Origin of the sequence: Pseudomonas flavocrustae, assembly GCF_029872515.1 — a bacterium.
Lineage (GTDB): Bacteria > Pseudomonadota > Gammaproteobacteria > Pseudomonadales > Pseudomonadaceae > Chryseomonas > Chryseomonas aestiva.
In genome coordinates, this window is sequence record NZ_JAPDIQ010000009.1 from 56,634 (window position 1) to 229,343 (window position 172,710).

At 66.3% G+C, this 172,710-nt stretch carries 154 protein-coding genes and 1 tRNA gene (1 of these 155 cut by a window edge); 87 read left to right on the forward strand and 68 right to left on the reverse strand.

Annotation, left to right across the window (positions count from 1 at the left end):
* The 3 genes from OMP44_RS19020 to dld form a co-directional block, all read left to right on the forward strand.
* A protein-coding gene (locus OMP44_RS19020) for an iron-containing alcohol dehydrogenase (RefSeq protein ID WP_133859930.1) crosses the window boundary here: on the forward strand, window positions 1–254 show its 3' end. The gene continues 883 nt to the left of window position 1, outside the view; the window shows 254 of its 1,137 coding nt (coding positions 884–1,137); its start codon lies beyond the left edge, outside the window; it ends in the stop codon at window positions 252–254.
* Between the two features lie 160 nt (window positions 255–414).
* Entirely contained in the window at window positions 415–1,758 is a 1,344-nt protein-coding gene (locus tag OMP44_RS19025) for an MFS transporter (RefSeq protein WP_280310433.1), read from the forward strand.
* Window positions 1,759–1,838: 80 nt separating this feature from the next.
* Window positions 1,839–3,608 carry a D-lactate dehydrogenase gene (gene dld, locus OMP44_RS19030; protein WP_280310435.1) on the forward strand — a complete coding sequence of 590 codons (1,770 nt, stop codon included), beginning with the start codon at window positions 1,839–1,841 and terminating at the stop codon, window positions 3,606–3,608.
* 18 nt (window positions 3,609–3,626) lie between these two features.
* Here dld and OMP44_RS19035 read toward each other — a convergent pair whose 3' ends face one another.
* The 3 genes from OMP44_RS19035 to OMP44_RS19045 all read right to left on the reverse strand — a co-directional run bounded on the left by OMP44_RS19035 (window position 3,627) and on the right by OMP44_RS19045 (window position 8,726).
* A complete protein-coding gene (locus tag OMP44_RS19035) occupies window positions 3,627–4,565 on the reverse strand; it encodes a LysR family transcriptional regulator (protein WP_273862689.1) in 939 nt (312 codons plus the stop codon).
* Window positions 4,566–5,021: 456 nt separating this feature from the next.
* Window positions 5,022–7,301 carry a beta-glucosidase BglX gene (gene bglX / locus OMP44_RS19040; protein ID WP_187978629.1) on the reverse strand — a complete coding sequence of 760 codons (2,280 nt, stop codon included), beginning with the start codon at window positions 7,299–7,301 and terminating at the stop codon, window positions 5,022–5,024.
* A gap of 147 nt (window positions 7,302–7,448) precedes the next feature.
* Window positions 7,449–8,726 carry a glucarate dehydratase family protein gene (locus tag OMP44_RS19045; protein ID WP_280310438.1) on the reverse strand — a complete coding sequence of 426 codons (1,278 nt, stop codon included), beginning with the start codon at window positions 8,724–8,726 and terminating at the stop codon, window positions 7,449–7,451.
* Between the two features lie 182 nt (window positions 8,727–8,908).
* Here OMP44_RS19045 and OMP44_RS19050 point away from each other — a divergent pair, with 182 nt between their 5' ends.
* Both OMP44_RS19050 and OMP44_RS19055 read left to right on the forward strand, forming a co-directional pair.
* On the forward strand, window positions 8,909–10,570 hold the full coding sequence (locus OMP44_RS19050; protein WP_280310440.1) for a VRR-NUC domain-containing protein: 1,662 nt from the start codon (window positions 8,909–8,911) through the stop codon (window positions 10,568–10,570).
* Window positions 10,567–12,840, forward strand: a complete 2,274-nt coding sequence (locus OMP44_RS19055) for an ATP-dependent DNA helicase (protein WP_280310442.1) — start codon at window positions 10,567–10,569, stop codon at window positions 12,838–12,840. The genes OMP44_RS19050 and OMP44_RS19055 overlap by 4 nt, the downstream gene beginning before the upstream one ends.
* Before the next feature lie 317 nt (window positions 12,841–13,157).
* Here OMP44_RS19055 and OMP44_RS19060 read toward each other — a convergent pair whose 3' ends face one another.
* Entirely contained in the window at window positions 13,158–13,541 is a 384-nt protein-coding gene (locus tag OMP44_RS19060; RefSeq protein WP_133859922.1) for a glyoxalase superfamily protein, read from the reverse strand.
* 229 nt (window positions 13,542–13,770) lie between these two features.
* Between OMP44_RS19060 and OMP44_RS19065 the strand changes: the two genes are divergently transcribed.
* The gene (locus tag OMP44_RS19065) at window positions 13,771–15,405 is read left to right on the forward strand and encodes a glucan biosynthesis protein D (protein WP_280310446.1); all 1,635 of its coding nucleotides are present in this window, start codon (window positions 13,771–13,773) and stop codon (window positions 15,403–15,405) included.
* Window positions 15,406–15,496: 91 nt separating this feature from the next.
* Here the strand turns inward: OMP44_RS19065 and OMP44_RS19070 are convergent, their stop codons facing one another.
* From OMP44_RS19070 to OMP44_RS19090, 5 genes are all read right to left on the reverse strand, one after another.
* On the reverse strand, window positions 15,497–16,231 hold the full coding sequence (locus tag OMP44_RS19070) for a GGDEF domain-containing protein (protein WP_280310448.1): 735 nt from the start codon (window positions 16,229–16,231) through the stop codon (window positions 15,497–15,499).
* A complete protein-coding gene (locus OMP44_RS19075) occupies window positions 16,228–16,617 on the reverse strand; it encodes a DUF1987 domain-containing protein (RefSeq protein ID WP_208694355.1) in 390 nt (129 codons plus the stop codon). The genes OMP44_RS19070 and OMP44_RS19075 overlap by 4 nt, the downstream gene beginning before the upstream one ends.
* 19 nt (window positions 16,618–16,636) lie before the next feature.
* The gene (locus OMP44_RS19080) at window positions 16,637–17,200 is read right to left on the reverse strand and encodes a SiaB family protein kinase (protein WP_187978635.1); all 564 of its coding nucleotides are present in this window, start codon (window positions 17,198–17,200) and stop codon (window positions 16,637–16,639) included.
* Between the two features lie 5 nt (window positions 17,201–17,205).
* On the reverse strand, window positions 17,206–18,432 hold the full coding sequence (locus OMP44_RS19085; RefSeq protein ID WP_280310456.1) for a SpoIIE family protein phosphatase: 1,227 nt from the start codon (window positions 18,430–18,432) through the stop codon (window positions 17,206–17,208).
* Between the two features lie 114 nt (window positions 18,433–18,546).
* Window positions 18,547–20,691, reverse strand: coding sequence for a polysaccharide biosynthesis tyrosine autokinase (locus OMP44_RS19090; protein ID WP_280310458.1), 2,145 nt, complete (start codon window positions 20,689–20,691; stop codon window positions 18,547–18,549).
* Between the two features lie 576 nt (window positions 20,692–21,267).
* Here OMP44_RS19090 and OMP44_RS19095 point away from each other — a divergent pair.
* Together OMP44_RS19095 and OMP44_RS19100 are read left to right on the forward strand one after the other, a co-directional pair.
* The gene (locus OMP44_RS19095; RefSeq protein WP_187978638.1) at window positions 21,268–22,845 is read left to right on the forward strand and encodes a hypothetical protein; all 1,578 of its coding nucleotides are present in this window, start codon (window positions 21,268–21,270) and stop codon (window positions 22,843–22,845) included.
* 37 nt (window positions 22,846–22,882) lie between these two features.
* Window positions 22,883–24,154 (forward strand): hypothetical protein, encoded by a 1,272-nt coding sequence (locus OMP44_RS19100; RefSeq protein ID WP_280310461.1) that lies wholly within the window; start codon window positions 22,883–22,885, stop codon window positions 24,152–24,154.
* Here the strand turns inward: OMP44_RS19100 and OMP44_RS19105 are convergent.
* On the reverse strand, window positions 24,151–25,362 hold the full coding sequence (locus OMP44_RS19105) for a YeeE/YedE family protein (RefSeq protein ID WP_423815023.1): 1,212 nt from the start codon (window positions 25,360–25,362) through the stop codon (window positions 24,151–24,153). The genes OMP44_RS19100 and OMP44_RS19105 overlap by 4 nt on opposite strands.
* A 221-nt stretch (window positions 25,363–25,583) precedes the next feature.
* Here OMP44_RS19105 and OMP44_RS19110 point away from each other — a divergent pair, with 221 nt between their 5' ends.
* Together OMP44_RS19110 and OMP44_RS19115 are read left to right on the forward strand one after the other, a co-directional pair.
* The gene (locus OMP44_RS19110) at window positions 25,584–26,687 is read left to right on the forward strand and encodes a DUF1615 domain-containing protein (RefSeq protein WP_280310655.1); all 1,104 of its coding nucleotides are present in this window, start codon (window positions 25,584–25,586) and stop codon (window positions 26,685–26,687) included.
* 139 nt (window positions 26,688–26,826) lie between these two features.
* The gene (locus OMP44_RS19115) at window positions 26,827–27,186 is read left to right on the forward strand and encodes a hypothetical protein (RefSeq protein ID WP_280310462.1); all 360 of its coding nucleotides are present in this window, start codon (window positions 26,827–26,829) and stop codon (window positions 27,184–27,186) included.
* A gap of 3 nt (window positions 27,187–27,189) precedes the next feature.
* Here the strand turns inward: OMP44_RS19115 and OMP44_RS19120 are convergent, their stop codons facing one another.
* The 4 genes from OMP44_RS19120 to OMP44_RS19135 form a co-directional block, all read right to left on the reverse strand.
* Window positions 27,190–28,269: an SMP-30/gluconolactonase/LRE family protein gene (locus OMP44_RS19120; RefSeq protein WP_280310464.1), complete on the reverse strand. Its 1,080-nt coding sequence runs from the start codon at window positions 28,267–28,269 to the stop codon at window positions 27,190–27,192.
* A gap of 117 nt (window positions 28,270–28,386) precedes the next feature.
* On the reverse strand, window positions 28,387–29,634 hold the full coding sequence (locus tag OMP44_RS19125; protein WP_133859910.1) for a GGDEF domain-containing response regulator: 1,248 nt from the start codon (window positions 29,632–29,634) through the stop codon (window positions 28,387–28,389).
* A gap of 121 nt (window positions 29,635–29,755) precedes the next feature.
* Window positions 29,756–31,009 (reverse strand): sensor domain-containing phosphodiesterase, encoded by a 1,254-nt coding sequence (locus tag OMP44_RS19130; RefSeq protein ID WP_187978642.1) that lies wholly within the window; start codon window positions 31,007–31,009, stop codon window positions 29,756–29,758.
* An 83-nt stretch (window positions 31,010–31,092) separates the two neighbouring features.
* Entirely contained in the window at window positions 31,093–32,850 is a 1,758-nt protein-coding gene (locus OMP44_RS19135; RefSeq protein ID WP_252977075.1) for a putative bifunctional diguanylate cyclase/phosphodiesterase, read from the reverse strand.
* Between the two features lie 233 nt (window positions 32,851–33,083).
* Here OMP44_RS19135 and OMP44_RS19140 point away from each other — a divergent pair, with 233 nt between their 5' ends.
* Window positions 33,084–33,821 carry a haloacid dehalogenase type II gene (locus OMP44_RS19140; protein ID WP_280310469.1) on the forward strand — a complete coding sequence of 246 codons (738 nt, stop codon included), beginning with the start codon at window positions 33,084–33,086 and terminating at the stop codon, window positions 33,819–33,821.
* Window positions 33,822–33,834: 13 nt separating this feature from the next.
* A complete protein-coding gene (locus OMP44_RS19145; protein WP_187978644.1) occupies window positions 33,835–35,139 on the forward strand; it encodes a leucine-rich repeat-containing protein kinase family protein in 1,305 nt (434 codons plus the stop codon).
* On the opposite strand, the gene OMP44_RS19150 is transcribed toward OMP44_RS19145, so the two are convergent.
* From OMP44_RS19150 to OMP44_RS19160, 3 genes are all read right to left on the reverse strand, one after another.
* Complete coding sequence (locus OMP44_RS19150; protein WP_187978645.1) at window positions 35,136–35,840, reverse strand: aspartate/glutamate racemase family protein; 705 nt, start codon at window positions 35,838–35,840, stop codon at window positions 35,136–35,138. The genes OMP44_RS19145 and OMP44_RS19150 overlap by 4 nt on opposite strands.
* Window positions 35,841–36,114: 274 nt before the next feature.
* On the reverse strand, window positions 36,115–36,387 hold the full coding sequence (locus tag OMP44_RS19155; protein WP_133859905.1) for a BrnA antitoxin family protein: 273 nt from the start codon (window positions 36,385–36,387) through the stop codon (window positions 36,115–36,117).
* Window positions 36,365–36,640 carry a BrnT family toxin gene (locus tag OMP44_RS19160; protein ID WP_133859904.1) on the reverse strand — a complete coding sequence of 92 codons (276 nt, stop codon included), beginning with the start codon at window positions 36,638–36,640 and terminating at the stop codon, window positions 36,365–36,367. Before OMP44_RS19160 ends, OMP44_RS19155 begins: the two co-directional genes overlap by 23 nt.
* A 249-nt stretch (window positions 36,641–36,889) precedes the next feature.
* Here OMP44_RS19160 and OMP44_RS19165 point away from each other — a divergent pair, with 249 nt between their 5' ends.
* Window positions 36,890–37,081, forward strand: a complete 192-nt coding sequence (locus OMP44_RS19165; RefSeq protein ID WP_133859903.1) for a hypothetical protein — start codon at window positions 36,890–36,892, stop codon at window positions 37,079–37,081.
* Window positions 37,082–37,173: 92 nt separating this feature from the next.
* Here OMP44_RS19165 and OMP44_RS19170 read toward each other — a convergent pair whose 3' ends face one another.
* Window positions 37,174–37,980, reverse strand: a complete 807-nt coding sequence (locus OMP44_RS19170; RefSeq protein ID WP_187978646.1) for an SDR family NAD(P)-dependent oxidoreductase — start codon at window positions 37,978–37,980, stop codon at window positions 37,174–37,176.
* A 122-nt stretch (window positions 37,981–38,102) separates the two neighbouring features.
* On the opposite strand from OMP44_RS19170, the gene OMP44_RS19175 reads away from it, so the two are divergent.
* Window positions 38,103–38,318 (forward strand): DUF3820 family protein, encoded by a 216-nt coding sequence (locus tag OMP44_RS19175; protein WP_158892131.1) that lies wholly within the window; start codon window positions 38,103–38,105, stop codon window positions 38,316–38,318.
* Here the strand turns inward: OMP44_RS19175 and OMP44_RS19180 are convergent.
* On the reverse strand, window positions 38,315–38,767 hold the full coding sequence (locus tag OMP44_RS19180) for a GNAT family N-acetyltransferase (RefSeq protein WP_187978647.1): 453 nt from the start codon (window positions 38,765–38,767) through the stop codon (window positions 38,315–38,317). The genes OMP44_RS19175 and OMP44_RS19180 overlap by 4 nt on opposite strands.
* Window positions 38,768–38,769: 2 nt before the next feature.
* Window positions 38,770–38,994, reverse strand: coding sequence for a hypothetical protein (locus tag OMP44_RS19185; protein WP_133859899.1), 225 nt, complete (start codon window positions 38,992–38,994; stop codon window positions 38,770–38,772).
* Between the two features lie 123 nt (window positions 38,995–39,117).
* Between OMP44_RS19185 and OMP44_RS19190 the strand changes: the two genes are divergently transcribed.
* Entirely contained in the window at window positions 39,118–39,531 is a 414-nt protein-coding gene (locus OMP44_RS19190) for a VOC family protein (RefSeq protein WP_187978648.1), read from the forward strand.
* 31 nt (window positions 39,532–39,562) lie between these two features.
* Here OMP44_RS19190 and OMP44_RS19195 read toward each other — a convergent pair whose 3' ends face one another.
* Window positions 39,563–39,913, reverse strand: coding sequence for a 4a-hydroxytetrahydrobiopterin dehydratase (locus tag OMP44_RS19195; protein WP_280310478.1), 351 nt, complete (start codon window positions 39,911–39,913; stop codon window positions 39,563–39,565).
* A 162-nt stretch (window positions 39,914–40,075) separates the two neighbouring features.
* On the opposite strand from OMP44_RS19195, the gene acs reads away from it, so the two are divergent.
* Window positions 40,076–42,034 carry an acetate--CoA ligase gene (acs, locus tag OMP44_RS19200; protein WP_133859896.1) on the forward strand — a complete coding sequence of 653 codons (1,959 nt, stop codon included), beginning with the start codon at window positions 40,076–40,078 and terminating at the stop codon, window positions 42,032–42,034.
* Between the two features lie 284 nt (window positions 42,035–42,318).
* A complete protein-coding gene (locus OMP44_RS19205) occupies window positions 42,319–43,281 on the forward strand; it encodes a GlxA family transcriptional regulator (protein ID WP_133859895.1) in 963 nt (320 codons plus the stop codon).
* Window positions 43,282–43,300: 19 nt separating this feature from the next.
* Here OMP44_RS19205 and OMP44_RS19210 read toward each other — a convergent pair whose 3' ends face one another.
* The 3 genes from OMP44_RS19210 to OMP44_RS19220 all read right to left on the reverse strand — a co-directional run bounded on the left by OMP44_RS19210 (window position 43,301) and on the right by OMP44_RS19220 (window position 47,381).
* Window positions 43,301–45,865 (reverse strand): bifunctional diguanylate cyclase/phosphodiesterase, encoded by a 2,565-nt coding sequence (locus tag OMP44_RS19210; RefSeq protein ID WP_280310482.1) that lies wholly within the window; start codon window positions 45,863–45,865, stop codon window positions 43,301–43,303.
* Between the two features lie 176 nt (window positions 45,866–46,041).
* A complete protein-coding gene (locus OMP44_RS19215) occupies window positions 46,042–46,722 on the reverse strand; it encodes a hypothetical protein (RefSeq protein WP_133859893.1) in 681 nt (226 codons plus the stop codon).
* A gap of 59 nt (window positions 46,723–46,781) precedes the next feature.
* A complete protein-coding gene (locus tag OMP44_RS19220; protein WP_280310485.1) occupies window positions 46,782–47,381 on the reverse strand; it encodes a short chain dehydrogenase in 600 nt (199 codons plus the stop codon).
* 97 nt (window positions 47,382–47,478) lie between these two features.
* On the opposite strand from OMP44_RS19220, the gene OMP44_RS19225 reads away from it, so the two are divergent.
* Window positions 47,479–48,390, forward strand: coding sequence for a LysR family transcriptional regulator (locus tag OMP44_RS19225; protein ID WP_187978652.1), 912 nt, complete (start codon window positions 47,479–47,481; stop codon window positions 48,388–48,390).
* 586 nt (window positions 48,391–48,976) lie between these two features.
* On the opposite strand, the gene OMP44_RS19230 is transcribed toward OMP44_RS19225, so the two are convergent.
* From OMP44_RS19230 to OMP44_RS19250, 5 genes are all read right to left on the reverse strand, one after another.
* Window positions 48,977–49,678: an ABC transporter ATP-binding protein gene (locus OMP44_RS19230; RefSeq protein WP_007159574.1), complete on the reverse strand. Its 702-nt coding sequence runs from the start codon at window positions 49,676–49,678 to the stop codon at window positions 48,977–48,979.
* A gap of 11 nt (window positions 49,679–49,689) precedes the next feature.
* Window positions 49,690–50,457: a high-affinity branched-chain amino acid ABC transporter ATP-binding protein LivG gene (livG, locus tag OMP44_RS19235; RefSeq protein WP_133859890.1), complete on the reverse strand. Its 768-nt coding sequence runs from the start codon at window positions 50,455–50,457 to the stop codon at window positions 49,690–49,692.
* Window positions 50,454–51,710 (reverse strand): high-affinity branched-chain amino acid ABC transporter permease LivM, encoded by a 1,257-nt coding sequence (locus tag OMP44_RS19240; RefSeq protein ID WP_187978653.1) that lies wholly within the window; start codon window positions 51,708–51,710, stop codon window positions 50,454–50,456. The genes livG and OMP44_RS19240 overlap by 4 nt, the downstream gene beginning before the upstream one ends.
* Window positions 51,707–52,630 (reverse strand): high-affinity branched-chain amino acid ABC transporter permease LivH, encoded by a 924-nt coding sequence (gene livH / locus OMP44_RS19245; RefSeq protein ID WP_007159571.1) that lies wholly within the window; start codon window positions 52,628–52,630, stop codon window positions 51,707–51,709. Before livH ends, OMP44_RS19240 begins: the two co-directional genes overlap by 4 nt.
* Before the next feature lie 114 nt (window positions 52,631–52,744).
* A complete protein-coding gene (locus tag OMP44_RS19250; RefSeq protein WP_187978654.1) occupies window positions 52,745–53,866 on the reverse strand; it encodes a branched-chain amino acid ABC transporter substrate-binding protein in 1,122 nt (373 codons plus the stop codon).
* Between the two features lie 214 nt (window positions 53,867–54,080).
* Between OMP44_RS19250 and OMP44_RS19255 the strand changes: the two genes are divergently transcribed.
* Window positions 54,081–54,389 (forward strand): DUF2288 domain-containing protein, encoded by a 309-nt coding sequence (locus tag OMP44_RS19255; protein WP_187978655.1) that lies wholly within the window; start codon window positions 54,081–54,083, stop codon window positions 54,387–54,389.
* 44 nt (window positions 54,390–54,433) lie between these two features.
* Here OMP44_RS19255 and OMP44_RS19260 read toward each other — a convergent pair whose 3' ends face one another.
* Window positions 54,434–55,420, reverse strand: coding sequence for an aldo/keto reductase (locus OMP44_RS19260; RefSeq protein WP_280310507.1), 987 nt, complete (start codon window positions 55,418–55,420; stop codon window positions 54,434–54,436).
* A gap of 110 nt (window positions 55,421–55,530) precedes the next feature.
* On the opposite strand from OMP44_RS19260, the gene OMP44_RS19265 reads away from it, so the two are divergent.
* From OMP44_RS19265 to OMP44_RS19275, 3 genes are all read left to right on the forward strand, one after another.
* A complete protein-coding gene (locus OMP44_RS19265; RefSeq protein WP_158892160.1) occupies window positions 55,531–56,418 on the forward strand; it encodes a LysR family transcriptional regulator in 888 nt (295 codons plus the stop codon).
* Window positions 56,419–56,507: 89 nt separating this feature from the next.
* Complete coding sequence (selB, locus tag OMP44_RS19270; protein WP_187978658.1) at window positions 56,508–58,421, forward strand: selenocysteine-specific translation elongation factor; 1,914 nt, start codon at window positions 56,508–56,510, stop codon at window positions 58,419–58,421.
* 9 nt (window positions 58,422–58,430) lie between these two features.
* Window positions 58,431–58,526, forward strand: a tRNA-Sec gene (locus OMP44_RS19275).
* A gap of 10 nt (window positions 58,527–58,536) precedes the next feature.
* Here the strand turns inward: OMP44_RS19275 and OMP44_RS19280 are convergent.
* Window positions 58,537–59,547 (reverse strand): hypothetical protein, encoded by a 1,011-nt coding sequence (locus OMP44_RS19280; RefSeq protein ID WP_280310511.1) that lies wholly within the window; start codon window positions 59,545–59,547, stop codon window positions 58,537–58,539.
* A 144-nt stretch (window positions 59,548–59,691) separates the two neighbouring features.
* Between OMP44_RS19280 and OMP44_RS19285 the strand changes: the two genes are divergently transcribed.
* Window positions 59,692–60,300: a TetR/AcrR family transcriptional regulator gene (locus OMP44_RS19285; RefSeq protein WP_280310513.1), complete on the forward strand. Its 609-nt coding sequence runs from the start codon at window positions 59,692–59,694 to the stop codon at window positions 60,298–60,300.
* 9 nt (window positions 60,301–60,309) lie between these two features.
* On the opposite strand, the gene OMP44_RS19290 is transcribed toward OMP44_RS19285, so the two are convergent.
* On the reverse strand, window positions 60,310–64,341 hold the full coding sequence (locus tag OMP44_RS19290; RefSeq protein ID WP_280310515.1) for a bifunctional nitrate reductase/sulfite reductase flavoprotein subunit alpha: 4,032 nt from the start codon (window positions 64,339–64,341) through the stop codon (window positions 60,310–60,312).
* A 581-nt stretch (window positions 64,342–64,922) separates the two neighbouring features.
* Here OMP44_RS19290 and nirB point away from each other — a divergent pair.
* From nirB to OMP44_RS19305, 3 genes are all read left to right on the forward strand, one after another.
* Window positions 64,923–67,472: a nitrite reductase large subunit NirB gene (gene nirB / locus OMP44_RS19295; protein WP_280310517.1), complete on the forward strand. Its 2,550-nt coding sequence runs from the start codon at window positions 64,923–64,925 to the stop codon at window positions 67,470–67,472.
* Window positions 67,473–67,474: 2 nt separating this feature from the next.
* Window positions 67,475–67,831 (forward strand): nitrite reductase small subunit NirD, encoded by a 357-nt coding sequence (gene nirD, locus OMP44_RS19300; protein ID WP_187978662.1) that lies wholly within the window; start codon window positions 67,475–67,477, stop codon window positions 67,829–67,831.
* A gap of 383 nt (window positions 67,832–68,214) precedes the next feature.
* On the forward strand, window positions 68,215–68,424 hold the full coding sequence (locus tag OMP44_RS19305; protein WP_133859878.1) for a hypothetical protein: 210 nt from the start codon (window positions 68,215–68,217) through the stop codon (window positions 68,422–68,424).
* Window positions 68,425–68,428: 4 nt separating this feature from the next.
* On the opposite strand, the gene OMP44_RS19310 is transcribed toward OMP44_RS19305, so the two are convergent.
* The 5 genes from OMP44_RS19310 to OMP44_RS19330 all read right to left on the reverse strand — a co-directional run bounded on the left by OMP44_RS19310 (window position 68,429) and on the right by OMP44_RS19330 (window position 73,487).
* Window positions 68,429–70,963, reverse strand: a complete 2,535-nt coding sequence (locus OMP44_RS19310; RefSeq protein WP_280310520.1) for a bifunctional diguanylate cyclase/phosphodiesterase — start codon at window positions 70,961–70,963, stop codon at window positions 68,429–68,431.
* Between the two features lie 160 nt (window positions 70,964–71,123).
* Entirely contained in the window at window positions 71,124–71,708 is a 585-nt protein-coding gene (locus tag OMP44_RS19315; protein WP_208694393.1) for a DUF4136 domain-containing protein, read from the reverse strand.
* Between the two features lie 62 nt (window positions 71,709–71,770).
* Entirely contained in the window at window positions 71,771–72,382 is a 612-nt protein-coding gene (locus OMP44_RS19320) for a DUF4136 domain-containing protein (RefSeq protein ID WP_280310525.1), read from the reverse strand.
* 47 nt (window positions 72,383–72,429) lie between these two features.
* Window positions 72,430–73,185: a methyltransferase domain-containing protein gene (locus OMP44_RS19325; RefSeq protein ID WP_280310527.1), complete on the reverse strand. Its 756-nt coding sequence runs from the start codon at window positions 73,183–73,185 to the stop codon at window positions 72,430–72,432.
* The gene (locus tag OMP44_RS19330; RefSeq protein WP_280310529.1) at window positions 73,182–73,487 is read right to left on the reverse strand and encodes a nucleotide pyrophosphohydrolase; all 306 of its coding nucleotides are present in this window, start codon (window positions 73,485–73,487) and stop codon (window positions 73,182–73,184) included. Before OMP44_RS19330 ends, OMP44_RS19325 begins: the two co-directional genes overlap by 4 nt.
* Window positions 73,488–73,521: 34 nt before the next feature.
* On the opposite strand from OMP44_RS19330, the gene OMP44_RS19335 reads away from it, so the two are divergent.
* Window positions 73,522–74,736, forward strand: coding sequence for a hypothetical protein (locus OMP44_RS19335; RefSeq protein ID WP_280310531.1), 1,215 nt, complete (start codon window positions 73,522–73,524; stop codon window positions 74,734–74,736).
* A 132-nt stretch (window positions 74,737–74,868) separates the two neighbouring features.
* On the opposite strand, the gene OMP44_RS19340 is transcribed toward OMP44_RS19335, so the two are convergent.
* The 11 genes from OMP44_RS19340 to OMP44_RS19390 all read right to left on the reverse strand — a co-directional run bounded on the left by OMP44_RS19340 (window position 74,869) and on the right by OMP44_RS19390 (window position 87,994).
* A complete protein-coding gene (locus tag OMP44_RS19340; RefSeq protein ID WP_280310533.1) occupies window positions 74,869–75,339 on the reverse strand; it encodes a helix-turn-helix domain-containing protein in 471 nt (156 codons plus the stop codon).
* Window positions 75,340–75,705: 366 nt separating this feature from the next.
* Complete coding sequence (locus OMP44_RS19345; protein ID WP_280310535.1) at window positions 75,706–76,125, reverse strand: GNAT family acetyltransferase; 420 nt, start codon at window positions 76,123–76,125, stop codon at window positions 75,706–75,708.
* A 106-nt stretch (window positions 76,126–76,231) separates the two neighbouring features.
* Window positions 76,232–77,257: a peptide ABC transporter ATP-binding protein gene (locus tag OMP44_RS19350; RefSeq protein ID WP_208694400.1), complete on the reverse strand. Its 1,026-nt coding sequence runs from the start codon at window positions 77,255–77,257 to the stop codon at window positions 76,232–76,234.
* A complete protein-coding gene (locus OMP44_RS19355) occupies window positions 77,244–78,275 on the reverse strand; it encodes an ABC transporter ATP-binding protein (protein WP_280310537.1) in 1,032 nt (343 codons plus the stop codon). Before OMP44_RS19355 ends, OMP44_RS19350 begins: the two co-directional genes overlap by 14 nt.
* Window positions 78,272–79,183, reverse strand: coding sequence for an ABC transporter permease subunit (locus tag OMP44_RS19360; RefSeq protein ID WP_027602553.1), 912 nt, complete (start codon window positions 79,181–79,183; stop codon window positions 78,272–78,274). Before OMP44_RS19360 ends, OMP44_RS19355 begins: the two co-directional genes overlap by 4 nt.
* Window positions 79,184–79,205: 22 nt before the next feature.
* Window positions 79,206–80,216, reverse strand: a complete 1,011-nt coding sequence (locus OMP44_RS19365; RefSeq protein ID WP_208694402.1) for an ABC transporter permease subunit — start codon at window positions 80,214–80,216, stop codon at window positions 79,206–79,208.
* 360 nt (window positions 80,217–80,576) lie between these two features.
* Window positions 80,577–81,995, reverse strand: a complete 1,419-nt coding sequence (locus OMP44_RS19370; RefSeq protein WP_280310540.1) for an OprD family outer membrane porin — start codon at window positions 81,993–81,995, stop codon at window positions 80,577–80,579.
* Between the two features lie 145 nt (window positions 81,996–82,140).
* Window positions 82,141–83,733: an ABC transporter substrate-binding protein gene (locus OMP44_RS19375; protein WP_280310542.1), complete on the reverse strand. Its 1,593-nt coding sequence runs from the start codon at window positions 83,731–83,733 to the stop codon at window positions 82,141–82,143.
* Window positions 83,734–83,775: 42 nt separating this feature from the next.
* On the reverse strand, window positions 83,776–85,374 hold the full coding sequence (locus OMP44_RS19380) for an ABC transporter substrate-binding protein (RefSeq protein ID WP_280310543.1): 1,599 nt from the start codon (window positions 85,372–85,374) through the stop codon (window positions 83,776–83,778).
* A 70-nt stretch (window positions 85,375–85,444) separates the two neighbouring features.
* Window positions 85,445–87,043: an ABC transporter substrate-binding protein gene (locus OMP44_RS19385; protein WP_059314002.1), complete on the reverse strand. Its 1,599-nt coding sequence runs from the start codon at window positions 87,041–87,043 to the stop codon at window positions 85,445–85,447.
* Window positions 87,044–87,289: 246 nt separating this feature from the next.
* Window positions 87,290–87,994 (reverse strand): SIMPL domain-containing protein, encoded by a 705-nt coding sequence (locus OMP44_RS19390; RefSeq protein WP_431312664.1) that lies wholly within the window; start codon window positions 87,992–87,994, stop codon window positions 87,290–87,292.
* Window positions 87,995–88,174: 180 nt separating this feature from the next.
* On the opposite strand from OMP44_RS19390, the gene OMP44_RS19395 reads away from it, so the two are divergent.
* From OMP44_RS19395 to OMP44_RS19420, 6 genes are all read left to right on the forward strand, one after another.
* Window positions 88,175–89,434, forward strand: a complete 1,260-nt coding sequence (locus tag OMP44_RS19395; protein WP_183631112.1) for an ATP-binding protein — start codon at window positions 88,175–88,177, stop codon at window positions 89,432–89,434.
* Window positions 89,435–89,450: 16 nt separating this feature from the next.
* Complete coding sequence (locus tag OMP44_RS19400; RefSeq protein ID WP_007159542.1) at window positions 89,451–90,011, forward strand: response regulator transcription factor; 561 nt, start codon at window positions 89,451–89,453, stop codon at window positions 90,009–90,011.
* 284 nt (window positions 90,012–90,295) lie between these two features.
* Window positions 90,296–92,029, forward strand: coding sequence for an ABC transporter ATP-binding protein/permease (locus OMP44_RS19405; protein WP_280310553.1), 1,734 nt, complete (start codon window positions 90,296–90,298; stop codon window positions 92,027–92,029).
* 83 nt (window positions 92,030–92,112) lie between these two features.
* A complete protein-coding gene (locus tag OMP44_RS19410) occupies window positions 92,113–92,865 on the forward strand; it encodes a FadR/GntR family transcriptional regulator (protein ID WP_178083873.1) in 753 nt (250 codons plus the stop codon).
* A 133-nt stretch (window positions 92,866–92,998) separates the two neighbouring features.
* Entirely contained in the window at window positions 92,999–93,910 is a 912-nt protein-coding gene (kdgD, locus tag OMP44_RS19415; protein WP_133859859.1) for a 5-dehydro-4-deoxyglucarate dehydratase, read from the forward strand.
* Window positions 93,911–94,167: 257 nt separating this feature from the next.
* Window positions 94,168–95,187: an alginate lyase family protein gene (locus OMP44_RS19420; RefSeq protein WP_280310556.1), complete on the forward strand. Its 1,020-nt coding sequence runs from the start codon at window positions 94,168–94,170 to the stop codon at window positions 95,185–95,187.
* 8 nt (window positions 95,188–95,195) lie between these two features.
* On the opposite strand, the gene OMP44_RS19425 is transcribed toward OMP44_RS19420, so the two are convergent.
* The 4 genes from OMP44_RS19425 to gatC form a co-directional block, all read right to left on the reverse strand.
* Entirely contained in the window at window positions 95,196–95,594 is a 399-nt protein-coding gene (locus OMP44_RS19425) for a septal ring lytic transglycosylase RlpA family protein (protein WP_133859857.1), read from the reverse strand.
* Window positions 95,595–95,683: 89 nt separating this feature from the next.
* Window positions 95,684–97,132, reverse strand: coding sequence for an Asp-tRNA(Asn)/Glu-tRNA(Gln) amidotransferase subunit GatB (gatB, locus tag OMP44_RS19430; RefSeq protein WP_280310558.1), 1,449 nt, complete (start codon window positions 97,130–97,132; stop codon window positions 95,684–95,686).
* A 14-nt stretch (window positions 97,133–97,146) separates the two neighbouring features.
* The gene (gatA, locus tag OMP44_RS19435; RefSeq protein ID WP_280310560.1) at window positions 97,147–98,598 is read right to left on the reverse strand and encodes an Asp-tRNA(Asn)/Glu-tRNA(Gln) amidotransferase subunit GatA; all 1,452 of its coding nucleotides are present in this window, start codon (window positions 98,596–98,598) and stop codon (window positions 97,147–97,149) included.
* Between the two features lie 8 nt (window positions 98,599–98,606).
* A complete protein-coding gene (gene gatC / locus OMP44_RS19440) occupies window positions 98,607–98,894 on the reverse strand; it encodes an Asp-tRNA(Asn)/Glu-tRNA(Gln) amidotransferase subunit GatC (protein ID WP_280310563.1) in 288 nt (95 codons plus the stop codon).
* A 232-nt stretch (window positions 98,895–99,126) separates the two neighbouring features.
* Between gatC and mreB the strand changes: the two genes are divergently transcribed.
* From mreB to tldD, 8 genes are all read left to right on the forward strand, one after another.
* Entirely contained in the window at window positions 99,127–100,164 is a 1,038-nt protein-coding gene (gene mreB, locus OMP44_RS19445; RefSeq protein ID WP_133859853.1) for a rod shape-determining protein MreB, read from the forward strand.
* An 87-nt stretch (window positions 100,165–100,251) separates the two neighbouring features.
* Window positions 100,252–101,466: a rod shape-determining protein MreC gene (gene mreC, locus OMP44_RS19450; RefSeq protein WP_280310657.1), complete on the forward strand. Its 1,215-nt coding sequence runs from the start codon at window positions 100,252–100,254 to the stop codon at window positions 101,464–101,466.
* Window positions 101,466–101,954, forward strand: coding sequence for a rod shape-determining protein MreD (mreD, locus tag OMP44_RS19455; RefSeq protein WP_133859851.1), 489 nt, complete (start codon window positions 101,466–101,468; stop codon window positions 101,952–101,954). The genes mreC and mreD overlap by 1 nt, the downstream gene beginning before the upstream one ends.
* Window positions 101,955–102,017: 63 nt before the next feature.
* Window positions 102,018–102,605 carry a Maf family protein gene (locus OMP44_RS19460; protein WP_187978679.1) on the forward strand — a complete coding sequence of 196 codons (588 nt, stop codon included), beginning with the start codon at window positions 102,018–102,020 and terminating at the stop codon, window positions 102,603–102,605.
* Between the two features lie 76 nt (window positions 102,606–102,681).
* The gene (gene rng / locus OMP44_RS19465) at window positions 102,682–104,136 is read left to right on the forward strand and encodes a ribonuclease G (RefSeq protein ID WP_280310568.1); all 1,455 of its coding nucleotides are present in this window, start codon (window positions 102,682–102,684) and stop codon (window positions 104,134–104,136) included.
* A gap of 12 nt (window positions 104,137–104,148) precedes the next feature.
* Window positions 104,149–107,979, forward strand: a complete 3,831-nt coding sequence (locus OMP44_RS19470) for a YhdP family protein (RefSeq protein ID WP_280310570.1) — start codon at window positions 104,149–104,151, stop codon at window positions 107,977–107,979.
* Window positions 107,980–108,037: 58 nt separating this feature from the next.
* Complete coding sequence (locus tag OMP44_RS19475) at window positions 108,038–108,877, forward strand: carbon-nitrogen hydrolase family protein (RefSeq protein ID WP_280310572.1); 840 nt, start codon at window positions 108,038–108,040, stop codon at window positions 108,875–108,877.
* A gap of 111 nt (window positions 108,878–108,988) precedes the next feature.
* Entirely contained in the window at window positions 108,989–110,434 is a 1,446-nt protein-coding gene (gene tldD / locus OMP44_RS19480; RefSeq protein ID WP_280310574.1) for a metalloprotease TldD, read from the forward strand.
* A 35-nt stretch (window positions 110,435–110,469) separates the two neighbouring features.
* Here tldD and yjgA read toward each other — a convergent pair whose 3' ends face one another.
* Complete coding sequence (gene yjgA / locus OMP44_RS19485; protein WP_133859845.1) at window positions 110,470–110,994, reverse strand: ribosome biogenesis factor YjgA; 525 nt, start codon at window positions 110,992–110,994, stop codon at window positions 110,470–110,472.
* A 92-nt stretch (window positions 110,995–111,086) separates the two neighbouring features.
* On the opposite strand from yjgA, the gene pmbA reads away from it, so the two are divergent.
* Both pmbA and OMP44_RS19495 read left to right on the forward strand, forming a co-directional pair.
* Window positions 111,087–112,436, forward strand: coding sequence for a metalloprotease PmbA (gene pmbA, locus OMP44_RS19490; protein WP_280310577.1), 1,350 nt, complete (start codon window positions 111,087–111,089; stop codon window positions 112,434–112,436).
* A gap of 224 nt (window positions 112,437–112,660) precedes the next feature.
* Window positions 112,661–113,275, forward strand: coding sequence for a superoxide dismutase (locus OMP44_RS19495; RefSeq protein WP_133859843.1), 615 nt, complete (start codon window positions 112,661–112,663; stop codon window positions 113,273–113,275).
* Between the two features lie 67 nt (window positions 113,276–113,342).
* Here the strand turns inward: OMP44_RS19495 and OMP44_RS19500 are convergent, their stop codons facing one another.
* From OMP44_RS19500 to OMP44_RS19540, 9 genes are all read right to left on the reverse strand, one after another.
* Window positions 113,343–113,615, reverse strand: a complete 273-nt coding sequence (locus tag OMP44_RS19500; RefSeq protein WP_133859842.1) for an HPr family phosphocarrier protein — start codon at window positions 113,613–113,615, stop codon at window positions 113,343–113,345.
* Window positions 113,616–113,646: 31 nt separating this feature from the next.
* Window positions 113,647–114,501 carry an RNase adapter RapZ gene (rapZ, locus tag OMP44_RS19505; protein WP_133859841.1) on the reverse strand — a complete coding sequence of 285 codons (855 nt, stop codon included), beginning with the start codon at window positions 114,499–114,501 and terminating at the stop codon, window positions 113,647–113,649.
* A gap of 1 nt (window position 114,502) precedes the next feature.
* Window positions 114,503–114,967 carry a PTS IIA-like nitrogen regulatory protein PtsN gene (gene ptsN, locus OMP44_RS19510; protein ID WP_133859840.1) on the reverse strand — a complete coding sequence of 155 codons (465 nt, stop codon included), beginning with the start codon at window positions 114,965–114,967 and terminating at the stop codon, window positions 114,503–114,505.
* A gap of 18 nt (window positions 114,968–114,985) precedes the next feature.
* Complete coding sequence (hpf, locus tag OMP44_RS19515) at window positions 114,986–115,294, reverse strand: ribosome hibernation-promoting factor, HPF/YfiA family (protein ID WP_007159519.1); 309 nt, start codon at window positions 115,292–115,294, stop codon at window positions 114,986–114,988.
* A gap of 91 nt (window positions 115,295–115,385) precedes the next feature.
* Window positions 115,386–116,885 carry an RNA polymerase factor sigma-54 gene (locus tag OMP44_RS19520; RefSeq protein WP_133859839.1) on the reverse strand — a complete coding sequence of 500 codons (1,500 nt, stop codon included), beginning with the start codon at window positions 116,883–116,885 and terminating at the stop codon, window positions 115,386–115,388.
* A 102-nt stretch (window positions 116,886–116,987) separates the two neighbouring features.
* On the reverse strand, window positions 116,988–117,716 hold the full coding sequence (lptB, locus tag OMP44_RS19525; RefSeq protein WP_017640054.1) for an LPS export ABC transporter ATP-binding protein: 729 nt from the start codon (window positions 117,714–117,716) through the stop codon (window positions 116,988–116,990).
* Window positions 117,713–118,255, reverse strand: coding sequence for a lipopolysaccharide transport periplasmic protein LptA (gene lptA, locus OMP44_RS19530; protein WP_007159516.1), 543 nt, complete (start codon window positions 118,253–118,255; stop codon window positions 117,713–117,715). Before lptA ends, lptB begins: the two co-directional genes overlap by 4 nt.
* Window positions 118,242–118,814 carry an LPS export ABC transporter periplasmic protein LptC gene (gene lptC, locus OMP44_RS19535; protein WP_007159515.1) on the reverse strand — a complete coding sequence of 191 codons (573 nt, stop codon included), beginning with the start codon at window positions 118,812–118,814 and terminating at the stop codon, window positions 118,242–118,244. The genes lptA and lptC overlap by 14 nt, the downstream gene beginning before the upstream one ends.
* A gap of 82 nt (window positions 118,815–118,896) precedes the next feature.
* Window positions 118,897–119,871: a KpsF/GutQ family sugar-phosphate isomerase gene (locus tag OMP44_RS19540; protein ID WP_133859838.1), complete on the reverse strand. Its 975-nt coding sequence runs from the start codon at window positions 119,869–119,871 to the stop codon at window positions 118,897–118,899.
* 204 nt (window positions 119,872–120,075) lie between these two features.
* Here OMP44_RS19540 and OMP44_RS19545 point away from each other — a divergent pair, with 204 nt between their 5' ends.
* The 10 genes from OMP44_RS19545 (at window position 120,076) to hisC (ending at window position 128,035) form a co-directional block, all read left to right on the forward strand.
* Entirely contained in the window at window positions 120,076–120,885 is an 810-nt protein-coding gene (locus OMP44_RS19545; RefSeq protein ID WP_187978685.1) for an ATP-binding cassette domain-containing protein, read from the forward strand.
* Entirely contained in the window at window positions 120,885–121,679 is a 795-nt protein-coding gene (gene mlaE / locus OMP44_RS19550) for a lipid asymmetry maintenance ABC transporter permease subunit MlaE (protein WP_059314028.1), read from the forward strand. The genes OMP44_RS19545 and mlaE overlap by 1 nt, the downstream gene beginning before the upstream one ends.
* Window positions 121,679–122,155: an outer membrane lipid asymmetry maintenance protein MlaD gene (gene mlaD, locus OMP44_RS19555; RefSeq protein WP_280310588.1), complete on the forward strand. Its 477-nt coding sequence runs from the start codon at window positions 121,679–121,681 to the stop codon at window positions 122,153–122,155. The genes mlaE and mlaD overlap by 1 nt, the downstream gene beginning before the upstream one ends.
* A 14-nt stretch (window positions 122,156–122,169) precedes the next feature.
* On the forward strand, window positions 122,170–122,820 hold the full coding sequence (locus tag OMP44_RS19560; protein WP_187978686.1) for an MlaC/ttg2D family ABC transporter substrate-binding protein: 651 nt from the start codon (window positions 122,170–122,172) through the stop codon (window positions 122,818–122,820).
* A complete protein-coding gene (locus OMP44_RS19565) occupies window positions 122,817–123,131 on the forward strand; it encodes an STAS domain-containing protein (RefSeq protein ID WP_187978687.1) in 315 nt (104 codons plus the stop codon). Before OMP44_RS19560 ends, OMP44_RS19565 begins: the two co-directional genes overlap by 4 nt.
* Window positions 123,132–123,204: 73 nt before the next feature.
* Window positions 123,205–123,444 carry a BolA family protein gene (locus OMP44_RS19570; RefSeq protein ID WP_007159508.1) on the forward strand — a complete coding sequence of 80 codons (240 nt, stop codon included), beginning with the start codon at window positions 123,205–123,207 and terminating at the stop codon, window positions 123,442–123,444.
* Window positions 123,445–123,466: 22 nt separating this feature from the next.
* Window positions 123,467–124,732 carry a UDP-N-acetylglucosamine 1-carboxyvinyltransferase gene (gene murA, locus OMP44_RS19575; RefSeq protein ID WP_280310596.1) on the forward strand — a complete coding sequence of 422 codons (1,266 nt, stop codon included), beginning with the start codon at window positions 123,467–123,469 and terminating at the stop codon, window positions 124,730–124,732.
* 9 nt (window positions 124,733–124,741) lie between these two features.
* Window positions 124,742–125,374 carry an ATP phosphoribosyltransferase gene (gene hisG, locus OMP44_RS19580; RefSeq protein WP_007159506.1) on the forward strand — a complete coding sequence of 211 codons (633 nt, stop codon included), beginning with the start codon at window positions 124,742–124,744 and terminating at the stop codon, window positions 125,372–125,374.
* A 289-nt stretch (window positions 125,375–125,663) separates the two neighbouring features.
* Window positions 125,664–126,971, forward strand: a complete 1,308-nt coding sequence (gene hisD, locus OMP44_RS19585) for a histidinol dehydrogenase (RefSeq protein WP_280310598.1) — start codon at window positions 125,664–125,666, stop codon at window positions 126,969–126,971.
* A gap of 8 nt (window positions 126,972–126,979) precedes the next feature.
* The gene (hisC, locus tag OMP44_RS19590) at window positions 126,980–128,035 is read left to right on the forward strand and encodes a histidinol-phosphate transaminase (protein WP_280310600.1); all 1,056 of its coding nucleotides are present in this window, start codon (window positions 126,980–126,982) and stop codon (window positions 128,033–128,035) included.
* Window positions 128,036–128,180: 145 nt separating this feature from the next.
* Here hisC and OMP44_RS19595 read toward each other — a convergent pair whose 3' ends face one another.
* Window positions 128,181–129,302 (reverse strand): S1C family serine protease, encoded by a 1,122-nt coding sequence (locus OMP44_RS19595; protein WP_133859829.1) that lies wholly within the window; start codon window positions 129,300–129,302, stop codon window positions 128,181–128,183.
* 117 nt (window positions 129,303–129,419) lie between these two features.
* Here OMP44_RS19595 and OMP44_RS19600 point away from each other — a divergent pair, with 117 nt between their 5' ends.
* The 3 genes from OMP44_RS19600 to cysN all read left to right on the forward strand — a co-directional run bounded on the left by OMP44_RS19600 (window position 129,420) and on the right by cysN (window position 133,158).
* Window positions 129,420–130,175 (forward strand): Nif3-like dinuclear metal center hexameric protein, encoded by a 756-nt coding sequence (locus OMP44_RS19600; RefSeq protein ID WP_187978692.1) that lies wholly within the window; start codon window positions 129,420–129,422, stop codon window positions 130,173–130,175.
* Between the two features lie 165 nt (window positions 130,176–130,340).
* Complete coding sequence (gene cysD, locus OMP44_RS19605; protein ID WP_007159501.1) at window positions 130,341–131,258, forward strand: sulfate adenylyltransferase subunit CysD; 918 nt, start codon at window positions 130,341–130,343, stop codon at window positions 131,256–131,258.
* A 1-nt stretch (window position 131,259) separates the two neighbouring features.
* On the forward strand, window positions 131,260–133,158 hold the full coding sequence (gene cysN, locus OMP44_RS19610; protein ID WP_280310605.1) for a sulfate adenylyltransferase subunit CysN: 1,899 nt from the start codon (window positions 131,260–131,262) through the stop codon (window positions 133,156–133,158).
* 51 nt (window positions 133,159–133,209) lie between these two features.
* On the opposite strand, the gene OMP44_RS19615 is transcribed toward cysN, so the two are convergent.
* Window positions 133,210–133,521 (reverse strand): hypothetical protein, encoded by a 312-nt coding sequence (locus OMP44_RS19615; protein WP_273808730.1) that lies wholly within the window; start codon window positions 133,519–133,521, stop codon window positions 133,210–133,212.
* 211 nt (window positions 133,522–133,732) lie between these two features.
* On the opposite strand from OMP44_RS19615, the gene OMP44_RS19620 reads away from it, so the two are divergent.
* Window positions 133,733–135,367 (forward strand): Na+/H+ antiporter, encoded by a 1,635-nt coding sequence (locus OMP44_RS19620; protein WP_280310608.1) that lies wholly within the window; start codon window positions 133,733–133,735, stop codon window positions 135,365–135,367.
* Here OMP44_RS19620 and dapC read toward each other — a convergent pair.
* The 3 genes from dapC to map are packed head-to-tail and all read right to left on the reverse strand — an operon-like array spanning window position 135,364 to window position 140,092.
* Window positions 135,364–136,557, reverse strand: coding sequence for a succinyldiaminopimelate transaminase (gene dapC / locus OMP44_RS19625; RefSeq protein WP_280310610.1), 1,194 nt, complete (start codon window positions 136,555–136,557; stop codon window positions 135,364–135,366). The two genes, OMP44_RS19620 and dapC, sit on opposite strands and share 4 nt — an antisense overlap.
* Before the next feature lie 39 nt (window positions 136,558–136,596).
* Window positions 136,597–139,299: a [protein-PII] uridylyltransferase gene (locus OMP44_RS19630; protein WP_133859823.1), complete on the reverse strand. Its 2,703-nt coding sequence runs from the start codon at window positions 139,297–139,299 to the stop codon at window positions 136,597–136,599.
* Between the two features lie 10 nt (window positions 139,300–139,309).
* Window positions 139,310–140,092, reverse strand: coding sequence for a type I methionyl aminopeptidase (gene map / locus OMP44_RS19635; protein ID WP_280310612.1), 783 nt, complete (start codon window positions 140,090–140,092; stop codon window positions 139,310–139,312).
* Between the two features lie 286 nt (window positions 140,093–140,378).
* Here map and rpsB point away from each other — a divergent pair, with 286 nt between their 5' ends.
* The 23 genes from rpsB (at window position 140,379) to ispD (ending at window position 166,069) form a co-directional block, all read left to right on the forward strand.
* Window positions 140,379–141,116: a 30S ribosomal protein S2 gene (rpsB, locus tag OMP44_RS19640; protein WP_133859821.1), complete on the forward strand. Its 738-nt coding sequence runs from the start codon at window positions 140,379–140,381 to the stop codon at window positions 141,114–141,116.
* A gap of 131 nt (window positions 141,117–141,247) precedes the next feature.
* Entirely contained in the window at window positions 141,248–142,117 is an 870-nt protein-coding gene (gene tsf / locus OMP44_RS19645; RefSeq protein ID WP_187978696.1) for a translation elongation factor Ts, read from the forward strand.
* A gap of 192 nt (window positions 142,118–142,309) precedes the next feature.
* Window positions 142,310–143,053: a UMP kinase gene (pyrH, locus tag OMP44_RS19650; protein ID WP_017639054.1), complete on the forward strand. Its 744-nt coding sequence runs from the start codon at window positions 142,310–142,312 to the stop codon at window positions 143,051–143,053.
* The gene (gene frr, locus OMP44_RS19655) at window positions 143,050–143,607 is read left to right on the forward strand and encodes a ribosome recycling factor (RefSeq protein WP_133859819.1); all 558 of its coding nucleotides are present in this window, start codon (window positions 143,050–143,052) and stop codon (window positions 143,605–143,607) included. The genes pyrH and frr overlap by 4 nt, the downstream gene beginning before the upstream one ends.
* Before the next feature lie 18 nt (window positions 143,608–143,625).
* On the forward strand, window positions 143,626–144,375 hold the full coding sequence (gene uppS / locus OMP44_RS19660; RefSeq protein WP_166655864.1) for a polyprenyl diphosphate synthase: 750 nt from the start codon (window positions 143,626–143,628) through the stop codon (window positions 144,373–144,375).
* Window positions 144,375–145,190, forward strand: a complete 816-nt coding sequence (locus OMP44_RS19665; RefSeq protein WP_273862645.1) for a phosphatidate cytidylyltransferase — start codon at window positions 144,375–144,377, stop codon at window positions 145,188–145,190. The genes uppS and OMP44_RS19665 overlap by 1 nt, the downstream gene beginning before the upstream one ends.
* Window positions 145,187–146,368 carry a 1-deoxy-D-xylulose-5-phosphate reductoisomerase gene (gene ispC / locus OMP44_RS19670; RefSeq protein WP_280310618.1) on the forward strand — a complete coding sequence of 394 codons (1,182 nt, stop codon included), beginning with the start codon at window positions 145,187–145,189 and terminating at the stop codon, window positions 146,366–146,368. The genes OMP44_RS19665 and ispC overlap by 4 nt, the downstream gene beginning before the upstream one ends.
* Before the next feature lie 66 nt (window positions 146,369–146,434).
* Window positions 146,435–147,787: a sigma E protease regulator RseP gene (rseP, locus tag OMP44_RS19675; protein WP_273862643.1), complete on the forward strand. Its 1,353-nt coding sequence runs from the start codon at window positions 146,435–146,437 to the stop codon at window positions 147,785–147,787.
* Between the two features lie 73 nt (window positions 147,788–147,860).
* On the forward strand, window positions 147,861–150,263 hold the full coding sequence (gene bamA / locus OMP44_RS19680; protein ID WP_273862642.1) for an outer membrane protein assembly factor BamA: 2,403 nt from the start codon (window positions 147,861–147,863) through the stop codon (window positions 150,261–150,263).
* Between the two features lie 38 nt (window positions 150,264–150,301).
* A complete protein-coding gene (locus tag OMP44_RS19685) occupies window positions 150,302–150,805 on the forward strand; it encodes an OmpH/Skp family outer membrane protein (RefSeq protein WP_017639048.1) in 504 nt (167 codons plus the stop codon).
* A complete protein-coding gene (lpxD, locus tag OMP44_RS19690) occupies window positions 150,805–151,878 on the forward strand; it encodes a UDP-3-O-(3-hydroxymyristoyl)glucosamine N-acyltransferase (RefSeq protein WP_423815027.1) in 1,074 nt (357 codons plus the stop codon). The genes OMP44_RS19685 and lpxD overlap by 1 nt, the downstream gene beginning before the upstream one ends.
* 45 nt (window positions 151,879–151,923) lie before the next feature.
* Complete coding sequence (gene fabZ, locus OMP44_RS19695; RefSeq protein WP_007159483.1) at window positions 151,924–152,364, forward strand: 3-hydroxyacyl-ACP dehydratase FabZ; 441 nt, start codon at window positions 151,924–151,926, stop codon at window positions 152,362–152,364.
* On the forward strand, window positions 152,361–153,137 hold the full coding sequence (lpxA, locus tag OMP44_RS19700) for an acyl-ACP--UDP-N-acetylglucosamine O-acyltransferase (RefSeq protein ID WP_187978702.1): 777 nt from the start codon (window positions 152,361–152,363) through the stop codon (window positions 153,135–153,137). Before fabZ ends, lpxA begins: the two co-directional genes overlap by 4 nt.
* Before the next feature lie 16 nt (window positions 153,138–153,153).
* Window positions 153,154–154,281, forward strand: coding sequence for a lipid-A-disaccharide synthase (lpxB, locus tag OMP44_RS19705; protein WP_280310659.1), 1,128 nt, complete (start codon window positions 153,154–153,156; stop codon window positions 154,279–154,281).
* The gene (rnhB, locus tag OMP44_RS19710; protein ID WP_273862641.1) at window positions 154,281–154,916 is read left to right on the forward strand and encodes a ribonuclease HII; all 636 of its coding nucleotides are present in this window, start codon (window positions 154,281–154,283) and stop codon (window positions 154,914–154,916) included. The genes lpxB and rnhB overlap by 1 nt, the downstream gene beginning before the upstream one ends.
* Window positions 154,917–154,992: 76 nt before the next feature.
* Window positions 154,993–158,514: a DNA polymerase III subunit alpha gene (gene dnaE / locus OMP44_RS19715; RefSeq protein WP_187978704.1), complete on the forward strand. Its 3,522-nt coding sequence runs from the start codon at window positions 154,993–154,995 to the stop codon at window positions 158,512–158,514.
* A 140-nt stretch (window positions 158,515–158,654) separates the two neighbouring features.
* Window positions 158,655–159,605 carry an acetyl-CoA carboxylase carboxyltransferase subunit alpha gene (locus tag OMP44_RS19720; protein ID WP_187978705.1) on the forward strand — a complete coding sequence of 317 codons (951 nt, stop codon included), beginning with the start codon at window positions 158,655–158,657 and terminating at the stop codon, window positions 159,603–159,605.
* A gap of 10 nt (window positions 159,606–159,615) precedes the next feature.
* The gene (tilS, locus tag OMP44_RS19725; protein WP_280310623.1) at window positions 159,616–160,932 is read left to right on the forward strand and encodes a tRNA lysidine(34) synthetase TilS; all 1,317 of its coding nucleotides are present in this window, start codon (window positions 159,616–159,618) and stop codon (window positions 160,930–160,932) included.
* Between the two features lie 142 nt (window positions 160,933–161,074).
* Entirely contained in the window at window positions 161,075–162,703 is a 1,629-nt protein-coding gene (gene pyrG / locus OMP44_RS19730) for a CTP synthase (RefSeq protein ID WP_158892280.1), read from the forward strand.
* 2 nt (window positions 162,704–162,705) lie between these two features.
* On the forward strand, window positions 162,706–163,554 hold the full coding sequence (gene kdsA, locus OMP44_RS19735; RefSeq protein WP_280310627.1) for a 3-deoxy-8-phosphooctulonate synthase: 849 nt from the start codon (window positions 162,706–162,708) through the stop codon (window positions 163,552–163,554).
* 79 nt (window positions 163,555–163,633) lie between these two features.
* Window positions 163,634–164,923, forward strand: a complete 1,290-nt coding sequence (gene eno, locus OMP44_RS19740) for a phosphopyruvate hydratase (RefSeq protein WP_133859806.1) — start codon at window positions 163,634–163,636, stop codon at window positions 164,921–164,923.
* 166 nt (window positions 164,924–165,089) lie between these two features.
* A complete protein-coding gene (locus tag OMP44_RS19745) occupies window positions 165,090–165,368 on the forward strand; it encodes a septum formation initiator family protein (RefSeq protein ID WP_007159473.1) in 279 nt (92 codons plus the stop codon).
* Window positions 165,368–166,069 (forward strand): 2-C-methyl-D-erythritol 4-phosphate cytidylyltransferase, encoded by a 702-nt coding sequence (gene ispD / locus OMP44_RS19750; protein WP_133859805.1) that lies wholly within the window; start codon window positions 165,368–165,370, stop codon window positions 166,067–166,069. Before OMP44_RS19745 ends, ispD begins: the two co-directional genes overlap by 1 nt.
* A gap of 48 nt (window positions 166,070–166,117) precedes the next feature.
* Here ispD and OMP44_RS19755 read toward each other — a convergent pair whose 3' ends face one another.
* A complete protein-coding gene (locus tag OMP44_RS19755) occupies window positions 166,118–167,020 on the reverse strand; it encodes a LysR substrate-binding domain-containing protein (RefSeq protein ID WP_133859804.1) in 903 nt (300 codons plus the stop codon).
* Between the two features lie 101 nt (window positions 167,021–167,121).
* Between OMP44_RS19755 and OMP44_RS19760 the strand changes: the two genes are divergently transcribed.
* The 7 genes from OMP44_RS19760 to OMP44_RS19790 all read left to right on the forward strand — a co-directional run.
* Window positions 167,122–168,234, forward strand: coding sequence for an S-(hydroxymethyl)glutathione dehydrogenase/class III alcohol dehydrogenase (locus OMP44_RS19760; protein WP_280310632.1), 1,113 nt, complete (start codon window positions 167,122–167,124; stop codon window positions 168,232–168,234).
* Between the two features lie 39 nt (window positions 168,235–168,273).
* Complete coding sequence (gene fghA, locus OMP44_RS19765; protein ID WP_166655863.1) at window positions 168,274–169,128, forward strand: S-formylglutathione hydrolase; 855 nt, start codon at window positions 168,274–168,276, stop codon at window positions 169,126–169,128.
* A 66-nt stretch (window positions 169,129–169,194) separates the two neighbouring features.
* Window positions 169,195–169,668, forward strand: coding sequence for a 2-C-methyl-D-erythritol 2,4-cyclodiphosphate synthase (gene ispF / locus OMP44_RS19770; RefSeq protein WP_280310635.1), 474 nt, complete (start codon window positions 169,195–169,197; stop codon window positions 169,666–169,668).
* Window positions 169,665–170,723, forward strand: a complete 1,059-nt coding sequence (truD, locus tag OMP44_RS19775) for a tRNA pseudouridine(13) synthase TruD (protein ID WP_187978709.1) — start codon at window positions 169,665–169,667, stop codon at window positions 170,721–170,723. The genes ispF and truD overlap by 4 nt, the downstream gene beginning before the upstream one ends.
* Entirely contained in the window at window positions 170,711–171,466 is a 756-nt protein-coding gene (gene surE / locus OMP44_RS19780) for a 5'/3'-nucleotidase SurE (RefSeq protein ID WP_280310638.1), read from the forward strand. Before truD ends, surE begins: the two co-directional genes overlap by 13 nt.
* A gap of 38 nt (window positions 171,467–171,504) precedes the next feature.
* Entirely contained in the window at window positions 171,505–172,143 is a 639-nt protein-coding gene (locus tag OMP44_RS19785) for a protein-L-isoaspartate(D-aspartate) O-methyltransferase (protein WP_007159462.1), read from the forward strand.
* A gap of 170 nt (window positions 172,144–172,313) precedes the next feature.
* On the forward strand, window positions 172,314–172,710 hold a 397-nt coding region (locus OMP44_RS19790), incomplete at its 3' end, for a LysM peptidoglycan-binding domain-containing protein (protein WP_280310640.1).

Genomic DNA, 172,710 nt, shown 5'->3' on the forward strand with positions numbered 1-172,710 from the left:
AATCGGTGATCCGCGACGAGAAACTCGAACGCCTGGCGCAGGCCATGCAACTGCCGGCGCAGCTGTCGGTGGAGCAGGCGCTGGCGCACAAGGCCGAAGCCCTGCGGCTGCCGACGGGTCTGGCGCAGATGGGCGTCGACCCGGGACTCATCCCGCGCATCGTCAGCGGCGCCCTGGCCGATCACAGCCACAAGACCAATCCCCGGGAAGCCTCGGCGGAGGACTATGCCCAACTGATCAGGGCCTCGCTCTGAGGCCCTGTCGTCCGTAGCGGAAAGCCCTTCCGCTGCAGCGTCATCCGCCGTCCTGCCTTGCGCCCCGACTCGTTCCGGGCGGGCAATGGGCTGCGGACGACCGACGACTGCCCTGCAACACCCTCGCGACAATCACAACAATTAAAGGACGCGAAACATCATGGCCCATCCCAGTACCAGCGCATCCCCGGTGCCGTTCGATCCGCTCTATCGCAAGGTCGCCTGGCGCGTGTTGCCCCTGCTGCTGCTCGGCTACATCATCGCCTATCTCGATCGGGTCAATGTCGGCTTCGCCAAGCTCGCCATGCTCAGCGACCTCGGCCTGTCCGACGCGGCCTATGGCCTGGGCGCCGGCATCTTCTTCATCGGCTACTTCATCTTCGAAGTCCCCAGCAACCTGATGCTGCATCGCGTCGGCGCCAAGCTGTGGATCGCGCGCATCATGATCACCTGGGGCCTGGTCTCGTCGCTGATGGCCTTCACCGGGCCCATCGCCCAGTGGCTGGGCATCAGCCATGAGCTGACCTTCTACGGCCTGAGGTTCCTGCTCGGCGTCTGCGAGGCGGGCTTCTTCCCCGGGGTCATCCTCTACCTGACCTACTGGTTTCCCTCGGCGCTGCACAGCCGCATGATGGCCATCGTCATCCTCGGCAACCCGGTGTCCTTCATCTTCGGTGGTCCGCTCAGCGGCGCCATCATGTACTACATGGGCGGCAGCAGCCTGCTGGCCGGCTGGCAGTGGATGTTCGTCATCGAGGCCGTACCGGCCGTGGTGGTTGGGGTGGTGGTGCTCTGCCTGCTGGACAACGGCATCCAGGATGCCAAGTGGCTGAACGTGCAGGAAAAGGCCGAGCTCACCCGGCGCCTCGCCGTAGAGGCCGCGGAAAAGCCCCGCATCGCCCTGAAGCGCCTGTATGCCCTGCCCATCATCTGGCTGCTGACCGGCATCTACGTCCTGCTGATGCTCGGCAACTACGGCATCAATTTCTGGGTGCCGACCATCATCAGGAACGCCGGGGTGGCCTCGGTCCTGGATATTGGCCTCATCACCGCCATCCCCTATGTGTTCGGCGCGCTGACCATGGTCTGGATCACCCGTCAGGCCCAGCGCACGGGTAACCAGCGCGCCTATGGCGCCCTGATGTCGGTGCTGGCCGGTATCGGCCTGATCCTCTGCGCGGCCTTTCCCCAGCACCTCCTGCTGATGATCCTGGGGGTCGCCTTCGCCGTGGGTGGCAGCCTGAGCGCCATCGCGCTGTTCTGGGGGCTGCCCGGCGCCTTCCTGCAGGGCGCCGCGGCCGCGGCCGGCATCGCCATCATCAACTCCTTCGGCAACCTGGGCGGCTTCGCCGGCCCCTATCTGCTGGGCCTGCTGACCACCCTGTTCGGCTCGGCGCAAGGGGGGCTGATGCTGCTCGGGGGTTGCCTGCTGGTATGCGCGGCGCTGATGCTGTGGGTGACCCGACGCCCCGGTCAGTCGACCACCGGGCTGCTGGCCGAGTAGCCACGCCGGGATAGCCGCGCGTTTTCGAGCGGAAGCGACCGCCGTTCGCTTCCGCTTTCCTTGTCAGTGAAGAGGACGTCATGGATCTGGTCAGCGAGTTGCAAACCATCGTCGGGCGGCGCCATGTCCTGCAGGGCGACGCCGCGACCCGGCGCTTCCGCCTGGGAATCCGCTATGGCGGCGGAGCGGTGCTCGCCGTGGTCCAGCCCGGCACCCTGCTGGAGATGTGGCGGGTGCTGCAGCGTTGCCACGGCGCCGGGACCATCATCATCTGTCAGGCGGCCAACACCGGTCTGACCGGCGGCTCCACCCCGGTGGCCGAGGGCTACGACCGGCCGGTGGTGCTGATCAACACCCTGCGCCTGACCCGCCTGGCCCTGCTGCGCCAGGGCGAGCAGGTGCTGTCCCAGCCAGGCGTGACCCTGAGCCAGTTGGAGACGACGCTGAAACCCCTGGGGCGCGAGCCCCATTCGGTGATCGGCTCGACCTGCATCGGCGCCTCCGTCACCGGTGGCGTCTGCAACAATTCCGGCGGCTCGCTGATCCGTCGCGGACCGGCCTTTACCCAGCTGTCGCTGTTCGCCCGCATCGACGAGGCCGGGCAACTGCAACTGGTCAACCATCTGGGCCTGGCGCTGGGCGACACCCCCGAGGAGATCCTTACCCGGCTCGACGAGGGCCGCTTCGACGACAGCGCCGTGCAGGACCCGGTCGGGGCCATGGCCTCCGATCGCGAATACGCCCGCCATGTCCGCGACGTGGCCTCGGCCACCCCGGCCCGCTACAACGCCGATCCGCGGCGGCTGTACGAGGCCTCGGGCTCGGCGGGCAAGCTCGCCGTGTTCGCCCTGCGCCTGGATACCTTTGCCGCCGATCGCAGCACCCGGGTGTTCTACATCGGCTCCAATCGAGCGGCTGACCTGGAAGCCATCCGCCGGCACATCCTGGTCAATTTCGCCTCTCTGCCGATTGCCGGCGAGTACATGCACCGCACGGCCTATGAGCTCAGTCGCACCTACGGCAAGGATCTGTTCCTGTTCATCCAGCGTTGCGGTGCGCAGCGGGTACCCCAGGCCTTTGCCTGGAAGACCCGCTTCGATGCCCTGAGCGAACGCCTGGGCCTGGGCGCCCAGCTCGGCGACCGACTCCTGCAACGCCTCGCCGCGCCGCTGCCCGAGCATCTGCCAGCGCGGCTCAACGCGTTCGCCGAGCGCTTCGAGCATCACCTGCTGCTCAAGATGGGCGAAGAGGGCATCGACGAGGCGCGCGCCTATCTGCAGGCCTGGCTGCCCAGCGCGGACGCGGACTTCATCGAGTGCGACGCGGAGGAGGGCAACGCCGCCTTCCTCAATCGCTTCGCGGTCGGCAATGCCATCAACCGCTACCGCGCGGTGCACCGGGACAGCGTGGAAGACATCCTCGCCCTGGATATCGCCCTGCCGCGCAACACCCAGGACTGGTTCGAGACCCTGCCGCCGGAGCTGGCGGAGCAGATCGAGGTGACCATGTATTGCGGGCACTTCTTCTGCCACGTGCTGCACCAGGAGTACCTGGTGAAGAAGGGGCACGACTGCGCGGCGCTCAAGCGGCGCCTGCTGGACCTGCTGGATGCCCGCGGCGCCCGCTATCCGGCCGAGCACAATGTCGGCCACCTCTACGCCGCGGCGCCGGAACTGGAGCGGCACTATCGCCAGCTCGATCCGACCAACGCCTTCAATCCCGGCATCGGGCAGCTGACGCGGCGCCATCGCTGGCAGGAGGACTGCTGCGCGGAGCACTCCAGCGACGCCATCGCCGCGGCGGCGAAGGCGGCCCGAGCGGCGCCTGCGGAGACGAGTCGCACGTCCTGAACGGGAGTGCCGGGCGGCTCAGTTTTCCTGCTGGATCGCGTAGAGCGATTCCACCAGCAGCGCGAACGCCGGATTCTGCTGAGCGCTGCGCCGCGAGACCAGCTCATAGGGTTCGCTAGGGGACCTGAGCTGCAGCGGCAGGCGACTGACCAGGCCATGCTGGCAGACATAGTCCGCCACCTCGACCGAGACCAGCGCCACCAGCCGCGGATCGCGGCTCAACAGTGACAGGGTGGTCAGCGCCGAGGTGGTCTCGATCAGGTGCAGGGGAAAGGGTAGCTGCGCCTCGAAGAACTCGTGTTCCAGGGTGCGCCTCATGGGCATGTTGGCCCGATAGACCACCCAGCGACTGTCGGAAAGATCCTGCAGCTCGACCCGTTCGCGCCGGGCGGCCGGATGGGAGGCGTGGGCGATGACCGCGAGGGACTCGTCCTTGATGACCAGGGTATCGTAGCTTTCCGGCCGCTCGCTCACCGACAGGCGACAGATGGCCGCGTCCAGCCGTCCCTGGTCGATCAGACCGAGCAGGGTCGTGCTGGTGTCCTCCACCACCTCGATGGACAGCCGCGGCTGCAATTCCAGCAGCCGCGAGATGGCGTGGGTGAGCAGGGGCACGGCGCCCATGATGGTGCCGATGGCCAGCTTGCCGCCCGAGCCGCTGGCGATGGCGTGCAGCTCATGGCGCAGGTTGTCCAGGTCGGCCTGGATCAGGCGGGCGAAGCGAATGGCGCAGGTACCCGCCGGGGTCGGCAGCAGGCCGCGGTTCGTGCGCAGGAACAATTCCACTCCCAGGGTGGACTCCAGCTCCTTGAGCGCCTTGCTGGCGCCTGGCTGTGTGAGCCCCAGGCCTTCCGCGGCGTTGAGCAGTGAGCCCTTTTCCGCCAGGGCGATGAGCAGGCGCAGCTGCTTGGCGTGCAGGCGCGACATGATGGTGTTGAGGCTGGCGAGATTCTTCATTGACTGAACGTTATACCGCAGTGGCTGCGATCACATCCTCAAAAATAAACAGCGGGTACGAGGTCTGGCTCGATTCGTTGGGCTTCGGCGATAGAACCGCCTCAACCCAACCTACGGGGCTGTGTAGGTTGGGTTGAGCGCCAGCGAAGCCCAACGGACCGGCGTCAAGGCGCGCATCCGGTCCCTCACCCCAACCCTCTCCCGGAGGGAGAGGGGGCGGCAAAGGCGCGAAGGGAGGCAGCGGCACTGAGAGGCACGCTTTTACCCTCCCGAAGGGAGAGGTTAGCGTTCAAGGCGCGCAGGGAGGCAGGACGGTATCAGGGGGCACGCTTCTACCCCTCTCCCTTTGGGAGAGGGTTGGGGTGAGGGCGTAAGGGAGGCGGGGCGGTATCAGCAGGATGCCGGCTTCTACCCCCTCTCCCTCTGGGAGAGGGTTGGGGTGAGGGATGATCCCCATTAGAGCAGTGTAAAACTCCCCTCGCGCACCCGCTCCGAATCCAGGCCGACCATCACCTTGAATTCGCCCGGTTCCGAGACCAGCTTGAGGTCGTTGTTGTAGAAGCGCAGGTCCGCCTCGGTGATGGGGAAGTCCAGCTCGCGGCTTTCGCCCGGTTGCAGCATCACCTTCTGGAAGCCCTTGAGCTCCTTGACCGGTCGCGCCAGGGAGGCGGTCACGTCGTGCAGGTAGAGCTGCACGACGGTGGCGCCGGCGCGGGTGCCGGTGTTCTTGACCGTGACCTTGGCAGTCAGGGTGTCGCCCTTCTTCAGGGTGGCGCTGGACAGCTGCGGCGCCGAGACGTCGAAGGTGGTGTAGCTCAGGCCGTAACCGAAGGGGTAGAGCGGGCCGTTGACGATGTCGAAGTAGCGCGAGGTGTACTTGTTCGGCTTGGCCGCATCGAAGGGGCGACCGCTGCTCAGGTGGTTGTAGTACAGCGGCACCTGGCCCACTTCGCGGGGAAAGGTCATGGTCAGCTTGCCGGAGGGGTTGTGGTCGCCAAACAGCACATCGGCCACGGCGTTGCCGCCCTCGGTGCCGGGGAACCAGGCTTCCAGCAGCGCACTGGCCTGCTCCTGTTCCCATTCCAGCGCCAGCGGGCGGCCGTTCATCAGCACCAGCACCAGCGGCTTGCCGGTGGCCTTGAGCGCCTTGATCAGCTCGCGCTGAGTGTCGGGCACGCTGATGCGGGCGCGGCTGGAGGCCTCGTGGGCCATGCCCTGGGATTCGCCGACCACGGCCACCACCACCTCGGCCTGGCGCGCGGTGGCCACGGCTTCGGCGATCAGCTCGCTGGCACTGCGCGGATCCACCGCGACCGCCGGTTCGTAGGAGTTGAGGTAGGCCAGCACATCGCGGTCGTCCAGCAGGTTGGCGCCCTTGGCATAGAGCACCTTGCCCTGACCGGCCACGGCGTTTTCCAGGCCGCGGCGGATGGAGACGGCCTGGGCGGCCACGCCGGCGGCGGACCAGTTGCCCATGACGTCGCGTGGACTGTCGGCCAGCGGACCGACCACCGCCAGGGTGGCGCCCTTGCGCAGCGGCAGCACGGCCTTTTCGTTCTTCAGCAGTACCAGGCTCTCGCGGGCCACCTGGCGCGCCTCGGCGCGGTGCAGGCGCGATTCGGCGTTGGTGTCGACCGGATCCTGACCCTGCAGGCGGCGATAGGGATCGTCGAACAGACCCAGGCGGTACTTGGTCAGGAGCATGTCGCGCACGGCCTGGTCGATCTCGGCCTGGGTCACCTTGCCGGCGGCCAGCAGGGCGGGCAGCTGCTTGCCATAGACGTCGTCGTGCATGTTCAGCTCGACGCCGGCCTTGAGCGCCTGCTCGGCGGCGTCGCGGGTATCCCTGGCCACGCCGTGCAGCACCAGTTCGTTGATGGCGCCGTGATCGCTGATCAACAGACCCTGGTAGTTCCAGTCCTTGCGCAAGAGGTCCTGCAGCAGCCAGCGATTGGCCGTGGCCGGCACGCCATTGATGCTGTTTAGGGCCACCATCACCGCCCCGGCACCGGCTTCGGCGGCGGCGCGATAGGGTGGCAGGTAGTCCTGCATGAGCCGCTGCGGACTCATGTCGACGTTGCTGTAGTCACGTCCGGCTTCCACGGCGCCATAGCCGCCGAAGTGCTTGATGCTGGCCATCAGGCTGTCGGGGGCGCGCAGGTCGTCACCCTGGTAGGCGTGCACCAGGGTGGCGCCGATGCGCGAGGTCAGCCAGGTGTCTTCGCCGAAGGTTTCCGAGGCACGGCCCCAGCGGGGTTCGCGGGTCACGTCGACGGTGGGGGAAAAGGTCAGGTCGAGGCCATCGGCTGCCGCTTCCAGGGCGGAGATGCGCCCGCTGGTGGCGATGGCGTCGAGATTCCAGGTACTGGCCAGGCCCAGGTTGATGGGGAAGATGGTGCGCATGCCGTGGATGACGTCATAGGCATAGAACAGCGGAATCTTCAGCCGGCTGTGCACGACCTGGTCCTGCATCTGGCGGATGTCGGGGCGGGTCACGGTGTTGAACATGGCGCCCACCTTGCCGGCGCGGATGTCCGCCATGATGGCTTCCTTGGGATAGTCCGGCCCGACGCTCACCAGGTTGAGCTGGCCAATCTTTTCCTCCAGGGTCATCTTCGCCAGCAGGGCGTCGACATAGGCGCGCGCCGGATCCTGGTTCTGCGCCGGGGCGAGGGTGGCGCTGACCGCCAGTCCCAGGCCGAGCATGAGTGCGGTGAGGCGTGGTGCGTTCAACATCGTCCCCAATTCCCTGTGCGTACTTTCTCGTTGTTCTTGAGCACCCTTGTGCCGAGGGGATTGTACAGCCGCGACGCCGGGAAGCGGAGCCGTTGACGGCCGGCGGCAAGGCCGGTCGTCAGGGGCGTGGGAGCGGGGGGCGAAGAGCTAGAAACGCGGCTTGCGGGTTTCCCAGTCCGGCTGGTACTTGCGCATCTGGCGCACGTCGTCGCGGCTGCGGATGTCGATGGCGAGGAATTGCTCGTGCAGCTTGGCGAGTTGGTCCTGATCCAGCTCCACGCCCAGGCCGGGGGCGTCGCTGATCGCCACGCAGCCGTTGCGGATCGGCAGCTTGCCGCCCTGGATGACCTCTTCGTCCTCTTCCTGCCAGGGATAGTGGGTGTCGCAGGCATAGGCCAGGTTGGGTACCGCGGCGGCCACGTGGGTCATGGCCATGAGGCTGATGCCCAGGTGCGAGTTGGAGTGCATGGAGACGCCCAGGCCGAAGGTGTCGCACATCCGCGCGAGGATCTGGGTGTCCCTGAGGCCGCCCCAGTAGTGGTGGTCGGCGAGCACGATCTGCACGCTGTTCTGGGCCACGCTGCGGCGGAATTCGTCGAAGTCGGTGACCACCATGTTGGTGGCCAGGGGGATGCCGGTGCGCCGGTGCAGTTCGGCCATGCCGTCGAGGCCCGGGGTCGGATCCTCGTAGTACTGCAGGTCGTCCTTCAGCACCTCGGCGATGCGCAGGGACGTTTCCAGCGACCAGTTGCCGTTGGGGTCGATACGCAGCGGTGCCTCGGGAAAGGCCTGGCGCAGCGCCTTGATGCAGGCCGCTTCGTGATCCGGGCCAAGCAGGGTGCCGGCCTTGAGCTTGATGCTCTGGAAGCCGTTCTCCTCGATCATCCGCGCCGCCTGGGCCACCACCTGCTCGGGGCTGATGGCTTCTCCCCAGCGATCGGGCTTGTAGGGCGCATCGATGTGCTCGGCGTACTTGAGGAACAGGTAGGCGCTGAAGGGCACCTCGCGGCGCACCGCACCGCCCAGCAGCTCGACCAGGGGAATGCCCAGGGAGCGTGCCTGCAGATCGAGGAAGGCCACTTCGAAGGCGGAATAGGCGTTGGCCACCTGCTTGCTCGGATGGGAGCCGGGCGCCAGCTCGGCACCGGCCACCACGCCACCGGCGAGGCTGGCGACGGTCGTCACCACCCGCGCACGCAGACCGTTGAGGTCCCAGGCGGAGAGGCCGACCAGGCTGCTTTCCATGGCCTTGAGTACCGCCAGCACCGGGGCGTCGCCATAGCTCTCGCCGAGACCGAAGTGGCCGTTGTCGCTCTCCACCTCAATGATGGATCTCAGCGCATAGGGCTCGTGGATGCCGCTGGCGTTGAGCAGCGGGGCATCGCGAAAGGCGATGGGGGTGACGGTGATCCGTTTGATCTTCACGCTCAGACTCCTGGACTTGTCATTGTGGTGGTCTTTGTCAGTCATCGTATGACTAGTGGTCGGGATCTTCAACCGAAAGAAGTGCCAAGGTCCTGATGGCATGACCGCATATCGCATCGGGGTTGCCCGCTCCGGGCGGGGCTGGATAAATAGCCAGCCGCCACCTCATTCGTCCGTTTCGCATGAAAGCTCCGCTCGAAGATCCCTTCTACTATCTGCACAACTTCCAGCGGGTACTGGACTGGGTCGCCCTGCGCTATCCCGACCTGCTCGACGACCGCGAGCAGGCCTTCATCGCCGCCTTCGCCGACCTGCCGCAGCCTTCGCGGGCCCTGCTGGTGCGCCTGGTGATGCGCAAGGGCGAGGTGTTCCGCGCCAGCAAGCTGGTCTATGGCGAGATCGGCTGCCCCCGCGCCGCGGCGACCCCCCTGGTGGGTCTCGGCTGGCTGCTGGCCGATCCGGAATTGCACCTGATCGAACTCTTCGCCCTGCTGCGCAAGGAAGAACTGCTCGGCTGTTTCGGCGCCCGCCTGCCCAAGGCCGGCCGCAAGGAAGACTGGCTGGCGCGCCTGGAAGCCGAACAGGCCACGCCCCTGGCCTTCAGCGGCTGGGCCGGCACCGTGCCCGAGCTGGTGGAGGAGGGCGTCTGGCGGCTGACGCTGATGGATCTCTGCGATCGCCTGCGTCTGCTGTTCTTTGGCAACCTGCACCAGGACTGGACCGACTTCGTGCTGGCCGACCTGGGAATCTTCCAGTACGAGACGGTGGCCTTCAGCGCCGAATCCCGCGCCTTCGGTCAGCGCCAGGAGGTGGATGCCTATCTGCACATCCAGCGCTGCCGGCAGGCGCTGCGCGACGGGCTGCCGGCCGCCGAGCTGCTGCCGCTGCTGCCCGCCGAGCGCTTCGCCAACACCTGGCTGGAGTTGCGCCGCGGCAAGCTGCTCCACGAACTGGCGCAGCACCACGAACGCCTCGGCGAACTGGCCCAGGCGCAGGTGCTCTACGCCGCCTCGGCGCATCCCGAGTCGCGCATCCGCGCCCTGCGCATGCTCGAACGGCTGGAGGACTGGTCCGCCGCCCAGGCGCTGGCGGAAGCCATTGTCGCCGCGCCGGCCCATGACGCCGAACGCCAGCAGGTGGCGCGCATCCTGCCGCGGCTGGTGCGCAAGCAGGGTGGGCCGCCCAACAGGCGCCGCCCGGCCAGTCCGGTGGAGCGCCTCGATTTCGAACTGGTCAACGACGGCCTGCGCCGGGTCGAGTGGCTGGTGCGCGAGCACCTGGGCCGCGACGAGGCGCCGGTGCACTATGTGGAAAACACCCTGCTCACCAGCCTGTTCGGGCTGCTGTGCTGGGACGCCATCTTCCTAGCCATCCCCGGCGCCTTCTTTCACCCCTATCAGCGCGAGCCGGCCGACCTGCGCCTGCCGGGCTTTCGCGAGCGACGGGCCGAGGCCTTCGCCACCTGCCTGGCGCGGCTGGACGACGGCTCCTATCCAGCGGTGATCCGCGAACGCTTCGCCAGCAAGCGCGGCCTGGCCTCGCCCTTCGTCGCCTGGGGCATCTTGAGCAGCGACTTGCTCGACCAGGCCCTGGCCTGCCTGCCGGCGCGTCATTTGCGGCTGTGCTTCGAGCGGCTACTGGAAGATCCGGAAAACAATCGTACCGGCTTGCCCGACCTGATCCAGTTCTGGCCGGCGGACGGCCGCTACCGGATGATCGAGGTCAAGGGCCCCGGCGACCGTCTGCAGGACAACCAGCGCCGCTGGCTGGACTTCTTCGCCGCCCATGACATCCCGGTCAGCGTCTGCCACGTGCAGTGGCAGGTGGCCGCGACCTCCGCATGAGCTATCGCATCGCCGTTCGCGCCCTCTGCGAGTTCACCGCCAAGGCCGGCGACCTGGATCTCAGGTTCACCCCGTCGCCCACCGCCCTGGAAGGCATCGAGGGCCACCAGCGGGTGGCAGCGCGGCGCGGTCCCGGCTATGAGTGCGAGGTCAGCCTGCAGGGCGATTTCGAGGATCTGCAGGTGCGTGGTCGCGCCGACGGCTTCGATGCCGCCGCCAATCGCCTGGAAGAGATCAAGACCCACAGGGGCAGCCTGGAACGCCAGCCGGGCAACCATCGCCACCTGCACTGGGCCCAGGCCAAGGTCTATGGGCATCTGCTCTGCCAGAGCCGCGCGCTGGCGGAGCTGACCCTGGCGCTGGTCTATTTCGATATCGGCACGGGCGCCGAGACCGTCTTCACCGAGCAGTGGACGGCCGCGGACCTGGCCGCGCATTTCGAGCTGCAGTGTTCGCGCTTTCTCGCCTGGGCGCGCCAGGAACTGGCCCATCGCGCCGCGCGCGACACCGCGCTGGCGACCCTGGCCTTTCCCCATCCCGACTTTCGCCACGGCCAGCGGCCCCTGGCGGAGGCCGTCTACAAGGCCGCCAGCGTCGGCTGCTGCCTGCTGGCCCAGGCGCCCACCGGCATCGGCAAGACGGTGGGCACCCTGTTCCCGCTGCTCAAGGCCATGCCGCGGCAGAACCTGGACCGGCTGTTCTTCCTGGCCGCCAAGACCCCTGGCCGCGCCCTGGCGCTGCATGGCCTCGAATCCCTCGCCGCGCCGGTGCGGGTGCTGGAACTGGTGGCGCGGGACAAGGCCTGCGAGCACCCGGAGCTGGCCTGCCATGGCGAGTCCTGTCCGCTGGCTCGTGGCTTCTATGACCGGCTGCCGGCCGCGCGCACCGCGGCCCTGGCCGCGCCCACGCAACTGACCCGGGCACGGGTGCGGGAGACGGCCCTGGCCCATGAGGTCTGCCCCTACTACCTGGCCCAGGAACTGGCGCGCTGGAGCGACGTGGTGGTGGGCGACTACAACTACTACTTCGACGGCAGCGCCATGCTTCATGCCCTGGCCCAGACCCAGGAGTGGCGGGTCGGGGTGCTGGTGGACGAAGCCCACAACCTGCTCGACCGCGCCCGTGGCATGTACAGCGCCAGTCTCGACCAGCGTCGCCTGGCGGCGGGCAAGGCGGTGGCGCCGCCGGCCATCGCCAAGGGCCTGCAGACGCTCAATCGCGAATGGAATCGCCTGCACAAGGAACAGCAGGTCGACTACCAGGTGCAGGCGGAATTGCCCGCTGCCTTCCTGACCGCCCTGCAACGGGTGGTGGGTCTGCTCACCGAGCATTTCGGCGAATCCGGGCAGCCACCGGCGCCGGAGCTGCAGACGCTGTTCTTCGACCTGCTGCAGTTCATGCGCCTGGGCGAGACCTTTGGCGATCACTCGCTGTTCGACGTCACCCTGCTCAAGGGCCGCGGCAAGGCGCAGTCGCAACTCAATCTGCGCAACCTGGTGCCGGCGCCCTTCGTCGGTCCGCGGCTGGCGGCGGCGCACAGCTGCACCCTGTTCTCGGCCACCCTGATTCCCCAGCATTTTCACCGCGACCTGCTCGGGGTCCCGGCCGGCAGTGCCTGGGTCGATGTCGCCTCGCCCTTCGCCGCCGAGCAGCTGGAGGTGCGCCTGGTGCGGCTCTCCACCCGCTACGCCGACCGCGCCGCCTCCCGCGCACCCATCGCCGCCCTGATCGCCAGTCGCTATCGCCAGCGACCAGGCAACTACCTGGCCTTCTTCAGCAGCTTCGACTACCTCGACCAGGTGGCCGAGGCCCTCGCCGAACTGGCGCCCGACGTGCCCCAGTGGCGCCAGTCCCGCGGCATGGACGAGGCCGCCCGCCAGGCCTTTCTCGAGCGTTTCCAGGCCGACGGCCGCGGCATCGGCTTCGCCGTGCTCGGTGGCAGCTTTGGCGAGGGTATCGACCTGCCCGGCGACCGCCTGATCGGCGCCTTCGTCGCCACCCTGGGCCTGCCCCAGCTCAATCCGGTCAACGAACAGCTGCGCCAGCGCCTGCAGCGGCGCTTCGGCGACGGCTATCGCTACGCCTACCTCTATCCGGGCCTGCAAAAGGTCATCCAGGCCGCCGGCCGGGTGATCCGCACCGTGCAGGACCGCGGCTGCCTCTACCTCATTGATGACCGATTCACCCAGCCCGAGGTCAGGGCGCTGCTGCCGACCTGGTGGCAGGTGGAGGAGGGCGCGGTGCCCACGGGCGAACCTGCGCCCGCTTGAAGGCTACCGTGGTCATGGCCGCCCGCCGATGCAACTGATCCTATGGCACTCCGGTGTTTTGTTGATCGCGGCCATGGGCCGCTCCTACGATTACATCGAGCCTGTAGGAGCAACTGCCTTAGCCGTTATAGGGGTGCACCAGTTGTAGAGCCGTAGCGTGGAAAACGGCGCAGCCTTTTCCACTGGGGACTTCGTGGCGAGGGCGCCCCCACCCCAACCCTCTCCCGAGGGGAAAGGGAGCCATCCACGCAGGCGGTCATCTCCATCATCGAGCCTGTAGGAGCGGCCCATGGCCGCGATCACCGTACAGCCGTCGCTTAGGCCTCCGGCGTCTCCTCGCAAAACCTCAATCTGTTGCCAAAGGGATCGGCGATCTCCATCACCAGGCCCCAGGGCAAGGCCTCGATGCCCGGGCGGGCGAAGCCATAGTTCCTGGCCAGCAACTCGGCCTGGAAGGCGCGGATGCCGGTCATTCGGACGAAGACCGTCGAGCCCGGGCAGGCGTCGCCGTGGTGACCGGACAGGTGCAGGCGCAGGCCGGCGCGCTCGACTTCGGCGTAGAGCGGCAATCCCGGCTCGAAGCGATGCTCCCAGACCAGGCGGAAACCCAGGAAGTGGCAGTAGAATTCACGCGCCTTTTCGTCATCGAAGATGCGCAGGATGGGGCTGGGTTGCCCGAAGGTGATGGCGGCATTGGCCATGAGCGGTCTCCAGGGGCGCGAGAGGAATGTCGATGATGCCCATTCCACCGCGTCCGGCAATCCGAAGTGTGATCCGGAAAGCTTTGGTAACCGCTCTGGCAGGCCAGAGCGTGCGCTAGGCGGCAGTTCACCGGTGCGATGGCGAACCTATCCGGGTATCGTGCATTCTTTTCCTTTCTGGCGGTTCGGCTGGACCGAATCTTTCATCCTTTGTGACCAAGGTTGATCCATGCAGCGTAGACACCTGCTCAAAGCGTCCCTGGCCCTGGCGGCCTACACCGGCATTCCCTCCACCGGGCTGTTCGCCCTCCAGGCCTTTGCCAATCCGGCCAATGGCGATGGGCAGGCCTTCGATTTCGACTGGCTCAAGCAGCACGCCAAGGAGCTGGCCGGCCAGGCCTACCAGCCCACCGCCCAGAAACTGCCCGACACCCTGGCGAACATGACGCCCCAGCAGTTCAATGCCATCGGCTACGATGCCCAGCATTCGCTCTGGCACGACCTCAAGGGCCAGCTGGACATACAGTTCTTCCACGTCGGCATGGGCTTCAAGACGCCGGTACGGATGTATTCGGTGGACCCCAAGACCAATGAGGCCAAGGAAGTCCACTTCCGCCCCGAGTTGTTCAACTACAACGACAGCGGCGTCGACAAGAGCCAGCTCAAGGGCGACCTGGGCTTTGCCGGCTTCAAGCTGTTCAAGGCGCCGCACCTGGCCCAGTACGACATCGTCTCCTTTCTCGGCGCCAGCTACTTCCGCGCCGTGGACAAGACCCGCCAGTACGGCCTCTCGGCCCGCGGCCTGGCCATCGACACCTATGCCGATCGGCCCGAGGAATTCCCCGACTTCACCAAGTTCTGGTTCGTCACCCCGAACAAGAACAGCACCCGTTTCGTGGTCTATGCGCTGCTGGATTCGCCCAGCGCCACCGGGGCCTATCGCTTCGACATCGACTGCCTGAACGACCGGGTGGTGATGGACGTGGACGCCAACGTCAACGCCCGCCGCGACATCAAGCAACTGGGCATCGCGCCTATGACCAGCATGTTCGGCTGCGGCACTCACGAGCGCCAGACCTGCAATACCTACCATCCGCAGATCCACGACTCCGACCGCCTGGCCATGTGGAAGGGCAACGGCGAGTGGATCTGCCGCCCGTTGAACAATCCGCCCAAGCTGCAGTTCAACGCCTTCAAGGACGACAGTCCCAAAGGCTTCGGCCTGGTGCAGACCGATCACGAATTCGAGAGCTACCAGGACGTCATGGTCCGCTACGATCGCCGGCCGAGTCTGTGGGTCGAGCCCACCTCCGCCTGGGGCGAGGGTGCCATCCAGCTGCTGGAGATCCCCACCACCGGCGAGACCCTGGACAACATCGTGGCCTTCTGGGCGCCGGCCGAGACCATCACCGCCGGCAAGTCGCTGCACTATGGCTACAAGCTGCACTGGAGTGCGCTGCCGCCGGTAAGCACGCCGCTGGCGCGGGTCAATGCCACCCGTTCCGGGATCGGCGGCTTCCCCGAGGGCTGGGCGCCCGGTGAGCACTGGCCCAAGGTCTGGGCACGGCGCTTCGCCATCGATTTCAACGGCGGCGGTCTGTCGTTCCTGCCCGAGGGTACCGGCATCGAGCCGGTGGTGACCGTCACCGACGGCAAGGTGCAGGATTTCCACGTGCTCAAGATCGACGAGATCGGCGGCTACCGGGTGATCTTCGACTGGTACCCCACCAGCGACAACGCCGATCCGGTGCAGATGCGCGCCTTCATCCGCACCCAGGACCGCGCCCTGAGCGAAACCTGGCTGTACCAGTACTTCCCGCCGGCCGCCGACCAGCGCCGTTATCCGGACTGGAAGCAGTCCTAAGCGACGGCTGGGAAAAAGCCGCTGTGCCTCTCCGGCACAGCGGCTTTTTTATGCCCGGAGCAAGGGCGCAGAGCCTGACAGGTCGCGGTGATCAGTCGGCCAGCACCACCTGGTTGCGCCCTGCACGCTTGGCCCGGTAGAGGGCCGCATCGGCCAGGCCGTAGGCGAGCTCGAAGTCGGTGCCCGGCTGGTTGATGCTGAGGCCGAAGCTGGCCGTCACCGGCGCCGTGCCGGTCGCCTCCCGGGCGATGCGCAGGCGCAGGCATTCGGTCATGGCCAGGGCCTCGTCCCGTACCAGGGTCGGCAGCAGCACGGTGAATTCCTCGCCGCCCACCCGACCGACGATGGCCGGCGCCTGGACCAGCTCCTGCAGGCAGCGGGCGATGGCCTGGATCACTCGATCGCCGGCGGGATGGCCGAAGTCGTCGTTGATGCGTTTGAAGTGATCGATGTCCAGCACGATCATGGCACCGCCCCGCTGTCGCAGCGCCTGGCCGGCCTGGTCGATCACCGCGCCGCGATTGAGCATCCCGGTGAGGGCGTCGTGGGTGGCGCGGTATTCCAGCTGCTGGCTGAGGGTCTGCAACTGCTGGTTGAGGGCGTTCATCTCGCGTTCGGCGCGATCGCTGCGGGCGATCAGCCGGCGGGTCTCGCGCATCAGGCGTTCGAAATGCAGTGTCAGGTCGCCCAGGGCGGCGCGGTAGCGTTCGGCATCGGCGTCGTCGGCCACATAGAGGGCGCGCGCCGCCTGCAACACCCCGGCTTCCTGTTCGAACAGGTCGGGACCCGCTTCGACCGGGCTGCAGCGCCTGACGCTGGCGGTCATGCCGGCAGCTCGGGATGCTCGACGAACGTCAGCGCCTGGAAGTCCAGTCGCAGCTCTTCGCCGAATTCCTGGATGGTCTCGTCCTCGGCATCGTAGTACCAGTGCAGCTCCACCTGGTTGCCGGCCTGGGCCGCCTGGTCCAGAGCATCGAACAGGGTGAACAGCATCTTGGTGCTGGAGCTGTTGAAGTAGGCCAGGGCTACGTGCACCCGGATGCTGGCGTCCTGGCGCTGGTCGAGATAGGCCCGCAGCGACTCGATCACCGGCAGGTAGAAGGCCGCGGCGTTTTCCGGAAAGGATTCGCCCTTGAGCCAGAGCTCGTCCTCGGCGAAACGGAAGTCCACTTCCGGAGAGGTGGCGGTGGGCGCGATGAACACGGTGTCCATACGAGGTCGGAGTCCCATGTCAGATGATGGCTTTCAGGCAGAACAGGGTGGTGCCCGGCGTCTGCGTGGAGGGATGGAAGGCGAATTCCAGGGGTGCGCTGGCATCGCGCGCCATGGTCAGGAAGCCGAGGCCGGCGCCCTTGCTGTCGGCCGGGGTCTCGGCGCGCAGGGATTCGCGATAGGCCTGCTTGATCTGCTCCAGGGACATGCTGCACAGCGGCTCGAGCCGTGCGCGCAGGGCGTCGACCTTGTCGCTGACGATGGGGTTGGCACAGAGCATCTGGTAGTTGCCGTCCTGGCGGGTGATACAGACCGAACCCTGACCCAGCTTGGCGTCCGCCAGGGCGTCCGGGGGCAGGGCATCGGCGGAATAGTGCAGGACGTTCTGTGACAATTCGATGAACGAGGAGAACAGCTTGCGCCGGGTGGCGCTGCTGATCCCTTCGAATTCCAGTTGCAGCTTCACCACCTCGGCCATGGCGGCGACGATGCCATGGGAGAAATAGCCGCGGTGATAGAAGATCACGTGCTGCTGCTGGGCAATTTCGAGAAAGGCGCCGTTCGTGGGAAAGGAAGCGGTCATGTCGGTCAGGCCACGCGGATGCAGAGAAAGGTGAGGTCATCGCGACGCAGTTCGTCGCCCTGCCAGCGGGCGAGGTCCGCGCTGAGCTGTGCACAGAAGGCCGCGGTGGGCGCCGTGCGCGACTCGCTCAGCCGGGCCAGGGCGCGGCGTTTGCCGAAGGAGGTGCGCCGCGGACCGCCGATCTGGTCGATCAGGCCGTCGGTGGTGGCGAACAGCAGGCTGCCCGGTTGCAGCGGCAGGGTGGTGGCCGGCCAGCACTGGTCGAGCGGGCTGTCGGCGTAGCCGATGCCCAGACGCAGTGGCGCCAGGGTCAGGACCTCCGCGGCGTCGGGTGCCAGGAGGTGGAGGGGCATGCGGGCGCCGGCGTAGGTCAGGCTGTGGCTGTGTCTATCCACCCAGAAACAGGCCAGGTCCAGGCCGTCGTTGGATTCGGAGATGCCGCCGGACTGTCCCAGCATCGCCTTGACGCTGCCGTTGATCGCCGCCAGCAGCGCCGAGGGATCGCGCGGTCCCAGCTGTTGCAGGGCCTGGGTCAGGGACGCCGAGGCGATCAGGGTCATGAAGGCGCCGGGCACGCCGTGGCCGGTGCAGTCGGCGATGGCGCCGAACCAGCCGTCCTCGTGCTGGGCGAAGTGATAGAAGTCGCCGCCGACCACGTCGCGCGGCTGCCAGACCAGGGTGGCGTCCTGCTCCATCACCGCCAGGGCCTCGCGCGAGCTGCGCAGCATGGCGCGCTGAATGACGCTGGCATACTCGATGCTGTGCATGATCTGGCGATTCTTCTCGGCCTGCAGGTCCGCGACCATGCGCATCAGCTGCACACCCAGGCCGAGTCCGGCGAAGCGACCCTCGCGGGTGACGATGAAGCCGTCGGCCAGGGCCTTTTCGCCCACCTCGACGGTGCGCCGGGTCAGCTCCTCGATGGACAGGGCGGCGTCCACCACCAGCGGCTCCTTGTCCATGAAGGCGATGCAGCTCTTGCGATCGTAGACTTCGCGGTGATACGGCTTGCTCATCTGCGAGAGAAAGATGTCGCGGTTGATCAGCCCGATCGGACGGTCGTGCTCGATCACCGCGAGACTGGTGATCTCGCGGCGTGCGTTGAACAGGTCCATGACCATGGCGTTGGTGTGCTCGGCCTCGACCGCGGGCCACCGGGTGCAGAGGTCGAGGGCGCAGCCCTGGCTGGGACGGGAGGAGGTACGCGAGGAAGACAGGGGAGCGGACGACATCGATACGAATCCGTTCTCGGAAGGTCGATGCAGCCTAGGGGCTCCGTATTGAGATTTGATGACAGAAGCTGGCCAGGCGCCAGCACGGAGTGGCGCCCGGTCAGGGGGATGGCGTCAGCCGGTCAGGATGCCCAGGGCGGCGCGGGTGAACGGCGCGGGCGGCACGGCGTTGAGCACCGCACCCTGCAGCTGCAGACCGCTGTGGGCGAAGTGGCGCTGGGTCGCCTCGATTTCCTTGGCGGTGTTGCAACCGTAGCGCGACACCAGCAGGCAGGTGCCGGCCTGGGCGGCCAGCTGCACGGCATCGGTCACCGCCAGCACCGGCGGGGTGTCGAGGATGACCAACTCGTAGTCCTGCTGCAGACCGCGCAGCAGTTCGGTACAGCGCGCACTCATCAGCAATTCGGCCGGATTCGGCGGGCGGATGCCCCCCACCAGACAGTCCAGGCCGGGTATCGCCGAGGGCTGGATCGCCTGCTCGGGCGTCGCCAGTCCCGCCAGCACCTCGGCGAGGCCCGGGCGGCGGGCCAGCTGCAGGCGCCGGTGCAGGCGCCCGCGCCGCAGGTCGGCATCCACCAGCAGCACCCGCATTCCGCCTTCGGCCAATACCCGCGCCAGTTGCACGGCCACCGACGACTTGCCGGCGGCGGGGCTGGCACTGGTGATCAGCAGCAGATCGTTGCGCGCCTCGGTGCGGGCGAAGGCCAGGCTGGTCCGCAGAATCCGCAGGGCTTCCTGGTAGCCGCTGTCGAGCGAGGTCTGCAGCGGCCCGCCGACCTGGCGACTCGGTGCCAGCGGCAGTTGCGCCAGCACCGGCAGGCCGAGGTCTTCCAGGCCCTCGGCGTCTTCGATACCGCGCTCGAGACTGGCGCGCAGATAGACCCAGGCGGCGCCGGCCAGGCAGCCGAAGAGCAGGGCGCTGAGGATCAGCAGGGGCTTCTTGGGATAGACCGGGGCGATCTGGGTGTAGGCGCTGTCGATGATGCGCACATCGCTCACCGTGCCGGCGCGCACCACCGACAATTCCTGGATGCGCTTGCTGATCAGCGCATAGACCTTGTCCGCCGCCTCCACGTCGCGCTGCAGGCGCAGCACCTCCTGCTGGGTCTGCGGCAACTTGGCCAGGCGCTGCTGCAGGGCCTGACGCTCGCCGTTGAGCACCTGGCGGCGCGCCAGCAGGCCCTGGTAGAGCGGATGGGTGGGAGTGAAGCGCAGGGCCAGGCCCAGGCGCTCCATTTCCAGCGCCGATAGCTGGGCGTCGAGCTCCACCGCCTGGCTCAGCAGGCTGCGTCCCTCCGCGCCGATGGCGATGGAACCCCGTTGCCGCTGGTAGCGGTCCAGGGCCTGGCGACCTGCAGTCAGGCGCTGGTTCACCTGCGGCAGTTCCTGGCGCAGGAAGGCCAGCTGCTGGGTGGATTCATCGGCGTTGCGGGTCACGTCCTGGCGCACATAGGCCTCGGTGATGCCGCGCAGGATGCGTTGCGCCCTGAGCGGATCGGTGTCCTGCAGCTGGATCGAGAGGATGCCCGAGCGCTTGCCGCGCTCGCTGACCATGAGCCGTTCCTGCAGCGCCTGGATGGTCACGCCACGACGCTGCTTGACCAGGATGAATTCGGTGCCCGGATAGGCGTGCAGCTGGGCGATGTCCAGGCGCAGCTCGCCGGCGCTGGCCGGCTCGCCCAGCCGACCCTCCAGCAGCCGCTTGCCCTGGGCATCGCTCAGCAGGAAGCGATCCGGGGCCTCGGCGGTGAGGGTGAGTGGCTGGCCATAGAGGGCATCGGGCACGCTCAGGCTGGCGATGGTCAGCTGCTCGCCGCCCCAGCCGAACTGCTTGAGGCCGAACAGCGGCGGGGCGACGGCCCCACCGGCTCGCTCGTGACGCCGGGCCAGCCAGTCGCCCAGCAGCGGCAGGCGCCGCGGGGTGACGCTCAGGTCCAGGCCCTCGGCGTCCACGACCTCGCCGACCACCCGCCGCGAGGTGAGCAGCTGCATTTCGGTGACGGCTTCCGGCGGTGGCATGGGCCGGCCATTGTCGGATTCGTCCAGACGCACGATGCCGCGCTGGTATTCGATCTGCACCGTCGCCACCGCCTGATAGCGCGGCGCGGCCAGCTGGGTATAGGCCACGCCCAGCAGGGTGCAGAGGGCAATGCAGACGAGCAGGCTGCGGCGATGGCGCCAGAGGGAGGCGCAGTAGCGGGCGAAGCCGATGTCCGCCGCCTGGGTGGCAGCGGGTAGCGAGTGATGCGACTGGTCCATGCAGGAGCGGGCCTTGGGCAGGTACGGAGGAGGACAGCCGTCGCGGCCGCGCGCTGTCGAGGAGACACCGCGCGGCGAACCGGGGGCGAAATCGTCACGCCAGGCAGGGCACAGCTTGGAACACCAGGCGCTGGATCAGGGATCCGCACCTTGTCGGCTGGAGTGCTGCGTCGACTCTAAGCGAAAGCAAAAGCCAAAAATGTGACACTCCATGCAGAACGTGACAGATGCCCGCTTGGCAGTCTCAAGGTGCTAAGGCAGTCTTCTTCGCGACCTGTCGTGTCTCCGGACGACAAGCCCTGGCTTGCGCCGGGTTTTCCGGAGCCGCTGGTGCCCTGCCGAGGCTGGCGGGCGCACCCGGGTATCAGATGCAAACGCCGCTGCCTTCCGGCAACGGCGTGTTCCTGACGGCTTCTTGAATGTAGTCAGCGGTTGAAGCCCGGTTACCCGCCCATGCGCCGCTTGGCCTGCGTGGGCGGTCTTGCACCGGCTGTACCAGGCCTGCGGAAGATGGCGCCTGGTTCTTCACTGCCCTGGACGGCGTTCTCGACTGCATGGCTGTCAGGAGACAGGACAATGAGCGTGGTATCTGACGTTACCCATCCCGGGGTCCGGGTGGGACGGTGGCCGTTCTGGCTGGGCGGTCTGGCGGTCGGCCTGCTGTTATTGCTGGCCCTGCTGTGGCGCCTGCCGGATTTCCGCGACGGCACCGGGGCGCAGAATCTCGAAGCCAGCTATCACGTCCTGCTCAGCCTCAATGCCCTGGACGAGTCCGGCGTGGCCCGGCACTGGTGGTTGCCCACGGTGACCCTGGGTGGCAGTCACGACAAGCAGGTGTCCTGGGGCGCGACCATTCCCACCCACAGCGGCGACTATGTCTACACCAGCTTCAGCAGCTACGGCTTCCTCGCGCCCTATTTCGGTCTCAAGGCCGCGGGTCTGACGCCTTCGCTGCACAGCCTCGCGCTGTTCAACGCCGCCCTTGGCGCCCTGACCGCGCTATTGCTGTTTCGCCTGCTCTACCTGGTGCTGCGCAGCCATGGCGCCAGCCGCGGCCTGGCCGCCACGAGCGCGGTGCTGGGCTGCCTGATCGCGATCTTCAGCCGCGAGGCGCTGCTCTCCCAGGGCCTGCTCTACTGGGTGCAGAGTTTCTACCAGGTGCTGCTGCTGGCCAGTCTGCTGACCTTCTTCCACTACCTGCGGGCGCCAGCTGGCCAGCGCAACCGCCTGGGCTGGCTGCTGGCCGGCCTGGTCTGCTTCGGCGCCCTGACCGAATGGACCGGCTACGTCTTTGGCGGTGGACTGGTCGCGCTGTTCTGGCTGCAGCACCGGCACCTGCCGGAAGGCCGGCGGATGGCCTGGCGCCTGGCCTTCGCCACGGCGCTGGCTGGCCTGCTGGTGCTGTTGCACTACAGCCTGGCGGCGGGTCTGTTGCCGACGCTCAAGGCCTTTGCCCGACGCTTTCTCGCCCGCAGCCCGAACAATGCCCACCTGACCGACTTCTTCACCGGCTACGGGCTGTCCTTCGGCCTGTTCCTGGCCGCGGTGGCCATCGCCCTGGGGGTGCTGCTCTGGAAGCGCAAGTCGCTGAACTGGCCGCGCAGCACCGCGCTGCTGCTGGTCGCCGCCAGCGTGCCGCTGCTGGAGAATCTGCTGCTGCTGCAGCACGCCACCCAATTTTCCTTCGATCGCCTCAAGTTCATCTTTCCCGCCGCGCTGCTGCTCGGCCTGGCCTTCCTGGCGCTGAAGACCCCAGGGCGTGCGGTGCTCGCCGTGGTGCTGGTGGCCGCGGCCCTGCAGAACGGCCAGACCTATCGCCAGGACCTCGCCGGCTATGCCGGCTGGGGCGCCATCGACCGGCAGAACCAGGCGCTGGTGAGCCTGGTGAAAGGCCAGGTCGCGCTGGATTGCACCCTCATCGCCACCGACATGACGGTGCGCGGCTACGCCAACCTGCTGTTCCACCGCAGCATCCACGAATTGCAGCGCCAGCCGCTGGACTACCACGGCGAGCCGGGCGCCTGCGGCGGGCTCTATCTGGAAGGCCGGGAATTCCGCGTCGACCTGCCGGAATACACCCGCGCCCGCCTGAGTCTGGCGGACGGCCGCCAGCTGACCTACGCCAAGGTCGAGGGTGACTGGCGCCTGCAATGAACGCCTTATCCATGAACACGCTGCGAGGAAACCGGGCATGCCGGGTACGCTGATCAATCGACTGAGTTTTCTGGCCCTGGGTGGCCTGATGGTCCTGCAGTTCGGCGTCTTCGAACAGAGCCCGACCAACCCGGTGGGCATCCGCTACGTGGGCGAGCTGTACCTGGCGATCTGCCTGGGTTTCTTCGCGCTCTTCACCCTGAGCACCTGGCATCGGCCGCAGCGCGACTACCGGCTGCTGATGGGCTTCTGCCTGTTTTCCACGGCGATGTTCGTCGGCCTGCCGGCGGTGTTCGCCCAGCTGTTCTGGGGCCAGCCGCTGGTCTACGGCCTCATCGAGGAGCGGCGCGTGCTCTACTGCTTCAGCGCCTTCCTGGTCCTGTACCTGGCCAAGCGACTGAATGCCGTGCAGTTCGAGAATCTGATCATCCTGGTCGGACTGCTCTCGGCACTGCTGTGCTGGCTGTCCTACTTCAAGATGCTGCCGGACCTGCGCGACGAGGTGAAGGACCTCAGCCGCCCCGGACGGGCCTCCACGGGGGCGGGCGCCATCTTCTTCGGCTACTTCATCTGCATCTACTTCGCCGGTCGCGGGCGTTCCTTCATCGACGGGCAGTTGCGGCCCAAGTTGAGGCACGGCCTGCTGGCGCTGTTCTTCCTGGCGACCATCGTGGTGGTGTTGCAGACCCGCCAGCTGATCGTGGTCTGCCTGGTGTTCACCATCCTCGCCCTGCGCGCGCGCCTGGTCGGACCGGCGCTGTTCGGCGCCATCATCATCGCGCCGCTGATCCTCTATCCACACCTGCTGGAAACCCTCGGCTTCAACCTGGATTTCTATGCGCGCTCGGTGCAGGAAGGCCCCACCGACAACGTCCGGGAAACCACCATTTCCCAGATCATCAACCACCTGCAGCTGTACAACGGCTTGCCCAGCGGCAGCCTCAGCCTGATGTGGAACGATGGCTTCAAGCCGATCTTCGGCGACTACTTCTTCCTCTCCGATGTCGGCATCTTCGGCACCGTGTTCCGCTTCGGCTTCCTGTCGATCCTGGTGATTCCCATCGGCCTGGCGGTCCACTACCTGGTGGCGCGCAAGCTGAGCCGCGACCTGGGTTTCACCCTGGCGGTGTTTCTCGCCTTCATGACCATCTGGCCGCTGCAGGGATTGTTCGAATACCAGGGCACCGCGGCCCTGCTCTTTGTCATGCAGGCGCTGAAGACCTACCACGGCGCGCCCCAGTACGGGGTGGTGAGCCTGCCGGAGCGACCGGGGGCGCTGCCGCCCGGTCGCCAGGTCTTGCCGGTCTAGCAGCCGGTCAGGCGTTCGACGCGGCGTTCGCCGGGAAAGAAGAAGGGACGCAGGCGCACGCCCAGGCTGTTGCCGAAGAAGGCGGCCACCAGCCACAGCCAGCCATGCAGGCTGCCCGAGGCGATGCCGCTGAAGTAGGCGCCGATGTTGCAGCCATAGGCCAGCCGCGCGCCGTAGCCCAGCAGCAGGCCGCCGAGCACCGCCGCCACCAGTGACCGCGCGGGGATGCGCAGGCTGGGGGCGAAGCGCCCGGCGAGGCCCGCGGCAACTAGGGCGCCCAGCATGATGCCAAGGTTCATCACGCTGGTGACGTCGAACCAGAAGGGCTCGGCCAGCGCCCGCGCATTGGCCGGTTGCTGCCAGAAGGCCCAGGCGGAGACGTCCAGCCCGAGCAGACCGGCACCCTTGGCGCCCCAGAGGGCGAAGGCCGAGGTGACGCCCCAGGGGCGACCGGCCAGGGCCAGGGTGACGAAGTTCAGTATCGCCAGGGCGATGGCGCCCCAGACCAGCGGCCAGTTGCCGCGCAGCAGGCGTGCCGCGCCCTGGTGTTCGCCGGGGACCGTGGCTTCCAGTCTGCCGTGGCGACGGCGCTCCAGCACCACCGAGATCCAGGCGATCAGGGCGAAGGCCGCCAGGCTGACCAGGATGCCGGGCAGCACGCCCAGGCTGGTCACCAGGGAGGTGGGCGGCAGGCTGGGCAGGGCGAACCACCAGCCCAGGTGCTGGGTGGCGATCAGCGAACCGATGACGAAGAACAGCAGGGTCACCAGCATCCGCGCATTGCCGCCGCCGGCGGTGAACAGGGTGCCGGAGGCGCAGCCACCGCCCAGTTGCATGCCGATGCCGAACAGGAAGGCGCCGATCACCACCGAGGTGGACAGCGGCGAGACATTGCCGCGCACCGCCTCGCCGAACAGACTGCCGGCGCCGAGGGCGGGAAAGAACAGCAGCACCGCCAGGGCCAGCATCACCATCTGAGCGCGCAGCCCGGCACCGCGACGGTCGAGGATGAACACCCGCCAGGCCGAAGTGAAGCCGAAGGCGGCGTGGTAGAGGGTCAGGCCCAGGGCGCCGCCGAGCAGTAGCAGCAGGGCCTGACGACCGCCCACGGCCTGGTTGAGAAAGACCATGCCCACGGCCAGCAGGCAGGTCGCCCACAGGGCCGCCCATGGCAGGCGAGGAGAGGAGAGCGTAGAGGTCTGCTGCATCATGGTTCCGGTAGCTTCGAACTAAAGTCCGACTATTTTAGTGGGACTTGTTCGGGAATCCCAGCGGACATCCGCTGCTGGTTGAATGAAAAGGTTACATCGATATAACCAGAAGTTATTGGCCGGGCAGTACAGCCATTTGCTCGGCGTTGTGGTCAAAACGGCCAAAGGAATCTTCCGGAGTTACCGTGTCCGCTGCTGTCGCCCTGTCCGCTTCCGCTTTGCCCACCCTGTCGCGGCTGCGCGGCTGGACTGCCCTCGTCGCTGCACTGGTCCTGGCCGGTTGCAGCCTGACGCCGACCTCCCAGGGGCCCACGCGCTCGCCGGCGGAGGTGCGCGCCGAGTTGCTGCGGTTGTTGCCCGCCAGCGTGGCGGATCGGCAGGGCTGGGCCAGCGATATCCAGACCGCCTTCAGCGCCCAGGGTCTCGAGCCGTCGACGGCCAACCTCTGCGCGGTGCTGGCGGTGGCGGAGCAGGAATCCACCTACCAGGTCGATCCGCCGGTGTCGGGGCTGGGGCGGATCGCCCGGGAGGAGATCGATAGACGCGCGGCGCGGGCCTATGTCCCCCAACTGCTGGTGCGCACTGCGCTCAACCTCAAGTCGCCCAGCGGCAAGACCTACGCCCAGCGCCTGGACAGTGCCCGTACCGAGCGCGAGCTGAGTCTGATCTTCGAGGACTTCATCGCCATGGTGCCCCTGGGCGGCCAGCTGTTCGGGCGCTTCAATCCGGTACGCACCGGCGGACCCATGCAGGTCAGCATCGACTTCGCCGAGGCCCATGCCCGCGGCTATCCCTATGACCGCGACGGGTCCATCCGCCACGAGGTGTTCAGCCGCCGGGGTGGTCTCTATTTCGGCACCGCGCACCTGCTCGGCTATCCGGCGGACTATTCCACGCCGCTGTATCGCTTCGCCGATTTCAACGCCGGCTGGTACGCCAGTCGCAATGCCGCCTTCCAGAGCGCGGTAAGCCGGGCCACGGGGCTGAAGCTGGCGCTGGATGGCGATCTGGTGGTGCCCGGCTCGCGCACCCAGGGCGAGACCGAGCGCGCGGTCAATCGCCTGGCGCCGGCCCTGGGCATGAGCGACATTGCCATCCGCCATGACCTGGAGGCGGGTGAGTCCGAGGACTTCGCCAAGACCGATCTCTATGCCAAGGTCTATGCCCTGGCCGAGCGCAAGGCCGGTCGCAGCCTGCCGCGCGCCATGCTGCCGGGCATCACCCTGGAAAGCCCCAAGATCACCCGGACCCTGACCACCGCCTGGTTCGCCCAGCGGGTGGAGGAACGGTGGCAGCGCTGCCGGGGCCGTGCCTCGCGCTGAGCGGGCAGGGGGCCGAACGGCGTTTTCCAGGTGACGAGGGTCGGGCCCGGGGATGGCAATTGGCCAGACTATTCGCCTACCATGGGGAGATGAAGCGGCCTCGCGCCGTGCGGTTCTGGTGTAGTCCCTAGAGGTCCAGATGACCGATATCCCCGGCTCCCGGTTGACGCTGATCGTCGACCAGCCCACCCCCACCCCCACGGCCCGGCATCGGCTGCCGCCCCGCGAACAGGCCAAGGCCCTGCGCCTGCTGCGCACCCTGGGCCTCGAAGCCGATACCCCGCCGGAACTGGTGCTGGCCTGGCTGGAGCGCCGCGATGGCGGCTGCTCGCTGCCGGAAGCGGCGCGCCAGATCGGCCTGGGCAACTGGCTGGGGATCACCACCAGCCTGGCCGATCTCACCCAGAATCTGGCGCGCTTCGAAGCGGCCTACGCCCTGGACAGCGTGCTCGACTCCCTGAACGTCCTGGTCGAGCAGTCGCCACCCGAGTCCCGCTAGCCGCTAGAGGCCGGCACCGCGGATGTTGACGTAGAGGCTATAGAGCGAGTGGGAGCCGGCCATGAACAGCCGGTTGCCTTCCGGGCCGCCAAAGCACAGGTTGGGGCAGCGTTCCGGCAGGTGGATGTGGCCCAGCGCCTTGCCGCTGGGATCGAACACCCGCACGCCATCGAGGGCTTCGGGCTTGGCCGCCGGCGCGCCACTGCTGCCCCAGCCGCACCAGAGATTGCCCGCCACGTCGCACTTGATGCCATCCAGGGCGCCGTATTCCAGCGCCTCGATGTGCTTGCGGCGCTCGCCCAGGCTGCCGTCGTCCTTGACCGTATAGGCCCACACCAGGCGATTGGGCTTGGCGCGGCCCTCGACCACATAGAGCAGCTTCTCGTCCGGCGAGAAGGCCAGGCCGTTGGGACCGTTGAGATCGCCGATCACCCGGGTCACCGCCAGACTCTCGCCGTCGATGCGATAGACCCCGTCGGGCTGCTCGGTCTTGACCCGATGGCCCTCGTAGTCGCTGTTGGCCTGGAACGGCGGATCGCTGAACCAGATGGAGCCGTCACCCTTGACCACCACGTCGTTGGGCGAGTTGAAGGGCTTGCCTTCGAAGTTATCGGCCAGCACCGTGAGGCGCCCGTCGTGCTCGGTGCGGGTGACCCGCCGGCCGAGACCGTGGGTGGTCGAGCCTTCACAGGCGATCAGCCGACCCTGACGGTCGCGGGTCAGGCCGTTGGCGAAATTCGACTGGGCGCGATAGGTGTCCAGCCGGCCGCTGACCTCATCCCAGCGCACGATGCGGTTGTTGGGGATGTCGCTCATCAGCAGGTAGTTGCCGTCGCCGATCCATACCGGCCCTTCGGCCCAGCGCAGACCGGTGGCCAGGCGCTCGACGCTGGCGTTGAACAGCCGCAATTCCAGGAAGCGGTCGTCGAGGATCTCGATCAGCGGATCGGGATAGCGTTGGCTCAGGGGTTCGGCGGCGCGGGCAAGGGTGGGTAGCGCGAGGGCCGCGCTGCAGATGAGGCCGCCCTGAAGCAGACGACGACGCGACAGCGGCCGGGCGAGCCCCGGGGAAGAGTCATGCATGGTGCAGGTCCTTGATTGTTATTGTTCAGACGAGGCTATGCGGATCGACCTGCGGCAGCAGGCCAATCGTCTGACATCATATGTCTTGTGACGCAGGGCGCCAACCCGGGATCCGCGCTACTCGGCGTCCAGCACCAGGCAGGTGCGGGCACGGCCCTGGCGCTTGGCCTGATAGAGGCGGCGATCGGCTTCGTGGAGGAAGCCTTCGAGGTCATTGGCGACGCCGCTGAAGACCCCGGCGCTGAACGACAGTGGCGGGGCGCCCGGGGCATAGGTCTGGGCGTGGCAGTAGCGCCGCAGCAGGTCCAGCGCCTGCAGCAACTGCTCCGGGGGCATGCGGCTGACCAGGGCGAATTCCTCGCCGCCGAGGCGGCCGGTCAGGTCCTGGGGCAGGGTGCGGGCCAGCGCCTGGGCGAAGACCACCAGGGCGCTGTCACCGCTGGCATGGCCGTGCTCGTCGTTGATGCGCTTGAAGTGATCCAGGTCGAGCATGGCCACGCTCAGCGAGTGACCTTCGCGTTCGGCCTGGCGAAACCACTCCTGGGCCTGGTCCTGGAAGGCGCGGCGATTGCGCAGTCCGGTGAGGGAATCGTACTGGGCGGCGTGGGTGAGGGCGCGCATGAGGTCCCGCCGCTCCAGGGTCGAGACCACCCGGCAGTTTAGCTCCTCGGGGCAGAAGGGCTTGCGCAGGAAGTCGTCGGCGCCCTGCTTGATGAACTTGGCGCTGAGCGAGCCCTTTTCGTCGGCCGACAGGCCGATGATGCTGAGGTCGTGGCGGCGCAGCTTCTGCCGCAGCAACTGCACCAGTTCGAAGCCGCTGAGACCAGGCATGCTGTGGTCCACCACCAGCAGATCGATGTCCGGCTGCTCCTGCAGCAGGCGCAGCGCCTCGTTGCCGTCGCAGGCGTCCAGCAGCTGGTAGCGGTGTGGCGTCAGCACGTGGCGGATGTAGTTGCGGGTGGCGTCGGAGTCCTCGGCGATGAGGATCTTGACCGCGGTGTTGCTGTCCAGCCGGCGCAGCAGCCGGAAGGCGAATTCGTAGGAGTACTGGCTTTCCTTGAGCACGTAGTCGACCACGCCCTTGGTCAGCAGATCATCGCGCCGGCGTTCGTCGTAGGAGCCGCTGAGAACGATGCAGGGCAGGCGATAGCGCAGCACCAGATCGACGCTTTCGCCATTGGGCGCATCGGGCAGGTTGAGGTCCACCAGGGCGGCAAAGAACAGATTGGCCGAGGTTTCCAGCATCAGCTCGGCTTCGGCCAGGGTGGCACAGAATACGGGCTCGAAATCGCGCTGCTGACGAAAGAGGTGCGCCAGAATCTTGAGGACCATGGGGCTGTCTTCGATGACCAGGATGGAGCGCACCGGTAACTCCTGCAGGACAAGGATCGGCCGAGAGCCGGCCTGGCGTCAGATGAAGCGATCATTCGCCTAGGCGTATCGGCCAAAGGATCGGCGACTTGAATGGTCGCCGATCCTTGGCGTTTCAGCTGTCCGGCAGGCCTTCCAGGGGGCGCTGCCGGGGCAGGCGCAGGGCGTCGTCGCGCGGCAGCGGACGGCTCAGCAGGTTGCCCTGTACCTTGTCCACCTGCAGTGCCTTGAGCGTCGCCAGTTCGGCGAGGGTTTCCACGCCCTCGGCGATCACCTCCTTGCGGGTCTCGCGGGCGAAGGCAATGATCGCCGAAGCCAGCGCCCGGCGTTCGGCGTCGCTGTCGATGTCACGGACCAGACTCATGTCCAGCTTGATCATGTCCGGCCGCAGCCTGAGGATGTGCCTCAGGCTCGAATAGCCGGCGCCGGCATCGTCGATGGCCAGGCGCACGCCCTGGGCCCGTAGCGGTTGCAGCTGGGCATGGAGGGCGGCGTAGTCGTCGACCTCGGCGTGCTCGGTGATTTCCAGCACCAGCCGGCCCGGCGGATTGCCCGCCAGCAGCGCGGGCAGGCGGCCGGCCAGGATGGTCTGCGGTGAACAGTTCATGGTCAGGTAGGTATCGTCCGGCAGGCTCTGCAACCCTTGCAGTGCATAGCGCATGGCGCTTTCTTCGAGTTCGTCGCCCAGGCCCACCGCCGTGGCCTCGGAAAACCACAGATCCGGACTGCGCTGCGGCGGGCAATGGAAGCGCGACAGGGATTCCCAGCCAGCGATACGCAGATCGGCGAGATGATAGATCGGCTGGTAGACGATGCTGGGTTGGTGGGCGGCCACCGCCCCCTGGATGCGCTCGCGCATCTCCACCTGGCCGCGGCGGCTGGAGACGTCCAGGCTGAGGCGATCGGCCACCAGCTCGGCGAAGGTCCGCACCAGTTCCAGGTCTCGGGGACTGAGGGTTGGATCGGGCTGGTACTTGAAGCAGCAGAAGGTGCCATAGAGCTCGCCGTCGTTGAGTCGCACGGGCACGCTCAGGTGCGCGCCGATGGGCACGGCGCGGGTCTCCGGAATCAGCCGGGTGGCGCCGACGGCCCGGGTGTCGGGGATGAGTTCGGGGAGATGGCCGGTGACCACCTGCTGGCAATAGCCCTGGCTGAGCGGCAGGGCATCGCCGGCCTTGATCGGCGCATCGGGCACGGCATCGACATTGCGAAAGACCCGGTCCTGCTGGCGAAATTCGGCCAGGAAGGCCACGTCCATGTTCAGATGGGTACGCAGCGCGTGCAGCACCTTGTCGATGCAGCCCTGGCTGCTCAGGTTGCCGGTATCCAGGCCAACCACGTCCAACAACTCGGTACCTGATTCCCTCATGTCCTCACTCCCGGGAAACTGCGACCTGAACCAGTGTAGAGCCTGGAATGAATTTGTCAGTCAAATGACCTCATCCGTTCGGCTTAACCCTGTTCGGCGTACCAGGCCTCGAAGGCGGGCAGGGCCATGGGGCGGGCCAGCAGATAGCCCTGAACCTCGTCGCAGCCGGCTTCCTGCAGGAAGGCCAATACCTCTGGCGTCTCTATCCCCTCGGCAACGCTGCGATAGCCGAGTTTGCCGATCAGCGCCAGCAGCGCCCTGACCACCTCCTGCTTGCGCGGATCCTGGGGCAGGTCGTGGATCAGCGAGCGGTCGAGCTTGACGCTGGTGACCGGCAATTCGTAGAGATAGGCGAAGTTGCTGTAGCCGCTGCCGAAGTCGTCGATGGCGATCTCCACACCCAGCTCGCGCAGGGCATGCAGCTGGGCGATGGCCTCCGGATTGCGTCTGAGCCATTCGCCTTCGGTGATCTCCACCTCCAGCCGGCGGGGATCGACGCCCTCGCGCCGGCAGGTCTCGCGCAGCAGTTCGACCAGGTCGCCCTCGTCGAAATCCCGTGGCGACAGGTTGAGCGACAGTCGCCCCTGATAGCGATTGTCCCAGTGCGCCAGCTGGCTGACGGCGGTACGGATCACCCAGCGGGTGACGCTGTGGATCAGGGCGGTCTTCTCTATCGCCGGAATGAAGTCGCCGGGCGCGATGGGGCCGAGTTGCGGGTGGGTCCAGCGTAACAGGGCTTCGGCGCTGCGCAGTCGGCGTCCGGGCAGGGCCAGGCGTGGCTGGAAGGCCAGGCTGAAGTCGCCGCGCTCCAGGGACTCGGGAATCTGCCGGACCAGCTGGAAGATGCGCTGGAAGGCCTCGTCCTGCGGACGCTCGTAGACGACCCAGTGACGACTGCTCAGCGTAGCCTGATCGACCGCCACCATGGCCTTGCGCAGCAGGTCACGGACTTCGCCCGAGTCGAGCAGGAAGGGCACCACACCGGCCTTGACCGGTGGATCGATGGGAATGCGGTCGGCCTGGACCGGCATCCGCAACTGGGCGATGAGCGCATCGAGCAGCGGCGGATAATCGCAGTCCTCCGGCAGCAGGAAGGCAAATCTCTTGGTGTCCACGTGATAGACCTTGGCCCGGTCCTTCAGGGCGTCGCACAGGCGCAGGGCCAGGCTGCGCAGGAAGGTCTCGAAGGGCCACATGCCCTGGGCCAGGATCAGCTGCTCCTTCCAGTGGGTCTCCAGCGGATCCACCAGCACCAGCAGGCGCCCCTCGTCGGGCTGGAATTCGGCCAACTGAGCGACATCGGCCTGGAACTGCTGACGATTGGGCAGGCCGCTGACCGGATCGCGACGGCGCAGGTGCTGGCGCAGGGCGATGAGCCTCATCACCTGGGCGGCGAAATCGTCCAGGCGCTTGCGTTCCGCGACCGTCAGTTCGCGCGGCTGGCTGTCGAGGATGCACAGACTGCCGATCGCATAACCGCCCTCGGTGACCAGGGTCGAGCCGGCATAGAAGCGCACATGGGGTGCGCGGACCACCAGGGGGTTATGGCTGAAGCGGGTATCGCAGCAGGCATCGTTGATCTCCATCCGGCCATTCTCGGCCCGGATGGTGTGGGCGCAGAAGGCATCCTCGATGGGCATCTGCGCCAGGTCGAAGCCAACGCGGGCCTTGAACCACTGACGGTCGCGGTCCACCAGACTGATCAGCGCGGTCGGCACATTGAAGCTGCTGGCGACCAGCTCGCAGAGTCGATCAAATTCCTCCGCCGGCGCCGAATCCAGCAGCTCCAGGGCGTGCAGGGCGTTGAGGCGGTCATCTTCGTACTTCAGTGAATCGGCCATCAGGCTATCTCGGGAATGTCGATGAGCCTTGTGCGAGCAACAAGCACATCCTGGAAGAACTGCCGCCACCCGAGCCAGGCGGGTGCAGCAAACGAGAGGCAGGTCTGTGGAGGTATCGGCAAAAAATCGTAAGACTTTAGCCGTTTCGTCTCGCCTGCCAGTCTGGAACCTTAGCGCGGCTGCACGTCGGGTGCGAGCCCTGGTCGAAGAGGTATCCCTGCCGAGTAGCGACCATGACCCTGACCTGCCTGTTCGACATCAACGAAACCGTGCTCGACCTGTCCGCGCTGGATGGCCTGTTCACCGAGCTGTTCGGTGACCCCCGGAGCCGCACGCTGTGGTTCGCCCAGACCCTGCAGAACGCCATGACCGCCGAGCTCTGTGGCCGGCACGCGCCCTTCGAGGCCCAGGGCCAGGCGGCGCTGGAGATGATCGGCGCACGACTCGGACGGACGCTGACGGCCGCTGACAGACAGCGTGTGGCCAAGGCCCTGCAGGCGCTGCCCGCCCACACCGATGTCCGAGCCGGGCTCGATTTCGCCCGGGCGCAGGGGGTGCGTTGCATCGCCTTTTCCAACAACGCGCGCGCCGCCACCCAGGCGCAGCTGGCCTACGCCGACCTGAGCGACGCCTTCGCCGGCATCCTCTCGGCCGAAGACGCCGGTGCCAGCAAACCCGCCACGGCGGCCTATCGCCAGGCCGCCGTCAGCCTGGATCAGCCGGCCGAACAGCTGTGGCTGGTCGCCGTCCATGCCTGGGACATCGCCGGCGCCCAGGCGGCCGGTTTCAAAGGTGCCCTGTTGCAGCGGCAGGCCGAGCAGGTGGCCAACCCCCTTGCGCCGCCCGCGGTGACCGCCGGCACCCTGCAAGAGGCAGTGGCGCGCATTCTGGCGCACGAGGGCCGCAGCCAGCGGCCCGGCGTGCTAACGTCCGCGCCATCACCGGCGGGTGCCGGGTTTTCAAGACAGTGAGAGTCGCTTTCCCATGACGGATACCCTTGCCCGGCTGCGCGCCGGCGAACTGGCCGGGGCCACGCGCCTGACCCTGCGTGCCGACCTGACCGAATTCCCCGAAGAGATCTTCAGCCTGGCCGACAGCCTGGAAATCCTCGACCTGTCGGGCAATCGGCTGACCCGCCTGCCCGCCGACCTGGGCCGGCTGCACCGCTTACGCATTCTCTTCTGCTCGGGCAATCCCTTCACCGAATTGCCCGAGGTGCTCGGCACGCTACCCAGGCTGGAAATGATCGGCTTCAAGGCCTGCCAGCTGGAGCGGGTGAGCGCTGCGGCCCTGCCGCCGCGCCTGCGCTGGCTGATCCTCACCGACAACCGCATCGCCGAGCTACCCGCCGCCCTGGGTGAGCGCCCCGCCTTGCAGAAACTGATGCTGGCCGGCAACCAGTTGCAGAGCCTGCCGCCGTCCATGGCCGACCTGCACCAGCTGGAACTGCTGCGGCTGTCGGCGAATCGCTTCGCGGCGCTGCCCCCGGCCATCCTCGATCTGCCGCGGCTGACCTGGCTGGCCTATGGCGACAATCCCCTGGGGGCCGAGCGCGAGCGCGCGGTGCGCACCCAGGCGGCGCGGCAACAACGCATCGCCTGGAGCGACCTGGTGCTGGGCGAGCGGCTGGGGGAGGGCGCCTCCGGCATCATCCATCAGGCGCGCTGGCAGTCGCCCACGGGGCCGCGCGAGGTCGCCGTCAAGCTGTTCAAGGGCAGCATGACCAGCGATGGAACCCCGGAAAGCGAAAGCGCCGCCAGCCTCAGTGCCGGCACCCATCCCTGGCTGATCGGCGCCCTCGGTGATCTGGCCGAGCATCCCGAGCAGCGCAGTGGCCTGGTGCTGGAGCTGGTGGAGCCGGCCTTCGGCAACCTGGCCGGTCCGCCGAGCTTCACCACCTGCAGCCGTGACGTCTATCCGGAAGACACCCGCTTCACCGCCCGCGCCGTGCGCAGCATGGCGGGCGGCATGGCCAGCGCCCTGGCGCACCTGCACGGGCATGGCCTGGTCCACGGCGACTTCTATGCCCACAACATCCTCTGGGACGGTGGCGCGCGCTGCCTGCTGGGCGACTTCGGCGGCGCCTCGCTGCTGCCCGAGGACCGGACGCAGGCCGCGCGGCTGCAACGCTTCGAAAGTCGCGCCTTCGGTATCCTGCTGGAGGAGTGGCTGACGCGTTGCAGCGAGCCCGTGGATCCGGCGCTGGCGGCCCTGGCCGCGCAGTGCCAGCAGCCCACGCTCGATGCGCGTCCGCTGCTGGCCGAGGTGGCGCAGCGGCTGCACGGCTAGCCCTGGGTCTCGTCCAGCGCCCAGTCCACGGCGGCCAGGGCGTGCAGTCGCGTGGTGTCGAACAGCGGCACCGCGCTGTCGCCCTGGTCCACCAGCAGCATGATCTCGGTGCAGCCGAGCACGATGCCCTCGGCGCCCTGGGCGACCAGCTCGGCGATGATCGCGCGATAGGCTGCCCGCGATTCGGGGCGCACCTCGCCACGTACCAGCTCGTCATAGATGATGCGGTGCACGATCTGGCGCGCGGCCGCGTCAGGCACCACCACTTCCAGGCCGAAGCGCTCGGTCAGCCGCTCGCGATAGAAAGCCTGCTCCATGGTGAAGGCGGTGCCCAGCAGGCCGACGGTCCGCAGGCCCCGGGCGCGGATCGCCGCACCCGTGGGGTCGGCGATGTGCAGCAGCGGCAAGGTCGTGGCCGCCTCGATCTCCGCCGCCAGGCAGTGCATGGTGTTGGTACAGAGCACCAGCGCCTCGGCACCACCGGCGGCCAGTTGCCGCGCATGGTCCTGCAAGCGCTGACCCAGCGCCGTCCAGTCGCCGGCATGCTGCAGCGCGGCGATCTCGGCGAAATCCACCGACAGCAGCAGGCAGGCCGCCGAATGACTGCCGCCCAGCCGGCGCCGGACCTCTTCGTTGAGGATGCGATAGTAGTGCGCCGAGCTTTCCCAGCTCATGCCGCCCAGCAGGCCCAGGGTGCGCATGGTCGTTCTCATAGTGATTGGCGAACGGGCATCTTGGCGTCTGTTTAAGCGGTGCGTGAGGATCAGTAGGCCGGAGATCGAGCAGTACAGTGAGCGGCCTGGTAAGCCGCAAAAAAGTCGAGGGGGATCGGCGGGTGGTTTCCCGATGGAGCTGTGGCGGATGCTGACCCGAGGCCTTGAACGGCAGGTCAGGAAAAGCAGATAGGGAGCGCCCGACTCCTGGTTCGTCCAGGCAGAAGATGAACGCCCAGGGTCATGGCAAGGTGGCGCGCGCTCAGGATGGCGAATGTGTTTTCAGCCAATCCTTGAGCGCGGCATCCATGCGGGTCTGCCAGCCTGAACCCGTCGCGCGGAAGGCGTCGACAACGTGCGGGGAAAGCCGAATGGTGATGCGCTCCTTGGTGACGCTGGCTTGGGGGCGGCCACGACGCAGCTTGGCTTGCAAGGTCACCGGCAATGCACCGATGCGCACCGATTGCTCGACTTTTTCGTCGGTCCACTCCGGGTTTTCCACGTCGATCAATTCAGGATTGAGTGGCTTGCTCATAGCGTTTTACCTCGCGATTGTTTGCCTTGCGGAAGCTGATGACCCGGATGCCAGTGGCGGTTTCGGTGAACACCACGGCGTGCACCCGGCGCGCAATCAGGCCCAGGGCCGAATACCGTACTTCCGGATAGATCCTCCGGTCATCGACCCAGATCAGCGCCGTTTCGAAGTCGAAGTTGGCAACCCCTTCGAAGCTCAGTCCACGAGCGGCGATGTTGGCGATGTTCTTGGCCGGATCGAAGCTTATGTCCATGATTTATTGTATGTACATTAATTGAGGCCGGCAAGACGTCCTTGTACAGCGGATCCCACGGTAGGTGAGGCGGTCTGCCGCTAACGTCGACGAGCCTGGAGGAGGTGGCCTCGATAGCCGTCGAACATGGCTGACATCGTCCGCTCCAGCGCTTGGATACGAGCCCTTATGTCATCAGTGCCCGTGGCACACCCCACGTGCGCAAGCTACGCTTCGAGAGGCCACTCCCGGCCCTTGGAGGTGATCGTCATGCTCAAAGCTCTGTTCGCCGCGGTAGCCCTGACCCTCTTCGCAGCCGCCAGCGTCCAGGCGGCACCCTGCCGGGATGCCCACGGCAAGTTCGTCAAATGCGACACCACCAAGACCAAGGCCGCGCAATGCAAGGATGCCAAGGGCAAGTTCGCCAAGTGCGGTACGCCCGGAGCCACGCCGGTCAACTAGAGGCGGCCAGCCGGACGTCAGGCAGGGTCTTGGTCATGACGCCTCGCCTGACGTCGCCACCTGCGCCTGCCAGCGCCCCGGCGCAAGGGCCGCTAGTCCTTTTCCGCCGACCCCGGCTCCGACCAGGCGCGATGGCGCTCGGCCTTCTGCGCCTCGCTTTCCACCCGATTGAGCACCTCGCCCTCGTGCTGGACTTCGGGGCCGCCGCCATAGACATGGTCGAGGCCCTGCATCAGCGCGGCGTAGCCTTGGGCGGCCACCTGCACCGGATCGTTCTTGGGCCCGGCGCCGACGCTGGTGTCGTCTTCGCCGGCGCGGTGGAAGAAGTTGGTGTCGGTCTGGCCGGGCATGAGTACCGTGAGGGTCACGCCACTGTCCTTGAGTTCGTTGCGCAGGGCGAAGGCGAAGGAGTTGATGAAGGCCTTGGAAGCACCGTAGACGGCCTCGAAGGGAATCGGCGCCGTGGCCGAGATGGACGACGTGAAGAGCACCCGGCCACGGCCGGCGGCGACCATCTCCGGCAACACTAGCTTGGCCAGGTGCACGGTGGACATGACATTGAGCTGGATCAGCGCCATCTCGTCTTCCAGCCGCGTCTGGCCGACGAAGGCGCCGCCCAGGCCGACCCCGGCGTTGAGTACCACGACGTCCAGCGGCCGCCCCTGGCGGCGCAGGAATCTATAGGTCTCTTCCACGCCCACGGCGGTGCGCAGGTCAGCCGCATGACTCCAGACCTTGACTCCCAGGGCGCGCAATTCACGCTCGGCGGCGTCAAGGCCGTCGCCGCGGGAAACCAGCAGCAGATCATGGCCATGGCGGGCCAGCTGCTTGGCCAGTTCGAAGCCGATGCCGCTGGAGGCACCGGTAACGGCGGCCAGTGGCCGGGTAACATTGCTCATGCTGAAATCCTCTGCAGACCTGGTGTAGCTGGGATCGTCGCGGAGAGCTGGTGCTCCCCGCGGCCGACGGTTGACCCCTGACGGCATGGCATAATCGCCAGGCCGTGTAGAGGAGACAAGCGATGCAACCCGCGGATCTGGACGCCCTGGTGACCTGGACCATGCCCTATGGCAAGTACGCCGGCCGCCTGCTGGCCGACCTGCCGGGCCACTACCTCAACTGGTTCGCCCGCAGCGGCTTTCCACCTGGCGAGCTGGGCCGGTTATTGGCGCTGATGCAGGAGATCGACCACAACGGCCTCAAGCCGCTGCTCGATCCGCTGCGCCGCCGGCGCTAGTCCGCCAGGCGACGCATGTCGATATGGGGAATCCCGTCCTCGTCGTACACCGCTGAGCAGGGCGTGAAGCCATAGCGGCCATAGTAGGCCTGCAGATGAGCCTGGGCGGAGAGAAACAGCGAGCGCCCGGGCCAGCGCTCGGCGCAGACGCGCAGGGCTTCCCCCAGCAGCAGGTGCCCCAGCCCGCTGCCGCGGCCCTCGGGGGCGACGATCACCCGGCCGATCACCACGTCCTCGCGTACTGCCCCGAGCAGGCGCAGGTAGGCGTGCAACTGGTCGTCCCGCCAGCCGAACAGGTGCCAGACATCCGCTGCCAGATCCAGGCCATCGGCGTCGGGATAGATGCACTGCTGCTCCACCACGAACACCCGGGCGCGCAGCACCAGGGCGGCATAGAGCTCGGCGGTGGTCAGCGCTGGCGCGGCGCGGCAGCTCCACTGGAGGGTCATGGTCAGTCCTTGCGGCGGCCGGACAGCATGCGGAAGCGGTTGCGGTTGAGCAGCACGTAGCCGGTCAGCTGCAATCCCGCTGCGAACAGCAGGCTGCGCATGGCACCGGGTTCGGTGGGACGCGGACCCTGGTAGAGGCCATAGAGGGAGAAGGCCACGCCCAGCAGGCCAAGGATGAAGAAGACCAGGCCGATCTTGGTCAGGCGGGGGAGGTTGCGCAGATTCATGGGCATATCGTCAGAGGCGAAGGCCGCCACGCTAACCGTCCGCGCCGGGCTTGTCGAGCCGATAGGCAGGCGCGACGGACTGGTCTAACGTGGCTTGATGACCCCTGCAGCGGGAGAGCGTCCATGTTCAGCCATGTACAGCTAGGTGCGCGCGATCTGGAGCGCCTGATCGAATTCTACGACAGCGTCTTGCACGAACTCGGGCTGGTGCGCATGCCGGCGGAAGACGACGGTGGCCCGCCCGGGTGTGGCTGGCAGCGGCCGGGGCGGGAGTGGCCGCAATTCTATGTGCAGCTGCCGTTCAACGGCCTGCCGGCCTCCTGGGGCAATGGCGTCCAGGTGAGCTTTGCCGCGCCTAGTCCCGCGGCCGTGGAGGGGGCCTGGCATCGCGCCCTGCAACTGGGCGGCAGCGACGAGGGTGCGCCGGGCATCCGAGCGGGCTACGGACCGGACTTCTATGCCGCCTATTGCCGGGACCCGGAGGGCAACAAGCTGTGTTTCGTCCACGCCGAGGGATTGGCCGCCGCCTGCGACTAGCGTGTGGTCCGGCGATCCGGCGATCCGATGGTCAGACGTTGGCCGCCAGGGCGACTGCGTCGGTACGGGCGGCCATGATGAAGTCGTTGCGGTGCAGGCCGCCGATGTTGTGCGTCCACCAGCTCACCGTCACCGCGCCCCATTCGGTGAGCAGGGCCGGGTGATGGTCCTCGTCCTGGGCCTCGCGGCCGACGCGGTTGGTGAAGTCCAGGGCCTCGAGGAAGTTGCCGAAGGCATAGCGGTGTTCCAGCCGCGCAATCCCCTCGCGTTCCACCAGCGTCCAGCCGGGGACGGCCTTGAGCAATTCGCTGCTGGCGGCCGCGCTCAGGGCCGGCTCGCTGGAGCGGCAGGGGACGCAATGAGAGTGGGCGAGATCGGCCATGGGGCGCTCCTTGGGAAAGAAAGTCACGAAAGGGCAAGGGTAACAGACCCGCCGGTCAGCTCCCGGCGCCCCGTCCGACCATGGTCGAATGGTCCGAAACCGGTGCGCGCCGTACAACGGAAGGCAACAAGAACAACAGTTTCCCGCCGAGGAGATCGTCCCATGAGTGCCGCCTTCTACCCGGTCCGCGCGGAAGTCGCTTCCCGGACCCTGACCGATGAAGTCACCTATCGCCGGCTGTACCAGCAGTCCATCCTCAACCCCGATGGCTTCTGGCGCGAGCAGGCCCAGCGCCTGGATTGGATCAAGCCCTTCAGCCGGGTCAAGCAGACCTCCTTCGACGATCATCGCGTCGACATCCAGTGGTTCGCCGATGGCACCCTGAACGCCTCCTACAATTGCCTGGATCGCCACCTGGAAACCCGCGGCGACCAGACCGCCATCATCTGGGAAGGCGACGATCCGGCCGACAGCCGCCACATCACCTACCGCGAACTGCATCGCGAGGTCTGCCAGTTGGCCAACGCCCTGCGCGGCCAGGACATCCACCGCGGCGACGTGGTGACCATTTACATGCCGATGATTCCCGAGGCCGTGGTGGCCATGCTGGCCTGCGCCCGCATCGGCGCGGTGCACTCGGTGGTGTTCGGCGGCTTCTCCCCCGAATCCCTGGCCGGCCGCATCAGCGACTGCCAGTCCAAGCTGGTCATCACCGCCGACGAAGGCGTGCGCGGCGGTCGCAAGATCCCGCTCAAGGCCAACGTCGACGAGGCCCTGACCAATCCGGCCACCTATTCGGTGCGCAAGGTGATCGTCTGCAAGCGCACCGGCGCCGACATCGCCTGGCACCGCCACCGCGACGTCTGGTACGAGGACATCACCTCGGTGGCGCCGGAACATTGCGAGCCCAAGGAGATGTCCGCCGAGGCGCCGCTGTTCATCCTCTATACCTCCGGTTCCACCGGCAAGCCCAAGGGCATCCTGCACACCACCGGCGGCTACCTGACCTATGCCGCCCTGACCCACGAGCGGGTCTTCGACTATCGCCCCGGCGAGGTCTACTGGTGCACCGCCGACGTCGGCTGGATCACCGGCCACAGCTACATCGTCTACGGCCCCCTGGCCAACGGCGCCACCACCCTGCTGTTCGAGGGCGTGCCCAACTACCCGGACGTCACCCGCATGGGCCAGGTGGTGGACAAGCACCAGGTCAACGTCCTCTACACCGCCCCCACCGCCATCCGCGCCATGATGGCCCAGGGCGATGCGGCCATGCGCGGCGTCGACGGCAGCAGCCTGCGCCTGCTCGGTTCGGTGGGCGAGCCCATCAACCCCGAGGCCTGGCACTGGTACTACAAGACCGTGGGCCAGGAGCGCTGCCCCATCGTCGACACCTGGTGGCAGACCGAGACCGGCGGCATCCTCATCAGCCCGCTGCCGGGCGCCATCGGCCAGAAGCCCGGTTCGGCGACCCGTCCCTTCTTCGGCATCCAGCCGGCGCTGGTGGACAACGAGGGCAACCTGCTCGACGGCGCCGTGGAAGGCAACCTGGTGATCCTCGATTCCTGGCCGGGCCAGTCGCGCTCCATCTATGGCGACCACGACCGCTTCGTCGACACCTACTTCAAGACCTTCAAGGGCATGTACTTCACCGGTGACGGTGCCCGCCGCGACGAGGACGGCTACTACTGGATCACCGGTCGCGTCGACGACGTGCTCAACGTCTCCGGCCACCGCATGGGCACCGCCGAGATCGAGAGCGCCCTGGTGGCCCATCCCAAGGTGGCCGAGGCCGCGGTGGTGGGCATGCCCCACGACCTCAAGGGCCAGGGCATCTATGTCTACGTCACCCTCAACCAGGGCGAGGAGGGCAACGAAGCCCTGCGCCAGGAGCTCAAGCAGTGGGTGCGCAAGGAAATCGGCCCCATCGCCACCCCCGATGTGATCCAGTGGGCGCCGGGTCTGCCCAAGACCCGCTCCGGCAAGATCATGCGGCGGATCCTGCGCAAGATCGCCGTGGGCGAATACGACTCGCTCGGCGACATCTCCACCCTGGCCGACCCGGGCGTGGTGCAGCATCTGGTCGGGACCCATCAGCAGATGAGCCAGGCCGTCGCCTGATCCGGCTGCCTCAGCGACCGCCCGCTATCGTCCAGGTAGCGGGCGGTTTCTTTTTTGGCGGTCCTGTAAGGACGTGTCGCCAGGGTAGAAGCCGCCGCCGTTGCGCTGGCGCTAGAATCGCGCCAGCCGGCGGGCCGCAGGGCACTCCGGTCCGCTACCCGGGGCAAAGGCCGGGACAGGGGCAGCGCTCCGGCGTACCATGCGTGCCACCCCACAAGGGTTTCATGGCGCGCGGGCCCCGGATCGGTCGCCCCCGCCGCTCTCGACAGGAAGCCAGACGTTAGATGACCATCCGCATCGCCTTTCTGCTGTGGCCCGACGTTCGTCCGCTGACCGTGGGCCTGGTCGAGGAAGCGCTGGAACTCGCCTCGCGCCATTCGAGCGATACGCCCTACGAGGTGCGCTTTCTGCAGGCCGGCAGCGAGTTGCAGCCGCGACTGCCGGGTGGCCACTGGGAAGGGCAGCTGGAACGCCTGGATCGGCTCTTCGTGCTGGCCGACGAACCCTCGCCGCCGCTGCCGCCACCGCTGGTCGCGGCCCTGCGCCAGACCGCCCGGGCCGGTGTGGTGATGGGCGGTTTTTCCGCTGGCGTGCACATCCTCGCCCAGCTCGGGCTGCTCGACGGTCATCGCGCCGCCGTGCATTGGCGCTGGCTGGAGGAATTCAGCGAGCAATTTCCCAAGGTCATCGCCACCCACCACCTCTACGAGTGGGACCGCGATCGCCTGACCGCCTGTGGCGGCCTGGCCATCCTCGATCTGCTGCTGGCCATGATCGGCCGTGACCGCGACGCCGAGCAGGCCGGCACCATCGCCGAGGAGCTGATCGTCGAGCGGCTGCGCGAAGGCAGCGAGCGACAGCGCATTCCGCTGAAGAATCGCCTGGGGTCGAGTCATCCCAAGCTGACCCAGGCGGTGATGCTGATGGAGGCCAACATCGAAGAGCCCCTCACCACCGACGAGATCGCCCAGCACGTCTGCGTCTCCCGCCGGCAGCTGGAGCGGATCTTCAAGCAATACCTGGCCCGTGTACCCAGCCAGTACTACCTGGAGTTGCGGCTGAACCGGGCGCGCAAGATGCTCACCCAGACCAGCAAGTCGATCATCCAGATCGGCCTGTCCTGCGGCTTCTCGTCGGGACCGCATTTCTCCAGCGCCTATCGCAACTTCTTTGGCGTCACCCCCCGCGACGACCGCAACCAGCGGCGTGGCGCGGCGGGCGAGGGCAGCATGGTGGCCGAGCGCTAGGCGCCGAGCCCCTGCCGATTCAGCTCAGCGACTCGGTCGCCAGTTCGTCCAGCCAGGCGCCCAGCTGGTCGGCCGGCAGGGGCGCGCCACAATGGAAGCCCTGGATCTCGTCCGCCGGCAGGTGCTGCAGCTGGCGCAGGTGCTCGGCGTCTTCCACCCCCTTGAGGGTCACCCTTAGCCCCAGCGAGCGGCCGAGATCGATCATGGCCCGCACCAGGGCGCTGTCTTCCGGCGCCTGATGGTGGCGGGCGATGAGGCTGCGATCCAGGCGGATGCCGTCCAGCGGATAGCGGCGCAGATAGGCCAGGGAGCAGAGGCCGGAACCGAAGTCGTCCAGGCACAGGCGTACGCCCAGGCCCTTGAGCGCGCCCAGGGTGTTGGCCACGTCGGCGGCCGGATCCAGCAGGGTGCGCTCGGTGAGTTCCAGCTCCAGGCGCGACGCCGCCAGGCCGCTCTGGTAGAGCGCCTCGGCCACGGTCTGCACCGGATCTTCGTTGGCGTGGAATTGCTGCGGCGACAGATTGACCGACACCGAAAGTCGTTCCGGCCAGCCCTGGGCATCGTGGCAGGCGGTCTCCAGTACCCAGCGTCCCAGGCGCTGGCCGAGGCCGGCGTCCTCGGCCAGGGTCAGGAAGTCCAGCGGCTCCAGCAGCCCCTGGGTCGGATGCTCCCAGCGCACCAGCGCCTCGAAGCCACGCAGGCTGCCATCGGCCAGGCAACGCCGCGGCTGGTAGTAGAGGCTGAGGCGGTCATCGCGCAGGGCCTGGCGCAGGTCCTGCTCCAGCTGCCGGCGCAACAGCACCTGTTCGTTCATGGCCGGCTCGTGGAAGCGCCAGGTGCCGCGGCCAGCGGCCTTGGCCTGGTAGAGGGCGATATCGGCCAGGCGCAGCAGTTCCGCCGGGATGCCGGTATCCCGCGGCGCCAGGGCCACGCCCAGGCTGCTGCCGATGAAGACCCGTTGCTCGCCGAGGCGGAAGGGTTGGCGCAACTGCTCCACCAGCCGTCGACAGAGGTCGGCGATGGCGCCCGGGTCGCGATCGCCGCTGAGCACCACGCAGAATTCATCGCCGCCCAGGCGCGCCACCAGGTCGGTGGCGGTCACGTTCTGCCGCAGGCGCTGCGCCGCTTCCTGCAGGACCTGATCGCCGGCGGCATGGCCGAGGGCGTCGTTGACCGTCTTGAATCTATCCAGGTCCAGGCTGATCAGCGCCAGGGGCCGCGGCTCCGGTCCTTCCAGGTGGGTGGCGAGAAACTGGTGCAGGCGATGGCGGTTGGGCAGGCCGGTCAGGGGGTCGTGCCAGGACAGGTGCTGGACCTGGGCCAGGGCCTCGATCTCGTCGGTGAGATCGGTGACGGTGCCGCGATAGCCACCCTCGGGAATGGCCCGGGCGGCGACCCGACAGGTGCGTTCGCGGCCGTTGCCGTCCAGGTAGTGACAGACCAGCGGCGGTCGCGGCTTGCGGTCGTGCGCCTGGCCGGCGAGCCAGTGCGCCAGGGTGTCGGCATGGGGCGTCAGGAGTTCGTTGAGCGGTCGCCCCAGCCAGCGGTTGGTGGCTTCCCCGGTGACTTCGGCGAAGCGATCCGAGACATAGACCAGGCGCAGGGTGGCGTCGACCTCCCACAGCCAGTCCGAGGTGGCCTCGGCGATGTCGCGGAAGCGCCGCTCACCGATGGCCAGTTCGCTGCGACTGGCCAGCAGGTCATCGTACTGGGCATCCAGCTGGCGCATCGACAGCAGCGCCTGGCGAAACAGCCAGATCAGCCCCAGCAGCAGGATCAGCACCCCACCGCCGAACAGCGGCAGGGTCTGCTGCATCAGCCACAATCCCGGTCGCGGCGGGCGCCAGGTCAGCTGATAGCCGGAGCCGGGCAGTTGCCAGCTGGCACGGCTGCCAGCCGGGTCGGTGGTGATGCTCAGCGGCGGCAGGTTGTTGGCTTCGCTCAGGGCGGCCAGCCGGGCGGGACTCAGCACATTGACGAAGACCAGTACCGAGGCCGGCGCCTCCTGGGGGCGGACGCCGGCATGATCGCCCGGGGTGATGGCGGCGGCGGCCACCAGCGCCGGCATCCCGGCCACGGTCAGCACACCGGACACGCTGCCGGCGCGGGCGTCGGCGCTGCGTGCCGCTGCCAGCAGGCCGGCGATGTCGCCCTGCAGCCAGGACGTAGCGGGATCGGCCAGTTGGCCATTGAGCAGGCGATAGCGGGGGCGGTCCTGGCCGTCGAATACCAGCACCCCTTCGTAGCCATAGACGCGGTACAGCGATTCGCCGAGGTTGCCCTGGTCGTAGGCCCAGTCGGGGTCCAGTTCCTGATGCAGGCGGCGATAGGCCTCGTCCCATTTGCTGTAGTCGATCAGGTTGCGGGCGACCTCTTCGTCGAGGCGGGTAAAGGTGCGACCGATCGCGCGTTCGGTGTGCTGGGCGACGGTGGCATCCTGGCGCACGGCATTGTCGACCAGCAGATAGCAACCCAGGCCGATAAGGCCGAGGAGCAGTACGCAGAGCGCCGGGAACAGCCGCAGGAGGACGGTATGGCCCCGCCGACGCGGTAAGGCGCTGCGGGACGCGGGAGATGTTGGCATGCCTGGACCCTGGCTGGATGAGCGTTCCTGTGGCTTCGCCCGGCGCGACCCGGAGGTGGCCAAGCGAAGCGGATGAAGCCTTGCCGTCGCTAGACTAGCCCCTGGGGGCGCACGACGCTAAACGTAAAGCGGAAGATGCCAAGGGGATCGCGCTAAGCATCGCGCGAACGCCCGACTTAGGTGGGGTTGCCGGCACCACCGTAGAAGGCACAGCCCTGCCAGGTCTGGCCATTGATGCGCAATTCGGCCTGCAGTGACTGCACGGTGCCGGTCCGGCCATCCACGCAGCGCCGGGGATTGATCCACAGCTCGACCTTCTCGCCATTGGCCTCGGTGGACAGGGCGCGCATGCCGCCGGGCAATTCTTCCTGCACGAAGGGCAGGGCGCGGCGCTGTTGGCCGGCGGTACTGACCAGCATGCCCTGGTTGCTGACCTGGACGCTCCAGTCCGGTCCATGGCCACCGGCATTCATGGCGGTACGCTTGAAGTTGGGATCGCTGCAGCCCGGACCGCTGTACTGCACGCGGTAGACGTCGGTGACGGCGAACACGCCCTGGGCGCCATCGCGACCGCCGGACTTGAGCTTGCCGCGCAGATCGGCGAACAGCGAAGCGGCACCGCTGTCGGCGGCCAGTTCATGGGCATCGCGCAGGATGGCGGTGTTGTTGGCGTCGGTGACGTCGAAGAAGCGCTGTTCCTGGCAGGGGCGGAACAGCAGCTGGTCACCGTTCCAGCGCAGATCACCCTGCAGGCGCTCGCCGCCCGGTGCACGCGGGGTGTCGTCGCTCTGGAACAGGCTGCAGCCGCCGAGGAGGCCGAGCAGGGCAAGGGGAAAGATGGCACGCGGCGCAGGCATCGCAGGACTCCGACTGAGGTGGGCACACGTTACTCAGACAGCGCCGCAAGCTCAAGGACTTACCAGGCGCGATAAGTCTTGCCGGTTTCCCGCCCTTCCACGCTGCGTTCGTAGGCCAGGGTAGCCTCGGCCCCCGATACCGCCTTGAAGCCGCGGAAGAAATCGCCGTAGTGCCCCAGCGATTCCTCCAGCACCGTCGGACTCACGGCATTGATCCGCTGACCCCGCGGCAGCTCGATGGCCGCGCCGCGGACGAAGCCCTCCAGGGCGGCATTGACCATGGCCGCCGAGCTGCCCTGAGCGATGGGCTGTTCGCTGAGGATGCCGGTGGTCAGGGTAAAGGAGGCACCCTCGGCCGCCTGGGTCTGGCCCAGCAGCACCAGGTTGACCTGGCCCATCAGCTTGTCCTGCAGGCCCTTCTGATAGGCCTCGGGCGTCATCTCGGTGAAGGGGGCGAAGGTCACCGACCCCACCGCGCTGACCAGGGCGTCGAAGCGCCCGACCTGGGCGAACAGGGCGCGGATGGAATCCGCTTGGGTGATATCGACCTGCAGATCGCCGGATTGGCGGCCAACGCGGATCAGCTCGTGGCGGCTGCCCAGGCGTTCGGCGATGGCGCTGCCCAGGGTACCGCTGGCACCGACGAGGATGATTTTCATGAGGCGACTCCGTGAAGGGAAGGAGTCTCCAGCCTAGAATGGCTCATTGCCTTGATAAATCACCTGAATGGCAATCCAGTGTTTCCCGGAGGAAACGATGCAGGACGATTTCGCCGATCTCGCCGCCTTCGCCATCCTCTGTGAAAGCGGCAGCTTCACCCGCGCCGCCGAGCGCCTGGGCTGCAGCAAGGGGCAACTGTCGAAGCGCATCCGGGCGCTGGAGGTGCGCCTGGAGACCCGCCTGCTGCACCGTACCACCCGACGTCTCGATCCCACCCCTGCCGGACGCGCCCTGCTGCCCGAGGCGCAGGCCCTGGTGCGCCAGCGCGAGCGGGCCCTGCAGAGCGTGGCCCGCCTGCAGGAGGAGGCAGCCGGGCCGGTACGCCTGACCGTTCCGGTGTCCCTGGGCTACACCTTTTTCGAGGTGCTGCTGGCCTGTCGTGCCACCCATCCCGCCATCCAGCTGGACCTGGTGCTGGACAACGGCTATCGCGACCTGGTGGCCGAGGGTTTCGACCTGGCGATTCGCGCCCGGCTGGACCCGGACGAACGTCTGGTCGCGCGACCGCTGTTCGCCATGCAGGAGGTGACCTGCGCGGCACCCGCCTATCTGGCCGGGCGCGAGGTCCCCCAGGCGCCCGAGGAGCTGCTCGGCCACCGCTGCCTGGTCAACAGCCACTATGCCAAGGGAGAGGTCTGGCTCTATCACCGCGAGCACCGACTCGACCGCGTGCAGGTAATCCCCAGCCTGGCCTGCAATCACTACAGCCTGCTCAAGCAGGCCGCCCTGGCCGGGCAGGGTATCGCCCGGCTGCCCTCGTTCATGGTGCACGAGGAGCTGGCCAGTGGCGCCCTGGTCTGGCTGCTCAGGGACTGGCGCACCCCCAGCCAGCCGCTGTTTCTGGTGCATCCCTACCAGGGTGGCCTGCCCAAGCGAACACGGGTGGTGGCGGAAGCCCTGAGCGACTGGTTCGAGCGTAGTCGGCAGCGCCTGGAGGCGTTGGGGTAGCGGAGCCGATGAGCTGAACGCTGGTGCGGATAGCTCCCTCTCCCCGCGGGAGAGGGCTTGGGTGAGGGCACTCTTCGCCAGGAAGCCCCGGTGGAAAAGGCTGCGCCGTTTTCCACGCTACGGTGCTGTTGGGCTTCGACGGTGGAGCCAACTTACGTGGCGCACAGATAGCCCCCTCTCCCTGCGGGAGAGGGCTGGGGTGAGGGCACTCTTCGCCAGGAAGTCCCAGTGGAAAAGGCTGCGCCGTTTTCCACGCTACGGTGCTGTTGGGCTTCGACGATGGAGCCAACCTACGTGGCGCACAGATAGCTCCCTCTCCCCGCGGGAGAGGGCTGGGGTGAGGGCACCCTTCGCCAGGACGCCCCGGTGGAAAAGGCTGCGCCGTTTTCCACGCTACGGTGCTGTTGGGCTTCGACGATGGAGCCGTCTCAACCCAACCTACGTGGCGCACGGATAGCCCCCTCTCCCTGCGGGAGAGGGCTGGGGTGAGGGCACCCTTCGCCAGGAAGCCCCGGTGGAAAAGGCTGCGCCGCTTTCCACGCTACGGTGCTGTTGGTCGAGGCATGTGGGGCGGCGACGGGGTGACTCAACCGCCCAGATAGGCCTTGCGCACGTCCGGGTTGGCCAGCAGCTCGGCGCCGCTGTCCTGCATGACGATGCGGCCGTTCTCCAGCACGTAGCCGCGGTCGGCCAGCTTGAGCGCCTGGTTGGCGTTCTGCTCGACCAGGAACACCGTCACCCCATCCTGGCGCAGCTGTTCGATGATCTCGAAGATCTGCTGGATGATGATGGGCGCCAGGCCCAGCGACGGCTCGTCGAGCAGCAGCAGGCGCGGCTCGCTCATCATCGCCCGGCCGATGGCGAGCATCTGCTGCTCGCCGCCGGACATGGTGCCGGCGCGCTGGGCATAGCGCTCCTTGAGGCGCGGGAAGAGGCCGAGGACCTTCTCCAGCTGGCGGTCGTAGGCGTGCTTGTCGGTGAAGAAGCCGCCCATGGCCAGGTTCTCCTCCACGGTCAGGCGGGCGAATACCCGGCGACCCTCGGGCACCACGGCGATGCCCTTGCGCATGATCTGCGCGGTTTCCTGGCCGACCAGCTCCTCGCCTTCGTAGCGGATGCTGCCGCCGTGGGCCCGCGGGGTACCGCAGAGGGTCATCAGCAGGGTGGACTTGCCGGCCCCGTTGGCGCCGATCAGGGTGACGATCTCGCCCCGGTTCACCTGCACGCTGACGCCATGCAGCGCCTGGATCTTGCCGTAGAAGGTGGAGACGTTGTCGAACTGCAGCATGGTGGTCTCCATCAGGATTCGCCCAGGTAGGCCTTGATCACGTCGGGGTTGTTGCGGATCTGCTCCGGCGTCCCGTCGGCCAGGGGGGTGCCCTGGTTGATCACCACGATGTGGTCGGAAATGCTCATCACCAGGTGCATGTCGTGCTCGATCAGGAGCACGGTCACGCCGTGCTCGGCGCGCAGCAGGGCGATGAGCGCCTTGAGGTCCTCGGTCTCGCGCGGGTTGAGGCCGGCGGCCGGCTCGTCGAGCATGAGGATCTGCGGGCGGGTCATCATGCAGCGGGCGATTTCCAGGCGGCGCTGCTGGCCGTAGGCGAGGTTGCCGGCGTTGCGGTTGGCGAATTCGGTGAGGTTGACCTGCTCCAGCCAGAAGCGCGCATAGTCCATGGCCTCGGCTTCGCTCTTGCGAAAGGCCGGGGTCTTGAACAGCCCGGCCAGGAAGCCGGTGTTGAGGTGGCGGTGCTGGGCCACCAGCAGGTTCTCCACCGCGGTCATTTCCTTGAACAGGCGGACGTTCTGGAAGGTGCGCACCACGCCCTTGCGGGCGATCTTGTGCCCGGGCAGTCCCTGGATGGCTTCGCCATTGAGCAGGATCTCGCCGCCGCTGGGCCGGTAGAAGCCGGTCAGGCAGTTGAACACCGTGGTCTTGCCGGCGCCATTGGGGCCGATCAGCGAGACCACCTGGCCCTGTTCCACGCGGATGTTGACGCCGTTGACGGCCAGCAGGCCGCCGAATCTCATGGATAGGCCGGAGACATCGAGAAGGGCTTGGCTCATTTGTGCAACTCCAGGTGCGGGCGTTGCATCGGGAGCAGGCCTTGCGGACGCCAGATCATCATCACGACCATCAGCAGGCCGAACATCAACATGCGGTATTCGCTGAATTCGCGCATCAGCTCCGGCAGCAGGATCATCACGATGGCCGCGAGGATCACGCCGAGCTGGGAGCCCATGCCGCCCAGCACCACGATGGCCAGGATGATGGCCGATTCGATGAAGGTGAAGGATTCCGGCGACACCAGGCCCTGGCGCGCGGCGAAGAAGCTGCCGGCGAAACCGGCGAAGCAGGCGCCCAGGGTAAAGGCCGAGAGCTTGATCAGCGTGGGATTCAGACCCAGGGCGCGGCAGGCGATCTCGTCTTCGCGCAGGGCTTCCCAGGCGCGGCCGATGGGCATGCGCAGGAGGCGGTTGATCACGAACAGGGTCAGCAGCACCAGCAGCAGGGCGATCAGATAGAGGAAGATCACCTTGTATTCGGAGTTGTAGGGGATGCCGAAATACTCGTGGAAGGGCGTCATGCCCTCCGGGGCCCGGCGTTCGAAGGTCAGGCCGAACAGGGTCGGTTTTTCGATGCCGCTGATGCCGTTGGGGCCGCCGGTCCACTGGGTGAGGTTGCGCAGGAGGATGCGGATGATCTCGCCGAAGCCCAGGGTGACGATGGCCAGGTAGTCGCCGCGCAGGCGCAGCACCGGGAAACCGAGCAGGAAGCCGAACAGCGCCGCCATCAGCCCCGCCAGCGGCAGGCAGACCCAGAAGCCCAGGCCGTAGTAGTGGGAGAGCATGGCGTAGGTGTAGGCGCCGACGGCATAGAAGCCGACGTAGCCCAGGTCGAGCAGACCGGCCAACCCCACCACGATGTTCAGGCCGAGGCCGAGCATCACGTAGATGAGGATCAGGGTGGCGATGTCCACCGCGCCGCGCGAGCCGTAGAAGGGCCACACCAGGGCGATCAGCACCAGGCCGAGGATCACCCAGCGCTGGGTCTTGGGTTCCGTGAGCTTGGTGCCCAGGCCGGTGGCCGGCAGCTGCAGGCCGCCATTGCGGCGCCAGCCGGCGGTGAGCGGGTCACGCACCAGTTGCCAGACGAACATCAGCACCGCGGCCAGGGCCACGATCCAGAGGGTGCGCGGCGGGGCGCCGTGCACTTCCAGGTTGACGCCCACCGTCTCCAGCTTGAGGCCGAGGATGGGATAGGCGACGGCCAGCACCAGCAGGGCGCTGAAGAAGGCGGTTCGCAGACGGGCACTCATACCTTTTCCACCTCCGGGCGACCGAGGATGCCGGTGGGGCGGAACAGCAGCACCAGCACCAGCAGGCTGAAGGCCACCACGTCCTTGTACTGGTCACCGAAGACGTCGGCGCCAAAGGCCTCGGCCACGCCCAGCACCAGGCCGCCGAGCATGGCGCCGGGGATGCTGCCGATGCCGCCGAGCACGGCGGCGGTGAAGGCCTTGATGCCAGCCAGGAAGCCCAGACTCGGATTGATCACGCCGTACTGGATGCCCAGCAGCACCGCGGCCACGGCGGCGAGGGTGGCACCGATGACGAAGGTCAGGGCGATGATGCCGTTGGTGTTGATGCCCAGCAGGTTCGCCATCTTGATGTCCTCGGCGCAGGCGCGGCAGGCGCGGCCCAGGCGGGAGCGGGAGATGAACCAGGTGAGGCCGAACATGGTGAGCAGGGTGACGATGAAGATCAGCACCTGCACATAGGAGATCACCACGCCGTTCATGGCGTCGGTGCCGATGATGAAGTTGCCCGGCAGCAGGTTGGGGATCGACTTGTCCTTGGAATCCTGGGCCAGCAGCACCCAGTTCTGCAGGAAGATCGACATGCCGATCGCCGAGATCAGCGGGATCAGCCGGTTACCGCCACGCAGGGGGCGATAGGCGATGCGTTCGATGCTGTAGCCGTAGGCACTGGCGATGATGATGCTGGCGCCAAAGGCGGCGAGCATGACGATGGGCAGGCTGTGGATACCCAGCATGGCCAGGCCGGCGATGGCGATGAAGGCCACGTAGGAGCCGATCATGTACACCTCGCCATGGGCGAAGTTGATCATGCCGATGATGCCGTAGACCATGGTGTAGCCGATGGCGATCAGCGCATAGGTGCTGCCGACCGTGAGGCCGTTCACCAGCTGTTGCAGGTAGTGGTAGAACTCGGGCATGGGTGTCTCCAGGGGACCTTGCTGCACTTCTGGTGCGGGTCCCAGGCCTCGGATGGAGGCGGATAAACGAAGCCCACCGCCGTTGGCGGTGGGCTCCGGTGTTACAGGCAGGGCTTACTTGGCTTCAGTCTTGGTGCCGTCGGCGTGCCATTCGTAGACCACGAACTCGAAGTTCTTCAGGTCGCCTTTTTCGTCGAACGCCAACTCACCGGTGGGGGTGTTGAAGGTGTTGCTGCGCAGTGCCTTGGCCACGTCCTCGGGCTTCTCGTCGCCCGCCTTCTCGATGCCTTCGGCGATGACCTGCACGGCGGCGTAGGAGGGGAACACGAAGGGACCGCTCGCATCCTGCTTCTTGTCCTTGAACGCCTGCACCAGGGCCTGGTTCTTGGGATCCTGGTCGAAGGAGCGCGGCAGGGTGACCAGCAGGCCTTCGGAGGCCTTGCCGGCGATGGCGGAGATGGAGCTGTTGCCCACGCCTTCCGGACCCATGAACTTGGCGGTCAGGCCCTTCTCGGCCGCCTGACGCAGGATCAGGCCCAGCTCGGGGTGGTAGCCGCCGTAGTAGACGAAGTCGACGTTGGCCTGCTTGAGCTTGGCGATCAGCGAGGAGAAATCCTTGTCGCCGGAGTTGATGCCCTCGAACACGGCGACCTTGACGCCGGCCTTGTCCAGGGTCTGCTTGACCGCGGTGGCGATGCCTTCGCCGTACTGCTGCTTGTCGTGGATGACCGCGACGATCTTCGGCTTGACGTGCTCGACGATGAACTTGCCGGCGGTCGGGCCCTGCATGTTGTCCAGGCCGATGGTGCGGAAGATCAGCTTGTAGCCACGGCTGGTGATGTCGGGGCTGGTGGCCGCCGGGGTCACCATCAGGATGCCTTCGTCCTCATAGATGTCGGAGGCGGGCTGGGTGGAGCTGGAGCAGAGGTGGCCGACAACGAACTTGACGCCATCGTTGACGATCTTGTTGGCAACCGCCACGGCCTGCTTGGGATCGCAGGCGTCGTCGTAGATCACGCCTTCGAGCTGCTTGCCCTTGACGCCGCCGGCCTTGTTGATCTGCTCGATGGCCATCTGGGCACCAATGAACTCCATGTCACCGTACTGGGCGACCGGACCGGTCTTGGGGCCGGCCAGACCGATCTTCAGGGTGTCGGCTGCCAGGGTGTGGCTGGCCATGCCGGCCAGGGCCAGGGCCGCGACCAGGCGGGAGAAACGCAGAGTTGCCTTTTTCATGAGTGCTCCACTCGGAATGCTTTTATTAATGAGGCAGTTGGAAGCGAAAATGTGCCGATTTTGTTCTTTATGACGCGCCGCGCAGTTTAATCACCGTCTGTTCGTCTTGGAAAGCTGGCGACGACAACTTGTCGGATCTGTGGCCCGTGCGTCCGGGCGCTCGGCAAGCGGGGAGGGCAACGGTAGAATCCGCCCTTTTCGCGAGGCCCGCACCATGACCGATCACGCAACGCGCTACGCCACCCTGCTCGGGCAGACCGCCGCCATCGGCTGGGAAGAATTGCAACCGCATTTTGCGCGGGGCGTGCTGCTGGAAGTGGCGCCCGAGCTGGACCTGATCGAAGCGGCCATCGCCGTGACCCAGGACGAGGCCGCCAGGGTGGGTCTGTGGCTGCAGCAGGGCCAGCTGGCCAAGGTCGACGAAGACCGCGCAAGGCGCCGGCTGGAAGCGCCCGAGGTGCCCCTGTGGGCGGTGGTGGTGGCGCCCTGGGTGCTGATGCAGGAGCGTCCGGCCGAGCGCTGAAACGCAAGGGCCCGCGCAAGGCGGGCCGTTGTTGACGGGGTGGCTCAGCGTTCGCTGTCGAGATCGCGCAGCTGGTGTTCGCCGTAGCGATCGCCAGCCACGGCGTCCGGTGGCAGCAGGCGTTCCAGTTCGGCGCGATCCGCAGCGCTCAGCGTCACCTCCAGCGCCCCGAGGGATTCGTCGAGCTGACCGCGGCGGCGGGCACCGACCAGCGGCACGATGTCGTCGCCCTGGGCGGCGACCCAGGCCACCGCCAGTCGGGCCGGGGTGGTGCCCCGGTGTTCGGCGAACTGCTTGAGGCCTGCCACCAGCGCCAGGTTTTTCTCCACGTTGCCCGGCTGGAAGCGCGGACTATGAGCGCGGAAGTCGCCGCTGCCCGAGGGTTGGCGCCAGTGACCGCTGAGCAGGCCACGGGAGAGCACGCCATAGGCGGAGATGCCGATGCCCAGTTCGCGGCAGGTTGGCAGGATCTCCGCCTCGATGCCGCGCGAGACCAGCGAATACTCGATCTGCAGGTCGCAGACCGGATGTACCGCGGCGGCCCGCCGCAGGGTCTGGGCGCCCACCTCGGAAAGGCCGATATGGCGGATGTAGCCGGCCTGCACCAGCTCGGCGAGGGCGCCCATGGTGTCCTCGATGGGCACCTGGCGATCCAGCCGTGCCGGGCGATAGATGTCGATGTGGTCCACACCCAGGCGCTTGAGGCTGTAGGCGACGAAATTCTTGATCGCCGCCGGCCGGGTGTCGTAGCCCAGCCACTCGCCGCCCGGACCGCGCAGGGCGCCGAACTTGACGCTGATCAGCGCCTGGTCGCGTCGACCGCGCAGGGCTTCGCCCAGGAGCAGTTCGTTGTGGCCCATGCCATAGAAGTCACCGGTGTCGAACAGGGTGACGCCGCGTTCGAGGGCCGCCTGGACCGTGGCGATGGCCTCGCCACGGTCGGCGCTGCCATAGAGATCGGACATGCCCATGCAGCCCAGACCAAGGCTCGATACTAGGGGGCCCTGCTGGCCCAAGCGACGCTGTTGCATGAGGGATTCCTCGTCAGGTGAATGAGGCTTCACTCTAGCCAGGATGACGCTGTGCGATAATCCGGTCTCGACACAACGACCTGTTCGCTCAGCCGTACAATGGAGGCGCCTTGAATCTGGATGACCTGGCGGCCTTCGCCGCCGTGGCCGAGGCCCGCAGCTTTCGTGGCGCCGCCTATGTGCGCGGTGTGGCGGCGTCTTCGCTGAGCGATGCGGTGCGGCGGCTGGAGCGGGAACTGGATGTCCGGCTGCTGCACCGCACCACCCGCAGCGTGACGCCCACCGCGGCCGGCCAGCGTCTGCTGGAGCGCCTCACCCCCGCGCTGCGCGAGGTGCGCGGCGCGCTGGACGCCATCAATGCCGAGGGCGAGAGTCCGGTGGGGAGCCTGAGACTCAATGTGCCCACCATCGTCGCCCGCGTGCTGCTGCCGCCGCTGATCGGCCCCTTCCTGGCCCGGCATCCGGGCATTCGCCTGGAGGTGGTGGCCGAGGACCGGCTGATCGACGTGCTCGCCGCGGGTTTCGATGCCGGCGTGCGCTACGACGAGCACCTGGAAGCGGACATGATCAGCGTGCGACTGGGCCCGGTCACCCAGAGATTCGCCGTGGCCGGAACCCCTGCCTACCTGGAACGGCACGGCGTACCGGCACACCCCGCCGACCTGGTCCGGCATTCCTGCATCGGGCATCGCTTCGCCAGCGGCCTGGTGGCGCAGTGGAGCTTCGAGCGCGGCAGCGAGGTCAGCAACGTCACGCCGGGCAGTCGCCTGCTGGCCTCGGCGCTCGACCTGGAGCTGCAAGCCGCCCTCGACGGCGTCGGCCTGATCTATTCCTTCGCCGACTATCTGGCCGAGCCCCTGGCCGACGGTCGCCTGGTGGAAGTGCTGGCGGACTGGTCCACGTCCTTTCCCGGTCCGCGGCTCTACTATGCGGATCGCCGCCAGCTGCCGGCCCCGCTGCGGGCCTTCGTGGCCTTCTTGCGCGAGCGTCACGGCTAGGCGAGCGCGCGGGGCGCCGCTACCCTGAGCGCCAGTCCGCCGCCTGGAGCCGCCATGACGTCCCTGTTCATCCGCCTGGTACCGTGCCCATGATCATCGGCACCGCCGGTCACATCGACCATGGCAAGACCGCCCTGATCCAGGCCCTCACCGGGGTCGCCGGTGACCGCCGCCGCGAGGAGCAGGCGCGCGGCATCACCATCGACCTGGGCTATGTCTATGCCGATCTGGGCGACGGCGGTCTCACCGGTTTCATCGACGTCCCCGGTCACGAGCGCTTCGTGCACAACATGCTGGCGGGCGCCAGCGGCCTGGATCTGGCCCTGCTGGTGGTGGCAGCCGACGACGGCGTCATGCCGCAGACCCGCGAGCACCTGGCGATCCTCGAATTGCTCGGCATTCCCCGGCTGCTGGTGGCCCTGACCAAGGCCGATCGGGTGGATGCCGAGCGACTGGCCCAGGTGCGTCAGGACGTCAGTGCGCTGCTGGCCGCCGGCCCCTTTGCCGGAGCGCCGCTGTATCCGGTGGCCAGCCCCAGCGGCGTGGGCATCCCCGAATTGCGCGCCGCCTTGCTCGCGGCCCTGGGCCAGGTGCGCCAGCGCAACGCCCGCGGCAGCTTTCGCCTGGCAGTGGACCGGGTGTTCAGCGTCGCCGGGGCCGGGGTGGTGGTTACCGGCACCGCCTTTGCCGGCCAGGTGGCCGTCGGCGACGAACTCATCCTCACCCCGCGCGGCCAGCGCCTGCGGGTGCGGGGGCTGCATGCCCAGAACCGCGCGGCGGAAACCGCCCAGGCCGGCCAGCGGGTGTCCCTCAATCTCGCCGGTGAGCGACTGAGCACCGACAGCCTCGCCCGCGGTGACTGGCTGGTGGCCGAGGCGCTGCATGCGCCCACCACCCGTATCGACGTGGAGCTACGACTGCTGCCCGGCGAGGCGCGCAACCTGGCGCACTGGACGCCGGTGCACGTGCACCTGGGCGCCCAGGATCTCACCGGTCGCGTCGCCCTGCTGGAAGGCGACAGCCTCGCCCCGGGCGCCACGACCCTGGCGCAGCTGGTGCTCAATGCGCCGCTGCACGGGGTGCATGGCGATCGCCTGGTGCTGCGCGACCAGTCCGCCCAGCGCACCCTGGGCGGCGCCCGGCTGCTCGATCCCTTCGCCCCGGCGCGCCATCGCCGCACGCCCCAGCGCCTGGCCCAACTCCAGGCCCTGCGTCGGGGCGGTCTGGAGGAGGCGCTACCCGAACTCCTGGCCCAGGCCGACGGCGGTCTCGATCCGCGACTGCTGGCGCGGCAGTTCAACCGCCCCGAAGGCGACTGGCAATTGCCCGCCGACACCCTGAGGGTGGAGACGAGGGTCGGCCCGCGGCTGTTCGCGGCGGCGCTGTGGCAGGCGGCGCTCGAGCGCCTGGGCGCGGCGCTGGCGACCTTTCACCAAGAACAACCCGACGAGCTGGGTCCCGATCGGGATCGCCTCCGCCGCATCGCCGCGCCGGAACTGGAGCGGACGGTCTATTTGGCCCTGCTGGAGACGGCCCTGGCCGAGGGGCGATTGCAGAGCAGCGGTCCCTGGCTGCACCTGCCCGATCACCGGGTTCGCCTCACCGAGGCGGAGGAGGGGCTCAAGACCCGCCTCTGGCCGCTGCTGGAGGCCCAACGCTTCGATCCGCCCTGGACTCGTGATCTGGCCAGGAGTCTGGATCAGCCCGAGGCCGAGGTGCGGCTGCTGCTGCGCAAGCTGGCCCGGCTGGGGGAACTGACCCAGGTGGTCAGGGATCTCTTCTATCCCCAGGCGAGTCTGGAAGCCGCGGCCGGCGAGGCATTGCGCCTGGAGCGCGAAGCGGGGATCATTCGCGCCGCGGCCTTTCGCGATGCCCTCGGCATCGGTCGCAAGCGCAGCATCCAGATCCTCGAATGCCTGGATCGCATCGGTTTCACCCGTCGCTTCGGCGACGAGCGCCGGGTCCGCCCGGACAGCGCCTGGGCCCGCGCGGCCGAGGGCTAGCGCAACAGAGGAAGGCAATCACGCCCGGTGGCGTGGCCGGGCTTCAAACCCGGTTGGGGACGGCAGCCGTTCCCGGGTGGGTTCGACTCCCACTGCCTTCCGCCATTTCCCGCCGTCAGTGCCCATCCGTCTGGTGATGGATCACCGCGCCCTCCCGTTGCAACTCCTGCAGAAACCACTCCGCCGCCCAGAGGTGTTCGGGCATATAGAGACCCGCCGGCAGGGGTTCACCGCCCGCCAGGCCCAGCACCCGCTCCAGCGACAGCACCAGCCCGAGGGCGGTCAGCGAGGCCTGCCCCTGGTTGAATTCCAGCACGGCGCGTGCGCCGGTGGTCTGGCCGTCCCTTTCACCGCTCATCCTGACCGCGATCTCGGCCGCTGTTTCAGCGCCCCGCCGCCGGCTGGAGGACTCGCCCATGGCGATGTCGAAGCGGAGCTCCGGGGCGGCGGTGGCGGCCCGGAGACTGAGCAGATCGATGGAGCCGAAGGCCGTGGCGGCCAGCGTGCGACCGTCCAACGCCGTGACGCTGCCCTGCAGGTCGGCACCGCTCAGCCAGGCGCGGCGTCCATGATGGAAGGCCAGGGCAGCGGGTGCCGTGCTGTGCACCCGCTCCATGTCCTCCCAGGCCAGGGGACCGGCCGGGTCCGCCTCATCCAGCAAGACCTCTATACCGATGGCCGCGACCCGGGTGAAGCGGCGGGCGAGATCGAGTGCCAGCGCCAGGGCGGCGCCCGAGGCCCAGTGGCTGGACAGCACCAGGGCATGGGCGGCGGGGCGGTGCATGAACTGGGCGACCTCCGGCCCCAGTTCGGTGACGCCGGTGTTGGCATTGAGATAGGGGATGCCCAGGTGCTGGGCGAGGCGCAAGCCGTGCAGGGCCTGATCCGGTGCCAGCATGAGCATGGCTGCCGGGGTGAGCGCGGGGTCCAGTCCCAGCCCCGGCTGGTCGAGATCCAGGCGCACCGCCCGGGCCTGGCTGGCGGCCTGGGCGACATCCTCGGCCGTGGCGAGGTTGCGGCCGCCGACCAGCAGCGGCCAGTCAGGCTGGCGCTGGCGGAACCAGTGGACGGCCTGGCGGCCTACCGTGCCCGAACCGCCGGCAAAGAGTATGGGTTGCAGTGGCATGATGCTGTCCTCTTCGTTGCAGTGCTGAGGTTCCGGAGACCGCACAGCCGATTGCCACGGGCTGTTCTCCGCATTAACCTACCATGTGTAGGTTCCAGTTCAGGATTAACCTACCTTTAGTAGTTTTGCAAGAAGACGTGACCAATGGCAGCGCGATCCATCCCTGAAAAACCGGTCTCCGAAGGGACCGGACGGCGTCTCTCCAAGGCAGCCCGGCGTCAGCAATTGCTGGACACGGCGCGGGTCATCGTTCGGGAAGAAGGTGCGGATCGCCTGACCCTGGGCTATCTGGCCGTGCAGGCGGGCGTCTCCAAACCGGTCGTCTACGAGCATTTCGGTACCCGCTCGGGGCTGCTCATCGAGCTCTATCGCTGGCTCGATCTGGCGCAGATGGATGCCTTTCGCCAGGCCATGACCGCCCGGCAGCAGAGCGCCGAAGAAGCCACCGCGGCGCTGGCCGAGGGCTACATCCGCTGCGTGACCGACATGCAGGGTGAAGTCGGCGTAGTGGCGGCGGCGCTGGCGGGGAGCGAGGAAAAGACCGCGGTGTACCAGGAGTTGCTGGAACATGGCACCCAGATGGTGACGGCGGTGCTCACGCCGCACAGCAAAAGATCCACCGCGGAGTTGCAGGTGTCCTGCATCGGTCTGGTCGGCGCCGGCGAGGCCCTGGCCGCGGCCGTGGTGCGCGGGGCGCTGGGCGAGCGCGAGGCCATCGAGGCCTTCACCCGCCTGGTGCGCGCGGTGCTGTAGCCGGCGGCGCTAGTAGACGTCCTTCAGATAGCGCTTCTGTTCGCTCATCCCGCGCAGGTACTCGCTGGCGGCCTCGTCGCTGAGATGGCCATGGGTCGCCACCACCTGGCGCAGGGCCTGGTCGACGTCCTTGGCCATGCGGCTGGCGTCGCCGCAGACATAGACGCGGGCGCCGTCCTGCAGCCAGCGCCAGACGTCGGCACCGCGTTCGCGCAGCCGATCCTGCACATAGATCTTTTCGGCCTGGTCGCGGGAGAAGGCCAGGCTCAGTTCGTTCAGCAGGCCATCGCGCTGGAAGGCTTCCAGTTCGTCGCGGTAGTAGAAGTCGTGGGCGGCGTGCTGCTCGCCAAAGAACAGCCAGTTGCGGCCCTGGTCGCCCCGGGTGCGGCGCTCGTGAAGAAAGCCGCGGAAGGGCGCGATGCCGGTGCCGGGGCCGATCATGATCAGCGGGACGTCGCCCTGGTCCGGCAGGCGGAAATGGCGCGAAGGCTGGATATGCACCTTGGTGGCGGCCTCGCCCAGGCGGTCGGCGAGAAAGCTGGAGGCCACGCCCTTGCGCTTACCGTAGCGCACCGCCGAGACGGTGAGGTGCACTTGGCCGGCATGGGCCAGGGGGCTGGAGGCGATGGAGTAGAGGCGCGGCTGCAGGCGCTTGAGGCTGCCGAGCAACTCGCGGGCGTCGTGGCAGGCGGGAAAGCGGGCCAGTACATCGGCCAGTTGCCGGCCCCAGAGCCAGCGCTTGAGTTCGTCCCGGTCGCCCAGCAGGGCGCGGCACTCGGCACTGCCGCTGCGCTCGGCGATCAGCGCCAGGGTCTCGGGGTTGGGGCGGGCGATCTCGTAGTGTTCGCTCAGCGCCTGGCGCAGCGACAGCTCGCCGACCTTGGCCACCGCGACCGGTTGTTCGCCGTCCAGCCCGGCGAGGGCGAGGACCTCCTCGACCAGCTCCGGGCAGTTGCGCGCCCTCACGCTCAGGGCGTCGCCAGCCTCGTAGGCCAGCGGTTGCTGGGTCTCGAAACCGAATAGCCGCACCTCCTTGTTGGACCCGGCACTGTTGAGTCTCTGGTTGATGACCAGCCGCGCGGACACCGCCGTCGGGCGGCTGGTCGTGGCTGAATTGGCGATAGGCACGTGCTCGGCCTGAGGTGCCAGTTGCGCCTGCAGGGCGGTCAGCCAGGCGTCGGCGCCGTCGAGGCCATCGGCGTCGCAGTCCAGGCGCGGACAGAGGCGCCGGGCGCCGAGGTCGGCCAGGCGGGCGTCGAGGCGCTGGCCATGGCCGCAGAATTGCTCGTAGGTGGAATCGCCCAGGGCCAGCACGGCGTAGTCCAGTTCGGCCAGGGAGGCGTCGAGGCGATTGAGGCCCTGCCAGAAGGCCTGGCCATTGTCCGGCGCTTCGCCATCGCCAAAGGTGCTGCTCACCAGCAGGACGCGGCGGGCACCGGTCAGGCGTTCCACGGCATAGGCAGCCATGTCGTGCAGTTCCACGCTGAGACCTGCCTGGCACAGGCGGGCGACGCAGCGCTCGGCCAGGGCTTCGGCGTTACCGGTCTGGGAGGCCCAGAGCACCACCAGATCGGCCGGCGCGGTGGGGGCCATGGCCAGGCCGGCGGGCTGGCTTTCCGGCAGGCGGCTGAACAACCCGGCGAGCAGGCCGTCGAGCCAGAGGCGGGTGTCGGCGGCCAGCGGCGCCTGGGCCGGCAGGCAGGGCACGCCCTGGGTCGCGCCGTCGCGCAGGCCGTCCATGAAGCCGGCCAGGTAGGTGCGTTCGGCCGCGCTGAGCTGGGGCCGTACCGCAGTCGCGACCCCGGTGAGCTCGGCCAGCCGCGCCAGGGCAGGCAGCCGGGCGCTCTCCGTGACAGGCTCGTCGGCCGGCAGCTGGCGATGGGGAATGGTGGCGACGCGGGTCAGGCGCACCGCGCAGACCTTGAGTTCCGGTTGCAGCGAGAGCGGATCGACGGCGTCGCTGGTGACGGCGTTGATGGCCAGGTCGCTGCCCTGGACGTCGGCCCAGTGAAAGGGCGCGAAGCAGTTGCCGGGCTGGACCCGGTCGCTGACGGTCACCGGCAGCACCGCGCGGCCGCGGCGTGAGGTGATCTCCAAGCGGTCGCCCTGCGCCAGGCCCAAAGCCTCGGCATCCTGGGGATGCACTTCCACGAAGGGCGCCGGATTGAGGCGGTTCAGGGCGGCGATCTTGCCGGTCTTGGTGAGCGTATGCCACTGGTGCTGCAGACGCCCGGTGTTGAGCACGAAGGGGTAGTCGGCATCGGGCAGCTCGGCCGGGTCCAGGTGCGGGCGGGCGAAGAATTGCGCCTTGCCGCTGGGGGTGGCGAAGTTGAGCGCGGTCGGTTCGCCGGTTTCGTCCAGGCGCAGGGTCTGGCTGCGGCCGTCGTTGCGATAGCGGATCGGCTGGCGCGGATCGCTCTCTGCGCTGGGGCAGGGCCATTGCAGCGGCGTCTCGCGCAGCCGGGCATGGCTGGCGCCGCGGATGTCGTAGCCGGTCTGGGGGTTGTGGAATTGCCGGATCTCGTCGAACACCTCGGCGGCCGAGGCGTAGCTGAAGTGTTCGCCATAGCCCAGGGCGCAGGCCACGTCGGCGATGATCCGCCAGTCGGCGCGGGCCGCGCCGGGCGGGGTGACGGCCTGGGGTGCCAGGGTCAGGTTGCGCTCGGAATTGATCATGACCCCGTCGGCCTCGGCCCAGAGCGCGGCGGGCAGGAGGATGTCGGCGTAGCTGTTGGTCTCGGTGTCGAGAAAGGCGTCCTGGGTGATCACCAGTTCGGCGGCCTGCAACCCGCGGATGACCGTCTCGCGATTGGCCACGCTGGCCACCGGGTTGGTGCAGATGATCCAGCAGGCCTTTACGGTGCCGGCGGCCAGGTCCTCGAACAGGGCGACGGTGCCCTGGCCCAGGCGGGTATGCAGGGTGCCTTCGGGGATGCCCCAGGCCCGCTCGACGAAGGTGCGGTCGGCGGCGGACAGCAGGCTGCGCTGGCCGGGCAGGCCGGGCCCCATGTAGCCCATCTCGCGCCCGCCCATGGCATTGGGCTGGCCGGTCAGGGAAAAGGGACCGCTGCCGGGGCGGCAGATCTTGCCGGTGGCCAGGTGCAGGTTGCACAGGGCATTGGTGCTCCAGGTGCCGTGGGTGCTCTGGTTCAGGCCCATGGTCCAGAGGCTGGTCCATTCGCCGGCCTCGCCGATCCAGCGCGCGGCGGTGCGGATGTCCGCCTCGGTCAGCCCGGTCCCCGCGGCCACCCGTGCCGGACTGTAGTCGGCAAGAAACTCGGGCATGGCCGCCCAACCTTCGGTATGGGCGGCGATAAAGGCTTCGTCTACATGGCCCTCGGCGTGCAGCAGATGCAGCAGGCCGTTGAGCAGCAGCAGATCGGTGCCCGGACGCAGTTGCAGGAAGAGATCGGCCTTCTCGGCGGTGGCGGTGCGCCGCGGATCTATCACGATCAGCTTGGCGCCGCGCTTGACCCGATCCAGCAGCCGCAGAAAGAGGATGGGATGACAGTCGGCCATGTTGGCGCCGCTGACCAGGAAGAGGTCGGCGCGATCGAGGTCGTCATAGGAGCCGGGCGGACCGTCGGCGCCGAGGGACAGCTTGTAACCGGTGCCGGCACTGGCCATGCACAGGCGGGAATTGGATTCGAGCTGGTTGGTGCCGATGAAACCCCGCGCCAGCTTGCTCGCCAGGTACTGGGCTTCCAGCGACAGCTGCCCGGACACATAGAAGGCGATGGCGTCGGGTCCGTCGCGGTCGAGGATGGCGCGCAGGCGTTCGGCGGTGGCGGCGATGGCCTGCTCCAGCCCGGTCTGCACCGGTTCGTGGGAACGGTCGTGGCGGACATAGGCCTGCTCCATGCGTCCGCTGTCCACCAGCGCCTGGTGGCTGGTGCTGCCCTTGGTGCAGAGCCGACCGCGATTGGCGGGGTGGTCGCGATCGCCGCTGACCTTGGTGATCCGACCGTCTTCCACCTGCATGACGATCCCGCAGCCGACGCCGCAGTAGGGGCAGACGCTCTTGATGTGGGTAGTGGCCATGGCAAGGATCCTTCGAAAACCAGAAAGCGAAAAGGCGCCGGTCGCGCTCCCCGGAGGGAGGCGAACACGGCGCCTTTGTCGTGAAAGGAAGCGATCGGCGTTGACCGCTCCATGCTGAGGATTTAGCAAGGCTCGCGCCAGCTTGGCCCGGCGCGCGCGGGGGCGCATTCCTACTGCTCTGGCGGGGTGCCGGTGGCGCTGGCCGAGGCCACGGCGGTGGGGGTCGCCATGCGCCGTGACGGGGCAGGCCGGCCCGCTCTTGCACCGTTGTGGTTCTGCTCGGCGGGCGTTCGGACAGCCTCCGGCAAGCCACTCGGCAGGCCGCAGCCCGCGCCAGCGGCGGATCTTCGGGCGATCAGGCGGAACTGGCACAGCCGATGCAAAAGCCCTGACAGACCCGCACATTCGGGTCGCCCGGTCGATCAACGGCGATCGACAGCCACCGCAGGCGACGGGCATGGAGCAGAGCCAAGGGCTCCTCCCTACCAGAACAGGCAAAGGCGCCTGAGACCGCAAGGTTTCAGGCGCCTTTTTATTTGCCGCGAATCAACCTGATTGGCCTCGGCCGGGGGATAGCCTCCATGAACAGCATCGTGACCCGCAAAGAACGCCTGATCGTCGTCGGCAACGGCATGGTCGGCCATCACCTCGTCGAGCAGCTGCTGGCGGCCGGCGCCCTGGACCACTACGAGATCCATGTCTTCGGCGAAGAGCGTCAGCGCGCCTATGACCGGGTCCATCTCTCCGAGTACTTCGCCGGTCGCGACGCCGAATCCCTGGCCATGAGCGAAGTCGGCCTCTATGCCGTGCCCGGCCTGGTGCTGCATCTGGGCTGCGCGGTGACCGCCATCGACCGCGAGCAGCGCGAGGTACTGACGCCCGAGGGTGCCTTTGGCTACGACCGCCTGGTACTGGCCACCGGCTCCTATCCCTTCGTGCCGCCCATCGAGGGCGCCGAAGGCGACTCGCGCCTGGTCTATCGCACCCTGGACGACCTGGACACCATCCGCCTGGCCGCCGCCAGGGCGCGCCGCGGCGTGGTGGTGGGCGGCGGCCTGCTCGGCCTGGAAGCGGCCAATGCGCTGAAATCCCTGGGACTGGAAGCCCATGTGGTGGAATTCGCCCCACGCTTGATGCCGGTACAGTTGGACGACCTGGGTGGCGCCGCGCTCCGGCAGCGCATCGAGGACCTGGGCGTGGGCGTGCATCTGTCCAAGGCCACCCAGAACATCACCGCCGGCAGCGAGTATCGCTACCGCATGAACTTCGCCGGGGAGGATTTCCTCGAGACCGACCTGATCCTGTTTTCCGCCGGCATCCGGCCCCAGGACGCCCTGGCCCGCAGCTGCGGCCTGGAACTCGGCGCCCGCGGCGGGGTGGCGGTGGACAACGGCTGCCTGACCAGCGATCCCTTCATCCATGCCATCGGCGAATGCGCCGCCTGGAACGGCAGCATCTTCGGCTTGGTCGCCCCGGGCTACCAGATGGCGCGCCTGGTGGCCGCTACCCTCTGCCATGGCCAGGCCACGCCCTTCACCGGCGCCGACATGTCCACCAAGCTCAAGCTGCTGGGCGTGGACGTGGGCTCCATCGGCGATGCCCACGGCGCCACCCCCGGCGCGCGCAGCTATCGCTACATCGACGAAGCCAGCGCCAGCTACCGCCGCCTGGTGGTCTCCGCCGACGGCAAGCACGTCCTCGGCGCCGTGCTGGTGGGCGACAACAGCTACTACGACACCCTGCTGCAATACGCCCAGAACGGCATCCCGCTGCCCCAGGATCCGGCCAGCCTGATCATGCCGGTGGGCGAGGGCGCCCCGACCCTGGGCGCCGATGCCCTGCCGGCCACCGCCACCCTCTGCTCCTGCCACAACGTCACCAAGGGCGCGGTCTGCGCCGCCATCGATGCCGGCTGCACCGATCTGGCCGGCATCAAGAGCTGCACCAAGGCCGCCACCGGTTGCGGCGGCTGCGCGGCACTGGTCAAGCAGGTGTTCGAGCACGAGCTGATCGCCCGCGGCGTCGAGGTCGACAAGAGTCTCTGCGAACACTTCGCCCATACCCGCCAGGAGCTCTATCACCTGGTGCGGGTGGCAGGCATCCAGAGTTTCGACGAGCTCCTGGCGCGCCACGGCCGCGGCCAGCATGGTTGCGACATCTGCAAGCCGGCGGTGGCCAACGTCCTGGCCTCCTGTTGGAACGCCCCCATTACCGATCCGCACCTGGTGCCGCTGCAGGACACCAACGACACCTTCATGGCCAACATGCAGAAGAACGGTACCTATTCGGTGGTGCCGCGCATCCCGGGCGGCGAGATCAGCCCGGAAGGCCTGATCGCCATCGGCCAGGTGGCGAAGAAATACGATCTCTACACCAAGATCACCGGCGGCCAGCGCATCGACCTCTTTGGCGCCCAGTTGCACGAGCTGCCGGACATCTGGGGCGAGCTGATCGCCGCCGGCTTCGAGACCGGTCATGCCTACGGCAAGTCCACCCGCACGGTGAAGAGCTGCGTGGGCAGTACCTGGTGCCGCTACGGGGTGCAGGACAGCGTCAAGATGGCGCTGGACATCGAGCACCGCTACAAGGGCCTGCGCGCGCCGCACAAGCTCAAGTTCGCTGTCAGCGGCTGCACCCGCGAATGCGCCGAGGCGCAAAGCAAGGACATCGGCGTGATCGCCACCGAGAACGGCTGGAATCTCTATGTCTGCGGCAATGGCGGCATGCGCCCGCGCCACGCCGAGCTGTTCGCCACCGACCTGGATGACGAAACCCTGATCCGCTACATCGACCGGCTGCTGATGTTCTACATCCGCACCGCCGACCGTCTGCAGCGCACCTCGGTGTGGCGCGAGTCGCTGGAGGGCGGGCTGGACTACCTCAAGCAGGTGATCATCGAGGACAGCCTGGGCCTGGGCGCCGAACTGGAAGCCCAGATGCAGCTGGTGGTAGATCGCTACGAATGCGAATGGGCCAACGCCCTGAACGATCCCGACAAGCTCAAGCGCTTCCGTACCTTCGTCAACCAGCGCGGCAACGACCCGGACATCCACTTCGTCAAGGAGCGCGGCCAGCGCCGGCCGGCGCGTCACCACGAACTTCAGCTCATCGCCGTTACCGAGGAGGCTTGACCATGACTCAGACCAATACCGCCCGCGCCCTGGAGCCCCGCTGGCAACCCCTGTGCAGCCTGGCCGACCTGGTGCCCCAGTCCGGCGTGGTGGCCCTGCACGAGGGTGAGCAGGTAGCGCTGTTCTACCTGCCGGAAACCGCGCAGAAGGTCTTTGCCGTGGGCAATCGCGATCCCAAGTCCGGCGCCAACGTCATCGGCCGCGGCATCGTCGGCCAATTGGGCGCGGATCTGGTGATCGCCTCGCCGCTGTACAAGCAGCACTTCCGGCTGGCGGACGGCGGCTGCCTGGAGTATCCCGAGCAGGCCCTGCCCACCTGGACGGTGCGGTTGAATGGCGAGCGAGTGGAGATCGCCTGAGGCGGCTTGGCCCTCACCCCAACCCGCTCCCGGAGGGAGAGGGAGCGGTCCGGAGTGGGGCGGGCTTCGCGCGTAGCCTGGACAACGGCGCAGCCTTGTCCGGGAATAGCTGACGCAATACCAAGTGACCCTCACCCCAACCCTCTGCCGGAGGGAGAGAGGACGGTCCGGAGCGGGGCGGGGCTTCGCGCGTAGCCTGGACAACGGCGCCGCCTTGTCCGGGTTCCCCGCCGAATACCGCTATCCCCATTGTTGCAGCTGCCGCAGTGCAGCTTTGCGCAATCGGGACCTGCGCCGGGCGGCGAAATGACTTCCGGGGGACGATACTCAAGGAGCGGGGACGCTGTCTGCCGATCCTGGCCATCGTCCCGCGGGAGGTCACCATGCGCCTGACAAGAACAATTCGCTCCGCGCTGTTCATCGCCCTGCTCTCGGCCCTGGCCGCTATCGCCCTGCTGGAGGGCTGGCGCGCGCAACCGGTGGGCGAACTCACCCTGCGCGCCGATCCGGTCTGTACCCATGGGTATGCGCCCTATGGCTGCTATCCGGTTCCGGCCCGAGGGGGCGATCTGGGGTGGCTGGAGCGCCTCTAGGTCGTCAATCCGCCTGCAGTTCGGTTGCCAGCAGCGCTGTCAGCTCGCGACCAGTCAGGGCGGGACCGAACAGGCCCCCCTGGACCTCGTCGCAATGCTGCGCCCGCAGCCAGGCCAACTGGCCGGGCGCCTCCACCCCCATCGCCGTCACCCTGAGGCCCAGGGTTCGTCCCAGGCCGATCAGTGCCTGGGCGATGGCGGCATCGGCCTGCTGATCTTCCAGGCGCGCGACCAGACGACTATCCAGGCTGATGCCATCCAGCACGGGTTGGCGTAGCGAATCGAGGGCGCCTGAGCCTCGGCCGAAGTCGGCCAGACTCAGGCGCACGCCCAGCGCCTTGAGCGGCAGCAACATCGGGGCGCTGTCTGCCTGCAACAGCGCCTCGGGCAGCTGCAGCTCCAGGCGTTCCGCTGCCAGGCCGCTCGTCTGCAAGGCGCGGGCGACCGTCGCGACCAGGGCCTCGCCATCAGCGCACGGGCGCGCGGACAGACCGACGACCAGCCGCAGCGGCGCGGGCCAGGTCGCGGCAGCCTGACAGGCGTTGTCCAGCAGCCAGAATTCCAGGGGAACGCTGAGTCCGGTCTCTTCGGCCAGGGGCAGGAAGACCTCCGGCGACAGCAGGCCGCGCCGCGGGTGGGCCCAGTGCAACCGCACCTCGATGCCGCTCAGCCGGCCCTCGGCGGCGCTCCGCCGGGGCAGGTAACCCAGGCGCAACTGGTCGAGCGCCAGCGCCTGGCGCAGCTCCTGTTCCAGGTCACGCCGCTGGCTGAGCTGGGCGTCCATCGCCGGAGCATGGAAGCACCAGCCGTTGCGGCCCGCGGCCTTGGCCTGGTACAGCGCGATATCCGCCAGGCGCAGCAGGTCCTCGACCTGGCTGGCCTGCTCCGGCGCCTGGGCGATGCCGATGCTGGTGCCTACGCTGACCGACTGCTCCTCCAGCAGGATGGGTCGGCCGATGGCGTTCACCAGCCGCGCACAGATCTGGTCGACGGTCGCCACGTCCAGCTGACCGAGCAGCACCACGATGAATTCGTCGCCGCCCAGGCGCGCCACCAGGCCGCCGGGTCTCAGACTGGCCTGCAGACGCCGGGCGATTTCCTGCAGCACCCGATCGCCGGCGGCGTGGCCGAGGCTGTCGTTGACCGGTTTGAAACGATCCAGATCCAGGCTGAGCAGCGTCAGCGGGGTTTTGGCTTGCGTCAACTTGCGCGCCAGGTAGTGCTGCAATTGCAGGCGATTGGCCAGGCCGGTCAGGCTGTCGTGTTGCGACAGGTGTTCGATTTCCGCCTGGGCATTGACCGCGGCGGTGATGTCACTGGCGGTGCCGCGAAAGCCCGCGCCCTTGGGCAGCGGCCGGGCGGTGATCTCACAGACCCGGGAATGACCCAGACGGTCGCGATAATGACAGCGCAGCACCTGGCGCTCGTCGAGCTGGCGAGCGTTGCCCTGGAGCCAGGCGGCCAGCGGGGTCGTCTCGCTGCTGAACAGCTCCGCCAGCGGCCGTCCGAGCCAGCTGCCGGGTGTGTGCCCGGTGATGCGGGCGAAGCGTTCGGACAGATAGGTGATGCGGCCCGCGGCATCGCTTTCCCACAGCCAGTCGGAGGCGGCCTCGGCGAGTTCGCGAAAGCGCTTTTCGCTGCGGCTCAACTCGGCCTGGCCGGCCACCAGGGCATCGAATTGCTGGTCGAGCTGCCGCGCCGAATTCAGCGCGTGGCGGATCAGCAGGGCCAGCACCAGGCCGAGCAGCAGCACCCCGGCCAGGAAGACCGGCAGGGTGCGACGCAGGAGCTGGGCGCCGGGTTGCGGCGGTTGCCAGTTGAGCAGCAGCGGTGAATCCAGCAAGCGCAGCGTTTCGTGATCGACCAGGGGCACCCGCGACGCCTCGAGTCGCGGCAGACCGTAGGTATCGCTGAGATGGGCCAGGGTGTCCGGATCGAGCACGTTGACGAACAGCATCACCGAGGGCGCGCCGGGGCCCGGGGCCACGCTGTAGCTCGCGCCCGGCGTGATGGTGGCCGCGGCGACCAGTGCCGGGACGCCGCCCACGCCCAGCACCCGCACCAGACTCTCGGTCTCGCCAGGGCGCTGGCGGGTGGCCGCCAGCAGGCCGGCCAGATCGCCTTCGAGCCACTGCGCGGCCGCGCGCTGCGTCGGCCGGCCATTGATCACCGCGTAGACGGTACGATCCTGCGGATCCAGCACGAAGACCCCGTTATAGCCATAGAGCTCGTAGGGGATGTCGCCGACGTTGCGCTCGTCGTTGGCCCAGAAGAGATCGACCGCCAGGTGCAGATGCTTGTAGGCCTCGCCCCACTTGGCGTAGTTGATGATGTTGTGGCCGATCTCGTTTTCGACCTGCACCAGGGTGCGCTCGATATAGGTCCGGGCGCGTTGCTGGACGTCGGCGTCCTGGCTGGTGGCGGTCCTGATCAGCAGGTAGCAGCCGAGGCCGAGTAGGATCGGCAGGGCGCAGATGACCGGAAAGAGGCGCAGCAACAGATTGTGGCTGCGGCGGGTGGCGACGGGTGTGGACGACATGTTGAACCTGGGCGGCGCTGGACGACAGTCAGGATTCCCGCGAGGTGGCCAAGGACGGCGCGAGGGGTGCTGGCCTGCGGCCATTATCCGTCACCCTCACCCAGCTGTCTGCTCGCGGCCTGACCAGGGGCAGCGCTGAGCTGCCCGGACGGTCGACCGTTCAAGGCCGCGGCGGATAGCTGACCAGCAGTTCGTTGATCAGGCGGCTGAAGGCGGCGCTGCGTTGGCTGGGCGTGGCGTTCTGGTCGTCCAGCAGACGCTCTTCGCTGGCGCGCCAGACCAGCTTGCCGTCACGGCCATCGAGCATGTCGAGCTGGACCGTCATCACCGGGTAGGTAACCGTCTGGGTGCGCACATAGCTCGGTCCCCAGGGACCGGGACCCCAGGCGGAGCCCCAGGGACCGCCCCAGCCCGGACCCCAGTAGGGATCGGCATAGCTGTAGCTCTGCTGGCGCTGGTCGAGGATCACATAGAGCTTGATCTTCAGATCCGGGCGCGTGCCTGCCACCGCGGGACGCATTCCGCGCTGGTCGAGGCCGCTGCTGACCGAATCGCGCAGGCGCTGCTCGGTGAGATCGCTGCGTACCCGCGGATCGTTGGGGCGGTACTCGATGGCCGGGTCCGCCCAGCCCCAGCTGCGATAGGCGGCGAAGTCACGGCTGGCGTCATAGTCCAGATTGCGCGGGCCACGTTCGGCGCAGGCCGCCAGCAAGAGGACCGCAAGCAGCAGGAGACAACGTTTCATAAGCGATCCTCCGAGGTGAGCGCGCTAGTCTGCTTGGACTGGCTTAAGGGCCACTTATCTCTTCAGCTCGGCGGATAGTTGGCCAGCAGGCGGCGGGTGGTCTCGCGCAGGGTGCGCGCGCGTTCGCCGCTGGTGCCGCCGCTGGCCTGCTCGGCGGCCGAGTGCCAGAGCACGCGGCCGGTGGCGGGATCGAGCAATTCCACCTCCAGCACGTCGACCAGAAAGGTCCGGGTGCGGGTCCGCGCCTGGCCGACCGTGGCGCCATAGCCGGGGCCGTAGCCATAGGGCCCGTAGCCGCCGTAGCCGTAGCTGGTGTCGTAGTAGTCCGTATATTGCTCGCTACGCTGTTGCTGGGTGAGGCGGGCACGCACCTGCAGATCGGCGCGGGCACCCCCGATGGCCGGTCGCAGGCCACGCTGGTCGAGGCCATCGGCCACCGCCTGCTGCACGGTCTGGCCATCCAGGCCGCCGCTGACCACCGCGGCGCCCGGAGCCCAGCTCCAGGTGCGATAGCGGCTCCAGTCACGCGGTGCCGGCGGATAAGCCGCCGGATCCTGTTGCGGCAGCACCGGGAGCGACGCCTCTGGCAGGCTGCTGGCGACATAGGGATTGGGCGTCTGGCAACCGGCCAGGGCGAGCAGCGCGAGCGACAGGCAGAGTAGGGGGCGACGCATGACCGGTTCCTCGGAGGAATGCTGGCCAGAGCATACCGCGCCCTACGTCATCCTGCCTTAGCTTGGCAGAGCCAATGCAGATAGCGTCCCAGGCCCGCGAAAGCCGGGTGCCGTCGGTGGGCCAGTTCCATGGCCACCAGCTCCTCGCCGTCGGCACGGGTCTGGAATTCCGGCGGCATGTAGTCGTGAAAGACCCGGACGCCACTGCGCGCCCGAACCTGCCAGTCCGCCGCCAGCCAGGCCTCGACCTCACGCGGATCGAGGGGCCGTTGCGGCGTCAGGCCGCGTTGGCCCGCGCCGGCGTAGTCACCCTGCCGGAGTTTACGAAAATGGCCCTTGAGCAGGTTGCGATAGATCAGGGCGTCGCGATTGTAGAAGGCCAGCGACAGCCAGCCGTCCGGGGCCAGGCAGCGCTGCAGGGTCGGCAGGATCGCCGGGGGCGTTTCCAGCCATTCCAGCACCGCGTGGCAGAGCACCAGGTCAAAGGGCTCGGCGAAGGCGGGCAACTCCTGCCAGGGCAGCGCCAGCCAGGCGGCGTCGAGTCCGGCGGCGGCGAAGGCCTCCTGGGCGCCGGCCAGCATGGGCGCCGAAGGCTCGGCCAGGGTCACGGCATGGCCCTGCTGCGCCAGCCAGAGACTCATGTGGCCGAGCCCGGCGCCGATGTCCAGCACCCGCAGCGGGCGTTGCGGCAGCACCTCGGCAAGATCCGCCTGCAGCACCGCCAGGCGGATGGCGCCCTTGGTGCCGCCATAGATGTTGGCGGCGAAACGGGTGGCGCGGTCGTCGAAGAAGGTATCGCTCACGGCAGGAAGCGCCTCTCGTTGTCGGCCAGCTTGGCCAGCACCGCCTGCTCCACGTCCAGCTCCAGCTCGCTGCCCAGTTGCAGCAGATAGAGCAGCACGTCGGCGATTTCCTGGCCGGCGTGCTCGCGCTCGGCGGTGCTCAAGGCGCGGGCCTCGGTATCGCTCTTCCACTGGAAGATCTCCACCAGCTCGGCCATCTCGACGCTGGCGGCCATCGCCAGGTTCTTGGGATTGTGATAGCGGCGCCAGGCGTTGGCATCGCGGATCGCGTGCAGGCGGATGAGCAGGGCAGGGAGGTCCATGGGCGTCCGAGGGTCGACAAAACGCCATTCTCCCATGGCGAGACGGCTGTCGTCCGCCGGCCTGCGCGACAGCCTGGCGCCGCTGTTCTACCCTGAGCTCATCACCGACACCCTGGCTGCTGGAGCCCTGATGAAATCTTGCCTGTCCGGACTGGGCTTGGCCCTGCTGTTGACCACTGGCGTCGCCCATGCCGAAAAGCTGCTCCTGGAAGGCACCCTGGGCCCGGCCCGGGTGGTGGTGGAGGTCGATTCCACCGCCAACGACGAAGCCTATGGCCGCTACTTCTACGACCGCTATCGCCGCGACCTGCGCCTGAGCGGTCCGGCGCAAGCGGGCGACCGGCTCAGGCTGGAGGAGGGTGCGCCCTGGCAGGACGGTCCCAAGGCCAGCTGGTCACTGACGCGCGGCAAGGATGGTTCCTGGACCGGCACCTGGAGCGGTGCCGGCAAGACCCTGCCGCTCGCCCTGGCGCCGCTGCAACCGGGGCAGTCCGCGGCAGCGGATGGCTATCGGCAGAAACTGCGCCAGGACGATCCCTACGAATATCGCCGCCTGCAGGGACTCAGACTGGAACAGGGTGAGCGCCAGACCTTCATGGGCCGTGGCCTGCGCTGGTGGCGCGAGCCGGTCTCGGGCATGCGGCTGTTTACCGTGGAGGGCGCCAGCGAGGCGGCCAATGCCGTGCTGCGCGAACGCCTCTGGGCGGAGGTCGATGCCCACCTGAGCTGCATCGGCGCTGACGGCGAGCACAGCTTGGAGGTGACCCCGCAGCTGCTCAGCGAGCGGGTGCTCAGCGTCAATCTGTTCAGCCAGTACAGCTGCAGCGGCGCGGCTCACCCGGATTTCGGCAGCGCGCCCCTGACCCTGGATCTGCAGACCGGCGAGGAGCTGGCGCTGGAGGATTTCCTCTGGCTGGGCCACGGCCAGCCGATCCGTCCGCAGCCGGAGGATCGCTATTCCCAGGCCTTGGCGGACTATCGGCAACAGACCCTGGCGCCCTGGGTGATCCGGCTGTTCACCCGTCTGTATCCGCAACTGATGCAGGCGCCCGCCGACGGCGATGGCTGCGACTATCGCAGCGCCGACGTCTGGCAATTCGCGCCCTGGTATCTGACGCCCAAGGGCCTTTACCTGGGCCCGACCTTCTTCCGCGCTGCCCGGAGCTGCGACGAACCCGGTGGCACCCTGGTGCCCTACGCCGAGGTCCGCAAGCACCCAGGGCCATTGGTGGACCTCCTGCCCCGCTGACGTAGGTTGGCGCTGAGCGCAGCGAAGCCCAACAGCGCCGCCTGCCTCGAAGGTCTGGCTGCCCAGTAGCAGCGCCATGACCAGCTAGGCGGTTCAGCTGCGCCTAACGCTGGTGCCGATCGGTGGCTTTTCCTACTTCCGCAAGAGCTTTTGCAGCCGGGCGTACTGCCAGAGGGCGATCCTGTCGCGCAGGAAGAAGGTCTGGATGCCACGACCCAGTAACAGAATTCCCCAGATGGCGGCGACCCACAGGGACCAGTGGCTCTCAGGCGAGGTCGCGCGATTGAGCACATAGAGAAAGACACAGATGACCATGCCGCGCAGCACCTGCCAATAGAAGCCGATCTCGGCGGCGACCTGTTCACGGGCATTCGCGATTCGCTCGTCTGCAGCGGATCCCACTGCTTGAGTGGCTTGCCCTGTCAGGTCGGCAACGCTGATTTCCAGAACGGCAGCCAGGGCGCTCAGGGTCTCCAGACTGGCCTGCTCGCCATTTTCGATGCGTTGCACCGTACGGGTGCTGATGCCCGCGAGTTCAGCCAGCTGCTCTTGCGACCACGCTCGGGCCAGGCGGTGTTCCTTGATTTTGTTGAGCAGTTGCATCTCGGTTTCTCCAGCGGTGGTGGACGAGCAAAAGCCTAGCCGCAAGGCCCTCTGTCCGACACGACGACAACCCGACAGCAGCCTGACAGCGAGGTGACAGCGAGGTGACAGGGACCTGACAGCCTCGCTGACAGGGAAGGCGAAAGCCCGTGTCCTCACAGGGTCTTCCCTGTCCATCCACTCTACACCGGCTACACGCGGTGAAAACCGTCCAGGGATTTCCACAGCAGGTTCGGCTCCGCGTGGGTAAGGCTGCGCCGTTACCCACCCTACGATCAGCCGTGAGCCCGTAGCGTGGAAAACCGCAGGGGGTTCTCCATTGGACGTTGAGTATCGGCAGCGGACAGGGCTTCGCCGCCTTCCACCCTAGTCGTCGGCGATCAGCCGCTTGCCCAGGGTGACGACCTCGGCCTCGGCATAGCCCAGGGCCGCATAGAAGCCGAGGATCGCCGCATTGTCCCGGCGCACCATCAGCTGCAGCTTGGGACAGCCGCGTTCGGTCAGCAGTTGTTCGGCGGTCGCCACCAGTCGCCGGGCATGGCCGCGGCGCTGATGCTCCGGGGCCACTGCGAGGTAGTAGAGCCAGCCGCGATGACCGTCGGTGCCGACCATGGCGCTGGCCATGAGGGTGCCGTCCACTTCGCCCACCAGGAACAACTCGGGTTGTTCGGCGAGCTTGCGCTGGATGTCGCGGTAGGGATCGTTCCAGGGGCGAGTCAGTCCGCAGGCCTGCCAGAGATTGACCATGGCCTCGGTGTCGTCGGGCTGGAAGGGGCGGATGTGCATGGGGCGGGATCTCCATCGCGGCCATGGCGGTGCGCCGTAGCGACCGCTCCTACAGGTTACGGTACACCCTGTAGGAGCGGCCCATGGCCGCGATCAGCCTTTCCAGCTAGAGAAAGTTCTCCGCATAGTGGCAGGCCACCTGGCGGGCTTCCACGTTGCGCAATGCCGGGACCTCGGTCTTGCACTTCTCCGTCGCATAGGGGCAACGGCGGTGGAAGACGCAACCGGGTGGCGGATCTAGCGGGTTGGGCAGTTCGCCCTGGATGCGGATGCGCGGCTTGCTCGGGTCCGGGTGCAGACTCGGGGTGGCCGACAGCAGCATCTGGGTGTAGGGATGCAGGGGCCGCTGGAACAGCAGGTCGCGACTGGTCTTTTCGACGATGCAGCCGAGGTACATCACCATCACTTCATCGGCGATGTGGCGCACCACCGAGAGGTTGTGGGAGATGAACACATAGGCGGTCCGGTACTGCTGCTGTAGATCCATGAACAGGTTGAGCACCTGCGCCTGGATGGACACGTCCAGCGCCGAGGTCGGCTCGTCCGCCACCAGCACCTTGGGCTGCAGCATCATGGCGCGGGCCACGGCGATGCGCTGGCGCTGGCCACCGGAGAACATGTGCGGATAGCGCTGGTAGTGCTCGGGCCGCAAGCCCACCTGCTGCATCATCGCCTGTACCTTCTCGCGCCTTTCGGTGCGGGAGAGGCTGGTGTTGATCTGCAGCGGCTCGGCCAACTGGTCGCCGATCTTGCGCCTTGGATTGAGCGAAGCATAGGGATTCTGGAACACCATCTGCACCTCGCGGCGCAGTTCCTTGCGCCGGGCGGTGTCGGCCGTGGCCACGTCCTGGCCGCCGATGACCAGGCTGCCGGCGGTGGGCTGCTCGATCAGGGTCAGGGCGCGGGCCAGGGTCGACTTGCCACAGCCGGACTCACCCACCACGGCCAGGGTGCGCCCGGCCTGGAGGTCGAAGGAGACGCCGTTGAGCGCCTTGACCGTGGCGTTGTCCTTGAACAGGCCGCGGGAGATTTGATAGTGCTGAGTCAGGCCCTTGGCTTCGAGCACGAGGTGCTCGGGCGCCTGCTCCGGGGGAGTGGAGCGGGCGAGGACGGTGGCTTCAGACGGCGCCATGGCGATCCTCCGGCAACTGGCTGGGACGTTGATGTTCGGGCAGCACCGCGGGCGCCTCGCCCGGGGCGACGTTGCGCGGGAAGAAGCAGCGCACCGCACCACGGTCGTAGGGCTCCAGCGCCGGGCGCTCCTGGCAGCGCGGCTGCACATAGGGGCAGCGCGGGCTCAGCAGGCAGCCGGCGGGCCGGTCGTAGCGACCGGGAACGATGCCGGGCAGGGTGTGCAGGCGGTCCGTCTGGCTGTGCTCGGGAATGGCCGCCAGCAGGGCTTCGGTGTAGGGGTGCGCGGGGGCGTCGAACAGGGTCGGCACCACGCCTTTCTCCACCGCCTGGCCGGCATACATCACCACCACGCGCTGGGCGGTCTCGGCCACCACGGCGAGGTCGTGGGTGATGAGGATCAGCCCCATGCCCTCGTCGCGCTGCAGATTGACCAGGAGCTCCATGATCTGCGCCTGGATGGTCACGTCCAGCGCGGTGGTGGGTTCGTCGGCAATCAAGAGGCGCGGCTCGGCGGCGATGGCCATGGCGATGGCGACGCGCTGGCTCATGCCCCCGGACAGCTGGTGCGGATAGGCGCCGAGACGACTGGCCGCGGCCGGGATCTCGACCTTTTCCAGCAATTCCAGGGCGCGCTGGCGAGCCGCGCGACCCTTGAGGCCCAGGTGCTGACGGATCACCTCTTCCAGCTGGAAGCCCACGGTGTAGCTGGGGTTGAGCGCCGTCATCGGGTCCTGGAAGACCATCGACAGCTCCTTGCCGATCAGGTGGCGCCGGCGGCGACCCTTGAGGCTGAGCAGGTCCTGGCCGTCGAAGGCCAGGCGGTCGGCGGTGATGCGGCCGGGGTGATCGACCAGGCCCATCACGGCCATCATGGTCACCGACTTGCCGGAGCCGGATTCACCGACGATGGCGACGATTTCGCCCTGATCCACCGTGAGATCGAGGCCTTCCACCACCGGCGGGGCGTCGGTGCCCCCGAAGCGCACCGAGAGGTTCTGGATTTCGAGGAGGCTCATGACTGCACCTTCAGACGCGGATCGAGGGCATCGCGCAGGCCGTCGCCCATCAGGTTGATGGCCAGCACGGTGAAGAGGATGGCGAGACCCGGCAGGGTCACCACCCACCAGGCGCGCTCGATGTAGTCGCGGGCCGAGGCCAGCATGGTGCCCCACTCGGGGGTGGGCGGCTGCACGCCAAGGCCGAGGAAGCCCAGGGCGGCGGCATCGAGGATCGCCGAGGAAAAGCTCAGAGTGGCCTGGACGATCAGCGGCGCCATGCAGTTGGGCAGCACGCTGACGAACATCAGCCGCAGGGTACCGGCGCCGGCCAGCCGCGAGGCGGTGACGTAGTCGCGGTGCAGTTCGCCCATCACCGCGGCGCGGGTCAGGCGGACATAGGAGGGCAGCGAGACGATGGCGATGGCCACCACGGTGTTGATCAGGCCTGGGCCGAGAATGGCGACGATGGCCACGGCCAGCAGCAGCGAGGGCAGCGCCAGCATGATGTCCATCAGGCGCATGATCACCGGACCGGCGCGGTTGGGCGAGAAGCCGGCGACCAGCCCGAGCAGGATGCCGGGAATCAGCGAGAAGACCACCGAGGCCAGGCCGATCAGCAGCGACAGCCGGGCGCCGTGGATCAGCCGGCTGAGCAGGTCACGCCCCAGCTCGTCGGTGCCCAGGGGGAACTGGCTGTTGCCACCGTCCAGCCACAGCGGCGGGGTGAGCATGAAGTCGCGGAACTGCTCGCTGGGCGCATGGGGTGCGACCCAGGGCGCGAAGAGCGCGCAGAACACCACGATGACCATGAAGATCAGCCCGCCGAGGGCGCCCTTGTTGCGGGCGAAGGCGTGCCAGAACTCCTTGAAGGGGGAGGGATAGAGGGCGCTCGGGTCTTGAGCGGCCGGGGTGTTTACCGTTGTCATAGGCTCTGTCCGTATGGGCGCATCAACGCTGGTGGCGGATGCGCGGATTGACCAGGCCGTAGAGGATGTCCACGACGAAATTGACCAGGATGACCAGGGTGGCGATCAGCAGGATGCCGTTCTGCACCACCGGATAGTCCCGGGCGCCGATGGCCTCGATCAGCCACTTGCCGATGCCGGGCCAGGAAAAGATGGTCTCGGTGAGCACCGCGCCGGAGAGCAGGCTGCCGACCTGCAGGCCGAGCACGGTCAGCACCGGGATCAGGGCGTTGCGCAGGGCGTGGATGAAGACCACCCGCCCCGGCGACAGGCCCTTGGCGCGAGCGGTGCGCACATAGTCCTCGCGCAACACCTCGAGCATGGCCGAGCGGGTCATGCGGGCGATCACCGCCAGGGGAATGGTGCCCACCACGATGGCCGGCAGGATCAGGTGCTTGAGGGCATCGACGAAGGCGCCGGGCTCGTCGGAGAGCAGGGTGTCGATGAGCATGAAGCCGGTGCGTGGCGGAATGTCGTAGAGCAGGTCCAGACGGCCGGAAACCGGGGTCCAGCCGAGCTGCACGGAGAACAGCATGATCAGCAGCAGGCCCCACCAGAAGATCGGCATGGAATAGCCGGTCAGGGCCACGCCCATCACCCCGTGGTCCACCGTGGTGCCGCGCCTGAGGGCGGCGATGATGCCGGCCAGCACACCGAAGACCGTGGCGAACAGCATGGCCGCCACCGAGAGTTCCAGGGTGGCCGGGAACAGGGTCAGGAATTCGTCCCAGACCCCGACGCGACTGCGCAGGGATTCGCCGAGGTTGCCCTGGGCAAGGTTGCCGATGTAGTCGAAATACTGCTGGTACAAGGGCTTGTCGAGGCCCAGGCGGTGCATGGCTTCGGCGTGCATCTGCGGATCGACGCGGCGTTCGCCCATCATGACCTCCACCGGATCGCCGGGGATGAGGCGGATCAGGGCGAAGGTCAGCAGGGTGACGCCAAAGAACGTCGGTATCAGCAGCCCGAAGCGACGGGCGATGAAGGCGAGCATCGGAGGGGGTATCTCCTCTTGAGGCTGATCAAGACGGCGCGAGTACATGCCCGGCCGCGTTTTTAAGTGAGAGCCCGCGCAAAAGCTAATGAGCTTTTGATCTGACTCTCAGACCTTGTGGGTCCGGATTCATCCCTGAAGAGACCATCCTGGTCCGCAACGAACGACACCTGCGGACAGCAGGCTCGTTCGGTCCTACGAATAGGTTCGAAGAGCGCTCTGGAGCAAGGCTCCAAACCCGGCAGACTACCACGTTGCCACGGGCGTCGATATCCTCGACACGGCCCGGGCTTCGCCGGTGTTCGCAGCGCGATCCTGGCCAGATGCCCGACACTGCGTGGAAGCCGCCGAGTCCCGCCATTACAGCAGGTTGAACGGCAGGGTGGAGACCAGGCGCAATTCCTTGACGTTGCCGTCGACCTGGTTCTGGCTGGCGCGGTGATCGGTCAGCAGCAGGCGGAAGCGACTGTCCTTGAGCGCGCCCTGCTGCACCTTGTAGGTGGTGACCAGGCCGATCTCATGGTGCTTCTCGCCATCCTGCTGCAGGACCTCGGCATAGTTGTCGTACTTGCCGGCGCCGGCATCGTAGTGGGTGCCGTCGATGTCCCAGCCCTTGGCGTACCAGACGCCGGTGCTCAGGCCGGGCACGCCGAAGTAGCTCCAGTCGGTCTCGTAGCGGATCTGCAGCGACTTCTCGTTGGGGCCGTTGTAGTCCGAGACCAGGGAGTTGGCCAGGTAGATGGCCGCGGTCTCGTGGGCGTAGTCGAAGTACTCGTTGCCGTCGATCTGCTGGTAGGCCAGGGTCAGGCTGTGGGCCTGGTGGCTGCCGGTGAACGCCAGGCTCCAGGCGGTGTTGTCGATGTCGCCAGCCTTGGCGCTGCCGGCGTCGACGGTGCGATAGGCGTTGGCCACCGCCTTCCAGGCGAAGGTATCAAGAGAACCGCCGGCCTGGGTGACGCTCAGGAAGTACTGATTCCAGACGTCCTCGAAGTTGGCGCCATAGACGCTGACTTCCCAGCCCTGGGGCAGCTTGTAGTTGCCGCCGAGAAAGCTCAGGCGGTCGGCGGTGACCTCGCGGGTACCGTACTCGGTGGTCCACTTCTCGTCGCCGGCACCGGTCCGCGGACTGACGCGGGTGAAGCTGCCACCCTGCAGCGAGAGGTTGTCCCATTCGTCGCTGGTCAGGGCGAAGCCGTCGAAACCGGAGGGGAAGGGCCGGTTGTCGTTGTAGCTGATCACCGGGGTGTCGAGCATGAACCGGCCGATCTTGAGCTCGGTGTTGGAGACGCGGAAGCGCGCATCGGCGATGCCCAGCTTGGACCACTCGGCATGGCCCTCGCCCTCGGCGTTGGCCAGGGTGCGGTTGCCGCCGCCACCGATCTGACCCTTGCCCCGCTCCAGGTTGGTGGCCTGATAGCCGGCCACGTCGATACCGAAGCCCACCGGGCCCTGGGTATAGCCGGAGCTGTACTTGAGCGCCGTGGCCTGGACCCAGGTATTGCGCGAGTGGGTGCGCACCCGGGTGCCGTTCTTGCTGTAGCTGAAGATCGGATCGGAGCTGGTCTCGCGGGCAAAGAAGTTGCGCGTGGTCAGGGTCAGGCTGTCGTCGGCGAAAAAGCCCTTGGCGCCTGCCTGGCCCTTCACCGGCTTCTGCACGTTGGGCAGGGTCTGGACCTCGTTGGCGTAGCTGGGATCTTCCGGCGCCGGGGACTGGGCGTGGGCGGTCAGGGCCAGGGTGAGCAGGGAGAGGGCGAGGCCTCCCCGGTGGACGTTGGTCATCAGGTGTGCTCCAAAGCGGTCGTTTTTTCTGTTATCTGGGCGTTTTCCGGCACGGCCGAACCCGTCGCGCCGAAACACGGCGCGAGGCGGGAAAGGTCGAGGGACGGGCCGCCCGGGCCCGGTCGCTTACGGCATCAGTTGCCGATCAGTCGAGGGTCACCGTGGAGAAGTCGTAGACCCCCAGCGGACTCTGCACATAGCCCTGCACCTTGGGTTGCAGGACATCGGTGAACAGCGGGTGCGCCAGCGGAATCCAGGGCATCTGCTGGTGGAAGATCTGCTGGGCCTGCTCGTAGAGCGCGGTACGCTGGGCCGGGTCGTTGATGCGCTTGGCCTTTTCGATGGCGTCGTTGAAGGCCTTGTCGCACCAGAAGGCGCGGTTCTCGCCACTTTCAGTCGCGGCGCAGCTCAGGTTGGTGGTGAGGAAGTTGTCCGGATCGCCGTTGTCGCCGGTCCAGCTCATCATCATCAGGTCATGCTCGCCAGCCTTGGTACGCTTGACGAACTCGCCCCACTCGAACTGGGTGATCTCGGCCTTGATGCCGATCTTGGCCAGGTCGCCCTGGATCAATTGGGCCACCAGCGCCGGACTGCCGCCCGGGCCACTGCCGGTGCTGATGTAGTACTTGAGGGTGAAGCCATCGGCGTAGCCGGCTTCCTTGAGCAGCGCCTTGGCCTTTTCCAGGTCATGGGGCCAGGGCTTGATGTCCTTGGCGTAGCCCAGCAGCGAAGAGGGATAGGGATTGATCGCCGCCTTGGCGCCGCCTTCGCCGAACACCGTCTTCAGGTAGTTCTGCTGATCGAAGGCCATGGCGATGGCCTGGCGTACGCGCACGTCGCTCAGCGCCTTGTGCTTGGTGTTCATCGCCAAGAAGGAGGTGGTCTGGCTTTCCACCTGGGCCAGCTTGAGGCTCTTGTCCTGCTTGAGCATCGGCACGTCCTGCGGTTTCACCGTCAGGCCGATCTGGCACTCGTTGTTGCGTACCCGCTGGATGCGCACATTGGGGTCCAGGGTCACCGCCAGCACCAGGCCATCCATCTGCGGCTTCTTGCCGAAGTAGTCCGGATTGACCTTGTAGCGGGTGTTGGAGTCCTTGGCATAGCGCTGGAAGACGAAGGGACCGGTGCCGATGGGCTTCTGGTTGATGTCGTCGGTCTTCTTGCTGGCCAGCAGGCTGTCGGCGTATTCCTTGGACAGGATCGAACCGAAGGCCATCGCCAGGTCGGCGAGGAAGGGCGCCTCGGGCTGGTTGAGGGTGAAGCGCACGTGGCTGTCGTCCACCTTGTCGATGGACTTGATCAGGCTGCCCATCTCCATGGCCGCCGCATAGGGATAGCCGCTGGGGGAGAGGTTGTACCAGGGATTGTTCTTGTCGAGCATGCGCTCGAAGCTGAACACCACGTCGTCGGCGTTGAAATCACGCGTCGGCTTGAAGTAGTCGGTGGTGTGGAATTTCACCCCCTGGCGCAGGGCGAAGGTGTACTGCAGGCCATCGGGGGAGACCTCCCAGCTTTCGGCCAGGCCCGGCTCCAGCTCGGCGGTGCCCTGCTTGAATTCCACCAGGCGGTTGTACAGCGGCGTGGCCGAGGCATTGAAGGTATAGCCGGAGGTGTAGCGACCCGGATCGAAGCCTTCCGGATTGGCCTCGGTGCAGACCACCAGGGGCCGGGCCAGGGCGGCATTGGCCGTCAGGCAGAGGAGGGCGGCGAGAGACAGCGAGAATAGCGGTTTGGACACGGAAGGCTCCTCGTGAAGGCCCGCAGGGCGGGCCGGACAGAATCAGCGGTCGAGGCTTACGCCATAGAAACCGGTGACGCCAAAGGGATTGATCTTGAAGCCCTGCACTTCTTTGCGCATGGGCTGGGACACCACCGAGTGGGCCATGGGGCTCACCGGCATCTGCTGGCGAATGAGCTGCTGCGCCTGCTCGTAGAGCCGGGTGCGTTCGGCGCGATCGTTGCTGGTCTTGGCCTTCTGGATGAGGGCGTCGTAGTCCTTGTCGCACCAGCGCGCATAGTTGCTGCCGCCGATGGCGCTGCAGCCGTAGAGCACGCCCAGCCAGTTGTCCGGATCGCCGTTGTCGCCGGTCCAGCCATAGGTCAGCACATCGTGTTCGCCAGCCTTGGCGCGCTTGATGTACTCACCCCATTCGTAGCTGACGATCTTGGCCTTGATGCCGACCTTGGCCCAATCCTGCTGGATCATCTGCGCCGACTGGCGGGCGTTGGGATTGGAGGCGCGCTGCACCGTCATGGCCCAGAGCGCGATCTCGGTGCCGTCCTTGATCCCCGCCTGCTTGAGCAGCGCGCGGGCCTTGGTCGGATCATAGGGCGCGCCCTTGATATTCTTGTCGTAGGACCACTGATTCGGCGGGATCACGTTCTGCGCGACCTGACCGGCGCCCTGGAACACGGTGTAGACGATGGCCTGCTTGTTGATGGCCATGTCCAGGGCACGCCGCACCTCGGGCTTGTCCAGCGGCGGGTGCTGGACGTTGTAGGCGAGAAAGCCGACGTTGAAGCCCGGCTGCTGCAGGACCTTGAGGTTGGCATCCTGCTTCATCTCCACCAGGTCCGCCGGACGCGCATAGCCGCTGACCTGGCACTCGTTGGCCTTGAGCTTCTGCAGGCGGGTGGCGGCGTCGGGGGTGATGGCGAAGATCAGGTTGTCGAGCTTGACGTCCTCGGGCTTCCAGTAGTCCGGATTGCCCTTGAAGCGGATCACCGCATCCTTCTGGTAGCGGCTGAAGACGAAGGGGCCGGTGCCGATGGGCTGCTGGTTGAGCAGCTCCGGCTTGCCCTCCTTGAGCAACTGCGCGGCGTACTCCGCCGACTGGATGGAGGCGAAGCTCATGGCCAGGTCAGCGGCGAAGGCGGCATCGACCTTGTTCAGGGTGAAGACCACGGTGTGGTCGTCGACCTTGGCCACCTTGGCGATGTTCTGGTCCAGCCCCATGTCGGTAAAGTAGGGGAATTCCGTGGGGTAGGCCTTACGGAACGGCTGCTCCTTGTCGAGCATGCGCTGGAAGGTGAAGACCACGTCGTCGGCAGTGAAGTCGCGGGTGGGCTTGAAGTAGTCGGTAGTATGGAATTTCACGCCCTGGCGCAGGTGGAAGGTATAGGTCCTGCCATCCGCGCTCACGTCCCAGCGGGTCGCCAGGCCCGGCTCCAGGGTGGTGCCGCCACGCTGGAACTGCACCAGGCGGTTGAAGACCGTTTCCGCGGAGGCATCGAATTCGGTGCCCGAGGTGTATTGCGCCGGATCGAAACCGGCCGGGCTGGCTTCCGAGCAATAAACGAGATTGCTCGCCGCCTGGGCGAGCGGAGCACAGGCGAGCAGGCTAGCCGCCAGCAACGAGTAGGCGTAGGGAAGGCGCATGGGTCTCACTCCATCAGTCAAATGAACGGCCAGGGCCGGGAGTCTGGCTCCCAGCCCTGGCCAAGAGGCTTCACTTGCTGACGCTGACGCCGTAGAACTCGTTCAACCCGAAGGGGCTGATCTTGTAGTCCTGGACTTCCTTGCGCATCGGCATGTAGACCGTGGAATGCGCGATGGGCGTCATGGGTACCTGCTGCTTGAGCACCTGCTGGGCCTGTTCGTAGAGCTTGGTGCGCTCGCCCTGGTCGGTCACGCGCTTGGCCTTGACCACCAGGTCCTCGAACGGCTGGTAGCACCAGCGGGAGAAGTTGTTGCCACCGATGGCCTTGCAGCCGAAGAGGGTCGCCAGCCAGTTGTCCGGGTCGCCGTTGTCGCCGCTCCAGCCGATCAGCATGATGTCCTGCTCGCCGCTCTTGGAGCGCTTGATGTACTCGCCCCATTCGTAGCTGACGATCTTGGTCTTGACGCCGATCTTGGCCCAGTCCTGCTGCAGCATCTCTGCCATCAGGCGCGCATTGGGATTATAGGGACGCTGCACCGGCATGGCCCAGAGGGTAAGTTCGGTGCCTTCCTTGAAGCCGGCTTCCTTGAGCAGGGCCTTGGCCTTTTCCGGATCGTAGGGCGCGTCCTTGATGGACTTGTCGTAGGACCACTGGGTCGGCGGCATGGCGTTGACCGCCACCTGGCCGGCGCCCTGGTAGACGGCGTTGATGATGGCCTCCTTGTTGACGGCCATGTCCATCGCCTGACGCACCTTGAGCTTCGCCAGATCGCCATGTTCGACGTTGTAGGAGATGTAGCCCAGGTTGAAGCCCGGCTGCGACGGCAGCTTGAGATTCGGGTCCTTCTTCAGGCCGTCCAGGTCCGCCGGACGCGGATAGACGGTGATCTGGCACTCGCCGGCCTTGAGCTTCTGCATCCGTACCGAAGGATCGGTGTTGATGGAGAAGATCAGGTTGTCCACCTTGGGCCCATCGACCTTGTCCCAGTAGTCCGGGTTGGCCTTGTAGCGGATCACCGCATCCTTCTGGTAGCGGCTGAAGACGAAGGGACCGGTGCCGATCGGCTTCTGGTTGATCTCGGCAGCCTTGCCGGCCTTGAGCAGCTTGTCGGCGTATTCGGCCGACTGGATCGACGGGAAGGGCATCGCCAGGTTCTGCAGGAAGGCGGCGTCCACTTCGTTGAGGGTCATGCGCACCGTGTAGTCGTCGACCTTTTCCACCTTGGCGATGTTCTGGTCGAGGCCCATGTCGGTGAAGTAGGGGAATTCGGTGGGGTAGGCCTTACGGAACGGATTGTCCTTGTCCAGCATGCGCTGGAAGGTGAAGAGGACGTCATCGGCATCGAAGTCGCGGGTCGGCTTGAAGTAGTCCGTGGTGTGGAATTTCACGCCCTTGCGCAGGTGGAAGGTGTACACCTTGCCGTCTTCGCTGATGTCCCAGCTCTCCGCCAGACCCGGCTTGACCTGGGTACCGCCGCGCTCGAACTGGGTCAGCTTGTTGAAGATGGTTTCCGCCGACGCATCGAAATCGGTGCCAGTGGTGTATTGCGCCGGATCGAAACCGGCCGGGCTGCCTTCGGAGCAGAACACCAGGTTGGTTGCCTGGGCCAGGGGTGCGCCGGCCAGCAGACCGGAAGCGAAGAGGGCAGCGAGTACGTTCTTGTGCATGGAGACCTCATGTCGGGGACGGCGCAACACGATGTGGCGTTGCGAAACAGAATGCCGATGTCTTGTGGACAGATGAGCCCACATGCACAGCTTATGCCCATGTCCATAGCTCAGGCGAGCTATTGACCCTGAGCGACCCAAACAGGAAACAGATGTCGCAAAGATGTAAGACGAGGTATCACGACGGGAAGGCAGTGCGCACCAAAAGTGCGCACCGATACAGCGTTGTTACTTTTCTGCCCTAGATCAGGGCATCTGTACCTCGATGGTACCGCCCGCAGTCACTTCGACGGTGGTGGTACCGGGGGCAACGTCCGGAGTCACGGCATCGCTGGCAGCTTTCATCGCCGACATGCGCAGCATCGGCAGCGGCTGGGGTACGCCACTGGTGCCCAGGTCCAGGTTGACGATGCGATAGCCCGAGCCACCCAGGGCTTCGGTGGCCAGCTGGGCACGCGCCTTGAAGGCGGCCACGGCGTCCTTGAACAGGGCATCCTCCTGCTGCTTGCGGGTGCCATCGGCAATGGTGAATTGCAGGTTGCCCATCTTCAGGTTGCCCAGCAACTCGCCGGTCAGCTTGGACAGGGCAGCGAAGTCGGCGCTTTCCAGACGCAGTTCGCCGCGCTCGCGCCAGGCATTGATGGCGCGGCCCTGGTCTTCGTAGACCGGGTAAGTGTTGCGATTGCCCAGGGAAACGTCCACGCCGGCGACCTTGCGCGCCTGTTCCAGGGCGGCGTTGAGGGTCTTGGTGGTGTCGCTGGCCAGGGCCGCCGGATCCTGGCCCTGGCTTTCGGTGTAGAGCATGACCTGCATGCGGTCGCGCGGCACCTCACGACTGACCTCGGCCCTCAGGCTGATCTGGTTGTAGCGCGCTTCGTCGGCCTGGGCGCCGGTGGCGAGCAGGGTACTGAACAGGGCGGCGCCCAGCACGAGCGGGCGTAGGGAAGGGATCATGGTGTTCTCCTGGTTGGCAGTACGACAGCGGTGTGACCGCGGACCCGGCGGATGGTGCGTCGCTTTGCCGCGTCGGCGGCTGCGGACGGATACCCATCGCTATAATGCCAAGTCTGCTCTGACCGGCAGGTCCCTCGGGGCTGCCGTCTCGATCGTTTCTTGCGCCTGGAACCTCGCATGTTCTCCTTGCCCGTTCAATGGTTGTCCGCCAATCGCCAGAATCTCGGGCGCCTGGTCCTTATCCGCGTGCTGGTACTGGCCGCCCAGGCCGGCTCGGTGGGTATCGCCCGGCTGTCGGGCATCGTCCAGCTGCCCTGGACGGCCCTGGCCATCACTCTGGGCGTCTCGGCGGTGCTCTGCCTGTTCGCCGCCCTGCGGCTGACCCGCCCCTGGCCGGTCACCGAGCAGGAGTACGCCGCGCACCTGGGTTGCGACCTGGCCATTCACAGCGCCCTGTTGTATTTCGCCGGCGGACCCACCAACCCCTTCGCCTCCTATTACCTGGTGCCCCTGACCATCGCCGCGGCCACGCTGCCCTGGCTCTATACCCTGGTGCTGGCGGCCCTGACCCTGGCGGTCTTCTCGCTGATGCTGCTGTCCTACGAGCCGCTGCACCTGCTGGTGGCCAACGATGGCGCGGTGCTCAGCTACGGCATGTGGCTGAGCTTCGCCCTGTCCGCCGCCGTCATCACCCTGTTCGTCGCGCGCATGGCCACCGCCCTGCGCGAGCAGGAAAGCCTGCAGGCCCAGCGCCGCGAGCAGGCCATGCGCGATCAGCAACTGCTGGCCGTGGCCACCCAGGCCGCCGGCGCCGCCCACGAGTTGAGCACGCCGCTGTCCACCATGAGCGTGCTGCTCAAGGAGCTGCAGCAGGAGTACGCCGGCCAGCCGACCCTGAGCGAAGACCTGGCGCTGTTGCAGGCCCAGGTCGGGCAGTGCAAGCAGACCCTGCAGCAACTGGTACGCGCCGCCGAAGCGGACCGCCGCCAGACGGTGCAGGAGCAGACCGCCGTGGAATGGCTGGAGGCGACCATGGATCGCTGGCACCTGATGCGACCGGAAGCCACCTACAGCTTCGAGGTGGTCAGTCTGGGCACGCCGCCGCGCCTGACGCCGCCGGTCGAACTTACCCAGGCACTGCTGAATCTACTCAACAACGCCGCCGACGCCTGCCCGGAAAACCTGGCCATCCGTCTGCACTGGGACGCCCGCGAATTGTGCCTGTCGATTCGTGATCACGGTGCCGGAGTGCCCCTGGCCATCGCCGAGCAGCTCGGCAAGCCCTTCTTTACTACCAAGGGCAAGGGCTTCGGCCTAGGCCTGTTTCTCAGCCAGGCCAGCGTCACCCGCGCCGGCGGCACGGTGAAGCTCTACAATCACGAAGAAGGCGGCACCCTGACCGAATTGCGCCTGCCGCGGCACTACGCCCTGGCGTGAATGCCTGGAGAATTCTATGACTGACGACCTCAACAGCGGTTTCGACGACCAGCCCCACATCCTGCTGGTCGACGACGATCCCACCTTTACCCGGGTGATGGCCCGCGCCATGGACCGCCGCGGTCTACGCGTGTCCATCGCCGACAGCGCCGAGGAAGGCCTGCAACTGGCCAAGGAAGACCTGCCGGACTACGCCGTGCTCGACCTGAAGATGGAAGGCGACTCGGGGCTGGTGCTGCTGCCCCAGCTGCTGGAGCTGCATCCGGAGATGCGCGTGGTGATCCTCACCGGCTATTCCAGCATCGCCACCGCGGTGGAAGCCATCAAGCGCGGCGCCACCAACTACCTGTGCAAGCCGGCCGATGCCGACGACGTCCTGGCCGGCCTGCTCGCCCAGCACGCCGATCTGGATACCCTGGTGCCGGACAATCCCATGTCGGTGGACCGCCTGCAGTGGGAGCACATCCAGCGGGTGCTGTCCGAGCACGAAGGCAACATCTCGGCGACCGCACGCGCCCTGGGCATGCATCGCCGTACTCTGCAGCGCAAGTTGCAGAAGCGTCCGGTCCGCCGCTGAGAACCTATTCAAAGTCGGCTGCGCATCGGCCAATCAGCGTTGAAAAGACCTTCGGAATGCTCATTTACCACTCGTAAACCCGAGCGCGGGTCCGATCCGCTTCCTCAGGTCTTTTTGCCTTGTTTGGCTTTAGCTCGCGCAACTTTGAACAGGCTCTTTCTGCTCGCCATCGCCCACGACCTTCGTGGGCGACAAACTGTTACATTGTTTCAGTCAGAATTCGTTCAGGCTTTCCGGCATAGGCTGTGCAGGCGTCTCCTTGAGCAGTCCCTGAGAGTCCGAGCATGTCCGAATCCGCCGTACCCGTGCCCTCCGTCTACGGTGCTTCCCGTGGGCATTTCCTGGCCCGCGTCTGGGCCCTGATCACCCCCTACTGGCGCAGCGAAGAGAAAGGCAAGGCCTGGCTCCTGCTGTCCGTGGTCATCGCCCTGTCCCTCGCCGGGGTCGGCCTGTCGGTGGCCCTGAACACCTGGTACCGCTACTTCTACGATGCCCTGCAGAATCGTGATCTGGCCGCTTTCATCCGGCTGATGCTGTACTTCTGCGGACTGGCCGCCACCGCCATCCTGCTGGCCGTGTACCGCCTCTATCTGACCCAGGCGCTGACCATCAACTGGCGGCGCTGGCTGACCGAAAAGCACTTTGGCCTCTGGCTGTCGGATCGCAACTACTACCAGCTGGAACGCGAAGGCGGCGCCGACAACCCCGACCAGCGCCTCACCGAAGACATCCGCGACTTCGCCGACACCACCCTGAGCCTTGGGCTGGGCTTCATCCGTACGGTGGTCAGCCTGGTGTCCTTCAGCGTCATCCTGTTCGGCATCTCCGGCGACATCACCCTGTTCGGCATCACCATCCCGGCCTATATGTTCTGGGCCGCGCTGATCTACGCCACCATCGGCACCTGGCTGACCCATCTGATCGGCCGGCGACTGATCGGCCTCTACAACCAGCAGCAACGCTATGAAGCCGACCTGCGCTTCGGCCTGATCCGCGTCCGCGAAAGGGCCGAGAGCGTGGCGCTGTTCCGCGGCGAAGCCAACGAGCACCGGCGCCTGCTGGATCGCTTCGGCTACGTCTGGGGCAACTACCACCTGGTGATGAACTACACCAAGCGGCTGACCTTCTTCACCGCCGGCTACAGCCAGATCGCCATCATCGCCGGCTTCGTGCTGGCCGCGCCGCGCTATTTCTCCGGCAAGATCCAGCTGGGCGACCTGATGCAGATCAACTCGGCCTTCGGCAATGTCCAGGAGAGTCTCAGCTGGTTCGTCGACGCCTATGTCAGCCTGGCCGGCTGGCGCGCCGTCTCCGACCGTCTGCTGACCTTTCGCGAGACCATGGCCGAATTCAGCCAGGAGGCCGACATCCTGGTGCCCCATGCCAGTGACAGCGACCTGATCCTGGAAGGGCTTTCCCTGGGCGCCGCCGGCCGGTTGCTGCTGCATCCCACCGATCTGCGCATCGCCCGTGGCGAACACCTGCTGATCGAAGGTGCCTCGGGCAGTGGCAAGAGCACCCTGTTGCGGGCCCTCGCCGGACTCTGGCGGCAAGGGCAGGGCGGTATCGCCGTACCGCCGGGGCGCCAGCTGTTCCTGCCGCAGCAACCCTATCTGCCCATTGGCACCCTGCGCGAAGCCCTGGCCTATCCGCAACCCGTGGCGGCCTACAGTGACGAGCGCCTGACCGAAGTCCTGCGGCACTGTCGCCTGGATCACCTGGTGGAGCACCTCGACGAAAGCCGTCATTGGGAACGTACCCTGTCGCCGGGCGAGCAGCAGCGCGTCGCCCTGGCCCGGGCGCTGCTCTATGCACCCGACTGGCTGTTTCTCGACGAAGCCAGCTCGGCGCTGAGCGAAGCGGACGAGCGCGCGCTCTATGAGCGCCTGCTGGCGGAGAACCCCGGCCTGACCCTGGTCAGCGTCGGCCATCGTCCGAGTCTGCGCGCCTACCACCGTCGCCACCTGCTGCTGGAGGGGCAAGAGTTGCGTCCTAGAGCGGTCGGCGAGGCATCCTGATATGGACTAAGCGGTCTAAATCGGGCGTTTGGGAGGAGGGGGGTGCTATGATTCCAGAGTCCCTTCAATCGGTACGAGAATCCATGTCAGCACCCACCGTATCCCGCCCCCGAAAAAGACCCCGTAGCCTGGCAGAAGAGGTCGTCGGGGTGCTGATTCAGCAGATCGGCGACGGCCAATTCCAGCCCGGCGACAAGCTTCCCACCGAGTCGGCCATCATGCAGGCCCAGGGCGTGAGCCGCACCGTGGTGCGCGAGGCCATTTCCCGACTGCAGGCCGGTGGCTATGTGGAGACTCGCCACGGCATCGGCACCTTCGTGCTGGAGCGGCGCCCCGAGTCGCCGCTGCCGATCGATCCGGCCACCATCACCACCCTCAAGGACGTGCTGGCGATGCTCGAGTTGCGCATCAGCCTGGAAGTCGAGGCCGCCGGCCTGGCCGCCCAGCGCCGCTCGGCCGAGCAACTGCAGGCCATGTGGGCGTTGCTGGAAGCCATGCGTACCGGCGTCGAGCAGCCCGATCGTGCGGTGAGCGCCGACCTGGAGCTGCATCTGCTGATCGCCAGCTCGACCGGCAATCGCTATTTCAGCGACATCATGAGCTACCTGGGCACGGTGCTGATTCCCCGGACCCGCCTCAATTCCGCCTATCTCGCCCACGATGACCAGCAGCTCTACCAGCGTCGTCTGGATGCCGAGCACGAAGCCATCCTCCAGGCCATCGAAGACGGCAACCTGGAAGCGGCTCGCGCAGCCATGCGTCTGCACCTGAGCAACAGCCGCGAGCGCCTGAGACGCGCTCACGAAGAAATGGAGCGCCAGGCGGAAGAGGTCTGAAACGGGGCTGGAGCGTCTTGAGGAGCATTTTTCTGGTTGGGGCTTGCCCCTTCCATAAAAGAGGTTGTACGATGACTTACAACAGGTAGCGGACCTGCCGCACCTCAGTCCAACCTATGCCGAGGCACTCAAGATGACTCCACAAGAACTCAAACACGTCCTCTCTTCCGGTCTGCTGTCCTTCCCGCTGACCGACTTCGATGCCAACGGCGACTTCCGCCCCGATACCTATGCCAAGCGCCTGGAGTGGCTAGCTCCCTATGGCGCGACCGCGCTGTTCGCCGCCGGCGGCACCGGTGAATTCTTCTCGCTGGAAGCCAGCGAATACAGCGGCGTCATCAAGACCGCGGTGGACACCTGCCAGGGCAGCGTGCCGATCCTCGCCGGTGTCGGTGGCTCCACCCGCCAGGCCATCGCCTATGCCCAGGAAGCCGAACGGCTGGGCGCCAAGGGCCTGCTGCTGCTGCCGCACTACCTGACCGAAGCCAGCCAGGACGGCGTGGCCGCCCATGTCGAAGCCGTCTGCAAGTCGGTCAAGATCGGCGTGGTGGTCTACAACCGCAACGTCTGCCGCCTGCAGCCCCATCACCTGGAGCAACTGGCCGAGCGCTGCCCGAATCTGATCGGCTACAAGGACGGCCTGGGCGACATCGAACTGATGGTCGCCATTCGCCGTCGCCTGGGCGATCGCTTCAGCTACCTGGGCGGCCTGCCCACCGCCGAAGTCTATGCCGCCGCCTACAAGGCGCTGGGCGTGCCGGTCTATTCCTCGGCCGTGTTCAACTTCGTGCCCAAGACCGCCGTGCAATTCTACGAGGCCATCGCCCGTGACGATCACGAGGCGGTCGGCAAGCTGATCGACGACTTCTTCCTGCCATATCTGGAAATCCGCAACCGTTGCGCCGGCTATGCCGTCAGCATCGTCAAGGCGGGCGCCAAGATCGCCGGCTACGACGCCGGTCCCGTGCGGACTCCGCTGACCGATCTCAAGCGGGACGAATACGAGCAGCTGGCCGCGCTGATGGACAAGCTCGGTCCGCAGTAAGGTCTGCTACCCGGGAGGTGCTCCGGCATCTCTCCTCCCGTTGCACAACCCGCGGCCAGTCGCTTGGTCGCGGGCTTTTTTTTGCCCGCTCGCCGGGGTTGGCAGACCTTCGGCAGCACGCGGCGAAAGGCGATCGGCTTAAGCTATCGCTAAGGACCGGGTGCGAGTCTGAGCAGACCAGCGCGCCTGAGCGTGAAGCCGGGCAGGGTGGCGCTCCAGCCCTTTCCTGAGCAACGCTTCGCTTGGAGGTCCCCGCCATGAGCGCCGCCCTGCTGTATCTCGCCCTGGCTGCAGCCCCCGGACACACGACCTGCCTGGCGGCAAGACCGCCCTCGGCCGCGGCGCTGGCGCAGGCGGTCAGTCATCCTCCCGCGGCCGAGCCCCAGGCGCTGCCGGTCCTCCATACCGCAGGCACCCTGCCGCATACCGGCATCCACGACCAGTCCGCCGCGGCGGTACGGGATTTCGGCTACATGCTCGATCTGGCGCTGGCCTGGCGGGACAGTCGCGATGCCGCGGCCCTGGCGCGCCTGGCCAGCTATCTCGATGCCTGGCTGCCAGGGTATCGGCCCAGCTTCCAGCCCATCGACGAGACCAATCTGAGCAATCTCATCGTCGCCTATCAGCTGACCGCGGCGGATCTGCCCGCCGCGACGGCTCGGCGTTCCCGCGCCTTCATCACGACCCTGGCCGAGGGTTATCTGCAGCAGATGGCGGCGCATCGGGGGGACGCCCACGGAGTCTGGAGCAACAACTGGCAGAGTCACAGGATCAAGCTGGCGACCCTGGCTGCCGGCGCGCTGGACGATCCGGCGCTGTTCGCCCGGGCGCGGGCGGCCTTCGTGGCGCAGCTGTCGGTCAATCTCAAGCCCGATGGCGAGGTGCTGGACTTCGGCGAGCGCGATGCCCTGCACTATGTCGTCTACGACCTCGAGCCCCTGGTGCTGGCGGCGGCGGTGGCCCAGGGGCGCGGCGAGGACTGGTTGCACCTGCCAGGCGCTGAAGGCCAGACCCTGGCCAGGGCGCTCGACTGGCTGCTGCCCTATGCGAAAGGCCAGCGCAGCCATGAGGAATTCCGCAATACGACGGTACGCTTCGATGTGCAGCGTGCCCAGGCCGGGCTGCCCGGCTATGCAGGCACCTGGCAGCCCCGGGGCGCCAGAAACCTGTACTGGTCGGCCAGTCTGCTCGATCCGCGCTATGCGTCCATCGCCCACCAGCTCGCTGCGGCACCGCCGCGGATGCTGTGGGCCTATGCCCCGGCCTGTCAGGGCTAGCGCCCCTATCAGTCCAGGCTGCGGATGCTGACCCGGGAGGTGCCGTCGGCCACCATGTCGAGCCGATCGGCCGCGCTGCGCGACAGGTCGATCAGGCGTCGACGAACCGTCGGGCCGCGATCGTTGATGCGCACCACCACGCTGCGGCCGTTGGCCAGATTGGTGACCTGGACGCGGGTGCCGAAGGGCAGGGTGCGGTGGGCGGCGGTCAGGGCGCCAGGGTCGTATTTTTCACCGCTGGCGGTACGGCGACCGGCGTGCCACTTGGAGTAGAAGGACGCCATGCCGGTGTCCTGATAGTCATGGGCAGCGGTAGGGGACAGCGTGGGCGGGAAGCTTTCCTGACTGGCGCAACCGGCGAACAGCAGGACCAGCGACAGCAGTCCGGCACGGTGGATCCTATGCATCTCGATGCCTCCTGGCAAAACGACCGGCAGCAGCTTAAGGGCTCGCACCGAGGCTGTCAGCCCCGGTCCGTAACCCCGTACGACTGCCGTCAGCCTTCCAGTCTCTGCTTGAGCAGCTGGTTGACCTGGCCGGGGTTGGCCTTGCCCTTGGAGGCCTTCATCGCCTGGCCGACAAAGAAGCCGAACATCTTGCCGCGCTTGGCTTCGTCGCTGGCGCGGTATTGCTCTACCTGGGCGGCATTGGCCGCCAGGACCTCGTCCAGCATCGCCTCGATGGCACCGCTGTCGGTGACCTGCTTGAGACCCTTGGCTTCGATGATGGCATCGGCGCTCGCGCCTTCGCCGGCGGCCAGCGCCTCGAACACCATCTTGGCGATCTTGCCGGAGATGGTGTCGTCCTTGATGCGCAGGATCAGGCCGCCCAGCTGGGCCGCGCTCACCGGTGCCTGGGCGATGTCCAGGTCCTGCTTGTTGAGCAGGCTCGACAATTCGCCCATCACCCAGTTGGCCGCCAGCTTGGCGTCGCCGCTCACCTGCTGGACTTCCTCGAAGTAGTCGGCCAGTTCGCGGCTGGCGGACAGCACGCTGGCGTCATAGACCGACAGCCCGTACTCGCTCTGGAAGCGATCGCGCTTCTCGGTCGGCAGCTCGGGCAACTGACTGCGCACCTCGGCCAGGAAGGCCGGCTCGATCACCACCGGCAAGAGGTCGGGGCAGGGGAAGTAGCGGTAGTCGTTGGCTTCTTCCTTGCTCCGCATGGAGCGGGTCTCGTCCTTGTTGGGATCGTACAGGCGGGTTTCCTGCACCACCTTGCCACCGTCCTCGATGAGTTCTATCTGGCGCTGAACCTCGTGGTTGATGGCCTTCTCGATGAAGCGGAAGGAGTTGACGTTCTTGATCTCGGCGCGGGTGCCGAAGGCCTCCTGGCCCTTGGGGCGTACCGAGACGTTGCAGTCGCAACGCAGCGAACCCTCGGCCATGTTGCCGTCGCAGATGCCCAGGTAGCGCACCAGGGCATGGATGGCCTTGACGTAGGCCACGGCTTCCTTGGCGCTGCGGATGTCCGGCTCGGAGACGATCTCCAGCAGCGGCGTGCCGGCGCGGTTCAGGTCGATGCCGCTCATGCCGTGGAAGTCTTCGTGCAGGCTCTTGCCGGCGTCTTCTTCCAAGTGCGCGCGGGTGATGCCGATGCGCTTGACGGTGCCGTCTTCCAGGGTGATGTCCAGGTGCCCCTTGCCGACGATGGGATGATCCATCTGGCTGGTCTGGTAGCCCTTGGGCAGGTCCGGGTAGAAGTAGTTCTTGCGCGCGAAGACGTTGCGCTCGGCGATCTCGGCATCGATGGCCAGGCCGAACTTGCAGGCCATGCGCACGGCCTCGGCGTTGAGCACCGGCAGGGTGCCGGGCATGCCGAGGTCGACCAGGCTGGCGTGGGCGTTGGGCTCGGCGCCGAAGCTGGTGGCGCTGCCGGAGAAAATCTTCGATTGAGTGCTGAGCTGAGCGTGGATCTCAAGCCCGATCACGGTTTCCCATTGCATGTCTCTATCCTTCCTCAGAAGCCGCTCGGCGCCTGGCGATGCCAGTCGCTGACCTGCTGGTACTGGTGGGCGACGTTGAGCAGACGGCCTTCCTGGAAATAGTTGCCGAGCAGTTGCACGCCCACCGGCAGGCCGTCGACGAAGCCGGCCGGCATCGACAGGCCGGGAATGCCGGCGAGGTTGGCGGCGATGGTGTAGAGGTCTTCGAGATAGGCGGAGACCGGGTCGTTGCTCTTCTCGCCGAGTTTCCAGGCCAGGTTCGGCGTGGTCGGGCCGAGGATGACGTCGACCTCGGCGAAGGCCGCGACGAAGTCGTTCTTGATCAGCCGGCGGATGCGCTGGGCCTTGAGGTAGTAGGCGTCGTAATAACCGGCCGACAGGGCATAGGTACCGACCATGATGCGGCGCTTCACCTCGGCGCCGAAGCCTTCGCCACGGGATCTCTTGTAGAGATCTTCCAGATTGACCGGATTCTCGCAGCGATAGCCGAAGCGCACGCCGTCGAAGCGTGACAGGTTGGAGCTGGCTTCGGCCGGGGCGATGACGTAGTAGGCCGGAATCGCGTGCTGCAGGGTGGGCAGCGAGATGTCCTTGACGGTGGCGCCGAGCTTCTTGAGCGCCTCGACCACGGCCAGCACCTTCTCGCCGATGCGGGCGTCCAGGCCGGCACCGAAGTATTCCCGCGGCAGACCGATGCGCAGGCCGCTCAGCGGCTGCTGCAGGGCCGCCTGGTAGTCGTCCACCGGCTGGTCGACGCTGGTGGAGTCCTTGGGGTCGAAACCGGCCATGGCCTGCAGCAGCAGGGCGCAATCCTCGGCAGTGCGCGCCAGCGGGCCGCCCTGATCGAGGCTGGAGGCGTAGGCGATCATGCCCCAGCGCGAGACGCGGCCGTAGGTGGGCTTGATGCCGGTGAGGTTGGTCAGGGCCGCCGGCTGGCGAATCGAGCCGCCGGTGTCGGTGCCGGTGGCGGCCGGCAGCAGGCGCGCGGCCACGGCCGCGGCGGAGCCACCGGAAGAGCCGCCCGGTACCCGGGTGACGTCCCAGGGATTCTTCACCGGACCGTAGTGGCTGGATTCGTTGGCCGAACCCATGGCGAATTCGTCCATGTTCAGCTTGCCGAGGGAGACGGCGCCAGCCGCGGCCAGTCGCTCCACCACGGTGGCGTCATAGGGCGCCTTGAAGCCGGTGAGGATCTTCGAGCCGCAGCTGGTCAGCACCCCCTGGGTGCAGAACAGATCCTTGTGGGCGAGAGGCGCACCGAGCAGGGCGCCGTTTTCGCCGGCGGCGCGCCGCGCGTCGGCAGCCCGCGCCTGGGCCAGCGCCTGGTCGGTGGTCACGGTGATGAAGCTGTTGAGCCGCGGGTCGAGCTGCTCGATCCGCTGCAGCAGGCTGCGGGTCAGCTCCTCGGCGGAAAAATCCTTGGCGGCCAGGGCGGCAGCGATTTCGGTCAGGGTCAGCTGATGCATGTCGTGTCTCACTCGATCACCTTGGGAACCAGGTACAGGCCGGCTTCCACGGCCGGGGCGATGGCCTGGTAGGCCTCGCGCCGGTCGTCTTCGGTAGCCTGGTCGGGTCGCAGGCGCTGGGTGGCTTCCAGCGGGTGGGCGAGGGGGGTGATACCCGTGGTATCCACGGCCTGCATCTGGTCGACGAGGCCGAGGATGTCGTTGAGGGTGGCGGTGGTAGCGGCGAGATCCGCTTCATCGAGACCCAGGCGGGCCAGGTGAGCGATCTTTTCGACGTCGGTGCGTTCGAGCGCCATCGGCTTCTCCAAGCAGGAAGGCGGCGTGACCCGGTTGGCGGCCGCGTATGCTGGAGACGGGCTGGGCGGGTCGGGCGCCGCGTTGAACAGGGGCTTAACGGCCCGGAAAAGCTCTCAATCTAGCATATCGGCGCCTTGCCCTAAATCCCTGCGATTGTTAGAGTCTGCCGCACTTTTTTACCCGCACGTTTGTCCTGTCGCGTGCCTGCTTGTCACCGCCTAGGGTCACCTCATGTTCAAGAAATTGCGTGGCATGTTCTCCAGCGATCTGTCGATCGACCTGGGAACCGCCAACACCCTGATTTATGTCCGCGAGCGTGGCATCGTGCTCAACGAGCCGTCGGTCGTCGCCATCCGTACCCATGGCAACCAGAAGAGCGTCGTCGCCGTCGGTACCGACGCCAAGCGCATGCTCGGTCGGACGCCGGGCAACATTGCCGCCATCCGCCCGATGAAGGACGGCGTCATCGCCGACTTCAGCGTCTGCGAAAAGATGTTGCAATACTTCATCAACAAGGTGCACGAGAACAGCTTCCTGCAGCCCAGTCCGCGGGTGCTGATCTGCGTGCCCTGCAAGTCGACCCAGGTCGAGCGCCGCGCCATTCGCGAATCCGCGCTGGGCGCCGGTGCCCGTGAGGTATTCCTGATCGAGGAGCCGATGGCCGCGGCCATTGGCGCTGGTCTGCCGGTCGAGGAAGCCCATGGCTCCATGGTCGTCGACATCGGCGGTGGCACCACCGAGATCGCCCTGATCTCGCTGAACGGCGTGGTCTATGCCGAATCCGTCCGCGTCGGCGGCGATCGCTTCGACGAAGCCATCGTCACCTACGTGCGTCGCAACTACGGCAGCCTGATCGGCGAATCCACCGCCGAGCGCATCAAGCAGGAAATCGGTACCGCCTACCCGGGCGGCGAGGTCCGCGAGATCGACGTCCGTGGCCGCAACCTGGCCGAGGGCGTACCGCGCAGCTTCACCCTCAATTCCACCGAGGTGCTCGAAGCCATGCAGGAATCCCTGGCGACCATCGTCCAGGCGGTCAAGAGCTGCCTGGAGCAGTCGCCGCCGGAGCTGGCCTCCGACATCGCCGAGCGTGGCTTGGTGCTGACCGGTGGTGGCGCCCTGCTGCGCGACCTGGACAAGCTGCTGTCGCTGGAAACCGGCCTGCCGGTGATCGTCGCCGAAGACCCGCTGACCTGCGTGGCCCGTGGCGGCGGCAAGGCGCTGGACATGATGGATCGCCACGCCATGGACCTGCTGTCCACCGAATAAGGCAGTTCCAGGCTACAGGCCCCGCTCCGGCCGCCCCTGGCGGCCGGAGCGCCGGGCGCGTTCTGCGAGGAACTCACCATCAAGCCGATTTTCAGCAAAAGCCCGGCGCTGGGCATTCGTCTGCTGATCCTGGCCGCCCTTTCGGTGGGTGTCATGGTCACCGACGCGCGCTTCGACTACCTGAAACCGGTACGCAGCGAACTGGCGCTGGTCCTCTCGCCCCTCTATGAGGTGGCGGGCTTTCCCCTGCGTGCCTGGGAAGGCGTCAGCGACCAGTTTTCCAGCCGCACCGAACTGATGGCGGAAAACGAGCGGCTCAAGGCCGAGCAACTGCTGCTGCAGCGCCGCCTGCAGAAACTCGCCGCCCTCACCGAGCAGAACGTGCGCCTGCGCGAGCTGCTCAATTCCGCCGCTCTGGTGGACGACAAGGTACTGGTCGGCGAACTGATCGGCGTCGACCCCAATCCCTATACCCATCGCATCATCATCGACAAGGGCGCGAAGGACGGCGTCTTCGTCGGCCAGCCGGTGCTCGACGCCAGCGGCCTGATGGGCCAGGTGGTGGAGGTGATGCCCTATTCGGCGCGGGTGCTGCTGCTCACCGACGTGACCCACAGCATTCCGGTGCAGGTCAATCGCAACGGCCTGCGCGCCATCGCCGTCGGCACCGGCAATCCCGAGCGGCTGGAACTGCGCTATGTGGCCGACACCGCCGACATCAAGGAAGGCGACCTGCTGGTGAGTTCCGGCCTGGGCCAGCGCTTCCCGGCGGGCTATCCGGTGGCCACCGTCTCCAAGGTGATCCACGACTCGGGGCAACCCTTCGCCGTGGTGCGCGCCATTCCCACCGCCAAGCTCAATCGCAGTCGTTACATGCTGCTGGTGTTCAGCGATACCCGCACACCCGAGCAGCGCGCCAACGACGCCGCCGAGGCCCAGGAGGCCGCCGATCGCCACGCGGCCCAGCGCCCGGCCGCGCCGGCGAATCCGCCGCCGGCCGGCGCCTCGGCTGCGCAGCCGGCGGCCGCCAATGTCACGCCGGCGCCCGGCACCGGCACCGGTAGTCGCAGCGCGACGCCGGCCAAGCCGCCCGCGGGCCAGGGCAGCAGCTCGGCCCATCCCGCCACGCCGACCAAGCCACCCGCGAACGCGAGCGGCAGCGCGGCGCATCCGGTGACACCGGCCAAGCCGCCGGCGCAGGGCGCGACCGCCACGCCGAGCCATCCGGCCGCTAACGCCGCTCAACCGCAGCGCCGGGTCCAGCAACCGGCGCCGGAACTGCCGGACGAGGGTGATCGTTGATGGCGCTGCGCATCGGCCACAACGGGTGGGTGATCTGGCTCACCCTGTTGGTCGGGTTGCTGCTGTCCGTCGTGCCCATGCCCGAGTTCATGGAGATCGGCCGGCCGCTGTGGCTGGCGATGCTGCTTACCTTCTGGACCCTGACCCTGCCGCACCGCGTCGGCCTGTTCACCGCCTGGACGATGGGCATCGCCGAAGATGTCCTCTACGGCAACCTGCTGGGCCAGACCGCCCTGGTGCTGAGCCTGGTGGTCTTTCTGGTGCGCTCCCTGGCGCAGCGGCTGCGGGCCTTTCCCATCTGGCAGCAGAGCTTCGTGCTGCTGGTGGTCTACGGCATCGCCCAGTTGCTGGCGCTGTGGCTCAACGCCCTGGCTGGCAGCCGGCCACCGACCCTGGTGTTTCTCACCCCCTCGCTGGTCAGTGCGCTGCTCTGGCCGTGGATCTACCTGCTGCTCCGCGGGCTGCGCCTCAGATTCGGCGTCAACTAAGCTGGTTTCACCTGCAACAGGCTGGCATTCTCCCGTCATCCCCCCGCCGTCTGGTTGTTGTCGATGTCCCAGCTCTACCTCGCCTCCGCTTCGCCCCGCCGCGCCGAACTGCTCGAACAGATCGGCGTGGCCTTCCAGAAGGTCGTCGCAACGGTGGACGAAACCCCGCATCCGGGGGAGGCGGCGGACGCCTATGTCGAACGCCTGGCGCGGGCCAAGGCAGCCATGGGCCGACAGGTGCTGGGCGGTGCCTCCGCCGGCTGCGTGCTGGGCGCCGATACCTGTGTGGTGCTCGATGACCAGCTGCTCGGCAAACCCCGGGATCGCGCCGACGCCCTGGCCATGCTCGCCGCCCTCAGCGGACGCCGGCACCGGGTGGTGACCGGCGTCGCCGTCGCCGATGGCGAGCGCTGCCTGAGTCGCGTGGTGTCCGCCGAGGTGGAATTCCGCCCCCTGGCGCCCGGCGAGGCCGAACGCTACTGGGACACCGGCGAGCCGGCCGACAAGGCCGGCAGCTACGCCATCCAGGGCGCCGGCGCGGTCTTCGTGCGCGGCCTGACGGGTAGTTACAGCGCCGTGGTAGGGCTGCCGCTGTGCGAGACCGCGGAACTGCTGAGCGCTTTCGCCATCCCTTGTTGGCGGTCTGTCTGACGGCCGAATATCCCGTGCTGAGGCGCCTGGCGCCACGGTCCCCTTTCTGCCCTTCCACGTTGTCCAAGAGTCCTCCATGAGCGAAGAGATCCTCATCAACATCACTCCCATGGAGTCCCGTGTCGCCGTCGTGGAAAACGGTGTGCTGCAGGAGGTGCACGTCGAGCGCACCCTGAGACGCGGCATCGTCGGCAACATCTATCGCGGGCGGGTGGTGCGGGTGCTGCCGGGCATGCAGGCGGCCTTCATCGACATCGGCCTGGCGCGGGCGGCCTTCATCCATGCCGCCGAGATATCCCAACGCGAGGGTGCGGCGGTGGAAAGCATCAACGCCCTGGTACGCGAGGGCCAGACGCTGGTGGTGCAGGTCACCAAGGACCCCATAGGCACCAAGGGCGCCCGCCTCACCACCCACCTGTCGATTCCCTCACGCTACCTGGTCTACATGCCGCGTACCTCCCACGTCGGCATCTCGCTGAAGATCGAGGACGAAGCCGAGCGCGAGCGGCTCAAGGCGATCATGGCGCGCTGCGTGGAGAGCGAGGGCATCGAGCACGAGGGCGGCTTCATCCTGCGCACCGCCGCCGAGGCGGCGCGCGAAGAAGACATCCTCGCCGACATCCGCTACCTGCGACGGCTCTGGCAGCAGATTTCCGGCAACCTCCAGGGACCGGTGCCGGTGCCCATCTACGAAGACCTGACCCTGGCCCTGCGCGCCCTGCGCGATCTGGTCGGGCCGCGCACGGAAAAGATCCGCGTCGACAGTCGCGAGAATTTCCAGCGCATCGGCCAGTTCGTCGAGGAGCTGATGCCCGAGGTGGCGACGCGGCTGGAGCACTATCCGGGCGAGCGGCCGATCTTCGACCTCTATGGCGTGGAAGACGAGATCCAGAAGGCCCTGGAGCGCAAGGTGCTGCTCAAGTCCGGTGGCTATCTGGTGATCGACCCCACCGAGGCCATGACCACCATCGACGTCAACACCGGCGCCTTCGTCGGCCATCGCAATCTGGAAGAGACCATCTTCAAGACCAACCTGGAGGCGGCCACCGCCATCGCCCGCCAGCTGCGGCTGCGCAATCTCGGCGGCATCATCATCATCGACTTCATCGACATGGAAGACGAAGAGCACCAGCGCCAGGTGATCCGTACCCTGGAAAAGCAGCTCGAACGCGACCATGCCAAGACCAACATCATCGGCATCACCGAACTGGGCCTCTTGCAGATGACCCGCAAGCGCACCCGCGAGAGCCTGTCCCAGGTGCTCTGCGAGCCCTGCGCCAACTGCCAGGGGCGCGGCATCCTGCGCACCGCCGAGACCATCTGCTACGAGATCTTCCGCGAGATCCTGCGCGAGGCGCGGGCCTACCAGGCCAATTCCTACCTGGTGCTGGCCAACCAGAAGGTGGTGGATCGGCTGCTGGACGAGGAATCGGGCAACGTCGCCGATCTCGAGGCCTTCATCGGCCGCACCGTCAAATTCCAGGTCGAGACCATGTATTCCCAGGAGCAGTACGATGTCGTGCTGCTCTAGGTCCGGGTCTTGATGTCCCTGCTCAAACGCGGCGCGCTGGGTCTGGCGCTGCTGGTGCTCGTCCTGTTGACGCTCTACCTCGGCCTGGGGCGGTTGCTCATGCCCTGGGTCGGCGAATACCGCAACGAAGTCGAGTCGCGCGCTGCGGCGGCGCTCGGCGAGCCGGTGCGCCTGGGCCGACTCGAAGGACGCTGGGCCCGCTGGAATCCGGTGCTGATCCTGCGCGATCTGTCCCTGGGACGCGGCGAGGGCATGGTGCAGCTGGATCATCTCCAGGTGGTGCCGGATGTCTTCGGCAGCCTCTGGCATCGCCAACTGCGACTCAAGTCCGTACAGGTCGATGGCGTCCATCTGGTCCTGCAGGAAGACGCCCAGGGGCACTGGCAATTGCGCGGCCTGCCGCCGCGAGCGCCGGATGCCAAGCCCTTCGATCCGGGTCCGCTGCTCGATGGCCTGGCACGTCTGGGGCATGCCAGTCTGCTGGACAGCCAGCTCAGCCTGATTCCCCAGCGGGGTTCGCCGGTGACCCTGAGGTACGCCGAGGCCAGTCTGTCCCGGCAGCTCAGTGGCGCCCTGGAACTGGCGACCCGTTTCCGGCTGCCCGACGGTGGCACGGTAGCGGCGCACTTCACCGCCATGCCGCGTCCCGAAGACTGGCGTGCCAGCACCGTCGAAGGCTATCTCAGCCTGCCCGCCAGCGACTGGTCCCGCTGGGTGCCGGCGGCCCTGACCCGGCAGTGGCAACTGCGGCGTGCCCAGGCGGCAGGCGAGCTCTGGTTCGCCTGGGCCGAAGGTCGACTGGAGCGCTCCCACCTGCGGCTGAAAGCGGATGAATTGACACTCGCCTACGCCGATCATCCGCCGGTGCGCCTGCAGGCCCTGACCCTGGACGCCGACCAGCAGGCCGGCGACGCCAGCCAGTACCGTGGTGCCCTGGCGTTCAAGGCCCAGCTCGACGGCAAGCCGCTGGAGGCCCGCTATGGCCTTGGCTATGACAGCACCGCCCAGCACCTGCAGGTGCGCGGCGACCAGCTGGATCTCAGGCAGGCCGCCAGGCTGGCGCGGGACCTGGCGCCCCTGCCGGCACCGGTTGCCCAGGCGCTCCTGGCCCTGGCGCCCCATGGCCAGCTGCGCAACCTCAATGCCGACTTCTATCCGCAGAAGCCGCTGCGCGAGCGCCTTTCCTATGCAGCCAACCTGGATCGCGTGGGCTTTGCCGCCTATCACGGTGCCCCGGCCGCCGAGGGCGTCACCGGCAGCCTGAGCGGTAGCCTGGGCGGTGGCGAATTGCGTCTGGATACCACCGACTTCATGCTGCACCTGAGCGATCTCTTTCCCGAACCCTGGCGCTATCGCACCGCCAGGGCGCGGCTGACCTGGAGTCTCGACGACCAGCGCTTCACCCTGGGCAGTGCCCTGATGCAGGTCACCGGCCCGGAAGGCGCTGCCAGTGGCGACATGCATATCCAGCTCGGCCTGCATCCCGAGGTGGACAGCTACATGGACCTGCGCGTCGGCCTCAAGGATGGCGACGCCAGCTACACCCGCAAGTACCTGCCGACCAAACTGCCGGCCACGGATTTCAGCCCGGAGCTGGCCCAGTGGCTGAGCACCGCCATCGTCGGCGGTCGCATCGACGAGGGTATCTACCAGTACCAGGGATCGCTGCGCCACGGCTCGCCGGCGCACTCGCGCACCATGAGTCTGTTCTTCCGGGTGCACGACGCCCAGTTGGCCTATCAGCCTGGCTGGCCCGCCCTGCGCGAGGCGCGCGGCGATGTCTTCATCGAAAGCGATGGGGTCAAGGTGCAGGTCCCCGAAGGACGCATCCTCGACACCCGGGTCAGGGACGTCGAGGCGCGCATCCCGCTGCTGCACGATGGCAGCGCGCCGCACCTGCGGCTCAGCGCGCGACTCGACAGCAGTGTGCGCGATGGACTGAAGATCCTCCAGGAAACGCCGCTGCCGACCGCCAAGGTCTTTGCCGGCTGGAAGGGCGAGGGCGCGCTCGCCAACAGCAGCCTGAACCTGGACATCCCCCTGGCCAAGGGGCAGCCACCGGTGGTGGTGGTCGAGCTGACGCCGGACAAGGCGCGCCTGGAACTGGCCGATCCCCCGCTGACCCTCACCGAGCTGCGCGGCACCTTCCGCTACGACACCCGCAGCGGCCTCAGTGCCCCCGACATCCAGGCGCGGGTCTTCGACCAGCCCATTCGCGGTCAGGCGCTGGCCGAGGGCAAACCCGACGATCCGCGCACCCGGCTGGTGGTGGACGGCCGGGTCGACGTCGACCAGCTGGCGCGCTGGCTGGGCAGCGAAGGACGACCCATCCCGGCGCGCGGCCTGCTCGGCTATCGCCTCGGCCTGACCCTGGCCGAGCACGGCGAACTGGCGGTCACCTCGGATCTGCGCGGGGTGGCCATCGATCTGCCGGCGCCCTTCGGCAAGAATGCCGACGAGGCACGTGACGGCTTCTTCAGCCTGGCGCTCAACGACGGCGAGCGGCGGGTGGAGGCGACCTACAAGGGCCTCGCCGATGCCGTGCTGCTGCTCGATCCCAAGGCCATCGCCAAGGGCCGCGGCGAGATCGTGCTGGGCGGCGGCACCGCCAATCTGCCCACCGCCGCCGGCTACGACCTGCGCGGGCAACTGGCGGAATTCGACCTGGCCGCCTGGCAGGACATCTACCAGCGCTATGGCAAGGCGGGGAGCGGCGGCAGTGCAGGGCAGGGCGGTGGCAACACCCTGGACGTCTCCAGCCTCGGGCGGGGCGATCTCAGCTTCGGGCGCTTCCTGGCCTTCGGGCAACAGATCGACAACCTGCGCCTCACCTATGAACCCCAGGGCAGCGCCTGGCAACTCGGCCTGGCCAGCCAGACCATCGCCGGCCAGGTGCGCATCCCGCGCCAGACCGGCCAGCCGATCGACATCAACCTGCAGCACCTGCGCATCCCCCAGACGCCGGCGGACCCCTCGGTGGAAAGCGAGGCGCCGCGCCCCGATCCGCTGGCCGACGTCGATCCGCGCAGCCTGCCGGCGCTGAATCTGGTCATCGATCGCCTGGAGCTGGGCGGCCGTCTGGTGGGTGCCCAGCGCCTGCAGCTCAGGCCTTCGCCCTCAGGCGCCAACTTCAACGCCCTGGATCTCGACCTGCGGGGCCTCAAGGTGCAGGGCGCGCTGCGCTGGGAAGGCGCGCCAGGTGCAACCCACAGCTACTACCAGGGCCGCCTCGCCGGCGGCAATATCGCCGATATCCTGCTGGGCTGGAATTTCGCCTCCAGCGTCACCAGTCGCGATTTCCGCCTGGATGCCCGGGTCGACTGGCCCGGCTCGCCAGCCTATGTCGCCCTGGCCCGCCTCAATGGCAGCCTCGATGCCCGCTTCAATGACGGCCAGTTGCGCCAGGTGGAAGGCACGGCCTCGGCGCTGCGCATCTTCGGTCTGCTCAATTTCGAATCCATCCGCCGCCGCCTGCGGCTGGATTTCTCCGATCTGTTCGGCAAGGGCCTGAGCTACGACAGCATCACCGGGGTGCTCGACGCCCAGCAGGGGGCCTTCCGCACCCGCAAGCCCATCAGCCTCAGCGGGCCGGGTGCCGAGATGAGTCTGCAGGGCCTGCTGGACATGGCCAGCAACCGGGTCGATGCCAACCTCAAGGTAGGGCTGCCGGTCAGCAACTCCCTGCCGCTGGCCGCGCTGATCGCCGGGGCACCGGCCATCGGTGGCGCGCTGTTCATCGTCGATCGACTGATCGGCGATCGCATCACGCGCATGGCCAGCATCAACTACCACATCGAAGGCCCCTGGCAGAATCCGACCATGACCACGGGCAAGCGCGATTGAGCATTGCCCTGCGGCCGCACCGCTGCTTAGGATGGACGCTCCCTTCTGGAGTGCCTGCATGTCCATAGCCATCCTGCAGATGGTCAGCGGCCCCGCGGTGGCGGCCAATCTGCGCGCCGCCGAGCGACTGCTCGAACGCGCTGCCGGAGCGGGCGCGCGCCTGGCGGTGCTGCCGGAAAACTTCGTCGCCATCGGCCATCCGGCCCCCGCCGAGCTGGCGCGGGCCGAGGCGCTGGGGCAGGGCGAGATCCTGCCCTGGCTCTCCAGTCGGGCGCGCGAACTGGGGCTCTGGTTGCTCGCCGGTACCCTGCCGCTGCTGCCCGACGGTGCCACCGAGGGCAAGCCCTGTGCCTGTTCGCTGCTGTTCGACGACCAAGGTCGCCGCGTCGCCCGCTACGACAAGCTGCACCTCTTCGATGCCGACGTCAGCGACAGCCAGGGCAGCTATCGCGAATCCGACCACTATGCCGCCGGTGAGACCCTCACGGTGGTGGACACCCCGGTTGGCCGCCTGGGCTTGAGCGTCTGCTACGACCTGCGCTTTCCCGAACTCTACAGCGCCCTGCGCGCCGCCGGTGCGGAGCTGATCAGCGCTCCCTCGGCCTTTACCGTGCCCACCGGCCAGGCCCACTGGGAGCTGCTGCTGCGCGCCCGGGCGGTGGAGACCCAGAGCTACCTGCTGGGCGCTGCCCAGGGCGGTGTCCACGCCAATGGCCGCACGACTTGGGGCCACGCCATGGCCGTGGATCCCTGGGGCGAGGTGCTTGCCGTCCAGGCCAGCGGCGAGGCCGTGCTGCTCATCGAGCGCGATGCCGAGCGCCAGGCCCAATCGCGCCAGCGAATGCCCGTCACCCAGCACCGCCGCTTCCTGCCGGCGCGCCTGGCCGAACGGCAATGACGGCCATTGGTCTTTTGCATCAGGGATCAGTCACTTCCGCGAGTAGGCTAGAGGTCACCTCGCGGCCCTTTCATCGTTCCGACGCCCCCGGTGGCGTCGTCTGGAGTTTCCATGAGTGATTACCTGAATAGCGTCGGCTCGGCCCTGCTGGGCCCCGGCGGACTCGCGGTGGACGATCTGCAACCCGTGCTGCAGCGTCTGGCCGGACCCGGCATCGACGCCGCCGACCTGTATTTCCAGAGCATCGTCTCCGAGTCCTGGCTGCTGGAAGACGGCATCGTCAAGGAAGGCGGCTTCCACCTCGACCAGGGCGTCGGGGTGCGGGCGCTGTCCGGCGAGAAGACCGGTTTCGCCTACAGCAACGCCATTACCGGCGAGGCCCTGGATCTGGCCGCCCAGGCCGCGCGTTCCATCTCCCGCACCGGTGCCGAAGGCCAGGTCCAGGCGTTTCGCGCGGTAGAGCCGGCGCAGCGGCTCTATGGCCAGGACAATCCCCTCGAAGTGCTGGATCGCGCCACCAAGGTCACCTTCCTGAAGCAGCTGGACGAGGCGACCCGCGCCCTGGATCCGCGCATCCAGCAGGTCACCATCAGCCTGGCCGGGGTCTGGGAGCGCACCCTGGTGGCCGCGGTCGACGGCACCCTCGCTGCCGACGTACGCCCGCTGGTCCGCCTGGGCGTCAGTGTCATCGTCGAGCAGAACGGCCGCCGCGAGCGCGGCAACAGCGGCGGCGGCGGTCGCTGCGACTACCGCTATTTCCAGCGTGACGACCGCGCCCTGGGCTATGCCCGCGAAGCGGTGCGCCAGGCGCTGGTCAATCTCGAAGCCACCGCGGCCCCGGCGGGCACCCTGCCGGTGGTGCTGGGCGCCGGCTGGTCCGGCGTGCTGCTGCACGAGGCGGTCGGCCATGGCCTGGAAGGCGACTTCAACCGCAAGGGCAGCTCCAACTACAGCGGCCAGCTCGGTCGCCAGGTGGCGTCCTCGCTGTGCACCATCGTCGACGACGGTACCCTGCCGGATCGTCGCGGCTCCCTGTCCATCGACGACGAGGGCACGCCCAGCGGCTACAACGTGCTGATCGAGAACGGCATCCTCAAGGGCTACATGCAGGACAAGCTCAACGCCCGGCTGATGGGCGTGGCGCCCACCGGCAACGGTCGCCGCGAATCCTATGCGCACCTGCCCATGCCGCGCATGACCAACACCTACATGCTGGCCGGCCAGAGCGATCCGGCCGAGATCATCGCCTCGGTGGAGAAGGGCATCTATTGCGCCAGCCTGGGCGGCGGTCAGGTGGACATCACCAGCGGCAAGTTCGTCTTCACCACCAACGAGGCCTATCTGATCGAGAACGGCAAGCTCGGTCGCCCGGTGAAGGGCGCCACCCTGATCGGCAACGGCCCCGAGGTCATGAACCGGGTGTCCATGGTCGGCAACGACCTGGCGCTGGATGCGGGGGTAGGGACCTGCGGCAAGGACGGCCAGTCACTGCCGGTGGGCGTGGGTCAGCCGACCCTGAAGATCGATGCCATCACCGTGGGCGGCACCGGCGCCTGATGCAGGCGCCGGCCGTGGCCATCGCGGACAGGGACCTAGCGCAGACCGCGCTGGCTCTCGTCGAGGGTGCGGATGTACTTGAACACCTTGCGCGCCGCCGCCGGCGGCTTGTTGTGCGCCGCCTCGTGCTGGGCATGTCGCACCAGGCCGCGCAGGTGCTGGCGGTCGGTTTCCGGATAGAGCGCCACGAAGGCTTCCAGGGCCTGGTCACCCTCGGCGATCAGCCGGTCGCGCCAGCGCTCCAGGGCATGGAAGCGCTCGTTGTACTGCCGCGTCGAGGTGTCCATCTGGTCGGCCAGCGCCAGGATGGCTTCCAGGTCCTGGTCGCGCATCAGCTTGCCCAGGTACTGGACATGCCTTTTGCGCGCAATGTGCGTCTTGTGCTTGGGCGCCTCGGCCAGGGCCTTGCGCAGCGGATCGGTCAGCGGCAGGCGGTCCAGCTGCTCGGCCGGCAGACCGGCCAGGCGTTCGCCCAGATCCTGCAGCGCATGCAGCTCGCGCTTGACCTGTGTCTTGCTCTTTTCGCCCAGCGGCGCGTCGTCGTCGTAAGAATCAACCATGAACTATGGGGTCCAGCTAAGAATGGGCGCCATCATAACGAGTTGCCGCACGGTTGTCCGGCCTGGCCGGCGCCGTCCGTAAGGAGAACGTCATGAATCGCAACGCCGCCGTGGGTCCCGCTGCGCTCCCCGAATTGCGCGAACAGGTCGAGGCCATCCTGGCCGAGGCCCGGCGCCAGGGCGCCAGTGCCGGTGAAGTGGCCGTATCGGTCGACCAGGGCCTGTCCACCTCGGTCCGCAAGGGCGAGGTGGAAACGGTCGAATTCAATCGCGACCAGGGCTTTGGCATCACCCTCTATGCCGGTCAGCGCAAGGGCTCGGCCAGTACCTCCGCTACCGGTCCCGAGGCGATCCGCGAAACCGTGGCTGCGGCCCTGGCCATCGCCAAGCACACCTCCGAGGATCCCTGTGCGGGCCTGGCCGACGCCGAGCTGATGGCGCGCGGCGAGTTGCCCGATCTCGATCTCTATCATCCCTGGGACATCACCCCCGAGCAGGCCATCGAGCAGGCCCTGGCCTGTGAGGCGGCGGCCTATGCCGCCGACAGTCGCATCGGCAACGCCGACGGCACCACCCTCAATACCCACCAGGGCTGCCGGGTGTACGGCAACAGCCACGGCTTCGTCGGCGGCTATGCCAGCACCCGCCACAGCTTGAGCTGCGTGATGATCGCCGGCAGTGGCGAGGCCATGCAGCGCGACTACTACTACGACGTCAACCGGATCGGCAGCGAGTTGATGAGTGCCGAGGAAATCGGCCGCCGCGCCGCCGAGCGCGCCGTGAGCCGCCTGGGCGCGCGGCCGGTGCCCACCGCCAAGGTCCCGGTGCTGTTTTCCCCGGAAATGGCGGCCGGTCTGTTCGGCACCTTTCTCGCCGCCATCTCCGGCGGCAATCTCTATCGCAAGTCGTCCTTCCTCGAAGGCGCCCTGGGCCAGCAGGTGTTTCCCGACTGGCTGACCCTGGACGAGCGGCCGCACCTGCCGCGCGCCCTGGGCAGTGCCGCCTTCGACGGCGAGGGCCTGGCCACCTACGCCAAGCCCTTCGTCGAGAATGGCCGCCTGGTCTCCTATGTGCTCGGCAGCTATTCCGCGCGCAAGCTGGGCATGCAGAGCACGGCCAATGCCGGCGGCGTGCACAACCTCCATGTCAGCCACGGCACGGCGGGCCAGGCCGAACTGATCCGGCAGATGGGCACCGGCTTCCTGGTCACGGAAATGATGGGGCAGGGCACCAACCTGGTCACCGGCGACTATTCCCGTGGCGCGGGCGGCTTCTGGGTCGAGAATGGCGAGATCCAGTTTCCGGTCCAGGAGGTCACCATCGCCGGGCGGCTGGGCGACATGTTCCGCCAGATCCTGGCGGTGGGCAGCGACGTGGAACGCCGCGGCAGTCTGCGCACCGGCTCGGTGTTGATCGATGGCATGACCCTGGCGGGCAGCTAGTGCAGGTCACCGCAGACGTGGTGGAAAGGAAAATCCTGTCGAACGGGAGACAGCCCACCCCGTTACTCGTTAGTATCCTAGCAATGCACTAGGACATAGCCGTGCGGTTGAATCTGCTGACCGGACGGCCCAGGCTTCAGACGGTGCGCCGTGGCGCACCAGCCGTACACCCCATCGCCCAAAGGCAATGGGTCCTTACCAAAGCCACCATGGAGACAATCCGCATGCCGCATACTCTGCCTCAGCTGCCCTACGCCTACGACGCGCTGGAACCGCACGTCGATGCCCAGACCATGGAAATCCACCATACCAAGCATCACCAGACCTACATCAACAACCTGAACGCGGCGCTGGAAGGCACCGAGTTCGCCAACCTGTCGGCCGAAGACGTGGTTCGCCAGCTGGACAAGCTGCCCCAGGACAAGCGCGGCGCCGTGCAGAACAACGGTGGCGGCCATGCCAACCACAGCCTGTTCTGGACCGTGATGGCCCCCAACGCCGGTGGCAAGCCCGAAGGCGCCCTGGCCGAAGCCATCGAGTCCCAGCTGGGCGGCTTCGATGCCTTCAAGGAAGCCTTCACCAAGGCTGCCCTGACCCGCTTCGGCAGTGGCTGGGCCTGGCTGAGCGTCACCCCCGAGAAGAAGCTGGTGGTCGAGAGCACCGGTAACCAGGACAGCCCGCTGATGACCGGCAACACCCCGATCCTCGGCCTGGACGTCTGGGAGCACGCCTACTACCTGCGCTACCAGAACCGCCGTCCCGAGTACATCGGCGCCTTCTTCAACGTCATCAACTGGCCGGAAGTGACCCGTCGCTACGAAGCGGCGCTGAACGCCTGAGTCGACGCCCAATAAAAAAGCCGCCCTCGGGCGGCTTTTTTATTGGGCGATGCTGGAGGAGGGCCGATCACTCACCTTCGTCGAAGTAGTTGTTGATCAGCTCGACCAGGGCGCGCATGGCCTCGTCGCTCTGTTCACCCTCGGTTTCCAGTTGCAGCACCGTGCCCTTGCCAGCGGCCAGCATCATGACCGCCATGATGCTCTTGCCATCCACGGGCGGCTCGCCACTGCGGCCGACACGAATGCTGGCAGGATAGCGGCCGGCCACGCCGACGAACTTGGCAGCCGCACGGGCGTGCAGGCCCAGCTTGTTGATGATGGTGATCTGTTGGGCAGGCATTGAGTCTGTCCTTGTCGAAACAAAACGGGCGTCAGAGATCGCGGTGACGAATCTGGACGTTCTTGAGCAGGTCTTTGAGTTCGCGACCCAGGCGATCGGCCAGATAGACCGAACGGTGGTGACCACCGGTACAGCCAATGGCCACGGTCACATAGGACCTGTTGTTGGCGGCAAAACGCGGCAGCCACTTCACCAGGTAATCGCGGATGTCATTGTACAGGGTCTCTACCTCGGGCTGTTGCTCGAGATAGTCGCGTACCGGCGCATCCAGTCCGGAAAAGTCGCGCAGGTCCGGTTTCCAGTAGGGATTGGGCAGGAAGCGCACATCGAACACCATGTCCGCGTCCACCGGCAGCCCGCGCTTGAAGCCAAAGGATTCCACCAGGTAGGCGGTACCGGGCTCCGGCGCGTTCAGCAGGCGCAACTTGAGGATGTCACGCAGCTGATAGAGATTCAGGTGGGTGGTGTCGATCTTCAGGTCGGACAGGTCGGCGATGGGCGACAGCAGCACCTGCTCGTCATGGATAGCTTCGGCCAGGGACCTTTCCTGGTTCGACAGCGGATGCCGGCGGCGCGTCTCGGAAAAGCGCTTGAGCAGCGCCTGGTCATCGGCATCCAGGTAGAGGACGTCGCAGCGGATGTTGCGACTGCGCACCTGTTCGAGCAATTCGGGAAAGCGTTGCAACTGACTGGGCAGGTTGCGCGCATCGATGGACAGGGCGACCTTGGGCTGGGGGCGCTCCATGTCGGTCAGCGCATGCTGGGCCAGATCGGGCAGCAGACTGGCCGGCAGGTTGTCGATGCAATAGAAGCCATTGTCCTCAAGCACGTTGAGCGCCGTACTCTTGCCCGACCCGGAACGTCCGCTCACGATGATGAGGTGCATGTCAGTGTCCGCTCTGGGCCTCGACGACGATCTGATAGAGCGCCTGGCTATCCCTGGCCTTGCGCAGCCGCTCGCGGATGTCGGCGCGATCGAGGATGCCGGCGATCTGGCGCAGCAGGGTGAGGTGCTGCTCGGTGGCGGCTTCCGGGACCAGCAGGACGAACACCAGGTCTACCGGAGCGCCGTCCAGGGAATCGAAGTCCACCGGTTGCTGCAGGTGGAAGAGCACGCACAGCGGTTGTTGCAGCCCCGCCAGGCGGCAGTGGGGAATGGCAATGCCATTGCCGAAACCGGTCGAGCCCAGGCGCTCGCGCGCCATCAGGCATTCATGGATGTGCGCCGCGTCATGGCCGGGCAGTTCCTGCGCGGCCAGTTCGGCAATGCGTTCCAGTACAGCGGCTTTGCTGCCACCCGGCGCACCCGTCTGGGTGCGGCCGGGGGTCAGGATGTTTTCGAGTCTGATCATAAAGCGGCGATCGAAACCTCAGCGGACGCCGACGCCCTGCTGGCGTTCGATCGATTTTTCCTTGTGTTTAATCAGTTGGCGGTCGAGCTTGTCGGCCAGGAGATCGATGGCGGCATACATGTCGTCGTGCTCGGCATTGGCAACCACCGCGGCGCCGGCGACGTGCAGGGTGGCTTCGGCTTTCTGCTTGAGCTTGTCCACTTCCAGGATGACCTGGACGTTGGTGATACGGTCGAAGTGCCGTTCGAGGCGGGCGAGTTTCTCGCCGATGTAGTCACGCAGGGCTTCTGTCACTTCAAGCTGATGGCCACTGATGTTGACTTGCATACCGCTTCTCCTTATTGCCGGGCTGCGATCGGCGAAGCTGCTCGCCGACATGACAAGGATCGAACGAAGCACGGTCACACATCAGGACGCGTCAGATGAGACGCTTGCGTTCGCTGGACGGAGCGATACCCAGGGATTCCCGATACTTAGCCACCGTGCGACGAGCGACTTGTATACCTTGCGATTCCAGTAAACCAGCGATCTTGCTGTCACTCAACGGCTTTTTCGCGTTTTCCGCCGCCACCAATTTCTTGATGATCGCGCGGATCGCGGTGGAGGAGCATTCGCCCCCCTCGGCGGTGCTGACGTGGCTGGAGAAGAAATACTTGAGTTCGTAGATGCCACGCGGGGTGTGCATGAACTTCTGGGTGGTCACCCGGGAGATGGTCGACTCATGCATGCCCACCGCCTCGGCGATGTCATGCAGGACCAGCGGCTTCATCGCCTCTTCACCGTATTCGAGAAAACCGCGCTGGTGCTCGACGATCTGGGTCGCCACCTTCATCAGGGTCTCGTTGCGGCTCTGCAGGCTCTTGATGAACCAGCGCGCTTCCTGCAGCTGGTTGCGCATGTAGGTGTTGTCGGCGCTGCTGTCGGCGCGCTTGACGAAGCCGGCGTACTGGGGATTGACCCGCAGACGCGGCACGGCTTCCTGATTGAGCTCCACCAGCCAGCGCTCGTTGTGCTTGCGGACGATGACGTCCGGCACCACGTATTCGGCTTCGCCGGATTCGATCTGCGAGCCGGGGCGCGGATGCAGGGTCTGGATCAGTTCGATGACGGGCTTGAGCTCGTCTTCCTTGATCTTCATGCGCCGCATCAGCTGCGCATAGTCGCGGCTGCCGAGCAGATCGAGATAGTCACTGACCAGGCGCCTGGCCTCGCCGAGCAGGGGGAGATTGGCCGGTAGCTGGGCCAGCTGGATCAGCAGGCATTCGCGCAGATTGCGGGCGGCGACGCCGGCCGGCTCGAATTGCTGGACGCGTCTGAGCACCACCTCGACTTCATCGAGATCGACTTCCAGCTCGGGATCCAGCGAGGCATGGATGTCTTCGAGGCTTTCCTGCAGATAGCCGTCGGTGTCGATGCCGTCAATGATCGCCACGGCGATCAGGCGATCGAGATCCGACATGGGCGCCAGGTTGAGTTGCCAGAGCAGGTGGGTCTGCAGGCTCTCGCCCGCCGAGGTGCGGGTGGTGAAGTCCCACTCGTCGTCGTCATTGCTGGGCAGGCTGCTGGCGCTGGTCTGGTAGATGTCTTCCCAGGCGGTATCGACCGGCAGCTCGCTGTCGCTGGGAATACGCTCGCTCCATTCGGAGTCGTCGGCCATCTCGTTGACGGCGACCGAGGTTTCCTTGAAGGTGGTTTCCAGGTTGCCCGCGCCCGAGCTCTCATCGCCTTCGCTCGAGGCTTCGCTCTGGTCGAAGTCTTCACCTTCCTCCTGGCGTTCCAGCATCGGATTGGATTCCAGGGCTTCCTGGATTTCCTGCTGCAAGTCGAGCGTCGAGAGCTGAAGCAGACGTATGGCTTGTTGCAGCTGCGGCGTCATCGTCAGCTGCTGGCCCATCTTGAGGACTAGCGATGGTTTCATGGCTGCGGAAATACACCTTGTCTACCGACGCGAACAGCGCCACCGAACCTCGCGAACCCTGCGAGCGTTAGCAAATTATATGCCTTGTTTCCCCGGGTTTGCCTAGAGGCGGAATTCGTGGCCCAGATAGACTTCCTTGACCAGATCGTTGGCGAGGACTTCCTCGGCGGTACCCTCGGCGATGAGCTGGCCGTCGTTGACGATGTAGGCCGTTTCGCAGATGGTCAGGGTTTCCCGGACATTGTGGTCGGTGATGAGCACACCGATGCCCTTGGCCTTGAGGTGGCGAATGATCTGCTTGATGTCGCCCACCGAGATGGGGTCCACGCCCGCGAAGGGTTCGTCCAGCAGGATGAACTTGGGTGCGGTGGCCAGGGCGCGAGCGATCTCGACGCGACGTCTTTCGCCACCCGACAGGCTCATGCCGCGATTGTCGCGGATATGGGTGATGTGGAATTCCTGCAGCAGGCTTTCCAGTTCGCGCAGGCGACCGGCCTTGTCCAGATCCTTGCGGGTTTCCAGGATGCCGAGGATGTTGTCGGCCACGGTCAGCTTGCGAAAGATCGAGGCTTCCTGCGGCAGGTAGCCGATCCCGGCGCGGGCCCGGCCATGCATGGGCAGGGCGGTGACATCCTGATCGTCGATCAGCACGCGACCCTGATCGGCCTTGACCAGGCCGACGATCATGTAGAAACAGGTGGTCTTGCCGGCGCCGTTCGGACCGAGCAGGCCGACGATCTGACCGCTGTCGATGCTGACGCTGACGTCGCGAACGACCTGACGACCCTTGTAGCTCTTGGCCAGATGCTGGGCTTTGAGCGTGACCGTCATTGTCCCTGCCCCGACTGCTGCTGATCCTTGGGCTGGATGACCATGTCGATGCGCGGCCGCGGCGTGGTGACCTTGCTGCCGTTGGCGCGCCCGGCGTTGACGATCTGGCGCTGGGTGTCGTAGACGATCTTCTCGCCTTCGAAGGTGTTGCCCTGTTGGACCACCTTGGCCTGATCGATCAGGATGATGCGATTTTCCTGGGCGAAATACTGGATCGTCAGACCATAGGCCTTGACGATGTCCTTGTCTGCCGAGGGCTTCTGCTCGTAGTAGGCCGGTTTGCCCACTGCGGTGGCGACCTTGATGTTGCCCTGATTGTCCTGGGTCAAGGTCACCGTGTTGCCGGTGATCTTCATGCTGCCCTGGGTGATGACCACGTCTCCGCGGTACACGGCCACGCCCTGCTTGTCGTCGAGCTCGGCGCTGTCGGCCTGCACGCGGATCGGCTGGGTGCGATCGGTCGGCAGGGCCCAAGCCGCGGCACTGCCAAAGGTGGCGCCGAGGGTGAACAGGAAGGGGAGGGTTTTAACGAACCTCATGCTGGCCTCTTACGTTGGACAGCAGGAGCATTCTGCCGTCTTCTAGATACGCTTTCATGCCATTGGCCGTGGTCACCCCATTGGCGGCCTCGATTCTAACGGCTTGCTCGGTTTGCGCATATTGTTTGTCAGGAAAGACGGTCATGCGGGTGGTGGTCAACACCACCGGGCGGCCTTTTTCATCGGTACGCTCGACACGCACGTCATCGATCAGCTCCGCCTGACTGCCACCGGGGGCGACCTCGGCGCGGGCACTGCGAATGTGCCAGGGATAGTCGGTGCCGCGAAAGGCCAGCATGTCGGGCCGGGTCACCAGGGTGACGTCGGTCGCCTTGACGTGTTCGCTGCGCTCCGCCTTGAGTTCGTACTGGATCTTGCCGTCCAGGCGATACTGGATCGTCCGGGTATTGAGGGCATAGCCGTCGATGGCGCTGTCTTGCGGGGTCGACGAGGCCGGAGCATCGACGAAGCGCTGCGGCAGGATGTTCCAGTAGCCGATCGCGATGAGCGCGGCGGCGATCAGGACCAACAGCACGGGGCGGCGCAAGCTGCGAAACATGAGGGTACCTGTGGTGGGCCGCACCAGGGGCGGCGGGTTGAACACGAGATTGCGGCGTATTAGTCGGGCAGTATAACCCGGCCTACAGCACCCCGGCGCGTAGCAGGTCACCCATGTTGAGGGCGCCGATCGGCCGGTGCTCGTCATCGATCACCACCAGCGCGTTGATCTTGTGCTCTTCCATGATCTTCAGCGCCTCGGCGGCGAGCATCTGCGCCCTGGCGGTTCGACCGCCACGGGTCATCACGGTTGCGATCGCCGTGGTGCGCACGTCGATGCCGCGATCCAGGGCGCGACGCAGATCGCCGTCGGTGAAGATGCCCGCCAGACGGCCATCGGTGCCGAGCACGCTGGTCATGCCCAGTCCCTTGCGCGACATCTCCAGCAGGGCATCGGAGACCAGGGTGTCTTCGCTGACCTGCGGCAGGTCGACGCCGGCATGCATGACGTTTTCCACCTTGAGCAGCAGGCGCCGACCCAGGGCGCCGCCCGGATGGGAAAAGGCGAAATCCTCGGCGGTGAAGCCACGGGCCTCGAGCAGGGCGATGGCCAGGGCGTCGCCCAGCACCAGGGCGACAGTGGTGGAGGAGGTGGGCGCCAGATTGAGCGGGCAGGCCTCAGTGGCGACGCTGGTATCCAGGTTGACGTCCGCGGCCTTGGCCAGCGGCGAGGCCGGATTGCCGGCAAAGCTGATCAGCGGGACGCCAAGGCGCTTGATCAGCGGCAGCAGGGTCAGGATCTCGCTGGAGGTGCCCGACTGGGAGATGGCGATGATGACGTCATCGCGGGTGATCATGCCCATGTCGCCATGGCTGGCTTCGGCCGGGTGTACGAAGAAGGCCGGACTGCCGGTGCTGGCCAGGGTCGCGGCGATCTTGTTGCCGACATGCCCGGATTTGCCCATGCCCAGGACCACGATGCGCCCACGGCAGGCGAGCAGGTGGCGACAGGCGGCGGCAAAGCTTTCGTCGATGCGTTCGCCCAGGGCGGCCACGGCCGCTCGCTCTACATCTATGGTGCGCTTGGCGGAAGCGATGAAATCTATTGAGTCGGGCATGGGTCAGAAGGCAGGTGACGGGACAATCGGAAATTATATGCGCAAAGCCGCGACACTCAGCAACGCCGCCCGCAGTTCAGGAGTCACATCGGCAACGAATGCTATAGTGCCGCCCTTTTGCCGGGGTCGCCGAACGCGAGAGCCGCGTGCCCTGAAGCGGCGGAGCGGCGTCTCCCTGCACAGAGTTGAACCTTAGGAGTCTCGATGACCGTCGATAGCCCGTACGCCGTGGAGCTAAAGGGCGTTTCCTTCAAGCGCGGCACGCGTCTCATCTACGACCGGGTCGATATCCGCATCCCGCGGGGCAAGGTCACCGGGATCATGGGACCGTCCGGCAGTGGCAAGACCACCCTGTTGCGCCTCATCGCTGCCCAGTTGCGACCGAGCAGTGGCGAGATCTGGGTCAATGGCGCCAACCTGCCGCAGTTGTCCCGGGGTGAGTTGTTCGACATGCGCCGGCAGATGGGCGTGCTGTTCCAGAGCGGCGCGCTGTTCACCGATCTCGATGTGTTCGAGAACGTGGCCTTTCCACTGCGCGTGCACACCAAGCTGCCCGAAGAGATGATCCGCGACATCGTCCTGCTCAAGCTGCAGGCGGTGGGCCTGCGCGGTGCCGTCGAGCTGATGCCGGACGAGCTGTCCGGCGGCATGAAGCGCCGGGTCGCCCTGGCGCGGGCCATCGCCCTGGATCCGCAGATCCTCATGTACGACGAGCCCTTCGTCGGCCAGGACCCCATTGCCATGGGCGTGCTGGTACGGCTCATCCGCCTGCTCAACCAGGCGCTCGGGCTGACCAGCATCGTGGTCTCCCACGACCTGGCCGAGACGGCCAGCATCGCCGACTACCTCTATGTGGTCGGCGATACCAAGGTGCTCGGGCAGGGCACGCCGAAGGAGCTGCGCGAATCGCCCGATCCGCGGGTTCGTCAGTTCATGCAGGGCATCCCCGATGGCCCGGTACCCTTCCACTACGCCGCGCCTGATCTGCGCGATGCCTTGCTGGGGAAACACTGATGCGTAAGGTCTCCGCCGTGGAGCGGATTCGTCGGCTGGGCAAGGCCGGGCTGGACGTCGTGGCGGCCATTGGCCGCTCCGTCATCGTCCTGCTCCTGGCGGTGTTCGGTCGTGGTGGCGTGGGCAGCGGCCTGCAGCTGCTGGGCAAGCAACTCTATTCGGTGGGCGTGATGTCACTGCCCATCATCGTGGTGTCGGGCTTCTTCATTGGCATGGTGATCGCCCTGCAGGGCTACAACATCCTGGTCAAGTATGGCTCCGAGCAGGCCGTGGGGCAGATGGTCGCCCTGACGCTGCTGCGCGAATTGGGCCCGGTGGTGACGGCCTTGCTGTTCGCCGGTCGGGCCGGTTCCGCCCTGACCGCCGAAATCGGCAACATGAAATCCACCGAGCAGCTGTCCAGCCTGGAAATGATCGGCGTGGATCCGCTCAAGTACATCGTCGCGCCGCGTTTCTGGGCCGGCTTCATTTCCATGCCCTTGCTGGCCGCCATGTTCAATGTGGTGGGTATCTGGGGCGCGGCCATGGTCGCCATCGACTGGCTCGGCGTCTACGACGGTTCCTTCTGGGCCACCATGCAGAACAGCGTGATGCTCAGTGACGTGCTCAATGGCGTGATCAAGAGCCTGGTGTTCGCCTTCGTGGTGACCTGGGTCGCCGTCTTCCAGGGGTATGACTGCGAGCCGACCTCCGAAGGCATCGGTCGCGCCACCACCCGTACCGTCGTCTATGCGTCGCTTGCCGTGCTCGGCCTCGACTTCATTCTTACCGCCCTGATGTTTGGAGATCTCTGATGCAAACCCGCACCCAGGAAATCGGTGTCGGACTCTTCCTGCTGGCCGGCGTGCTCGCATTGCTGCTGCTGGCGCTGCGGGTAAGCGGTCTGACGATGAGCGACCATCACGATACCTACAAGGTCTATGCCTACTTCGACAACATCGCCGGTCTCACAGTGAGATCGCGGGTGACCATGTCGGGCGTGACCATCGGCAAGGTCACCGCCATCGATCTCGACCGCAACAGCTACCGTGGTCGGGTCACCATGCAGATCGACAAGCAGGTGGACAACCTGCCGACCGACTCCATCGCCTCGATCCTGACTGCCGGCCTGCTCGGCGAGAAATACATCGGCATCAGCGTGGGCGGGGATGAACAGGTGCTCAAGGAAGGCTCGACCATTCGAGATACACAATCCTCCCTGGTTCTCGAAGACCTGATCGGCAAATTCCTGCTCAATTCGGTCAATAAAGACTCTTCCACCAATAAATGATGAGAGGCTTCTCCATGCTCAAGCTACTTCGTCACGGAGTGATCGCGATCCTGGCCCTGCTGCCCCTGGTGTCCCAGGCGGCACCCTCGGCCCACGATGTGATCCAGCAGACCACCAGCACGCTGCTCAGCGATCTCGAGGCCAATCGCGACAAGTATCGCAGCAGTCCGGAAGCCTTCTACGAGTCGCTCAACAACATCCTCGGCCCGGTGGTGGATGCCGAAGGCATCTCGCGCAGCATCATGACCGTGCGCTATAGCCGCAGCGCCTCGCCCGAGCAGATGACGCGCTTCCAGGAAAACTTCAAGCGCAGCCTGATGCAGTTCTATGGCAACGCGCTGCTGGAGTACAACAACCAGGGTATCCGGGTACTGCCCGAAGGTCCGTCCGATGGTCCCGATCGCACCAGCGTGGGCATGGAGGTCAAGGGCAACAACGGCGCCGTCTACCCGGTGCAGTACAGCATGGTCAAGCAGGGCAATGACTGGAAGGTGCGCAATGTCATCATCAATGGTCTGAATCTCGGCAAGCTGTTCCGCGACCAGTTCGCCCAGGCGATGCAGGAAAACGGCAACGACCTGGACAAGACCATCAACAACTGGGCGGGCACCGTGGCCAAGGCCAAGGATTCTCCCGAGGCCCAGAAGGCCAAGGTCGGTTCGTGAGTCGCGCCGCCATCACCCGCGAGGGCGCCCGGCTGCAGCTGTCGGGTGTACTCGATCACGCCAGTGTGCCGTCCCTGCGCGAGCAAGGTCGTACCCTGATCGCCCAGGGCAGCGGTCCGCTGGTGCTGGACTGCGCTGGCGTTGAACATTCCAACAGCGCCGGCCTGGCGCTGTTGCTGGCCTGGTTGCGCGATGCCCAGGCCGCAGGGTGCTCGCTGACCATCGCTGGCCTGCCCTCCGAGTTGCGGCAGATCGCCGAGGTCTCGGATGCCCTCGAACTGCTGCCCCTGGCGGACGACGCTCACGGGTAACGGTCATCGCAGTCGCCGTACAGCCGGTTTTTTTGTATGATCGCCGGCTGTACTAGATTGCCGAGGTGCCGCCATGCAGGCCCAAGAAGTCAAAAGCCTCCTTGAGGCAAAACTGGCCGATACCCAGGTCGAAGTGGAAGGCGAGGGCTGCAATTTCCAGCTCTACCTGATCAGCGACGAGCTCCAGGCACTCAGCCCGGTCAAGCGTCAGCAGCAGGTCTACTCCCATCTCCAGCCGCAGATCGCCGATGGCAGCATCCATGCTGTCACCATGAAATTCTTCACCCGTGCTGCCTGGGCCGAACGCGCCTGATTCGCAGCGCCGAGAACTCGCTATGGACAAACTGATCATTACCGGCGGCAACTGCCTGAACGGTGAAATTCGCATTTCCGGGGCCAAGAACTCCGCCCTGCCGATCCTCGCCGCGACCCTGCTCGCCGACACCCCGGTGACCATCGCCAACCTGCCGCACCTGCACGACATCACCACCATGATCGAGCTGTTCGGCCGAATGGGCGTCCAGCCGGTGATCGGTGAAAAGCTCAATGTCGAGGTGGATGCGTCCAGCATCAAGACCCTGGTCGCGCCCTATGAACTGGTCAAGACCATGCGCGCCTCGATCCTGGTGCTGGGTCCGATGGTCGCGCGCTTCGGCGAAGCGGAAGTCGCCCTGCCCGGCGGTTGCGCCATCGGCTCGCGTCCGGTCGATCTGCACCTGCGCGGCCTGGAGGCCATGGGTGCCAAGATCACCGTCGAAGGCGGCTACATCAAGGCCAAGGCGCCGGCCGGTGGCCTGCGCGGTGCCCACTACCATTTCGATACCGTCAGCGTGACCGGTACCGAGAACGTGCTGATGGCCGCTACCCTGGCCAAGGGTCGCAGCGTCATCCAGAACGCCGCTCGCGAGCCCGAGGTCGTCGATCTGGCCAACTGCCTGATCGCCATGGGTGCCAACATCCAGGGCGCCGGTACCGACACCATCACCGTGGAAGGCGTCGAGCGCCTCGGCGGCGCCACCTATTCGGTGCTGCCGGACCGCATCGAGACCGGTAGCTACCTGGTTGCCGCCGCTGCCACCCGCGGTCGCGTCAAGCTCAAGGACACCGATCCGACCATCCTCGAGGCCGTGCTGGCCAAGCTGGAAGAGGCCGGTGCCCACATCTCGACCGGCAGCAACTGGATCGAGCTGGACATGAAGGGCAATCGCCCCCGCGCGGTCAACATCCGCACGGCGCCCTACCCGGCGTTCCCCACCGACATGCAGGCCCAGTTCATCTCCATGAACGCCGTCGCCGAAGGCACCGGTACCGTGGTCGAGACCATCTTCGAGAACCGCTTCATGCACGTTCACGAGATGGTGCGCATGGGCGCCAACATCGCTATCGAAGGCAATGCCGCCATCGTCACCGGCGTCCAGCGCCTCAAGGCCGCCCCGGTCATGGCGACCGACCTGCGCGCCTCGGCGAGCCTGGTCATCGCGGCCCTGGTGGCCGAAGGCGATACCCTGATCGATCGCATCTACCACATCGACCGCGGCTACGAATGCATCGAGGAGAAATTCCAGCTGCTCGGTGCCAAGATCCGTCGTACGCCCAAGTAAGGACCTCCGATGCTGACCATCGCCCTGTCCAAGGGCCGTATCCTCGACGACACCCTACCGCTGCTGGCAGCGGCGGGGATCGCGCCGACCGAGAATCCGGACAAGAGCCGCAAGCTCATCATCCCGACCACCCAGGACGATGTGCGCCTGCTCATCGTCCGCGCCACCGACGTGCCCACCTACGTGGAGCATGGCGCCGCGGACCTGGGCGTGGCCGGCAAGGACGTGCTGATGGAATACGGCGGCGATGGCCTCTATGAGCCGCTGGACCTGCGCATCGCCCGCTGCAAGCTGATGACCGCGGGCGCCGTTGGCGCTCCGGCGCCGCGTGGCCGGCTGCGGGTGGCGACCAAGTTCGTCAATGTTGCCAAGCGCTACTATGCCGAGCAGGGCCGCCAGGTCGACATCATCAAGCTGTACGGCTCCATGGAGCTGGCACCGCTGGTGGGGCTGGCCGACAAGATCATCGACGTGGTCGACACCGGCAATACCCTCAAGGCCAACGGTCTCGAACCCCAGGAGCTGATCGCCCACATCAGCTCGCGGTTGATCGTCAACAAGGCCTCGATGAAGATGCAGCACGGTCGTATCCAGGCGCTCATCGAGACCCTGCGACACGCCGTCGAGGCGCGCGGCGCCTGAGAACCTGTTCAAAGCCTGCTGCGCGTCGGCCAAACTATGTTGAAAATGGCTTCGGAATGCTCATTGACCACTCGTAAACTCCGCTTCCTCAGCCATTTTCGCCTTGTTTGTCTCTAGCTCGCGAGACTTTGAACAGGCTCTGGGTCCTGGCCGGCAGGTTAATGCCGGCCCGGACCGCTTCCATCCCTCCAGCTTCGCCTATCCGTGCCATAGCCAAATTGTCGGGCGCCCACACGGAGCCGGCTGTTACTCTCGGGCGCCCCTTTCGCTCTCCTGAAGAGGATCCGCCATGACCGCTCCGCTCGCCATCCGCCGACTCGCCGCTGCCGCTCCGGATTTCGCCGAGCATCTGGATCATCTGCTGAGCTGGGAAGGGGTGTCCGACGCCGACATCAACCAGCGGGTCCTGGCGATCATCGCCGACGTCCGTCATCAGGGCGATCAGGCCCTGCTGGAATACACCCGGCGCTTCGACGGTGTCGAAACGACCTCGATGAGCGATCTCATCCTGCCGCGTGCGCGTCTGGAAGAAGCCCTGACCCGGATCACGCCGGAGCAGCGCACCGCCCTGGAAGCCGCCGCCGAGCGCGTCCGTCGTTATCATGAAAAGCAGCGCCAGGATTCCTGGCAGTACCAGGAGGCCGATGGCACCGTGCTTGGCCAGCAGGTCACCCCGCTGGACCGTGCCGGTCTCTATGTGCCGGGGGGCAAGGCCTCCTATCCGTCCTCGGTGCTGATGAACGCCATTCCCGCCAAGGTCGCCGGTGTGCGCGAGGTGGTCATGGTGGTGCCGACGCCCCGCGGCGAGGTCAATCAACTGGTGCTGGCCGCTGCGGCCCTGGCCGGTGTCGATCGCGTCTTCACCATTGGCGGCGCCCAGGCCGTGGCCGCCCTGGCCTATGGCACCGAAAGCGTACCGCCGGTGGACAAGATCGTCGGTCCCGGCAACATCTATGTCGCCACCGCCAAGCGCCACGTGTTCGGCAAGGTCGGCATCGACATGATCGCTGGCCCGTCGGAGATCCTGGTGGTCTGCGATGGCCAGACCGATCCCGACTGGATCGCCATGGACCTGTTCTCCCAAGCCGAGCACGACGAGGACGCCCAGGCCATCCTGGTCAGTCCGGACGCCGCCTTCCTCGACGCCGTGGCGGCCAGCATTGCCCGCCTGTTGCCGGAGATGGAGCGCGCCGACATCATCCGCGCCTCCCTGGAAGGGCGGGGTGCCCTGATCCAGGTTACCGACATGGCCCAGGCCATCGAGGTGGCCAACCGCATCGCCCCCGAACACCTGGAACTGTCCGTCGCCGAGCCCGAGCAATGGCTACCCAAGATCCGCCACGCCGGCGCCATCTTCATGGGGCGCTACACCGCCGAGGCCCTGGGCGACTACTGCGCCGGTCCCAACCATGTGCTGCCGACCTCGGGCACCGCGCGCTTCTCCTCGCCCCTGGGCGTATACGACTTCCAGAAGCGTTCCTCGATCATCCACTGCTCGGCCGCTGGCGCTTCCGCGCTGGGCCGGGTCGCCTCGGTCCTGGCGCGTGGCGAGTCCCTGACCGCCCACGCCCGCAGCGCCGAATACCGCATTCAGTAGGAGCATGCATGAGCGAACTCTGGAGTCCCTTCGTCAAGAATCTGGTGCCCTATGTACCCGGTGAGCAGCCCAAGCTGACCAACCTGGTCAAGCTCAACACCAACGAGAATCCCTACGGTCCGTCGCCGCGAGCGCTGGACGCCATCCGCGCCGCAGCCACCGACGACCTGCGCCTCTATCCCGACCCCAACGGCCAGGCGCTGAAGGACGCCGTCGCCCGCTACTACGGCATCCAGAGCGACCAGGTGTTTGTCGGCAACGGCTCGGACGAGGTGCTGGCGCACATCTTCCTGGGGCTGTTCGGCCATGGCCGACCCGTGCTGTTCCCGGACATCAGCTACAGCTTCTATCCGGTCTATTGCGGCCTCTACGACATCGCCTTCGAGACCCCGGCGCTGGACGAGGATTTCCAGATCGTCCCCGAGGACTATCTGCGCCCCAATGGCGGCATCATCTTCCCCAACCCCAATGCACCGACCGGCAGCGCCCTGGCGCTGGACGCCATCGAGCGCATCGTCGCCGGCAATCCGACCTCGGTGGTGGTGGTGGACGAAGCCTATGTCGACTTCGGGGCGGAGTCGGCGGTCGCCCTGATCGAGCGCCATGCCAATCTGGTGGTGACCCAGACGCTGTCCAAGTCCCGTTCCCTGGCCGGTCTGCGGGTAGGCCTGGCCATGGGTCAGGCGCCGCTGATGGAGGCCCTGGAGCGGATCAAGAACAGCTTCAACTCCTATCCGCTGGATCGCCTGGCCCTGGCCGGCGCGACCGCTGCCTTCGAGGATCGCGCCTATTTCGACGAGACCTGCCGGCAGGTGGTCGAAAGTCGCGAAGCCCTGGTCGGCCAGTTGCTGGAGCGCGGCTTCGAAGTCCTGCCCTCGGCCGCCAACTTCATCTTCGCCCGTCATGTGCAGAAGGGCGGGGCGGTGCTGGCCGCGGGCTTGCGCGAGCATGGCGTCATCGTGCGCCACTTCAGCCGTCCCGAACGCATCGCCGACTTCCTGCGCATCACCATTGGTACGCCCGTGCAGAATCAGGCATTGATCAAGGCCCTCGATACCCTCTGAGCTTAGGCTCTGTTCGAAAAGTTGCCGAGCGATGGTCAAGCGAGGCGAAAAGCGCCGAGGAAGCGGAGTTTACGAATGGTAAATGAGCATTCCGAAGCGCTTTTCAACGAAGCATCACCGAGCGTAGGCACTTTACGTATAGAGCCTAGCGTGCCTTTTCCATCAGGGGGCGCAGCCCGACGGTAACCTTGACCTGCACGGTCTTGTCCTGGCGCAGCACCTCGATGGGGATGCTGTCGCCGGGTTGCTTGCGGGCGATCTGGTTCATCGCCAGCCGGCCGTCCCTGATCGGTTGGCCGGCCAGCTTGACCAGCACGTCGCCGGCACGCAGACCGCCCTTGTGCGCCGGTCCTTCCGGATCGATATCGGTCACCACGATGCCCTGGTCGACCTTGAGGCCGTAGGTCTTGACCAGCTCTGGCGTGATGACTTCCACTGCCACCCCCAGCCAGCCGCGGATAACCTGGCCATGCTGGATGATCGAGCGCATGACCTCCATGGCCAGCTTGATCGGGATGGCGAAGCCGATGCCCTGGGAGCCGCCGGAAAGGATGGCGGTGTTGATGCCGATCAGATTGCCGTTGGCATCCACCAGCGCTCCGCCCGAATTGCCCAGGTTGATCGCCGCATCGGTCTGGATGAAGTCCTCGTAGGTATTGAGACCCAGCTGGTTGCGGCCGGTGGCGCTGATGATACCCATGGTCACCGTCTGGCCGACGCCGAAGGGATTGCCGATGGCCAGCACCACGTCGCCGATGCGGATGGCGGTCGAATCGCCCACCGAAATGGCCGGCAGGTTGGGCAGGTCGATCTTGAGCACGGCGAGGTCCGTGGCCGGATCGTTGCCGATCAGCTTGGCCAGGGTCTGACGCCCGTCGGCGAGCGCCACCACGATGGATTCGGCATCGAGGGTCACGTGGTTGTTGGTCAGCAGATAACCGTCATGGCTCATCAGCACGGCCGAGCCCAGGCTGAGCTCCTCCACTGGTTTGGTCACACCCTTGCGGTCACTGGCCGTGTCACCGGCCTTGCCCGGCTTGGCCGCCTTGGTCGAACGCAGCGACACCACCGCTGGCGCGGCGCGACTCGCCGCGTCGGCATAGGAGACCGGTCCCTGCTGGCGCGAATGCGCGGGCGCCTGGGCCGCCTCGAACAGCGGCGGCTGGGCGGGCAGGCCGAGCCATTGCGGATAGCGCTGCATGATCAGGGCCGCAACGAGCAGACCGCACAGCACGGGCCAGCCGAGATAACGCAAAGCCTTGTACATCGATCACATCCTTGAATTTGTCCACCCGGGGTGCGCCGGATAAGCTGGTGGGCATTATAAGGAGCGGCGCCACCCGAAGACACGCTGTGGCGCCGCCAGTGAGGAGGTAAGCCGTCCGTGACCCTGTCCCTTGATCAATTGGTGGAGACCGCCGATCGCTACCTGGAATCGGCCCGGATCCAGGATTATTGCCCCAATGGCCTGCAGGTCCAGGGCCGCGAGCAGGTGCGTCTGCTGGTCAGTGGCGTCACCGCCTCCCAGCAGCTGCTGGACGCCGCCGTGGCGGCCGGGGCCGATGCCATCCTGGTGCACCATGGCTATTTCTGGAAAAACGAAGATGCCCGCCTCATCGGCATGAAGCACCGGCGGATCAAGACGCTGCTGAGCCACGACATCAGCCTGCTGGCCTACCACCTGCCGCTGGACGTCCATCCCGAGGTGGGCAACAACGTCCAGCTGGGTCGCCGCCTGGGTCTGCAGGATATCCGGCCGCTGCCGGGTGACGCCAAGGGACTGATCTGGCAGGGCGAGTTGCCGCAGGCGCAATCCGCCGTCGACTTCGCTCGGCGGGTGGCGGACGTGCTGCAACGCGGGCCGCTGGTGGTCGATGGCGGACGGTCGATCCGGCGCCTGGCCTGGTGCACCGGCGGTGCCCAGGGCTACATCGATCAGGCCATTGCCGCGGGAGTGGATGCCTATCTCACCGGTGAGGTGTCCGAGCAGACGGTGCACAGTGCCCGCGAGAACGGGGTGAGTTTCTTTGCCGCCGGCCACCATGCCACCGAGCGCTACGGGGTCCAGGCGCTGGGCGACTTTCTGGCCGCGCAGCTGGGCATCGAGCATCGCTTCATCGACTGCGACAATCCCGCCTGAGCGTCATAAGCATATAACTTCTGGATCTAGATGGCCTGGCGGGCCATAACCGTTGCCTATGGTAAGGTTGAGGTTCGTCCACGGCCCGCTCTGTCCGGTGTGTCCAGTCGACTGGATGCCGCAACGGACATCTCCTAGGCCACCTTTCTGCAATCGTGAGTAGCCATGCTCGACAAACAGACGCACCTCAAACAGCTTGAGGCGGAAAGCATCCACATCATCCGTGAAGTGGCCGCCGAGTTCGACAACCCGGTCATGCTGTATTCCATCGGCAAGGATTCGGCCGTGATGCTGCACCTGGCCCGCAAGGCCTTCTTTCCCGGCAAGCTGCCGTTCCCGGTACTCCACGTGGACACCGGTTGGAAATTCCAGGCCATGTACGAATTTCGCGATCGCATGGTCGCCGACATGGGGCTCGATCTGCTGGTGCACAAGAATCCGGAAGGGGTCGCCCAGGGCATCAATCCCTTCACCCATGGCAGCGCCAAGCACACCGACATCATGAAGACCCAGGGCCTCAAGCAGGCGCTGGACAAGTACGGCTTCGACGCGGCCTTCGGCGGCGCGCGCCGCGACGAGGAGAAGTCTCGCGCCAAGGAGCGCGTCTATTCCTTCCGCGACAGCAAGCACCGCTGGGATCCCAAGAACCAGCGTCCCGAGCTGTGGAACATCTACAACGGCAAGACCAACAAGGGCGAGTCGATCCGCGTCTTTCCGCTGTCCAACTGGACGGAGCTGGACATCTGGCAGTACATCTATCTCGAAGGCATCCCGATCGTGCCGCTGTACTTCGCCGCCGAGCGCGAGGTGATCGAGAAGAACGGCACCCTGCTCATGATCGACGACGACCGCATCCTCGAACACCTCTCGCCCGAGGAGAAGGCACGCATCCACAAGCGCCAGGTGCGCTTCCGTACCCTCGGCTGCTACCCCCTGACCGGCGCGGTGGAGTCCCAGGCGACCACGCTGACGGACATCATCCAGGAGATGCTGCTCACCCGCACCTCCGAACGCCAGGGCCGGGTCATCGACCACGATGGCGCCGGATCCATGGAAGAGAAGAAACGTCAGGGGTATTTCTAAGATGTCGCACCAATCCGATCTGATCGGCCAGGACATCCTGGCCTACCTCGCGCAGCACGAACGCAAGGAGCTGCTGCGCTTCCTCACCTGCGGCAATGTCGACGACGGCAAGAGCACCCTGATCGGGCGCCTGCTGCACGACTCCAAGATGATCTACGAGGATCACCTGGAAGCCATCACCCGCGATTCCAAGAAGGTGGGGACCACCGGCGAAGAGGTCGACCTGGCGCTGCTGGTGGACGGCCTGCAGGCCGAGCGCGAACAGGGCATCACCATCGATGTGGCCTATCGCTATTTCTCCACCGCCAAGCGCAAGTTCATCATCGCCGACACCCCCGGCCATGAGCAGTACACCCGCAACATGGCCACCGGTGCCTCCACCTGCGACCTGGCGATCATCCTGGTCGACGCCCGCTACGGCATCCAGACCCAGACCCGCCGGCACAGCTACATCGCCTCGCTGCTGGGTATCAAGCACATCGTGGTCGCCATCAACAAGATGGACCTGCTGGGCTTCGACGAAGCGGTGTTCGAGCGTATCAAGGACGACTACCTGGCCTTCGCCCAGCGCATCGAGCTGAACGCCAAGGACATCCATTTCGTGCCCATGTCGGCGCTCAAGGGCGACAACGTGGTCAATCGCAGCGAGCAGACTCCCTGGTACAGCGGCAAGCCGCTGATGGAGATCCTCGAAAGCGTCGAGATCGCTGCGGATCGCAACCTCGACGACCTGCGCTTCCCGGTGCAGTACGTCAACCGGCCCAACCTCAACTTCCGCGGGTTCGCCGGGACCCTGGCCTCGGGCGTGGTCACCAAGGGCGATGCCGTGGTGGTCCTGCCGTCGGGCAAGGGCAGCCGGGTCAAGTCCATCGTCACCTACGAAGGTGAGCTGGAGCAGGCGGGTCCTGGCCAGGCGGTGACCCTGACCATGGAAGACGAGATCGACATCTCCCGTGGCGATGTCCTGGTGCATGCCGACAATCGTCCGCAGGTGACCGACAGCTTCGAGGCCATGCTGGTGTGGATGGCCGAGGAGCCCATGCGCCCGGGCAAGAAGTACGACATCAAGCGGGCCACCAGCTATGTGCCGGGTTCGCTGCCGAGCATCGTGCACACGGTGGACGTCAACACCCTGGAGCACGGCGCGGCCAGCGAACTCAAGCTCAACGAGATCGGCCGGGTCAAGGTGGCCCTGGATACCGCCATCGCCCTGGACGGCTATGGCGTCAACCGCACCACCGGTGCCTTCATCGTCATCGACCGCCTGACCAACGGCACCGTGGGCGCCGGCATGATCATCGCCGAACCGGTGGGCGCTACCGGCCACGGCCAGGGCGCGCATCAGTTGCACGTCGCCACCAGCGAGCGGGCGGCCCGTTTCGGTCAGCAGCCCACCACGGTGCTCTTTACCGGTCTCTCCGGTGCCGGCAAGACCACCCTGGCCTATGCGCTGGAGCGTCGGCTGTTCGATGCCGGGCGTGCGGTCTTCGTGCTGGACGGCCAGAATCTGCGCCACGACCTGAACAAGGGGCTGCCGCAGGATCGCGCCGGTCGTCGCGAGAACTGGTTGCGCGCCGCCCAGGTGGCCCGCCAGTTCAACGAGGCTGGCCTGATCGCCCTGGCTGCCTTCGTTGCACCCGATGCCGAGGGCCGGGCCCAGGCCCAGGCGCTGATCGGCGCCGAGCGGCTGCTGACCGTGCATGTCAAGGCATCGCCCAAGGCCTGTGCCGAGCGCGATCCCCAGGGGCTCTATGCGGCCGGTGGTGACAATATCCCGGGCCTGTCCTTCGCCTACGATTCCCCGGAAGACGCCGATCTGGTGCTCGACACCGAGCAGCTGTCGGTGGAGGAGGGCGTCCAGCAGATCCTCGACGTCCTGCGTCGGCGTCAGGTGATCTAGGGCGTTCAATCATGAAAAAACCCGCCTCTCGGCGGGTTTTTTCATGGGCCTTTACCAGCGCGGGGGCGGGCCGTAATAGTAGGCGCCGGGCGGCGGGCCGTAGTACACGGGGCGCGGCTCCACCACGCGATATTCGTAGACCGGTGCCGGTTCGTAATAGACCACGCGCGGTGGAGGCGGCGGTGGCCCTTCGACATAGACTGGCTCGCGGGCGTAGGAATGGGAGACGATGGCTCCGCCAACCACGGCGCCCACTACGGCACCGAGAAAGGCCGGACCGGGGCCACGACCGTGGGCGGACGCCTGACCGGCGATGGCGAGGCAACCGGCAAGCACCACGACTTGAGTGATGCGACGTAGCATGATCATTCTCCTGCAACCCGGGGATATGAAACCGGGTATGTCTATCAGACCGCAAGGGCGGCGAGTCGCCTAGATCGACACGGGTAAAGTTTGGGTAAAACCAAATACGGGGACATCAGTCCCAACAACTCGAGGTCGACGTGTCCCCACTCCCGCGGGATGCATCTCCTGTATCTGGTACCGCGACCGGTGCCCTGACCACGAGACCACCGTGCAGATTCTCTATACCGCTCTGATCCTCCTGCTGATGGTGGGTGCCACCCGTCTCAGCGTCCATCTCATTCCCATTCCGCTGCCCCTGATCCAGGTGGTGGTCGGCGCCTTGCTCGCCTGGCCCACCCTGGGGCTGCATGTCGCCCTGGACCCCGAACTCTTCCTGCTGCTGTTCATCCCGGCATTGCTGTTCTCCGATGGCTGGCGCATGCCCAAGCGGGAGTTCTGGCGCCTTCGCCGACCGATCTTCGTCCTGGCCTTCGGCCTGGTGTTCCTCACGGTGCTGGGTGCCGGCTGGTTCCTGCACTGGATGTTGCACCTGCCCTGGGCGGTGGCCTTCGCCCTGGCGGCGGTACTGTCGCCCACCGATGCCGTAGCGGTCTCCAGCATCGTCCGCGGCCGGCTGCCCAGCGCCCTGCTGCACGTCATCCAGGGCGAGGCCCTGCTCAATGACGCCTCGGGTCTGGTGACCTTCAAGTTCGCCGTGGCGGCGGCCCTGACCGGCGCCTTTTCGCTGAGCCAGGCCAGTCTGGAATTCGTCATCGTCGCGGTGGGCGGCGTACTGGTCGGCGGGGTGCTGAGCTGGCTGGTCGGCCAAGCGCGCGCCTGGATGGTGGTGAAGCGCGGCTGGAGCGACGCCGCGCCCCATGTCGTCTTCATGCTGTTGCTGCCCTTCGCCGCCTATGTGCTGGCGGAGCGACTGGGCGTTTCCGGCATCCTGTCCGCCGTGGCCGCCGGAATGATGCAGAGCCGGGTCGACATGCTGCCCCGCCAGACCGCTACCCGCCTGCTCAATCACAGCGTCTGGGGGCTGGTGGAGTTCGCCTTCAACGGCCTGGTGTTCCTGATCCTGGGTCTGCAGCTGCCCGACATCCTTGCGGCCGCGCTGCCGGCCTCCCAGGCGCTCTGGCCGGCCGCGGGCTGGCTGACGCTCTATGTGCTGGGTGCCTACGGGGTGATCATGGCCATTCGCTTCGGGGTCATCCTTGGTTACTGGCACCTGACCCAGCCTAGCAGCGGGCCCATCACCATCGCGGGCGACCCCCGCCTGATCGCCGCCATCGCCTCGCTCAGCGGGGTCCGCGGCGCCGTGACCCTGGCCGGTGTGCTGTCGCTGCCGCTGCTGCTCTCGGATGGCACGCCCTTTCCCCTGCGTGACATCCTGGTGTTCATCGCCGCGGGCGTGATCCTGCTGTCGCTGGTGGTGGCGAGCATCGGGATTCCGTTGCTGCTGGCGCGCTTGCCGGAGCAGTCCAACGACCTGCTGGAGCGGGAGCGTTGCGAGGTGCGAATCAATGCCGCCCGAGCCGCCATCGCGGCGCTGGAAGACGTGGCATCGAGCGATGCCGACGAGCCGGCGCGGGCCGCGCTGCAGGCGGAGATCAAGGCCGGCATCATCGCCGAATTCCGCGACGAGCTGAATTCCGCCGATGACAGCGAGGATGCCCGTTCCCTGGCGCGGCTGAGGGATACCCTGGATGGCGAGCTGCGCCTGCTCGCCATCCGCGCCCAGCGCCGCGAACTCTATCGGTTGCGTATCGCCGGGGTGATCGATGACCTGGTGGTCAGCGAATTCCTGCGTGAGCTGGACATTCAGGAGACCGCGCTGATGCGCGATCAGGGCAACCGCTAGCCCTGGCAGAAGCGGCGGATGCGCTCCGCCGCCTCCACGCACTCGGCCAGGGGCGCGACCAGCGCCATGCGGATCCGACCGGCGCCCGGATTGATGCCCGCGACGTCCCGCGACAGGTAGGAGCCCGGCACCACGGTCACGTGTTCGCGGGCGAACAGATCGCGGGCGAAGGCTTCGTCATCGCCCGGTGTCCGGGCCCAGAGATAGAAGCCGCCATCCGGAAGCGACACTTCCAGGCTGCCCTGCAGGATATCCAGCACGGCGGCGAATTTCTGCCGATAGAGCTCGCGGTTCTCACGGACATGGGCCTCGTCGCGCCAGGCCACGGCACTGGCCTTCTGCACCTGCACCGGCATGGCGCAGCCGTGGTAGGTGCGATAGAGCAGGAAGCGCTTGAGAATGGCGGCATCGCCCGCGACGAAGCCCGATCTCATGCCCGGCAGATTGGAGCGCTTGGACAGGCTGTGGAAGACCACGCAGCGGGCGAAGTCGCTGCGACCCAGTTCGGCGCAGGCGGTAAGCAGGCCGGGCGGCGGGCTGGCTTCGTCGAAATAGAGTTCGCTGTAGCACTCGTCGGCGGCGATCACGAAGTCGTGACGATCGGCGAGGGCGATGAGCTTTTTCAGCGTCGCCACCGGCAGCAGGGCACCGGTGGGATTGCCGGGTGAGCACAGGAACAGCAGCTGGCAGCGCTGCCAGACCTCGTCCGGCACACTGTCGAAATCGGGATTGAAGCCCTTGTCCGCCAGGCACGGCAGGTAGTGGGGCTCGGCGCCGGCGAGCAGGGCCGCGCCTTCGTAGATCTGATAGAAGGGGTTGGGACTCAGCACCAGACCCGCCTGGCTGCGATCCACCACCGCCTGGGTAAAGGAGAACAGCGCCTCCCGGGTACCGGTCACCGGCAGCACGTGACGCGCCGGATCCAGCCAGCCCGCGGGTACGCCGAAGCGCTGGCCGGCCCAGCTGGCGATGGCCTCGCGCAACTCGGCGATGCCAAGGGTGGTTGGATAGACCGCCAGCTGATCCAGGTTGGCGGTCAAGGCCTCGGCGACGAAGGCCGGTGACGGGTGCTTGGGCTCGCCGATCGACAACGGAATCGGCTTGAGCGCCGCCGGCGGGGTCACGCCAGCGAGGAGGGCGCGCAGCTTCTCGAACGGATAGGGCTGCAGCAGGTCGAGGGTGGGATTCATCGTCGGGTGGTCCTTCGTTCGAGGCGTTAGATCAGGGAGCTAGATGCTGATACGACTGAGCGGCGGCGTCTGGCTGTCCGGCTCGCGCAGCTGTTTGATCAGGGCCTGCTGCAGGGCGCTGCAGAGGCCGGGATCCGCCAGCGGACGACCCTCGGCGTCGGTGACGTAGAAGACGTCTTCCACGCGTTCGCCGAGGGTGGCGATCTTGGCGTTGAGTACGGACAGGTCGAAGTCGAGGAAGATCCGCCCCACCCGCGCCAGCAGTCCGGGTCGATCCGGTGCCGTCAGTTCGATCAGGCTCGCCGAGCGCGTGGTGTCGGTGTAGATGTTCACCTGGGGCGAGAAGGCGAAATGCTTGAGCTGGCGGGTCACGCGGCGGTTGATGATGCTCGGGTATTCCTCGGGATGCTTGAGCGCCTCGATCAGGCCGCCGCGGATCTGGGCAATGCGCGCGGGATTGTTGCCGATCGAGCCGCCATCGGTATCCAGCACGATGTAGGTGTCCAGGGTGAACTGGCTGCTGGAGGTGATGATGCGCGCGTCCTGAATGTTCAGGTTGAGCTGGTCCATCACCGCCACGGTCACCGCGAAGAAATCGTGCTGGTCCGCGGCATAGATGAAGATCTGGGTGCCGCCTTCGGAATCGCGCTGGGTGGTCTCGCGGATCAGTACCAGCGGCTCGGCGGTATCGCCATGGCCGAGGATGGCCTCGGTATGCCAGGCGACGTCCAGCGCGGTATGCCGCAGGAAATAGGTGTCGCCCAGCTGCGACCAGAGCTGCTCGGCGTCATCGGCATCGATGCCGCGCCGCATCAGGGTGTCCAGCGCCGATTGCTGGGTGCTGCGGATCTGCTCTTCGCGATTGACCGGATTTTCCAGGCCGCGCCGCAGGGCGCGCTTGGTCTCGGTATAGAGCTGGCGCAGCAGGGTCGCGCGCCAGGAATTCCACAGCGACGGATTGGTCGCGGTGATGTCGGCCACGGTGAGGACGTACAGATAGTCCAGGTGAGTGTGATCTCCGACCGTCAGGGCGAAATCGTGGATCACCTGGGGGTCGGAGAGATCCTTGCGCTGGGCGGTGGTGGACATCACCAGGTGATTGCGCACCAGCCAGCTGACCAGGCGGGTATCCCATTCCGGCAACTGGTGACGGCGACCGAAGGCTTCGACGTCTGCCGCGCCCAGTTCCGAGTGATCGCCCCCCCGGCCCTTGGCGATGTCGTGGTAGAGCCCGGCGATGTAGATCAGCTCCGGCTTGGGCAGCTTGTGGATCACCCGCGTCGCCAGCGGATACTTCTCCGCCAGGACGTCGTAGCTCATCTTGCGCAGATGCTTGATGAGATTGAGGGTATGGGCGTCGACCGTATAGATGTGGAAGAGGTCATGCTGCATCTGGCCGACGATCTGGCCGAATTCGGGCAGGTAGAGCCCCAGCAGCCCGTAGCGATTCATCCGCCGCAGGTTGCGATGGATGCCGGATTCGCTCTTGAGCAGTTCGATGAAGAGGCTGGTGTTGCGGATGTCCTGGCGAAAGGCATCGTCGATGAGGTGACGGCTGTCGCGCAGCAGACGGATGGTGCCGGCACTGGGTCCCTTGATCGCGGGATTCTGCGCCAGCAGCACGAACAGCTCCATCAGCGCGAAGGGGGTGCGCAGGAATACCTGGGGGTGCACCACCTCCAGATAACCGTTGCGGATCTGGAATCTGTTGTTGAGCGGGGTCACCGCGACCGGTACCTGCTCGTCGCGCAGATTCACTTCCTCGAAGTGCTGCATGACCACATCGCTGAGCTGGGACACGTCCATCACCACCCGGTAGTACTTCTGCATGAAGCGCTCTACCGCCAGCTTGGCGTCGTTGTCCTCGTAGCCGAGCAGGCTGGCGATGCGCCGCTGGTGGTCGAACAGCAGCCGATCCTCGGCGCGCCCGGCCAGCATGTGCAGGGCATAGCGGACCTTCCACAGGTATTCCTGCGCCGAGATCAGCAGGCTGCATTCGCTTTCGGTCAGGAAGCCCTGGCCTACCAGCGCCTGCAGGTTGAGGGTGCCGAACTGCCGCCGGGCGATCCACAGCAGCGTCTGGATGTCGCGCAAGCCGCCGGGCGAACCCTTCACGTTGGGTTCGAGGTTGTATTCGGTGTCGTTATACTTGGCGTGCCGCGCACTCTGCTCGGCGCGCTTGGCCAGATAGAAGGCGCGTCCCGGCCAGAGGTGCTCGACACTCGTGGCCGCCAGCATCGCCTGGCGCAGGTGCTCGGGGCCGGCGAGGGTACGGCTTTCCATCAGGTTGGTGATCACCGTCAGGTCGGCCAGGGCTTCGGTGGTGCATTCGCGCAGGGATCTGACGCTCTGCCCCACGGCCAGGCCCACGTCCCACAGCAGGGTCAGGAAGCCCTCGATGGATTCGCGGAAGCGTTCCTGTTCCTCCTCGGCCAGCAGGATCAGCAGGTCGATGTCCGAGTGCGGATGCAGCTCACCGCGGCCATAGCCGCCCACCGCGAGCAGGGCGATGCCATCCTCCGGCCAACTGAAGCGATTCCAGGCGGCGATCAGCATCTGGTCGATGAACCAGGCGCGATCCTCGACCAGCCGGCGCACGCTGCGGCCCGCCATGAAGCGGGCATCGAGAGTGGCGTTCGCGGCCCGGATGAATTTCTTGAAGGCCGCGAGAGGGCTGGCTTTCAGCGAAAGCTCAGCCTGGAACTGACCGGCGTCGAACAACTCCGAATCGACCTGGGGCATGGGCGCTCACTCACGCAGAAACGCGGGGAAAGGTTTCGTCCTTGCGCAGGGTCAGGATCTCGTAACCCTCTTCGGTGACCAGCACCGTGTGTTCCCACTGCGCGGACAACTTGCGGTCCTTGGTGATGGCGGTCCAGCCATCGCCCAGCAGGCGGGTCTCGTAGCGGCCCTGGTTGATCATCGGCTCGATGGTGAAGATCATCCCGGCCTGCAGTTCGAGGCCCGTGCCGGCACGGCCGTAGTGCACCACCTGCGGCTCCTCGTGGAAGCCCTTGCCGATCCCGTGGCCGCAGTATTCGCGAACCACCGAGAAGCCGTTCTTCTCAGCGTGCTTCTGGATCACTTCGCCGATATCGCCCAGCCGCGCGCCGGGGCGCACCAGGTCGATGCCCTTGTAGAGGCATTCCTGGGTGACCTGGCAGAGCCGGTCGGCCCACTCGGGCACGTCGCCCACCAGGTACATCTTGCTGGTGTCGCCGTGGTAGCCATCTTTGATGACGGTGATGTCCACGTTCATGATGTCGCCGCTCTTGAGCGGCTTGTCATTGGGAATGCCGTGGCAGACCACGTGGTTCAGCGAGGTGCAGATGGATTTCGGATAGCCCTTGTAGTTCAGCGGGGCGGGGATGGCCTGCTGCACGTCGACGATGTAGTCGTGGGCCAGCCGATCCAGTTCTTCGGTGGTGATGCCGGGACGCACGTGTTCGTCCAGCATTTCGAGCACTTCGGCGGCCAACTGGCCGGCGATGCGCATTTTGGCGATGTCTTCAGGGGTCTTGAGGATGACGGTCATCGGAAATCTCTAGGTATCACGCCGGGTGTCAGCTTTCGATCCGCTATTCTATCAGAGCCGGCGCCCGCGCTGTGGCTGCCGGCGGTACCCCGGACCTCCGGCATGCGGCAATCGCCGCTGGTGGTATCCGGCAGGGCGTGATATAAAGTCGCGCGCTTTTTCGGGGCTATGCCCTTCAGCGCTCCTAACCCCACACACGCATCGACACGATGACCTGGGTGCTTCCCGATGGGAAGTTGGTCATTGGGATGCGTGGAGGCCCAACCCGACTACGAGGAACATCTAAATGTCTCAAGTCTCCATGCGTGACATGCTGAAAGCCGGCGTGCATTTCGGCCACCAAACCCGTTACTGGAACCCGAAGATGGGTAAGTACATCTTCGGCGCGCGTAACAAGATCCACATCATCAACCTCGAAAAGACCCTGCCGATGTTCAACGAGGCCCTGACCTTCGTTGAGCGCCTGGCGTCCGGCAAGAACAAGATCCTGTTCGTCGGCACCAAGCGCGCCGCCGGCAAGATCGTTCGCGAAGAAGCCGCGCGTTGCGGTCAGCCCTTCGTTGATCATCGCTGGTTGGGCGGCATGCTGACCAACTACAAGACCATCCGTGCCTCGATCAAGCGTCTGCGTGATCTGGAAGTCCAGTCCCAGGACGGTACTTTCGACAAGCTGACCAAGAAAGAAGCCCTGATGCGTACCCGCGACCTCGAAAAGCTCGAGCGCAGCCTGGGCGGTATCAAGGACATGGGCGGTCTGCCGGATGCCCTGTTCGTGGTCGACGTTGACCACGAGCGCATCGCCATCACCGAAGCCAACAAGCTGGGCATCCCGGTCATCGGCGTCGTCGATACCAACAGCAGCCCGGAAGGTGTTGACTACATCATCCCCGGCAACGATGACGCCTTCCGCGCCGTTACTCTGTACCTGAGCAGCGTTGCCGATGCCGTGATCCGTGGCGGCAGCAATGGCGGTGCCAACGAGCAATTCGTCGAAGAACCCGCTGCCGAAGCCGTCGAGGGCTGAGCATTTCGACCCTAGGGTCGAGCGGTTCGACGTGCGAGAAGGGGGCCTAGCCCCCTTTTTGCCTACTGGCGTTTCATTGGCTCCGCCTGCGTGCGGAGTGACCTCGAAACCGATTCAAGAGGATTTCAAACATGGCAGAAATCACTGCAGCCCTGGTCAAAGAACTGCGCGAGCGCACCGGCCAAGGCATGATGGATTGCAAGAAGGCCCTGACCGCTGCCGGTGGCGACATCGAGAAAGCCATCGACGACATGCGTGCCGCTGGCGCCATCAAGGCTGCCAAGAAAGCCGGTAACGTGGCTGCCGAAGGTTCCATCGCGGTCAAGGTCGCTGACGACCACAAGGCTGCCGTCATCATCGAAGTCAATTCCCAGACCGATTTCCTGGCTCTGCAGGACGACTTCAAGGGCTTCGTCGCCGCCAGCCTGGACAAGGCCTTCGCCGAGAAGATGAGCGATGCCGCTCCGCTGATCGCCGCTCAGGAAAGCGCCCGTGAAGCGCTGGTCGCCAAGTGCGGCGAGAACGTCAACATCCGTCGCCTGACCCGTGTCGAAGGCGATGTCGTTGGCGCCTACCTCCACGGTCACCGCATCGGTGTGGTCGTTACCCTGCAGGGTGGCACCGCCGAACTGGCCAAGGAAATCGCCATGCACGTCGCGGCGAGCAATCCTCAGTTCCTGAATCCCTCCCAGGTTTCCGAAGAAGCTGTCGCCAAGGAAAAGGAAATTTTCCTGGCGCTGAATGCCGACAAGATCGCCGGTAAGCCGGAAAACATCGTGGAGAACATGGTCAAGGGTCGTATCAACAAGTTCCTGGCCGAAGCCAGCCTGGTTGAGCAGCCCTTCATCAAGGATCCGGAAGTCAAGGTCGGTGAGCTGGCCAAGAAGGCCGGCGCCGAAATCGTTTCCTTCGTGCGTTACGAAGTAGGCGAAGGCATCGAGAAAGCTGAAGTCGACTTCGCTGCCGAAGTCGCTGCCCAGCTGGCTGCCAGCAAGCAGTAAGACCGGCATCCGCCGTTGACCAGGAGGCCGCCCGCTTCGAGCGCGCGGCCTCTTTGTCAAATTGGAAGGTAGGTCTGATTTCTGCTCTTCCAAGGAGTTTTTTGCCGATTGGAGTGAACGCAACTGCGGTTGCGCTTTCCTATCGCAGGATCAAAATCCCCCGCACATGTTCATCGCCACAGGAGAGAGTGAATGGCACAGCAGATGAGTGGTCGCCAACCCCGTTACAAGCGTATTCTGCTGAAGCTCAGTGGCGAAGCCCTGATGGGAAGTGAAGACTTCGGGATCGATCCGAAGGTGCTGGATCGCATGTCGCTGGAGATCGGCCAGTTGGTGGGCATCGGTGTCCAGGTCGGTCTGGTGATTGGCGGTGGCAACCTGTTCCGCGGTGCGGCGCTGTCCGCCGTGGGTATGGACCGGGTGACCGGCGACCACATGGGCATGCTGGCTACCGTGATGAACGCCCTGGCCATGCGCGACGCCTTGGAGCGTTCCAACATTCCTGCCACGGTGATGTCCGCCATTTCCATGGTCGGCGTGACCGACCAGTACGACCGCCGCAAGGCCCTGCGTCAGTTGAAGGACGGCGAAGTCGTCATCTTCTCCGCCGGTACCGGCAATCCGTTCTTTACCACCGATTCCGCCGCCTGCCTGCGGGCCATCGAGGTCGAAGCCGATCTGGTGCTCAAGGCCACCAAGGTGGATGGTGTATACACGGCAGATCCCTTCAAGGATCCCAACGCCGAAAAATTCGAGCGTCTGACCTACGACGAGGTGCTCGACCGCAAGCTGGGTGTCATGGATCTCACGGCCATCTGTCTCTGCCGTGATCACAACATGCCCTTGCGGGTTTTCAACATGAACAAGCCCGGCGCCCTGCTCAATATCGTGGTGGGCGGAGGTGAGGGCACCCTGATCGAGGAGGGAGCAGCATGATCAACGAGATCAAGAAGGATGCGCAGACGCGCATGACCAAGACCCTGGAAGCCCTGGGCCACGCCTTTGCCAAGATCCGTACCGGACGCGCTCATCCGAGCATTCTGGATAGCGTCATGGTGTCCTACTACGGCAGCGATACCCCGCTGCGTCAGGTGGCCAACGTCACCGTCGAGGATTCGCGGACCCTGGCCCTGAGCGTGTTCGACAAGAGCATGATCCAGGCGGTCGAGAAGGCCATCATGACCTCCGACCTGGGCCTCAACCCGGCCACCGCCGGTACCACCATTCGCGTGCCGATGCCGGCGCTGACCGAAGAGACCCGCAAGGGCTTCACCAAGCAGGCGCGCTCCGAGGCCGAGCAGGCGCGCGTTTCCGTGCGCAACATCCGCCGCGATGCCCTGGCTCAGCTCAAGGATCTGCTCAAGGAAAAGGAAATCAGTGAAGACGAGGATCGTCGCGCTCAGGATGAAGTCCAGAAGCTGACTGATAAATTCGTCGCCGAGGTGGACAAGGCTCTGGAGGCCAAGGAAGCCGACTTGATGGCTGTTTGACAACGGTTGGGATGTAACATGGGCATGAGCAAGCCAGGCAAGGTGGTGCCGCGTCACGTGGCGATCATCATGGATGGGAACAATCGCTGGGCGCGCCGACGGTTGCTGCCGGGCGTCGCCGGTCACAAGGCCGGAGTGGACGCCGTGCGCGCGGTCATCGAGGTGTGTGGCGATGCGGGCGTCGAGGTGCTGACGCTGTTCGCCTTCTCCAGCGAGAACTGGCGGCGTCCGGCCGACGAGGTCGGCGCTCTGATGGAGCTCTTCCTTTCCGCCCTGCGGCGGGAGGCCAAGAAGCTGCACCAGAACGGCATCCGGCTGCGCATCATCGGCGATCGCTCGCTGTTCCATCCGGAACTGCAGGCAGCCATGGCGGAAGTCGAGGCACTCACTGCCCATCACACCCGGTTCGTGCTGCAGATTGCCGCGAACTACGGGGGGCAGTGGGACATCACCCAGGCCGCCCAGCAGCTGGCGCTGCAGGTTCAGCAGGGCACGCTGCAGCCGGGTGAGATCACTTCCGAGCTGTTGCAAGGCCGTCTGGCGACGGCCGACCTGCCACTGCCCGATCTGTGCATCCGCACCGGCGGCGAGAGGCGGGTAAGCAACTTCCTGCTCTGGCAGATCGCCTATGCCGAGCTGTATTTCTCCGACCTGTTCTGGCCGGACTTCAAGCACGAGGCCATGCGTGCCGCGCTGGCCGACTTCGCCACCCGCCAGCGGCGGTTCGGTCGGACCTGCGAACAGGTGGAAGCGGAGCTACGCGCCTAATGTTGAAGCAGCGAGTTATCACGGCGATGGTGCTCCTGCCCATCGCCCTGGCCGGATTTTTCTGGCTGGAAGGGGCGACCTTCGCCCTGTTCATCGGTGCGGTCGTGGTCCTGGGTGCCTGGGAGTGGGCGCGCCTGGCGGGGCTGGAAACCCAGCCGCTGCGTTGCGCCTATGCCGCCGTGATCGCGCTGGCGCTGCTGCTCTGCTGGTGGTTGCCCGGCGGTGCTCATGGTCTGCTGTTCATCAGTCTGGCCTGGTGGCTCTATGCGACCGTGCTGGTGCTTACCTATCCCGACAGCGCCCGGGCCTGGCAGGCTTCCTGGCGGCGTCTGCTGATCGGTCTGGTGGTGCTGGTTCCGGCCTGGCAGGGGCTGATGCTGCTCAAGGTGGCACCGGGTGGCAATCTGCTGATTCTCGAAGTGATGATGCTGGTGTGGCTGGCCGACATCTTCGCCTATTTCTCCGGGCGGGCCTTCGGCAAGCGCAAGCTGGCGCCGGCCGTGAGTCCGGGCAAAAGCTGGGAAGGCCTCTACGGCGGCCTGGCCGCCGCGCTGGTGGCGACCCTGGTGCTCGGCCTGGTGCGTGGCTGGGGGCTGGGTGATCTCTTGCAGGCGCTCATCGGCGCCGCCTGCGTGGTGCTGATCTCCGTGGTCGGCGATCTCACCGAGAGCATGTTCAAGCGCCAGGCCGGACTCAAGGACAGCAGTCAGCTGCTGCCCGGACACGGTGGCGTGCTGGATCGCATCGACAGCCTCACGGCCGCCGTTCCGTTGTTTGCCCTGCTGCTCTGGTGGGCTGGCTGGGGTGTTCAGTGAGTCTCCAGCAGCTTTGCGTGCTGGGTGCGACCGGCTCCATCGGCGCCAGCACCCTGGATGTCGTGGCCCGGTATCCCGATCGCTATCGAATCTTCGCCCTCAGCGGACATCGTCGGCTGAAGGAGCTGGCTGACCTTTGCTGGCGTTTCCAGCCGATCTATGCGGCCGTGCCTGACCAGGCCTCCGCCGAGCAGTTGGCTGGCCTGCTGCAGGATGTCGAGCAGCGCCCCGAGATCCTGGTGGGGGAGGGTGGCCTGGAGGCTATCGCGGCTCATCCGGAGGTCGATACCGTCATGGCGGCGATCGTCGGCGCGGCGGGTCTGAAGCCGACGTTGGCTGCGGTCAAGGCCGGCAAGCGCGTGCTGCTGGCCAACAAGGAAGCCCTGGTCATGAGCGGCGCGCTCTTCATCGAGGCGGTGCAGGCCAGTGGCGCGACCCTGCTGCCCATCGACAGCGAGCACAATGCGATTTTCCAGTGCCTGGTCGATCCGGCGACTCCGGGGTTGGCCCGTAAGGGTGTGCGTCGAATCTTGCTCACGGCCTCGGGCGGTCCGTTCCGTGAGACACCGGCCGAAGAGCTGATCGGCGTGACACCGGACCAGGCCTGTGCCCATCCCAAGTGGTCGATGGGGCGCAAGATTTCGGTGGATTCGGCCACCCTGATGAACAAGGGGCTGGAGCTCATCGAGGCCTGCTGGCTGTTCGAGGCGACGCCGGAGCAGGTCGAGGTGGTTATCCATCCCCAGAGCGTGATCCATTCGCTGGTGGACTACGTGGATGGGTCAGTGCTGGCCCAGCTGGGCAATCCCGATATGCGCACGCCGATCGCCCATGCCCTGGCCTGGCCCGAGCGGATCGACTCCGGTGTTGCGGCGCTGGATCTGTTCGAGATCGGCCGCCTCGACTTCGAGCGGCCCGACGAAGAGCGCTTTCCCTGTCTGCGCCTGGCGCGAGAGGCGGCTCAGGCGGGCGGTTGCATGCCGGCGACGCTCAACGCGGCCAACGAGATCGCCGTCGAAGCCTTTCTCGAAGGGCGGCTGGGCTTCACCGAGATCCCCCTGCTGATCGAAGCGGTCCTCAAGGGTGTCGAGCCCGGTGCGGCCACTGATCTCGCTGCGGTCTTCGCGGCCGACAACACCGCTCGGCGGCTGGCTGGGGAGTGGCTGTCGAGACGCTGATCCCGCGCCTCGACACCTGGCCTGCGAGTCCGCAGAATCTGCACACTGAGGTAGCGGAGGCAGCCAATGTCCATCCTTTATACGATACTGGGAACCCTGATCGCCCTAGGCGTGCTGGTGACCATCCACGAGTATGGCCATTTCTGGACGGCGCGCCGTTGCGGCGTCAAGGTCCTGCGTTTTTCCGTAGGTTTCGGCAAGCCGCTGTTGCGCTGGCACGACCGTCAAGGCACCGAATTCGTGGTGGCCGCGATCCCGCTGGGCGGTTACGTGAAGATGCTGGACGAGCGCGAAGCGCCGGTGGCGCCCGAAGAGCAGCATGCGGCCTTCAATCGCAAGACGGTCCGTCAGCGTATCGCCATCGTCGCCGCCGGACCGATCGCCAATTTCCTGCTCGCCATCCTGTTCTTCTGGCTGCTGGCCATGCTTGGCTCCCAGCAGCCGCGCCCGGTCGTGGGAGCGATCGCGCCCGATACTCCGGCTGCCACTGCGGGCATTCCCGTCGGTGCAGAGTTGACCGCGGTCGATGATGCGGCGGTAGACAGCTGGTCGGCGGTCAATCTGCGGCTGGTCGATCGCCTGGGTGAAAGCGGTCCGCTGCGCCTGAGCTACCGGGTGCCGGGCACCACCGCCGAACAGAGCAGCGTCATCCAGCTCGATGCCTGGTTGCGTGGTGCGGAAGATCCCGATCCGATCCAGGCCCTGGGCCTGAAACCCTGGCGACCGCAGATTCCGGCGGTCTTCGCCGAGCTCGATCCGGCCGGCCCGGCGAAAGCGGCCGGCCTGCAGGCGGGAGACCGCCTGATCGCCCTGAACGATACTTCCATCGGCGACTGGCAACAGGCCGTGGACTGGGTACGGGCGCATCCCGGTCAGCAGGTCAGGCTGACCTATGAGCGCGAGGGCCAGCAACGGGACCTGACCCTGCGCCTGGGCGCGCGGCGCGTCGATTCCACCGAGAGCGGTTACCTCGGTGCGGGTGTGGCCCCGGTCAAGTGGCCAGCGGAAATGGTTCGCGAAATCAGCTATGGACCCGTGGCTGCCGTAGGCGAAGGTATCGGCCGAACCTGGCAGATGAGCGTGCTGACGCTGGTTTCCCTGAAGAAGATGCTCTTGGGAGAGCTGTCGGTAAAAAACTTGAGCGGGCCGATAACCATTGCTAAAGTGGCGGGCGCTTCAGCTCAGTCAGGCCTGGGGGATTTCCTCAATTTTCTGGCGTACCTGAGCATAAGCCTGGGGGTTCTGAATCTGTTGCCTATCCCTGTGCTCGACGGTGGTCATCTGGTCTTCTACTTCGTCGAGTGGATTCGCGGGCGGCCCTTGTCCGAGCGTGTACAGACATGGGGCATGCAGATCGGTATTAGCCTCGTCGTGGGTGTGATGCTGCTGGCCTTGGTCAATGACCTCGGTCGCCTCTGACACTCTGCTGATTGCCGAATCTGCCGCCCAGTGCGGCAGATTCTTTATTTGCCAGTTGGAATAAAAGGGACTCATGAAACGCCTGCTGCTACCTGCGGTAATAGCCGCGCTGATGATCGGCGAGGTACACGCCGAGTCCTTCACCATCTCCGATATCCGCGTCAACGGACTGCAACGAGTATCGTCCGGCAGCGTCTTCGGTGCCCTGCCGCTCAATGTCGGCGAGTCCGTCGACGACAACAAGTTGGCCGAAGCCTCGCGCTCGCTCTTCCGTACCGGATTCTTCCAGGACATCCAGCTGGGTCGTGACGGTAACGTCCTGGTCGTGAACCTGGTCGAGCGTCCCTCCATTTCCAGCATCACCCTGGAAGGCAACAAGGCGATCTCCAGCGACGACCTGATGAAGGGTCTCAAGCAGGCCGGCCTCGCCGAAGGCGAGATCTTCCAGCGTGCGACGCTGGAAGGCGTGCGCAATGAATTGCTGCGCCAGTACGTCGCCCAGGGCCGTTATTCGGCCAGCATCGACGCCGAAGTGGTGCCTCAGCCCCGTAATCGGGTGCAGCTGAAGATCACCATCAACGAGGGCGAGGTCGCGACCATCTCCCACGTCAACGTGGTGGGCAACACGGTCTTCCCCGAAGATGACCTCACCTCGCTGTTCGAGCTCAAGCCGAGCAACTGGTTGTCGTTCTTCCGTAACGATGACAAGTACTCCCGGGAAAAGTTGTCAGGTGACCTCGAGCGCCTGCGCTCCTATTACCTGGATCGTGGCTACATCAACATGGACATCACCTCGACCCAGGTGTCCATCACGCCCGACAAGAAGCACGTCTACATCACCGTCAACGTCAACGAAGGGCAGAAGTACACCGTTCGTGAAGTCAAGCTGTCCGGCGACCTCAAGGTGCCGGAGGAAGAGCTGCGCAAACTGATGCTGGTCCAGCCTGGCCAGGTCTTCTCGCGCAAGGTCATGACCAGCACCTCGGATCTGATCACCCGCCGATTGGGCAACGAAGGCTATACCTTCGCCAACGTCAATGGTCTGCCCGAGCCCCATGACGACGATCACAGCGTGTCCCTGACCTATGTGGTCGATCCGGGCAAGCGTGCCTACGTCAATCGCATCAACTTCCGCGGCAACACCAAGACCGAGGACGAGGTGCTGCGTCGCGAGATGCGTCAGATGGAAGGCGGTTGGGCTTCCACCTATCTCATCGACCAGTCCAAGACCCGCCTCGAGCGCCTGGGCTACTTCAAGGAAGTCAAGGTCGAGACGCCCCAGGTACCGGGCACCGACGACATGGTCGACGTCAACTACAACGTCGAAGAGCAGCCGTCGGGCTCCATCACCGCCAGCATCGGCTTCGCTCAGAGCGCCGGTCTGATCCTCGGTGGTTCCATCAGCCAGAACAACTTCCTGGGCACCGGCAACCAGGTCAGCATCGGTCTGACCCGTTCCCAGTACCAGAGTCGCTACAACTTCAGCTTCACCGATCCCTACTTCACGCCGGACGGCGTCAGCCTGGGCTACAACATCTTCTATCGCAGCACCGACTACAGCAAACTGTACGACAGTGACGTCTCCTACTACTCGATCAACAGCCTGGGTACCGGTGTCACCCTGGGCTATCCGATCAGCGAGACCTCGCGCCTGACCTATGGTCTGAGCGTGCAGAACGACGAGATCAACCCCGGTACCTACAGTGCCGACGAGATCTACGATTTCGTCGAGCGCGAAGGGGACAACTTCACCAACTTCAAGGCCAGCATCGGCTGGTCGAGCTCGACGCTGAACCGTGGCGTCCTGCCGACCCGTGGCGCCTCTCAGAGCATGACCGGCCAGATCACCATCCCGGGTAGCGACCTGAGCTTCTACAAGCTCGACTATCGCGGCCAGCTGTTCACTCCGCTGACCGACACTACGGCGCTGCGCTTCCACACCGAGCTGGGCTATGGCGACAGCTATGGCAGTACCGACGGCCTGCCGTTCTATGAGAACTACTACGCGGGTGGCTTCAACTCGGTACGGGGCTTCGAGGACAGCAGCCTGGGTCCGCGGACTACACCGCCACGAATCAATCCAGCGACTGGTCAGACCAACTATGGGCCTCAGGGGCAGGGTTATCGTGACCGTGATAAGTCAGAGGCATTCGGTGGCAACGTCCTGATCACAGGCGGCGTGGAATACCTCTTCCCTCTGCCGTTCGTGAAGGATCAGAAATCGCTGCGTACCGTGTTGTTCTGGGACGTGGGTAATGTGTTCTCGACGGGCAACTGCTACAAGGCGGCTGATGGCGTCGGCGGTACATCGAATTGCGGAGATATCAGCCTCTCCAACATGGCCAGCTCCGTCGGCGTCGGTGTGACCTGGGTTACAGCCCTGGGCCCGCTGAGCTTCAGCCTGGGCGTCCCGGTCAAGAAGCCGGCCAACTCCGATCCGCAGGTCTTCCAGTTCTCGCTGGGTCAGACGTTCTGACCCAGGCAACACCTTTGCGCTTTACGCAGGAGTCAACTGTGCACAAGTACACTCGTTACGCTCTGTTCGCTGCCGTTCTCGTTGCCGCCCCGGTCTTCGCCGATACCAAGATCGCTGTCCTGAACTACCAGATGGCCCTGCTGGAATCCGATGCCGCCAAGAAGTACGCGGTGGATTCCGAGAAGAAGTTCGGTCCCCAGCTGAACAAGCTCAAGGGGCTGGAAAGCTCCGCCAAGGACATTCAGGACAAGCTCAACAAGGGCGGTGACAAGCTGGCCCAGGCCGAGCGTACCCGTCTGGAGAACGACTTCCGCCAGAAGGCCCGTGACTTCCAGTTCCAGTCCAAGGAACTCAACGACGCCAAGGCCGCCTCGGATCGCGACATGCTCAAGCTGCTCAAGCCGCGCCTGGACAAGGCCGTCGAAGAGGTGCTGAAGAAGGGTGACTACGATCTGGTGCTCGAACGTGGCGCCGTGGTTGACGTGAAGCCGCAATACGACATCACGCGCCAGGTCATCGAGCGCATGAACGCGGGTCGTTGATGAGTCATAGCACCTTTACGCTAGGCGAACTGGCGCAGTGGCTGGAAAGCCGCCAGTTGACCGTGGAATTACGCGGTTCGTCCGAGCGCCTGGTCACCGGTCTGGCTACCCTGCCCGAGGCCGGTCCCGACCAGTTGAGTTTTCTCGCCAATCCGCAGTACCGCCGTTACCTGGCCGATACCCAGGCCGGAGCCGTGCTGCTGACGGACAAGGACGCCGACGGCTATGCCGGCGATGCCCTGATCCTGGCGAATCCCTATCTGGCCTACGCGCGGCTTTCCCACCTGTTCGATCGCAAACCGCGCAGCGCGGCCGGTATTCATCCGACTGCACTGGTCGCGGCTGATGCCCAGGTCGATCCGACCGCGGCCATTGGTCCCTATGTGGTGATCGAGGCGCAGGCGTGCATCGGCGCAGGTGTCAGTCTCGGTGCTCACTGCGTGGTGGGTGCGCGCAGCGTCATCGGCGCCGATAGCTGGCTGGCGCCGCGGGTCACGCTCTATCACGACGTAACCATCGGTGCGCGCGCCGTCGTGCAGTCCGGGGCCGTGATCGGCGCCGAGGGCTTCGGCTTCGCCAACGAGCGTGGCCAGTGGCAGAAGATCGCCCAGCTGGGTGGCGTGCTGATCGGCGACGACGTCGAGATCGGTGCCAATACCACCATCGACCGCGGCGCCCTGGCGAACACGGTCATCAGCGATGGCGTCAAGCTCGACAACCAGATCATGATCGCGCACAACGTCCAGGTCGGTGAGCACACCGCCATGGCCGCCTGCGTCGGCATCTCTGGCAGTACCAAGATCGGCAAACACTGCACCATCGCCGGCGGCGTGGGCATGGTCGGTCATATCGAGGTGTGCGATCACGTGTTCGTTACCGGTATGACCATGGTGACCCGCTCGATTACCGAGCCTGGCGCCTATTCCTCCGGCACGGCCATGCAGCCGGCCGGTGAATGGAAGAAGAGCGCCGCGCGGATTCGTCACCTCGACGACATGGCCCGCCGTCTGCAACATCTGGAAAAAATCGTTGCTACCGTGACCTCGCGGGATGACGCTGCTTCTGATGCTTGATTCTGCATCGGATGTTCCCCCTTTCTTAACAGGCCTTCCCCGACCATGATGGACATCAACGAGATCCGTGAATATCTCCCGCATCGCTATCCCTTTCTGTTGGTGGATCGCGTGCTGGAGCTGGATATCGAAGCCAAGCGCATTCGCGCCTACAAGAACGTCAGCATCAACGAGCCGTTCTTCACCGGCCATTTTCCCCAGCACCCGATCATGCCGGGCGTGCTGATCGTCGAGGCCATGGCGCAGGCCGCTGGCGTGCTCGGCTTTAAGATGATGAATTCCTCGCCGGCCGATGGCACCCTGTACTACTTCGTCGGATCGGATAAGCTGCGTTTTCGCCAGCCGGTGACGCCGGGTGATCAGCTGATGCTCGACGCTCGCTTCATCAGCACCAAGCGCGGTATCTGGAAGTTCGAATGCCACGCCAGTGTGGACGACAAGCCGGTCTGCTCGGCTGAAATCATCTGTGCGGAACGCAAGCTATGACGTTGATTGACCCCAGGGCTATCGTCGACCCCAAGGCACGGCTCGCTGCCGATGTCCAGGTCGGCCCCTGGTCGATCATCGGGCCCGATGTCGAGCTTGGCGAGGGGACCGTCGTCGGTCCTCACGTCATCCTCAAGGGGCCGACCGTGATCGGGCGTCACAATCGTATCTTCCAGTTCTCGTCCATCGGTGAGGACACCCCTGACCTCAAGTATCAGGGCGAACCGACCCGGCTGCGGATCGGCGATCACAATACCATCCGTGAAGGGGTCACCATCCATCGCGGTACCGTGCAGGATCGGGAAGAGACGACTATTGGCGATCACAATCTGCTGATGGCCTATGTGCACATCGGGCATGACAGCGTGATCGGCAATCACTGCATCCTGGTCAACAACACGGCCCTTGCCGGGCACGTGCATGTCGATGACTGGGCGATCCTGTCCGGCTATACCCTGGTGCATCAGTTCTGCCGCATCGGCGCCCACAGCTTTTCCGGCATGGGCACGGCCATTGGCAAGGATGTACCGGCCTATGTCACGGTGTTCGGCAATCCGGCGGAAGCCCGCAGCATGAACTTCGAAGGCATGCGGCGGCGGGGTTTCTCGGCCGAAGCCATCAAGGAATTGCGCCGCGCCTACAAGGTGGTCTACCGCCAGGGCCTGACCGTCGATGACGCCCTGCGCGAGCTGGAGCCGGTGGCTCAGCAGTTTCCCGAAGTGGCGGTGTTCCGCGATTCCATTCTGAGTGCGACGCGTGGCATCACCCGCTGAGTTCGCCCAGCGCCCGCTGCGCGTGGCGCTGGTGGCCGGGGAGGCGTCGGGTGATCTGCTGGGCGCCGGCCTGATGCAGGCGTTGCGCGAGCAGCACCCGAATATCTCCTTCATGGGGGTGGGCGGTCCGCGGATGGAAGCCGAGGGCCTGGTGTCCGAATTTCCCATGGAACGCCTGGCGGTCATGGGGCTGGTCGAGGTGCTCGGCCGCCTGCGCGAACTCCTGGGGCGGCGCAAGGCGCTGATCGCTCAGTTGCTCGACGCCCGTCCCGATGTCTTCATCGGTATCGACGCCCCGGATTTCGTCCTCGAGATCGAAGCCCAGCTGCATCGCGCGGGCATTCCCGCCGTGCATTACGTCAGCCCCTCGGTCTGGGCCTGGCGGCAGAAGCGCGTATTGAAGATCCGCGATGGCTGCGACCTGATGCTGACCCTGTTCCCCTTCGAGGCGCGCTTCTACGAAGAACAGCAGGTGCCGGTGCGCTTCGTCGGCCATCCGCTGGCCGATACCATTCCCTTGGACAGCGACCGGCTGGCGGCCCGGCAGGCCCTGGGGCTGCCGCAAGACGGTCAGGTCGTCGCCCTGCTGCCCGGCAGTCGCGGTGGCGAAGTAGGGCGCCTCGGTGCGCTGTTTCTCGACGCCGCCGCTCAGTTGCTGGCCGTGCGTCCTGACGTGCGCTTCGTGTTGCCCTGTGCCAATGCCGCGCGGCGGGCGCAGGTGGAGCAGTTGCTGGAAGGGCGGCCGCCTTTGCCGCTGCTGCTAACCGATGGCCGTTCCCATGAGGTGCTGGCCGCCTGCGACGGCGTGCTGATCGCCTCGGGCACAGCCACCCTGGAGACACTATTGTTCAAGCGACCCATGGTGGTCGCCTATCGAGTGGCGCCCCTGACCTATCTGATTCTCAAGCAGCTGGTGAAGAGTCCCTACATTTCGCTGCCGAACCTGCTGGCCGGGCGCAAGCTGGTGCCCGAGCTGATCCAGCACGAGGCGACGCCGGAACGGCTGGTGGCCGAGCTCCTGCCGTTGCTGGAACAGCCACAGCAGCAGACCGATAGCTTCGCGGCCATCCATCACAGCCTGAGGCGCGATGCCTCGGTAGAGGCGGCCGCTGCCGTGCTGGATCTCCTGCGGTCGCGCAGCTGATGCAGCTGGGTCTGGATTTCAACCTGGTCGAGGCACTGGTCGCCGGGGTGGATGAAGTCGGCCGCGGTCCGCTGTGCGGCGCCGTGGTCACGGCCGCGGTGATCCTCGATCCGGGCAAGCCCATTCTCGGGCTGAACGATTCGAAGAAGCTGTCGCTGGCGCGCCGCGAAGCCCTGTTCGACGAGATCCAGGAAAAGGCCCTGGCCTGGTGCGTGGCCCGTGCCGAGGTCGCCGAGATCGACCAGTTGAACATCCTGCACGCTACCATGCTGGCCATGCAGCGCGCGGTGGAAGGCCTGCAGGTGGAGCCGCGGCTGGCCCTGATCGATGGCAATCGCTGTCCCAAGCTGGCGGTGCCCAGTTCGCCGGTGGTGAAAGGCGACAGCCAGGTCCCGGCGATCGCCGCGGCCTCCATCCTGGCCAAGGTGAGTCGCGATCGCGAGATGCAGGTGCTGGATGCCCTCTATCCGGGCTATGGCCTGGCCGGGCACAAGGGCTATCCCACCGCCGAGCACCTGGATGCGCTCAGGCGCCTGGGGCCCACGCCCATCCACCGGCGTTCCTTCGCGCCGGTGCGTGACGCCTGGCACGCCCTCGAGACCCAGGCCTCCACCCAGATCATCGCGACCTACTGACGGCCGTCGCGGCGGTCTGACCCCGGGTCGACAATCCAGTACAATCTCGCGCCTCATGCATCAAGGGGTCTCTGCCATGTCCGCATCCTTCGTCCACCTGCGTCTGCACACGGAATACTCCCTGGTCGACGGGATCGTGCGGGTGAAGGGGCTGGTAAAGGCCGCCGAAGCGGCCGGAATGCCGGCCGTGGCGGTGACCGACCAGGGCAACCTCTGTTCCCTGGTCAAGTTCTACAAGGCCGCCATGGGCGCCGGGATCAAGCCCATCGCCGGCGCCGACATCTGGCTGGCCGGTCGCGATGGCGATGCGCCGCTGAGCCGCATGACCCTGCTGGTCATGAACGCCAAGGGTTATCGCAACCTCACCGAGCTGCTGTCGCGGGGCTTCCAGGAAGGTCAGCAGGATGGCCAGATCGTCATCCAGCGCGACTGGGTGAAGGCTGCCAGCGAAGGCCTGATCGCCCTGTCCGGCTCCAAGGAGGGCGAGGTCGGCCTGGCGCTGCTCGAAGGCGATCTGGCCCTGGCCGATCAGCTGTTCGCGGAATGGCAGCAGGTCTTCCAGGATCGCTTCTATCTGGAAGTACAGCGCACCGAGCGCGTCGGTGACGAAGAGCACCTGCATGCCGCCGTGGCCCTGGCCGATCGCTGCGGTGGCGCCCTGGTGGCGACCAACGACGTGCGCTTTCTCAAGGCCGAGGATTTCGAGGCCCACGAGACCCGTGTCTGCATCGGCGAGGGCCGCCCGCTGGACGATCCTCGTCGCGAGCGCAAGTACAGCGACCAGCAGTACCTGAAGTCGGCGGCCGAGATGGCCGAGCTGTTCAGCGACCTGCCCGAGGCGCTGGAAAATACCGTCGAGATCGCCAAGCGCTGCAACATCGAGATCCAGCTGGGCAAGTATTTCCTGCCCAACTTCCCGATTCCCAACGGGATGACCATCAACGACTACCTGCGCCATGTGTCCTTCGAGGGCCTGGAAGAGCGCCTGGCCGTGCTCTGGCCGCGCGAGACCACGCCGAACTACGAAGAGAAGCGCCAGGAGTATGTCGACCGACTCAACTTCGAGCTCGACATCATCATCCAGATGGGCTTCCCCGGTTACTTCCTCATCGTGATGGACTTCATCAAGTGGGCGAAGAACAACGGCGTGCCGGTCGGCCCCGGCCGGGGCTCGGGTGCCGGCTCCCTGGTGGCCTATGTGCTCAAGATCACCGACCTCGATCCGCTGGCCTACGACCTGCTGTTCGAGCGCTTCCTCAACCCCGAACGGATCTCCATGCCCGACTTCGACGTCGACTTCTGCATGGACGGTCGCGACCGGGTGATCGAGTACGTGGCCGACCTGTATGGCCGCGAGGCGGTGAGCCAGATCATCACCTTCGGCACCATGGCGGCCAAGGCGGTGGTGCGCGACGTGGCGCGGGTGCAGGGCAAGTCCTATGGCCTGGCCGATCGCCTGTCGAAGATGATCCCCTTCGAAGTGGGCATGACCCTGCAGAAGGCCTTCGAACAGGAAGAGGTGCTGCGCGACTTCCTGGCGACCGACGAGGACGCCAAGGAAATCTGGGACATGGCCCTGAAGCTGGAAGGCATCACCCGCGGCACCGGCAAGCACGCCGGGGGCGTGGTGATCGCGCCGACCAAGCTGACCGACTTCTCGCCCATCGCCTGCGACGAGGACGGCAACGGCCTGGTGACCCAGTTCGACAAGGACGACGTCGAGCAGGCCGGCCTGGTCAAGTTCGACTTCCTCGGTCTGCGTACCCTGACCATCATCAAGTGGGCCCTGGAGACCATCAACCGCACGGAAGTGGAGGAGGGGCGCGAGCCGCTCAACATCGACTTCATCCCGCTGGACGACAAGCCGACCTACGCCCTGCTGCAGAAGGCCGAGACCACCGCCGTCTTCCAGCTTGAATCCCGCGGCATGAAGGAGCTGATCAAGAAGCTCAAGCCAGACTGCCTCGAAGACCTCATCGCCCTGGTGGCGCTGTTCCGCCCCGGTCCGCTGCAGTCGGGCATGGTGGACGACTTCATCAACCGCAAGCATGGCCGCGCCGAGTTGGCCTATCCGCATCCGGACTACCAGTACGACGGCCTGCAGCCGGTGCTGGCGCCCACCTACGGCATCATCCTCTACCAGGAACAGGTGATGCAGATCGCCCAGGTCATGGGCGGCTACACCCTGGGCCAGGCGGACATGCTGCGCCGGGCCATGGGCAAGAAGAAGCCCGAGGAGATGGCCAAGCAGCGCGGTGGCTTCATCGAGGGCTGCGCCAATAACGGCATCGATGGCGAGCTGGCGGGCAACATCTTCGACCTGGTGGAGAAATTCGCCGGTTACGGCTTCAACAAGTCGCACTCGGCCGCCTACGGCCTGGTTTCCTACCAGACCGCCTGGTTGAAGACTCACTATCCGGCGCCCTTCATGGCCGCGGTGCTGTCGGCGGACATGCACAACACCGACAAGGTGGTGATCCTCATCGAGGAATGCCGCCATATGAAACTGCGCATCGACACGCCGGACGTGAACATCTCCGAGTTCAAGTTCACCGTGAACGAGGGTGGGCGCATCGTCTACGGCCTGGGCGCCATCAAGGGCGTGGGCGAGGGGCCGGTGGAGGCCATCGTCGAGGCGCGTGCCGAGGGGCCCTTCAAGGACCTCTTCGATTTCTGCGCGCGGGTGGATCTCAAGCGTATCAACAAGCGCACTCTGGAAGCCCTGATCCGTTCCGGTGCCCTGGACCGCCTGGGGCCGCACTATCACGATGAGCTCAAGGCCTATCAGGCGACCATCGACCAGAATCGCGCCGTACTGCTGGCGGCCATGGAAGAGGCCATCGCCTCGGCCGAGCAGACCGCCCGCAGTCACAACAGTGGTCACGTGGATCTCTTTGGTGGCGTCTTTGCCGAACCCGAGGCCGACGTCTATGCCAACCACCGGCGCGCCCGCGAGCTCAATCTCAAGGAGCGTCTGCGCGGGGAAAAGGAAACCCTGGGGCTGTACCTGACCGGCCACCCCATCGAGGAATACGAAGGCGAGGTCCGGCGGCTGGCGCGTCAGCGCATCGTCGACCTCAAGCCCTCGCGCGAAACCCAGACCGTGGCCGGTCTGATCGTCAACCTGCGGGTGATGAAGAACAAGCGCGGCGACAAGATGGGCTTCGTCACCCTGGACGATCGCTCCGGACGCATCGAGGCCTCGCTGTTCGCCGAGGCCTTCAATGCCGCCCAGGCGCTGTTGCAGACCGATGCCCTGGTGATCGTCGAGGGCGAGGTCAGCCAGGACGACTTCTCCGGTGGCCTGCGCCTGCGCGCCAAGCGGGTACTGGGGCTGGAGGAAGCCCGTACCGCCCTGGCGGAAAGCCTCAGGATCGCCGTGCGCAGCGAGGCGCTGGCCGGCGATCGGCTGCGCTGGCTGGGCGAGTTGTGCGGTCGCCATCGCGGCGCCTGTCCGGTCACCATCGACTACCAGGGGCCCACCGCGCGGGCGCTGCTGCAGTTCGGCGAGAACTACCGGATCGACCCGGCCGATGGCCTGATTCAAACCCTGCGTGACCAGTTCGGCAGGGAGAACGTCTTTCTGAACTATCGTTAAGTCCGAGCGCCTCGTGCGCTCCGTCCCAACCCTCGCCAGCGGCGGGTGCCGGTGATGTGGCAGGAGTCTCGACCTGTCCCGTCCGATCCCTTAAGGTAGGCGCCCCGGCCCCTGGCTCTAGATTGTAATAACGGATGCCCATGAACCCGAACTATCTCGATTTCGAACAGCCTATCGCCGATCTCCAGGCCAAGATCGAAGAACTTCGACTGGTCGGTAACGACAATGCGCTGAACATCAGTGACGAGATCGCCCGGTTGCAGGAGAAGAGTCAGGCGCTCACCAAGAGCATCTTCAGCGACCTGTCCAGCTGGCAGGTGGCTCGTCTGGCCCGGCATCCGCTGCGTCCCTATACCCTCGACTACATCAGCTATCTGTTCAGCGATTTCGAAGAGCTGCACGGTGACCGCCACTTCGCCGACGATCCAGCCATCGTCGGTGGCATCGCCCGCCTGGAAGGTCGTCCGGTGATGATCATCGGTCACCAGAAGGGCCGTGAGGTACGCGAGAAGGTCCGCCGCAACTTCGGTATGCCGCGTCCGGAAGGCTATCGCAAGGCCTGCCGCCTGATGGAAATGGCCGAACGCTTCAAGATGCCGATCCTGACCTTTATCGACACCCCCGGGGCCTACCCGGGCATCGACGCCGAAGAGCGCGGTCAGAGCGAGGCGATCGCCTGGAACCTGCGGGTCATGGCGCGCCTCAAGACCCCCATCATCGCCACCGTGATCGGCGAGGGTGGTTCCGGTGGCGCCCTGGCCATCGGCGTCTGCGATCAGCTGAACATGCTGCAGCACTCCACCTACTCGGTGATCTCGCCGGAAGGTTGCGCCTCCATTCTGTGGAAGACCGCCGAAAAGGCCCCCGATGCCGCCGAGGCCATGGGCATCACCGCCGAGCGGCTGAAGAGCCTGAACATCGTCGACCAGGTGATCGACGAGCCCCTGGGCGGTGCCCATCGCGATCCCCAGACCATGGCCAACAGCCTGCGCAGCGCACTGCTGGAGCAGCTGGATGAACTCAAGGACTACGACCTGCCGGCGCTGCTGGATCGTCGTTACAAGCGCCTGATGAGCTACGGCATTTCCTGATACCGCGGCCATGAGTCTGCTGGACCGGCTGCACGCCCGCCTGGAGCGGCAGCCGCCCACCCGTCACTGGCGAGTGGGCTTCTCCGGCGGACTCGACTCCACCGTTCTCCTGCACCTCTGCGCGCGATTGCGCGCGCGCGGCCTGCTGGTCGACCTGCAGGCGGTGCATGTGCACCACGGCCTGCAGGCCGCGGCGGATGCCTGGGTCGCGCATTGCACCCGGGTCTGCCAAGGGCTGGCCATTCCTCTCGCTATCCTGCACGTCCGCACCGATGGCGCCGCCAGTCTTGAGCGAGCCGCCCGCGAAGCGCGCTATGCCGCCTTCGCCCGGGTGCTGCCGGAGGATGGCTGCCTGGTGCTGGGCCAGCATCGTGACGATCAGCTGGAGACCCTGTTGCAGCGGCTGGTACGTGGCGCGGGTGTGAAGGGCCTCGCCGGCATGCCGGAGACCCGATCGCTGGCGGCCGGTCGCCTCTGGCGCCCGTTGCTGGACGAGCCCCGCGCCGCACTGCTGGCCTATGCCGAAGCCGAAGGGCTGGACTGGATCGAAGACCCCAGCAATGCCGATACCGGGCTGGATCGCAATTACCTGAGACACAAGGTGCTGCCACGGTTGCGCCAGCGCTGGCCAGGGGTCGATCAGGTCATGGCGCGCAGCGCCCGTCACCTGGCCGAAGCCGACGAACTGCTCGGCGAACTGGCCAGCCTGGATCTGCAGCAGGCCCGGCTCGTCGCCCAACCCTTCCCCTGGATTCCCTTGCCCAGTCTGGCCCTGGCGCCCTTGCAGCGCTTGAGCGAGGCCCGCCAGCGCAATGCCCTGCGTGCCTGGCTGGCTGCGCTGACGCGCCAGCCCGACAGCGCCCATTGGGCCGGCTGGCAGGCGGTGCGCGAGGCGGGCACGGCCAGCGATCCCGTCTGGCGCCTCGAAGGCGGCAGTGTGCGCCGTGGGGCCGGGCGGATCTGGTGGGTGCCGGACGCCTGGCAGGTCATGCCCTCTCCCCAGCCGGTCGCCGCTCGGGTCGGCACCCTGGAACTGAGGGGCAATGGCCGCCTGATCTTTACCGGGCAGGCCGTCGAAGCCGGCTGGCGAATCGGCTATCGCCAGGGCGGCGAGCGACTGGTCGTAGCCGGTCGCGGCAGTCGCGATCTCAAGCGCCTGCTCAACGAGCGGGAGGTCCCGCCTTTCCTGCGCGGCCGTTTGCCGCTGCTCTGGCGAGGCGACGAACTGCTGGCCGTGGCCAATCTGCCCGGCCTGAGTGCTCTGCCAGGGGGAGGGCGGCTTGAGTGGCAGCCCGCAGACGGCATGGGTGGGTTTGAGCTGGGATGACCTTTAGGCTAGACTACGCTCCCGTCTTATACCGCATTTTCCGCTCGCTCCGAGTGGACGGTGTGCATTGGTCCGGCGCCAGGCCGACCGCTCTCGCTTTCATCGGCGGCTCTCCGCCTCAACGCAGATTCTAGGAATTTTCATGACGCGCTTTATTTTCGTCACGGGCGGTGTTGTTTCTTCTTTGGGGAAAGGCATCGCCTCGGCTTCCCTGGGCGCCATTCTGGAAGCGAGAGGGCTGAAGGTCACCATGCTCAAGCTGGATCCCTACATCAACGTGGATCCCGGCACCATGAGTCCCTTCCAGCACGGCGAGGTGTTCGTCACCCATGACGGCGCCGAGACCGACCTGGACTTGGGTCACTACGAGCGGTTCATCCGCACCACCGTGACCCAGAACAACAACTTCACCACCGGTCGCATCTACATGGACGTGCTGCGCAAGGAGCGTCGTGGCGACTACCTGGGCGCCACCGTGCAGGTGATCCCGCACATCACCGACGAGATCAAGAGACGCATCATCAAGGGCGCCGGCGATGCCGATGTGGCCCTGGTGGAGATCGGCGGTACCGTCGGCGACATCGAGTCGCAGCCTTTCCTCGAAGCCATCCGCCAGTTGCGGGTGGAGATCGGGGCGCGCCGCGCCATGCTGATGCACCTGACCCTGGTGCCCTATATCGCCACCGCCGGCGAGACCAAGACCAAGCCGACCCAGCATTCGGTCAAGGAACTGCGCTCCATCGGCCTGCAGCCCGATGTGCTGATCTGCCGGTCCGACCACACCGTCGACAGCTCCTCGCGTCGCAAGATCGCGCTCTTCACCAACGTCGAAGAGCGCGCGGTCATCTCCCTGGAAGACGTCGACACCATCTACCGCATTCCCTCCGTGCTGCACGCCCAGGGCCTGGACGAGTTCGTCATCGAGCGCTTCGGCCTGGAGTGCAAGCCGGCCGATCTGTCCGAGTGGGATCGCGTGGTGGACGCCAAGCTCAACCCCGCGCAGGAAGTCACCATCGCCATGGTCGGCAAGTACATGGAACTGCTCGACGCCTACAAGTCGCTGATCGAGGCCATGACCCACGCCGGCATCCAGAGCCGCACCAAGGTCAACCTGCGCTATATCGATTCCGAGCACATCGAGCAGCAGGGCACCCATCTGCTCAAGGGCGTGGACGCCATCCTGGTTCCCGGCGGCTTCGGCCTGCGCGGCGTGGAAGGCAAGATCGCCACCGTGCAGTACGCTCGCGAGAACAAGATTCCCTACCTGGGCATCTGCCTGGGCATGCAGGTGGCGGTCATCGAATTCGCCCGTAACGTGCTGGGCTGGAAAGACGCCAACTCCACCGAATTCGACAAGGCCAGCGGGCACCCGGTGGTCGGCCTGATCACCGAGTGGCAGGACGCCACTGGCGCCACCGAGATCCGCACCGAAGGCTCCGACTTGGGTGGCACCATGCGCCTGGGCGCCCAGGAGTGCCAGCTGAGCGAAGGCACCCTGGTGCACGACTGCTACGGCCAGGACGTCATCGTCGAGCGCCATCGTCACCGCTACGAGGTCAACAACAACCTGCTGCCGCAGATCCAGGCCGCCGGCCTGAAGATCTCCGGTCGCTCGGGCGACGGCGCCCTGGTGGAGGTGGTGGAAGCCCCGGACCATCCCTGGTTCGTCGCCTGCCAGTTCCACCCGGAGTTCACCTCCACCCCGCGTGACGGCCATCCGCTGTTCAGCGGCTTCGTCAACGCCGCCCTGCGTTACGCCAAGAAGGATTGAGCATGACCGTGCAGAAGATCGTCCGCGTCGGCAACATCGAGATCGCCAACGACAAGCCCTTCGTGCTGTTCGGCGGCATGAACGTGCTGGAATCCCGTGACCTGGCCATGGAGGTCTGCGAGCAATACGTCAAGGTGACCGAGAAGCTGGGCATCCCCTATGTCTTCAAGGCCAGCTTCGACAAGGCCAACCGCTCCTCGGTGACCAGCTATCGTGGTCCGGGCATGGAAGCCGGCCTGCGCATCTTCGAAGAGCTCAAGGCCACCTTCGGCATGCCGGTGATCACCGACGTCCACGAGCCCTATCAGGCGGCTCCGGTGGCGGCGGTGTGCGACATCATCCAGCTGCCGGCCTTTCTCTCGCGGCAGACCGACCTGGTGGTGGCCATGGCCAAGACCGACGCCGTGATCAACATCAAGAAGGCGCAGTTCCTCGCGCCCCAGGAGATGAAGCACATCCTCGCCAAGTGCGAAGAAGCCGGCAACGACCAGTTGATCCTCTGCGAGCGGGGCTCCTCCTTCGGCTACAACAACCTGGTGGTCGACATGCTCGGCTTCGGCGTCATGAAGAGCTTCGGCTACCCGGTGTTCTTCGACGTGACCCATGCCCTGCAGATGCCGGGCGGTCGCGCCGATTCCGCCGGCGGCCGCCGCGCTCAGGTCACCGACCTGGCCAAGGCGGGCATGAGCCAGGGCCTGGCCGGTCTGTTCCTCGAAGCCCATCCGGATCCCGAACATGCCAAGTGCGACGGCCCCTGTGCCCTGCGCCTGGAGAAGCTGGAGCCCTTCCTGGCCCAGCTCAAGGCGCTGGACGAGCTGGTGAAGTCGTTCACGCCGATCGAAACTGCCTAAGCGGCGGCTGAACCAAAAGGCCCAGGCGCAGCCGAAGGCTGATCCGTCAATGACCGGTAACATGGAGATCGATACAAAAATGGCTAACATCGTCGACATCAAGGGACGTGAAGTCCTGGATTCCCGCGGCAACCCCACCGTTGAAGCGGACGTTATCCTGGACAATGGTATCGTCGGTCGCGCCACCGCGCCGTCCGGCGCGTCCACCGGTTCGCGCGAGGCACTGGAGCTGCGCGACGGCGACAAGAGCCGTTATTTGGGCAAGGGCGTGCTGAAGGCCGTGGGCAACATCAACGGCCCGATCCGTGACCTGCTGCTGGGCAAGGATCCGAGCGACCAGAAGGCCCTGGACCGCGCCATGATCGAGCTGGACGGTACCGAGAACAAGGCCAAGCTGGGCGCCAACGCCATCCTGGCCGTGTCCCTGGCGGCCGCCAAGGCCGCTGCCGAAGACCAGGACCTGCCGCTCTACGCCCACATCGCCAACCTGAACGGTACCCCCGGTCAGTACTCCATGCCGGTGCCGATGATGAACATCATCAATGGCGGCGAACATGCCGACAACAACGTCGACATCCAGGAATTCATGGTCCAGCCGGTCGGCGCCAAGAGCTTTGCCGACGCCCTGCGCGTGGGTGCCGAGATCTTCCATCACCTCAAAGCCGTGCTCAAGGCTCGGGGCCTGAGCACCTCCGTGGGTGACGAAGGCGGCTTCGCGCCGAACCTGGCTTCCAACGCCGACGCCCTGGCCGCCATCGCCGAAGCGGTGAAGAACGCCGGCTACGCGCTGGGTACCGACGTGACCCTGGCCCTGGACTGCGCTTCCAGCGAATTCTACAAGGACGGCCAGTACGACCTGTCCGGCGAGGGCAAGGCCTTCGACGCCAACGGTTTCGCCGACTACCTGGCCGGGCTGACCGAGCAATTCCCGATCATCTCCATCGAAGATGGCATGGACGAGTCCGACTGGGCCGGCTGGAAGGCGCTGACCGACAAGATCGGCAGCAAGGTGCAGCTGGTGGGCGACGACCTGTTCGTCACCAACACCAAGATCCTCAAGGAAGGCATCGAGAAGGGCATCGGTAACTCGATCCTGATCAAGTTCAATCAGATCGGCTCCCTGACCGAGACCCTGGAAGCCATCCAGATGGCCAAGGCCGCCGGCTACACCGCGGTGATCTCCCACCGCAGCGGCGAGACCGAAGACTCCACCATCGCCGATCTGGCCGTGGGCACTGCCGCCGGTCAGATCAAGACCGGGTCGCTGTGCCGCTCCGATCGCGTCTCCAAGTACAACCAGCTGCTGCGCATCGAAGAGCAGCTGGGTGCCAAGGCGCCTTACCGCGGCCGTGCCGAGTTCCGCAGCTAAGGGCTGAGCGACCGGGGAGGTGCTGACTCACGTCAGCGCCTCCCGCCACGTCCGACGGACCACAGGATAGATGCCCAGTTTACAAGCGTAGAGCTGGGCTTCTATCCTGTTTTCGTCTCTGCCGCCGCCTTTGCGGCATCCGCCGTCCGCGAATCCGTTATCTCCCATGCGAAGTCCCTACTGGCTGTTCCCCTTCCTGCTCCTGCTGCTCGGCGGTCTTCAGTATCGCCTGTGGGTCGGTGATGGCAGCTTCGCCCAGGTGCGCGAACTCAAGCAGCAGATCGCCGACCAGAATGGTGAGAACAAGCGCCTGCTGGAGCGCAACGAGATCCTCGAAGCCGAGGTCGTCGAGCTCAAGAAAGGCATGGAGACCGTCGAGGAGCGTGCCCGCCACGAACTCGGCATGGTCAAACAAGGCGAAACCCTCTTCCTGCAATCCAAATAATGTCCCTCCTGCCTTCCTTCTGGGCGGTCATCCCCGCCGCGGGCGTGGGTGCGCGGATGCGTGCCGACCGACCCAAGCAATACCTCGACCTGTGCGGCCGCAGTCTGCTGGAGCGCACCCTCGACTGTTTTCTCGACCACCCGCGCCTGCGCGGCCTGGCGGTGAGCCTGGCGCCGGAAGACCCCTGGTGGCCGACGCTGGCCTGCGCCCGCGATGCCCGCATCCTGCGCGCACCGGGCGGTCGCGAGCGCGCCGACTCGGTACTCGGTGGCCTGCTGCTGCTGAGCGAGCAGGGCGCCACCGACGGCGACTGGGTGCTGGTGCACGATGCCGCGCGACCCAATCTCTGTCGCGAGGATCTGGACCGGCTGCTGGCCGAACTGGCCCAGGACCCGGTGGGTGGCCTCCTGGGCGTGCCGGCACGGGATACCCTCAAGCGCGTTGGCCGCGATGGCCGGGTGAGCGAAACCGTGGATCGCAGCCAGGTCTGGCTGGCCTATACGCCGCAGATGTTTCGCCTCGGTGCCCTGCGTGACGCCCTGAGCGCCGGCCTGGCTGCGGGCGCTGCCATCACCGATGAGGCGTCGGCGATGGAATGGGCCGGTCATGCGCCGCGCCTGGTCGAAGGCCGCGCGGACAACATCAAGGTCACCACCCCCGAAGACCTGCAGCGGCTGCAACAGGTCTTCGCCGAGGCCTAGGACCCAGGCCCGCAGTGGCCCATCGCTGAAAAGACTCGCTCGCTGCGCTCAATCCACTGGGTGGCGAGCCCCTGGGCGCGGGGTGCCCAGGCCCTGCTTGAGGTGTTCCACCAGCAGGCGAATCTTCGGCGAGAGAAAGCGCCGCTGCGGATAAAGCGCCCAGACCGCGCTATTGGGCGGCTGACGATTGTCCAGCAGGGCGCGCAGCTCGCCGCGGGCCAGATGCGGCTGCACGTAGTAATCCGGCAGCTGGCAGAGGCCGAAGCCACGCAGGGCAGCGTCGAGCACCGCCTGGCCGCTGTTGCAGCGCCAGGAGCCCTGGACCCGGTGCAGCACCTCGCGCTCGTTTTCGCGAAAGCTCCAGATATCGCTGGTACCCACCAGGCAACGATGGCGACTCAGCTCGGACAGGGTATGGGGCGCACCGAAGCGCTCCAGATAGCTCGGCGCGGCGCACAGATAGAGCTCCCGTGGCGCCAGGCGCGTCGCTACCAGACGCGAGTCGGCCAGGCGGCCCAGGCGGATGGCCAGATCGTAGCCCTCGTGCAGCAGGTCGACGGTGCGGTTGGTCAGGTCCAGTTCCAGACTCACCTCGGGATGGCGGGCGAGAAAATCGTTGACCAGGGGCACGACGAAGCGTTCGCCATAGGTCACGGCGCAGGTCATGCGGATCAGCCCCTTGGGCTGGCTGGAGAGATCGCTGACCTCGCGCAGGGCTTCGTCGCGTGCCTCCTGCAGGCGTCGGCAGTGCTGGAGAAAGGTGTGACCGGCTTCGGTGAGGGCGACGCTGCGGGTGCTGCGATAGAGCAGACGCGCCTGCAGACGCTCCTCCAGCCTTGCCACCTGACGGCTGACGTGGGACGTGGAGGTGCCCAGGCGATCGGCGGCTTGACCAAAGTGCAGGGTGTTCGCCACCGCGACGAACTCATCGATACCCTCCCAACCCATCATTGTTTCCCTGTGGCAAAAATGAATTCCAGTATGCCCGATTGTTCCAGGATTTCTGGCGTCTAAACTGATCACCTCGTTTTTTCGTCCTACTGGAGTCGAGCATGATCAAGTCCCGCGCCGCCGTAGCCTTCGCGCCCAATGAGCCCCTGAAGATCGTCGAAGTGGACGTCGAGCCGCCCAAGGCCGGTGAGGTGCTGATCCGCATCGTCGCCACCGGCGTCTGCCACACCGACGCCTACACCCTGTCCGGCCAGGACTCCGAGGGGGTCTTTCCCTGCATCCTCGGTCACGAAGGCGGTGGCATCGTCGAGGCGGTGGGCGAGGGCGTGACCTCGGTCGCCGTGGGCGATCACGTCATCCCGCTGTACACCGCCGAATGCGGCCAGTGCAAATTCTGTAAATCCGGCAAGACCAACCTGTGCAGCTCGGTGCGCGCGACCCAGGGCAAGGGCCTGATGCCCGACGGCACCACCCGCTTCTCCTACAACGGCGAGCCGATCTACCACTACATGGGCTGCTCGACCTTCTCCGAGTACACGGTGCTGCCGGAGGTCTCGGTGGCCAAGATCCCTACCGAGGCACCCTTGGAAAAGGTCTGCCTGCTGGGCTGTGGCGTGACCACCGGCATCGGCGCCGTGCTCAACACCGCCAAGGTGGAAGAGGGCGCCACCGTTGCGGTCTTCGGTCTGGGTGGCATCGGTCTGGCCGCCATCATCGGCGCCAAGATGGCCAAGGCCAGCCGCATCATCGCAATCGACATCAATCCCTCGAAGTTCGACATCGCCCGCGAACTGGGCGCCACCGACTTCGTCAATCCCAAGGATCACCAGAAGCCGATCCAGGAGGTCATCGTCGAGCTGACCGACGGCGGCGTCGACTACAGCTTCGAATGCGTCGGCAACGTCAACCTGATGCGTGCGGCCCTGGAATGCTGCCACAAGGGCTGGGGCGAGTCGGTGATCATCGGCGTGGCCGGGGCTGGCCAGGAGATCAGCACCCGGCCGTTCCAGCTGGTGACCGGTCGCGTCTGGCGCGGCAGCGCCTTCGGCGGCGTCAAGGGCCGCAGCGAGCTGCCCGGCTATGTGCGCAAGGCGCAGAGCGGCGAGATCCCGCTGGACACCTTCATCACCCACACCATGGGCCTGGAGCAGATCAACGAGGCCTTCGAGCTGATGCACGAAGGCAAGAGCATCCGCACCGTCGTCCATTACTGATCACCAGGCGGGCGCCCAGGGGCGCCCCCTGTTCGGGAGATGACCATGAGTCTCGAACTGCTCTCCAGCAACAAGAGTTTCGGCGGCTGGCACAAGCGCTATCGCCATCGCGCGCGCAGTCTCGACTGCGACATGACCTTTGCCGTCTACCTGCCGCCGCAGGCGGAAGCCCGTAGCGACCTGCCGGTGCTCTACTGGCTGTCGGGGCTGACCTGCACCGACGAGAACTTCATGCAGAAAGCTGGCGCCCAGCGCCTGGCGGCCGAGCTGGGCCTGGTGCTGGTGGCGCCGGACACCAGTCCGCGCGGCGAAGGCGTACCGGACGACCCCGAAAAGGCCTGGGACTTCGGCCTGGGCGCCGGCTTCTACATCAATGCCACCCAGCAGCCCTGGGCCAAGCATTACCGCATGCACGACTATGTGGTGGAGGAGCTGCCGGCGCTGATCGAGGCCAACTTCCCGGTCTCGGATCGCCGCGGCGTCAGCGGTCATTCCATGGGCGGCCACGGGGCCCTGATCTGCGCCCTGCGGCATCCGGGTCGCTATCGTTCGGTGTCGGCCTTCTCGCCCATCGTCAATCCGCTGGATTGTCCCTGGGGGCACAAGGCGTTCTCCCACTACCTGGGTGACGACCGCAGCAGCTGGGCGGAGTGGGATGCCTGCGCGCTGCTGGCCAAGGCCGAGGAGCGCCTGCCGCTGCTGGTCGACCAGGGTGAGCAGGACAGCTTCCTCGCCGAACAGCTCAAGCCCCAGGCCCTGCAGCGGGCGGCGGAAGCCACGGGTCATCCGCTGGAACTGCGGCTGCAGCCAGGCTATGACCACAGCTATTTCTTCGTCGCCAGCTTCATCGACGACCACCTGCGGCATCACGCGGCGGCCCTGTCGACCTCGTAAGGGCGACGGCGCCTGTCCACAGCCGGTAGAATCGACGCCCTGTCATTTTCCAGGGCGTCTCTGTTCATGCGCATAGGTCACGGTTTCGACGTTCACGCCTTTGGCGAGGGCGACTTCATTACCCTCGGTGGCATTCGTATTCCCCACCACCACGGCCTGGTTGCCCACTCCGATGGCGACGTGCTGCTGCATGCCCTGGCCGATGCCCTGCTGGGTGCGGTCGCCCTGGGCGACATCGGCAAGCATTTCCCCGATACCGATCCGCGCTTCAAGGGCGCCGACAGCCGGGTGCTCCTGCGCCATGTGGTCGAGCTGGTCCGTGAACAGGGCTGGAAGGTCGGTAACGTCGACGGCACCATCGCCGCCCAGGCGCCCAAGATGGCGCCGCACATCGAGGCCATGCGCCAGGCCATCGCCGAGGACCTGCAGGTCGAGCTGGGCCAGGTCAACGTCAAGGCCACCACCACCGAGCGTCTGGGTTTCGTCGGGCGCGAAGAGGGCATCGCCGTGCACGCCGTGGCCCTGCTGTTGCCACTATGACCGAAGACCAGCTGCTCGGGCCGCGCGCCCATGGCGAGCCCTGCGGCCAGGCGATTCTCAAGGCCAGTGCCGAGGACTTTCAGGTGGACGAGGTGCTGGACATCCCGCTGAGCGGTGATGGCGAGCACCTCTGGCTGTGGGTCGAGAAGCGCGGCCTCAACACCGAGGAAGCCGTGCGCCGCCTGGCGCGTGCCGCCGGGGTGCCGCAGCGGGCGATCAGCTACGCCGGCCTCAAGGATCGCCAGGCCCTGACCCGCCAGTGGTTCAGCCTGCACCTGCCCGGCAAGGCCGATCCGGACCTGGCGGCCGCCTGCGACGAGACGCTGGTGATCCTCCAGCAGGGTCGGCACCGGCGCAAGCTGCAGCGGGGCGCCCATGCCGCCAATGGCTTCCGCCTGCGCCTGACCGGGCTCCAGGCCGATGCCGCGCTGCTGGAGGCGCGGCTGCAGGCCATCGCTACCGGCGGCGTACCCAACTATTTCGGCCCGCAGCGCTTCGGCTACCAGGGCGGCAATCTGGCCGACGCCCAGGCGTGTGCTCGCGAGCAGCGTCTGCCCGAACAGCGCAACCGGCGTTCACGGACGCTGTCCGCCGCGCGCAGCTGGCTGTTCAATCAGGTGCTGGCCGAACGGATCGCCGACAACTCCTGGAATCAGGCGCAGGAGGGCGATCTGCTGGCCTTCACCGACAGCCGCAGCCACTTTCCGGCGACCGCCGCCGATCTGGCGGATCCGCGCCTGGCGGCGCTCGATCTGCACCCCACGGGCCCGCTGTGGGGCGCCGGTGAATCCCTGGTGCAGGGTCCGGCCGCGGCCCTGGAACAGGAGGTGGCCAGGGCCGCCGGAGAGCTGCCCGCCTGGCTGGCCGGTGCCGGCCTCTCGCATGAACGGCGCATCCTGCGCCTCCCCATCGGCGGCCTGACGTGGCATTATCCCGCTCCTGACATTCTGCAACTCGAATTCGTCCTGCCGGCCGGCTGTTTTGCCACCGCAGTGGTTCGCGAGCTGGTAACGCTTGGCGAGGCAGGGCAGACGGAACATCCATGCGACTTCTGATCGCCAACGACGATGGGGTGCTGGCCCCCGGTATCGCCGCGCTGCATGCCGCGCTCTCCGCCCGTGCGGACTACGAGTGCCAGGTAGTCGCGCCGCTCTATGACATGAGCGGCGTGAGCAGTGCCCTGACGCTGGACCGCCCCCTGCATCCGCAGCGCCTGCCCAACGGCTTCCTGGGCGTCAACGGCACGCCTACCGATTGCGTTCACCTCGGCCTCAATGGCCTGTTGGAAGCTACGCCGGACATGGTGGTGGCCGGCATCAACCTGGGCGCCAATCTTGGCGACGACGTCCTCTATTCCGGTACCGTGGCCGCGGCCATGGAAGGGCGTTTTCTCAACCGCCCGGCGCTGGCCTTCTCGCTGGTGTCGCGCAGTGCCGACAACATGGCGGTCGCGGCCGAGATCGCCGCCCGTATCGTGGCCTTGCACGAGCGCTTCGATCTGCCGCCGCGCACCGTCCTCAACGTCAACATCCCGGATCTGCCGCTTGCGCAGATCAAGGGGCTGCAGCTGACCCGTCTGGGTCATCGCGCCCAGGCCAAGCCGCCGGTGCGCGAGGTCAATCCGCGTGGCAAGGCGGGCTACTGGATCTCGGTTTCCGGCGATGCGGTGGATGGCGGACCGGGCACCGACTTCCATGCCGTGCTGGAAGGCTATGTCTCGGTGACGCCACTGCAGTTCGATCGCACCTTCCGCGAGGGTTTCGCCGGCCTGCAGGCTCTGACGGAGCTGCTGGCATGACTCAGGGGCAAGAGCATATGCAAAGACACGGCATCGGCATGACCTCCCAGCGCACCCGGGAGCGCCTCATCCAGCGCCTCTACGAAGAGGGGCTGTCCAACGCCCAGGTGCTGGAGGTGATCCGCCGTACGCCGCGTCACCTGTTCGTCGACGAGGCCCTGGCCCATCGCGCCTACGAAGACACGGCGCTGCCCATCGGCCACAACCAGACCATTTCCCAGCCGTTCATGGTGGCGCGCATGACCGAGCTGCTGCTCGCCGGCGGTCCGCTGGACAAGGTCATGGAGATCGGCACCGGCTCCGGCTACCAGACCGCCATCTTGGCGCAGACCGTGGAGCGGGTGTTTTCCGTGGAGCGCATCCAGTCGCTGCAGGACAGAGCCAAGGAGCGTCTGCTCGAACTCAATCTGCGCAACGTGGTGTTTCGCTGGGGCGATGGCTGGGAAGGCTGGCCGGCGCTGGCGCCCTACAACGGCATCATCGTCACCGCCGCGGCGCGGGAAGTGCCCCAGGCGCTGCTCGACCAGCTGGCACCCGGCGGTCGCCTGGTGATCCCGGTAGGCGTCGACGAGGAGCAGAAGCTCCTGCTGATCGTGCGCGAAGCCGAAGGCTTCGTCCGCCACGAACTCAATGCCGTCCGTTTCGTGCCCCTGCTCAATGGACCCCTGGCCCAGTGAGCGACAGGGAACGTTACCCCGGTACCGCGCTCCAAGGCTGCCTGGCGGCTGCGGCCGCTTGAGGCCGGCGGGATGGCCGGACGGTAGATGATCAGACTCTGCGGGAGGAACGGGTGAAGGCCCGAGCGCAAGGATTTCCAGGACGAGGGCGTTCAGGCTGGCTGGCGGGGATGCTCGTGGCCCTGCTGCTGGCGGGCTGTTCGAGCAACGGCTCGCGAGCGCCGGTGGTCGACCGCGGCGATGGCCGCAGCAGCGTACCCCAGGTCACTTCCGGGCAGTATCGCGTCAAGCGCGGTGACACCCTGTTCTCCATCGCCTCCCGCAATGGCTGGGAATGGCGTGCCCTGGCAGCCCAGAACGGCCTCGGGGCACCCTATGTCATCCATGTCGGCCAGGTCATCCGTTTCGGCAGCGGTTCCAGCGCCAGTGGTTCCAGTCGCATCATCCGTCGACCGGCCACGGTAGCTTCTGCTCCGGCACCCGGCACTCCGGTGGCGACACCAGTGCCCATCCCGCCGCCCGTCACCTCCAGTCCCACTGTCGCCACCCCGGTGGTGACCCCCAATC

What these genes read in the sequence shown, in the direction of transcription:
- pyrH (WP_017639054.1), top strand. Translation starts at nt 142,310, where the DNA reads ATGGCACAGCAGATGAGTGGTCGCCAACCCCGTTACAAGCGTATTCTG.
- OMP44_RS19165 (WP_133859903.1), top strand. Translation starts at nt 36,890, where the DNA reads ATGCTCAAAGCTCTGTTCGCCGCGGTAGCCCTGACCCTCTTCGCAGCC.
- uppS (WP_166655864.1), top strand. Translation starts at nt 143,626, where the DNA reads ATGGGCATGAGCAAGCCAGGCAAGGTGGTGCCGCGTCACGTGGCGATC.
- OMP44_RS19070 (WP_280310448.1), bottom strand. Translation starts at nt 16,231, where the DNA reads ATGACCGCCAGCGTCAGGCGCTGCAGCCCGGTCGAAGCGGGTCCCGAC.
- gatB (WP_280310558.1), bottom strand. Translation starts at nt 97,132, where the DNA reads ATGCAATGGGAAACCGTGATCGGGCTTGAGATCCACGCTCAGCTCAGC.
- OMP44_RS19310 (WP_280310520.1), bottom strand. Translation starts at nt 70,963, where the DNA reads ATGTCGTCCACACCCGTCGCCACCCGCCGCAGCCACAATCTGTTGCTG.
- OMP44_RS19420 (WP_280310556.1), top strand. Translation starts at nt 94,168, where the DNA reads ATGAGCGCCGCCCTGCTGTATCTCGCCCTGGCTGCAGCCCCCGGACAC.
- OMP44_RS19145 (WP_187978644.1), top strand. Translation starts at nt 33,835, where the DNA reads ATGACGGATACCCTTGCCCGGCTGCGCGCCGGCGAACTGGCCGGGGCC.
- OMP44_RS19385 (WP_059314002.1), bottom strand. Translation starts at nt 87,043, where the DNA reads ATGCACAAGAACGTACTCGCTGCCCTCTTCGCTTCCGGTCTGCTGGCC.
- lpxD (WP_423815027.1), top strand. Translation starts at nt 150,805, where the DNA reads ATGAGTCATAGCACCTTTACGCTAGGCGAACTGGCGCAGTGGCTGGAA.
- OMP44_RS19065 (WP_280310446.1), top strand. Translation starts at nt 13,771, where the DNA reads ATGCAGCGTAGACACCTGCTCAAAGCGTCCCTGGCCCTGGCGGCCTAC.
- OMP44_RS19195 (WP_280310478.1), bottom strand. Translation starts at nt 39,913, where the DNA reads ATGGCCGATCTCGCCCACTCTCATTGCGTCCCCTGCCGCTCCAGCGAG.
- lptA (WP_007159516.1), bottom strand. Translation starts at nt 118,255, where the DNA reads ATGAGGTTCGTTAAAACCCTCCCCTTCCTGTTCACCCTCGGCGCCACC.
- dnaE (WP_187978704.1), top strand. Translation starts at nt 154,993, where the DNA reads ATGTCCGCATCCTTCGTCCACCTGCGTCTGCACACGGAATACTCCCTG.
- cysD (WP_007159501.1), top strand. Translation starts at nt 130,341, where the DNA reads ATGCTCGACAAACAGACGCACCTCAAACAGCTTGAGGCGGAAAGCATC.
- selB (WP_187978658.1), top strand. Translation starts at nt 56,508, where the DNA reads ATGATCATCGGCACCGCCGGTCACATCGACCATGGCAAGACCGCCCTG.
- gatC (WP_280310563.1), bottom strand. Translation starts at nt 98,894, where the DNA reads ATGGCGCTCGAACGCACCGACGTCGAAAAGATCGCTCACCTGGCCCGC.
- OMP44_RS19595 (WP_133859829.1), bottom strand. Translation starts at nt 129,302, where the DNA reads ATGTACAAGGCTTTGCGTTATCTCGGCTGGCCCGTGCTGTGCGGTCTG.
- nirB (WP_280310517.1), top strand. Translation starts at nt 64,923, where the DNA reads ATGAACAGCATCGTGACCCGCAAAGAACGCCTGATCGTCGTCGGCAAC.
- OMP44_RS19095 (WP_187978638.1), top strand. Translation starts at nt 21,268, where the DNA reads ATGAGCGTGGTATCTGACGTTACCCATCCCGGGGTCCGGGTGGGACGG.
- OMP44_RS19185 (WP_133859899.1), bottom strand. Translation starts at nt 38,994, where the DNA reads ATGAATCTGCGCAACCTCCCCCGCCTGACCAAGATCGGCCTGGTCTTC.
- OMP44_RS19155 (WP_133859905.1), bottom strand. Translation starts at nt 36,387, where the DNA reads ATGAGCAAGCCACTCAATCCTGAATTGATCGACGTGGAAAACCCGGAG.
- OMP44_RS19085 (WP_280310456.1), bottom strand. Translation starts at nt 18,432, where the DNA reads ATGTCGTCCGCTCCCCTGTCTTCCTCGCGTACCTCCTCCCGTCCCAGC.
- OMP44_RS19175 (WP_158892131.1), top strand. Translation starts at nt 38,103, where the DNA reads ATGCAACCCGCGGATCTGGACGCCCTGGTGACCTGGACCATGCCCTAT.
- OMP44_RS19180 (WP_187978647.1), bottom strand. Translation starts at nt 38,767, where the DNA reads ATGACCCTCCAGTGGAGCTGCCGCGCCGCGCCAGCGCTGACCACCGCC.
- OMP44_RS19305 (WP_133859878.1), top strand. Translation starts at nt 68,215, where the DNA reads ATGCGCCTGACAAGAACAATTCGCTCCGCGCTGTTCATCGCCCTGCTC.
- OMP44_RS19285 (WP_280310513.1), top strand. Translation starts at nt 59,692, where the DNA reads ATGGCAGCGCGATCCATCCCTGAAAAACCGGTCTCCGAAGGGACCGGA.
- OMP44_RS19365 (WP_208694402.1), bottom strand. Translation starts at nt 80,216, where the DNA reads ATGCTCGCCTTCATCGCCCGTCGCTTCGGGCTGCTGATACCGACGTTC.
- hisC (WP_280310600.1), top strand. Translation starts at nt 126,980, where the DNA reads ATGAGCGAACTCTGGAGTCCCTTCGTCAAGAATCTGGTGCCCTATGTA.
- rseP (WP_273862643.1), top strand. Translation starts at nt 146,435, where the DNA reads ATGTCCATCCTTTATACGATACTGGGAACCCTGATCGCCCTAGGCGTG.
- OMP44_RS19380 (WP_280310543.1), bottom strand. Translation starts at nt 85,374, where the DNA reads ATGCGCCTTCCCTACGCCTACTCGTTGCTGGCGGCTAGCCTGCTCGCC.
- tsf (WP_187978696.1), top strand. Translation starts at nt 141,248, where the DNA reads ATGGCAGAAATCACTGCAGCCCTGGTCAAAGAACTGCGCGAGCGCACC.
- lptB (WP_017640054.1), bottom strand. Translation starts at nt 117,716, where the DNA reads ATGACGGTCACGCTCAAAGCCCAGCATCTGGCCAAGAGCTACAAGGGT.
- rapZ (WP_133859841.1), bottom strand. Translation starts at nt 114,501, where the DNA reads ATGCACCTCATCATCGTGAGCGGACGTTCCGGGTCGGGCAAGAGTACG.
- OMP44_RS19320 (WP_280310525.1), bottom strand. Translation starts at nt 72,382, where the DNA reads ATGCGTCGCCCCCTACTCTGCCTGTCGCTCGCGCTGCTCGCCCTGGCC.
- OMP44_RS19570 (WP_007159508.1), top strand. Translation starts at nt 123,205, where the DNA reads ATGCAGGCCCAAGAAGTCAAAAGCCTCCTTGAGGCAAAACTGGCCGAT.
- OMP44_RS19425 (WP_133859857.1), bottom strand. Translation starts at nt 95,594, where the DNA reads ATGCATAGGATCCACCGTGCCGGACTGCTGTCGCTGGTCCTGCTGTTC.
- livH (WP_007159571.1), bottom strand. Translation starts at nt 52,630, where the DNA reads ATGCCCGAGTTCTACCACTACCTGCAACAGCTGGTGAACGGCCTCACG.
- rpsB (WP_133859821.1), top strand. Translation starts at nt 140,379, where the DNA reads ATGTCTCAAGTCTCCATGCGTGACATGCTGAAAGCCGGCGTGCATTTC.
- OMP44_RS19035 (WP_273862689.1), bottom strand. Translation starts at nt 4,565, where the DNA reads ATGAAGAATCTCGCCAGCCTCAACACCATCATGTCGCGCCTGCACGCC.
- map (WP_280310612.1), bottom strand. Translation starts at nt 140,092, where the DNA reads ATGACCGTCATCCTCAAGACCCCTGAAGACATCGCCAAAATGCGCATC.
- OMP44_RS19025 (WP_280310433.1), top strand. Translation starts at nt 415, where the DNA reads ATGGCCCATCCCAGTACCAGCGCATCCCCGGTGCCGTTCGATCCGCTC.
- OMP44_RS19260 (WP_280310507.1), bottom strand. Translation starts at nt 55,420, where the DNA reads ATGCAACAGCGTCGCTTGGGCCAGCAGGGCCCCCTAGTATCGAGCCTT.
- hpf (WP_007159519.1), bottom strand. Translation starts at nt 115,294, where the DNA reads ATGCAAGTCAACATCAGTGGCCATCAGCTTGAAGTGACAGAAGCCCTG.
- rng (WP_280310568.1), top strand. Translation starts at nt 102,682, where the DNA reads ATGAGCGAAGAGATCCTCATCAACATCACTCCCATGGAGTCCCGTGTC.
- cysN (WP_280310605.1), top strand. Translation starts at nt 131,260, where the DNA reads ATGTCGCACCAATCCGATCTGATCGGCCAGGACATCCTGGCCTACCTC.
- OMP44_RS19340 (WP_280310533.1), bottom strand. Translation starts at nt 75,339, where the DNA reads ATGCAACTGCTCAACAAAATCAAGGAACACCGCCTGGCCCGAGCGTGG.
- OMP44_RS19090 (WP_280310458.1), bottom strand. Translation starts at nt 20,691, where the DNA reads ATGGACCAGTCGCATCACTCGCTACCCGCTGCCACCCAGGCGGCGGAC.
- OMP44_RS19545 (WP_187978685.1), top strand. Translation starts at nt 120,076, where the DNA reads ATGACCGTCGATAGCCCGTACGCCGTGGAGCTAAAGGGCGTTTCCTTC.
- OMP44_RS19150 (WP_187978645.1), bottom strand. Translation starts at nt 35,840, where the DNA reads ATGCGCACCCTGGGCCTGCTGGGCGGCATGAGCTGGGAAAGCTCGGCG.
- OMP44_RS19100 (WP_280310461.1), top strand. Translation starts at nt 22,883, where the DNA reads ATGCCGGGTACGCTGATCAATCGACTGAGTTTTCTGGCCCTGGGTGGC.
- OMP44_RS19500 (WP_133859842.1), bottom strand. Translation starts at nt 113,615, where the DNA reads ATGCCTGCCCAACAGATCACCATCATCAACAAGCTGGGCCTGCACGCC.
- OMP44_RS19630 (WP_133859823.1), bottom strand. Translation starts at nt 139,299, where the DNA reads ATGCCCCAGGTCGATTCGGAGTTGTTCGACGCCGGTCAGTTCCAGGCT.
- OMP44_RS19080 (WP_187978635.1), bottom strand. Translation starts at nt 17,200, where the DNA reads ATGACCGCTTCCTTTCCCACGAACGGCGCCTTTCTCGAAATTGCCCAG.
- acs (WP_133859896.1), top strand. Translation starts at nt 40,076, where the DNA reads ATGAGTGCCGCCTTCTACCCGGTCCGCGCGGAAGTCGCTTCCCGGACC.
- OMP44_RS19075 (WP_208694355.1), bottom strand. Translation starts at nt 16,617, where the DNA reads ATGGACACCGTGTTCATCGCGCCCACCGCCACCTCTCCGGAAGTGGAC.
- OMP44_RS19140 (WP_280310469.1), top strand. Translation starts at nt 33,084, where the DNA reads ATGACCCTGACCTGCCTGTTCGACATCAACGAAACCGTGCTCGACCTG.
- OMP44_RS19410 (WP_178083873.1), top strand. Translation starts at nt 92,113, where the DNA reads ATGTCAGCACCCACCGTATCCCGCCCCCGAAAAAGACCCCGTAGCCTG.
- kdsA (WP_280310627.1), top strand. Translation starts at nt 162,706, where the DNA reads ATGACCGTGCAGAAGATCGTCCGCGTCGGCAACATCGAGATCGCCAAC.
- OMP44_RS19495 (WP_133859843.1), top strand. Translation starts at nt 112,661, where the DNA reads ATGCCGCATACTCTGCCTCAGCTGCCCTACGCCTACGACGCGCTGGAA.
- mreD (WP_133859851.1), top strand. Translation starts at nt 101,466, where the DNA reads ATGGCGCTGCGCATCGGCCACAACGGGTGGGTGATCTGGCTCACCCTG.
- OMP44_RS19360 (WP_027602553.1), bottom strand. Translation starts at nt 79,183, where the DNA reads ATGACAACGGTAAACACCCCGGCCGCTCAAGACCCGAGCGCCCTCTAT.
- OMP44_RS19190 (WP_187978648.1), top strand. Translation starts at nt 39,118, where the DNA reads ATGTTCAGCCATGTACAGCTAGGTGCGCGCGATCTGGAGCGCCTGATC.
- OMP44_RS19745 (WP_007159473.1), top strand. Translation starts at nt 165,090, where the DNA reads ATGCGAAGTCCCTACTGGCTGTTCCCCTTCCTGCTCCTGCTGCTCGGC.
- OMP44_RS19105 (WP_423815023.1), bottom strand. Translation starts at nt 25,362, where the DNA reads ATGCAGCAGACCTCTACGCTCTCCTCTCCTCGCCTGCCATGGGCGGCC.
- eno (WP_133859806.1), top strand. Translation starts at nt 163,634, where the DNA reads ATGGCTAACATCGTCGACATCAAGGGACGTGAAGTCCTGGATTCCCGC.
- OMP44_RS19255 (WP_187978655.1), top strand. Translation starts at nt 54,081, where the DNA reads ATGACCGATCACGCAACGCGCTACGCCACCCTGCTCGGGCAGACCGCC.
- OMP44_RS19280 (WP_280310511.1), bottom strand. Translation starts at nt 59,547, where the DNA reads ATGCCACTGCAACCCATACTCTTTGCCGGCGGTTCGGGCACGGTAGGC.
- OMP44_RS19130 (WP_187978642.1), bottom strand. Translation starts at nt 31,009, where the DNA reads ATGAGGGAATCAGGTACCGAGTTGTTGGACGTGGTTGGCCTGGATACC.
- OMP44_RS19785 (WP_007159462.1), top strand. Translation starts at nt 171,505, where the DNA reads ATGACCTCCCAGCGCACCCGGGAGCGCCTCATCCAGCGCCTCTACGAA.
- dapC (WP_280310610.1), bottom strand. Translation starts at nt 136,557, where the DNA reads ATGAATCCCACCCTCGACCTGCTGCAGCCCTATCCGTTCGAGAAGCTG.
- OMP44_RS19355 (WP_280310537.1), bottom strand. Translation starts at nt 78,275, where the DNA reads ATGAGCCTCCTCGAAATCCAGAACCTCTCGGTGCGCTTCGGGGGCACC.
- OMP44_RS19370 (WP_280310540.1), bottom strand. Translation starts at nt 81,995, where the DNA reads ATGACCAACGTCCACCGGGGAGGCCTCGCCCTCTCCCTGCTCACCCTG.
- OMP44_RS19055 (WP_280310442.1), top strand. Translation starts at nt 10,567, where the DNA reads ATGAGCTATCGCATCGCCGTTCGCGCCCTCTGCGAGTTCACCGCCAAG.
- OMP44_RS19115 (WP_280310462.1), top strand. Translation starts at nt 26,827, where the DNA reads ATGACCGATATCCCCGGCTCCCGGTTGACGCTGATCGTCGACCAGCCC.
- livG (WP_133859890.1), bottom strand. Translation starts at nt 50,457, where the DNA reads ATGAGCCAAGCCCTTCTCGATGTCTCCGGCCTATCCATGAGATTCGGC.
- gatA (WP_280310560.1), bottom strand. Translation starts at nt 98,598, where the DNA reads ATGCATCAGCTGACCCTGACCGAAATCGCTGCCGCCCTGGCCGCCAAG.
- OMP44_RS19520 (WP_133859839.1), bottom strand. Translation starts at nt 116,885, where the DNA reads ATGAAACCATCGCTAGTCCTCAAGATGGGCCAGCAGCTGACGATGACG.
- OMP44_RS19540 (WP_133859838.1), bottom strand. Translation starts at nt 119,871, where the DNA reads ATGCCCGACTCAATAGATTTCATCGCTTCCGCCAAGCGCACCATAGAT.
- OMP44_RS19210 (WP_280310482.1), bottom strand. Translation starts at nt 45,865, where the DNA reads ATGCCAACATCTCCCGCGTCCCGCAGCGCCTTACCGCGTCGGCGGGGC.
- OMP44_RS19230 (WP_007159574.1), bottom strand. Translation starts at nt 49,678, where the DNA reads ATGCTGCAGTTCGACAACGTCTCCACCTTCTACGGCAAGATCCAGGCG.
- OMP44_RS19215 (WP_133859893.1), bottom strand. Translation starts at nt 46,722, where the DNA reads ATGCCTGCGCCGCGTGCCATCTTTCCCCTTGCCCTGCTCGGCCTCCTC.
- OMP44_RS19720 (WP_187978705.1), top strand. Translation starts at nt 158,655, where the DNA reads ATGAACCCGAACTATCTCGATTTCGAACAGCCTATCGCCGATCTCCAG.
- frr (WP_133859819.1), top strand. Translation starts at nt 143,050, where the DNA reads ATGATCAACGAGATCAAGAAGGATGCGCAGACGCGCATGACCAAGACC.
- bamA (WP_273862642.1), top strand. Translation starts at nt 147,861, where the DNA reads ATGAAACGCCTGCTGCTACCTGCGGTAATAGCCGCGCTGATGATCGGC.
- OMP44_RS19170 (WP_187978646.1), bottom strand. Translation starts at nt 37,980, where the DNA reads ATGAGCAATGTTACCCGGCCACTGGCCGCCGTTACCGGTGCCTCCAGC.
- ispF (WP_280310635.1), top strand. Translation starts at nt 169,195, where the DNA reads ATGCGCATAGGTCACGGTTTCGACGTTCACGCCTTTGGCGAGGGCGAC.
- OMP44_RS19405 (WP_280310553.1), top strand. Translation starts at nt 90,296, where the DNA reads ATGTCCGAATCCGCCGTACCCGTGCCCTCCGTCTACGGTGCTTCCCGT.
- OMP44_RS19560 (WP_187978686.1), top strand. Translation starts at nt 122,170, where the DNA reads ATGCTCAAGCTACTTCGTCACGGAGTGATCGCGATCCTGGCCCTGCTG.
- nirD (WP_187978662.1), top strand. Translation starts at nt 67,475, where the DNA reads ATGACTCAGACCAATACCGCCCGCGCCCTGGAGCCCCGCTGGCAACCC.
- OMP44_RS19290 (WP_280310515.1), bottom strand. Translation starts at nt 64,341, where the DNA reads ATGGCCACTACCCACATCAAGAGCGTCTGCCCCTACTGCGGCGTCGGC.
- lptC (WP_007159515.1), bottom strand. Translation starts at nt 118,814, where the DNA reads ATGTTTCGCAGCTTGCGCCGCCCCGTGCTGTTGGTCCTGATCGCCGCC.
- OMP44_RS19400 (WP_007159542.1), top strand. Translation starts at nt 89,451, where the DNA reads ATGACTGACGACCTCAACAGCGGTTTCGACGACCAGCCCCACATCCTG.
- OMP44_RS19060 (WP_133859922.1), bottom strand. Translation starts at nt 13,541, where the DNA reads ATGGCCAATGCCGCCATCACCTTCGGGCAACCCAGCCCCATCCTGCGC.
- mreB (WP_133859853.1), top strand. Translation starts at nt 99,127, where the DNA reads ATGTTCAAGAAATTGCGTGGCATGTTCTCCAGCGATCTGTCGATCGAC.
- OMP44_RS19220 (WP_280310485.1), bottom strand. Translation starts at nt 47,381, where the DNA reads ATGAAAATCATCCTCGTCGGTGCCAGCGGTACCCTGGGCAGCGCCATC.
- pmbA (WP_280310577.1), top strand. Translation starts at nt 111,087, where the DNA reads ATGAATCGCAACGCCGCCGTGGGTCCCGCTGCGCTCCCCGAATTGCGC.
- ptsN (WP_133859840.1), bottom strand. Translation starts at nt 114,967, where the DNA reads ATGATCAGACTCGAAAACATCCTGACCCCCGGCCGCACCCAGACGGGT.
- kdgD (WP_133859859.1), top strand. Translation starts at nt 92,999, where the DNA reads ATGACTCCACAAGAACTCAAACACGTCCTCTCTTCCGGTCTGCTGTCC.
- OMP44_RS19205 (WP_133859895.1), top strand. Translation starts at nt 42,319, where the DNA reads ATGACCATCCGCATCGCCTTTCTGCTGTGGCCCGACGTTCGTCCGCTG.
- OMP44_RS19345 (WP_280310535.1), bottom strand. Translation starts at nt 76,125, where the DNA reads ATGCACATCCGCCCCTTCCAGCCCGACGACACCGAGGCCATGGTCAAT.
- OMP44_RS19240 (WP_187978653.1), bottom strand. Translation starts at nt 51,710, where the DNA reads ATGAGTGCCCGTCTGCGAACCGCCTTCTTCAGCGCCCTGCTGGTGCTG.
- OMP44_RS19470 (WP_280310570.1), top strand. Translation starts at nt 104,149, where the DNA reads ATGTCCCTGCTCAAACGCGGCGCGCTGGGTCTGGCGCTGCTGGTGCTC.
- yjgA (WP_133859845.1), bottom strand. Translation starts at nt 110,994, where the DNA reads ATGGTTGATTCTTACGACGACGACGCGCCGCTGGGCGAAAAGAGCAAG.
- truD (WP_187978709.1), top strand. Translation starts at nt 169,665, where the DNA reads ATGACCGAAGACCAGCTGCTCGGGCCGCGCGCCCATGGCGAGCCCTGC.
- dld (WP_280310435.1), top strand. Translation starts at nt 1,839, where the DNA reads ATGGATCTGGTCAGCGAGTTGCAAACCATCGTCGGGCGGCGCCATGTC.
- ispD (WP_133859805.1), top strand. Translation starts at nt 165,368, where the DNA reads ATGTCCCTCCTGCCTTCCTTCTGGGCGGTCATCCCCGCCGCGGGCGTG.
- hisG (WP_007159506.1), top strand. Translation starts at nt 124,742, where the DNA reads ATGCTGACCATCGCCCTGTCCAAGGGCCGTATCCTCGACGACACCCTA.
- hisD (WP_280310598.1), top strand. Translation starts at nt 125,664, where the DNA reads ATGACCGCTCCGCTCGCCATCCGCCGACTCGCCGCTGCCGCTCCGGAT.
- pyrG (WP_158892280.1), top strand. Translation starts at nt 161,075, where the DNA reads ATGACGCGCTTTATTTTCGTCACGGGCGGTGTTGTTTCTTCTTTGGGG.
- tilS (WP_280310623.1), top strand. Translation starts at nt 159,616, where the DNA reads ATGAGTCTGCTGGACCGGCTGCACGCCCGCCTGGAGCGGCAGCCGCCC.
- lpxA (WP_187978702.1), top strand. Translation starts at nt 152,361, where the DNA reads ATGACGTTGATTGACCCCAGGGCTATCGTCGACCCCAAGGCACGGCTC.
- OMP44_RS19050 (WP_280310440.1), top strand. Translation starts at nt 8,909, where the DNA reads ATGAAAGCTCCGCTCGAAGATCCCTTCTACTATCTGCACAACTTCCAG.
- OMP44_RS19335 (WP_280310531.1), top strand. Translation starts at nt 73,522, where the DNA reads ATGGCGAGACGGCTGTCGTCCGCCGGCCTGCGCGACAGCCTGGCGCCG.
- OMP44_RS19615 (WP_273808730.1), bottom strand. Translation starts at nt 133,521, where the DNA reads ATGCTACGTCGCATCACTCAAGTCGTGGTGCTTGCCGGTTGCCTCGCC.
- OMP44_RS19350 (WP_208694400.1), bottom strand. Translation starts at nt 77,257, where the DNA reads ATGGCGCCGTCTGAAGCCACCGTCCTCGCCCGCTCCACTCCCCCGGAG.
- OMP44_RS19665 (WP_273862645.1), top strand. Translation starts at nt 144,375, where the DNA reads ATGTTGAAGCAGCGAGTTATCACGGCGATGGTGCTCCTGCCCATCGCC.
- fabZ (WP_007159483.1), top strand. Translation starts at nt 151,924, where the DNA reads ATGATGGACATCAACGAGATCCGTGAATATCTCCCGCATCGCTATCCC.
- OMP44_RS19135 (WP_252977075.1), bottom strand. Translation starts at nt 32,850, where the DNA reads ATGGCCGATTCACTGAAGTACGAAGATGACCGCCTCAACGCCCTGCAC.
- rnhB (WP_273862641.1), top strand. Translation starts at nt 154,281, where the DNA reads ATGCAGCTGGGTCTGGATTTCAACCTGGTCGAGGCACTGGTCGCCGGG.
- tldD (WP_280310574.1), top strand. Translation starts at nt 108,989, where the DNA reads ATGAGTGATTACCTGAATAGCGTCGGCTCGGCCCTGCTGGGCCCCGGC.
- mlaE (WP_059314028.1), top strand. Translation starts at nt 120,885, where the DNA reads ATGCGTAAGGTCTCCGCCGTGGAGCGGATTCGTCGGCTGGGCAAGGCC.
- OMP44_RS19395 (WP_183631112.1), top strand. Translation starts at nt 88,175, where the DNA reads ATGTTCTCCTTGCCCGTTCAATGGTTGTCCGCCAATCGCCAGAATCTC.
- fghA (WP_166655863.1), top strand. Translation starts at nt 168,274, where the DNA reads ATGACCATGAGTCTCGAACTGCTCTCCAGCAACAAGAGTTTCGGCGGC.
- OMP44_RS19760 (WP_280310632.1), top strand. Translation starts at nt 167,122, where the DNA reads ATGATCAAGTCCCGCGCCGCCGTAGCCTTCGCGCCCAATGAGCCCCTG.
- OMP44_RS19160 (WP_133859904.1), bottom strand. Translation starts at nt 36,640, where the DNA reads ATGGACATAAGCTTCGATCCGGCCAAGAACATCGCCAACATCGCCGCT.
- surE (WP_280310638.1), top strand. Translation starts at nt 170,711, where the DNA reads ATGCGACTTCTGATCGCCAACGACGATGGGGTGCTGGCCCCCGGTATC.
- OMP44_RS19460 (WP_187978679.1), top strand. Translation starts at nt 102,018, where the DNA reads ATGTCCCAGCTCTACCTCGCCTCCGCTTCGCCCCGCCGCGCCGAACTG.
- OMP44_RS19755 (WP_133859804.1), bottom strand. Translation starts at nt 167,020, where the DNA reads ATGATGGGTTGGGAGGGTATCGATGAGTTCGTCGCGGTGGCGAACACC.
- bglX (WP_187978629.1), bottom strand. Translation starts at nt 7,301, where the DNA reads ATGTTGAACGCACCACGCCTCACCGCACTCATGCTCGGCCTGGGACTG.
- OMP44_RS19250 (WP_187978654.1), bottom strand. Translation starts at nt 53,866, where the DNA reads ATGAAAAAGGCAACTCTGCGTTTCTCCCGCCTGGTCGCGGCCCTGGCC.
- OMP44_RS19330 (WP_280310529.1), bottom strand. Translation starts at nt 73,487, where the DNA reads ATGGACCTCCCTGCCCTGCTCATCCGCCTGCACGCGATCCGCGATGCC.
- mlaD (WP_280310588.1), top strand. Translation starts at nt 121,679, where the DNA reads ATGCAAACCCGCACCCAGGAAATCGGTGTCGGACTCTTCCTGCTGGCC.
- OMP44_RS19315 (WP_208694393.1), bottom strand. Translation starts at nt 71,708, where the DNA reads ATGAAACGTTGTCTCCTGCTGCTTGCGGTCCTCTTGCTGGCGGCCTGC.
- OMP44_RS19225 (WP_187978652.1), top strand. Translation starts at nt 47,479, where the DNA reads ATGCAGGACGATTTCGCCGATCTCGCCGCCTTCGCCATCCTCTGTGAA.
- murA (WP_280310596.1), top strand. Translation starts at nt 123,467, where the DNA reads ATGGACAAACTGATCATTACCGGCGGCAACTGCCTGAACGGTGAAATT.
- OMP44_RS19475 (WP_280310572.1), top strand. Translation starts at nt 108,038, where the DNA reads ATGTCCATAGCCATCCTGCAGATGGTCAGCGGCCCCGCGGTGGCGGCC.
- OMP44_RS19120 (WP_280310464.1), bottom strand. Translation starts at nt 28,269, where the DNA reads ATGCATGACTCTTCCCCGGGGCTCGCCCGGCCGCTGTCGCGTCGTCGT.